General features: G+C 63.7%; 228 protein-coding genes, 3 tRNA genes, 1 other RNA gene and 1 pseudogene (2 of these 233 only partly in view). 80 read left to right on the top strand and 153 right to left on the bottom strand.

Annotation, left to right across the window (positions count from 1 at the left end):
• The 3 genes from RVY76_RS07325 to RVY76_RS07335 form a co-directional block, all read left to right on the top strand.
• A protein-coding gene (locus RVY76_RS07325; protein ID WP_317373227.1) for a peptide chain release factor 3 crosses the window boundary here: on the top strand, positions 1–950 show its 3' portion. The gene continues 658 nt to the left of window position 1, outside the view; the window shows 950 of its 1,608 coding nt (coding positions 659–1,608); its start codon lies beyond the left edge, outside the window; the stop codon is at positions 948–950.
• A gap of 154 nt (positions 951–1,104) precedes the next feature.
• Positions 1,105–2,595, top strand: coding sequence for a DEAD/DEAH box helicase (locus RVY76_RS07330; protein ID WP_317373228.1), 1,491 nt, complete (start codon positions 1,105–1,107; stop codon positions 2,593–2,595).
• Positions 2,596–2,605: 10 nt separating this feature from the next.
• Positions 2,606–3,256 (top strand): hypothetical protein, encoded by a 651-nt coding sequence (locus RVY76_RS07335; RefSeq protein ID WP_317373229.1) that lies wholly within the window; start codon positions 2,606–2,608, stop codon positions 3,254–3,256.
• Positions 3,257–3,268: 12 nt separating this feature from the next.
• On the opposite strand, the gene RVY76_RS07340 is transcribed toward RVY76_RS07335, so the two are convergent.
• The 28 genes from RVY76_RS07340 to RVY76_RS07475 form a co-directional block, all read right to left on the bottom strand.
• Positions 3,269–4,936 carry a ribonuclease J gene (locus tag RVY76_RS07340; RefSeq protein ID WP_317373230.1) on the bottom strand — a complete coding sequence of 556 codons (1,668 nt, stop codon included), beginning with the start codon at positions 4,934–4,936 and terminating at the stop codon, positions 3,269–3,271.
• Entirely contained in the window at positions 4,933–5,715 is a 783-nt protein-coding gene (locus tag RVY76_RS07345) for a type III pantothenate kinase (protein ID WP_317373231.1), read from the bottom strand. Before RVY76_RS07345 ends, RVY76_RS07340 begins: the two co-directional genes overlap by 4 nt.
• A 12-nt stretch (positions 5,716–5,727) precedes the next feature.
• On the bottom strand, positions 5,728–6,468 hold the full coding sequence (locus RVY76_RS07350) for a biotin--[acetyl-CoA-carboxylase] ligase (protein WP_317373232.1): 741 nt from the start codon (positions 6,466–6,468) through the stop codon (positions 5,728–5,730).
• Positions 6,458–7,897: an NADH-quinone oxidoreductase subunit NuoN gene (nuoN, locus tag RVY76_RS07355; protein ID WP_317373233.1), complete on the bottom strand. Its 1,440-nt coding sequence runs from the start codon at positions 7,895–7,897 to the stop codon at positions 6,458–6,460. The genes RVY76_RS07350 and nuoN overlap by 11 nt, the downstream gene beginning before the upstream one ends.
• Positions 7,898–7,907: 10 nt before the next feature.
• Positions 7,908–9,458 (bottom strand): NADH-quinone oxidoreductase subunit M, encoded by a 1,551-nt coding sequence (locus tag RVY76_RS07360; RefSeq protein ID WP_317373234.1) that lies wholly within the window; start codon positions 9,456–9,458, stop codon positions 7,908–7,910.
• Positions 9,458–11,635 carry an NADH-quinone oxidoreductase subunit L gene (nuoL, locus tag RVY76_RS07365; protein ID WP_317373235.1) on the bottom strand — a complete coding sequence of 726 codons (2,178 nt, stop codon included), beginning with the start codon at positions 11,633–11,635 and terminating at the stop codon, positions 9,458–9,460. The genes RVY76_RS07360 and nuoL overlap by 1 nt, the downstream gene beginning before the upstream one ends.
• 7 nt (positions 11,636–11,642) lie before the next feature.
• Complete coding sequence (gene nuoK / locus RVY76_RS07370; RefSeq protein WP_317373236.1) at positions 11,643–11,948, bottom strand: NADH-quinone oxidoreductase subunit NuoK; 306 nt, start codon at positions 11,946–11,948, stop codon at positions 11,643–11,645.
• A 96-nt stretch (positions 11,949–12,044) separates the two neighbouring features.
• Positions 12,045–12,659 carry an NADH-quinone oxidoreductase subunit J gene (locus tag RVY76_RS07375; RefSeq protein ID WP_317373237.1) on the bottom strand — a complete coding sequence of 205 codons (615 nt, stop codon included), beginning with the start codon at positions 12,657–12,659 and terminating at the stop codon, positions 12,045–12,047.
• Positions 12,660–12,689: 30 nt separating this feature from the next.
• Entirely contained in the window at positions 12,690–13,184 is a 495-nt protein-coding gene (gene nuoI, locus RVY76_RS07380; RefSeq protein ID WP_317373238.1) for an NADH-quinone oxidoreductase subunit NuoI, read from the bottom strand.
• Between the two features lie 63 nt (positions 13,185–13,247).
• Entirely contained in the window at positions 13,248–14,285 is a 1,038-nt protein-coding gene (gene nuoH, locus RVY76_RS07385) for an NADH-quinone oxidoreductase subunit NuoH (RefSeq protein WP_317373239.1), read from the bottom strand.
• A 235-nt stretch (positions 14,286–14,520) separates the two neighbouring features.
• Positions 14,521–16,545: an NADH-quinone oxidoreductase subunit NuoG gene (gene nuoG, locus RVY76_RS07390; RefSeq protein WP_317373240.1), complete on the bottom strand. Its 2,025-nt coding sequence runs from the start codon at positions 16,543–16,545 to the stop codon at positions 14,521–14,523.
• Positions 16,546–16,682: 137 nt separating this feature from the next.
• The gene (locus RVY76_RS07395; RefSeq protein WP_317373241.1) at positions 16,683–17,033 is read right to left on the bottom strand and encodes a hypothetical protein; all 351 of its coding nucleotides are present in this window, start codon (positions 17,031–17,033) and stop codon (positions 16,683–16,685) included.
• Positions 17,033–17,443 (bottom strand): DUF5333 domain-containing protein, encoded by a 411-nt coding sequence (locus RVY76_RS07400; protein WP_317373242.1) that lies wholly within the window; start codon positions 17,441–17,443, stop codon positions 17,033–17,035. The genes RVY76_RS07395 and RVY76_RS07400 overlap by 1 nt, the downstream gene beginning before the upstream one ends.
• A gap of 100 nt (positions 17,444–17,543) precedes the next feature.
• Positions 17,544–17,894: a hypothetical protein gene (locus tag RVY76_RS07405; protein WP_317373243.1), complete on the bottom strand. Its 351-nt coding sequence runs from the start codon at positions 17,892–17,894 to the stop codon at positions 17,544–17,546.
• A 104-nt stretch (positions 17,895–17,998) separates the two neighbouring features.
• Entirely contained in the window at positions 17,999–19,285 is a 1,287-nt protein-coding gene (gene nuoF / locus RVY76_RS07410; protein WP_317373244.1) for an NADH-quinone oxidoreductase subunit NuoF, read from the bottom strand.
• 47 nt (positions 19,286–19,332) lie between these two features.
• Complete coding sequence (locus RVY76_RS07415; protein WP_317373245.1) at positions 19,333–19,557, bottom strand: DUF5337 family protein; 225 nt, start codon at positions 19,555–19,557, stop codon at positions 19,333–19,335.
• A 45-nt stretch (positions 19,558–19,602) separates the two neighbouring features.
• A complete protein-coding gene (locus tag RVY76_RS07420; protein ID WP_317373246.1) occupies positions 19,603–20,484 on the bottom strand; it encodes a hypothetical protein in 882 nt (293 codons plus the stop codon).
• Between the two features lie 62 nt (positions 20,485–20,546).
• Complete coding sequence (locus RVY76_RS07425) at positions 20,547–21,887, bottom strand: NADH-quinone oxidoreductase subunit E (protein WP_317373247.1); 1,341 nt, start codon at positions 21,885–21,887, stop codon at positions 20,547–20,549.
• A gap of 132 nt (positions 21,888–22,019) precedes the next feature.
• A complete protein-coding gene (locus RVY76_RS07430; RefSeq protein WP_317373248.1) occupies positions 22,020–23,231 on the bottom strand; it encodes an NADH-quinone oxidoreductase subunit D in 1,212 nt (403 codons plus the stop codon).
• Positions 23,232–23,249: 18 nt separating this feature from the next.
• On the bottom strand, positions 23,250–24,212 hold the full coding sequence (locus tag RVY76_RS07435; protein ID WP_317373249.1) for a sulfotransferase: 963 nt from the start codon (positions 24,210–24,212) through the stop codon (positions 23,250–23,252).
• Positions 24,212–24,820: an NADH-quinone oxidoreductase subunit C gene (locus RVY76_RS07440; protein ID WP_317373250.1), complete on the bottom strand. Its 609-nt coding sequence runs from the start codon at positions 24,818–24,820 to the stop codon at positions 24,212–24,214. The genes RVY76_RS07435 and RVY76_RS07440 overlap by 1 nt, the downstream gene beginning before the upstream one ends.
• Before the next feature lie 12 nt (positions 24,821–24,832).
• Positions 24,833–25,366: an NADH-quinone oxidoreductase subunit B family protein gene (locus tag RVY76_RS07445; RefSeq protein WP_317373251.1), complete on the bottom strand. Its 534-nt coding sequence runs from the start codon at positions 25,364–25,366 to the stop codon at positions 24,833–24,835.
• On the bottom strand, positions 25,357–25,725 hold the full coding sequence (locus RVY76_RS07450) for an NADH-quinone oxidoreductase subunit A (RefSeq protein WP_317373252.1): 369 nt from the start codon (positions 25,723–25,725) through the stop codon (positions 25,357–25,359). Before RVY76_RS07450 ends, RVY76_RS07445 begins: the two co-directional genes overlap by 10 nt.
• A 114-nt stretch (positions 25,726–25,839) precedes the next feature.
• Entirely contained in the window at positions 25,840–26,508 is a 669-nt protein-coding gene (locus tag RVY76_RS07455) for a glutathione S-transferase family protein (RefSeq protein ID WP_317373253.1), read from the bottom strand.
• Between the two features lie 69 nt (positions 26,509–26,577).
• Positions 26,578–28,518 carry an acetyl/propionyl/methylcrotonyl-CoA carboxylase subunit alpha gene (locus RVY76_RS07460; protein WP_317373254.1) on the bottom strand — a complete coding sequence of 647 codons (1,941 nt, stop codon included), beginning with the start codon at positions 28,516–28,518 and terminating at the stop codon, positions 26,578–26,580.
• A 25-nt stretch (positions 28,519–28,543) separates the two neighbouring features.
• A complete protein-coding gene (locus tag RVY76_RS07465; protein ID WP_317373255.1) occupies positions 28,544–30,148 on the bottom strand; it encodes a carboxyl transferase domain-containing protein in 1,605 nt (534 codons plus the stop codon).
• Between the two features lie 72 nt (positions 30,149–30,220).
• Positions 30,221–30,532, bottom strand: coding sequence for a hypothetical protein (locus RVY76_RS07470; RefSeq protein WP_317373256.1), 312 nt, complete (start codon positions 30,530–30,532; stop codon positions 30,221–30,223).
• 10 nt (positions 30,533–30,542) lie between these two features.
• Positions 30,543–31,229 (bottom strand): HAD-IA family hydrolase, encoded by a 687-nt coding sequence (locus RVY76_RS07475; protein ID WP_317373257.1) that lies wholly within the window; start codon positions 31,227–31,229, stop codon positions 30,543–30,545.
• A gap of 123 nt (positions 31,230–31,352) precedes the next feature.
• Here RVY76_RS07475 and glmU point away from each other — a divergent pair, with 123 nt between their 5' ends.
• Positions 31,353–32,702 carry a bifunctional UDP-N-acetylglucosamine diphosphorylase/glucosamine-1-phosphate N-acetyltransferase GlmU gene (glmU, locus tag RVY76_RS07480; RefSeq protein WP_317373258.1) on the top strand — a complete coding sequence of 450 codons (1,350 nt, stop codon included), beginning with the start codon at positions 31,353–31,355 and terminating at the stop codon, positions 32,700–32,702.
• Position 32,703: 1 nt separating this feature from the next.
• A complete protein-coding gene (gene glmS / locus RVY76_RS07485; RefSeq protein ID WP_317373259.1) occupies positions 32,704–34,515 on the top strand; it encodes a glutamine--fructose-6-phosphate transaminase (isomerizing) in 1,812 nt (603 codons plus the stop codon).
• Between the two features lie 7 nt (positions 34,516–34,522).
• On the opposite strand, the gene RVY76_RS07490 is transcribed toward glmS, so the two are convergent.
• The 12 genes from RVY76_RS07490 to RVY76_RS07545 all read right to left on the bottom strand — a co-directional run bounded on the left by RVY76_RS07490 (position 34,523) and on the right by RVY76_RS07545 (position 53,802).
• Entirely contained in the window at positions 34,523–36,193 is a 1,671-nt protein-coding gene (locus tag RVY76_RS07490) for an FMN-binding glutamate synthase family protein (protein WP_317373260.1), read from the bottom strand.
• A 63-nt stretch (positions 36,194–36,256) separates the two neighbouring features.
• The gene (gene gghA / locus RVY76_RS07495; protein WP_317373261.1) at positions 36,257–38,626 is read right to left on the bottom strand and encodes a glucosylglycerol hydrolase; all 2,370 of its coding nucleotides are present in this window, start codon (positions 38,624–38,626) and stop codon (positions 36,257–36,259) included.
• Between the two features lie 12 nt (positions 38,627–38,638).
• Entirely contained in the window at positions 38,639–40,270 is a 1,632-nt protein-coding gene (locus RVY76_RS07500; RefSeq protein ID WP_317373262.1) for an alpha-D-glucose phosphate-specific phosphoglucomutase, read from the bottom strand.
• Positions 40,271–40,283: 13 nt separating this feature from the next.
• Positions 40,284–42,164, bottom strand: a complete 1,881-nt coding sequence (gene malQ / locus RVY76_RS07505; RefSeq protein WP_317373263.1) for a 4-alpha-glucanotransferase — start codon at positions 42,162–42,164, stop codon at positions 40,284–40,286.
• Entirely contained in the window at positions 42,161–44,254 is a 2,094-nt protein-coding gene (glgX, locus tag RVY76_RS07510) for a glycogen debranching protein GlgX (protein ID WP_317373264.1), read from the bottom strand. Before glgX ends, malQ begins: the two co-directional genes overlap by 4 nt.
• Complete coding sequence (gene glgA / locus RVY76_RS07515) at positions 44,255–45,691, bottom strand: glycogen synthase GlgA (RefSeq protein WP_317373265.1); 1,437 nt, start codon at positions 45,689–45,691, stop codon at positions 44,255–44,257.
• Entirely contained in the window at positions 45,673–46,947 is a 1,275-nt protein-coding gene (glgC, locus tag RVY76_RS07520) for a glucose-1-phosphate adenylyltransferase (protein ID WP_317373266.1), read from the bottom strand. The genes glgA and glgC overlap by 19 nt, the downstream gene beginning before the upstream one ends.
• 43 nt (positions 46,948–46,990) lie before the next feature.
• On the bottom strand, positions 46,991–49,186 hold the full coding sequence (gene glgB, locus RVY76_RS07525; RefSeq protein WP_317373267.1) for a 1,4-alpha-glucan branching protein GlgB: 2,196 nt from the start codon (positions 49,184–49,186) through the stop codon (positions 46,991–46,993).
• A 50-nt stretch (positions 49,187–49,236) separates the two neighbouring features.
• Positions 49,237–51,603: a glycogen/starch/alpha-glucan phosphorylase gene (locus RVY76_RS07530; protein WP_317373268.1), complete on the bottom strand. Its 2,367-nt coding sequence runs from the start codon at positions 51,601–51,603 to the stop codon at positions 49,237–49,239.
• 165 nt (positions 51,604–51,768) lie between these two features.
• Entirely contained in the window at positions 51,769–52,440 is a 672-nt protein-coding gene (locus tag RVY76_RS07535; protein WP_317373269.1) for an alpha/beta hydrolase, read from the bottom strand.
• Positions 52,437–53,066 (bottom strand): DNA-3-methyladenine glycosylase 2 family protein, encoded by a 630-nt coding sequence (locus RVY76_RS07540; protein ID WP_317373270.1) that lies wholly within the window; start codon positions 53,064–53,066, stop codon positions 52,437–52,439. The genes RVY76_RS07535 and RVY76_RS07540 overlap by 4 nt, the downstream gene beginning before the upstream one ends.
• Positions 53,059–53,802: a precorrin-6A/cobalt-precorrin-6A reductase gene (locus tag RVY76_RS07545; RefSeq protein WP_317373271.1), complete on the bottom strand. Its 744-nt coding sequence runs from the start codon at positions 53,800–53,802 to the stop codon at positions 53,059–53,061. Before RVY76_RS07545 ends, RVY76_RS07540 begins: the two co-directional genes overlap by 8 nt.
• 310 nt (positions 53,803–54,112) lie before the next feature.
• On the opposite strand from RVY76_RS07545, the gene RVY76_RS07550 reads away from it, so the two are divergent.
• Positions 54,113–55,321: an MFS transporter gene (locus RVY76_RS07550; RefSeq protein WP_317373272.1), complete on the top strand. Its 1,209-nt coding sequence runs from the start codon at positions 54,113–54,115 to the stop codon at positions 55,319–55,321.
• Between the two features lie 2 nt (positions 55,322–55,323).
• Here RVY76_RS07550 and RVY76_RS07555 read toward each other — a convergent pair whose 3' ends face one another.
• The 3 genes from RVY76_RS07555 to cysS are packed head-to-tail and all read right to left on the bottom strand — an operon-like array spanning position 55,324 to position 59,085.
• Positions 55,324–56,073 (bottom strand): squalene/phytoene synthase family protein, encoded by a 750-nt coding sequence (locus RVY76_RS07555; protein WP_317373273.1) that lies wholly within the window; start codon positions 56,071–56,073, stop codon positions 55,324–55,326.
• A gap of 31 nt (positions 56,074–56,104) precedes the next feature.
• Positions 56,105–57,721 (bottom strand): citramalate synthase, encoded by a 1,617-nt coding sequence (gene cimA, locus RVY76_RS07560; RefSeq protein ID WP_317373274.1) that lies wholly within the window; start codon positions 57,719–57,721, stop codon positions 56,105–56,107.
• Positions 57,718–59,085, bottom strand: a complete 1,368-nt coding sequence (gene cysS / locus RVY76_RS07565; protein WP_317373275.1) for a cysteine--tRNA ligase — start codon at positions 59,083–59,085, stop codon at positions 57,718–57,720. The genes cimA and cysS overlap by 4 nt, the downstream gene beginning before the upstream one ends.
• A gap of 101 nt (positions 59,086–59,186) precedes the next feature.
• Between cysS and RVY76_RS07570 the strand changes: the two genes are divergently transcribed.
• Positions 59,187–59,876, top strand: coding sequence for an RraA family protein (locus tag RVY76_RS07570; protein WP_317373276.1), 690 nt, complete (start codon positions 59,187–59,189; stop codon positions 59,874–59,876).
• An 11-nt stretch (positions 59,877–59,887) separates the two neighbouring features.
• On the opposite strand, the gene RVY76_RS07575 is transcribed toward RVY76_RS07570, so the two are convergent.
• Together RVY76_RS07575 and RVY76_RS07580 are read right to left on the bottom strand one after the other, a co-directional pair.
• Positions 59,888–61,711: an ABC-F family ATP-binding cassette domain-containing protein gene (locus RVY76_RS07575; protein WP_317373277.1), complete on the bottom strand. Its 1,824-nt coding sequence runs from the start codon at positions 61,709–61,711 to the stop codon at positions 59,888–59,890.
• A gap of 115 nt (positions 61,712–61,826) precedes the next feature.
• A complete protein-coding gene (locus RVY76_RS07580) occupies positions 61,827–62,549 on the bottom strand; it encodes a GNAT family N-acetyltransferase (protein ID WP_317373278.1) in 723 nt (240 codons plus the stop codon).
• Positions 62,550–62,675: 126 nt separating this feature from the next.
• Here RVY76_RS07580 and msrB point away from each other — a divergent pair, with 126 nt between their 5' ends.
• Positions 62,676–63,068 (top strand): peptide-methionine (R)-S-oxide reductase MsrB, encoded by a 393-nt coding sequence (gene msrB, locus RVY76_RS07585; RefSeq protein ID WP_317373279.1) that lies wholly within the window; start codon positions 62,676–62,678, stop codon positions 63,066–63,068.
• On the opposite strand, the gene RVY76_RS07590 is transcribed toward msrB, so the two are convergent.
• The gene (locus RVY76_RS07590; protein ID WP_317373280.1) at positions 63,065–63,511 is read right to left on the bottom strand and encodes an outer membrane protein assembly factor BamE; all 447 of its coding nucleotides are present in this window, start codon (positions 63,509–63,511) and stop codon (positions 63,065–63,067) included. The genes msrB and RVY76_RS07590 overlap by 4 nt on opposite strands.
• Before the next feature lie 91 nt (positions 63,512–63,602).
• On the opposite strand from RVY76_RS07590, the gene RVY76_RS07595 reads away from it, so the two are divergent.
• The gene (locus RVY76_RS07595; RefSeq protein WP_317373281.1) at positions 63,603–64,154 is read left to right on the top strand and encodes a DUF177 domain-containing protein; all 552 of its coding nucleotides are present in this window, start codon (positions 63,603–63,605) and stop codon (positions 64,152–64,154) included.
• Here the strand turns inward: RVY76_RS07595 and RVY76_RS07600 are convergent.
• The 3 genes from RVY76_RS07600 to RVY76_RS07610 form a co-directional block, all read right to left on the bottom strand.
• The gene (locus RVY76_RS07600) at positions 64,151–64,486 is read right to left on the bottom strand and encodes a dihydroneopterin aldolase (RefSeq protein WP_317373282.1); all 336 of its coding nucleotides are present in this window, start codon (positions 64,484–64,486) and stop codon (positions 64,151–64,153) included. The two genes, RVY76_RS07595 and RVY76_RS07600, sit on opposite strands and share 4 nt — an antisense overlap.
• Entirely contained in the window at positions 64,473–65,246 is a 774-nt protein-coding gene (locus RVY76_RS07605; protein WP_317373283.1) for an SDR family NAD(P)-dependent oxidoreductase, read from the bottom strand. The genes RVY76_RS07600 and RVY76_RS07605 overlap by 14 nt, the downstream gene beginning before the upstream one ends.
• A gap of 69 nt (positions 65,247–65,315) precedes the next feature.
• Positions 65,316–65,396 (bottom strand) — tRNA-Val (locus RVY76_RS07610).
• 618 nt (positions 65,397–66,014) lie between these two features.
• Between RVY76_RS07610 and RVY76_RS07615 the strand changes: the two genes are divergently transcribed.
• From RVY76_RS07615 to RVY76_RS07635, 5 genes are all read left to right on the top strand, one after another.
• Entirely contained in the window at positions 66,015–67,292 is a 1,278-nt protein-coding gene (locus tag RVY76_RS07615) for an ATP-binding protein (RefSeq protein ID WP_317373284.1), read from the top strand.
• Between the two features lie 6 nt (positions 67,293–67,298).
• Positions 67,299–67,991: an RloB family protein gene (locus RVY76_RS07620; protein WP_317373285.1), complete on the top strand. Its 693-nt coding sequence runs from the start codon at positions 67,299–67,301 to the stop codon at positions 67,989–67,991.
• A 1,722-nt stretch (positions 67,992–69,713) separates the two neighbouring features.
• Positions 69,714–70,181, top strand: a complete 468-nt coding sequence (locus RVY76_RS07625; RefSeq protein WP_317373286.1) for a VPLPA-CTERM sorting domain-containing protein — start codon at positions 69,714–69,716, stop codon at positions 70,179–70,181.
• 195 nt (positions 70,182–70,376) lie between these two features.
• Entirely contained in the window at positions 70,377–71,057 is a 681-nt protein-coding gene (locus tag RVY76_RS07630) for a VPLPA-CTERM sorting domain-containing protein (protein ID WP_317373287.1), read from the top strand.
• A gap of 3 nt (positions 71,058–71,060) precedes the next feature.
• Entirely contained in the window at positions 71,061–71,681 is a 621-nt protein-coding gene (locus tag RVY76_RS07635) for a VPLPA-CTERM sorting domain-containing protein (RefSeq protein WP_317373288.1), read from the top strand.
• Positions 71,682–71,716: 35 nt separating this feature from the next.
• Here the strand turns inward: RVY76_RS07635 and RVY76_RS07640 are convergent, their stop codons facing one another.
• The 34 genes from RVY76_RS07640 to RVY76_RS07805 all read right to left on the bottom strand — a co-directional run bounded on the left by RVY76_RS07640 (position 71,717) and on the right by RVY76_RS07805 (position 99,756).
• Positions 71,717–74,773, bottom strand: coding sequence for an SGNH/GDSL hydrolase family protein (locus RVY76_RS07640; RefSeq protein ID WP_317373289.1), 3,057 nt, complete (start codon positions 74,771–74,773; stop codon positions 71,717–71,719).
• Positions 74,773–76,062 carry a hypothetical protein gene (locus RVY76_RS07645; protein ID WP_317373290.1) on the bottom strand — a complete coding sequence of 430 codons (1,290 nt, stop codon included), beginning with the start codon at positions 76,060–76,062 and terminating at the stop codon, positions 74,773–74,775. Before RVY76_RS07645 ends, RVY76_RS07640 begins: the two co-directional genes overlap by 1 nt.
• A gap of 5 nt (positions 76,063–76,067) precedes the next feature.
• A complete protein-coding gene (locus RVY76_RS07650) occupies positions 76,068–77,093 on the bottom strand; it encodes a hypothetical protein (protein WP_317373291.1) in 1,026 nt (341 codons plus the stop codon).
• 126 nt (positions 77,094–77,219) lie between these two features.
• On the bottom strand, positions 77,220–77,435 hold the full coding sequence (locus tag RVY76_RS07655; RefSeq protein WP_317373292.1) for a hypothetical protein: 216 nt from the start codon (positions 77,433–77,435) through the stop codon (positions 77,220–77,222).
• Positions 77,432–77,629 carry a hypothetical protein gene (locus RVY76_RS07660; protein ID WP_317373293.1) on the bottom strand — a complete coding sequence of 66 codons (198 nt, stop codon included), beginning with the start codon at positions 77,627–77,629 and terminating at the stop codon, positions 77,432–77,434. Before RVY76_RS07660 ends, RVY76_RS07655 begins: the two co-directional genes overlap by 4 nt.
• Complete coding sequence (locus tag RVY76_RS07665) at positions 77,629–78,174, bottom strand: N-acetylmuramoyl-L-alanine amidase (RefSeq protein WP_317373294.1); 546 nt, start codon at positions 78,172–78,174, stop codon at positions 77,629–77,631. The genes RVY76_RS07660 and RVY76_RS07665 overlap by 1 nt, the downstream gene beginning before the upstream one ends.
• 69 nt (positions 78,175–78,243) lie before the next feature.
• Positions 78,244–78,513 (bottom strand): hypothetical protein, encoded by a 270-nt coding sequence (locus tag RVY76_RS07670; protein ID WP_317373295.1) that lies wholly within the window; start codon positions 78,511–78,513, stop codon positions 78,244–78,246.
• Positions 78,514–78,517: 4 nt separating this feature from the next.
• A complete protein-coding gene (locus RVY76_RS07675; protein WP_317373296.1) occupies positions 78,518–78,931 on the bottom strand; it encodes a hypothetical protein in 414 nt (137 codons plus the stop codon).
• Positions 78,928–79,344, bottom strand: coding sequence for a hypothetical protein (locus RVY76_RS07680; protein WP_317373297.1), 417 nt, complete (start codon positions 79,342–79,344; stop codon positions 78,928–78,930). The genes RVY76_RS07675 and RVY76_RS07680 overlap by 4 nt, the downstream gene beginning before the upstream one ends.
• The gene (locus RVY76_RS07685) at positions 79,337–79,687 is read right to left on the bottom strand and encodes a hypothetical protein (protein WP_317373298.1); all 351 of its coding nucleotides are present in this window, start codon (positions 79,685–79,687) and stop codon (positions 79,337–79,339) included. The genes RVY76_RS07680 and RVY76_RS07685 overlap by 8 nt, the downstream gene beginning before the upstream one ends.
• A complete protein-coding gene (locus RVY76_RS07690; protein ID WP_317373299.1) occupies positions 79,687–83,136 on the bottom strand; it encodes a phage tail protein in 3,450 nt (1,149 codons plus the stop codon). The genes RVY76_RS07685 and RVY76_RS07690 overlap by 1 nt, the downstream gene beginning before the upstream one ends.
• The gene (locus tag RVY76_RS07695) at positions 83,133–83,546 is read right to left on the bottom strand and encodes a DUF6950 family protein (RefSeq protein WP_317373300.1); all 414 of its coding nucleotides are present in this window, start codon (positions 83,544–83,546) and stop codon (positions 83,133–83,135) included. Before RVY76_RS07695 ends, RVY76_RS07690 begins: the two co-directional genes overlap by 4 nt.
• Positions 83,543–84,142, bottom strand: coding sequence for a hypothetical protein (locus RVY76_RS07700; RefSeq protein ID WP_317373301.1), 600 nt, complete (start codon positions 84,140–84,142; stop codon positions 83,543–83,545). Before RVY76_RS07700 ends, RVY76_RS07695 begins: the two co-directional genes overlap by 4 nt.
• Positions 84,139–84,801: a hypothetical protein gene (locus RVY76_RS07705; protein WP_317373302.1), complete on the bottom strand. Its 663-nt coding sequence runs from the start codon at positions 84,799–84,801 to the stop codon at positions 84,139–84,141. The genes RVY76_RS07700 and RVY76_RS07705 overlap by 4 nt, the downstream gene beginning before the upstream one ends.
• The gene (locus RVY76_RS07710; protein ID WP_317373303.1) at positions 84,801–86,873 is read right to left on the bottom strand and encodes a hypothetical protein; all 2,073 of its coding nucleotides are present in this window, start codon (positions 86,871–86,873) and stop codon (positions 84,801–84,803) included. Before RVY76_RS07710 ends, RVY76_RS07705 begins: the two co-directional genes overlap by 1 nt.
• Positions 86,874–86,876: 3 nt before the next feature.
• Positions 86,877–87,182: a hypothetical protein gene (locus tag RVY76_RS07715; protein ID WP_317373304.1), complete on the bottom strand. Its 306-nt coding sequence runs from the start codon at positions 87,180–87,182 to the stop codon at positions 86,877–86,879.
• Positions 87,183–87,193: 11 nt separating this feature from the next.
• Positions 87,194–87,544 (bottom strand): hypothetical protein, encoded by a 351-nt coding sequence (locus tag RVY76_RS07720; RefSeq protein WP_317373305.1) that lies wholly within the window; start codon positions 87,542–87,544, stop codon positions 87,194–87,196.
• Positions 87,544–87,963, bottom strand: a complete 420-nt coding sequence (locus tag RVY76_RS07725) for a phage tail tube protein (protein ID WP_317373306.1) — start codon at positions 87,961–87,963, stop codon at positions 87,544–87,546. The genes RVY76_RS07720 and RVY76_RS07725 overlap by 1 nt, the downstream gene beginning before the upstream one ends.
• The gene (locus RVY76_RS07730) at positions 87,956–88,354 is read right to left on the bottom strand and encodes a DUF3168 domain-containing protein (protein ID WP_317373307.1); all 399 of its coding nucleotides are present in this window, start codon (positions 88,352–88,354) and stop codon (positions 87,956–87,958) included. Before RVY76_RS07730 ends, RVY76_RS07725 begins: the two co-directional genes overlap by 8 nt.
• Positions 88,354–88,815 (bottom strand): HK97-gp10 family putative phage morphogenesis protein, encoded by a 462-nt coding sequence (locus tag RVY76_RS07735; RefSeq protein WP_317373308.1) that lies wholly within the window; start codon positions 88,813–88,815, stop codon positions 88,354–88,356. The genes RVY76_RS07730 and RVY76_RS07735 overlap by 1 nt, the downstream gene beginning before the upstream one ends.
• Positions 88,812–89,141, bottom strand: coding sequence for a head-tail adaptor protein (locus RVY76_RS07740; RefSeq protein WP_317373309.1), 330 nt, complete (start codon positions 89,139–89,141; stop codon positions 88,812–88,814). The genes RVY76_RS07735 and RVY76_RS07740 overlap by 4 nt, the downstream gene beginning before the upstream one ends.
• Positions 89,141–89,698 (bottom strand): hypothetical protein, encoded by a 558-nt coding sequence (locus RVY76_RS07745; protein WP_317373310.1) that lies wholly within the window; start codon positions 89,696–89,698, stop codon positions 89,141–89,143. Before RVY76_RS07745 ends, RVY76_RS07740 begins: the two co-directional genes overlap by 1 nt.
• Before the next feature lie 6 nt (positions 89,699–89,704).
• Positions 89,705–90,007, bottom strand: coding sequence for a hypothetical protein (locus tag RVY76_RS07750; RefSeq protein WP_317373311.1), 303 nt, complete (start codon positions 90,005–90,007; stop codon positions 89,705–89,707).
• Positions 90,008–90,075: 68 nt separating this feature from the next.
• The gene (locus tag RVY76_RS07755) at positions 90,076–91,416 is read right to left on the bottom strand and encodes a phage major capsid protein (RefSeq protein ID WP_317373312.1); all 1,341 of its coding nucleotides are present in this window, start codon (positions 91,414–91,416) and stop codon (positions 90,076–90,078) included.
• A gap of 107 nt (positions 91,417–91,523) precedes the next feature.
• On the bottom strand, positions 91,524–92,450 hold the full coding sequence (locus RVY76_RS07760; RefSeq protein ID WP_317373313.1) for a S49 family peptidase: 927 nt from the start codon (positions 92,448–92,450) through the stop codon (positions 91,524–91,526).
• A complete protein-coding gene (locus RVY76_RS07765) occupies positions 92,440–93,720 on the bottom strand; it encodes a phage portal protein (protein WP_317373314.1) in 1,281 nt (426 codons plus the stop codon). The genes RVY76_RS07760 and RVY76_RS07765 overlap by 11 nt, the downstream gene beginning before the upstream one ends.
• The gene (locus tag RVY76_RS07770) at positions 93,717–95,393 is read right to left on the bottom strand and encodes a terminase large subunit (RefSeq protein WP_317373315.1); all 1,677 of its coding nucleotides are present in this window, start codon (positions 95,391–95,393) and stop codon (positions 93,717–93,719) included. Before RVY76_RS07770 ends, RVY76_RS07765 begins: the two co-directional genes overlap by 4 nt.
• Entirely contained in the window at positions 95,380–95,829 is a 450-nt protein-coding gene (locus tag RVY76_RS07775) for a phage terminase small subunit P27 family (protein WP_317373316.1), read from the bottom strand. Before RVY76_RS07775 ends, RVY76_RS07770 begins: the two co-directional genes overlap by 14 nt.
• Before the next feature lie 87 nt (positions 95,830–95,916).
• The gene (locus RVY76_RS07780) at positions 95,917–96,312 is read right to left on the bottom strand and encodes an HNH endonuclease signature motif containing protein (RefSeq protein ID WP_317373317.1); all 396 of its coding nucleotides are present in this window, start codon (positions 96,310–96,312) and stop codon (positions 95,917–95,919) included.
• A gap of 159 nt (positions 96,313–96,471) precedes the next feature.
• Positions 96,472–97,110 (bottom strand): transcription termination/antitermination protein NusG, encoded by a 639-nt coding sequence (locus RVY76_RS07785; RefSeq protein WP_317373318.1) that lies wholly within the window; start codon positions 97,108–97,110, stop codon positions 96,472–96,474.
• Positions 97,111–97,112: 2 nt separating this feature from the next.
• Positions 97,113–97,682: a hypothetical protein gene (locus tag RVY76_RS07790; protein WP_317373319.1), complete on the bottom strand. Its 570-nt coding sequence runs from the start codon at positions 97,680–97,682 to the stop codon at positions 97,113–97,115.
• Positions 97,683–97,878: 196 nt separating this feature from the next.
• Positions 97,879–98,478 carry a hypothetical protein gene (locus tag RVY76_RS07795; RefSeq protein ID WP_317373320.1) on the bottom strand — a complete coding sequence of 200 codons (600 nt, stop codon included), beginning with the start codon at positions 98,476–98,478 and terminating at the stop codon, positions 97,879–97,881.
• A 352-nt stretch (positions 98,479–98,830) separates the two neighbouring features.
• Positions 98,831–98,965 (bottom strand): hypothetical protein, encoded by a 135-nt coding sequence (locus tag RVY76_RS07800; protein ID WP_317373321.1) that lies wholly within the window; start codon positions 98,963–98,965, stop codon positions 98,831–98,833.
• A gap of 464 nt (positions 98,966–99,429) precedes the next feature.
• Positions 99,430–99,756 carry a hypothetical protein gene (locus RVY76_RS07805; protein ID WP_317373322.1) on the bottom strand — a complete coding sequence of 109 codons (327 nt, stop codon included), beginning with the start codon at positions 99,754–99,756 and terminating at the stop codon, positions 99,430–99,432.
• 360 nt (positions 99,757–100,116) lie between these two features.
• Between RVY76_RS07805 and RVY76_RS07810 the strand changes: the two genes are divergently transcribed.
• The 6 genes from RVY76_RS07810 (at position 100,117) to RVY76_RS07830 (ending at position 103,280) form a co-directional block, all read left to right on the top strand.
• Positions 100,117–100,482 carry a helix-turn-helix transcriptional regulator gene (locus tag RVY76_RS07810; RefSeq protein WP_317373323.1) on the top strand — a complete coding sequence of 122 codons (366 nt, stop codon included), beginning with the start codon at positions 100,117–100,119 and terminating at the stop codon, positions 100,480–100,482.
• 70 nt (positions 100,483–100,552) lie between these two features.
• Positions 100,553–100,954 carry an HIRAN domain-containing protein gene (locus tag RVY76_RS07815; protein WP_317373324.1) on the top strand — a complete coding sequence of 134 codons (402 nt, stop codon included), beginning with the start codon at positions 100,553–100,555 and terminating at the stop codon, positions 100,952–100,954.
• Positions 100,955–101,362: 408 nt separating this feature from the next.
• Positions 101,363–101,638: a DUF2312 domain-containing protein gene (locus tag RVY76_RS07820; RefSeq protein ID WP_317376731.1), complete on the top strand. Its 276-nt coding sequence runs from the start codon at positions 101,363–101,365 to the stop codon at positions 101,636–101,638.
• A 67-nt stretch (positions 101,639–101,705) separates the two neighbouring features.
• Complete coding sequence (locus tag RVY76_RS07825) at positions 101,706–102,113, top strand: hypothetical protein (protein WP_317373325.1); 408 nt, start codon at positions 101,706–101,708, stop codon at positions 102,111–102,113.
• A gap of 1 nt (position 102,114) precedes the next feature.
• Positions 102,115–102,399, top strand: coding sequence for a helix-turn-helix domain-containing protein (locus tag RVY76_RS18700; protein ID WP_410795980.1), 285 nt, complete (start codon positions 102,115–102,117; stop codon positions 102,397–102,399).
• A gap of 107 nt (positions 102,400–102,506) precedes the next feature.
• Complete coding sequence (locus RVY76_RS07830) at positions 102,507–103,280, top strand: tyrosine-type recombinase/integrase (protein ID WP_410795981.1); 774 nt, start codon at positions 102,507–102,509, stop codon at positions 103,278–103,280.
• A 74-nt stretch (positions 103,281–103,354) separates the two neighbouring features.
• On the opposite strand, the gene RVY76_RS07835 is transcribed toward RVY76_RS07830, so the two are convergent.
• Both RVY76_RS07835 and lon read right to left on the bottom strand, forming a co-directional pair.
• Positions 103,355–103,429, bottom strand: a tRNA-Val gene (locus RVY76_RS07835).
• A 120-nt stretch (positions 103,430–103,549) separates the two neighbouring features.
• Entirely contained in the window at positions 103,550–105,952 is a 2,403-nt protein-coding gene (lon, locus tag RVY76_RS07840) for an endopeptidase La (RefSeq protein ID WP_317373327.1), read from the bottom strand.
• Positions 105,953–106,208: 256 nt separating this feature from the next.
• Between lon and RVY76_RS07845 the strand changes: the two genes are divergently transcribed.
• On the top strand, positions 106,209–107,270 hold the full coding sequence (locus RVY76_RS07845) for a glycerophosphodiester phosphodiesterase family protein (RefSeq protein ID WP_317373328.1): 1,062 nt from the start codon (positions 106,209–106,211) through the stop codon (positions 107,268–107,270).
• A gap of 54 nt (positions 107,271–107,324) precedes the next feature.
• Here the strand turns inward: RVY76_RS07845 and tgt are convergent, their stop codons facing one another.
• On the bottom strand, positions 107,325–108,452 hold the full coding sequence (gene tgt / locus RVY76_RS07850) for a tRNA guanosine(34) transglycosylase Tgt (protein ID WP_317373329.1): 1,128 nt from the start codon (positions 108,450–108,452) through the stop codon (positions 107,325–107,327).
• Positions 108,453–108,582: 130 nt separating this feature from the next.
• Between tgt and rimK the strand changes: the two genes are divergently transcribed.
• The 4 genes from rimK to RVY76_RS07870 all read left to right on the top strand — a co-directional run bounded on the left by rimK (position 108,583) and on the right by RVY76_RS07870 (position 112,228).
• The gene (gene rimK / locus RVY76_RS07855) at positions 108,583–109,980 is read left to right on the top strand and encodes a 30S ribosomal protein S6--L-glutamate ligase (RefSeq protein ID WP_317373330.1); all 1,398 of its coding nucleotides are present in this window, start codon (positions 108,583–108,585) and stop codon (positions 109,978–109,980) included.
• Between the two features lie 76 nt (positions 109,981–110,056).
• A complete protein-coding gene (locus RVY76_RS07860) occupies positions 110,057–110,425 on the top strand; it encodes an SUF system Fe-S cluster assembly protein (RefSeq protein WP_317373331.1) in 369 nt (122 codons plus the stop codon).
• A gap of 137 nt (positions 110,426–110,562) precedes the next feature.
• The gene (locus RVY76_RS07865) at positions 110,563–111,741 is read left to right on the top strand and encodes a glycerophosphodiester phosphodiesterase family protein (RefSeq protein ID WP_410796024.1); all 1,179 of its coding nucleotides are present in this window, start codon (positions 110,563–110,565) and stop codon (positions 111,739–111,741) included.
• Positions 111,742–111,847: 106 nt separating this feature from the next.
• Complete coding sequence (locus RVY76_RS07870; protein ID WP_317373332.1) at positions 111,848–112,228, top strand: iron-sulfur cluster assembly accessory protein; 381 nt, start codon at positions 111,848–111,850, stop codon at positions 112,226–112,228.
• On the opposite strand, the gene RVY76_RS07875 is transcribed toward RVY76_RS07870, so the two are convergent.
• From RVY76_RS07875 to hemA, 5 genes are all read right to left on the bottom strand, one after another.
• Positions 112,223–112,768, bottom strand: a complete 546-nt coding sequence (locus RVY76_RS07875) for a GIY-YIG nuclease family protein (RefSeq protein ID WP_317373333.1) — start codon at positions 112,766–112,768, stop codon at positions 112,223–112,225. The genes RVY76_RS07870 and RVY76_RS07875 overlap by 6 nt on opposite strands.
• Positions 112,765–113,922 carry a DNA cytosine methyltransferase gene (locus tag RVY76_RS07880; RefSeq protein WP_317373334.1) on the bottom strand — a complete coding sequence of 386 codons (1,158 nt, stop codon included), beginning with the start codon at positions 113,920–113,922 and terminating at the stop codon, positions 112,765–112,767. Before RVY76_RS07880 ends, RVY76_RS07875 begins: the two co-directional genes overlap by 4 nt.
• 40 nt (positions 113,923–113,962) lie before the next feature.
• Positions 113,963–115,090, bottom strand: coding sequence for a flavodoxin-dependent (E)-4-hydroxy-3-methylbut-2-enyl-diphosphate synthase (gene ispG / locus RVY76_RS07885; RefSeq protein WP_317373335.1), 1,128 nt, complete (start codon positions 115,088–115,090; stop codon positions 113,963–113,965).
• Positions 115,091–115,163: 73 nt separating this feature from the next.
• Positions 115,164–116,432, bottom strand: a complete 1,269-nt coding sequence (locus RVY76_RS07890) for a helix-turn-helix domain-containing protein (RefSeq protein WP_317373336.1) — start codon at positions 116,430–116,432, stop codon at positions 115,164–115,166.
• Positions 116,433–116,569: 137 nt separating this feature from the next.
• On the bottom strand, positions 116,570–117,793 hold the full coding sequence (hemA, locus tag RVY76_RS07895) for a 5-aminolevulinate synthase (RefSeq protein ID WP_317373337.1): 1,224 nt from the start codon (positions 117,791–117,793) through the stop codon (positions 116,570–116,572).
• Between the two features lie 155 nt (positions 117,794–117,948).
• Here hemA and RVY76_RS07900 point away from each other — a divergent pair, with 155 nt between their 5' ends.
• From RVY76_RS07900 to RVY76_RS07915, 4 genes are all read left to right on the top strand, one after another.
• Positions 117,949–119,319: a M20/M25/M40 family metallo-hydrolase gene (locus RVY76_RS07900; protein ID WP_317373338.1), complete on the top strand. Its 1,371-nt coding sequence runs from the start codon at positions 117,949–117,951 to the stop codon at positions 119,317–119,319.
• 45 nt (positions 119,320–119,364) lie between these two features.
• On the top strand, positions 119,365–120,300 hold the full coding sequence (locus tag RVY76_RS07905) for a nucleoside hydrolase (protein WP_317373339.1): 936 nt from the start codon (positions 119,365–119,367) through the stop codon (positions 120,298–120,300).
• Entirely contained in the window at positions 120,297–120,737 is a 441-nt protein-coding gene (locus tag RVY76_RS07910; protein ID WP_317373340.1) for a GNAT family N-acetyltransferase, read from the top strand. The genes RVY76_RS07905 and RVY76_RS07910 overlap by 4 nt, the downstream gene beginning before the upstream one ends.
• Positions 120,738–120,800: 63 nt before the next feature.
• Positions 120,801–122,225: a protein adenylyltransferase SelO gene (locus RVY76_RS07915; RefSeq protein ID WP_317373341.1), complete on the top strand. Its 1,425-nt coding sequence runs from the start codon at positions 120,801–120,803 to the stop codon at positions 122,223–122,225.
• A 31-nt stretch (positions 122,226–122,256) separates the two neighbouring features.
• Here the strand turns inward: RVY76_RS07915 and RVY76_RS07920 are convergent, their stop codons facing one another.
• Together RVY76_RS07920 and RVY76_RS07925 are read right to left on the bottom strand one after the other, a co-directional pair.
• Positions 122,257–122,787: a peptidylprolyl isomerase gene (locus RVY76_RS07920; RefSeq protein WP_317373342.1), complete on the bottom strand. Its 531-nt coding sequence runs from the start codon at positions 122,785–122,787 to the stop codon at positions 122,257–122,259.
• On the bottom strand, positions 122,780–123,286 hold the full coding sequence (locus tag RVY76_RS07925) for a peptidylprolyl isomerase (protein WP_317373343.1): 507 nt from the start codon (positions 123,284–123,286) through the stop codon (positions 122,780–122,782). Before RVY76_RS07925 ends, RVY76_RS07920 begins: the two co-directional genes overlap by 8 nt.
• Positions 123,287–123,425: 139 nt before the next feature.
• Between RVY76_RS07925 and RVY76_RS07930 the strand changes: the two genes are divergently transcribed.
• Positions 123,426–124,604, top strand: coding sequence for a phosphoglycerate kinase (locus tag RVY76_RS07930; protein WP_317373344.1), 1,179 nt, complete (start codon positions 123,426–123,428; stop codon positions 124,602–124,604).
• Between the two features lie 23 nt (positions 124,605–124,627).
• Here the strand turns inward: RVY76_RS07930 and dusA are convergent, their stop codons facing one another.
• From dusA to dctP, 4 genes are all read right to left on the bottom strand, one after another.
• Complete coding sequence (gene dusA / locus RVY76_RS07935) at positions 124,628–125,632, bottom strand: tRNA dihydrouridine(20/20a) synthase DusA (protein WP_317373345.1); 1,005 nt, start codon at positions 125,630–125,632, stop codon at positions 124,628–124,630.
• 70 nt (positions 125,633–125,702) lie between these two features.
• The gene (locus tag RVY76_RS07940) at positions 125,703–126,998 is read right to left on the bottom strand and encodes a TRAP transporter large permease (protein ID WP_317373346.1); all 1,296 of its coding nucleotides are present in this window, start codon (positions 126,996–126,998) and stop codon (positions 125,703–125,705) included.
• Positions 126,995–127,549, bottom strand: a complete 555-nt coding sequence (locus RVY76_RS07945; protein ID WP_317373347.1) for a TRAP transporter small permease — start codon at positions 127,547–127,549, stop codon at positions 126,995–126,997. The genes RVY76_RS07940 and RVY76_RS07945 overlap by 4 nt, the downstream gene beginning before the upstream one ends.
• Before the next feature lie 63 nt (positions 127,550–127,612).
• The gene (dctP, locus tag RVY76_RS07950; RefSeq protein WP_410795983.1) at positions 127,613–128,620 is read right to left on the bottom strand and encodes a TRAP transporter substrate-binding protein DctP; all 1,008 of its coding nucleotides are present in this window, start codon (positions 128,618–128,620) and stop codon (positions 127,613–127,615) included.
• A 386-nt stretch (positions 128,621–129,006) separates the two neighbouring features.
• Here dctP and RVY76_RS07955 point away from each other — a divergent pair, with 386 nt between their 5' ends.
• The 5 genes from RVY76_RS07955 (at position 129,007) to RVY76_RS18705 (ending at position 131,932) form a co-directional block, all read left to right on the top strand.
• Entirely contained in the window at positions 129,007–129,435 is a 429-nt protein-coding gene (locus RVY76_RS07955) for a hypothetical protein (RefSeq protein WP_317373348.1), read from the top strand.
• Entirely contained in the window at positions 129,432–130,091 is a 660-nt protein-coding gene (locus RVY76_RS07960; protein ID WP_317373349.1) for a MotA/TolQ/ExbB proton channel family protein, read from the top strand. Before RVY76_RS07955 ends, RVY76_RS07960 begins: the two co-directional genes overlap by 4 nt.
• Entirely contained in the window at positions 130,084–130,476 is a 393-nt protein-coding gene (locus RVY76_RS07965; RefSeq protein WP_317373350.1) for a biopolymer transporter ExbD, read from the top strand. Before RVY76_RS07960 ends, RVY76_RS07965 begins: the two co-directional genes overlap by 8 nt.
• A complete protein-coding gene (locus RVY76_RS07970; RefSeq protein ID WP_317373351.1) occupies positions 130,473–130,859 on the top strand; it encodes an ExbD/TolR family protein in 387 nt (128 codons plus the stop codon). Before RVY76_RS07965 ends, RVY76_RS07970 begins: the two co-directional genes overlap by 4 nt.
• A 503-nt stretch (positions 130,860–131,362) precedes the next feature.
• Entirely contained in the window at positions 131,363–131,932 is a 570-nt protein-coding gene (locus RVY76_RS18705; RefSeq protein ID WP_410796025.1) for a TonB family protein, read from the top strand.
• A gap of 19 nt (positions 131,933–131,951) precedes the next feature.
• Here RVY76_RS18705 and RVY76_RS07975 read toward each other — a convergent pair whose 3' ends face one another.
• The 21 genes from RVY76_RS07975 to fabD form a co-directional block, all read right to left on the bottom strand.
• Positions 131,952–135,857: a glycoside hydrolase/phage tail family protein gene (locus RVY76_RS07975; RefSeq protein WP_317373352.1), complete on the bottom strand. Its 3,906-nt coding sequence runs from the start codon at positions 135,855–135,857 to the stop codon at positions 131,952–131,954.
• Positions 135,858–136,295: a peptidase gene (locus tag RVY76_RS07980; RefSeq protein WP_317373353.1), complete on the bottom strand. Its 438-nt coding sequence runs from the start codon at positions 136,293–136,295 to the stop codon at positions 135,858–135,860.
• On the bottom strand, positions 136,292–137,170 hold the full coding sequence (locus RVY76_RS07985) for a DUF2163 domain-containing protein (RefSeq protein WP_317373354.1): 879 nt from the start codon (positions 137,168–137,170) through the stop codon (positions 136,292–136,294). Before RVY76_RS07985 ends, RVY76_RS07980 begins: the two co-directional genes overlap by 4 nt.
• On the bottom strand, positions 137,170–137,802 hold the full coding sequence (locus RVY76_RS07990) for a DUF2460 domain-containing protein (RefSeq protein WP_317373355.1): 633 nt from the start codon (positions 137,800–137,802) through the stop codon (positions 137,170–137,172). Before RVY76_RS07990 ends, RVY76_RS07985 begins: the two co-directional genes overlap by 1 nt.
• Before the next feature lie 120 nt (positions 137,803–137,922).
• Complete coding sequence (locus RVY76_RS07995; RefSeq protein WP_410795984.1) at positions 137,923–138,582, bottom strand: phage tail tape measure protein; 660 nt, start codon at positions 138,580–138,582, stop codon at positions 137,923–137,925.
• Complete coding sequence (locus tag RVY76_RS08000; protein ID WP_317373357.1) at positions 138,579–138,773, bottom strand: rcc01693 family protein; 195 nt, start codon at positions 138,771–138,773, stop codon at positions 138,579–138,581. Before RVY76_RS08000 ends, RVY76_RS07995 begins: the two co-directional genes overlap by 4 nt.
• Positions 138,770–139,087 (bottom strand): gene transfer agent family protein, encoded by a 318-nt coding sequence (locus RVY76_RS08005; RefSeq protein ID WP_317373358.1) that lies wholly within the window; start codon positions 139,085–139,087, stop codon positions 138,770–138,772. The genes RVY76_RS08000 and RVY76_RS08005 overlap by 4 nt, the downstream gene beginning before the upstream one ends.
• Entirely contained in the window at positions 139,087–139,500 is a 414-nt protein-coding gene (locus RVY76_RS08010; protein ID WP_317373359.1) for a phage major tail protein, TP901-1 family, read from the bottom strand. The genes RVY76_RS08005 and RVY76_RS08010 overlap by 1 nt, the downstream gene beginning before the upstream one ends.
• Positions 139,501–139,513: 13 nt before the next feature.
• A complete protein-coding gene (locus tag RVY76_RS08015) occupies positions 139,514–139,930 on the bottom strand; it encodes a DUF3168 domain-containing protein (RefSeq protein WP_317373360.1) in 417 nt (138 codons plus the stop codon).
• Positions 139,927–140,265, bottom strand: coding sequence for a head-tail adaptor protein (locus RVY76_RS08020; protein ID WP_317373361.1), 339 nt, complete (start codon positions 140,263–140,265; stop codon positions 139,927–139,929). Before RVY76_RS08020 ends, RVY76_RS08015 begins: the two co-directional genes overlap by 4 nt.
• Positions 140,266–140,847, bottom strand: coding sequence for a hypothetical protein (locus tag RVY76_RS08025; RefSeq protein ID WP_317373362.1), 582 nt, complete (start codon positions 140,845–140,847; stop codon positions 140,266–140,268). It abuts the gene before it with no gap.
• 122 nt (positions 140,848–140,969) lie between these two features.
• On the bottom strand, positions 140,970–142,160 hold the full coding sequence (locus RVY76_RS08030) for a phage major capsid protein (RefSeq protein ID WP_317373363.1): 1,191 nt from the start codon (positions 142,158–142,160) through the stop codon (positions 140,970–140,972).
• A gap of 34 nt (positions 142,161–142,194) precedes the next feature.
• On the bottom strand, positions 142,195–142,740 hold the full coding sequence (locus RVY76_RS08035; protein ID WP_317373364.1) for an HK97 family phage prohead protease: 546 nt from the start codon (positions 142,738–142,740) through the stop codon (positions 142,195–142,197).
• A 17-nt stretch (positions 142,741–142,757) separates the two neighbouring features.
• Positions 142,758–143,921, bottom strand: coding sequence for a phage portal protein (locus tag RVY76_RS08040; RefSeq protein WP_317373365.1), 1,164 nt, complete (start codon positions 143,919–143,921; stop codon positions 142,758–142,760).
• Between the two features lie 127 nt (positions 143,922–144,048).
• A complete protein-coding gene (locus RVY76_RS08045; RefSeq protein ID WP_317373366.1) occupies positions 144,049–145,383 on the bottom strand; it encodes a DNA-packaging protein in 1,335 nt (444 codons plus the stop codon).
• Positions 145,304–145,717 (bottom strand): hypothetical protein, encoded by a 414-nt coding sequence (locus tag RVY76_RS08050; protein WP_317373367.1) that lies wholly within the window; start codon positions 145,715–145,717, stop codon positions 145,304–145,306. Before RVY76_RS08050 ends, RVY76_RS08045 begins: the two co-directional genes overlap by 80 nt.
• Positions 145,718–145,801: 84 nt before the next feature.
• Entirely contained in the window at positions 145,802–146,974 is a 1,173-nt protein-coding gene (gene mltG / locus RVY76_RS08055) for an endolytic transglycosylase MltG (RefSeq protein WP_317373368.1), read from the bottom strand.
• Positions 146,974–148,236: a beta-ketoacyl-ACP synthase II gene (gene fabF / locus RVY76_RS08060; RefSeq protein ID WP_317373369.1), complete on the bottom strand. Its 1,263-nt coding sequence runs from the start codon at positions 148,234–148,236 to the stop codon at positions 146,974–146,976. The genes mltG and fabF overlap by 1 nt, the downstream gene beginning before the upstream one ends.
• A gap of 257 nt (positions 148,237–148,493) precedes the next feature.
• Positions 148,494–148,733, bottom strand: coding sequence for an acyl carrier protein (locus tag RVY76_RS08065; protein ID WP_073125418.1), 240 nt, complete (start codon positions 148,731–148,733; stop codon positions 148,494–148,496).
• Between the two features lie 192 nt (positions 148,734–148,925).
• Positions 148,926–149,663, bottom strand: coding sequence for a 3-oxoacyl-ACP reductase FabG (gene fabG, locus RVY76_RS08070; protein ID WP_317373370.1), 738 nt, complete (start codon positions 149,661–149,663; stop codon positions 148,926–148,928).
• Positions 149,664–149,687: 24 nt separating this feature from the next.
• Complete coding sequence (gene fabD, locus RVY76_RS08075) at positions 149,688–150,617, bottom strand: ACP S-malonyltransferase (RefSeq protein ID WP_317373371.1); 930 nt, start codon at positions 150,615–150,617, stop codon at positions 149,688–149,690.
• Between the two features lie 161 nt (positions 150,618–150,778).
• Between fabD and RVY76_RS08080 the strand changes: the two genes are divergently transcribed.
• Positions 150,779–151,963, top strand: coding sequence for a cytochrome b/b6 domain-containing protein (locus RVY76_RS08080; RefSeq protein WP_317373372.1), 1,185 nt, complete (start codon positions 150,779–150,781; stop codon positions 151,961–151,963).
• A gap of 52 nt (positions 151,964–152,015) precedes the next feature.
• On the opposite strand, the gene RVY76_RS08085 is transcribed toward RVY76_RS08080, so the two are convergent.
• Positions 152,016–152,588 (bottom strand): YceI family protein, encoded by a 573-nt coding sequence (locus RVY76_RS08085; protein ID WP_317373373.1) that lies wholly within the window; start codon positions 152,586–152,588, stop codon positions 152,016–152,018.
• Between the two features lie 258 nt (positions 152,589–152,846).
• Between RVY76_RS08085 and rpsF the strand changes: the two genes are divergently transcribed.
• From rpsF to rplI, 3 genes are read left to right on the top strand one after another with little or no spacing between them, the layout of a single operon-like run.
• A complete protein-coding gene (gene rpsF / locus RVY76_RS08090) occupies positions 152,847–153,200 on the top strand; it encodes a 30S ribosomal protein S6 (protein WP_317373374.1) in 354 nt (117 codons plus the stop codon).
• A gap of 23 nt (positions 153,201–153,223) precedes the next feature.
• Positions 153,224–153,451, top strand: a complete 228-nt coding sequence (gene rpsR, locus RVY76_RS08095) for a 30S ribosomal protein S18 (protein WP_075781999.1) — start codon at positions 153,224–153,226, stop codon at positions 153,449–153,451.
• A 12-nt stretch (positions 153,452–153,463) separates the two neighbouring features.
• Positions 153,464–154,120 carry a 50S ribosomal protein L9 gene (gene rplI / locus RVY76_RS08100; RefSeq protein ID WP_317373375.1) on the top strand — a complete coding sequence of 219 codons (657 nt, stop codon included), beginning with the start codon at positions 153,464–153,466 and terminating at the stop codon, positions 154,118–154,120.
• Between the two features lie 505 nt (positions 154,121–154,625).
• On the opposite strand, the gene tig is transcribed toward rplI, so the two are convergent.
• The 3 genes from tig to RVY76_RS08115 form a co-directional block, all read right to left on the bottom strand.
• Positions 154,626–155,960: a trigger factor gene (tig, locus tag RVY76_RS08105; protein ID WP_317373376.1), complete on the bottom strand. Its 1,335-nt coding sequence runs from the start codon at positions 155,958–155,960 to the stop codon at positions 154,626–154,628.
• Between the two features lie 22 nt (positions 155,961–155,982).
• Positions 155,983–156,067, bottom strand: a tRNA-Leu gene (locus RVY76_RS08110).
• A gap of 130 nt (positions 156,068–156,197) precedes the next feature.
• Entirely contained in the window at positions 156,198–157,334 is a 1,137-nt protein-coding gene (locus RVY76_RS08115) for an anhydro-N-acetylmuramic acid kinase (protein WP_317373377.1), read from the bottom strand.
• A gap of 64 nt (positions 157,335–157,398) precedes the next feature.
• Here RVY76_RS08115 and tyrS point away from each other — a divergent pair, with 64 nt between their 5' ends.
• From tyrS to lexA, 5 genes are all read left to right on the top strand, one after another.
• Positions 157,399–158,652 (top strand): tyrosine--tRNA ligase, encoded by a 1,254-nt coding sequence (gene tyrS / locus RVY76_RS08120; RefSeq protein WP_317373378.1) that lies wholly within the window; start codon positions 157,399–157,401, stop codon positions 158,650–158,652.
• Positions 158,653–158,670: 18 nt separating this feature from the next.
• The gene (gene trpC / locus RVY76_RS08125) at positions 158,671–159,480 is read left to right on the top strand and encodes an indole-3-glycerol phosphate synthase TrpC (protein ID WP_317373379.1); all 810 of its coding nucleotides are present in this window, start codon (positions 158,671–158,673) and stop codon (positions 159,478–159,480) included.
• Positions 159,480–159,956: a cyclic pyranopterin monophosphate synthase MoaC gene (gene moaC, locus RVY76_RS08130; RefSeq protein ID WP_317373381.1), complete on the top strand. Its 477-nt coding sequence runs from the start codon at positions 159,480–159,482 to the stop codon at positions 159,954–159,956. The genes trpC and moaC overlap by 1 nt, the downstream gene beginning before the upstream one ends.
• Positions 159,953–161,125: a gephyrin-like molybdotransferase Glp gene (gene glp, locus RVY76_RS08135; protein ID WP_317373382.1), complete on the top strand. Its 1,173-nt coding sequence runs from the start codon at positions 159,953–159,955 to the stop codon at positions 161,123–161,125. The genes moaC and glp overlap by 4 nt, the downstream gene beginning before the upstream one ends.
• 77 nt (positions 161,126–161,202) lie before the next feature.
• On the top strand, positions 161,203–161,907 hold the full coding sequence (lexA, locus tag RVY76_RS08140) for a transcriptional repressor LexA (RefSeq protein ID WP_317373383.1): 705 nt from the start codon (positions 161,203–161,205) through the stop codon (positions 161,905–161,907).
• Here lexA and RVY76_RS08145 read toward each other — a convergent pair.
• Entirely contained in the window at positions 161,901–164,006 is a 2,106-nt protein-coding gene (locus RVY76_RS08145; RefSeq protein WP_317373384.1) for a ComEC/Rec2 family competence protein, read from the bottom strand. The genes lexA and RVY76_RS08145 overlap by 7 nt on opposite strands.
• Before the next feature lie 62 nt (positions 164,007–164,068).
• Between RVY76_RS08145 and gltX the strand changes: the two genes are divergently transcribed.
• Both gltX and gltA read left to right on the top strand, forming a co-directional pair.
• Positions 164,069–165,517, top strand: a complete 1,449-nt coding sequence (gene gltX, locus RVY76_RS08150) for a glutamate--tRNA ligase (protein ID WP_317373385.1) — start codon at positions 164,069–164,071, stop codon at positions 165,515–165,517.
• A gap of 49 nt (positions 165,518–165,566) precedes the next feature.
• The gene (gene gltA, locus RVY76_RS08155; RefSeq protein ID WP_317373386.1) at positions 165,567–166,862 is read left to right on the top strand and encodes a citrate synthase; all 1,296 of its coding nucleotides are present in this window, start codon (positions 165,567–165,569) and stop codon (positions 166,860–166,862) included.
• Between the two features lie 51 nt (positions 166,863–166,913).
• Here gltA and RVY76_RS08160 read toward each other — a convergent pair whose 3' ends face one another.
• Positions 166,914–168,056 (bottom strand): acetoin utilization protein AcuC, encoded by a 1,143-nt coding sequence (locus RVY76_RS08160; RefSeq protein ID WP_317373387.1) that lies wholly within the window; start codon positions 168,054–168,056, stop codon positions 166,914–166,916.
• Positions 168,057–168,172: 116 nt separating this feature from the next.
• Here RVY76_RS08160 and RVY76_RS08165 point away from each other — a divergent pair, with 116 nt between their 5' ends.
• The 7 genes from RVY76_RS08165 (at position 168,173) to selD (ending at position 176,099) form a co-directional block, all read left to right on the top strand.
• A complete protein-coding gene (locus tag RVY76_RS08165) occupies positions 168,173–168,646 on the top strand; it encodes an NUDIX hydrolase (RefSeq protein ID WP_317373388.1) in 474 nt (157 codons plus the stop codon).
• Positions 168,647–168,716: 70 nt separating this feature from the next.
• Positions 168,717–169,121 carry a DUF1178 family protein gene (locus RVY76_RS08170; protein WP_317373389.1) on the top strand — a complete coding sequence of 135 codons (405 nt, stop codon included), beginning with the start codon at positions 168,717–168,719 and terminating at the stop codon, positions 169,119–169,121.
• A 79-nt stretch (positions 169,122–169,200) separates the two neighbouring features.
• On the top strand, positions 169,201–169,878 hold the full coding sequence (locus RVY76_RS08175; protein WP_317373390.1) for an ABC transporter ATP-binding protein: 678 nt from the start codon (positions 169,201–169,203) through the stop codon (positions 169,876–169,878).
• On the top strand, positions 169,875–172,289 hold the full coding sequence (locus RVY76_RS08180; RefSeq protein ID WP_317373391.1) for an ABC transporter permease: 2,415 nt from the start codon (positions 169,875–169,877) through the stop codon (positions 172,287–172,289). Before RVY76_RS08175 ends, RVY76_RS08180 begins: the two co-directional genes overlap by 4 nt.
• Entirely contained in the window at positions 172,279–173,340 is a 1,062-nt protein-coding gene (locus RVY76_RS08185) for a lipocalin-like domain-containing protein (protein WP_317373392.1), read from the top strand. Before RVY76_RS08180 ends, RVY76_RS08185 begins: the two co-directional genes overlap by 11 nt.
• A complete protein-coding gene (locus RVY76_RS08190) occupies positions 173,333–173,896 on the top strand; it encodes a pyridoxamine 5'-phosphate oxidase family protein (RefSeq protein WP_317373393.1) in 564 nt (187 codons plus the stop codon). The genes RVY76_RS08185 and RVY76_RS08190 overlap by 8 nt, the downstream gene beginning before the upstream one ends.
• A 43-nt stretch (positions 173,897–173,939) precedes the next feature.
• Positions 173,940–176,099 carry a selenide, water dikinase SelD gene (gene selD, locus RVY76_RS08195; protein ID WP_317373394.1) on the top strand — a complete coding sequence of 720 codons (2,160 nt, stop codon included), beginning with the start codon at positions 173,940–173,942 and terminating at the stop codon, positions 176,097–176,099.
• On the opposite strand, the gene mnmH is transcribed toward selD, so the two are convergent.
• Entirely contained in the window at positions 176,096–177,133 is a 1,038-nt protein-coding gene (mnmH, locus tag RVY76_RS08200; RefSeq protein WP_317373395.1) for a tRNA 2-selenouridine(34) synthase MnmH, read from the bottom strand. The two genes, selD and mnmH, sit on opposite strands and share 4 nt — an antisense overlap.
• 160 nt (positions 177,134–177,293) lie before the next feature.
• Here mnmH and RVY76_RS08205 point away from each other — a divergent pair, with 160 nt between their 5' ends.
• Positions 177,294–178,103: a lytic murein transglycosylase gene (locus tag RVY76_RS08205; RefSeq protein WP_317373396.1), complete on the top strand. Its 810-nt coding sequence runs from the start codon at positions 177,294–177,296 to the stop codon at positions 178,101–178,103.
• Positions 178,104–178,125: 22 nt separating this feature from the next.
• Here RVY76_RS08205 and RVY76_RS08210 read toward each other — a convergent pair whose 3' ends face one another.
• From RVY76_RS08210 to RVY76_RS08220, 3 genes are all read right to left on the bottom strand, one after another.
• Complete coding sequence (locus RVY76_RS08210) at positions 178,126–179,154, bottom strand: diguanylate cyclase domain-containing protein (RefSeq protein WP_317373397.1); 1,029 nt, start codon at positions 179,152–179,154, stop codon at positions 178,126–178,128.
• Entirely contained in the window at positions 179,154–179,744 is a 591-nt protein-coding gene (locus RVY76_RS08215) for a heme NO-binding domain-containing protein (RefSeq protein WP_317376734.1), read from the bottom strand. The genes RVY76_RS08210 and RVY76_RS08215 overlap by 1 nt, the downstream gene beginning before the upstream one ends.
• A gap of 106 nt (positions 179,745–179,850) precedes the next feature.
• Positions 179,851–180,147: a DUF3572 domain-containing protein gene (locus tag RVY76_RS08220; RefSeq protein ID WP_317373398.1), complete on the bottom strand. Its 297-nt coding sequence runs from the start codon at positions 180,145–180,147 to the stop codon at positions 179,851–179,853.
• Positions 180,148–180,238: 91 nt separating this feature from the next.
• On the opposite strand from RVY76_RS08220, the gene RVY76_RS08225 reads away from it, so the two are divergent.
• The 3 genes from RVY76_RS08225 (at position 180,239) to RVY76_RS08235 (ending at position 182,836) form a co-directional block, all read left to right on the top strand.
• Complete coding sequence (locus tag RVY76_RS08225; RefSeq protein ID WP_317373399.1) at positions 180,239–181,690, top strand: diguanylate cyclase; 1,452 nt, start codon at positions 180,239–180,241, stop codon at positions 181,688–181,690.
• A gap of 88 nt (positions 181,691–181,778) precedes the next feature.
• Positions 181,779–182,165 (top strand): DUF983 domain-containing protein, encoded by a 387-nt coding sequence (locus tag RVY76_RS08230; protein WP_317373400.1) that lies wholly within the window; start codon positions 181,779–181,781, stop codon positions 182,163–182,165.
• Positions 182,078–182,836 (top strand): NUDIX hydrolase, encoded by a 759-nt coding sequence (locus tag RVY76_RS08235; protein WP_317373401.1) that lies wholly within the window; start codon positions 182,078–182,080, stop codon positions 182,834–182,836. The genes RVY76_RS08230 and RVY76_RS08235 overlap by 88 nt, the downstream gene beginning before the upstream one ends.
• A gap of 114 nt (positions 182,837–182,950) precedes the next feature.
• Here the strand turns inward: RVY76_RS08235 and RVY76_RS08240 are convergent, their stop codons facing one another.
• Positions 182,951–183,499, bottom strand: coding sequence for a lipocalin family protein (locus RVY76_RS08240; RefSeq protein WP_317373402.1), 549 nt, complete (start codon positions 183,497–183,499; stop codon positions 182,951–182,953).
• Between the two features lie 333 nt (positions 183,500–183,832).
• On the bottom strand, positions 183,833–184,873 hold the full coding sequence (locus RVY76_RS08245; protein ID WP_317373403.1) for an aldo/keto reductase: 1,041 nt from the start codon (positions 184,871–184,873) through the stop codon (positions 183,833–183,835).
• A 149-nt stretch (positions 184,874–185,022) separates the two neighbouring features.
• Here RVY76_RS08245 and RVY76_RS08250 point away from each other — a divergent pair, with 149 nt between their 5' ends.
• On the top strand, positions 185,023–185,883 hold the full coding sequence (locus RVY76_RS08250; RefSeq protein WP_317373404.1) for a bifunctional helix-turn-helix domain-containing protein/methylated-DNA--[protein]-cysteine S-methyltransferase: 861 nt from the start codon (positions 185,023–185,025) through the stop codon (positions 185,881–185,883).
• Between the two features lie 110 nt (positions 185,884–185,993).
• Positions 185,994–186,647, top strand: a complete 654-nt coding sequence (locus tag RVY76_RS08255) for an OmpA family protein (RefSeq protein ID WP_317373405.1) — start codon at positions 185,994–185,996, stop codon at positions 186,645–186,647.
• A 155-nt stretch (positions 186,648–186,802) separates the two neighbouring features.
• Here RVY76_RS08255 and RVY76_RS08260 read toward each other — a convergent pair whose 3' ends face one another.
• The 5 genes from RVY76_RS08260 to RVY76_RS08280 all read right to left on the bottom strand — a co-directional run bounded on the left by RVY76_RS08260 (position 186,803) and on the right by RVY76_RS08280 (position 189,374).
• Positions 186,803–187,363: a F0F1 ATP synthase subunit B gene (locus RVY76_RS08260; protein ID WP_317373406.1), complete on the bottom strand. Its 561-nt coding sequence runs from the start codon at positions 187,361–187,363 to the stop codon at positions 186,803–186,805.
• Positions 187,360–187,905, bottom strand: coding sequence for a F0F1 ATP synthase subunit B' (locus tag RVY76_RS08265; RefSeq protein ID WP_317373407.1), 546 nt, complete (start codon positions 187,903–187,905; stop codon positions 187,360–187,362). Before RVY76_RS08265 ends, RVY76_RS08260 begins: the two co-directional genes overlap by 4 nt.
• 70 nt (positions 187,906–187,975) lie before the next feature.
• Entirely contained in the window at positions 187,976–188,212 is a 237-nt protein-coding gene (locus RVY76_RS08270) for a F0F1 ATP synthase subunit C (protein WP_317373408.1), read from the bottom strand.
• 60 nt (positions 188,213–188,272) lie between these two features.
• The gene (locus RVY76_RS08275; RefSeq protein WP_317376735.1) at positions 188,273–189,049 is read right to left on the bottom strand and encodes a F0F1 ATP synthase subunit A; all 777 of its coding nucleotides are present in this window, start codon (positions 189,047–189,049) and stop codon (positions 188,273–188,275) included.
• A gap of 16 nt (positions 189,050–189,065) precedes the next feature.
• Positions 189,066–189,374, bottom strand: a complete 309-nt coding sequence (locus tag RVY76_RS08280; RefSeq protein ID WP_410796026.1) for an AtpZ/AtpI family protein — start codon at positions 189,372–189,374, stop codon at positions 189,066–189,068.
• A gap of 232 nt (positions 189,375–189,606) precedes the next feature.
• Here RVY76_RS08280 and RVY76_RS08285 point away from each other — a divergent pair, with 232 nt between their 5' ends.
• The gene (locus tag RVY76_RS08285; RefSeq protein ID WP_317373410.1) at positions 189,607–189,954 is read left to right on the top strand and encodes a metalloregulator ArsR/SmtB family transcription factor; all 348 of its coding nucleotides are present in this window, start codon (positions 189,607–189,609) and stop codon (positions 189,952–189,954) included.
• Between the two features lie 198 nt (positions 189,955–190,152).
• Here the strand turns inward: RVY76_RS08285 and RVY76_RS08290 are convergent, their stop codons facing one another.
• Both RVY76_RS08290 and RVY76_RS08295 read right to left on the bottom strand, forming a co-directional pair.
• Positions 190,153–190,455, bottom strand: a complete 303-nt coding sequence (locus RVY76_RS08290; RefSeq protein ID WP_317373411.1) for a hypothetical protein — start codon at positions 190,453–190,455, stop codon at positions 190,153–190,155.
• A gap of 181 nt (positions 190,456–190,636) precedes the next feature.
• Positions 190,637–191,527 (bottom strand): LysR family transcriptional regulator, encoded by an 891-nt coding sequence (locus RVY76_RS08295; protein ID WP_317376736.1) that lies wholly within the window; start codon positions 191,525–191,527, stop codon positions 190,637–190,639.
• A 139-nt stretch (positions 191,528–191,666) separates the two neighbouring features.
• On the opposite strand from RVY76_RS08295, the gene RVY76_RS08300 reads away from it, so the two are divergent.
• The 9 genes and pseudogenes from RVY76_RS08300 (at position 191,667) to RVY76_RS08340 (ending at position 197,813) form a co-directional block, all read left to right on the top strand.
• A complete protein-coding gene (locus RVY76_RS08300) occupies positions 191,667–192,146 on the top strand; it encodes a hypothetical protein (RefSeq protein WP_317373412.1) in 480 nt (159 codons plus the stop codon).
• A 198-nt stretch (positions 192,147–192,344) separates the two neighbouring features.
• Complete coding sequence (gene ffh, locus RVY76_RS08305; RefSeq protein ID WP_317373413.1) at positions 192,345–193,826, top strand: signal recognition particle protein; 1,482 nt, start codon at positions 192,345–192,347, stop codon at positions 193,824–193,826.
• Between the two features lie 2 nt (positions 193,827–193,828).
• On the top strand, positions 193,829–194,140 hold the full coding sequence (locus tag RVY76_RS08310; protein WP_317373414.1) for a chorismate mutase: 312 nt from the start codon (positions 193,829–193,831) through the stop codon (positions 194,138–194,140).
• 1 nt (position 194,141) lies between these two features.
• Complete coding sequence (rpsP, locus tag RVY76_RS08315) at positions 194,142–194,525, top strand: 30S ribosomal protein S16 (RefSeq protein ID WP_317373415.1); 384 nt, start codon at positions 194,142–194,144, stop codon at positions 194,523–194,525.
• Positions 194,526–194,588: 63 nt separating this feature from the next.
• Positions 194,589–195,101, top strand: a complete 513-nt coding sequence (rimM, locus tag RVY76_RS08320; protein ID WP_317373416.1) for a ribosome maturation factor RimM — start codon at positions 194,589–194,591, stop codon at positions 195,099–195,101.
• Positions 195,079–195,912, top strand: a complete 834-nt coding sequence (trmD, locus tag RVY76_RS08325) for a tRNA (guanosine(37)-N1)-methyltransferase TrmD (RefSeq protein WP_410795985.1) — start codon at positions 195,079–195,081, stop codon at positions 195,910–195,912. The genes rimM and trmD overlap by 23 nt, the downstream gene beginning before the upstream one ends.
• 224 nt (positions 195,913–196,136) lie before the next feature.
• Positions 196,137–196,499, top strand: a pseudogene (rplS, locus tag RVY76_RS08330) (50S ribosomal protein L19); the annotation flags it as partial.
• A gap of 114 nt (positions 196,500–196,613) precedes the next feature.
• Positions 196,614–196,835, top strand: coding sequence for a 50S ribosomal protein L31 (gene rpmE / locus RVY76_RS08335; RefSeq protein ID WP_317373417.1), 222 nt, complete (start codon positions 196,614–196,616; stop codon positions 196,833–196,835).
• A gap of 168 nt (positions 196,836–197,003) precedes the next feature.
• Positions 197,004–197,813, top strand: coding sequence for a division plane positioning ATPase MipZ (locus RVY76_RS08340; protein WP_317373418.1), 810 nt, complete (start codon positions 197,004–197,006; stop codon positions 197,811–197,813).
• A 28-nt stretch (positions 197,814–197,841) separates the two neighbouring features.
• On the opposite strand, the gene RVY76_RS08345 is transcribed toward RVY76_RS08340, so the two are convergent.
• The 6 genes from RVY76_RS08345 to RVY76_RS08370 form a co-directional block, all read right to left on the bottom strand.
• Positions 197,842–198,279 (bottom strand): F0F1 ATP synthase subunit epsilon, encoded by a 438-nt coding sequence (locus tag RVY76_RS08345; protein ID WP_317373419.1) that lies wholly within the window; start codon positions 198,277–198,279, stop codon positions 197,842–197,844.
• Positions 198,280–198,331: 52 nt separating this feature from the next.
• Complete coding sequence (atpD, locus tag RVY76_RS08350; RefSeq protein ID WP_317373420.1) at positions 198,332–199,753, bottom strand: F0F1 ATP synthase subunit beta; 1,422 nt, start codon at positions 199,751–199,753, stop codon at positions 198,332–198,334.
• Positions 199,754–199,774: 21 nt separating this feature from the next.
• Positions 199,775–200,656: a F0F1 ATP synthase subunit gamma gene (locus tag RVY76_RS08355; protein ID WP_317373421.1), complete on the bottom strand. Its 882-nt coding sequence runs from the start codon at positions 200,654–200,656 to the stop codon at positions 199,775–199,777.
• A 20-nt stretch (positions 200,657–200,676) separates the two neighbouring features.
• Positions 200,677–202,215: a F0F1 ATP synthase subunit alpha gene (gene atpA, locus RVY76_RS08360; protein WP_317373422.1), complete on the bottom strand. Its 1,539-nt coding sequence runs from the start codon at positions 202,213–202,215 to the stop codon at positions 200,677–200,679.
• A complete protein-coding gene (locus RVY76_RS08365) occupies positions 202,215–202,775 on the bottom strand; it encodes a F0F1 ATP synthase subunit delta (RefSeq protein WP_317373423.1) in 561 nt (186 codons plus the stop codon). The genes atpA and RVY76_RS08365 overlap by 1 nt, the downstream gene beginning before the upstream one ends.
• Positions 202,776–203,010: 235 nt before the next feature.
• Entirely contained in the window at positions 203,011–203,757 is a 747-nt protein-coding gene (locus RVY76_RS08370) for a class I SAM-dependent methyltransferase (protein WP_317373424.1), read from the bottom strand.
• Positions 203,758–203,821: 64 nt separating this feature from the next.
• Between RVY76_RS08370 and gloB the strand changes: the two genes are divergently transcribed.
• The 4 genes from gloB (at position 203,822) to RVY76_RS08390 (ending at position 209,497) form a co-directional block, all read left to right on the top strand.
• A complete protein-coding gene (gene gloB, locus RVY76_RS08375) occupies positions 203,822–204,586 on the top strand; it encodes a hydroxyacylglutathione hydrolase (protein ID WP_317373425.1) in 765 nt (254 codons plus the stop codon).
• A 175-nt stretch (positions 204,587–204,761) separates the two neighbouring features.
• The gene (gene clpA / locus RVY76_RS08380) at positions 204,762–207,086 is read left to right on the top strand and encodes an ATP-dependent Clp protease ATP-binding subunit ClpA (protein ID WP_317373426.1); all 2,325 of its coding nucleotides are present in this window, start codon (positions 204,762–204,764) and stop codon (positions 207,084–207,086) included.
• A gap of 26 nt (positions 207,087–207,112) precedes the next feature.
• Positions 207,113–208,054 carry a M23 family metallopeptidase gene (locus tag RVY76_RS08385; RefSeq protein WP_317373427.1) on the top strand — a complete coding sequence of 314 codons (942 nt, stop codon included), beginning with the start codon at positions 207,113–207,115 and terminating at the stop codon, positions 208,052–208,054.
• A gap of 285 nt (positions 208,055–208,339) precedes the next feature.
• Positions 208,340–209,497 (top strand): sorbosone dehydrogenase family protein, encoded by a 1,158-nt coding sequence (locus tag RVY76_RS08390; RefSeq protein ID WP_317373428.1) that lies wholly within the window; start codon positions 208,340–208,342, stop codon positions 209,495–209,497.
• Here RVY76_RS08390 and RVY76_RS08395 read toward each other — a convergent pair.
• The 9 genes from RVY76_RS08395 to RVY76_RS08435 form a co-directional block, all read right to left on the bottom strand.
• Positions 209,494–210,204, bottom strand: a complete 711-nt coding sequence (locus RVY76_RS08395; protein ID WP_317373429.1) for an alanyl-tRNA editing protein — start codon at positions 210,202–210,204, stop codon at positions 209,494–209,496. The two genes, RVY76_RS08390 and RVY76_RS08395, sit on opposite strands and share 4 nt — an antisense overlap.
• On the bottom strand, positions 210,201–212,504 hold the full coding sequence (locus RVY76_RS08400) for a DUF3772 domain-containing protein (RefSeq protein WP_317373430.1): 2,304 nt from the start codon (positions 212,502–212,504) through the stop codon (positions 210,201–210,203). The genes RVY76_RS08395 and RVY76_RS08400 overlap by 4 nt, the downstream gene beginning before the upstream one ends.
• Positions 212,504–213,535 (bottom strand): cysteine synthase A, encoded by a 1,032-nt coding sequence (locus tag RVY76_RS08405; protein ID WP_317373431.1) that lies wholly within the window; start codon positions 213,533–213,535, stop codon positions 212,504–212,506. The genes RVY76_RS08400 and RVY76_RS08405 overlap by 1 nt, the downstream gene beginning before the upstream one ends.
• A 64-nt stretch (positions 213,536–213,599) precedes the next feature.
• Positions 213,600–214,706: an NUDIX domain-containing protein gene (locus RVY76_RS08410; RefSeq protein ID WP_317373432.1), complete on the bottom strand. Its 1,107-nt coding sequence runs from the start codon at positions 214,704–214,706 to the stop codon at positions 213,600–213,602.
• Positions 214,703–215,146 (bottom strand): TrgA family protein, encoded by a 444-nt coding sequence (locus tag RVY76_RS08415; RefSeq protein ID WP_317373433.1) that lies wholly within the window; start codon positions 215,144–215,146, stop codon positions 214,703–214,705. Before RVY76_RS08415 ends, RVY76_RS08410 begins: the two co-directional genes overlap by 4 nt.
• Entirely contained in the window at positions 215,146–216,357 is a 1,212-nt protein-coding gene (locus RVY76_RS08420; protein ID WP_317373434.1) for a cyclopropane-fatty-acyl-phospholipid synthase family protein, read from the bottom strand. Before RVY76_RS08420 ends, RVY76_RS08415 begins: the two co-directional genes overlap by 1 nt.
• A gap of 84 nt (positions 216,358–216,441) precedes the next feature.
• Complete coding sequence (locus tag RVY76_RS08425) at positions 216,442–217,140, bottom strand: L,D-transpeptidase (protein WP_317373435.1); 699 nt, start codon at positions 217,138–217,140, stop codon at positions 216,442–216,444.
• A gap of 117 nt (positions 217,141–217,257) precedes the next feature.
• Positions 217,258–218,679: a deoxyribodipyrimidine photo-lyase gene (locus RVY76_RS08430; protein ID WP_317373436.1), complete on the bottom strand. Its 1,422-nt coding sequence runs from the start codon at positions 218,677–218,679 to the stop codon at positions 217,258–217,260.
• A gap of 139 nt (positions 218,680–218,818) precedes the next feature.
• Entirely contained in the window at positions 218,819–220,465 is a 1,647-nt protein-coding gene (locus RVY76_RS08435; RefSeq protein ID WP_317373437.1) for a BCCT family transporter, read from the bottom strand.
• 359 nt (positions 220,466–220,824) lie between these two features.
• Here RVY76_RS08435 and ssrA point away from each other — a divergent pair.
• The 7 genes from ssrA (at position 220,825) to RVY76_RS08470 (ending at position 224,416) form a co-directional block, all read left to right on the top strand.
• Positions 220,825–221,175, top strand: a transfer-messenger RNA (tmRNA) gene (gene ssrA / locus RVY76_RS08440).
• Positions 221,176–221,275: 100 nt separating this feature from the next.
• Positions 221,276–221,701: an ester cyclase gene (locus RVY76_RS08445; RefSeq protein ID WP_317373438.1), complete on the top strand. Its 426-nt coding sequence runs from the start codon at positions 221,276–221,278 to the stop codon at positions 221,699–221,701.
• Positions 221,702–221,800: 99 nt separating this feature from the next.
• A complete protein-coding gene (locus RVY76_RS08450; protein ID WP_317373439.1) occupies positions 221,801–222,274 on the top strand; it encodes an SspB family protein in 474 nt (157 codons plus the stop codon).
• Positions 222,275–222,357: 83 nt separating this feature from the next.
• Positions 222,358–223,749: a class II fumarate hydratase gene (gene fumC / locus RVY76_RS08455; protein WP_317373440.1), complete on the top strand. Its 1,392-nt coding sequence runs from the start codon at positions 222,358–222,360 to the stop codon at positions 223,747–223,749.
• Positions 223,746–223,931: a DUF4169 family protein gene (locus RVY76_RS08460; protein ID WP_317373441.1), complete on the top strand. Its 186-nt coding sequence runs from the start codon at positions 223,746–223,748 to the stop codon at positions 223,929–223,931. Before fumC ends, RVY76_RS08460 begins: the two co-directional genes overlap by 4 nt.
• Positions 223,928–224,152: a ribbon-helix-helix domain-containing protein gene (locus RVY76_RS08465; protein WP_317373442.1), complete on the top strand. Its 225-nt coding sequence runs from the start codon at positions 223,928–223,930 to the stop codon at positions 224,150–224,152. Before RVY76_RS08460 ends, RVY76_RS08465 begins: the two co-directional genes overlap by 4 nt.
• A gap of 36 nt (positions 224,153–224,188) precedes the next feature.
• Entirely contained in the window at positions 224,189–224,416 is a 228-nt protein-coding gene (locus tag RVY76_RS08470) for a sulfurtransferase TusA family protein (protein WP_317373443.1), read from the top strand.
• Between the two features lie 46 nt (positions 224,417–224,462).
• Here the strand turns inward: RVY76_RS08470 and RVY76_RS08475 are convergent, their stop codons facing one another.
• Positions 224,463–225,802: the 3' portion of an Rne/Rng family ribonuclease gene (locus tag RVY76_RS08475; RefSeq protein WP_317373444.1), read on the bottom strand. Its footprint extends 1,225 nt past the window's final position; the window shows 1,340 of its 2,565 coding nt (coding positions 1,226–2,565); its start codon lies off the right edge, out of view; its stop codon occupies positions 224,463–224,465.

Genomic DNA, 225,802 nt, shown 5'->3' on the forward strand with positions numbered 1-225,802 from the left:
TGGCGGATCACGTGCCCGCGCATCTGCTCGCCACCCTGCGCGAGGAGGTCGAGATGGCGCGCGAGCTTCTGCCCGCGCTCGACCGGCAGGCGCTGCTCGACGGAACGATGACGCCGATCTGGTTCGGGTCGGCCATCAATTCCTTCGGGGTGCGCGAGCTCATGGACGGGATCGCGCGCTTCGGCCCCGAACCGCAGCCCTCGGCGGCGACGCCGCGCCAGATCGCCCCCGACGAGGAAAAGGTCACGGGCTTCGTCTTCAAGGTGCAGGCCAACATGGACCCCAAGCACCGCGACCGCGTGGCCTTCGTCCGCCTCTCCTCGGGGCATTTCAGGCGCGGCATGAAGCTGACCCATGTCCGCACGAAGAAGCCGATGGCCGTGTCGAATCCGGTGCTGTTCCTCGCCTCGGACCGCGAACTCGCCGAGGAGGCCTGGGCCGGCGACATCATGGGCATCCCGAATCACGGACAGCTCAGGATCGGCGACACGCTGACCGAGGGCGAGGTGCTGCGCGTCACCGGCATCCCGTCCTTCGCGCCGGAGCTTCTGCAGAATTGCCGCGCGGGCGACCCGATGAAGGCCAAGCATCTCGACAAGGCGCTGAGCCAGTTCGCCGAGGAAGGGGCCGCCAAGGTCTTCAAGCCGATGATGGGCGCGGGCTTCATCGTGGGCGTGGTGGGTGCGCTGCAATTCGAGGTGCTGGCAAGCCGGATCGAGCTCGAATACGGGCTGCCGGTGCGGTTCGAGGGGTCGCAGTTCACCTCGGCGCGCTGGGTGTCGGGGCCGGATGCGGCGGTCGACAAGTTCGTGCAGGCCAACAAGCAGCACATCGCCCACGACAACGATGGCGATCTTGTCTATCTTACGCGCCTGCAATGGGATATCGACCGCGTGGCGCGCGACTATCCCGACGTCGCGTTGACCGCGACGAAGGAGATGATGGTCTGACGACCCGCGCGGCAGACGGCCCGCCATCCGTCCAGATTGACGGAACGAGGCATTTTCTATACTGAGTTGGTCGATCGCGATGCGCGCGGTCGGATGAGGGGCGTCGAATTACCGTCCCTACACTCGTGGCAAAGCCACCAACGTACGGACATACATGACGAAATTCAGCGACCTCAAGCTGGGCCCCAAGGTTCAGAAAGCCATCGACGAAGCGGGTTACGTGACGCCCACGCCCATTCAGGCGGAGGCGATTCCCGCCGCGCTCGAAGGACGCGACGTCCTCGGCATCGCGCAGACGGGCACCGGCAAGACCGCGTCCTTCACGCTTCCGATGATCACGCAGCTCGCCCGCGGACGGGCCAAGGCGCGGATGCCGCGCAGCCTGGTCCTGGCCCCCACGCGCGAACTCGCCGCGCAGGTGGCCGAGAACTTCGACACCTATGCCAAGCACGTGAAGCTCACCAAGGCGCTGCTGATCGGCGGCGTGTCGTTCAAGGAGCAGGACGCCGCGATCGACCGTGGCGTCGACGTGCTGATCGCCACGCCCGGACGGCTTCTCGATCATTTCGAGCGTGGCAAGCTGCTGCTCAGCGACGTGAAGATCATGGTCGTGGACGAGGCCGACCGGATGCTCGACATGGGGTTCATCCCCGATATCGAACGCATCTTCTCGCTCGTGCCGTTCACGCGGCAGACGCTGTTCTTCTCGGCCACGATGGCCCCCGAGATCGAGCGCATCACCAACACGTTCCTGTCGAACCCGAAGCGGGTCGAGGTCGCGCGTCAGGCCACCGCCTCCGAGACGATCGAACAGGGCGTCATCCTCTTCAAGGGGTCGCGCAAGGACCGGCAGGCCAGCGAGAAGCGCAAGCTTCTGCGCGCCCTGATCGACCGCGAAGGCGATGCCTGCAGCAACGCGATCATCTTCTGCAACCGCAAGACGGATGTCGATATCGTCGCCAAGAGCCTTTCCAAATACGGCTATGACGCGGCCCCGATCCACGGCGATCTGGACCAGTCGCAGCGTACGCGTACGCTCGACGGGTTCCGTGCCGGATCGCTGCGGTTCCTCGTCGCGTCCGACGTCGCGGCGCGCGGGCTCGACGTGCCCGCGGTCAGCCATGTCTTCAACTTCGACGTCCCGAGCCATGCCGAGGATTACGTCCACCGGATCGGCCGGACCGGTCGCGCGGGGCGCGACGGCAAGGCCATCATGATCTGCACGCCGTCGGACGAGAAGAACCTCGAGGATGTCGAGAAGCTGCTCAAGAAGACCATCCCGCGGATCGAGAGCCCGATCGCCACGCAGGCCGAGGAAAGCCAGCCCGCCGCGACCGAGACGGCCGAAACCTCCGAGCCGCCCAAGCGCACCCGCAGCCGCCGCAGGAAGAGCGAACCGCGCGAGGAGGCCCCGGCACCCGCAGCCGCCGCGCCCGCCGAAACCCCGGTCGCGGAGCAGGTGGAGACGGCGAAAGCCGAACCTGCGGAACCTGCCGAGCCGGAGGCCCCCAGGGAAAAGCCGCAGGAGAAACCGCGCGGAGGACGCGGCCGTAGCCAACGTCAGGGCGACGACAGGATCGTCGGCATGGGCGACCACATGCCCACCTTCATCGAAAAATCCTTCGACGAACGGATGACGAGCTAGGGCCACCGCGATGAGACTTGCGGTCCCGATCGTATTGGCCTCGCTTTTCGCAATCCCCGCAGCGGCAGAGGATATCTGCCGCGCGGACGTCAATTCCACCGAGATCCTCATCGACCGGGAAACGCTCGGCGTCGCGCCCGACGCTCCGGGATTGCGGGAGCGTGCCTCGCGGTGGGCCGGGCTCGGCGTCGATCGCGTTCTGGGGCGGCCGCCGCGCTGCGACAGCCAGACGCTGATCTCCTTCCTCGCGAACGAAGTGCCGGACCGCGATCTCGACGGGTATTGCCTGTTGCCGGACGAACGGCTCGGCTTCCTCCTCGTCCCCGGAGAGCGGAACTATCGCGGCCGCTGCACGCGGACGTTCTGTGACCGTGTGAACATGGCCTCGGGTGGCGCGGCGAATGTGGCAGGTGCCGCAACCGACATCGTCACGGGGCGGGACGAGGGCGAGAGCCGCTCGAGCGCGGTTCTCCATGCGTCGGGGGCCGCGATCGTGTCGGGAACGGCGGGATCGGTTCTGACGAGCCTCGGGACCAGCGCGGGCACCGCGCTTTCCGCGGCGCTGGCCGCCCCCGCGGTGGCGGGTGGCGTGGCCGTCAGCGTCGTCGCGGTCGGCGGTGCCGTCTATCTCTGCCGCGACGGCGACGCCGCGGCAGAATGATCGTGGGCCGCCTCAGCCGAGGCGGGAGATGACGACGGTCACCTCGGGCTTGCGCCCGATCTCGTCCATTGCGGTCTGACGGGCGACGCGACGCAGCGCCTCGTCGAGCTTGCCGTCGTCGAGAAGGGTCTTGTCGTCGGCGCGGTTCACGAACTGCGCCATATCCTCCTCCATGACCTCGGTCAGCTCGGAACCCGAGCGTCCCTTCGCGGGGAGGCCCATGAGCTCGACCCAGGGCTCGCCGAGGGGGGTGTCGTCCTCGTCCATGATGAGCGTGACCACCACATGGCCGTTCAGCGCCATGCGCATCCGGTCGCGCACGATCCCGTCGAGCGCACCGATCTGCACCGCGCCGTCGAGATAGCTGCGCCCCGTCTCGACGTATTCGACGATCTCGGGCTTGTTTCCCGACAGCGACACGCAGGTCCCGTTCGGCGCGAGCACGCCCATGCGGCCATGGCTCTGCGCAAGCTTGGTATGCTCGCGCAGGTGGCGGTGTTCGCCGTGCATAGGCACGACCATCTGGGGCGAGACGAGCTCGTGCATGGCGAGGATGTCGGGACGGTTGGCATGGCCCGAGACGTGATAGCGGCCGTCGGTATCCTCGACCACATCGACGCCCTGCTCCGAGAACTGGTTCATGATCGAGATCACGCCGCGCTCGTTCCCGGGAATCGTGCGTGAGGAGAACAGGAAGGTGTCGCCATCCGCCATCTTCAGGCCGAGATACTTGCCCCGCGCGAGTTGCGCGGATGCGGCACGACGCTCTCCCTGCGATCCGGTCACGATGAGCATGAGGCTTTCGCGAGGGACCTCGCGCGCATCCTCGGGCGAGATCACGGCGGGGAAATCGCTGAGCACGCCCGTCTCGACCGATGCCTCGATCATGCGGCGCATCGCACGCCCCAGAAGGCAGACGGAGCGTCCGGCGGCGATGCCGGCTTCGGCCAGCGTCTTTACCCGCGCGACGTTCGAGGCGAAGGTCGTGGCGACCACCATTCCGGGCTGCTCGGCCACGAGGCGCTGGATCTCGGGGGCGAGGGAGGATTCGGAGCGCCCCTCATGGGTCGAGAAGACATTGGTCGAGTCGCAGACCAGAGCCTTCACGCCCGGCTTGGCCGCCTCGGCCCAGAGCTCGCGATCGAAGGCCTCACCCACGCCGGGCTGATGGTCGATCTTGAAATCCCCGGTATGGATGATGCGCCCGTCCGGCGTCTCGATCACGAGCGCCGAGCTTTCCGGGATGGAATGCGACACGGGAAGGAAGCCGATGTTGAAATCGCCGATCTGGCGCATCTCGGGCCAGGGACCGACCACCTGCACCTTGTCGGGATTGGCCCCCTGCTCTTCCATCTTGCGACGCGCGTGATGCGCCGTGAACGCCCGCGCATAGACCGGAGCCTGCACGCGCGACCACAGATGACCGAGCGCGCCGACATGATCCTCGTGCGCATGGGTGATGAAGATCCCGTCGATGCGGTCCTTGCGCGCCTCGAGCCAGGCCACGTCGGGGAAGATGAGATCGACGCCCGGCGTCGTATCCATGTCGGGGAAGGTCACGCCGAGATCGACCACGATCAGCCGCTCCTTCCCGGGTTTGCCGTAGCCGTAGACGTAGCAGTTCATGCCGATCTCCCCCGCGCCGCCGAGGGGAAGATAGATCAGGCGATTTTCGGTCATGCGGTCTGTTCCAAATCCTTGTTGTGACGATAGATCACGGTCAATCCGTGCATCGTCAGGTTGTCCTCGAACGCGTCGAACAGCGCGTCCCCCTGCTGGAATAACGGTGCCAGCCCACCCGTTCCGATGACCTTCATGGGGCGGGAGCGTTCCATCCGGATCCGCTCGACCAGCCCGCTCACGAGGCCCACATAGCCCCAGAAAATACCCGACTGCATGCAATCGACCGTGTTGCGCCCCACGACCTGCGGCGGCATCGTCACGTCCACGAGCGGCAGCGCCGCCGCCGCATCGTGAAGCGCCTGGAGGCTGAGATTGACCCCCGGTGCGATGACCCCGCCGACATAGGCCCCGTCCGCCCCGACGACGTCGAAGGTCGTGGCCGTCCCGAAATCGACCACGATGAGATCGCCGCCATAGAGGTCGAAGCCCGCGACCGTGTTGACCAGCCGGTCAGGTCCGACCGCCGTGCCCGCATCGACGCGGACGTCGATCGGCAGAGCGCAATCGGGCTTGCCCACCACGTAGGGCCGGGTGTCGAAATAACGGTTGCAAAGGACCCTGAGGTTGAAGACCACACGCGGGACGGTCGAGCTCACGATGACTTCGGTGATCTTCACGTCGATCTTCTGAAGCTGCATCAGCGTGGACAGCCAGACGTAGTACTGATCCGCCGTCCGGTTGACCTCGGTCGCGGTCCGCCAGGTGGCAAGAAAACCGGTCCCGTCCCAGATCGAGAAGACCGTGTTTGTGTTGCCGCAATCGATGGCGAGAAGCATGGAGATCCCGCCCTAGAAATAGACGTCCGCGGCGGCGATGCGACGCTCGCCGTCGGGCGTGTCGAGGATGAGGTGGCCCGCCTCGTCGATGCTGCGGAACGTGCCGGTGACTTCGTCGTCGCCGGTCCGCGCGGTGATGACCTCGCCCAGCCGGGCAGCGTGGCGGAGCCACTTTTCGCGGATGGGTTCGAACCCGAGCTGTTCGATGATGCTTTCCTGCGTCGCGTAATAGCCCGCCAGCCGCAGGAGGAAATCCTCGGGATCGGGCGCGGTGTCGAGCATGACGGGCGGAAAGGCCGCGTCGCGGATCCCGTCGGGAAGATGCGCCAGGTTCACGCCGATCCCGATCGCGAGCCAGTCGACCTCGCCATTCGGGCGCGTCGTGGTCTCGAGCAGGATGCCCGCGACCTTGCCGTTGTCGAGAAGGACGTCGTTCGGCCATTTCAGGGACAGCCGCGTGCGTTCCACATAAAGCGCGAGCGTCTCGAAGAGCGCGTTCGCCGCCATGAAGGAGCGGAGCGCCGACCAGCCGGGCGTTCCCGTAGGCCGCATCATCAGAGTGGCCGAGAAATTGCCGCGCGGGGTCTGCCAGCCCCTGCCCCGCCGGCCGCGGCCGCCGGTCTGCTCGAGCCCGAGGATCCATGTCGGACGCTCGAGCTCGGGGATCAGCCGAAAGCCCTCGGCATTGGTACTGTCGACGCTGTCGCGCGTGATGGCGGCATAGCCATCGGGCCAGACCGGCTCAGTTGACAAGGGTCTCGGCCGCCAGTGCCGCCGCCCCTTCGATGCCGAAGAGGTTGACCACGCCCACCACCATGATGATGGCCGAGGCCACGAGGAACCCCCAGAGGACCGGGGACCTGCCGCCGTTGAGCCCTTCCGTCTCCTCGCCGAAATACATGAAGTAGACGATCCGGAGGTAATAGTAGGCCGCGATGACGGAGGCGATGACGCCGAGGATCGCGAGCCAGGCCATGTCCGCCTGGACGGCCGCGGTCAGCACGTAGAACTTTCCGAAGAAGCCCACGAGCGGCGGCACGCCGGCCATCGAGAACATCAGCACCAGCATGGCGAGCGCCTTGGTCGGCTCGTGACGGGCATAGTTGTTGAGCGCGTCGATCCGGACGACCGGCACGCCGTCACGCTCCATCGTCAGGATGAAGGCGAAGGCACCGATATTCATCGTCACGTAGATCGCCATGTAGACCAGCATCGCCTGCACGCCGAAGGCCGTCCCGCTTGCGAGACCCATCAGCGCGAAGCCCATGTGGTTGATCGAGGAATAGGCCATCAGCCGCTTGATGTTGGTCTGGCCGATCGCGGCCACCGCGCCGAGGAACATGGAGGCGACGGAGAGCGCCGCGACCACCTGCTGCCAGTCGCCGGACACGCCGCCGAACGCGTCATGGACCACCCGCGCGAAGAGCGCCATGGCCGCGACCTTCGGAGCCGTCGCGAAGAAGGCCGTCACGGGCGTGGGCGAGCCTTCGTAGACGTCGGGCGTCCACATGTGGAACGGAGCGGCCGAGACCTTGAAGGCGAGACCGGCGGCGATGAAGACGAGACCGAAGAGCAGCCCCAGCGATGCCGTGCCCTCGCCCGCGGCGACGATGATCCCCGAGAAGAGCGTCGTTCCCGCGAAGCCGTAGGTCAGCGACGCGCCGTAGAGGAGGAGACCCGACGACAGCGCACCCAGGACGAAATACTTGAGGCCGGCCTCGGTCGATTTGACGCTGTCGCGCCGCAAAGATGCCACGACGTAGAGCGCCAGCGATTGCAGCTCGAGACCCATGTAGAGGGACATGAGATCGCCCGCGCTGACCATGACCATCATGCCAATGACCGACAGGGTGACGAGGAGCGGATACTCGAACCGGAGAAGTCCGCGGCGCTCCATGTAGCCCTGGCTCATCAGGAGGATCGATGCCGCCGAGAGCAGCACCGTCACTTTGGCGAATCGCGAGAACGGATCGTCGTGGAACATGCCGCCGAAGGCCACACGCTCGCCCGAGCCGCCCAGACCGATCCAGGCGGCGAGCAGCACGAAGAGGATCGAGGTGGTCCAGACGAGCAGAGGGGCCGTGCGGTCCTTGCCCGTGTAGACAGCACCGAGAAGCCCGATCATGACGTAGATCGCCATGACGATCTCGGGTGAGACGATCGTGAAATCGGCGGAGCTCATCGCGGCATCCTCATTCGGTCGAGGCGACCTCGGTGTCGGCATTGCCAAGATCGGCCGCCGCAACCGCGTCGTCATAGGTGGTCAGAAGGTCGTCCACGGCCGGACTGATCCTGTCGAGGACCGGTGCCGGATAGACGCCCAGAAGGATCGTCATCGCCACGAGCGGAGCGAAGATCCACTTCTCGCGCGGGGTCAGATCCTGGATCGTCTTGAGGCTCTCCTTGATGAGGGAGCCCATCACGACCCGACGATAGAGCCAGAGGCCGTAGGCCGCCGACAGGATCACGCCGGTCGTGGCGACGAGCGCGACCCAGGTATTGGCCTGGAACATGCCCATCAGCGTCAGGAATTCACCCACGAAACCGCTGGTGCCGGGAAGGCCCACATTGGCCATGGTGAAGAGCATGAAGATCAGCGCGTAGGCCGGCATGCGGTTCACAAGTCCGCCATAGGCGTCGATCTCGCGCGTGTGCATCCGGTCGTAGATCACGCCCACACAGAGGAAGAGCGCGCCGGAGATGAAGCCGTGGCTGATCATCTGGAAGATCGCGCCGTCGACGCCCTGCTGGTTGGCCGAGAAGATGCCCGCGGTGACGTATCCCATGTGGGCGACCGACGAATAGGCGATGAGCTTCTTCATGTCGGTCTGGGCCAGTGCGACGAGCGACGTGTAGACGATCGCGATCGCCGAGAGCCACAGCACGAACGGTGCCAGGATCTCGGACGCAACGGGGAACATCCCGAGCGAGAACCGGATGAAGCCGTAGCCGCCGAGCTTCAGCAGGATCGCCGCAAGGACCACCGAGCCTGCGGTCGGTGCCTGGACGTGCGCATCGGGCAGCCAGGTATGGACCGGCCACATCGGCATCTTGACCGCAAAGCTCGCAAAGAAGGCGAGCCAGAGCAGGGTCTGGAGGCCGCCCACGATCTCGAGGCCGGCGATCTCCATGCTGCCGTAGCTGAACGTATGGCCGAGGAGCGACGGAATGTCGGTGGTGCCCGCGTCGAGATACATGGCGATCATCGCCACCAGCATCAGGACCGACCCGAGGAAGGTGTAGAGGAAGAACTTGAACGCGGCGTAGATACGTTCCTTCCCGCCCCAGATCCCGATGATGAGGAACATCGGGATGAGCCCCGCCTCGAAGAAGAGGTAGAAGAGCACGAGGTCGAGCGCCATGAACACGCCGAGCATCAGCGTCTCGAGCGCGAGGAAGGCGATCATGTATTCCTTCACCCGCGTCTTCACCTCCCAGCAGGAGAGGATGACGATCGGCATGAGGAACGTGGTCAGCATCACGAAGAGGACGCTGATCCCGTCGACGCCCATCTTGTAGCGGAGACCGAGGATCCAGTCGCCTTCCTCGACGAACTGGAAGCCCGCGCCGGGTTCGAACCCGACCAGCACGAAGAGAGACAGCAGGAAGCTGACGCTTGTCGCGATGAGCGCGAGCCACTTGGCGTTGCGTTGCGCGGCTTCGTCGTCGCCGCGCAGGAAGAGCGCGAGGATCGCAGCCGCGAGAAGCGGGACGAAGCAGATGATCGAAAGGAGGTTGTCCATTACTCCGCCCCTCCGCCGAGCGTCATCCAGGTAATCAGAAGGGCGAGCGCCACGACCATCGTGAAGGCGTAGTGGAAGAGGTATCCGCTTTGCGCACGGCCTGCGAGACGCGTCAGCATCGGCACGATCCCGAGCGCGATCCCGTTGATCCCGCCGTCGATGACGTTGCCGTCACCGCGCCGCCAGAGGAAGGCCCCGAGCCGCTTGGCAGGCTGGGTGAAGAGGACGTTGTAGACCTCGTCGAAATACCACTTGTTGAGCAGGAACTGGTAGAGGACCGGCTGGCTCTCGGCGAATTTGCGCGGCAGGTCGGGACGCCGGATATACATCATCCACGCCACGGCGAAACCGAAGATCATCGCGAAGAACGGGCTTGCCTTCACCCATGTGGGCGCATGGTGGGCCTCGTCCATGACGTGGTTGTCGGGTGCCATGTAGATCGCGCCCGCTTCCCATCCGCCGGCCATGACATCGGAATGGGCGTCGCCGCCCGCTTCGGTGTCCTGCGTCGGTTCTGTCACGTCCTCGAGCGCCTCGCCCGGCTGGCCTTCGGCCAGTTCCTCGGCCGCCACGACGACGCCCTCGCCGGTATCGTCGGCCAGTTCTCCGTGGACCTCTTCGCCCTCGGCCGCGACGCTGTGCTCGGGGATTCCGAAGAAGCGGTTCACCTGCGCGTGGTCACCGAAGAACGACCCGTACCAGATCATGCCGGAGAAGATCGCACCGAGTGCCAGCACGCCCAGAGGGGCCGTCATGATGATGGGCGATTCATGGGCATGTTCGTGCGTGTGCTTGTCGCCGCGCGGCTTGCCCCAGAAGGTCATGAACATCAGGCGCCAGGAATAGAAGCTCGTCATGGCGGCGGCGATCACCAGCATCCAGTAGGCATATTGCCCCGGACCGCTGAGCGCGCCCCACGCGCTTTCTATGACGGCGTCCTTCGACAGGAACCCGGCGAAACCGATATGGGTGAGCGGAATGCCGACGCCCGTGATGGCGAGCGTGCCGATGAGCATCGCCCAGAACGTGTAGGGCATCTTGTCCTTGAGACCGCCGTAGTTCCGCATGTCCTGTTCGTGATGCATCCCGTGGATCACGGAGCCCGCGCCCAGGAACAACATCGCCTTGAAGAAGGCATGCGTGAAGAGATGGAACATCGCGCCGGAGTAGACGCCGACACCCGCCGCCACGAACATGTAGCCGAGCTGCGAGCAGGTCGAATAGGCGATGACGCGCTTGATGTCGTTCTGCACGAGACCCACGGTCGCCGCGAAGAAGGCGGTCGTGCCCCCGATGATCGTGATGAAGGCCGTCGCGGTCGGCGCGTACTCCATGATCGGCGACATGCGGCAGACGAGGAACACGCCCGCGGTGACCATCGTCGCGGCATGGATCAGCGCGGAGACGGGCGTGGGCCCTTCCATCGCGTCGGGCAGCCACGTGTGCAGCAGCAGCTGCGCCGACTTGCCCATCGCACCGATGAAGAGAAGGAACGCCACCACCTCGGCCGCCGGCCAGTCGCGCCAGAGGAACCGCAGCTGCGTATCGGCCAGCTCGGGGCCCGCCGCGAAGATCGGATCGAAATTGACGCTATCGACCAGGAAGAAGAGCGCGAAGATCCCGAGCGCGAAGCCGAAATCGCCGACCCGGTTCACGACGAACGCCTTGATCGCCGCGGCGTTCGCGGACGGCTTGCGGTAGTAGAAGCCGATCAGCAGGTAGGACGCGACGCCGACCCCTTCCCAGCCGAAGAACATCTGGATGAGGTTATCGGCCGTCACGAGCATGAGCATCGCGAAGGTGAAGAACGAAAGATACGCGAAGAACCGCGGGCGATAGCTTTCGCCTTCGCGGAAATTCTCGTCATGGGCCATGTAGCCGAAGGAATAGAGATGGACGAGCGCCGAGACCGTCGTGATCACGATGAGCATGATCGCGGTCAGGCGGTCGAGCCGGATGGCCCAGTCGGTCGTGAGCGACCCGCTCTCGATCCAGCGGAGGATCTCGATCTGGCGCATCTCGCCGTCGAAGGTGAAGAAGACGATCCACGACAGGAAGGCGGCGAGGAACAGTAGCCCGGTCGCGACCCATTGCGCCGGCTTCTCGCCGATGATCCGCCAGCAGAAGCCGCAGATGAGCGCGCCTACGAGCGGCGCGAAGAGGATGATCGTGGTCATGACGCGCTCAGCCCTTCATCACGTTGATGTCTTCGACGTCGATCGTGCCGCGATTGCGGAAGAAGCAGACGAGGATGGCGAGGCCGATCGCGGCCTCGGCCGCCGCGACGGTCAGCACGAAGAGCGTGAAGACCTGCCCGACGAGATCGCCGAGATAGGCCGAGAACGCGACGAAGTTGATGTTCACCGCCAGGAGCATCAGCTCGATGCTCATGAGGATGATGATCACGTTCTTGCGGTTCACGAAGAGACCGAAGATGCCGATCACGAATAGTGCCGCCGCAACGGTCAGGTAATGTTCCAGTCCGATCATGTCCGGTCCCTGGTCTTCTAGAGAAATGTGTAGCCGCCACCGAACAGGATGATCAGCACGACGATGACGACGACGATTGTGGTGTTCGACATGGGGCTAGAGTCCTTGTCCCGATTTCACGTCCTTGAGCTCCATCGCCTTGGCCGGATCGCGCATCATCTGGGCGACGGCGCTCTGCCGCTTCACGTCGGTACGATGACGGAGCGTGAGGACGATCGCGCCGATCATGGCGACGAGCAGGATGAGGCCTGCGAGCTGGAAGAGGAGGATGTAGCGGTCGTAGATGAGCTGCCCCAGCAGGTTGGTGTTCGCCGCGTTGCTGAAGTCGACCGGACGGGCCGCCAGGTTCTGTTCGGCCAGCGGCGAGCTTTCCCAGACGCCGAAGGCGATGGCGAGCTGCATGAGGATCACGATGCCGATGAGCATTGCGAGCGGCATGTAGCGCGACACCTGCGCCTTGAGTTCGGTGAAGTCCACGTCGAGCATCATGACGACGAAGAGGAAGAGAACGGCCACCGCCCCCACATAGACGATGATGAGGAGCATCGCGACGAACTCGGCCCCGAGCAGCACGAAGAGCCCGGCAGACGACAGGAATGCGAGGATCAGCCACAGCACGGAATGCACGGGGTTGCGCGCGATGACCGTGAAGAGGCCAGCCACGACCACCGCGATGGCGAAGAGATAGAAGGCGAAATCGGGTGGGGTCATGGCTGTCCTCGGATGGCTCTCGGGCTTCCCTTAGCGGTAGGGAGCTTCGATTTCCAGATTGCGCGCGATCTCGGCTTCCCAGCGATCGCCGTTCTCCAGAAGTTTCGCCTTGTCGTAGTAGAGTTCCTCGCGCGTTTCGGTCGAGAACTCGAAATTCGGCCCCTCGACGATCGCATCGACCGGGCAGGCCTCCTGACAGAAACCGCAATAGATGCATTTCGTCATGTCGATGTCGTAGCGGGTCGTGCGGCGCGACCCGTCGGCGCGGGGCTCCGCGTCGATGGTGATCGCCTGCGCGGGACAGATCGCCTCGCAGAGCTTGCACGCGATGCACCGCTCCTCGCCGTTGGGATAACGGCGGAGCGCATGCTCGCCGCGGAACCGCGCGCTAAGCGCGCCCTTCTCGTGCGGGTAGTTCAGCGTCGCCTTCGGCGCGAAGAAGTATTTCAGGCCGAGCTTGAGGCCCTTGAACATGTCGAACAGCAGCCAGTAGCGACCGGCGCGGGCGTAGTCGAAGGTGCTCATGTCACGTCATCCAATCCTGAATGTCTGTCGCGGGCGGGCGGGCATGGTATCGGTCAAGGTTCGTCAGCCCCCCAGTGTCCAGCGGGCATAGGCTCCGCCGAAGAGCTCGAAATGGGCGAAGAAGGAAACCAGCACGACCCAGACGAGGCTGAAGGGAAGGAAGACCTTCCAGCCGAGCCGCATCAGCTGGTCGTAGCGATAGCGCGGAACGACGGCCTTCACCATGGCGAAGAGGCAGAAGAAGAACGCCATCTTGAGCACCATCCAGAACGCACCGTCGGGCAGGAACGGAATGGGCGAGAGCCAGCCGCCGAAGAAGAGCAGCGAGGTAACCGCGCAGAGCAGGAAGATCGCGATGTATTCGCCCGCCATGAACAGCAGGAAGGGCGTCGAGGAATACTCCACCTGATAGCCGGCCACGAGTTCGGATTCGGCCTCGGGAAGGTCGAACGGGGCGCGGTTCGTCTCGGCCAGGCAGGAGATGAAGAACAGGAAGACCATCGGGAAATGCGGCAGCCAGTACCACGAGAAGATCCCGTAATCGCCGTCCTGCGCGCGCACGATGTCGCCGAAGTTCAGGCTGCCCGTCGTGATGATCACGCCGATGATGATGAGGCCCAGCGAGACCTCGTAGGAGATCATCTGCGCCGCCGACCTGAGCGAGCCCAGGAACGGATATTTCGAGTTCGACGCCCAGCCGCCCATGATCACGCCGTAGACCTCGAGCGAGGAGATCGCGAAGATGAAGAGGACGGCGACGTTGATGTCGGCGAGGATCCAGGTCTCGTTGAACGGAATGACCGCCCAGGCCAGCATCGCGAGGACGAAGGACATCAGCGGTGCCAGCAGGAACACGGTGCGATCCGCACCGGCCGGGATCACCACTTCCTTCAGGACGTATTTCAGAGCGTCGGCCACCGTCTGCAGAAGGCCGAAGATGCCGACGACGTTCGGGCCGCGCCGCATCTGGACCGCGGCCCAGATCTTCCGGTCGCCATAGACCATGAACAGCAGCGAGATCATGACGAAGCTCACGATCATGCTCGCCTGCGCCGCGACGGTCAAAACGATGCCTGCCGGGGTGCTCAGAAATTCAGACATGGGCCAGTTGCTCCGTCATGGTCGGTCCGTGGCGATACCGCTCGCCGGCGGATCACCACAACGATGTCGGCGTCGAGGGATCCGATGACTCACGCGGTCCCGACGGGGAGACGTAAATCCTATCTCGGCAGCGTGTGCCACCCTCCGGCGTCATATTCGTGCGCATATGACGCGCAATTTCTCCGCTGTCCAGTCTCGACGCGGAAGCCGGGCCGCGCGGGGCGGCCCGACCGTGTCACTCGGCGGCCAGAGCCGTCCGGTTGCGTGCCTTCGCGCCCGCGCTGAGCTCGGCCATCAGCTCGCTCGCCCGGGCGATCGGGTTGACCAGGTAGTGATCCTCGATCGCCCGCCCCAGCGGAGCATCGTCGAACTCTCCGCGATCGAGCGCATGCACCTCGTTCACCGGGACCTCGTCGAGGAGGCCCAGATGGGGCACCGCGTCGATCATGGCCCGACGAAGCTGCGCCAGCGAATCGTAGGGAAGCGTGGCACCGACTTCGGCCGACAGCGCACGCAGGATGGCCCAGTTCTCCTTGGCCTCGCCCGGCGCGAAATTGGCGCGGATCGCGATCTGCGGACGGCCTTCGGTATTCACGAAGACGGCCTGTTCCTCGGTCCAGGCAGCGGCCGGCAGGATGATGTCGGCACGATGGGCCCCGCGATCGCCGTGGCTGCCCTGATAGATGACCGTGGGGCCGGCCGCGATCTCGACCTCGTCGGCCCCAAGCGCGAAGATCGTCTCGGCCCCGTCGAGCGCCGCGTCGATCCCGCCTTCGGTGACGGCACCCACATCCATCGCGCCGACGCGCGAGGCCGCGACGTGCAGGATCAGCAAACCGGCATTCGCGATTTCGGCCATCTTCTGCGCTTCGGCCAGGATCGCGGCCCCGTCGGGTCGACGCAGCGCCGCCTGGCCGACGATGATGATCGCGCTCTTCTCGTCGCGCGTCTCGTCGCTCACGCCCTTGTCGATCAGATCGCGCAGGTCGGCGACCTTGTCGCCCGCGTGATGGTAATCGTAGGTGAGATCCACCGCCTCGCCGACGAGCGCGACATCCGCACCGCGCAGCCAAGCCTTGCGAATGCGCGAATTGAGAACGGGCGCTTCGGTGCGCGGATTGGCCCCGACGATCAGAACGGTGCGGGCATGATCGATATCCTCGATCGTGGCGGTCCCGGCATATCCCGCACGGTTGCCCGCGGGCAGCTTGGCACCGTCGAGACGGGATTCGATCTTGCCGCCCTGCCCCTCGATCAACTCCTTCAGGGCGAAGATCGCCTCGGTCGGCGCGAGATCACCGACGATGCCCGCGACCTTGCGGCCCTTCATCGCGGCGGCCGCGGCCGACAGCGCCTCGGGCCAGCTTGCCGGGCGGAGCTTGCCGTTCTCGCGGATGAACGGACGGTCGAGCCGCTGACGGCGCAGGCCGTCCCAGACATAGCGAGACCGGTCGGCGAGCCATTCCTCGTTCACGCCGTCATTGTTGCGCGGCAGGATGCGCATGACTTCGCGCCCCTTGGTGTCGACGCGGATGTTCGAGCCGAGCGCGTCCATCACGTCGATCGTCTCGGTCTTCTGCAATTCCCAGGGCCGTGCGGTGAAGGCGTAGGGCTTCGAGGTCAGCGCACCCACGGGGCAAAGATCGACGATGTTGCCCTGCATCTCGGAATCGAGTGTGGCTCCGAGATAGGAGGTGATCTCGGCATCCTCGCCGCGACCGGTCTGGCCGAGTTCGGGCATGCCGGCGACCTCGGTGATGAAGCGGACGCAGCGCGTGCACGAGATGCACCGCGTCATGTGCGTCCCGACGAGCGGCCCGAGGTCGAGATTCGACACGGCGCGCTTCGGCTCGCGGTAGCGCGAGAAATCCACGCCGTAGGCCATCGCCTGGTCCTGGAGGTCGCATTCCCCGCCCTGGTCGCAGATCGGGCAGTCGAGCGGATGGTTGATCAGCAGGAACTCCATCACGCCCTCGCGGGCCTTCTTGACCATCGGGCTGGAGGTCTTGATCTCCGGCGGCGCGCCGTCCTTGCCGGGGCGAAGGTCGCGCACCTGCATCGCGCAGGAGGCCGCGGGCTTCGGAGGGCCGCCGACGACCTCGACCAGGCACATGCGGCAATTGCCGGCGATGCTCAGACGTTCGTGATAGCAGAAGCGGGGGATCTCGATATCGGCCTGCTCGCAAGCCTGGATCAGCGTCATCGCCGGGTCGACGTCGATCTCCCGTCCGTCGATGATGATGGTGCGAAGATCGCTCATGAAGACAACTCCATAACCATGGGTCCCGAAGGCGGTCGGGCAGCCCCCAAAGGGCCGTCACGCGTCATGTAACGCCGATCGCCGACGGAGAAAACCGCGCAATCGCCCCAATCGCGGATTTGTCGCAGACGACGCCGCTAGCGGCAATATCCGGTGAAGCCCCAGCTTCCGAGATGAAGCTCGGTATAGCGGAAGGTCCCGTCGATCGTCGCGGCAGCCGATCCGTGACGCGCACGGCAATGCGCGGCGGCGGCGGAGGCGGCGCGAACCGTCGCCTGACGTTCGGGGACGATATTGGGCGTGACGTAGATTTCGAACCGGTCGCGCCTGCGAAGGGAAAACCCGTCCTGACGGGGAATCACCACCTGCACGTCGGCCGGCACCGTGAGCGGGATGTATCCGGGCGGATGCGCGGCCAGGATGCGATTCTGGGCACCGGCGATGCCGGCCGATGCGACCAGCGCACAGGCCATCAGGACAGCTTTCATCAATTTCCCCTGAGCAGGCGCCCGGCGGGCGTGTTGCGCGCGATTTCCTCGCGTCCGACCTGACAATAGCCCGCGCTCGACCCGTCCGTCACCCCCCGTGCGGCAAGATCGCTGCGGATCTCGGCCCGCAGGGCATCCTTCGCCGCGTCATCGTCCTCGAGCGCCTTCACGTCGGCTTCGCTGTAGCCGTTCTCGCGTGCGTAGCTTTCGAGCGATTTCAGCATGGAATACGCCCGGATGAGGCGCGGGCTGATATCGGGGCAGTTCTTGCGGATCTCGTCGGCCAGGCCGATGGCATAGAAGCCGTTCCGGACGACCTCGTTCTCCTTCAGAGGCACTTGCTGTGCCTCGAGCGCCAGCGCGGGCGACAGGAAGGCCGCCGCCAGGACAAGGGATTTCCAGGTTTTCATGGCAGGCTCCGTCATGCTCTTCAGGGATCAGGACCGCAGTCTGACCCATAGATCCTAATAAAGAGCGGAAAGCCGCCGATGCAAGTCGGCAACTTCGACGTTACCGTGAGGTACAGCGCCCTCGGACAAGCGCGCGGCCGTCGGGAAGAGCGGCGATCGCCCAATCGCCCGTCGCATCGGATCGCTGCCAGTCGATCCGCGACGATCCGAACCGGGCAAGGCAGTAGCGCGTCCCCTGATAGCGGGCCGATTCGCGCCAGGCCGCCAGCGCCGCGCCCCGTGTCTGTACACCGACGGCGAAGACCGGCGACCCGCGAGCCACGTCGATCCGCGCGTCGAACGGCAGCGGGGCCTCGGGCTGCCCCATCGACGTGAACGGGTTGAAACGGCTTATCGTGTCGCAGCCTGCAACCAGGGACAGGGCCAATACGCCCGCAATCAGTCGTGTCACGTCCCGCTCCCTTCCTCGTCGCGACACAGGGCCGCGCATCGCGGATACCCCGACCGACCGGTCTTCGCAATTCCGACGCGCGGCCCTTTCGTCCCGGCTCGGGATTACTGGGCCGCGACCGGCGCGCGCTTCGACGCGATGCGCTCCTCGATCTCGTCACGGAAATGCCGGATCAGGCCCTGGATCGGCCATGCGGCGGCATCGCCGAGCGCACAGATCGTGTGGCCCTCGACCTGCTTCGTGACGTCGAGCAGCATGTCGATCTCGGACGGTTCGGCATCGCCCTTCACGAGACGATCCATCACGCGCATCATCCAGCCCGCCCCTTCGCGGCAGGGCGTACACTGACCGCAGCTCTCGTGCTTGTAGAACGCGCTCAGCCGCCAGATCGCCTTGATGATGTCGGTGGACTGATCCATCACGATCACCGCCGCGGTCCCGAGACCCGAGCGATTCTCCCTCAGCCAGTCGAAATCCATGATGCCTTCCTCGCGCATCACCCGCCCGGGCAGGCACGGAACCGAGGATCCACCGGGAATGACCGCCTTGAGGTTGTCCCAACCGCCGCGAATCCCGCCGCAATGCTTGTCGATCAGCTCCTCGAAGGTGATCGACATCGCTTCCTCGACGACGCACGGATTGTTCACGTGCCCCGAGATCGCGAAAAGCTTGGTGCCCGCGTTGTTCTCGCGTCCGAAGCTCGAGAACCAGGACGCGCCACGGCGCAGGATGGTCGGTGCGACGGCGATCGATTCGACGTTGTTGACCGTGGTCGGGCACCCGTAGAGACCCGCGCCCGCCGGAAACGGCGGCTTCATCCGAGGCATGCCCTTCTTGCCTTCGAGGCTTTCGAGAAGGGCGGTTTCCTCGCCGCAGATATAGGCCCCCGCCCCGTGCGTCAGGTAGAGGTCGAAATCCCAGCCGGACCCGGCGGCGTTCTTGCCCAGCAATCCGTCGTCATAGGCGGCGTCGATCGCCGCCTGGAGCGCCTCGCGCTCGCGGATGTATTCGCCTCGGATATAGATGTAGCAGGCATGCGCGTTCATCGCGAAGCTCGCGATCAGGCAGCCCTCGATCAGCGTGTGCGGATCGTGGCGCATGATCTCCCGGTCCTTGCAGGTTCCGGGCTCCGATTCGTCGGCGTTCACCACGAGATAGGACGGCCGACCGTCCGATTCCTTCGGCATGAAGGACCATTTGACGCCGGTCGGGAAGCCCGCGCCCCCACGACCGCGCAGGCCCGAATCCTTCATCTCCTGAACGATCCAGTCACGACCCTTCTTGATGATGTCTGCCGTGCCGTCCCAATGCCCCCGCGCCTTCGCTCCGGCGAGCGAACGGTCCTTGAGACCGTAGAGGTTGGTGAAGATGCGGTCCTTGTCGTCCAGCATAACGGATATCCTTGCCTACGGGCGACCATCCGGCGGCCGCCGATAACTCATTTCGATGCGTCGCGACGCCGTCGCCAGATGCGAAACGTCACGATCAAAGCCCAGACGAAGGCGGCGAGTGCCGCCAGGTCGAGCAGGAACACATATCGCGCCGGAAGGCCCAGCCATCCGCCGACCCATTGCCCGACGACCCAGACGACCATCGTCGCGGCGAGCACCACGCCGACATTCCGCGCCTGCTTCGCCTGGGCGAGCTCGTCAGCGCGGGACATGATGCCCCCTGCCCCGCGGGACCGTCCATCCTCGACCGCTCAGCGTCACGACGCGGTAAGATCCTTCGCCTGGCTGCGCCAGTCGTCACGACTTGCCTTGCCGCGGAACCCTTCGATGTTCTCGTCCACCCAGGCGACTTCCCCATCGGTCCATCCGGCGATCTGGTCGTGATGGTAGAAGCCCATACGGTTCAGCGTTTCCTCCAGCCGCGGGCCGATGCCCCGGATCTCCTTCAGATCGTCCGCTCCGCCGTCGCGCGGACCGTCGAGACGCGCGGGCTCGGTCCCGATGATCGTATCATCGACCGAAACCTGTGCATTCTCCCGCGGCGACGGATCCGAAGCCGCGGTGCCTGCGACACTGCTCGCCGCCGTTCCCGATGATCCGATCGCGACCGGCTCGGACGCGGTCTCCGGCCTGGCCTCCGCCGTCGTACCCGGTGCCGTCCCGTCATCGGCTTTCCTAGCGCCTGCATCGAAGGGCGTCCCTTCGAAACTGTCGGCATGGGCGTTGCGCACATCGGCGACCGCGCCCGAGGCGAGACCCGCCGCCCCCTGCCGGCCCGTTTCGGCCGGATAGATGGCGGGCGCTTCGGTCTCGGCGGACTTGTCCGAGCCCGCGGCGACACCCGCGGTCCCGGGCTTCAGGCCGGCTGTCCCGGATTCGACCGTGCGGTTGCCGAGCTTGCCGTCACTCGAAGGTGTCAGCGACCGGTGTTCGCGCACGGAGAGGGCCGGAGTGTCGTTGGCCTTGTGAAATCCCGTGAAGAGAAAGATCGCGGCCGCCGCGGCAACCACGAGGGCAAGAAACAGGGCGGGAGAGAACGAGAAACCGCCAACCACCATAAGCCCCACGAAAGCCACGAACCCGAAGCCTCCGGCGAGGGCCGCCACCAGGATCATGGATCCCTGCGTCTGCTTGCTCATCTTCCATCCATCCCTGTTCAACGGGCCCATCATGGCCCTTCAGAGAAACATCTAGCGCGCGATCAGCTTTCTGTCTCCCCACCCTGCGTCAGTTTGCGCGCCTGACCGGTCCAGTCGTCACGGCTCGCCCGGCCCTTGAACCCTTCGAGGTTCCGGTCGATCCAGGCGACTTCGTGCGGGGACCATTCGGCGATCTGGTCGATATGATAGATGCCGATGCCGTTGAGGGACTCCTCGAGTTTCGGGCCGATGCCGTTGATCCGCTTGAGATCGTCGGCAGTACCCGAGCGCGGCGCGTCGAGGGCCTGCGGCTGGCGCTCGTCGCTGGCAAGAACGCGCGTTTCCTGGCTCGCGGCGGTGTCGCCCGCTTCGGGGAGGCCCGGCGCGGTGCTGCCGGACGCCTCGCCGCTCAGCGGGCCGGACCCGTCGCCCAGACGTTCGCGTTCGGAGCCCACGGTTTCGTCGGTTTCACCGGCCGCGCGGATCTCGCCGCGCTTCGCCTCGCCCGCCGGTTCCTCGGCCACGTCGCCCTCTTCCGGGCGGCCCTTGCCGTCGACCTCGGCCTCCTGTTTGGTGATGCCGTCGTCGCTGATCTCCTTGTCGGCGGCGGGCTGGGCCCCCGGCGTCGGCTCGTCGATGCCGCCCTTCGGCCCGAGCAGATCGTCGCGAACTGGCGGCGGGGTCGCCGCACCGGGCTGGTCCAGATCGCGCCACGGCGTCCGGATCGGCACCTCGCTGCCATCGATGCGCTTGATCGTATCCGCGAGGTCGCGGGCGAGCGTGTTGCTCGCATTCGCGTCCTGAACCGCGTCCTCGTCGAGGCTGGTCAGCCCGGATTTCGGCTCGGACGCGAAGCGGCCCTGCTGCGACCCCGGTGCCGGGACTTCGCCCGCGGCGAACCGGTCGAGCAGGTTGGCGAAGCTCTCTTCGGTCAGGTCCTCGTAGTAATCCTTGCCGATCTGCACCATCGGCGCGTTCGCACAGGCTCCGAGGCATTCCACCTCTTCCCAGCTGAACTTGCCGTCATCGCTGATCTGGTGGGGACGCTTCGCGATCTTGTCGCGACAGACGGCCATCAGATCCTCGGCACCGCAGATCATGCACGACGTCGTGCCGCAGACCTGGATATGGGCGACGCTGCCCACGGGCTGCAGCTGGAACATGAAGTAGAAGGTCGCGACCTCGAGCACCCGGATATAGGCCATGTCGAGCATCCGCGCGACTTCCTCGATCGCCGGGCGGCTGAGCCAGCCTTCCTGTTCCTGCGCGCGCCACAGGAGCGGGATGACCGCCGAGGCCTGACGGCTTTCGGGAAACTTCGTCATCTGCGCCTCGGCCCATTCGCGATTCTCGGCCGTGAAGGCGAAACTTTCGGGCTGGTCGTGATAGAGGCGTCTCAGCATCGTGGTATTCCTATCGCATCGGGCGTCGCGGACGGCACCGACCGGGTATCGGGCTCGGGCGCATCGGTCTTCGAGCCGGGTCCTATACCGGCCCCGCCCCCGCGTGCAAGCGCGGGAGGGACCGTCGAGCGCTCACCTGTCGATCTCGCCGAACACGACGTCGAGCGTTCCGATGATCGCGGCGACATCGGCGAGCTGGTGCCCCTTGGCGATGTGATCCATCGCCTGAAGGTGCAGATAGCCCGGCGCGCGGAGCTTGGCGCGGTAGGGCTTGTTGGTTCCGTCGGCGACCATGTAGACGCCGAATTCGCCCTTCGGAGCCTCCACCGCGGCATACGCCTCGCCCGCGGGAACGTGGAAGCCTTCGGTGTAGAGCTTGAAGTGGTGGATCAGCGCTTCCATCGAGGTCTTCATGTCGCCACGCGTCGGCGGCGACAGCTTGCCGCGATGCATGATCGGGCCCTTCTCGACCCTCAGCTTCTCGCATGCCTGACGGATGATCTTCACCGATTCCCGCATCTCGGCCATGCGGCAGAGATACCGGTCGAAGCAATCGCCGTTCTTGCCGACGGGAATCTGGAAATCGAATTCGTCATAGCATTCGTAGGGCTGCGAGCGACGCAGATCCCAGGCGAGGCCGGATCCGCGCACCATCACGCCCGAGAAGGCCCAGTCCTGGATCTCCTGTTCGTTGACGATGCCGATATCGACGTTGCGCTGCTTGAAGATCCGGTTGTCCGTCAGAAGGTCGTCGATGTCCTGAAGGACCTTCAGGAACGGATCGCACCACGCGTCGATTTCCTCGATCAGCTTGTCCGGCAGATCCTGATGCACGCCGCCCGGACGGAAATAGGCCGCATGAAGGCGCGCACCGCAGGCCTGCTCGTAGAAGCCCATGAGCTTCTCGCGTTCCTCGAAGCCCCAGAGAGGGGGTGTCAGAGCGCCCACGTCCATCGCCTGCGTCGTCACGTTCATCAGGTGGTTCAGGATGCGACCGATCTCGGAATAGAGCACCCGGATGAGCGATGCGCGGCGCGGTACCTCGGTCCCCGTCAGCTTCTCGATGGCGAGGCACCAGGCATGTTCCTGGTTCATCGGCGACACGTAGTCGAGCCTGTCGAGATACGGCAGGTTCTGGAGATATGTCCGGCTCTCCATCAGCTTCTCGGTGCCGCGATGGAGCAGACCGATATGCGGGTCGCAGCGCTCGACGATCTCGCCGTCGAGCTCGAGGACCAGCCGCAGAACGCCGTGCGCCGCCGGATGTTGCGGGCCGAAGTTCAGGTTGAAGTTACGGATCTTCTGTTCGCCCGTCAGAGCGTCTTCGAAATCGGTATCTTTCATGGACCCGAAGCCCCCTTTTCAGTTCACCGGCGCGGCGCGCCACGATGGCGGCATCCGTTCGCCGAAGCGTTCGGCCACGAACGCATAGGTTGGTTCGAAAGTATCGCGCGCGCGGCGCGCGGCGTCTTCCGGCAATGCGAGACCGTCATGCAAGCTGCGATTGACGCGGCGTTCCGGCTCGACGTCGATCCCGGTCAGGCCGAGATGGCTCGAAAGCCGTCTCATCTCGCCGTCCGTCCTGATCGTCTCGTGAAAGAAATAGGCAATGCGGTCCGGCTCGACCGCCTGTTCCACATTCGAGATGATCGCCTTGTAATCGCTCAGCCGGTAGGCCTTGGAAGACGGATCGTCGATGGACGCCTCGAACGTCGCTCTGATGTCGCTCCAAACTCTGTCCCGCGGGCGCGTATCCGTCTGGAACGCCTGCTTCACGCCCGACCAGAGCCGGTCGACGGGGTCGCGCATGACGAAGACGAACCGCGTGTCGTCGTGAAGGTGCGCCATGCGACGGATCGTTTCGGCGGAGAGGAGGCAATATACCGGCGTAAGCTCTCCGACAACGGGTTGGTCGCGCCGACCCCGCATCAGGAGCCGGCAGTAGTTCTGCACCGACGGGTCGATCGTCAGCGACCGCTTTGCAAGACCGAGCCGCAGCTGGTTGAGCGCCACCCTTGCGCGCGCGGGATGGCCGATCGACAGCGCCATGTCACGGAGCTTGTTCCGGATCGTCTCGTTGCACTTGGCGATGGCGGCGGACCTTGCCTTGCGGCGTTCGCGCATGTCCCAGTAATGCAGCTCTTTCGTGGGCGACACGTGACACTCGGCGGATTTCGACAGCATCCTGGCCAGCCACGTCGTCGACGCCTTCTGCGTTCCCAGAACGAAAAACAGGGTGCGGAGGCCGCGAAAGCGCTCGGCCAGCACGAAGCCGTCCGGCACGGAGAATGCCGGCACGGTTTCGACGCTGGCCGCATGGCCCATCACGATTTGGCCTCGGCCTTGTCGTCGCCGGGCAAGACGTATTCCGCCCCTTCCCAGGGGCTCATGAAATCGAATTGCCGATATTCCTGGACGAGGCTCACCGGCTCGTAGACGACGCGCTTGCTGACTTCGTCGTACCGAACCTCGGTATAGCCAGTCGTCGGGAAATCCTTGCGGAGCGGATGCCCCCGGAAACCGTAATCCGTGAGGATGCGCCGCAGGTCGGGATGGCCCGCGAAAAGGATCCCGAACATGTCGAAGACCTCGCGCTCGAACCAGTTGGCCGAGGGATGGACGCTCGTGATCGACGGGGCCATCTCGTCCTCGCGCACCTCGGCCTTCAGGCGGATACGCTGGTTCTGGTACATCGACAGGAAGTGGTAGACGAGCTCGAAGCGCGTCTCCCGCGACGGATGGTCGATCGCCGTGATGTCGACCAGCGTCGAGAATTGGCAGGAACTGTCGGATTTCAGGAACTCGATCAGCGAGACGAGCGAGCTCAGCGAGACGGTCATCGTCAACTCGCCCAGCGCGATATCGTAGTCGAGCACGCAATCCTTGCGACGCGACTTGATGTGCTCTCCGAGCTCTTTCAGGGCTTCGGCCATGCTATGCCCTCCTCAACGGGAAATCGTGCCGGTGCGGCGGATCTTGCGCTGAAGCTGCAGGATCCCGTAGAGCAGCGCCTCGGCCGTCGGCGGACAGCCCGGCACGTAGATGTCGACGGGGATGATCCTGTCGCAGCCGCGCACGACGCTGTAGCTGTAGTGGTAGTACCCGCCGCCATTGGCGCAGGACCCCATCGAGATCACGTAGCGCGGCTCGGGCATCTGGTCGTAGACCTTCCTGAGCGCGGGGGCCATCTTGTTGGTCAGCGTGCCCGCCACGATCATCACGTCCGACTGACGCGGAGAGGCACGCGGCGCGACACCGAACCGTTCGGCATCGTAGCGCGGCATGGAGGTGTGCATCATCTCGACCGCGCAGCAGGCGAGGCCGAAGGTCATCCAGTGCAGACTGCCTGTCCGCGCCCAGTTGATGATGTCCTCGGACGTCGTGAGCAGGAAGCCCTTGTCGGTCAGCTCGTTGTTGAGCTCTTGCGTGGCCACGTCGCGATCGGCACCGGCGGCGTTCGGGTTGGTGACTACTCCCATTCGAGTGCCCCTTTCTTCCATTCGTAGGCGAATCCGACGGTCAGCACGCCGAGGAATACCATCATCGACCAGAAGGCCGCGTCGCTCATCACGTTGAAGCTCACCGCCCAGGGGAACAGGAACGCGATCTCGAGGTCGAAGATGATGAACAGGATCGACACGAGGTAGAACCGCACGTCGAATTTCATCCGTGCGTCGTCGAACGCGTTGAACCCGCATTCATAGGCGCTGACCTTCTCGGAATCGGGGTTTCGCACCGCGACGATCATCGCGGCCAGCATCAGGATCAGGCCGAGTGCGACGGCGAATCCCAGCAGGATCATGATGGGCAGGTATTCGCGGGAGAGGATGGCGTCCATAAGTGGTGGCTTCCTTCGTATCGTCGGACCGTCCGGTGCGTTGGGATTGGATTTAGAGGCGCGTCAGCCAAGCGTCAACGCCGCCGCGCAGGTCACATCGGCGCAGGCCGTGCGTCATTCGGGCCAGGGCGGATAGAATTCCCGGTCGTAAAGCAGCTCCGCGCCGGCAGGTGGCAGCGCGTTGGCGAAGGTCTCGCGCTCGGTGATCTGCGCGTACCACCGCGCGACTTCGGGGAACGGATCGAGCCGGGCGAAGTGGCGGGCCATGTAGACGGCCTGCCCGACCGAGATGTCGGCCGCCGAGAAGCCGCTCGTCAGCAGGTAGTCGCGATTCTCGAGCGGCGTCGACAGCCGCGCCTCGATCGCAGCGAAGCATTTCTCGAGCCGCTTGGCCTCGATCTTCATGACCGTGGGCGAGCGCATCGCGTCTTCGTAGATCACGATATGTTGCTGCGTCAGCGCGGCGGCATGCTGGCTGATCGTCTCGGCGAAGTGCAGCCAGACGAGGAAATCGGGGCGGTCGATATCGCCGGGCGGGCGACCCAGACCGCGATCCGCAAAGCGCTCGCAGAGCACTTCGGTGATGGCACCCGTCTCCCAGATGACTTCTCCGTCGATCTCGAGCGCGGGGACCCGCCCCGCAGGATTGAGCGAGAGATATTCCGGATCGCGCAGCGACCGGTCGAAGGGCCGGACGCGAAGCTGGAACTCGACGTCGAGTTCATGGAGCAGCCAGAGCGTCCGCATGGAACGTGTCTGATGGCAATGGTGGAGAGTGATCATCGGGGTCCCGTCTCGCGGATCGTGGCGCTCCCCTATCAGGCCGGAACGAAAAGGACCATGGTCCGGCGCTCATTCCTCGGCGAGGCGCAGAAGCGCGTCGCCGGCGCTGACCTGAGCGCCCTCCTCCACCATGATCTTGGCGATCTCGCCCGAGCGGCCCGCGCGCAGGACATGCTCCATCTTCATGGCCTCCAGCACGGCGAGCGGGTCGCCCGCCTCGACCGCGTCGCCCGGCGCGACGTGCAGTGTCCTGACAAGACCCGGCATCGGGGCGGTCACGACATCCTCGCCCGGTCCCGCGATCGATGCCCGATCCAGAGGATCGACCGCCTCGAAGACGAATCCCGGTCCTTGCGCAACGGCGATGCGGGCACCCACCCGCACGGGATCCGGCATCCGGCGGCCGTCGATGCGCCAGGCATCCCCGAGGCGCACCAGCCTGAGATCCATCCCCTCGCCCATGACACGGCGAACCGTTCCGCCATCGCACTCGACCCGAAGCGACAGCTCACGCTCGCCCGATCTCAACAGGCAGGGCTGCCCGCGGCCGGACCAAAGCGCGAAACCCTGCAAGTCGTCACCCGGCCGGTGGAGGCCCAGCGCCGCGATCGCGGCCAATGCGACGGCCTCCGCCGGTGGCTCGGCAGTCTGCACGAGGCTTTCCATCTCGCGCCCGATGAGCCCGGTATCGACCCGCCCGGCGCGGAACCCCTGGTGACCGAGCAATGCCTGAAGGAACGCCTTGTTCGTCACGGTCCCGGCCACGACCATCTTCCCGAGCGCCCGCGCCAGCACGCGCATCGCGGCCTCCCGGCTTTCTCCGCGCGCGATGATCTTCGCGATCATCGGGTCGTAATGCGGCGAAATCGCGTCCCCCTCGCGCACGCCGGTCTCGATCCGCACGCCGTCGGGAAACCGCAGCGCATGAAGCGTGCCGGTGGCGGGCAGGAACCCCGCCGCCGCATCCTCGGCATAGAGCCGCACCTCCATCGCATGGCCCGAGAGGACCAGATCGTCCTGACGGACCGGGAGGTCCTCTCCCGCCGCCACGCGAAGCTGCCACTCGACCAGATCGACGCCCGTGACCTCTTCCGTGACCGGATGCTCGACCTGCAGACGGGTGTTCATCTCCATGAAGAAGAAGCCTCGCCCGGGCTCTCCCTCCATCTCGGTTCCGTCGACGATGAACTCGACCGTTCCGGCACCGGCATAGCCGATCGCCTCGGCCGCGCGGACGGCCGCGGCCCCCATCGCGGCGCGCATCTCGGGCCGCATGCCGGGGGCCGGAGCCTCCTCGATCACCTTCTGATGACGCCGCTGGAGCGAGCAATCCCGCTCGAACAGATGCACGGCGCGGGTGCCGTCGCCGAAGACCTGGATCTCGATATGGCGGGGCCGCGTCACGAACTTCTCGATCAGGACGGTATCGTTGCCGAACGCGTTGCGCGCCTCCGACCGCGCCGAGCCGAGCGCCTCGGCGAAATCCTCGGCGCGCTCGACCATCCTCATGCCCTTGCCGCCGCCGCCCGCGACCGCCTTGATCATCACCGGAAAGCCGATCCGGTCGGCCTCGCGGCCCAGATGCGCGTCATCCTGATTGCGCCCGTGATAGCCCGGGACGACCGGAACGCCCGCAGCCTCCATCACGGCCTTGGCGGCGTCCTTGAGGCCCATCTTGCGGATCGCCTCGGCCGACGGCCCGATGAAGACGAGGCCCGCCGCCGCGACCGCCTGCACGAAGTCCGGGTTCTCGCTCAGAAAGCCATAGCCCGGGTGGATCGCCTCGGCACCGGTCGCCTTCGCCGCCGCGATGATGCGATCGCCGTTCAGATAGCTTTCCGACGGGGCCGCGCCGCCGATCCCGACAGCGATGTCCGCCATCGCGACATGGCGCGCGCCGGCATCGGCTTCGGAGAAGACCGCGACCGTCTCGACGCCGAGCCTGCGGCACGTGTCGATCACGCGGCAGGCGATCTCGCCGCGATTGGCGATCAGGATACGCTCGAACATGTTCACTCCCCTCCCCGCATGCCTGCTACATCCGGAAGACGCCGAACCGCGTCTCGGGGATCGGTGCGTTCAGGGCCGCGGCGAGGCTGAGCGACAGCACGCCCCGCGCGCGCCGCGGATCGATCACCCCGTCATCCCAGAGCCGCGCGCTCGCATAGAGGGGATGGGATTGCCGCGCGAACTGGTCGAGGATCGGTGCCTTGAAGGCGTCCTCCTCGGCCTCGCTCCAATCCTCTCCGCGCTTTTCCTTCTGGGTGCGCGTGACGGTCGCGAGGACGCCCGCGGCCTGCGGCCCGCCCATCGTGGCGATCCGCGAATTGGGCCAGGTCCAGACGAAGCGCGGCGAGAAGGCGCGTCCCGCCATGCCGTAATTGCCGGCACCGAAGGACCCGCCGATCAGCATCGAGATCTTCGGCACCGCGGCGGTCGAGACGGCCGTCACCATCTTGGCCCCGTGCCGCGCGATGCCCTGATTCTCGTACTGTCGGCCCACCATGAAGCCGGTGATGTTGTGCAGGAAGAGGAGCGGCACGCGCCGCTGCGCGCAAAGCTCGATGAAATGCGCGCCCTTCTGCGCGGCCTCCGAGAACAGCACGCCATTATTCGCGACGATCCCGACCGGCCAGCCGTCGATATGGGCGAAGCCCGTGACGAGCGTGTCACCGAACCGCGCCTTGAACTCGTCGAAGCGCGACCCGTCGACCAGCCGTGCGATCACCTCGTGCACGTCGTATGGGGTGGTCAGGCTCCGCGGCACGATGCCCAGAACCTCCTCGGGGTCGAAGGCGGGGGCCTCGGGCGCTTCGCGGATCACGTCCGACGCGGGCCCCGCCCCGAGCGATGCGACCGCCTGCCGGGCAAGGGCCAGCGCATGCGCGTCGTCTTCGGCCAGGTAATCGGCCACGCCGCTCAGCCGCGTATGCACGTCGCCGCCGCCCAGATCCTCGGCGCTCACCACCTCGCCCGTGGCGGCCTTCACCAAGGGCGGACCGGCCAGGAAGATCGTCGCCTGATCGCGCACGATGATCGTCACATCCGACATGGCGGGCACGTAGGCCCCCCCGGCGGTGCACGATCCCATCACGACCGCGATCTGCGCGATGCCCTTCGCGCTCATGTTCGCCTGATTGTAGAAGATCCGCCCGAAATGGTCGCGGCCCGGGAAGACCTCGTCCTGCTGCAGGAGGTTCGCGCCGCCCGAATCCACCAGATAGATGCAGGGCAGATGGTTCTCTTCCGCGATCTCCTGCCCGCGAAGATGCTTCTTCACGGTCATCGGGTAATAGGTCCCGCCCTTCACAGTCGCGTCGTTCGCGATGATCATGCATTGCCGCCCCGCGACCCGCCCCACACCCGCCACGGCCCCGGCCGCGGGGGCGCCGCCGTCGTACATTCCGTGCGCCGCCGTCAGCCCGACCTCGAGGAAGGGAGATCCGGGATCGAGCAGCGCCGCCACCCGGTCGCGCGGGGCCATCTTTCCGCGCGCCTCGTGACGCTCGCGCGCTTGCGCACCGCCACCCGCCATGGCGCGTTCGGCGGCGTCCCGCATTTCCTCGATGAGGCCGAGATGATGGTCGCGGTTCTCGGCGAATTCCGCCGAATTGGTCAGGATCCCGGATGTGAGCTTCACCGCAACAAGATCCTCCCAAATCTCCCGCCCGGGAACCTTAGGGGTGCGCCCTCCGCCCCGCAAGGCCGCGCGTCAGAGCGTGGGGTCAACGCCCGGATCGACCTCGAAGCCGAACCGCGAGATGCCGTAGACCCGCGGCGGATCGCCAAGGCAGGCGACGCGCATCCAGACATCGCCGTCTCCGGGCAGACCGACGCAGTCGCCGATGCTGCCGCCCGTCTCCTCGGCATAGCGTTCCGCATAGCTCATGAGGACTTCGCTCTCGTCCAGGGTGATGGCGCGCAAGCCGACGACGAAGCCCATGACCGCCGCCGTCACGATGACCGCGCCGAGCGAAAGCAGCGCCCAGCCGTTCAGGCCGCGGACCTTCGGCCTGCCCGTCACGCCCCCTCCGTCACGAAACCCGCCGCGCGCCGTTCCGCAACATGAGCCCGTCGAAGAGATCCGGCAGATCGTCGAAATGCTCGAGCAGCGCATCGGGGGAAAGACGTTCGATCCCGCGCCCTTCCGGTCCGAAGGCCACGAGGATCGACGGCGCATCCGCCCGGCGCGCGGTCTCGCGGTCGGTTTCGGTATCGCCCACGAGGACGGCCTGCAGCCGGTCGCCGCCCGCCCGGTCCACGGCTTCCCAGAAATGCAGGGGATCGGGCTTGCGCGTCTCGAGCGTGTCGGCCCCGACCAGCGGCCCGAAATGCTCGCGCAGGCCGACGGCGCGCAGCAGCTTGTCGGCCAGCCATTCGGGCTTGTTGGTGGCGATGCCCACGCGGATGCCGCGCGCGCGCAACGTGTCCGCCACCTCGATCGCCCCCGGATAGAACGTCGAATGCACGCAGATCGCCTCGCCATAGTGATCGAGCAGCGGCTGATACTGGCGATCGACCAGATCCTCGTCCTCGATCTCCACCCGTCCGAGGCCCGCCCGCAGCATCGCGCGCGCGCCGCGATGGGCGATGGCCTTGTCGGTTTCGGGGCGCAGCAGGTCCCCATGGCCGAGATCGCGGAAACAGGCATTGGCCGCCGCGATCAGGTCGCCGCTCGTATCCATGAGCGTCCCGTCCAGATCGAAGATCACCGTTCGCATGCGCCGCTCCCTCGTTCAGCCGGCTGTAACCTGCAGCAACGTCATGTGAAGGCAAGCGGGGATTGCAACCGGGCGCACCTGGGATAGAAACGCCGGCAATCCGAGAGCAGACGAAAGCGTGCCATGGCAACCCATCTGATCGTTCTTGCCGCCGGTGCGGGCACGCGGATGAAATCCGATCTGCCCAAGGTCCTGCACGAGGTGGCGCATGCGCCGCTCTTCGTCCACGCGCTCGGCTCCGCGGCGGATCTCTCGCCCGAGCGGCGCATCCTCGTCGCGGGCCACGGGGCCGATGCGGTGAAGAAGGCCGCCCGGTCGCACGACCCCGCGCTCGACATCGTGATCCAGTCGCAGCAGCGCGGCACCGCCCATGCGGTGGCGCAAGCGCGCGAGGCGATGGCAGGCGCGACGGGCGATGTCTTCGTGCTCTATGGCGACACGCCGTTCATCCGGCCCGAGACGCTTCGGGCGATGGTGCAGGCCCGGCGTGACGGCGCGGGAATCGTGGTGCTGGGCTTCGAGGCCGCCGATCCCGGTCGCTACGGCCGGCTCCTCCTTCGTGACGGCCGGCTCGAACGGATCGTCGAATACAAGGATGCGACGGACGAGGAACGCTCCGTAACCCTCTGCAATTCCGGTGTTATCTGTGCGGATGCCGAACGCCTGTTCGAACTGATCGACCGGATCGGCAACGACAATGCGAGCGGGGAGTACTATCTTACCGACATCGTCGCCGCGGCGCGCGAGGCGGGTCTCGGGACCGCTGCCGTGACGTGCGACGAGGCCGAGACGATGGGCGTCAACACGCGCGCCGAACTCGCCCGCGCCGAGGCGCTCTTCCAGGCCCGCGCCAGGGAAGCCGCGCTCGGGGCCGGCGTCACCCTCACGGCACCGGAAACCGTCCATTTCGCCTACGACACGCGGGTCGCGCAGGACGTCACGATCGAGCCTCACGTGATCTTCGGCCCCGGCGTGACGATCGAAAGCGGCGCGCGGATCCGGGCGTTCAGCCATCTCGAAGGGGCGCGGGTCGCGGGAGGCGCGGTGATCGGCCCCTATGCGCGGCTGCGCCCCGGCACCGACATCGCAGAGCGCGTCCGCATCGGAAACTTCGTCGAGACCAAGAACGCCCGCATCCACGACGGTGCCAAGGTCAACCACCTCAGCTATGTGGGCGACGCCGAGATCGGGGCGGCCGCCAATCTCGGCGCGGGCACGATCACCTGCAATTACGACGGCGTTTTCAAGCATCGAACGACCATCGGCGACAATGCCTTCATCGGATCGAACACGATGCTCGTGGCCCCGGTCAGCGTCGGGCGCGATGCGATGACCGCCTCCGGGTCGGTCGTGACGATGGACGTGCCCGACGGTGCGATGGCGGTCGCCCGCGCGCGCCAGCAGAACAAGGACGGCTTTGCGCGCCGGTTCATGGACAGGCTGCGCGCGGCCAAGAACAAGGACAGGATCTGACATGTGCGGGATCGTGGGTGTTCTGGGCCGGCATCAGGTCGCGCCGATCCTCGTCGAGGCGCTGAAGCGCCTCGAATACCGCGGCTACGACAGTGCGGGGATCGCGACAATCGACGAGGGGCGGCTCGACCGTCGCCGCGCGGTCGGAAAGCTCATCAACCTGTCGGATCATCTGGTGCGCGCGCCCCTGCCCGGCATGTCGGGCATCGGCCATACCAGATGGGCGACCCACGGCGCGCCGAGCGTCACGAACGCGCATCCGCATCGTTCGGGGTCCGTCGCGGTCGTCCATAACGGCATCATCGAGAACTACGCCGCGCTCCGGGACGAACTCGGTGCCCGCAATCTCGGCACCGAATCCGAGACCGACACCGAAACCGTCGCGATCCTCACCCAGAGCTTCCTCGAGGATGGCGCGACCCCGCAGGAGGCCGTGGCCCGCACGCTCGAACGCCTCGAAGGGGCCTTTGCGCTGGCCTTCCTCTTCGACGGCCACGACGACCTCATGATCGTCGCGCGTCGCGGATCGCCGCTTGCCATCTCGCTGGGCGACGGAGAGGCCTTCGTCGGCTCCGACGCGATCGCGCTTGCGCCGATGACGGATCACCTGACCTATCTCGAGGAAGGCGACTGGGCCGTCCTCACGCGGGCCTCCGCGCAGATCTTCGACGCGGCGAACCGCCCCGTCATTCGCACGAGCGTCCCGATCACCCCCGAGGCGGGCCGCGTCGAGAAGGGCGGCCACCGCCACTGGATGGCCAAGGAAATCGCCGAACAGCCCGCAGTGCTCGACGCCGTGCTGGGCCATTACGTCAGGGACGGTGCACTCGCCTTCCCCGATCCGGGCATCGACTTCTCGGATGTGACGCGCATCGTGATGGTCGCCTGCGGCACCGCCTCCTATGCCTGCCATACCGCGAAATACTGGATCGAACGGCTTGCCGGCCTGCCGGTCGAGGTCGATGTCGCATCGGAATTCCGCTATCGCGAGCCCCCGATCCCCGAAGGCACGCTCGCCGTGTTCGTCAGCCAGTCGGGCGAGACGGCCGACACGCTTGCCGCGCTGCGCTATTGCGAGGGGCGCGCGCGGATCGTCTCGGTCGTCAATGTCGAGAGTTCCTCGATCGCGCGGGCCTCAGATCTGGCGCTTCCGATCCTCGCGGGCCGCGAGATCGGCGTCGCCTCGACCAAGGCCTTCACCTGCCAGCTGGCCGTGCTGGGCCTTCTGGCGCTCAAGGCGGCACAGGATCGCGGCACGCTGTCGGCGTCCGAAATCGCCGGCCATCTCGACGATCTGGGGCGCATCCCCGCCCTGATCGCCCATGCGCTCAACGCCGAGTCCGAGATCAGCGATATCGCCCGCGATATCTCCGAGGCGCAGGACATCCTCTTTCTGGGGCGCGGCGCGATGTATCCCCTCGCTCTCGAAGGGGCGCTGAAACTCAAGGAGATCAGCTACATCCACGCCGAAGGTTATGCATCGGGCGAACTCAAGCACGGGCCCATCGCGCTCGTCGACGAGCATGTGCCGATCATCGTCTTCGCCCCGTCGGACAGGCTCTTCGCGAAGTCGGTCAGCAACATGCAGGAAGTGATGGCGCGTGGCGGGCGCGTGGTGCTGTTCAGCGATGCGGCAGGCCTCTCGACGCAGCCGAATGTCTGGCACCATGCGCAGATGCCGGACGTGCCCGAACTCTGGGCCCCGATCCTCTATGCGGTGCCCGCGCAGTTGCTCGCCTACCATACGGCGATCGCCAAGGGCACCGACGTGGATCAGCCGCGCAACCTTGCCAAATCCGTGACGGTGGAGTGACGGGCGGCTATTCGGCCGCCTGTCGTTTCGCCTGCCCCCGCTTGATCGAGCGGCCGTAAGGCTCCGGCGGCTCGAACGTATCGGCCGAGGCGCGCCGCCAGCGCTTGAGGTAGATGTCCTCGATCTCGGCCTTCTCGTTCTCGATCAGGTGGCCCGCATCCATGTAGGGCCAGGCATCCGATGCCTCGACCATGTCGCCGTCATTCTCGCGCTTCATGAAGTGGTGCGGAAGGAAGTCGCGCGGATCGTCCAGGCCCGCCGCGGCCGCCATTTCGGCAAGGGCCTTCATCGTGTTGCGGTGAAAGTTCGTGACCCGGACCGACTTGTCGTCGACCACGAGGGCGCGCTGGCGCAAAGGGTCCTGCGTGGTGACGCCCGTCGGGCAGCGGTTCGTATGGCAGGCCTGCGCCTGGATGCAGCCGACTGCGAACATGAAGCCGCGCGCCGAGTTGCACCAATCGGCCCCCATCGCGAAAGCCTGCGCGATGTCGAAGGCGTGGATGAGCTTGCCGGCCGCGCCGATGCGGATACGCTCGCGGATATCGGCCCCCCTGAGCGTGTTGTGCACGAAGGTCAGCCCCTCGGTCAGCGGCATCCCCACATGGTTCGCGAATTCGAGCGGCGCGGCTCCCGTGCCGCCCTCCTTGCCGTCCACGACGATGAAGTCGGGATAGATGCCGGTGGCGATCATCGCCTTGACGATGCACATGAATTCGCGACGGTGCCCGATGCAAAGCTTGAAACCCACGGGCTTGCCATCCGACAGCTCGCGCAGCCGCCCGATGAACTGGCAGAGCTCTCTTGGCGTCGAGAAGGCCGAATGCCCGGCGGGAGAGACGCAATCGCGCCCCATCGGCACGCCGCGCGCCTCGGCGATCTCCTTGGTGATCTTGGCGGCGGGCAGCATCCCGCCATGGCCGGGCTTGGCGCCCTGGCTCAGCTTGAGCTCGATCATCTTGACCTGTGGATCGCGGGCCTTGTCGCGGAAGATGTCGGGATCGAAGCCCCCGTTCTCGTCGCGGCATCCGAAATAGCCGGATCCGATCTCCCAGATCAGATCGCCACCGTGCAGGTGGTATTTCGAAAGCCCCCCCTCGCCCGTGTCGTGGGCGAAGCCACCGGCCTTCGCGCCCTTGTTGAGCGCCATGATCGCATTCGCCGAAAGCGACCCGAAGGACATGGCGGAGATGTTGTAGAGCGACGCGTCGTAGGGCTGGCGGCAATCGGGGCCGCCGATCGTCACGCGGAAATCGTGCCGGTCGAGGTGACGCGGCATGATCGAATGCGTCATCCAGGCGTACCCGCCCTGATAGACCTTCTGCTTGGTGCCGAAGGGACGCGCGGATTCCTCGCCCTTCGCACGCTGATAGATGATCGAGCGATCCTCGCGGCTGAACGGCTCCTCGTCCTGGTCGGATTCGAGAAGGTATTGCCGGATCTCCGGGCGGATCCGCTCGAAGAAATAGCGGATATGACCGATGACGGGATAGTTGCGCAGGACGGCATGGCCGACCTGCGTGATGTCGTAGATCCCCACGATCGCGAAGATCCCGAAGAAGATCGCCGGCACGAGGAACAGCGTGGTGCTGGTGAGGCTCAACCAGAGAAAGATCAACGTGAGGACGATCGCCGCCGCGAACGTCCCATAGCGATCGACGGAACCAATTCTCTTCAGCATTGCGCCACTCCTGTCGTCCGATCGCTCATATCATGGGCAAGACCGCCCCATATCGCAACCGGATCAAATGCCGCGCGTGAAGACGAGCCCCATCGCATCGCGCAACGTGATCGGCCCGGAGATGTAATCCTCACCGATCCCGGGCGTGCGCAGCGCACAGGTCCATCCCGCCCCTTCCAGACCGGGGATCGGCAGGCGCAGCGGGTCGAATTCGCCCGATGGTCCGCCCTCCATATGGGTGATCGCGTAGATCTCCTCGTTTCCGCGACGGCGATAGCTGGTAAAGATCGTGCGTCCCTCGACGGGGCGAAGATAGTCGAAGTGATCCTCGGGTCCGAGATTGTCACGCAGCCACGCATGATCGCGCCGGAAGCGCCTGAGCGCGAGCATGAAGCTCGTCTGCTCGTCGTGCAGTGCCGAGGTCGAATTCGCGACGTTGCAGTATTCGTGCATGTCGTCCATCCACGCCCGCGCGATGATCTTGAGATCGCGCACGGTAAAGCGTCCCGGCCCGGCAAGCGGCGGCTCCACCCCGTTCAGAAGCTTGGCGATGTGGTCGAGATCGTATTCCGTCACCTCGACGAGCGCCGGAAGGAATTCGAAGAACCGCGCGAGCTCCTCCCGCGTCTCGAAGCCCAGCTCCTTGAGGCGTCGGAAATTGCCCGGCACCGAATAGCGGTACGTGTCAACCTGCCATTTGAGGCTGATCACCTCTTCGGCCACCACCTTCACGCCGTACTTGTCGTCCTGGTTGCGGATGAAGCCCCAGTTCGCGCGTGCGGTGGCGTTCAGGAAATCCATTGGCACGCCCGGGAACGCGGCATAGGTCAGCATGCTGACGGCCGGGTTGTCGTAGGCCTTCTCGAGGATCTCCATCTGCGTGTCGCCGAGGCGCGTGTTGATGTTGAGCTTCGGATTGACCTGCGTCCCGCGCCGCAGCGTATCGTGGTTGGCCGTGCCCGAGATCCAGTTCGATCCGACATGCATCATCTCGTGGATGCGCCACCATTTTGACAGCCAGTAGCCGTAGATGAAGGGCGTGTTGTGCGCGAAGGTCAGCGGCCCCCACTGGAACACGTCCGCATCGGCGTGCTGCTCGATCACCGCGCGATAGGTCGAGGACAGCTCCCAGTCCTCCTGCGGCCAGGGGCGTCCGTCCTCGAAGACGAACCACGGGCGATACTGCGTGCCCGCGACCTCCTGGACGAGGTCGGACATCGCATTGAGATACTCGTCGTCGTGGCGCAGCGTCTGCGTGCCGGCATCCCACCACTTGAAATCCTGCGCGCCGTCGACCCGCACGCCATCCGCCCCGAAATCGACCTTGCGGCGCTGCAGCTCGAGCATGATCGAGCGCACCGCCGGGTTCTTGTAGTCCATGTTCTGGCCGTACATGTTCGGCCCGGCGAAGAAATGGTGGTTGAGCGCGTCGAGCCCCTGATTGTCCGAATGGCCGAACACCACGTCGAAGATCAGCTTCTTGGGTTTCGTCGGAAAGTTGTGCAGCACCGAGGCGAAATCGACGAGCTCGTCGGGACGACCCGATTCCAGCAGCACAGGATTGACCGTCGCCATCCCGGAGATGACGATATCGTAGCCCCAGTTCGTCGTGTCGGGCCGGGTGAGGCTGACCATGACCTCGTCGTCGGTCTCGCCGGGCGTCTCGGACCAGAAGCCCGGACCCGTCTCGTAGGTCGTCGTCGGCTCGACCGGCAAGAGCTGGACGGCATCGTAGCCCAGGAAGATCTGGTCCATCGGGTCGAGCGTCAGGTCCTTCTCGACCCGTTCGGCGAGACGCTCGAACTGCCGCGTGAGGCTCGCCAGCGTTCCCCCAGCCGTGGCGGTCGGCACGTGGATCTGCAGGATATTCGTGGGCGGACCGAACTTGTGGGGGGTTTCGCCGCGAAACCCCTCGAAATACTCCTTGTCGCCGCGACGCGCCTGCATGGCGGCCACATCGTAGAGCTCCGCCGGAGCGAAGGCCCCGAAGGGAAGCGACATGGCGAGGGGATCGAGAATCCTGTGCCAGACCTCCTGCGCGTCGCGCCAGACGAGGCTGTAGAAGTCGCCCCCCTGTTCGCGCGATCCGGCGCGCATCCCCTTCACCGCCGCGAATGTATGCGCCTCGTACCGTGCGACGGGCAGATAGACCCGCTCGAACGTGACATCCTGATGCGCGCGCGTGAGGTCGAGCGGCCCTTTCGGCGACATCACTTCGAGAAAGACGTCCCCGTCGGGCACCCGCGCGTCGAGCAGTTCGGGCGTCCAGAAACCGAATGTCGCGCCGTCCTCGGTGACCTTCCCGCCAAGCATCCTTGCGATGGCCTGGTGGGCATCGAATGCCGTTTCCGACGTGTTGAGCAACTGCCGGCACTTGTAGGCCAGACCTTCGGCGACGTCACTCTCCGCGGTGATACGAGTCTTCAAAGTCATGTATTCTCTTCCTCAGGCACGCACGTCCGGTTCGGTGCGACCTGTGTAATGTTCGATCCGGGCGATCTCGTGGGCGGCGCGGCGAATGTCGTCGAGCGCCTCCTGCGCGTCGCGGTCCTTCGCGTCGCTCCCCTCGCCGACATCCTCGAGATAGACGCGCAGGGTCGCGCCCACCGTTCCGGTGCCCGACAGGCGATAGACGATGCGTCCGCCGCCCTCGAACATCACGCGCAATCCCTGCTGCCGAGCGACGGAGCCGTCCACCGGATCCTCGTAGGAGAACTCGTTCGCCTCCTCGATCCGGCGGCCCGCGACCTCCTGCCCCGCAAGCCCGTCGAGCCGACTGCGCAGATCGTCGAACATCTCGGTCGCGCGGTCCGCGTCGACCCCCTCGAAATCGTGGCGGGTATAGAAGTTACGTCCGTATTCGGCCCAGTGGTCATGGACCAGTTCGCGCACGCCCTTGCCGGTCCTGGCGAGGATGTTGAGCCAGAGGAGTACCGCCCAGAGCCCGTCCTTCTCGCGCACGTGGTCGCTGCCGGTGCCGGCGCTTTCCTCCCCGCAAAGGGTGATGCGGCCCGCATCGAGCAGGTTGCCGAAGAATTTCCAGCCGGTGGGCGTCTCGAAACATTCCATCCCCTTGCGCGCGGCCACGACGTCGAGCGCGCGCGAGGTCGGCATGGACCGCGCGACGCCCGCGAGCCCACGCTCGTATGCCGGTGCCAGATGCGCGTTGGCCGCCAGCACGGCCAGCGAATCCGATGGCGTCACATAGAGATCCGGCCCCATGATCATGTTGCGGTCGCCGTCGCCATCGCTCGCCGCGCCGAAATCGGGGGTGTCGTCGCCGCTCATCGCCGAGACGAGCTCCTTGGCCCAGATCGGGTTCGGGTCCGGATGGCCGCCCGCGAAATCCGGCTTGGGCTCGGCGTTGACGACCGTTCCCCCGGCCGCGCCCAGCCGCCCTTCGAGGATCGCCTTCGCGTAAGGCCCGGTCACCGCATGCATCGCGTCGAAGCGCATCGTGAAGCCGTTCGAGATGAGCTCGCGGATCGCATCGAAATCGAAGAGCTCCTCCATCAGATCGGCGTAGTCGGCGACCGGATCGACGACCTCCACCACCATGTCGCCGAGCTTGTGCTCGCCCAGATCCGACAGGTCCACGTCCTGCGCCTCGACGATCTTGTAGCTGGTGATCGTCTTGGTCGCGTCGAAGATACGGCCGGTCACGTCCTCGGCGGCGGGGCCGCCATTGGCGTTGTTGAACTTGACGCCGAAATCCTCGTCCGGGCCGCCGGGATTGTGGCTCGCCGACAGGATGATGCCCCCATCCGTGCCGCGCTTGCGGATGAGGTTCGATGCGGCGGGTGTGCTCAGCAGCGCGTTCCGGCCGACGATCACGCGCGCGGCCCCCGATGCTGCGGCCATCCGCAGGATGACCTGTGCGGCCTCGGGCGAGAAATACCGCCCGTCACCACCCAGGACGAGCGTCTTGCCCGCGACGCCGCCGATCCCGGCCCATATGCTCTCGACGAAGTTCTCGAGGTAATGAGGTTCCATGAAGGTGCGGGTCTTCTTGCGAAGTCCGCTCGTTCCCGGCTTCTGACCGTCGATTGGCTGGGTTTCGATCGTCAGCATGTCCATATCTTCAGATGTCCTATCTTCCGGCGTCGCGCATCAAACTGGCGGTCGAGACGACGGCGTCAAGCTCTCCCAGCCGTTCGGGGGCGACTCCGATCGTCCTGCGCCAGTTCGGATGCTCGTCGACCGTGCCCGGCAGGTTCGGCTGTTCGACGCGTCCCAGAAGGTCCTCGATCTGCACCGCGATGAGCCGCGAGGGCGTCCGTGCGAGGAATGCGTGAAGGTCGTACGCGTCGGTCCCCCCTATGAGGGTCGTCAGTGCCGCGACCTCCTCGCGCCGTTGCGCGCGCCCGTCCTCGAACTGCGCCTGGTCCGTATCGCCGATATCGCGCCGCCATTCGAGATCGCGACCGGCCTTCCACCCTTCCCACGTAGGAAGATCGTGCGTGCCGAACGAGGTCAGCGCGCTCTCGCTGTAGCCCTCGGCGGGGATGAAGGTCGCGGTCGCGGCGTTCCAGTCCTGTTCGAACTGGGCGACGCGGCAGCCGAATATTCCCGCACCGCTCAGCGCATCGTGCAGGCCGTCGGGAATGTTGCCGAGGTCCTCGCCCACGATCGTGGCGCCCGCCCGCGCGGCCTCGATCCGGGCGACGGCCAGAAGCGCGTCGCGCGGCATGGAGACATAGGCACCGGGAATCTCGCGATTCTGCGGTGCCCAGAATGCACGCTCGAAGCCCAGAATATGATCGATTCTGAGAAGCCGCGCATGCGCGAGCTGCTGACGCAGGATCGCGGCCAGCGGCGCGAAGCCGCGCGCGATCAGCGTGTCGGGCCTGAGCGGTGCCAGCCCCCAGCTCTGCCCCCGGGCGGAGAACGCGTCGGGCGGTGCCCCGAGCGAAACACCCGACGCAAAGAGATCGGGATCGGCCCAGGTTTCGGCCCCCGCCGGATGTGTCCCGACGGCAAGATCGAGATAAAGCCCGAAGCGCATCCCGGCCTCGTCGGCTGCGCGCTGCACCGCGTCGAGCTCGCTCTCCGCGCGCCATTGCAGCCAGGCGTGGAACCCGATCCGCTCGGCGTGGTCGCGGGCGAAATTTGCGACCTCCTCGCTGCGCGGGTCGCGGTAGGGCTCCGGCCAGTCGGGCCAGTAGGACCCGAGCTCTTCCGACAGCGCCTGGTGCAGGGCGAAACGTTCGAGTTCCTCGTCCTGCCGGTCGCGCCAGGCGGTGAAATCGGGATCGTCCGCATCCCATTCCCGTGCCAGCGCGGCAAGGCGATCGGGCTGCGTCGCCCGGTAATCGACGAATTCACCGCCGGGGGCCTCGGGCGCGTCGGCGGGGCCGATATGCACCGCCGAGAGACGCCCGCGATGCGATGGCGAATACGGGCTGATCGCGGTCGGATCGCCAAGAAAGCCTGCATGGATCGGGTTGATCCCCACGAAATCCGCACCGCTCTGCCCGAGCGAGCGCATGGCCGCGCGCAGGTCGTCGTAGGTGCCGATCCGCCCCTTCGCTCCGAGGCCGTAGAGCGGCAGCGTCACGCCCCAGCTCTTGGGTGGCGGGTCGAGGCGCGGCCGCGCGGCCACGATCGGCGACGACCAGCCGTCGCCCGCGATCCGGTGCATCCCCATCGGAAGCTGTCCGAGATCCGCGCCATGACCCTGCCGGGTCGTGCCGTCCTCGAACGTCATCTCCCAATCGTGGCCGTCCAGCGCGGCGACGCGTTCGGGCCATTCGGACGACAGGACCATGTATTCACCGACCGGGCGGCGGGAATCCTCCGCCTCGATCCGGGCGAGATGGTCTTCGGCGGCCTCTGCCCCCGGCGGCACGCCCATCGCGGCGAGGATCGCGTCGCGGGTCTCGGGCGTCAGCTCGTGCGTCTTGCCGATCTGGTCGGTATAGGTCCTGACGACGCCCAGACGCGCCGCCAGCCTGTCACGCGGATCGCTCATGCCGCATCCGACCCCAGGACGAGGACGGCGACCGATTGCGCGGCGACGTCGATGCTCGACCCGACCTCGCCCTTTTCACCGGCATCGCCATCGGTGTCGATGCGCCATTCCCAATGCGTCCCCTCGGGGGCCTCGGGCACAGTCATCTCGATCGCGTCGCCCGCATTGAAGATCACGAAGGTCGCCATCTCCGTTTCGGCGTAATGCGGCGTTCCGCTGGCCATCCTCAGTTCCATCGCGATGCAGCGAAGTTCGGGATCCTGCCAGTCGCCGTCGCTCATCGGCTGGCCGTCCGGACGCCACCAGAACAGGTCCTCGAACCCGTCGACCGCGCGTTCGTGGGAATGCAGGAACAGCTTCTGACGCACGAGAGGATGCGTCTTGCGGAAATGGATCATCATCCGCGTGAAATCGTGGAAGTCCGGGTCGAAGGCCTCCCAGTCGATCCAGCTGATCTCGTTGTCCTGCGAATAGGCGTTGTTGTTGCCCTGCTGGGAATTGCCCAGCTCGTCCCCGGCCAGGATCATGGGCGTGCCCTGGCTCAGCATCAGCGTCGCCATCATGTTGCGGCGGCGCTGGGCCCGCGCGGCGATCACCTCTTCGTCGTCGGTCTCGCCCTCGACGCCCAGATTGTCGGAATAGTTCTCTCCGTGGCCGTCCGCCCCGTTCTCGCCGTTGGCCTCGTTGTGCTTCTTGGTGTAGCTGACCGTGTCCATCAGCGTGAAGCCGTCATGCGCGGTCAGCAGGTTCACGGATGCCGTCGCGGGCCGGCCCGAATGGTCGAATTGCAGCGCGCTGCCGGTCAGCCTGTCGGCCAGGGCCGGTGCCTCGGACGCATCGCCGCGCCAGAACCTGCGCACCGTATCGCGATACTTGTCGTTCCATTCCATGAAGGGCGGCGGGAAGGCGCCGAGCTGATAGCCCCCCGGTCCGATATCCCAGGGTTCGGCGATGAGCTTGACGTCCGACAGGATCGGGTCCTGCCGGATCGCGTCGAAGAATGCCGCGCCGCGGTCGAAGCCTCCCTCGTCCACGCGCCCGAGGGTCGAGCACAGGTCGAAGCGGAACCCGTCGACATGCATCACCTGCACCCAGTAGCGCAGGGAATCCATGATCATCCGAAGCACCATGGGGTGATCGACGTTGACCGTGTTGCCGGTGCCCGTGTCGTTCACGTAATAGCGCGGATTGTCCGGCATCAGCCGGTAGTAACTGGCATTGTCGAGCCCGCGAAACGACAGGGTCGGCCCGAGTTCGCTGCCCTCGCAGGTGTGGTTGTAGACCACGTCCATGATCACCTCGATCCCGGCGGAATGGAATCGGGCGACCATCTGCTGGAACTCGTCGATCTGGTGCCAGGCCATGTATTTCGGCTCCGGCGCGAAGAAACCGAAGGTCTGGTAGCCCCAGTAATTCGTCAGCCCCTTCTCGTGCAGGAAGTGGTCCGTCAGAAAGGCCTGTGCGGGCAGAAGCTCGATCGCCGTGATGCCCAGATCGGTAAGGTATTCCAGCATCGGATCGGACGACATGGCCAGGAACGTGCCCGGATCGTCCACATCCTTGCGCTTCATGGTGAGGCCCTTCACATGCGCCTCGTAGATGATCGATTGCTGGATCGGCGTATGCAGCCTGCGATCGCTGCCCCACGAGAACGACGGATCCTCCACGACCGACCGGGGCATGAAGGGTGCACTGTCGCGCGGATCGGCGATCAGGTCCTTGTCCTCGTGATCGACCGGATAGCCCATCAGCGCGTCGTTCCACTCGGGATGCTTGGTCAGACGCTTGGCGTAAGGATCCATGAGCAGCTTCGCGGGATTGAACCGATGCCCCTCCTCTGGCGCGAAAGGTCCGTGCGCGCGGTATCCGTAGCGCTGGCCGGGACGAAGCCCCGAAATGTAGCCGTGCCAGACATCGCCGTCGCGCTCGGGCATCTCGATCTGGACGATCTCGTTGTCCTCGTGATCGAAGAGGCACAGGATCATCCGTGTCGCGTTCTCGGAGAAGATGGCGAAGTTGACGCCATCGCCGTCGAAAGTCGCACCGATCGGGGCGGGACGACCTTCGGTCATCGTGAAGCTTATGCTCATTTATCTCATCAGACTTCTGTAAAGGGCCGCATAGGCCGTGGCTGACCCCTCCCATCCCACGGAATGGCGCATCGCGTTTCGCGCCACCTTGGGCCAACACTTCTCGTCCGCGAAAAGGTCCGAAAGACGGCCGAGTGCCGCGGCCACCGCCTCGGCGCTGCCCGGATCGTGGAGGATGCCCGTCGCGACGCCCGCCCGGAGCGCCGCATCGTTCGCGTCGATCACCGTATCGGCGAGCCCCCCGGTCCGCGCCACGACCGGAACCGTGCCATAGCGCAGCCCGTAAAGCTGCGTGAGGCCGCAGGGTTCGAACCGCGACGGCACGAGGATCGCATCGCCGCCCGCGATCATCAGGTGGCTCATCCGCTCGTCGTAGCCGATCCTGACCGCGACCCCCTCGCTCTGGGCCGCGGCAAGCCTCCACGCGCTCTCGAACGCGGCGCTTCCCGTCCCGAGAAGGGCAATCTGCCCGCCGCGCGCCAGAAAGGCCGGCAACGCCTCGAGCAGCAGGTCGAGGCCCTTCTGCTCCGTCAACCGCGAGACCACGACCGCGAGGGGGCCGTCGCCGTCGGGCAGGCCCATCTCCTGCCTCAGGGCCTTTTTCGCACGGGACTTGCCCGCGGGGGATCTGAAGGGCGGCGCATGGATGTCGGCGGCGGGGTTCCACAGATCGGTATCGATCCCGTTCAGGATCCCGACGAGGTCGTCCTGCCGCTGGCGGATGAGGCCGTCGAACCCCATGCCGAACGCCTCCTGCGCCAGCTCCCGCGCATAGGTGGGGCTTACGGTGGTGATCTTGTCGCTCCAGACGAGGCCGGCCTTGAGGGCGCTGATGCGCCCCCAGAACTCGAACCCGCCCATGTGGAAATCCTCGGGCTGGAGCTTCAGCTCCCGCAGATGAGCCTCGTCGACGAGGCCGGCGAAGGCCATGTTGTGCACCGTCATGACCGACGGCACGCCCACCCGCATCTTGTGCAGGTAATAGGGCGCGAACCCTGCCTGCCAGTCGTGGCAATGCACGAGATCCGGCCGCCAGCCCGCCGCACCGTCCTGCGCGATATAGGCCGCCCCGAGCGACAGCGCGGCGAAGCGGCGCGCATTGTCGTCCCAGTCGCTCCCCGAGCCGTCGCCGTAGATCCCCCCCTCCCGGTCATAGAGATGCGGCGCGTCGAGGATCAGCAGCGGCAGGTCGCGCGACCCGTAGGACAGGATGCGGGCGGGTCCGCCGAAAAGCTCGGGGAACCGCGCGACCTCGCGCGCGCCGCCGGTCTCGGCCGTGACCTTGGGATAGCCCGGCAGAAGGACGCGCATCTCGACGTCCTGACCGGCCAATGCATGCGGCAGCGCGCCCACCACGTCCGCAAGTCCACCGGTCTTGATCAGGGGCGCGCATTCCGACGCGACCGACAGGACGCGCATCATTGCCGGGCGGTCCATTCGTCGATCATGCTCTGCGTGATCAGCGTGACACCGCCCTCGCTCACCCGGAAGATGCCGCCGTGATCGGGGGCGTTCGGCCCGCCGACGACAAGGCCCTCGGGGATCTCGATGCCGCCATCGACCACGCATTTCGTGAGCTTCACGTTCCGTCCGATGACCACATGCGGCAGGATCACCGATTCCTCGAGCTGCGCGTAGCTGTTGGTATGAACCTGGGTGAACAGCAGGGATTGCCGGATCTCGGTCCCCGACACGATGCACCCCCCCGAGACGAGCGACGAGATCGCGTGGCCCCGCCTGTCGGCCTCGTCATGGATGAACTTCGCGGGCGGCGTCCCCTCGGAATAGCTCCAGATCGGCCAGTTCCGGTCCCAGAGGTCGAGATCGGGATCGAAATCCGTGAGGTCGATATTGGCCCGCCAATAGGCGTCGATCGTCCCCACATCGCGCCAGTACGAAGGCGCGCCGTCGCGGTGGCGCACGCAGGAATCGTCGAAGCGATGCGCCTGTGCGTGGCCGTTCTTCACGATGTAGGGAATGATGTCTCCGCCGAAATCGTGCTTGCTGTCCACGACGCTCTCGTCGGCCTGCAGCAGCTCGCGCAGATAGGACCACTTGAAGACGTAGATCCCCATCGAGGCGAGCGTCTGGGTGTCGTCTCCGGGCATGCCCGGCGGGTCCTTGGGCTTTTCCAGGAACGACGTGATGCGCCGGCTCTCGTCGACCGCCATGACGCCGAAGGCGGACGCCTCGTGGCGCGGCACGGTCAGGCAGCCGACCGTCACGTCGGCTCCGGTATCGACATGCTCGGCCAGCATGACCTCGTAATCCATCTTGTAGATATGGTCGCCGGCGAGGATCAGGATGTACTCGATCCCGTAGCTGTCGATGATGTCGATGTTCTGCGTGACGGCGTCGGCGGTGCCGACATACCACTTGTCCTCGCTCACCCGCTGCGAGGCCGGCAGGATGTCGAGATATTCGTTGCGGTCTGCGCGGAAGAACGACCAGCCGCGCTGACAATGCCGTATCAGGCTGTGCGCCTTGTACTGCGTCGCGATCGCCATCTTGCGGATCCCGGAATTGAGCGCGTTCGACAGCGCGAAATCGATGATCCGCGTCTTGCCGCCGAACGGCACCGCGGGCTTCGCGCGGTTGTCGGTCAGCTCCTTCAGCCGCGATCCGCGCCCGCCCGCCAGCACGAAGGCCAGCGTGCGTGTCGACAATCTTGCATTGGGTTTGTTGTTATCCATCTCGTCCCTCCTCCCTTCGGGCTCGTTCGACGGCCCGTTTCGCTCATTCCTTGACGAAGATCTGCGTGGAGAGCGGCGGGAGATAGAGCTCGGCGCGCGCGGGCTGTCCGTGCAGCGGTTCCTCCCGCGCCTCGATATGCCCCATATTGCCGCGGTCGCCGCCGCCATAGATACCCGCATCGGTGTTGAGCGCCTCGCGCCAACGTCCCGAGGACGGCATGGGCAGGACATGCCCGATCCGCTCGACGGGTGTCATGTTGCAGACCACCACGACCTCCTTGTCGTTCCCGCCCGACCGCCGGATCCACGCATAGGTGGAATTCGTGCTGTCGTCGGCCTCGATCCACTGGAAGCCCTCGGGGCTCCAGTCGAGCCGGTGAAGCGCGGGCGTCGAGGTGTAGAGAGTGTTGAGATCGCGTACCAGCTTGCGCACGCCGTCATGCTTCGGATCGTCGAACAGATGCCAGGACAGCTGCGCCATCTCGTTCCATTCGGTGGGCTGGGCGAATTCGCATCCCATGAAGAGAAGCTTCTTGCCCGGATGACCCCACATGAAGCCGTAATAGGCCCGCAGGTTGGCGAATTTCTCGGCCTCGGTGCCCGGCATCTTGCCGATCATCGACCCCTTGCCGTGCACGACCTCGTCATGGCTGATCGGAAGGATGAAGTTTTCCGAGAACGCGTAATGCAGGCCGAAGGTCATCTGGTGATGATGATGCCGGCGATAGAGCGGGTCCTTGGACATGTAGCTGAGCGTGTCGTTCATCCAGCCCATGTTCCATTTGTAGCCGAAGCCGAGCCCGCCTGCGTCGACGGGATGCGACACGCCGGGGAAGCTGGTCGATTCCTCGGCCACGGTCATCACGCCGGGGTTCTGTCCGTAGGCGGCGATGTTGGTCTTCTGCAGCATCGCGATCGCCTCGTAATTCTCGCGACCGCCATCCTTGTTGGGCACCCATTCCCCGTCGCGACGGCTGTAATCGCGGTAGAGCATCGAGGCGACGGCATCCACGCGCAGGCCGTCGACATGATATTCGTCGAGCCAGTAGAGCGCGTTCGAGACGAGGAAATTCGCGACCTCGTTGCGGCCGTAATTGTAGATCAGCGTGTTCCAGTCCTGATGGAACCCTTCCCGCGGATCGGCATGCTCGTAAAGATGGGTCCCGTCGAAAAGGCCGAGCCCGTGCGGATCGGCCGGGAAGTGACCCGGCACCCAGTCGAGAAGCACGCCCACGTCGCGCTTGTGCGCGGCCTCGACGAGGTTGCGGAATTCGTGCGGCGTCCCGTGACGGACCGTCGGCGCAAACAGGCCCACGGGCTGATAGCCCCATGACCCGTCGAACGGATATTCGCTGATCGGCATGAGCTCGATATGGGTGAAGCCCATCTCGACCACGTAATCGACGAGTTCCTCGGCCGCTTCCTGATAGCTGAGCGGTCGGTTGCCCTCGTCGACCTTCCGCTTCCACGATGGCAGATGCACTTCGTAGACCGAGATCGGCGCGCCCCGTTCGTTGCGGGCCTCGCGCGACTTCATCCACTTGGCATCCTGCCAGCCATAGCCGCGGATATCGCGCACGACGGAGGCGTTCTCGGGCGGATGCTGCGAGCCGAACCCGACCGGGTCGGATTTGAGCGGCTGTCGTTGCCCGTCGGCCCCGAGTATCTCGTACTTGTAGGCCTCGCCCTCGCCGATATTCGGAACGAAGATTTCCCAGGTTCCCGTAGCACCGCGCTTGCGCATCACGTGGCGGCGACCGTCCCAGCCGTTGAATTCGCCGACGACGCTCACGCGCTGGGCATTCGGTGCCCAGACCGCGAAATGCGTGCCGTGCTGCCCCTCATGCTCGAGCACATGCGCCCCGAGCGCGGTCCAGATCCGCTGGTGCGTGCCCTCGCCCAGAAGGTATTCGTCCATCTCGCCCATCACCGGGCCATAGCGATACGGGTCTTCGAACTCCCAGTCCTTGTCCCCGGCAACGCCCTTGATCCAGTAATGGCCATCGCCCGGGGCCGGCCCCGAGAAGACTCCGGTGCCGTCGACGGGCTTCAGCGGATGGGCCGTTCCGCCGGCCATCGCGAACATTTCCGAGGCCCCTGGATCGAAGCAGGTCACGTGGCGGACCCCATCGATCATGTGGGGCCCGAGGACAGAGAAGGGATCGCCGTGCCGCCCGGCCTCGATCGCGCGGGCGGCTTCGACGGTGATTGCGGCGGGTTTGGCTTGCGACTGGTTCATGACCTCTATCGTAGGTCACCGTTACGTCATCGCAAGCGCTCCCGCGCGACTTACTCTGCGGCAAGCGTCTCCATACGCCAAACGTCGCGCATGTAGCCGCGGATCGTCCTGTCGCTGCTGAACCAGCCGGACCGCGCGGTATTGAGGATCGCCATGCGGTTCCAGTTCTCCTGGTCGGCATAGGCGGCATCGACCTCGCGCTGTGCACGGTGGAAATCCGTGAAGTCCGAGGCCACGAGGAAGTAATCCGCCTCGGAGATGTTGGACACGATCCCCTCGAAACCGTGCCCGAACGTCCCGGTCGAGATCGCGTCGAGCGCGCGCTTGAGCCGGGGATCGGCGTCGATCGCCTGCCGCGCATGGCCCTCGATCCCGCGACGTGCGACGACCTCGGGAGCCTGCATGCCGAAAAGGAAGAAATTCTCGGCACCCACCAGGTCGCGGATCTCGACATTGGCGCCGTCGAGCGTGCCGATGGTCAATGCGCCGTTCAGCGCGAACTTCATGTTGCCCGTGCCCGATGCCTCCTTGCCGGCGGTCGAGATCTGCTCGGACAGCTCGGCCGCGGGGATGAGCCGCTCGGCGAGGGTCACGTTGTAGTTCGCGGGATAGGCGACCTTCAGCAGGTCCCGCGTGTCCGGGTCGGCGTTCACCACCTCCGAGACCGCATTGATGAGGTGGATGATCTGCTTGGCAAAGACGTATCCCGGTGCAGCCTTGCCGCCGAAGATCTTCACCCGCGGCGTCCAACCGGCACCGGGATTGTCCTTCATGTCCTGCCAGATCGCGATCGTCTCGAGAATGTTGAGATGCTGACGCTTGTATTCGTGGATCCGCTTGATCTGCACGTCGAACATCGCGTCGGGATCGACGATCGTTCCCCGCTCGCCCAGGTAATTGGCGAGATCGGCCTTGTTGGCCCGCTTGGCCGAGGCATAGGCCTCGCGGAAGGTGCTGTCGTCGGCCATCGGCTCGAGCTTCTGGAGCTGCTCCAGATCGTCGATCCAGCCCGGCCCGATCGCCTCGGTGATGAGCGAGGAGAGCCGCGGATTGGCCGAGAGGAGCCAGCGACGCGGCGTGACGCCGTTCGTCTGGTTCACGATCCGGTCGGGATGAAGCCGGTGCAGCTCGGCAAAGACGGTATCCTTCATCAGGTCCGTGTGCAGCGCCGAGACGCCGTTCACCTTGTGCGCCATGGTGAAGGCCAGCGGCCCCATCAGCACGTCCCCGTCGCCCAGCATCGCGACGGCGCGGTCGGGATGGTTCGCGGCATGATCGCGGTCGATCTGCTCGATCAGCTGGAAATGCCGGGGCAGCAGATCCATCATCAGCCCACGGCTCCAACGCTCCAGCGCCTCGGGCAGCAGGGTGTGGTTGGTATAGCTCAGGCATTCGCGCGCGACGTTGATCGCCTGCGCCAGATCCATGCCCTTCTCGTCGGCGAGGATGCGGACGAGCTCGGGCCCCGCGATCGCGGGATGCGTGTCGTTCAACTGGATCGCGACCTTCTGGGGCAGCATCGACAGGTCGTCGTATTCGCTTTCGAACCGCTGCACGATGTCGCGCAGCGACGCGGCGGTGAAGAAGAATTCCTGCTTGAGACGCAGGCGCTTGCCCTCTTCCGTGGTGTCGTCGGGATAGAGGACGCGGGAGATCGTGCGCGCCAGGTTCTCGGGCTCCGCCGCTCCGTAATAGTCACCCGCGTTGAAGCGATCGAGATCGAAGATCTCGACGGGGCGCGCGGCCCAGAGCCTCAGCGTGTTGGCCCAGCGCCCCTTCCAGCCGACGATCGGCGTGTCGAACGCCGCGGCAAGCACCGATTCCCCGGGCGTCCAGACGGTCTTGCCGCCGAGATCCGTCACCTCGCCGCCGAAGCCGATCGAATGGACCACGTCGGGGCGTTCGAATTCCCAGGCATGCTGCTGCTTCAGCCAGTCCTCGGGCTGCTCCACCTGGCGGCCGTCCTGGAAGCTCTGCCGGAAAAGGCCGTGTTCGTAGCGGATGCCGTATCCGAAGGCCGGACAGCCGAGCGTCGACATCGACTCGAGGAAGCACGCCGCGAGCCGTCCGAGCCCGCCATTCCCGAGCGCCGCATCGGGCTCGTCCCCGAGAACATCCTCGAGCGACAGCCCCACTTCCTCGAAGATCGGTTTCACCTCGTCGAGAAGGCCGAGATTGACCACGGCATCCTCGAGCAAGCGACCGATCAGGAATTCCATCGACAGGTAATAGACCCGCTTGCCCGCCTTGGCATACGTCGCCTCCTGCGAGGCGAACCACGGATCGACGATCCGGTCACGGATCGCAAAGCTCAGCGCCAGTCTCCAGTCGGTCAGGCCAGCCTTCTCTTCCACTCTGCCAAGGCTGTACCTCAGATGCCGTCGGATGTCGTCGCGCAATGTCGGGAGGATTGGCATGGGATACCTTTCTGAAGAAAGCGTCTCGATCGGCAGATCCGGTGGGCGTCTCGCCCGCGCGGGCCGATCCCGCAAGCACCCTACATATCCAAATGTAAATTAATGGTGCAATCCGGCATCGGCGGAACAACCGACCTTTGTTGCAACGAACGCCGCGTCGCGGCCTCAGTCCGTGTCGAGGCCGAGCCGGTCGCGGATGAAGGCGAGCGCCACGCCCAGCCCGTCGGGCGCGATTCCGTGGGCCGTGCCCTCCATCACATGCGCGAAGACATCGAGCCCCGCATCCTGCAATGCCTGCGCCGCCTCGGGCATCGAGGCGGGCGGCACCACGTCGTCCTGGTCGCCGTGGATGAGCAGGATGGGCGGCTTCGCCTTCAGCTCGGCCTCGAGCGTCTCGGGCCGCATCAGCCGCCCCGAAAAGCCCACGACCGCCGCCACGGGATCCTCGCGCCTGAGCGCGACATGCAGCGCCATCATCGTGCCTTGCGAAAAGCCCAGCAGCACGAGCTGGTCGGGCTCGATCCCCTCGTCGAGGATCACGTCGTCGAGATAGGCGTTCAGATCGGCCGCCGCGGCATCCATCGCCCGATCGGCCTCGACCGGGTCGGACCCGTCGAGCCAGGCGATCGGAAACCACTGGAACCCCGCGGGATTCACGGCCGACCGCTCCGGCGCGTCGGGAGCCAGGAAGACAGTGTCGGGCAGATGCTCCGAAAGCGGCTCGGCCAGCCCCAGGAGGTCGTTGCCGTCCGCACCGTATCCGTGGAGAAAGACCACGACGGATCCGGTCCGCCCCGAGGCGCTGTCGCGCCGCTTGCTGTCGAGAACCCGCGTCATCCGATGCCTTCCCTTCCTTTGACGTAAGCGTAGTAGGCCCAGAGCCCGCGTGCCGCAACACCCCGCCAGGGCGACCACGGTTCGGCCATCGCGCGCAGCGCCCGTTCGCCCGGACGCGCCTCCAGATCGAAGAGCATCCGCGCCCCCTCCTGCAGAGCCAGATCGCCCGCCGGGAACACGTCCGCCCGGCCGAGCGCGAAGAGCGCATAGATCTCGGCCGTCCAGATCCCGATCCCGGGCACGGCGACGAGGGTCGCCACCACCTCGTCGCTCGGTTTCGCGGCAAGCGCGTCGAAATCGATCCCCGCCGCCGCCAGCGCCCTGAGATACCGCTGTTTCGGCCGGCTGAGACCGCATTCCTTGAGCATCTCGTCCGACGCGGCAAGCACGACCTCCGGCGAATGCAGCCCCGCGGCCTCGACCCGCGCGCCGATCGCGGCGGCGGAGGCGACGCTCAGCTGCTGGCTGACGATCGCCTGGGCGAGCGCCGGAAACCCGTCCGGGCGCAGCCGGTCCGGCCACGGGCCGCTCGCCTCCAGCGCATGCGCGAAACGCGGCTCGGACGCGGCAAGCGCCGCCGCCCCCTCGGCCACGTCGTCCGGCCCGGTGATCACCCGCTCATCCACGTCGCCGCGCCCATGTCAGTGCCGCCGCCACCGTCTCGAGCTTCGGTCCCTCGGGTTGCAGGGGCCGCCGGATCATCGCGACCCGCAGGCCGAGCGCACGCGCCGCGTCGAGAGAGACGCGGCTGGCACTGCCCCCGAGGTTGCGCATGATCAGCCAGTCGATCCCGAGCCGCCGGAAGATCCGCGTCTCGTCCTCGATCGTCGTGGTCGGCCGTGCGGCGATCCAGCCCCCCCTCTCGAACGGAAATGGGCCCGGGCGTCCCTCCTCGACGCGCGCATGGACGATGCGTCCCGGCAACGCGCCGAACCGCTGCACCCCGCGCCGGCCCGTCTCGACCATCACCCGCGCCCCCTCCTCGACATGGCGCGCGGCATCCGCCTCCTCGTTGAGAAAGGTCCAGCGATCCCCCTCGCGCGGTCGCCAGGCGGGCCTCAGCACCTGCGCGTAGGCGATGCCCGCCTCGGCGCAGACTTCCGCGCTGCGATGGCTTATCGCCGCGGCGAAGGGATGCGTGGCGTCGAGAACGGCCGTGACCCCCTCGCGCCCCAGATACTTCGCGAAGGCGTCCCGCCCTCCGAACCCGCCGATCCGCGTCGCGACCCCGAGCGGCTCCGGCATCGCCGTCGGCCCGGCAAGGGAGGCCGTCACGCGCATTCCGGGCTGTCCGCCCAGCGCGGCCGCCAGGTGCCGCGCCTCGGGCGTTCCGGCAAGCAGGAGGATCCGCAGCGGTGCCATCACGCCCCGCCGACATCATACGGGCGGGCGACGCGGAAATTTGGGGCTGACACTCGCATCGCGGCTTTCGGCATCTCCCGAACAGGTCGGGGCCGAGCTTAGGACGCGTCTCCGGCAGACGCAATTTGCAAGCGGCCGGTCCCCTGCCGCCTCCCCCGGCGACAAATCCGCACCCCCGCAGCATGTCCACCGACACGCGTCGCGGTCCCGCCTGCAACCGGGCCCCGACGATCCCTCGTCCGGTCCGCCCCACCGCCCAGCCGCACCATGCCGCTGGACCTCCGCCGCGGGCGGGAGTATCCGCCTTTTCATGTCGACCGATCACATGGCCCGGCGCAATGTCGCCCTTCTGACCGCCGCGCAGGCCTTTCTCGGCGCGCAGATGCCGATGATCTTCGTTCTGGGCGGGCTCGCGGGGCAATCGCTCGCCTCCAATCCCTGCTTCGCGACGCTGCCGATCTCCCTGATCGTGCTGGGCTCGATGCTTTCGGCGCAGCCGCTCTCCATGCTGATGCAGCGGTTCGGACGGCGCGCGGGCTTCCTCGTGGGGGCCGCGGGTGGCGCGATCGGCGCAAGCGTCGGCGCATGGGGCCTCATCGAGGCATCGTTCCCGATCTTTCTCGCCGGATCGCTTCTTACCGGCATCTACATGAGTGCGCAGGGCTTCTACCGTTTCGCCGCCGCCGACACCGCCTCCGAGGACTTCCGCCCCAAGGCCATCAGCTACGTCATGGCGGGCGGCCTTCTCTCCGCCCTGATCGGCCCGCAGCTGGTCAAGGTGACGGCCGAGGCGATGGTCGTGCCCTTCCTCGGGACCTATCTCGCGGTCGTCGTGATCAACGTCGTCGGTGCCGGGCTCTTCCTGTTCCTGAACATTCCCCGCCCGCCGCGCCCCGATGCCGGCGCGCCCAAGGGCCGGTCCCTGCCCGAACTCCTGCGCACCCCGCGCATCGCGGTCGCGATCATCTGCGCGATGGTCAGCTACGCCCTCATGAACCTCGTCATGACCTCAACGCCGCTGGCCGTGGTGGGCTGCGGCTTCGACCAGAACGCGGCGGCCGACATCGTGTCGGGCCACGTCCTCGCCATGTACGCGCCGAGCTTCTTCACCGGGCATCTCATCGCCCGGTTCGGGGTCGAGCGGATCGTGGCCCTTGGCCTCGTCCTTCTGGCGGGTGCTGGCGGCGTCGCGCTCGCGGGCGTGGATCTGGCGAATTTCTTCGTGGCGCTCGTGCTTCTGGGGCTCGGCTGGAATTTCGGGTTCATCGGCGCGACCGCGATGCTTGCCGGGTCCCACCGCCCCGAAGAGCGCGGCCGGATCCAGGGTCTCAACGACATGGCGGTCTTCGGCCTCGTGACGATGGCGTCGCTCTCGTCCGGCGGCTTGATGAACTGTGCGGGCGGCACGGCGCAGCAGGGCTGGATGGCGGTGAACCTTGCAATGGTCCCGTTCCTCGCGCTCGCCGGCGGTGCGCTCGTCTGGCTCTGGCTCCGGCGCGGATCGACCCGCGTCGCCTGATCTCAGATCCGCGCCGACCGCCAGAGCAGCGCGGCGCGCCGACGAAACCCCGATTGCCCCAGCGGCCCGGTCAGCGCCCGCCCGGGGTCTTTCGCGACCTGTCCCAGCACCACCCGCGCCTCCCATGCGCTCAGACCGGCAATGCGGCCCGCGCGCGACGGACGCCCGTCCGGCATCTTCTTCAGGGCGTCGCGCGCAAGATCCCCGATGGCCTCTGGGCTGTCGTCGACCAGGGGTTGCAGCCCCCGCGCCGACATTTCGGGCACGGCCTGGAACCAGCGCGCCAGCGCCTCGGCAAAGGCCAGACGGCGCAGCGCACCCTCCTCCTCGGCCGCCGCGCCCAACAGGCGTGCGGCGGTCCAGAGCAGGTTGCCGTTCGTCGCGTCGAGATGCGCGCGGAACTGTGCGGCGCTCAGGAACGGCTCGGCCATCGCATCCCAGCGCCGCGCATCCGCGATCCGCGTCATCGTCTCGCAGGCCTGCGGGTCGAGGATGCCGGCCAGCGGTTCGACCACCTCGTGACGGCGCGGGGTCTGCCCCTTGCGGATCTCCTCCAGCGCATCGCGCCACCATTGCAACCGGATCTCGGCCAGCATCGGCTCGGACGTGACATAGGGCGCGCGCGCGATCTCGACGTTGCAGGCATAGAGCGGAAAGAGGACACCGCGCGCCTCGGGCGGTGCCGCCATGGCGGCCAGGAACCGGTCGGGATCGCCGCGCCGGACGATTTCGGCGCATTCGTTGATGCTCATGCGGGGCGAACCCGCGAAGGCGGGATGTGGTTCACGACGGATCCGCGTCGCGGATGAGCTTCCACGTCACCGCGTCGAGAAGCGCCTCGAAGCTCGCATCGACGATGTTGGGCGAGACGCCGACCGTGGACCAGCGGCGGCCCATGTCGTCCTCGCTGTCGATGATCACGCGGGTCACGGCCTCGGTCCCGCCCTGCGTGATGCGGACCTTGAAATCGACCAGCCGCATGTCGTCGATCGCCGCCTGATAGGGCCCGAGATCCTTGGCGAGCGCGCGCGACAGCGCGTTGACCGGTCCGCGGTCGCTGCCCGTCTCGTCGAGACTCTCGCTCACCGACAGCGTCTTCTCCTCGCCGATCCGGACGACCACGACGGCCTCCGACAGCGAGATGACGCGCCCGCGCTCGTCGCGGCGACGCTCGACCGTCACGCGGTAGCGTTCGACCTCGAAATAGGACGGCACCCGCCCCAGTTCCCGCCGCGCGAGCAGCTCGAAGCTCGCCTGTGCGGTGTCGTAGGAATAGCCCTCGTCCTCGCGCGCCTTGATCCGGTCGAGAATCCGGCCGAGCGCGGGATCGCCCTTCTCGACCTCGAGCCCCATGGCCTGAAGCCGCGCGCGCAGGTTCGACTGCCCCGCCTGGTTCGACATGGGCACGATGCGCGCATTGCCGACGCTTTCGGGCGGCACGTGCTCGTAGGTCGACGGGTCCTTGGCGATCGCGCTCGCATGAAGGCCCGCCTTGTGCGCGAAGGCCGACGCGCCGACATAGGGGGCCGATCCGCGCGGCACGCGGTTCAGGATATCGTCGAGCGTCCGGCTCATCCGCGTGAGGCCGCGCAGCCCCTCGGACGTCACGTTCGTCTCGAACCGGCTCGCATAGGGCTCCTTGAGCAGGAGCGTCGGGATCAGCGAGATCAGATTGGCGTTGCCGCAGCGCTCGCCCAGACCGTTGAGCGTACCCTGCACCTGCCGCACGCCCGCCTCGATCGCGGCAAGCGACCCGGCAATGGCAAGCCCCATGTCGTCATGCGTGTGAATCCCGAGCCGCTCGCCCGGGATGCCGCCGGCGATCACATCGCCCACGATGCGGGCGATGTCGCCGGGCACAGTCCCGCCATTCGTGTCGCAGAGCACGATCCACCGCGCCCCCGCCCCGTATGCCGCATGCAGGCATTCGAGCGCATAGCCGGGATCGGCGGCATAGCCGTCGAAGAAATGCTCGGCATCGAACAGCGCCTCGCGCCCAGATGCCACCAGATGCGCGATCGAGGCGCGGATGTTCTCGACATTCTCCTCGAGCGGGATGCCCAGCGCCGCGCGGACGTGGAAATCGTGCGTCTTGCCGACGATGCAGACCGACGGCGTGCCCGCGTTCAGGACCGCGGCCAGCACGTCGTCGTTCTCGGCCGACCGGCCCGAGCGCTTGGTCATGCCGAAGGCCGTCATCGTCGCGCGCGTCGACGGGTCGGCCTCGAAGAAGGCGCTGTCGGTCGGGTTCGCGCCGGGCCAGCCGCCCTCGATATGATCGACGCCCAGCGTGTCGAGCATCGCCGCGATCCTGAGCTTGTCATGCGTCGAGAACTGCACGCCCTGCGTCTGCTGACCGTCCCTGAGCGTCGTGTCGTAGAGATAGAGCCGCTCGGTCATCCCAGCGCGTCCAGCTTGCTCGCGTCGAAATCGCTGCCGGGCAACAGCTCGATCCCCTCCTTCGACATGCGCACCTCGACGCCCGCCTCCTGCAACGCGGATCTGAGCGCATCGACGCGGGCGAAATCCTTGCTCTCCATCGCGTCGGCGCGCGCCTGCGCCAGAAGCATTCCGTAAGCCGACAGATCGACATCCGGGGCCTGCGCCCAGCCGCCCATCTCCTCGCCCAGAAGCCCCAGAAGCGCGGCACCCGCCGCGAGCGCCTCGACCTCGCCCGCGCGCGACAGCGCATGCAGACGCGAGATCGCCTCGGGCGTGTTCAGATCGTCGGCCAGCGCCTCGAGGATCCGCGCGGGGATCGGGCCCGGCTCGACGTCGCGCACCTGTTCGCGCCAGCGGCGCAGGATCGCCTCGGCCTCGCGCGCCTTCTCGTCGGTCCAGTCCATCGGCTTGCGGTAATGCGTGGACAGCATCACGAAACGGATCACCTCGCCGGGCACGCCCCGGTCGAAAAGATCGCGCACCGTGAAGAAATTGCCGAGCGACTTCGACATCTTGCGGCCGTCGACCTGCAGCATCTCGTTATGCAGCCAGACCTGCGCCATCGGCGCGCCGCCATGGGCGCAGGCCGATTGCGCGATCTCGTTCTCGTGGTGCGGGAACATCAGGTCGTTGCCCCCGCCATGGATGTCGAAGCTCTGCCCCAGCAGGTCCGCGGCCATGGCCGAACATTCGATATGCCACCCCGGACGTCCGCGGCCCCACGGGCTGTCCCAGCCGGGCTGCCCCTCGGCGGAGGGTTTCCAGAGGACGAAATCCATCGGATCCTCCTTGTAGGGCGCGACCTCGACCCGCGCGCCCGCCCGCATGTCGTCGAGCGACCGACCCGAGAAGCTGCCGTATCTCTCGTAGGATCGCACCCGGAAAAGCGCGTGACCCTCGGCCGCATAGGCATGGCCCTTCGCGATCAACTCCTCGGTCATCGCGATCATCTGCGCGACATAGGCCGTCGCGCGCGGCGTGCGGTCGGGCAGCATGTTGCCCAGCGCGGCCATGTCCTCGAAATACCAGGCGGTCGTCTCCTCGGTGATCTCGCCGATGGACCGCCCGCTCTCGGCGGCGCGCGCGTTTATCTTGTCGTCGATATCGGTGATGTTGCGCACATAGGTCACCTGACCCGCGCCGAAGACCTCGCGCAGCAGCCGGTAGAGCACATCGAAGACGATGGCCGGCCGCGCATTGCCCAGATGCGCGCGGTCATAGACCGTCGGTCCACAGACATACATCCGCACGTTCGACGGGTCGAGCGGCCGGAAATCGACCTTGCGGCGCGTGGCCGTATCGTGAAGCTGGATCTCGGTCATGGCACGCTCTCTTGGCAAGTCTGTGGCTGCGGCGCAAGCCCGGGTGCGATTGCAAATCCCGGCCACGCCTGCGCAATGTGGCCCGCGAGGAGGACCATGCAATGATCGAAGAACCCGCAAAGCTCATCGTCCGCAAGGATCGCAACCGCCCGACCGACGCGCAGATCGCCGCCTTCCAGGGGGTGCCGACGGGCTTCGTCGTCGATGCGATGCACGGGCGCGGCGCGCTCCATGCCGGCATCTCCCCGCTCGGCGCGCATGGCGAAGCCGTCGCTGGCCCCGCCCTCTGCGCCGAGAACCAGCCGGGCGACATCCTCGCGACGCTGGCGGCGCTGGCCTATCTCTCGCCCGGCGACGTGCTGATCGTGGGCACCGCTGGCGGCTATCAGGGCTGCGCCGCGGCGGGCGACCGGGTCTGCGGCATGGCGAGGAACGCGGGGGCCGTGGGCCTCGTCACCGACGGGCCGCTGCGCGATCTGGCGGGCATCGAGGAAATCGGCCTGCCCTGCTGGGCCACCGGCCTCACCCCCGCATCCCCCTTCACGACAGGGCCCGGCGTGGTCGGCGGCGCGATGCCGTTCGGCGGCCTGCATGTCGCGACCGGCGACATGATCGTGGCGGATGCCGACGGCGTGGTCGTCGTCCCCTTCGACATGATCGACACCGTGGCCAAACGCGTGGCGCAGGTGCGGGAGGTCGAGCTCGCGCTCGACGCCGAGGTGCGCGAGGGCCTCAAGGTGCCGCCCGCGATCGAGGAGCTGCTGGCCTCCGACGCCACGCGCCACGACTAGGCGCGCGGGTCTCAGCCCGCCGCGCGTTCCTCGAGGCTCAGCCACTCGGCCTCGGCCTCCGACAACATGTCGTGACGCGCGACCAGCGCGTCGCTGGCCTTCTGGAACTTCACCGGCTCGCGGGTAAAGAGGTCCGGATCCGACAGCAGCTGTTCGAGCTTGGCGATCTCGGCCTCGATCCGTTCGATGACCGACGGCAACTCCTCCAGCCGGTGCTTCTCCGTGAAGCTCAGCCCGCTTTCGGTCTTTCCGGCAGGCGCGGATTTTGCCGATCCCTGCGACGCGGTCCCGCCCTTCGCGGCGGGCCTGGTGGTTTCCGGCCAATCGTCGGGCCGCTGCGCGAGGTAATCGCTCCAGCCGCCCGCATAGAGCGTCGCACGGCCCCGCCCCTCGAAGGCGACGGTCTGCGTGGCGACGCGGTCGAGGAAGTCGCGGTCGTGGCTCACCAGCAGCACGGTGCCGTCATACTCGCCCAGCAGATCCTGCAGCAGGTCCAGCGTCTCGATGTCGAGATCGTTCGTCGGCTCGTCGAGCACGAGCACGTTCGAGGGCTTGGCCATGATCCGCGCCATGAGCAGACGCGCCTTCTCCCCGCCCGAAAGCGACCGGACGGGCGCGCGGGCCTGCGCCTCGGAAAAGAGGAAATCCTTGAGGTATCCCACCACGTGGCGCGCCTGTCCGCGCACCATGACCTGATCGGCATTGCCCGACACCCGCATGTCGGGCGTGCCCGTCAGGCTTTCCCAGAGCGTCATGTCCGGATCGAGCTGCGCGCGCGCCTGGTCGAAGACCGCGACCTCGAGATTGGTGCCGTGCGTGACGGTGCCGGTATCGGGTTCGATCTCGCCCGTCAGCATCTTGAGAAGCGTCGTCTTGCCCACCCCGTTCGGGCCGACGAAGGCCACGCGGTCGCCGCGCGCGACGCGGATGTCGAACGGGTTCAGGATCGGACGGTCGTCATACGTTTTCGAAATGCCCTTGGCCTCGATCACGCGCTTGCCGCTGCTCGGGCCCTCGGCCAGGTCCATCGCAGCGGTGCCCTGCCGACGGATCATGTTCGATCGTTCGTCGCGCAGATCGGCCAGCGCGCGGACGCGGCCCTGGTTGCGCTTGCGCCGGGCGCTGATGCCCTCGACGGCCCAGCGCGCCTCGGCCTTGATCTTCCGGTCGAGCTTGTGACGCTGGACGTCCTCTTCCTCCCAGGTGGCGTCGCGCCATTCCTCGAAGGCCTCGAACCCCTTTTCCTGCCGGCGCACCTGCCCCCGGTCGATCCAGAGCGTCGCGCGCGTCAGGGCCTTCAGGAACGCACGGTCGTGCGAGATGATGACGTATCCCGCGCGCGTCGACTTGAGCTGATCCTCGAGCCAGGCGATCGCCTGGATGTCGAGATGGTTCGTCGGCTCGTCCAGCAGCATGAGTTCGGGCGCCTCGGCCAGCAGCTTGGCCAGCGCCGCGCGCCGCCGCTCGCCGCCCGAAGCGGTCGCGGGATCGCCCTCGGGATCGAACTTCAGACCCTCGGCCACCATCTCGACCTTGTAGGCCTCAGACGGGTCGAGTTCGGAGGACGCGAAATCGCCCAGCGTGGCGAACCCCTCCATCGAGGGTTCCTGCTCCATGTAACCGACGGTCGTCCCGGGCGACAGGATCAGATCCCCGCGATCGGGCTCCACCAGACCGGCCATCACCTTCATCAGGGTCGACTTGCCCGAGCCGTTCCGCCCGACAAGCGCCACCCGGTCGCCCGGCTGCACGACGAGGTCGAGCCGGTCGAAGACTGGATCGCCGCCGAAGGTGAGCGAGATTTCGTTGAGTTGCAAAAGGGGTGCGCGCGCCATGCCCGGCAGGTAGATGCGCCACGCGGGGCTGTCAATGCGCGGCGACCGGGTCCGCCCTGCCCCCTTGTTTCGCGAGAAAGGTCCGATCCGGCCGGTTTCGCCGCGAAACCTGCGCCTATTCGGCGAGCGCCCTCAGAAGCCGGACACGGGCCTTCGGGATCGCCGCGATCTCGAGTCCGGTGAAGACATGGATCGCCCGCATCTGACGGTCGATCACGGCATGATCGCCCACCCGTCCCCCCATGCCGAGATAGCTCCGCAGAAGCGCCGGCATCCTGGCCTGGGCCCCTTTGGGATCGCGCGCATCGCGGTCTGGAAAGGTCACCACCTCGGGCGCGCGGATACCGGGCCGCCAGTCGGGTGGGGCCAGATGCCGCGCGCGCAACAAGGCGAAGGCATCCTCCAGCGCGCCGGCATCCTGCGTCGGGAAGGTCGTGCAGCCGAAGATCATCTGCGCGCCCGTTTCCTCCACCCGCCGGACGATGGCCCCCCAGGCGACACGCAGGATGTCGGGGTCGCCGCTCCGCCCGGCCGTGCAGAAGCGCCCGAGCTCCATCATCGGCGCGTCATGACGCGACAGCGCGGAGAGTTCGTAGAATTGCGACGAATAGCTCGACCCGATCGCCCCGCCCGTCGCGAAGAGCGCGAGACGGAAGGTGCCCACGACGGCACCTCCGGCCATGTCCTCGATCAGCATGTGCGCGCAGGCCGCGTCATGGGCGTCGGGCCCGTCCCTGTCGGCCGCGAAGGCCCCCGCCCTGAGCGCGTGCAGCGCCGCGAAATCCTCCGCGCTGCCAGCCAGCCGCGCGCGGTAGCGTCCTTTTTCGAGAATGATCATGCGCAAGGCCACCCGCGATCCCGACATGCCGGACCCTTGGATCGCGACCACGTATGGCTATCTAAGACCCAAGATCGACATGCCCACAAGACATGCGCCGCAGCCTTGCGGCGTGGAAAGGACGAGATGGAGAAGATCACGAAATCGGACGCCGAATGGAAGGCCCAGCTCGACGAGCAGGCCTATCACGTGACGCGCAAGCACGGCACCGAGCGCGCCGGCACGCACGAGGATTTTCCGGACGGTCCCGGCAGCTACAATTGCGTCTGCTGCGGGCTGCCCGTCTTCGACCAGGACCACAAGTTCGACAGCGGCACCGGCTGGCCGTCCTTCTATCAGCCCGCCGACGACAGCCATGTCGAGACGACCGAGGACCGCAAGTTCTTCATGAAGCGGACCGAAGTGCATTGCGCGCGCTGCGAGGCGCATCTGGGACACGTGTTCCCGGACGGACCGCGGCCGACCGGCCTGCGCTACTGCATCAACGGCGTCGCGCTCGACTTCGAGCCCAAGGCCTAGTCGAGGAAGCTCGCCGCGTCGACGTTGCCGATATTGCCGAACAATTGCTGCAGGAAGCCTACGCCCTGCACCTCGGCATCGGTGACGCGGCGCGAGAGGGCGATCACCCTGCCCCGTTCGAGGCCGAACCGTTCGACATTGCTGACGGTGCCGGCATCGGTGAACGAGATCGCGACGACCTCGCGGTCGATCTCCTCGGGGGCGCGCAGACCGAAATGGCGGAAGCGGCTCTGGACGTAGTACCAGCCGCTTTCCTCGAGAAGGCCCGAGGCGGTCGGGCGGCCGATGATCTCGGCCACGTCGTCCTGATCGGACACGCCCACGCGGATGTCCGACAATGCCGGATCGGGGGGCACGTAGCCGTGATTGCGATATACCGCGCTGCAGGAGGCGAGCCCCACGAGGGCCGCGATCGCCAGGATGCGCCGCAACGCTGGTGCCATGATATCAGATCCTGCCTCTTGTCTCACCGGCTGGGCGCGGCTTACCTCCTGCTACAGCAAGATACGGGCTTACATCAAGAATGGAGAGATCATGACCGAGACCGCCCGCAGATCGACGCCGACGAAGTTCCGTCTGAGCGCCCTGAGCCGGACGCGGCCCCATGAATTCGAGATCGTGCCGGACCAGTCGGCCCTGTCCGCGCTGGCGGGCGAGCTCGATCTTTCGGCCCTCCGCAAGCTGCGCCTCACGGGCGAGCTTGTCCCCGAGGGGCGGTCGGACTGGCGGCTGGAGGCGATGCTGGGTGCCACGCTGGTGCAGCCCTGCGGCGTGACGCTCGAGCCGGTGACGACCCGCGTCGACGAGCCCGTCCGGCGTCGCTATGTCGAGGGGCTGGATCGCGACGCGCTGCCCTCCGAGCAGGAGATGCCCGAGGATGACAGCGTCGAGGCCCTGCCCGATACGCTGGACCTCGAAGCGGTCATGCACGAGGCGCTGATCCTCGCCGTGCCGCCCTTCCCCCGCGCCCCGGGGGCCGAGGCGCTCGACATGGCGGTGACGGAGCCCGGCTCCACCCCCATGACGGACGACGACGCGAAGCCGCTGGCCGGGCTGCGCGACGCGATGAAACGCTCGGAACACTAACCCGAGAAGGTCACGCCCACCGATCTGCAATCCGGGTAGATGTCGGGCTTGCGGGACGACACGCGGGCCTCGACCACGTGGTCGAGGCCCGTGACGAAGGCGTGGATGCGGCTTGTCAGTTCTTCCTGCGTCGCGATGTGCGTGCCCGCATATTCGCGGATGTGATCGGCCACCCGGTCGTAATCGACATGCAGGGTGCCGTCGGCATCGGGCACGTCGATCCGCATTTCGACGCTGACGAGGACGCGCTGCCGGTCACGCTGCTCCGCCTCGTGGATGCCGAGGAACATGCGGATCTCGAGATCCTCGAGCCGGATGTCAAAGCGCGCCATCGACGCCATCCTCCTGTGCGAGAAAGGCCACATCGCGGCCGAGTTCCATCAGTGACTGCCCCCCGTCGAGCGTGACGATGTGACCGTCGAGGCCCTTTTCGCGCCAGAGATATTCGAGCGTGCGCGCGATATCCTCGGGGAAAACCCTGCGACCGAGCGGATTGATCCGCGCGGTTTTCTGGAACTCCGCCTCGCTCTGCGCGCCGGAGACCAGCGTGATGCTGGGCGCGATGCCGCAGACCCGTGGCCGCCCGCCCAGGCGCTTCGCCAGCAACCGGGTCGCCGACAGAAGCGCCGACTTGCTGATCGTGTAGGTGAAGAAGTCGGGGTTGAGCGCGAAGACCTTGTTGTCGAGCATGTTGACGACGAGCCCGTCGCCCCCGCCCGCCTGATCCGCCATCCGTGCCGAGAGGCGGACCGGAGCCTTGAGATTCACCGCCAGATGATCGTCAAACTTCGCCTCGTCGAGATCGAGGAGATCGTCGTTCGAGAAGGTGGAGGCGTTGTTGAGCAGCAGATCGACCGGACCTGTCGCTGCGAGGGCCGCGTCGAAGATCCGGTCGATCGCGCCTGCATCCGCAAGGTCGCCCTGCACCACCGCACAGGAATGCCCGTCTCGACCGAGCTCATCCGACAGCGCCTGCGCCGCGTCGGTCGATCGGTTGCAATGGATCGTGACGGCCCATCCGAGCGCCGCGAAATGACGCGCGACGGATGCGCCGATCCGCCTGGCCCCACCGGTGACGAGAAGATGCGGCATCCCCGCCCCCCTTTACGAAAACGGGCACCGCCAAGGGTGCCCGCAACGGCCGCATCACACGGCAAAGAATGGTGGGTGATAAGAGATTTGAACTCCTGACATCTTCGATGTGAACGAAGCAACTGCCAGCCAAGTTATTGATCTCTTCCCCACAGTTCTCTTTATGCATGAACTATGGCGATGGTCCAGACCGAGAACACGTAGTGATCCCGGTTCACTGAACCAGAGAGCGCTTCGTAATAATCTATCATTAAGTTGACGTCAGGAGATTTACCGTGAGAAAAGCACCAGTCAGTGCCACTAGCGGTACACTGGCCCATAGCATAATTTTATGCCCGATGGTGTCCTCGCTCTAACGCGTACATTCAATGTAGCTCGTATGTGGCCTCTTCACAAAACGATCGATAGAAGGGTTCGCGGAAGCTTTCCAACTAAGCGCTATCATCTTACGCCGCATCGAAGCCTACCAGCTCGATGTTCCTCCAGGGGCTAGGCCACCGACCATTACGAATCACCCCAACGAGCTAAAAGCTTGCGAACGGACGATTCTGACAAAATTTGCAGCGACTACGCCATACCGCCATCGAAAGCGTACACGCCGACGTCCAACGAACCTCAGCGTGAAGGCAAATGTCAAACCAGTGTTACAGCGGAGCAGGTCATGTCTAGTTTATAGGTTCTCCGCTGTCACACACGTTCAACGCAAGTTCTGCTAGCCATTTCTGCAGAAAAGTGCAAAAAAGTGGTCGAAAGAGCTGGGAAGCATGCATGCTGATTGAATTTTCTGTACAGAATCACCGTACGTTCCGCACCAAACAGACATTTACTATGGCAGCAACTGCGACGACACAGCGCGCGGGTCATGGACACGTACTTCAAACCGGTTTTCCAGCAATGCCGTTTGTCCTTACTGAGGCATGTATATTCGGTGCCAATGGTTCCGGGAAGTCTTCCTTGATAAATGCTATGGCAGCGATGAAACATTTTGTTCGAACTAGCGGCAAAAATTCGCCAGGCGATCAATTTGAGACTAAGCCATTCGTATTTGACTCAACATCACACAAAGAAGCTTCGGAATTCGAAGTGGTCTTTATCGTGGGCGATCTGATCTATCATTACGGTTTTTCGCTCACAAAAAACAGAGTTATCGAAGAATGGCTTTTTGCACGGTCAAAAACCACAGGAAGAGAGCGCCACATATTCTCTCGGGAATTTAATCCCTTGGAGGGTGAATACGATTGGCACCTAAATTCCAGCCAATTGAAGGGCGAACGGGATAGCTGGAAGTCCCAAACCTTAGAGAATGCGCTGTTCCTCAGCACGGCAGTTCGACTCAATGCCGAATACCTAGATCCTGTCTTCAACTGGATTACAAAATCGTGGCAGTTGATATATTCAGACGAACTAGAGCATCGCACAAGCCGAACTACCGATTGGCTTAGGGAAGAGGAAAAGAAAAAGAGAATTTTGCAGTTTCTCGCAAGCGCCGATATAGAACTTGCTGACGTTAGCGTAGAAGACAAAGAAGTTCCTGCAGAAGTTTTTTCCGTTGTAAAGGCATTTGTCGAGAGCCAGAACGATGGCGAAAAACTAGATATAAATGATATGAAAATGCCGGATCTCACCACCTATAGGGTTGACTCAGAGGGAACAAAGAGGAGCCTTGCTTTTAGAGAAGAATCTTCTGGGACCCAAGCTCTATTTGGCTTATCAGCTGTAATACTAGATACCCTTGACAACGGAAGAACTTTGGTAGTGGATGAACTTAACACTGGACTTCATCCACTGGCCTTTCAGCATCTAGTTGGCCTTTTTGCTTCAGAGAAAATAAATAGCAAAGGCGCACAGTTAGTTTTTACAACGCATGACACCTCAGTTGCAGACCAAGAATGCTTAGGAAGAGATCAGATTTGGATGGTAGAGAAAGATCCTCAGCTGTCGGCTCGCCTCGTTCCTCTGTCGGACTTCAAGGAACGTGGAGCTAAAGGGTTCCAAAAGAAGTATTTGGATGGTCGGTTTGGTGGTGTTCCCAGAGTACTTGAGTAAACTCTAATGAAACGAAAATCAAAGTCTATTCGAGAACTCAGACGGCCCCGCCCAACTAAAACTGAAAGAGACAAGGTATTAATCGTAACAGAGGGAGAGAAAACTGAGCCAGACTACTTCAATAGGCTCATTGCCACTTTGGGATTAACTACGGCCAAAGTTCGCGTCTCGGGTGAAGGCGGAGCTGCTCCAGTGAGTGTATTCGAAGCTGCAGAACAAATTCTAATACGCGATGACGATTTTGAACAAGTATATGTAGTGTTCGATAGAGATGAGCACGAATCTTATGATGAGGCTATTGCTAAAGTTCATGGCCTTTCTCAGAGAAATGCTTTTCGAAAGAAGACGATCAAGGCAATTACTTCTGTCCCGTGCTTCGAGGTTTGGTTCAGATTACACGCTTCTAATAGCTGCAAGCCTTATACCGGCAACGCAGGAGGTCAGACAGCGGCTAAAGCACTAGTTTCAGACTTGAGAACCGCCGAAATACATGGGGAAAAAGTATTTTCCAATTATGACAAAAAAAACTGCGAAGCTTTTTTTAGACAATTAGCTTTGCATCGTTCGGAAGCAAAAACTAGATCAGCTCGGGTGCTTAGCCAGGCAAAGGCTCGTGGCGATGCGGAACATCATGAAAACCCATCGACGAGAGTTCATCTAGTTGTCGAGGCATTAGAGAAACTATCTAAGAACTCATAGCGGAAAGCAGATATGGTATGCCTTCCGATCTTTTGCTTTTCTTGATTGTCTGAAATTTTTTGCAAACAGAACGCTATAGCCGTAAACTGATACAGTCCGCTTACCAAAGCCTAGGGGCCTAAGCTCGACGCGGCGAGCTTGAACCAAAGTTTTGCCCATAAACTTTTCAATACCTCTCTCCCTTATTGTATAACCATGAACGTTTAGGCTCAGGCCCATTTAGTTGGTTGGGCGAACTTGATCCGCCGTCTGTAAGCGAGAACTGCGGATCAGGACAGTTCTGCTCGCGACTTAGGAAGCGTTACACCGCTGCGTATGCGCGACGATCGGATGTCAGGCCTTCGCGCAACGCCGCGAGCGTGGGGATGGGCAGTTATGACGGGTCGGTGGTCTTATGGACGATCCGAGCACCGTGCAGCATCAGAAGATTATCGTACGGATAGACCCGCACCGCCGTCGGCCACGCAGCCATCGCGATTGAGAATGAAACCGTCTGCACGATCGTCTCAGACGAACCGTCAGGCAACTCTCGAATGATCCGATGGGAGAAGTCATGAACGCGTCGCATGGGGCGATCTAAGCGAGAACGTAAGATGAACGCCAGAGATATTTTGTCTTGTCAGCTGGACGGGCTTATCGGCTTCTGCCCTGCCTCTAAACGACTATCCTCCAGCCACCCAGTCCTTGGCCTGCAGAGGTCTGGGCCGAGATGACGCGCTCGACAATCTGGCTAGTTGGCGCATGGGGGCGATGCGTGATCGAGATCGGGGATGATGCATGGTCCAGAAGCAAGCTCTCTTCGCCAGTCATGTGCGCGGAGCGGGACGCTAAGCCCAAGATGACGGCCGGAGACGCGTTCGCTTGGGATCAGGTCGGCGCGCCCCGTGTCATACGATCGGTTCGACCCGTGGGCCCCGTGCTCCGTGCCGACGCCCCGACCAGCGGCCGGTCCTACGTGCCGCCTCCCGCGCCCGCTCTCGTTCCGGTCGGAGGCAAGTTTAAAAAGCCCTCAACGCGGCATGCGGTCGTGGATGGGCTACGCACTGGTATCGTATCGCTGCCCGGCGGCGCGCTGCTCCTGCTTACCGGCATTATCGGACTCGCGCTTCGCCGTTGCCATGGACCGTCCTCCAGATATCGCGTGGCCGTGTCAGGCTGATGGTATATCCCCAACCGTCGCTGAATGCGGAGTGTTACCTGCCGGGCGCGGCACGAGGCTGGAGATTCGGAGCCCTCGCGGTCCATCGTATCGTGAGCGCGAGTACGAGCTTCCAGCCAAGCATCACTACCGAATTCCGCGATCAGCTTCTCGGCGTCACGGTGAACTGCGGCACGCGCATCGAGGAATCTACGAACGAAATCGAGCATACTGACAAGGTTGCATGCCAGCATGGCGAGGTGAGGGCCAGATTGTGTCCGACAGCCGACTTGTGAAAAATATTCGGGGCGCAGAAAAGTTTTCCTGCGCCCCTAACCAACCTTTCGGTAGATTAGATTCGCCCGGCCAAGGCACGAATCACATCAAAAGGTTGAAATAGTATGTTACGAACAATCGCAGCGAGTGCAATGCTCGCTCTTTGCGCAAGTGCTGCCTCGGCAGCGACACTTGTCTATACTGGAGACTACTACAACGAAAGGAACGTATCGGGAGATACCGAGCCATGTGTCAATTCGTGCAATGGAGTAGTTCAAGAAGGCTTTGGACCCTTTGACAGAATTCAAATGAAGGTCGAACTGAATCGTAGGCTTTTACCATTCGAATATTTTGATTTCTTCGAACGCAACCAGGTGTCGGACGAATCCGGGCTAACCGTTCTGTCTTTCTGGGCAAGCAATGGTATTTTCAGCACCAGCCAAACAGATATCGCGTCTTTTACCGCAGGTGCTGACGGCAATATAGCTGAATGGGACATCAGATTCGGCGAGAATAGCGGGTTCGACGATGATTATTCGCAGTCAACCTCGCTTATGGACAGATCATCTCACCGGCGAGAGTACGCGCTCGAGGATGGCATCGGCGCAACTTTTGCCGATGCGTCGACCTACGGCCCAGGAACCTGGAGTTACGTCGAAGGTACCGCAGCTGCCCCGGACGAGATCGCAGCAGTACCGCTACCAGCTTCCGTTCCCCTCCTAGCGACCGGCTTCGGCATCCTAGCATTCATCCGACGTCGCAAAGCCACCTCTTAGAGACTGTCCGAGCCGGAGGAATTTTCCGCAGACATATGTCGTCTAAGATCGAACTGCCTGACGTTGTTACAAGGTTACAGTAAGATAAATGCTTAAGCAGATCGGGGCAGAGGAACTTTTTCCGAGCCCCGATCACAACCGTTTGGTAACCTGATCATGCCGAGCCACGGCGAATCAAGTTACAGGATTGATATAATGAGATCTCTTATTGCTGGAGGCGCACTGATTGCGGCCTCTGCCGTTATGGCAGACGCAGCAGTGTATCAGTACGACATTACAGTCGAATTAAAAGAAGCCACAGTTCTTCAAGCTTATGGATATTCGAACTCTAGTCCGACCAATATTCCGAGTGGCGTTTCATGTTTCGAAGGTGATTCCTACTTTACATGCGAAGGTGATGCATCTGGCGTGGAAGATCTACGAGGCACAGGTGCTCTTTCTGGATACCCGGATATCTTATCTGCCTCTCTATTCTTAGATACTGATTATTCGATCCGCGACGGGGGGCGAGAACCCGTGTGTTTTGGATCCGGATTACTTTGCAGCAGATCCAGTATATATGGATATTACGCTTCCCCAACAGGATTTGGAATTTACCGATCCTTGAGCGGTCAAACAGATGAGAACTTCACATCTAATGGCTTCTTCTATGAGGATGATGCCTCATACGAATTCTCATTCGGCGGGATTGGATATTACACCATAGCGGGTATCAGATTGCAGTACGTGACTACGTCACTTGATATCTCCGAAGTTTCGCCGATACCAGTTCCCGCGTCACTTCCGTTGCTACTCGCTGGTTTAGGCACCCTCGGGTTCGCCCGTCGGCGTAGCAATGAACGTAAACAAACCCACACCTTCGGCACCAAGGATTAGTTCATGTCACCGTTTATTATCGCAGTCGTTGCGCTTGCAGTTTCCGTCGTTAATGCTGAGGCTGCTGTCTACCGCTACGACGTCAGCATGGAGCGTAATTACGCTGGATATTTTAGCGTTTCGGGATCTAGCGATTTTTTTCCTGACGAAGTGCCAACCGGAGTTTCATGCCAAGGCCCCGCCCCATTAATTCAGTGCGATGGTTTCGGGGCCGAAGATGCCTTTACGATGTCTGACCTATTTCCACTAACGACTACAGCAACATACATATTCGATACTGCTTCGCCGAACGCGAACCCTTTTTGCATAGGATCTGGCCCGCTCTGTCGAGCACTTGAATTTGGGATCACGATGGTGACTGCCTCACCTTCCGGTTTTACGGTCGATTCATCTCTATCCGCTGGCGGTTACTTCGTTGACCAAGACCGCCTCTTCTATGCTGATGACGGCCAGAACCCGTTCTCGTTTGGCGGCGTCGATTATAAAGCCGGCGGAATCACCGTCAGTTATAACAGAACGGGACTGAATATTTCGGAGGTATCACCGATTCCGCTTCCTGCAAGCCTGCCTATGCTTTGTGCTGGAATAGCGCTTATCGGCTTTCTTCGTCGTAGAACGACTTAATCGGTTGGCCCCCGGCGTGAACCGGGGGCCGCTTATTACGCGGCGCGTTCTGGTAGCGCCGGCATATCCTCGATTGTCCGATCGTCCATGATCTGAACCAGAACGTCGGTGACATACTTCCGCATGGCTTCTTCGCCTTCCGAGTTCGGATGGATGCCGTCGCCTTCCAGCCAATTTTCGTGGTTCGAGATCATCCATCGATAGAAATCGAAGTACGGCCGGCCGGACGGGCCGATGCACCACGGGGCTTCTCTCTTTAGAAGCGGGATGATCTCTTGCTCGTTGAAGGGCTCGGACCCGTTTTCAGGGCTGGCAAAGGTGGACCCGCCGTAGTTTCGGAACGTGAGAGACCCCAGGAACACGCGGCCGGGATGCTGGCGCATCCGACTAACGACCACGTTGAGCCGTTCCCTGAACAACGTCAGATCCGCCGTCGCATGGGGCTTCGTCGCCGTCACATCATTGCCGCCCGAATGGACCACAACGATCGCGTCGGGATGTGCAGCAAGAACCTCGTCGAGACGCTTCGTGAAGCTGTCCAGCTTCTCCCCGCCGAACCCGTAGCCGAACACCTGAACCGGCCGCCCCTTCTCGATCATCTTCGCCGATGCGTTCGTGTTGGGGTTCACAAGGTCGCGCCCGAAAGATTGCTCGACGATGCTCGCCCCCATGACCACGACCTTCGCAGGACGGCCGATCGCGCGCGATGCGTTCATTGCCCCACTGGTCGGATACGTCGGGCGTGGAATGCCGAAGAAGTCCAGCTCGACGCCAGCCGCGGCAAAGCCGGTGCCGTTCGCCTTGCTGTTGGCAAGCGGCCTTTCGAGCCTTTCCGTCCCCGGGGGCGATCCATAAGTACCGTCCCGGGCGATGGGATTGCTCCCCCGGCTGCGGTCCCACTTGTATTCGATTATGAGATCCTTCGGCCACGTCGCTTCGGAAGTGTTTTTGAGGATCGCGGCCCCTTCGATGAAGGAGATCTCGACCTCGCCAGATCGCGTGACGGTTTGATCCGTTGCAATCTCGTCGGCCCCGAGCTTGGCGAAATGCACGCCGTCCGTGTACGCCGAAGGGGGCTGACCGAAATCCGTTCCCTTGTGGGCGATCTGAACGCTTTCCCCAGGCGCAAGCGGCGCGGTGAGCCTTATGGCTTCGCCACCGCCGTCCTTATAGCCGCGCGTCCGGTATGTCGGGATGCTGTCGAGCATGGACATAGGACCGAACCCGATATCAGGCTGCGCCAGATTGGGCTGATGGACGATGTTCCCGCGTTCGATGATCGTCCCGTCCGCGAGAGGCACATTGACCTCATCAGGGCGAAGGAATCTGACCCCCTCGGGCTTCCATTCGTTCGCGTTGATCTCTGCCGCCAGCATCCGATTGACCAGCGTGTTATGCTCCCAGACGATCGGATCGATCTCGTCCCCGGTTACGAGACCGGAATTGATGAATGCGCCGGCAGACTTGGGCTCGAACAGGTGGAAATTGATCCTCGGGGTCGTCGGGAAAACAAACATGCTGCGCCGCGTCGTGACGCCCCCGAACGCGATCTTGATCGGAACGCTTGTCATGTGAGACGCGAGGAAAACCACCCCGTCGATCCGCACGTTGTTGTTCCTGACAGATTTGCCCGTGTTCATATGCTGGAAAGCGAGGATCGTCTCACCGCCCTCGCAAACGCTCCGCTGCATGTTAAGCGCCATGTCGTGCACGTCATCATGGCCCATGAAGTTCCAGCGGAGCACAGGCTGCTGCGTGTGATACGGATTAATGTTCTCCCACCATCCGTTGTAGGTGAAGAAATCGCACCCATCCATGACGGCATGATCGACACCATTGATCCGCATGCAGCCGTGCTGGTTGTGAGCGCCGTTTTTCCAGCCGCCGGACATCGCATCCCGGTGCTGTGTCAACTGCGTTCCGAGGAATGCCATGCGATTTGTACCGCTGAAAACGGCGTAATCCCCCCAGTTCGTGATGAGCGTATTCGACAGGATCGAGGTGATATGGTGATCCTCGTTATCCTGGTGCGAATTGCCGAGATACAGGATCCCGGCGTCGAAACCGGAGATAAAGATATCGTGGAGCAGGAAGTATTGCGCCTTTCGATCCGGCTCACCCCCGCGCGAGAACGTGAAGGCGCGCGCCCTGCCGCCGGTTTCGCTCCAGCTCTGCCAGCTTCCGATAATGTCGACACCCACGAACGTCATATCGAGGCCGTGGCCCGGATCCTCGCGCGGCGACTTATCGATCATGTAGAACAGCTCGCCGCTCCGCTTATCGGTCGTAACCTTGGCCCGGCCCCCGGGGGCTGCGCAGACATAGACATTCCGCAAGTAGGTCCCGACGCCATTCTCGAAACGATGCTCGCCCGGCATGTAATGCTCGACACCCAAAGCGAGCATAACCCGGAAGGGTTGCCCGTTCCGCGCTTTCTTCAATGCGTCGTAAATGCTGGTAAATGTGCCCGCGCCGGTCGGGGCTGCGGAATAATCCCCGTCCGGGTGGACATAGTTCGTTTGCGCCCCGGCGAAGAGGATATCGGGATCCTTGACGGTGAAGGGGCCGAGGGTGTGTTTCGCGAGCTTGCCGGTCGATGGCTCATAGACGATGACGGACGGTCTGTAAGTGCCGGGTTTCGTGTAAGTATGACCAACCTGCGGCCCGTAGCCGATGTTGGCGTTTCGCATGTGCTCCATGATGTTATCCGGCCGCGTGAAGCGCGAACCCGGATCGTCGAAATCCCACAGGAAGATGAATTCGTGATAGCGGCGGTCCCACGTCTCGCCCTCTGCGGGGGCCGGCGTATCAAATCCGTTGTATCCGGTGACTTTGAAATAGAAGCCTTCGGGACCAACCTGCATGTCGCTGCGCCACGTCGTCACCTCGACAGACGCGTTGGCCGATTCAGCGTCCCAATCGGCCACCCGCATGATCCCCTCCGGTGCAGGCACCGCAGGGGCAACCGGAGCTTGCCCCCAGGACGGAACATTGCCCAGAGCCCTTTCTGCAAATCCCCCTTCTACTTGAGGAAGCAACCCCGCCTCGATCGCGTCACCGATTTTGAAGCCGTGAATTCCAAATCGCGCCATTATGACAGGTCCCCCGGTGCGAGTGTTATTGCCGCCTGGATCAGGCGAGACGTGTTCAGGTTTTCGGAATTGCTCATCGAGAACGCATAGGCGCTATTGGCCGTTGTGCTCATCAGACGGAAATTCCTCAATCCGTCATGTTCCGTGACGCCGATATAGGTATCCGGTGCGTTCGCGATATTGGCCGCCGCACCGATCAGAGCGCCGCCGTCCGCCGTCATAATCTTGTTGACGAAATTGTATCCTGCCGAGCCGTTTGACAGCAGAGACGCATTTACATCCAGAACGTGATGGACCCCATTCACCCGGTAAAGCTGAATTGCCGTGGAGCCGTGGATATCCGTCGTGCTGGACAGTGCGAGACTGACGGCCCCGCCCCCCGCCGAAAGGCCCAGTTTCCGCCGGACCTCTGCGCGCGTCTGCCCGATGCTGTCTCTCGCAGCGGTTTTGCCATTGCCAACCGCCAGCCCCATCTCTTGCCCTTTGATGGTCAGGCCGTTGATGTCGCGGGAACTGTTTGCGCTCATGCTGATGGTCGCATAGTAATCCCCCTCCTCGAGACTTGGGAGATCCCAGGTCAGCGCGCTGCTTGATACGGTCGCGTCGCTGAAACGAAGCGTGGCAACTTCCGTAATCGTGAAGCCCTCGGGCTCGGGCGTCTTTTCGATCGGCAGATAGTTGCTTTCGACGGGATCGGACACGCCGGCGCTATTCTCGACCGTCACCTTGACATGCGTACCCTGTTCAGCCGCCCCAGCAGGCACATCGAATTTCACTCCGGGCTCGACGTTGCTATGGAATTCGTTGCCGACAAAAAAGCGGTAAAGGATCGTAGGGACCGTTTTGCTCAAGGCGATAACCCGGCTCACGGAAAGCCTGTCCTGTTCGGTCGGAGTGCCGGAATCATCCAGATCCTCGACGAGAGACAGCACGGGCGTTGAGATGAGAACGCCTTTTTGCTCGACGCCATTTAGATCGAGCAAATCCGTATGCAGCGCCGCCCCCTCCACCGTCTGATACACAGTTCCGAGCGAAACACCCTTTTCGACGATCCGGACGCCGAAAAGCCCGGACCAATCGAACGTCTCGAACTCAATTCGGTCATCTACCAAAAGAGCTTGGAAAACCGGAACATCGGCCTCGATCGTCGCGATATCCTCGGACCACGCAATGCGGCCGAGTTCGTATTGCCCGGAGCGCAGCTCGATATCTGCTGGCAGGGTGCCATCTGGATACAGGGCGGCGTCGGCGAGGTCGGCAGACCCCGCCGGTCGGATAATGAAAGACATGACGTTTATCCTGTGATGGTAAGGGTGTTGCCGTCGACGCCGAACGACGGCGCGACGACGGCGGGCGCTGAAGCGATCGTCAGCATGTTTCCGGCCACCGAGTATTCCCAAGCGGCGGGGATCTGGACCGATGCGACAAAGGCGAACTCGACCGTCACAACCTGGTCGAGATCGTCCCCGACCGTCAGCGTCACGATCCGTTCGATCTCGTCGTCGAGGGGCAGCACGACGCGGCCGTCGACGATCTCGCCGAAATCCGTCGCTGCGATCTTCGGGTTCAGACCGCCGAGAATGCGGGGCGTGACGATCGCCGTGCCACCCGCCCGGACAGTTGCGCGGACCTCTTCGACCGGCGAAACCGCCAAGCGTGCGACGACGAGAAGGGTGAACTCGGCTTCGTCGACCGCGCCGGTCACGTCGCGGCCGCTCACCGTCACGGTCCGCGCCTCGACCGTATCATGCGGCAGGACCAGCTCGTGATCCGCGCCCTGCCCCTCGATCGTTCCGAAGGTGGCGGCGAGCGAATAGGGCGTGATGCCCCCCGAGGCCGAGATCGGCAGGCGAGTGCGGCCGCCCGCTTCCTGGACAACCGTGACGTCGGACAGATCGCCGATCGCGAAGGGTAGGACGATCTCCGGGATCAGCGTGGCGCGGATCGACGGCTCGACCTTGATCTCGATCGCTCGCAGCATGCGGGGCGGCCGGTCGAGATGGTCCGGATCGTAGCCGAGCAAGTTGCCGTAGAACGTGTCACCCTCGCGCACGAACATGATCTCGTCGTTCGGAACGTCGAAGATCTCTTCGCTGCCCGCAAGGCCGAGCATCGCCTTCATGCGCGGATCGGATTGTTTCTCGCGTGTCGCTTCTGGATCGATGCCGCCCGCCTTCGTCGAGGCCAGCGTGAGCACTAGAAGCCAGCCCCGCGGGTTATCGACGATGAAGGTCAGCGGCTCGCCATCGTAATACCGCAACGGTGCCGCTCGGTCGCGATCGGGGATCTCGACGCGCGGGATGTCATCGACATTCATCATCGCGCGCACCCCGCGTCGAGCGTGGCGATCAGGACGCGACCGGTCACGACCGACATGTCGCCCCCGTCCCGCGATAGCGCCGCCGCGTGCGCCGCTGCCGGGGCATCCGTCCTACGGCAAAGCACGTCATCGCTCACCGCGATCGCGCAGCCACTCACGGTCGCCAACAGGCTGACCCGAGCCAATATCCGCATCGTCAATCCTCCGGGAAGTGTCTCGATCGGCCTCAAGGGCCCGGCGATGGGCGGCATCGAACGCATCGTCCCTGCCCGCCCAGTAGATCGCGCCGATCATCAGCAGGACGCCCACCGCGCCAGCGGCGACAAGATAGAGACGGCTCACGTCGAGCCACCCCGCGCCTTGAAGATGCGACTGGCGATGAAGGTCAGGGCATAGCCCACGAAGCCGGTCAGCGCGGCCGCGATGCTTTCGACCTGGAAGGTGATCGTCCCGGCGACGGGATCGTGCACCGCGACCCCCTGCCCCGACAGCCAGGCGCAGGCGAAATAGATCGCCATCCGAATATAGACGCCCATCAGTTCCGCCCCCCGAATGCCTGCCGCAGAGCGCTGAGAAGAGCCGCCCAGAAGCCGCGCGCAGGCGGTTGCGCGGTGGGGGCGTTGCGACGGCGCAGGACATCATCCCACCACGCGCGCGCATCGAAGCCCGGGCATTGCGTGGCGGCACCGGGCATGTCGCGGTGCCCCTCGACGATCGCGCCCGGGTAGCGTTCCTGCAGCTTGTCGATCAGATCGATCATCGCCCGGATCTGCGCCGGCGTCCGGCTATCGAACCCGATGTTCGGCGCGGCTTTCCTCACGCCACCCTCGAAGCAGATGCCGATGCTCGACGGGTTCGAGCCCTTGACATGCGCGCCCATCTCGAACCGACCGGGCTGCGACAGGTCGCGGCCGGTCTCGACCGCCCCGGCCTTGCGGATGAAGTAGTGATATCCGACCTCGCGAAACCCGCGCTTGCGGTGCATCCGATCGATATCGGCGACCGAGTAATCACGTTCGACGGGTGTCGCGCTGTAATGGATGACGATGTGCGTCACCCGGGCATCGGGCAGATAGGACATGATGGGTCTCCATACGAAAAAGCCCCGCGCGAGGCGGGGCGAGGGAAGCGGATGCCGGTGCGGCGGGGCTTACTCGGTGCGGTCCTTCATCTCTTCGAGCACGAGAAGGATCCTCTTGACGTCCAGCGCGATCGCGCGCTGCTCGTGGTGCGACAGTCGAACGGTCGCACTGGTATCGGCAAGCGCCTCGCGCATCTTCGAGGATACGACCTCGCGCGGTGCGGGACGGCTTTCGCTATGCGGAAAGAGTTTTCTTGCCAGCCCCGCGATGAGGGGCGCGACGATCACCGTCAGGCACGCGATCGCCAGTTCGGGATTGGTCTCGGCCCATTCCAGCATCGGATCAGCGGATCGTCGCGGAGACAGCCAGAAAGGCCCAGGACGCGCAGACAGCCACGCCGCAATAAAGACCGGCGGCCGAGAGTGCCCCCGTCTGCAGGAAGCTGACGGCGAGCGCCAGGAACATCGCCACCCCGAAGACAAGCGCGCAGCTCCGGATGACGATCGCGTAAGACCAGCGCCGGGACGTTACCACGTCGTGCAGCGCCGCGCCGACGAGAAGGGATCCGACGACAAGGCGCGCCACGGACCAAGCGATCTGTCCGCCATTGGCGAGCGCGAACGCGTAGATCCCGGCATCCTGCGCATAGCCGGGGATCAGGCCGGCGCTGCCGGCCCCGATCAGGATGATCCCCATGACGATCTCGCCCGAGTGCATCGGCTGGCGCCAGAGGTTCGTGACCCATGTCCTGATCATGGTGCAATCTCCTTTTCGATATCGAAAGCCGCGCTGACATCGGAGATGCCCGGATCCGGCGGGCTTGCCCCCATCGCCATCGCGTCGCGCATCAGCTGATCCCCCCATTCCGGGCTCACGCCGAGCGCAGTGAGGATCGCGCAGAAATCGGGATGCGTGCGCTCGTACTGGACGATATCGCGCCGCGCTTTCGTGAAGGGATGCGTCTCGCCGAGATCCGCTTCGAGCATGTCGAGAGCTTCGAGAATGCTGGCCGCGCCGCCATATCGCGCGCCGAGGATCGCGGACTGCGCCACCGGCCGCGATGCCAGGGCCATGTTCACCGCGCGCCTGAACGCCTTGAGCCCTGCCCGCTCATCTTCGAGCGCGTTGGCGGCCCGCTGCGCCGCCGTGACGACCTTCGATCTATCCATTCGCGATCGGCTCCCCCAGATCCTCGGGCGTCGGATTGATCGGCTCGCCGTAAGCGGGCAATGCCAGCCAATCGACACCCCATTCGACTTCGGCCGGCGGGCTCAACAGTTCGGCAGGTGGATTGCGTCCATAGGGAATGATGATCGTCAAAAGGATCTTGCCGTCGATCCGCTCGACCCCGCCGGGTCCGATCCATTCGTTCCCCACCGCGTCGGTCGGAAGCCACTCGCCTTCCTGCAGGAACGAGAAATCCAGTTCCTCCCCGTTCAATGTCAGAACGTCGCCGTCGACGGACAGCGTCAAATGTTTCTCGAGCCGCTGAGTGATGATCCGAAACCGCATCAGGTGATCTCCATCAATCGCCACCGAAGGTCGCCGCGAACCCTCTGCACGTTCGCCTGAGACCCTTGGATCTTGAGAACGATGCTTGCGTATCCGTCGCCCCGGGTCATGTAGATGACCTTGACGTCCCAGCCCCACCGGAAGCTATTGAGCGCCCGGCCGCTGTCGTAATCGACGCTGACATTGCCCTCCAATCCCGCGACGGCTTCATATGCCCGCGTGGAGCCCCGCCACGCCTCGACCTGAAATCCTGTGTCGACATACCAAGAACCCCTTTCCGTGATGGCAGGCGTGTTGTCTGTGGCAAAGTTCACGTAGAAAGCGCCGGTCGCGACCTGCAGTTGTCGCCGGACCTTGATGTTCTGGAATTCCGCGTATCCGCCCCGGAAGATGCCCCAGCCCGCGGAATTCGAGCTGTAGTTGTCGGACTGCAGCCCCCCGCTGAAGATCGACATGCCATCGAAGCGCAGGGCCGCCCAGTTGCTGCCTGCGGCGACCTCAAGCATCGCGCTGTTGCGGCTTGTCCCGGCGGCGAGACGCACAAGGGCAACCGAGTTTCCGTTGCTGTCGACAGTCGTGCGCGCGACCAGTTCGGCCATCGCCTCGACATCCTTGAAGCGGGAATTCGCGCTGATCTTGTATTGCGAGAACGCTTCGCGATCATTGGCAACGGTCTGCCCGAGCGAATTGACCGACGACTCGATGTTTCCGAAGTCGGCAAAGAGCGTGTTGATCTGCCCGGCCTGCGCGCCCTGCTTGTTCGTGAGAACGACGATCTGCTCATCATGGCCCGCGATCGTCGTGTCGTAGCGCGCCCGGATCTCGGTTCGGAGCGAGGCGATCTGCCGATCGGCCTCCGCCTTGGCATAGGTCGTCTCGCGCACGAACGCCTTGGCTTCGGCTTCCTGCGTCACGTCCTGCAGATAGGCGTTCGTCCACGAGAAATAGGCACCCGCCGGAAGGCCGGTGGCGACAAAGGCGAATTCGTCGCAATACGCTCCGCCCGCAACCTTCCCCTCCCCTGAAACGAAGGTCCAGGTGTTCGCCGGGACAACCTGCGACTTGATGCCGGTGAAATTGGAGTATTCCCCATCAGACTTTGCGGACCTGGCGGACATTTGCAGGGTCGTCGTTGCCGTGAACCGGAACCATCCTCCGACGCGGAGGGTCCGCCCTACGCTGACCGCAAGGCCCCTGTAGCGAACGTCGACCCTCCCATCTGCCGCCGCCGTTGCCCGGCCGCTGTAGGATGCGCCATGGGTGGCCCCGGCAACCGTGCCCGCCCTTACAAGCCCGGTCGTGCCGTTGGCTCCCGACCATAGCCCGATCGTGCCTTCCTTCGTGAAGCGGGGATCAAGGAACAGGTTATCCCGGCTTTCAGCCAGTAGTTCCGACCGCTCGACGGCCGTGTTCGCATCGCTCACCGCGCCCTCGATCTCGGCGTTCAAACCGTCAAGATACGAGACAAGCCCCGCCTCGTAGTGCTCGCCAAGTTCGTCCAGAAGCTCGATCTGCTGAACGATCTGGGGAACGAGATCGGCCTTGCCGATCCGTGCATCGGGCGTGGTGACGACAATTTGCGGCTCGGGTCGCGTCCGGCGATCCGATACCGCCTCGCCGATCACGCCATAAGTCTCGGCCGGCAAAAGCCCGTCGCTGATCACCATCCGCCCGGACCTGACAGCCGAGGTCGCGCCTTCGCTCACGACATCACCCGTTGCCAGGTGCACGATCCGCCACGCCACCGCCCGCGCCACCAGGTCCGCGCTCCAGGTCAGCTCGATCGCGGGACGCCGCGCCTCGCCACCCTCGCCCTTGATCGCGAAGGCCCGAACGCCCCACCCGTCCACGCCCGGCACCTCGGGCTCGATAATCGAGCGGGGCGGCGCGACCGGAAGCAACGCATCGAACGCGCTGTCGGGATCGTAATCGGACGGATCGCGCTCGCGCACCAGAAACGCGCTCGCCAGCGTCTCGGGATCGACAACCTGCCGCTCGATCTCGAAGAGCTTCGCCTTGTATCCGTTATGCTTGCTCGTCCATGAAATCGTATCGAGCGCGTTGTGCCCGAGCGCTTCCTGCGCGAGCGGGATCACGTGCGACCGGAAGCGGCGGTTATCCTTTCCGGTTTCCCGCATCAGCGCGCGGACCTGTCGGCCGAACGGCACCGCGTCGAGGCGCAGCTCGGCGGTCAGCCGCCGCCCGCCATCGGCCGCTTCCCATTCCGGGTTGATCCACTCGACGGCTTCCGTCGCTTCCCACGCATTGTCGACGTCGGGATAGGTTGCCGACACCGCGTTGTAGGTTTCCGCAAGCCCCGGGAACGGCTCGAACTCGCGCGGATCGGTGACGAGAATGTCGTCATCGGTGATATGCAGCGTGGCAGGCGGCGGCGCGCCGACCGAGATTACCCACCGGCCGCCGATCTCAGCGATCTTGCCACCACATGCCTTCAGCAGCTCGTCGATCACGTCGAGCGGCTCTTCGTCGACACCGACTTCGAGCCCCGCGCGATACCGCTTGCGGGTTCCGCCCCCGTCGACCGGCACAGCTTCGTCGCAGGCATTCATCGCCGCCGCGAAGTATGACAGAACAGGATCATCGGGATCGGCACCGATGCCCCATACATTCCCGTCCGGCAGGCGGATCCCGATGATGATGTTGTAGATCATCACGACCGGGTTCGCCGTATAGCTCCACGTCGAGGGATCATCGACGCGATGCCCGCCCGATCCACCGCGCGCGCTGTCGAGACGCGGATCATAGAGCCGCATCCCCAGAACCTCGAAAAGGCTGCGCGGCTGGCCCGCATACTTCTCTGTATCGAAGCGGAACGTCTGGTGCGCGTAGGCCACGCCCGGCAACACCATGTCCGAGCGCCACGGCCGATCCGGGTCGCTTCCGAGCGCATCGAGCAGGTAGGGATCCGCAACGCTTTGCGTGCCGTCGTGGAAGGTCAGCCAGGTTCGATCGTCGAGACGTCCGAGCGCCTCGCGCCCGGCAAGCTTGCCGTAGGTCTCCGACACATAATCGTCATACTCGACAGGCTCGCCATCGATGAAGACGCGCGTCAGCGCCTCGATCGGGACGTCGGCAAGCGAGATCACGTGCACCCGCTGCCGGTTGTCCTTTCCCCAGCTCGCGGGCGGTGCGGCGAATGTTCCGGCGGTCGCGCACCATCCGAAGATCATGGTCTGCGCATTGGTGCCGCCGGTCTGCGTGACCTGTGTCCGGATGCCCTGCGGGCGCTGCTGACGCCGCCCGAGCGCCATCGAGATCCGCGACGTGACGACACCCACCGCAAGCCGTGTCAGAACGCCGCCGAATCCACTGGACGCGAGCCCCGCCGTCACCCACCCGCTGAAGGCGGCGAGCGCGCCCACGACCGGCCCCGCCTCTGCCGGCTGCGCAAAGAGCGCGACGGCCGCGAGAAGCGCGATAAACCTCATACCGCGAAGACCTTCCGGCCATCGGTGAGCGGACGAAAGCGCAAGCCGTCGAGGCCGAGCGCGGCGATCGACGGCCCGGTGACAAGCCCGAGCGCGAGATGCCCCTTGCCATCGGCGAGAACCGCGATGTCACCGCAGCGCGCGCGCATGATCGGCAGCGCCTCGAACAGGCTCGCCGCCATCGCGACGTGATCCCGGTGCCCCATCTCGCGCAGCCGGACATAGCCGTCCTCGATCGTCCGATAGGACCCACGAAGGACAGCCGCCGGATCCCGTCCCGTCATCGCCTCGACCCCGCCTGCCGCGAAAAGCGCGCAATCATGTATCCCGGGCCGGAACGCGGCCCGCGCAACGCGCGCGAGATAGTCGTCGAGGCGCAGCCGCCAGTTCGGCAGTCGCGAAAAGGTCACTTCCGATCCTCCCCCCACCAGACGGGGATCTGCCCGCTGATGACCGAATAGCGATAGCCGCGATCACCCCCGCGCTTGCGAAGGGCCGCGTCGGATTTCTTCGTGCCGAGCGTCCGCGTCCCGGCACGCGCCGAGGTCGCCAGAGTGAGATCGCAGACCGCGACGGACATGCCGTTTTCGAGCGCACCTTCTTTGATCGGCGCGCTGTCGACGAAGCCCTCGATCGCCTGGTCGATACTGATCAGTTCGTGGGTTTCCCGGTCGAAGATCGCGAGATGAAGCTCGGCCGGTGCAAGCCGCGAGTCGTAATTCCTCAGCAGGCTTTCGGCATCCGGAGAGAGCGCGATCCTGATCCGCTGCAGGCGGATATTCGTGCCCGCCTCATAGGTCAGCGGCTCGGGCTTCAGCAGCCCGGCTATCCCGCGATAGTCGCGGGTCTCGCCCTCGATCTCGAAGCTCTGATCATGCTCGCCATTCCAGATGCCGGCGGGCTGGATCTCTCCGGTGTCATAGGTACGCACTTCGAGCCACAAGAGCCAGCGAGCCAAGCCGCGCCGCTGCGCAAGGGCATCCCGTCCTACAGCGCTGATGATCATCTGAGCGTCTGTTGCCACGTGATGGACCCGCCCGCCCAATGCGTTCGGCGGTGAAGCGGCTTGCGCGTCTCACCGGGCATCAAAACCGCCTTCACGATCGGGCGCGTGAACCGTAGGGGCGCGGCATCGGGGATGCCCGGGCGCAGATGCGGCCTGACCTCGACCGGCCCCGTCTCGCCTTGCGCGTCGGCCTGCACCGGCGCGACAATCTCTTGATATGCGAGCGACGTGTTGTCCGGCCCATAGTAGAAGCTGAATCGGTCGCCGATCGACAGGCGGTAATTCGCGGGAAGCCCGGCAATCCGAAGGATGCGCCGATCGGCGAAATCCTCCGCCACGACGGGCGAAGCGGTCGCGATCTGTGCGCCCAGCGGATCGGCCGCCGGCCATGCGGCATTCGGATCGGTCGCAAGGAACTTGGCCCCGCTTCCGCGCAGAAGGTCGAGCCGCGCGCAGGCGATCCGGCCCACGTCGAGCGGCATGTCGGCGAACGGAAACTCGCCACGCCAAAGCCGCGGGCCGAGATCGGAATCGACGATCTCGCCGCCCCCGGTCTCGCCGACGCGCCGCCGCTCGGACAACTCGACCAGCAGCCCATCGAGCGACAGCCGCACCAGGTCCATGAAGTCGGACAGCAACAGAGGATTGGAAAGCGGCATCAGCCCCCCCGGACCCGAGGATCGCGTGCGATGCCCGCATTGACCTGCGGCGCGGCATCGCGGCTGTATTGCTTCAGCCCCTCGCTCACGCCGCTTTCGACCATTTGCCGGATCTCGGCGTTCCCGCGCGCCCCGTCGACAGCGATGTTGAACACGGGCGCTTGTCGCGCCATGGGCCGGGCTGCGGCGGCGCGCTGCGCGACGGCCGGTGCCGGGCTGCCACCACCGAGAAGCCCCGCGCCGAACTGCGCAGCCGCGGCTATGCCCGATGCCATGCCCTGCGGCGCTCCGCCGAGACCACCAGCCAGCGCGCCCCCGATCGTCTGCGAGATGCCGCCGAACAAGGTATTGCCGACGCTCTGCAAGAACATGTCGGAGATCTGATCAAAAACGCTGCCTAGAGCATCACGCGCATTCCGAGCCGACCTGACCCAGCCGCTAAATGCAGAAGACATGCTATTCTTGATTTGGTCAGATGCCGACTGCGCAGCCTGCGCCATCTCGGAAATTTCTTCGGTCGCTTCCCGGGCCGTCCGGCCAGCACCGCCCCCGCCGCCCGAACCGCCAGCGCCACCGGCCGCCGCATCGTTCGCCTCTTCGAGGCCATCGGCGAGATCCCGGGACCGGGTGGCCGCATCGCCCATCTCGTCGCTCGTTTCCGAAAGCAGGCGCCGGATCGCGGCCACCGATTCCTTGGCATCGTCGAAAGCCCCGGCGATGATGCCCCGGGCCTTCTCAGATGCAGCCTCGGCCGCAGAGCCCGCGTCGAGGGAACTTGCATAGAGATCGTTCGATGCCTTGGCCGCTGTGTTCGCGGCTTCCTGCAATCCCGTCTGAAGACCCGCGAACGGCTTCTTGCCGAAGACCTCGATCCCCGCGAGCCCCGTGACGCTGTTGGTGATCGACTGCAGGAAGCCGCGCCATTCCCAGAGCATGTCCGAGACAGCTTCGAGGAAGTTCGCGCGGACGGATTGCCACGTGCCTTGAAGGGCGGGCGCAATCGCAGATGCGCTTGTCACCATGCCCTTGAAGACATTCCGGGCAAGGTCGCCCAGCAGATAGACCGCCTGCCCGACACCGCCCGCGGCCGTCGAGAGCCGCCCGAACTGATAGACCAGCTCCCCTGCCCCGACGATCAGAGCCCCGATCCCGGTACGGATAAGCGCACCCCGCAATGCGACCAGCGCCCCGGAAAGCGTCATGGTCGCGATCCGCGCCGCGATCACGGCTCCGACATACCGCGCGCCGAAGGCCGCCGTCGCGGTCGCAAGATAGGTCGAGATCCGGGCCAGGTTGTCGATCAGCCCGTCGAGCATCACGCGCAGCTCGCCACCGGGCCGAAGGCTGTCGGTGATCGCCTGCGCCATGCGCCCGAAGACCGGGATCACTTCCTGCGCGATCCTCTGCGTGACATATTGCGTGACCAGCCCGAGCCGCGCGATCCGGTCGTTCGCCTGCTCGATCTCGGCCGCGTCGACATCGCTGATCGCAAGGCCATAATCCTCGATATCCTGCCGCGCGCGCCGGATCGCGTCACCGCCCTGGATCATCATCAGGACCATTTCACGGTTGCGGATGCCGAGATCGCGCAGCACGGCCGTCGCCTCGCCCGTCGTCAGCCCCATCCGCTGGATCGCATCGGCGATGCGCGCGACCTTCTCGTCGGCATCGACGCCTTCGAGCGCCGTGGCGTCGAGGCCCAGCCGTTCGAGCGCGCGATCCGCGTTGCCCGTGACGCCGAGGTTCGCCAGTTCCCGATCGATGTTCTGGACGTCGTTCGCCAGACCCGAGAGCGAGACCCCCGCCTCACCGGCGGCAAGTTCAAGGGCGCGGAACCCGCCAATCGACGCGCCGAGACGCCGCGCTGCCTTGGCGCTGCGGTCGATCTCCTGCGCACCCTTGAAGGCCGCAGCGGTCAGCGAGGCGAAGGCCGCCGTCCCGACCGCTGCCAGCTTCGTGAATTGGGCCTTCATGCGCCGCAGCGGACTTTCCGTCCGTCGCGCACCCTTCTCGAATTTGGCGCTGTCGAGGCCAAGATTGACCCGCAAAGCGCCGATGACGGATTGTGCCATGGATCAGGACGGGAACCGTGCCCGCCATTCCTCCTGTGTGATTTTCGGAAGCGCCTTCGACAGCGCCTTCAGTCGCACGCGCAATTCGTCGGGCGACATCTTCTCGGGTTTGCCCCGCAAGAGCTTTGCGAGCGGCGGGATCTTCTCCGCGCGCGACAGGGTTGCGGTCATCCAGGCCAACTCGGCCGAGGACCGGCCCTCGCGCTCGAACCGTTGCGCAGCTCCGCGCATATGCGCGAGATAGAGACGCGGGGTCAGACCCCAGAACGTGCCCGGATCGAACCCCGCCTCGACATAGGCGCGCAGCATCGCGAGATAGTCTAGCGCGCGCTGGCCTTCTTGCGGGGCTTCGGGTTTCCCGGCGGCACCTCGTCGGCTGCAGGGCTTGCCGCCGCGATGGCCTTGGCCGGGGCCTCGATATCGCAGGACAGAACGACGCCTGCATCCCCGACCGTGGCCTCGGGATGATGATGACGCATCATCGCCCAGACCATCAGGCGCAGCATACGAAGGTCGCCCCCGCCATTCCCGGTCTCGATCGCCTCGAAGGCTTCGAGCGCGTTCATCTCGCTCGCATCCTCGAACTCGATCATCGCATTGAGGTCACAGCGCAGCGTGACAGGACCGTCATCCGTATCGATCGCCACTTCTCCGAAAAAGCGGTTCGCCATCAGGACGCCTCCACCATCTCGGAAAGCTTGAACACGGCCGTCGACATTCTCTTGTTGCCGACCGGCGAGCTGCGACCGTAGCTCTTGCAATACCCGACATACGTCTCGGCAGGGGAGTCCGCGTCGATCTTGATGCGGATCTGCACCATCTCGCGCGCCGACTTGATCTCGGTCAGCATCACGTCGGTAACGCTGCCCGGGATGTAATTGTGCGGCACCGAGAACTCCCCGGTATCGGTGAAGCCGGGGATAAACTGCTTGCGCTGCCCCGGAGATTCCTGGTGCGTCACCTCGATATCGTCCGCCTGCGCGTCGGGCATATCGATGTCTCCGACCTTGGCGATCTTCGTCCAGTCGGGCGTTGCGCCACGGCCGATCTCGACGGTCCCGCCATGGCCGATCGTTGCTTCGTCAGACATCCTCGTCACTCCATTGGATGATGAAATCGACCGACCGCCGGAACAGGCGATCAGGTCCGTCGTCGCGTCCGCTCCGCAAGCCTGCGAACCGGACATATCGCAGCGACCCGCCGCGATATCCGTCAAGGGCACGCCGCACGGCGCGCCCGAGATCCCCGGCGATCGTGTCGTCTGTCGCCAGAACGTCGACCTGAACGCGCGCCTCGAACAGTTTGTCGGGGCCGTCCTGCGTGTGGCTTCCGTTCAGAGAGATCCCGTGCAGCACGAGAGCCGGATAGGGCTCGCCCTGCGGATGCTCGGCCCAGTTGATCCGCTCGGCCGCATCGTTGAACCCGATGATCTCGCCGATCGCCGCATCCGCGATCAGCACCCCGCGCAGGTCGCGATCCATCAATCGCCCGCCGCCTGCCGGGCCGCCTTGCGCTCGGCGCGGCCGATACTCTTCCGGATCTCGTCCCAGAGGTCGACCTTCAGGCGTTCAAGCAATGCGTTCTGATCGGCATCCCATGCCGGACGTGCGAACGGTTGCGGCGGGTGATCCTTCGTTCCGAATTCCTGCGCCACCGCCTGCGGCAGCGGCCCGGCCCCAACGAACATCTCGACCGATGCGCGGTCGTCTTGAAACATCCGGCGGTGCAACCCGGCTTGTCGCTGCGAGAGCTTCGTCGAGACGGCCACGCTCTGCGCGAGCGCCCCCTTACGTTCGGGCGCGCCCTCGCGCATCAGCTCGGCGAGCGGCGCGGCCGACTTCCGCAGCGCGCGACGCAACGCGCCCTTGCCCGCCGCCGTCGAAAGCTTCTCGAGTTTTTGCTCAAGCTCGGCGAACCCTTCGAGATCGACGGTCACGCTCATCGATCCGACCGCGCGGCGCAGGTGATCTCGATCCACGCGCGCCGGCCCCGCCCTTCCTTCGCGCCGCTGATGTCATAGGTGACGCCCTCGCTGACCAGGCGATCCTTCGGCGTGATCGAGGCGGTGAAGGCGGTATATCGCACGCGGAACCGCGTGGTGATCTCCGCCGTCTCTTCGCTGCTTGCCGAGCGCCACCGCTCGGAATCGCTGACGTCCAGCTTGCCCGCCGGCACCGGCTCGCCCAGTGCGGCCCAGACTTTCGACATCCGCCGCCCGTCATCGACCGACGTCGCACGCTCGAATTGAACCATTCGATCGAGCGACATCAGGCAAATTCCGCCGGGCGGACATAGCGATGCTGACGGATCAGTCGATCAATACCGACGCTTGCCTCGATCGCGGGCTTGTCGTCGATCGCGCGCGCGGTCTCGAAATTGTCCTTCGCGAGCAACGCGACCGCCTGCACAAGGGCCGGGGGCACCTTTGGAAGCACGAACCCGGTCATCGCCGTGACTTTCGTAACCTTGCAAGGCCCTTGATCGGCCATGACGAGATGCGGCTCGTCATGCTGCATCGCCAGCGCGTATTCGGTCGGATCGAGCATCCGCCATGTGATCCAGTCGTCGGATCGCTCGACCTTCCGAACCTCCTGGACCGGCGCGACCGGGAACCACCATTGCAGCCAATACGCGCCGCGCAGCGTGAACTCATTGAGACGCGATCCGATCGGTCGCGCAGCCGCAACCTCGACGTAATCGACGGCCGCCGCGATGCTCTTCTCCATGGCCGAGATATGCGACTGGTCCGCAACGCCGAACCCGATCTCGGCCAGAAGGTCGGTGGCCGAGATCGGGGCTGCAGGATGATCGGCAACAAGCCGCATCGTCGCTTACTTCTTGCCCTGCGAGGGCAACGCGGCTTGCTTCGCCGTCTTCTGCGCGTCGGTCGACGGCGTGGCGTCGGGCGTGCCGTCTTTCTTCGCGGTTGCCTGACCGGCATCCGTCGCCGGATCGGGATCCGGATCGGTGCCCTGCCCTGCCGGTTCCGCAACGACGCCTTCCGCCTCGGGCTTGTAGCGCTGCGCGACACCCTGTGCCTCGATCTTGACCGCCGTGACCGGATCGAACCCGGCCTTGTCGCCGGCATTGTACGGGCCATGCGCCCGCGTGAACTGCAGAATGACCTTTTCCATGGTCGATTGCTCCGATGATGATGGGAAGGGGGGATGTCAGGCCGCGTCGTGCGGCCCGACGATGGCGATCAGAGCGACCAGCCCTGCCCGCGCGCGAGCGCAAGCGCCTCGTCGTGGCGCGGGGCGAGGTCGTGCTCGGAGATCGCGCGCATCAGCGTCTCGTCGCGCTGGAATGCGTGCCGAACGGTGCCGTTTGAGGCGACATATGAAGCCTCGGTCGACGTCGCGATCGTGATGTCCATCGTGTCGCCGATCATCACCTGGTTGAAGTCGCCGAAGATGATCTCGGCCTCGTCGCCCGCATCGCCGAGGTTCGTGGGAAGCTGCGAGGTCGTATAGATCGGGTAGCCGAGCAACGTGTCGTTGATCTCGATCGACGGAAAGAGCTTCACACCGCTCGACGGCTCGCGAAGCGAGGCGAGGAAATGCTTCGCGCTCGGGTGCATCACCCATCCCGAATTGACCATGCCGACATTCGCACTGTCGACACGGCTCACCATGCCGCGCAGCGTGGCCTCGACCGTCGCCGGATCCTTGGCGCGGGCTCCGAAATTGTGCGCGGCCGGAACCCAGTTGACGATCCCCGTGGGCGTGTTGTTCAACCCGTCGCCGCGCGTGAAGGCGAGGTCGCGCCGCAACGCCATCACGTCGATCATGTCGTCGCGGACGAGCTGCGCCATGGCGATCGAGGAATGCCGCAGAAGCGAGTTCGAGACGGGAACCATCGCCGTGAGCTTCTTGAAGGTCATGTCACGATTGCCGAAGGTCTGCTCGCTCGTCGGGATGTCCTGCAGCTCGGCGGTATAGCTGGCGTTGGCCGAGCTGTTCTGCCGGGCGTGGCGAAGCTCGCCCGCCGGCATCGGGATCACCCGGGCACCGGCACGCATGACGGCCACGCGCGGCTTCAGCATCTCGATCAACTCGCTCGACTGCGCTTGCGGGATCGTGATGCCGCCCGCCGCGTCGTCGGAGCGCCGCAGCGATGCGGACAGCTCGGAATGCCCGGCCGCGTCGAGGCGATCGGCCGCCCGGGTCGCATCGCCCCGCGTGGCGGCAAGCGCCCCGACCATCAGCGCCGCACCGACGCCGAGCAATGCCGTATTGCGCGGGCGCGCCGGGCTTTGCGGCGACGTGTCGGCATGGCCGCCCGTGGCGACGGGCTGGCTGTCGTCGCCGCCCGATGCCGCTGCGGCATTGGCCGCCTCGACATGTTCGGCCCGCTTCACCGCGGCATCCGCTTTCGCGAAATCGCCCTGCGCGGCCTCGAACGCGCCGGTCGCTTGGGCCAGCGCCCCTTCGTCGAGATCGCCTTCCGCGCCCTCGATCGCCGTGATCTGGTCGGCCGTTTCCTGCATCCTGTCTGCCGCAGCCTTCCGGTCGCGGCGCAGGTCGTTGATATCCTTCGGCATCGTTTGCTCCTGTCTGAAGGATGACGCTGCGAATGCGCAGCACGAAAACCCCGCCGCGTCGGCAGGGAATGGGAAGTCCGCGCTCGCGCGCGGCTATGTCTCGAAGATCAGAGGCCCTGCGCCGCCAGTGCGGCGGCGGCCTGCGCGCGCGCACCACGGCGCGGCCGGCGTGCCGGGACATTGGCGGGCGCATAGGTCGCGAGCATGCGCTCGTCGAACGCCGCGCGCGTCTCGACGCGATCGGCGACACCGCGCGCGACGGCATCCTCGGGCTGGTAAAGCGCTCCACCCCATGCCGGATCACCGTTCACGCTGAGGCGGTCGGGCAGCTCTGCAGTGGGGATGTTCCGCCCTCGCGAGATCGCGGCATGAAACACCCCTTCCGCCTCGTCGAGCATCCGCCGGAACTCGGCCATGCCGGCATCCGTCGAGGCATCGGGCCGCTTCGCCATGGCGTGGCTCGATACCAGCTCGAAGAACTGCGCGCCGGAATTGCCGGGCTGCACGAAGGATGCGGTCATCACCGCCACGCCGATCGACCCGATCTCCGATCCGGGCGTCACGACCAGTTCCGTCGCCTGCGAGGCGAGGTGATATCCGGCCGAGGCGCAGAGCGGATGCGCGATCGCATGAACCGGCTTTGTTGCCGCGACGGCCGAGATCGCGTCGGATGCGGCCTGACAGCCCCGAACCAGCCCGCCGGGCGTGTCCATGATCAGCGCCACCGCCGCGACATCCTCGTTGGCGGCAAGCTCGGCCATCGTCTGCTCAAGGCCCTGGTAGGTCGCCCATCCGAGATAGCGTTCAAGCACGAAGTAATTCGGCGTCAGAAGCCCCGTGATCGGGACATAGGCCACGCCCCGCGCGATCGCGTAGCGCTCGCCGGGCTGCAGGGAAACCGCTCCGAGCGTGCCCGCCATCGGCATCGCCGCCTCGGCTGTCGGCCACGATATGCCGAGAAGCCCCTGCCCCGTCGACGCGTCCAGCGCCGTGACCTGTCCTGCCAGGCGTGAACCGATCGTGTCATTCGGCATCGTCGTCTCCTTCGGTTGCGGACGCATCGCGGGTCATGTTCGGCGCTGGATTGAGGACATCACCGCCCTTGACCGGCTCCCATCCTTCGATCCTGCGGCCTTCGTTCGGCAGCATGAACGGGCCGCCGATCGCCTTCGCCAGTGCCTCGTAACGGTCCTTCGTGGTCGGGCGCAGAAGCGCATCGAAGTCGTGCCGCACGAACAGGCCGCCACGGCGTTCCGCCTCGGTCAGCAACGACAGGTTCATCTGCGCCTCGATCAGCCCGGCCCAGTGCATCAGGCAGTCGGTCAAGTAATCGATCGCCTGCTGTTCACCATTGGCCTTCACGCCATGTTCGAGCATCTGAAGCTTCGAGGGCGGCACCCGGTAGAGCTGCGCGATCTGCTCACGGTCGAACTTCCGGCTTTCCAAAAGCTGTTGATCGGCGGCTGACAGGTCGAGCTTCTTGATATCCTCGTCCATCTGCAGGACGGGCCAATCGGACGAGTCGGGGTTCTGCAGCGATTCTCGGATCGACATCGCCTTCCTGCGTCGGCTGTCGTCGTCGGTATAGGCATCGCTAAGGGTGATCGCCCCCTTCGTCGTGCCACCGGCCGCCGTGCGCGCCGCCGCTTCCTGCCCCGCAAGCGCAAGCCCCATGCTTTCGCCCGCGACCTCGATCGGCGACCGCCCCGTCCAGCCATCCTCGGCCATGTACCGCAGATGCAGCATCGACCGGACCGGCGCGCGGCGCTGGATCCCGGCCCCATCCTCGAAATCATAGAAGCGATCACGGCCCGCGCGCAGGACCGAGCACATGTCGGGCCGGATCACGTCGAGCATCTGCATCTCGCCCGCGCCGTCGCGCGGCGTGTAGGCATAGGACCGGCCCCGAAGGCAGAACGCATAGACCAGCGCGAACCGCGCCTGAGCTGCCGCCACGCCCGGCGCGGCCTCGACATTCATCAGGTACGGCACGGCATGCTCGCGGACCCGCGCTTCCGTCCCGTCATCCCGCCGCTGGTAGAGCTTCAGCGGCACTTTCGCGGCATCGCCCGCGATCACGCTGCAGATCGCGACGACGGTCGCGTGCCGCTGCGCCGCTTGTGCCGAGACCGGGGGAAGGCCGCGCACCCGGCTGCGGCTCTGCCATCCGATCATGTCGCTCAACCACGGTTGCGGCTGCGCGGTCCCGCTCTGGACCGGACCCGACGACATTGCGGCGGACGAAACCGGCGGCTCGACCCGTGCGGATCGCACCTCGCCCATGCTACGCGAAAACAAGCTCATGCGGTTGCGGTGTCCCATGCCTTCCTGCGGCCCTCGCCGACTTCGGCCCGGCCGAGCGCCATGATCGCGGCGACGGCGCAGTCGATCCGGCCGGATGATTTCTTCTTGTTCGGCTTGATGTTCTCGGACGCATCCTCGTCGCGATGGACGTTGCCGACATGCCAGGCGAGAACCGGGTTGCCGCCGTGGCGCAGCTCGCCCTTGGCGACCTTCTCTTCGAAGCGCTTCATCGGGTTCGACATGCTGACATAGCCTTGCCGATGCTCGACCATCGGGAACCGCCTCTGATCGAGGCGCTTCGCCATGTAGCTCATGCCCCACGGGTCATAGGCTACTTCTTGCAGGTCGAAATATTCCCGGATCTGCTCAAGCCGATCGCAGATCGCATCCTCGTCGATCGCGCCGCCGTCATGCACTTCGAGCCAGCCCGCATCGCGCCACGCGATGTATTCCTTTTTCTCGGTCTGCGCGCGGTGGATGAACCCCTTCGGCCCGGAAGGCAGGAACGCATAGCAGATCAGGTATGTGATCCGCCCGTCCGGGATCGCCACGACGATCGCGGTCGTGTCGACCTTGCTCGACAGATCGAGCCCGACCCACGCCTTCTTGCCGCGCAGGCGCTGCATCGTCGCCTCGCCGATCGGCACGGCCATCGCGCCGCCATCCCACGTGTCGCGCGCGATCCAGGACTGCGCGCCTTCGGTCCAGAGGTTCAGGTGAAACCGCCGGAATGAAGGCATCCCGCCCGCGATCGTCTGCGCCTTCAGAACCGCCGAGCGCAGCTCCGACGACGGCTTCGAGACGTCGAGATTGGGATTGCCCATCGCCCAGGCGACGGGATCCGCCGGATCGCAATCCTCGGGCGGCTCGGCCACGTAGGCAAAGAACCGATCATCCTCGACGTCGCCGCGCAGCACCGATTCCGCATAGCCCCGGATCTCGCCGCAAAGCGATCCGCGATCCGCCCCGGCCGTGGTGATCACCCAATCGATCGGCTGGCTGCGCGCGATCATGGATTCCGTTACCGTGTCGGCCAGCTCGCGATCGGTCCAGCGGTGCATCTCGTCGCGCGCGAGAAAGGACGGGTTGATCCCGTCCGCCGAATTGCCGTCCCGGCTGAGGCACCGGATCTCGCCTTGCGTTCGCGGGATCTCGATGCTGTCGCGCCAGACCTTCGTGAGCTGGGATAGCGCCGGGCTCTTCTGCACCATGCGCTTCATTTCCTTGAAGAGAAGACCCGCCTGGTCGCGCGTCGTCGCGGTGCAGAAGCCCTGCGGTGCGCCCTCGCCGTCGAAAAGCTGCGTGAAGAGCATCGGCACCGATGTGTCCGTCGTCTTTCCGTTCTTCTTGCCGACCTGGTGATAAGTCGACTTGAACCGGCGCAGGCCGGTCTCGGCAAACTTCCAGCCGAAGACCGAGCCGTGCCGGAAGACCTGCCACGGTTCGAGCTGCAGCGCATCGCCGGCCTTCTTGCCTGTCGTATGCTTCAGCATGCCGGCAAAGTTGATGATCATGTCCGCCGCGGCGCAATCGAAGACGAGACCGCGTTCGTGCCCCGTTTCGAGATCCATCAGGTGGCGTTCGCAGGCCATGCGGACCAGCTCGCCCGTCACGACATCGCCCTCGACCACGCTTTGCGCGTAGCGTGAGACGGGGTGATCAGCCGGTTGCACCGGTGCCTCCGCGAAGCTGCGTCATCAGGTCGTCGAAGAGATCGCCCTGCCCGCCGCTCTGCATCCTCTGATCGTCCACCGGCGACAGCCCGAAGAGCGCGCTGTCGCGCCGCATCGCGTTCATTGCCTCCGCTTGGACGGCCACGGCCGGATGCCGCTTCTGCTGTTTGCCGTTCCGCCCCTGAACTTCGTAGAACATGCCCTCGCAATCGATCGTGAAGGTGGCCGCGAGGAAGTTCGCCACCGACTGGCAGTAGGTCGCGAACTGGTAAACGTGGTGCGGCTCAAGCCGGTCGCGGGCGACGAGATAGGGCGCGAGATCGTCCCAGATCTTGACCGCCTCGCCCGACAGGAACTCCGGCGCACCAGGGACCGGGCGCGGTGCATCTTCGCGCAGCGGAACCACGTTCTTGAGGCTCGGCTTCGATCCCTTCACGATCTAAATCCTTTCCAAGGTGGGTTTTTACCTTCAATTCGGCGCGCACGAAAAAACAGGTACACCCGCCGCTGTCCTGTGGCGGCGTCAGATTTCCGGATCACCCCCGGTCCCCTTTCCGTGGAAGACCTCGAGTGCCGTCTTTCGGCTGTGGCACCGGTGGCAAAGGCTCTGCCAGTTCGACCGGTCCCAGAACTTCGACCGATCGCCGCGATGCGGATCGATATGATCGACATCGGTCGCCGCCGTGGTCACGCCGATCTCGGCGCAAGCGACACAGAGCGGATGGTAGGCAAGATGCACAAGCCGCGCCGCCCGCCACTTCCGATCGTAGAGCTTCTGCCCCGCGCGCGCCTGACCCGAGGTCTGCGCCTTCGATCGCTGCTCGGTCCGTCGTGCCCGGGCGCTGGCGTCATGCGAGGCACAACGCGATGCGCCGGGCTCGGCGAGATCCTCGCAGCCGGGGGATGAACATATTTTCATTGCAGTAGCACTGGCAGTTACCGCGAGCCGTCTGGCCTTGGGGGTAGCTGCGGGGGTCCGCGGTGTTGCCCTTCCGACGCGTGGCGTCGTGATTACCTCGTTGGCAGGGACCGCATTGGATCGTCCTGCATCGGCTCTAGCAGAGCGTGAGTCGCACGGTCAAGCGCGCCTCTCCAAATGATGGGCTGGCATCTCGACCTCCTGCTCGCGGCCGAGCAGCGATATCAGCACGCGCACCGACGGCCCGCCGACCGACACGACCCGCACGTCGAGTCCGTCGAGCGGTCCGACCGCGACACGCGCCTCGTCTCCCTCACCGAACTCGGAATAGCTGCGCATGTAGCGATGCGCCTCCGGTGCCAGCCGTCCACCACCGAAGCGGTTCATCAGGTCCACGATCTCGCGCTCGGGCACGCGCATGGGTCTGCCGGCCGAGCCCATGATATCGACCACGCCGATCTCGACCAGCTTCCCCCACTCCATGCCGCCCCGCGATCCGACGAACATCCATCCCGTCAACAGCGGGTTCGCGACAAGGACCTTCTCGCTGAACCGGTTCGGACGCCGCCACACGCGATCGGCCGGAACGAAGACCTCGAAGCCCGCCCTGCGCAACAGCATCTCGTGCACGAATTCCTCGCGACCGGTCTGAGGCACTGCGCGCTGTCGCCGGGATCCGTCCCGTGCTCGATAGGTCTCAAAGATGCAGCCAGCGCGGACCTTGCGCCGGGACGCGCGCGGCGGGCGCATGCGGACGGCATACCAGTCGACGGGCGCGAACTTTTCGTGACGTGCCATGATCAGCCCCCCAACTCCGCGATAGTTGCACACTTGCGCAACGCGTCATGCCGCTCGGACCGCCACCGGGCATCCGCAGGGGGCAAGGTCCCGTCGCGCGCCTGCCGCATGTCGAGGCTTTCGAGCTTGCGCGCCTCGGCCGTTCCGGCATCGCGCACCTTCCCGACGACGAACGGCGTGGGCCAGCGCCGCCCGCGCCTGACCTCGGCAAGCAACTCGACCGACCACCCCTCTTCGATAGACCGACGCCCAAGATCGTGCGCGAACACGGCCCGGATCAGCGGCGAGGCCCCGTCGCCCGGCGGCTCGATCTGCCCGGCCCAGCCAAGGATAAGGTTGGCGATCGGCATGCGATCCTTGTCCTTCCCGCCGGGATTAGCAGCGACCTGCTCTTCGAGGGCGGCAAGGCTCGTGTCGCTCATGTAGGCCAGCCGCGCGCAGAGATCCTCGACCATTGCATCGAACTCGGCCCGGGTCAGGCTCGACGGCTTGGCGAGGCCCCGTCGCTTCAGCGGTTCGATCAGCAGCTTGCGGACGTTCCGCTCGCCTTCGCCCTGCTCTTTGCTGTCCATCGCAATCGCTCCTTTCTCAGCCTGCTAAGCTTGCAAGCACCGGCGACCACGAACTCTGGGCGGGACCGGAACCTGTATTGTCATGTTCTTGTCCTTGTCATTGTCGACGCGGACAGAATTGGCCTGAAAGCGGACTGTCCCATTCCGTCCCGGTTTGGGTTAGGACTGTCCGCAGGACAGAAATATTCATTTCCTGTCAGTTCATTGGGCCGTGATCCTTACTCGCATCGACTTCCATCGCACGCTTGACCCACTCAATAGTCCGATTGCCTCGCGGGTCGCAGTACTCGCGCAGCCAGGTGTCGAGGCGCTCCAAAACGCCCGGATCCTCGGCCATGCGCCGCGACCCGCCAGCCTTGCGGATCGCATCGGACAACCGTGCCTGTCGCTTCCGCTCCGCCCCCTTCGTCGCGGCCAGCTTGTTGCGATCGCGTCGCTCCATCGCATCAACCACGACCTCTAAGACGGTCTCGTGCATCAAGCGTACCTGATTGCCGCAGAGGCAACGGTGCCACTTGTATAATGGAGAGATCTCTCGCGCCCTGAGACCTTGCCAGGTACGGAGGTCGAGCCCGAGAAGTGCCGCAAGTTCGGCGTCGTCATCGGGAAGCGTTCCGACCGGCGTCTGCTTTTGCGCAAAGCACCAGAGATCGATGCCATATGCGCGGACCTCTGGATCGGCTAGCAGACGGAACCGGCTGTTGAGAAACCGATCATGGTGAAATGTGAACCAAAAATGGCTCGTCAGGCGCGCATCGACTTCCATCGGGTATTCCGGCAGATCATCGACCGTCATCAAGCCGCCAGCGAGAGCCTCAAGCTTTTGGCTCATGCTCGGCTCCGAGGATTTGGCTTCACAGCCTGCGGTCGCTGGATCGAAAGCCGTTCGCGCGCGTATGCCGAATCGGCCTCGCACTGGCGGTAAAAGGCCATCACTCGATCGGGCTGGAAGCCGGCTAAGTCACAGACCTCGTGAAAGTCGCGTGATCCCGGCCAATGTTCGGCCCACGGACTGACACGAGTGTTTGCTCCCATTCCCAGTGCCTCGCGCAATGACTCGAGAAGCACGGCACACCAAAGCGCTCGGAACGGGTCGAGGTCGGAGGGCATCCCGAATGTGGCGAGACCTGACGGTGCGCTCCGACCGCTCATGAGACCCCACCCTTCTCGCCAGAGTCCGGCGGCAGAATGCCCAGCAGCCGCGCGACCCGGTCGCGCATCGGCGAACTCAGACCGCGAGCAACCGCGCGCAGTATCCGCATGTCGATCTCGTCCGGCGTCATGCCGCCCCCAGCTGCTGAGGCGAGTGCGCGCGCATCGCGTGATCTGTCGCAAAGCGGTCAATGTCCTCGGCTCGCTCGAACCGGATAGGCCACCGGGCGGTCCTGCAGACGTGACGCACGTGCGAAGCGGAAAGCTGCAGCTCCGACGCGATCTCGGCAGCGGTGCAATCCCAGCGGACTGACTGGCCTGCGCGCCAAATGAGAAACCGGGTTGCCCGCGCGCTCATAGCGGAACGACCCATACAACCAGCGCCCAGGCGAAGCAGACGCACCACGTCATGCCCGCAGCGACAATCACGAGCGCGAGCATCCGCGCCGAAGGTTCCGGACCGCACCGCATCACTGCGCGCCCCGTGCAAGCCGGAAGAAAACTTCCGCGCGTTCTTCGTGAGCGCATGCCTTGCGGCGAGCCATTCTGGCCCGCGCTTGACAAAGACGCCCGCGGATATGCCACCACCACCGCATCAATCCCCCTCGATCTTTCTGATCACGACCTCGGCCCCGGCGATCGCCATTACGGCCAGCAGGTAATCGGCACGCGGCGTATGCGTCCCGCGCAGCCAGTTGCGGACCTGTCGTTCTGACACGTCCAGCACGGGTGCGGCCCGTGCGGCGAGCGCATGCTCGGATGGTGCAGGAAATGCGCGCCAAAGCATGCGAATAAAGAATGTGCCCGCGTCACGGGCCGCGTCTGTCGAATTGGAAGGAAACTTCATCGGCTCGCCCCTACTGTGATGGTTGTGCAGACCATCTGTAGAAACAGCGGAGGAAGGAGCGGGCGCGGCACTCATGCAGCGCCCGTTGTCATTTGAGAGGTTGGATGAACAACGTCTTCAAGTCCGACGACATTGGCTGCCGTTGCCGGCAGGAACGAGAACTGATCGGGACTGCATGGCAGGCCGATCCTCGCACACTCGTGTTTGACGACGAGATACCACTTTGCCGGAAGCTGACCCTTGACGACTGCGTTGCTAATGGCCTTTCGGCCAACCCCGAGCTTCGCGCCAAGGTTCTCACGTCCGATCGTATCTATCATTTGTCGGATACCGCACATGCATCAGACCTTTTTCCATATTTTATGGAAAGTCAACATCCATCGCGAGGAAGTTTAAATGGGCACGATGAGCGCGTAGCCTCTTAGAATGGACTTCATGACCAAAGATGCGCTTGCTAGGCGCGCAGATGCTGGCCTCTCTGCTTGTGCGGTCCGGCTCATTGCCGCGCGAAAGGTCACGGGGCTAGCGAGTGGTGAGCTGGCGGGACGATGTGGGGTCAGTCCGACAGCCTACAGCAATATGGAGCGAGGTTTGTCATTCCCAAACCGGCCGGTGATGCTGGAGCTTCACCGATCCCATCGAATTGACTTCAACTTCATGATCTACGGCGATTATGCGCAGCTGCCTGGCGACGTTCAGAACGCGCTCTTCGAAGCCTTGCCTGCCGCAGCGAATGAATGGGATCGCAAATCCAATTCAGGTCGAGACCGGCCCCGCGGGCGCACTTCAAAACAGGCATGACTAAGCACAAAGTGAACGAGAACATAAGTGGAACGATAGCGCAATCGGTCCAAGCTGAGAAGGATTTTCTATGCTTCGCTTTTTCCGTCGCAGAAAGCCCAGACTGAAGACCACCACAGGCTTCAACTGCCCCGTTGCCGGCACCAGCTACTATCAAGAGAACATCGAGGCTGCAGTCGGCGGTAAGATCGAGGGCGGCCATGGGACAATTGTAGACGCCGTCCTCCGCCTCGATGACAAGAATGAGCACGATGAGAACGCTGTTGCTGTACTCATCCACCGCAAACAGGTCGGGTTTCTGTCGCGAAAAGACGCGGTAGCGCTTCGCTCTGCAATCACCGACCGCACCGGCGACATGCGTGTGAAAGCCCGCGTTTCGGGCGGCTGGAGCAAGTCAGAGCTTGATTCGGATGAGGGATACTTCGGCATAAAACTTGCCATCGCACGCCCACCCAAGCTTATTGATCCATAAATTATGGATTATGAGGTAGCTTTTCCATTTTAGATGGATTACGTACTCCATAGAAATTGGAGTGCGCGATGACGAAATTTACCCCTACGGCCATCATTCGACACCTCAGCAGCAGCCTTACCGCTAACGCTCTGGCAATCATCACCACGCCCGAACGCGGCCACCGGGCAACACTGCGCGCCCTCGCATGGCGAACACTTAAGGCCGAACGCGGCGAGACCTGCGACATCGCCCGACTCGAAGCGATGACGCGGGCCCTGTCATCCAACCCACTGCCGACCGTCCGCGGACAGTCTTTTAAATGTGCGGACCAGACCGGCGGGCCTTCTCCCCTCACCAGTCTCGCCGGTCAGTCGTCTAGCTCCCTAGAAGGATCAGGTCGTGTTTGACGACGATAATGCTCGGCGCATGAAGGAAACCGACGCCGATCGCGAGGTTCGCAATAACACCTATCGCGTTGCCGGTGACGAGCTTCGTCAGTTCATCGAACGATACGAACGCCTCGCGCTCGAAAAGCAGGACATCGCCGAGGCCCAGAAGGAAGTCATGGCCGAAGCCAAGGGCCGGGGCTACGACACTAAGGTGATGCGGAAGGTCATAGCGCTAAGGAAGCGTGACAAGGACGATATTGCCGAAGAGCAAGCCGTCCTCGAACTGTACCTCGAAGCATTAGGCATGGCTTAAAGTTCGCCGCCCAATCCGAAATTGGCGAGGGCTTTCCTGACCTCTATCGTAATTTAAAGGACCCAACATGCTGATCCGCTTCGTCGTCATCGCCTTCTTGGCTCTCGCTGCCTGCCAAGACGCCGAAACCGATCCCGACACGATCCGTGTCACTGCTGACATGATCATCGACGGCGACACCGTGCGGACCGAGGGTCCGAACATCCGGCTTACTGGCGAGGGCGACGTGGCATTCGACACGCCAGAGACGTGGCGGCCCAATTGCGAGACGGAAGCCAAGTTGGGCAAGCAGGCGACGGATCTCGTACGGAGCCTGATGCCAGGTAAAGCCGTGATCCTAAAGCGAGGCGGTGGCGGCTTCGGACGAGATCTCGGTGTCCTTTACGGCAGCGATGGCCAAGACGTGCGAGGACCGCTTATGGCAGCTGGCCTCGCAAAGGCATCCCAGAACGCCGATTGGTGTGGTGGAGATTGAAATGCCAGCTGCTCGCCCTCTCACGCCTGAAATCTTGGCCAATCGCTGGCAATGCTCAGCAGAAACAGTCCGCCAGCTCGTCAGGAGCGGGCAGTTGCGTGGATTCCGGGTCGGACGCATGATCCGCATCCCGGTTGATGCTGTAGAGGATTATGAATGCCCGAAATTAACATCGGACGCCTCAGAGGCGGGTTCTGCGTCTACTGGACCGATCCAGTCACCGGCAAACGAACACGGCGTCAGCTTGAGGCACGCACCCGAAAGGAAGCGGAGCCTGAGGCGTTAAGGGTTTTCCGGTCTGCCACCTTAGCCGCGCAACCTTCAGGCCAAACGGTCGCCGAGATCTGGGAGATCTACCGTGAAGATCTAGGATCGCGGCCAACCGCAAAGACGATGGGGTATACCGGCAAGGCAGTTTTGCCGTTCTTCGGAGCCTACGAGCCCTCCGCCATTACTCGACAGATGTGCCGCGACTATGCGGCCCAGCGTGGTGCAAAAGGCATCTCCCAGGGAACCGTCTGGACAGAACTCGGACATCTATCGAGCGCGATCAAGTTCGCCTACGCCTCGAAGCTGATCGAGGCCGACACAAAGATCTGGCGACCACAGAAGCCAGACCATGATTTCCGTATCCTTGATCGAGGGGAAGCTCGCGCTCTGATCGAAGGAACGCGTGATCCGCACATGCGGCTGGCGATTGTACTGCTGCTTGGTACGGCTGCCCGGGTCGGCGCTATCCTTGACCTGACATGGGACCGGGTGAACCTTGAGACTGGCGTGATCAATCTACGCCTGCCCGACAGCACGACCAGGAAGGGTCGCGCAGTTGTCCCTATGAACGGCTCGACACGCGCTGCGCTTACAGCTGCGTATGATGCAGCCCTTACTGACTATGTCATCGAATACGCTGGCCATCAGGTGAAGTGCATCCGAACCGGCTTTAAGGCGGCAGCACGCCGCGCGGGGATCGGGGATCTTCGGATCCATGACCTGCGCCACACCGCAGCCGTCACAATGCTGTCGCAAGGAACGCCGATCGAGAAAGTCTCCCAAGTCTTGGGCCATTCATCGACCGCGGTGACGCAGAAAGTCTATGCGCGGTACCTGCCCCACCACATGCAAGACGCCACGAACCTATTGGATTTTAGCTCGATTCGTCGCGCATAAGTTCGCGGAACCGCAACCTACTTCGCAAAATCCCTCACAGGACCAAATTATCTAATGCGAAACAAGAGGTTGAATGGTGGGTGATAAGAGATTTGAACTCCTGACATCTTCGATGTGAACGAAGCGCTCTACCACTGAGCTAATCACCCGTTGGGCGGTTCCTTAGCGTCCGACGCACCGTTCCGCAAGACCTGCGCAACGGTGCGGGAGCCGAAAAAACCTGCGCGGCGCGCCCCCGTCGAGGGGCGCGCCGGCCAGCGTTCAGCCGATCAGTGCGTGACCGGAGCCGCCGGATCCTGCTGTGCCGAGATCCGGGCCTTGGCATCGGCCGCTTCCTGGTCCGCCTCGTCCCATTCGATGGGCTGCGGCTCGCGGACGAGCGCGTGCTTCAGGACCTCTGAGACGTGCTTGACCGGGACGATCTGCAGCCCCTCCTTCACGTTGTCGGGGATGTCGGCCAGATCCTTCTCGTTCTCCTCGGGGATGAGGACCGTCTTGATCCCGCCCCGAAGCGCCGCGAGCAGCTTTTCCTTCAGGCCGCCGATGGGCATGGCGTTGCCGCGCAGGCTGACCTCGCCCGTCATGGCGATGTCCTTGCGGACCGGGATCTGCGTCAGGACCGACACGATCGACGTGACCATGGCGAGGCCCGCGGACGGACCGTCCTTCGGCGTGGCACCGTCCGGCACGTGGACGTGGATGTCCATCGTGTCGAATTTCGGCGGTTTCACCCCGATCCTTGGCGCAATCGACCGAACGTAGCTCGACGCCGCGTCGATCGATTCCTTCATCACGTCGCCCAGCTTGCCGGTCGTCTTCATCCGGCCCTTGCCCGGAAGGCGCAGCGCCTCGATCGACAGGAGCTCCCCCCCGACGGAGGTATAGGCAAGCCCCGTGACGACACCGATCTGGTCCTCTTCCTCGGCAAGGCCGTAGCGATGCTTGGGCACCCCGAGGAAATCGGAGAGATTGTCCTCGGTGACGACGACCTTCTCGGCCTCCTTCTTGACGATCTGCGTCGTGGCCTTGCGGGCCAGTTTGGCGAGCTCGCGCTCAAGGTTCCGCACGCCCGCCTCGCGGGTATAGGTGCGGATGATCGCCGTCATGGCGTCGTCGGTGACCTCGAACTCGTCCTTCTTCAGGCCGTGGTTCTTGACCTGCTTCGACAGCAGGTGACGACGGGCGATCTGGGCCTTCTCGTCCTCGGTGTAGCCTGCGAGGGGGATGATCTCCATCCGGTCGAGAAGCGGACCCGGCATGTTGTAGGAGTTCGCCGTCGTCAGGAACATGACGTTCGAGAGGTCGTACTCGACCTCGAGATAGTGGTCGGAGAACGTCGCGTTCTGTTCGGGGTCGAGCACCTCGAGCATGGCGGAGGCCGGATCGCCGCGGAAGTCCTGTCCCATCTTGTCGATCTCGTCGAGCAGGATGAGCGGGTTCGTGGTCTTGGCCTTCTTCAGCGCCTGGATGATCTTGCCGGGCATGGAGCCGATATAGGTCCGGCGGTGACCGCGGATCTCGCTTTCGTCACGCACGCCGCCGAGCGAGATGCGGATGAACTCGCGTCCCGTGGCCTTGGCGACCGACTTGCCGAGGGAGGTCTTGCCCACGCCCGGAGGGCCCACGAGGCACATGATCGGCCCCTTGAGCTTTTTCGAGCGCTGCTGAACGGCGAGATACTCGACGATCCGCTCCTTCACCTTTTCGAGCGAATAGTGGTCGTCGTCGAGCACACGCTGCGCGCGGCCGAGATCCTTCTTGACGCGGGACTTCGTGCCCCACGGGATCGACAGCATCCAGTCGAGATAGTTGCGCACCACGGTCGCTTCGGCCGACATGGGCGACATGTTCTTGAGCTTCTTCAGCTCGGCCTCGGCCTTCTCGCGCGCCTCTTTCGAGAACTTCGTCTCGGCGATGCGGCGCTCAAGCTCGGCCACCTCGCCGGCACCGTCCTCGCCGTCACCCAGCTCCTTCTGGATCGCCTTCATCTGCTCGTTCAGATAGTATTCGCGCTGGGTGCGCTCCATCTGGCTCTTGACGCGGCCCTTGATCTTCTTCTCGACCTGCAGGACGGACATTTCGCCCTGCATCATGCCGTAGACCTTCTCGAGCCGCTCGCCCACGTCGAGGGTTTCGAGCACGCCCTGCTTCTGGGCGACGTCGACGCCCAGATGACCCGCGACCAGATCGGCGAGTTTGGCAGGATCGGTCGTCTCGCCGACGGCCGACATCGCCTCTTCGGGGATGTTCTTCTTGACCTTGGAATAGCGCTCGAACTCCTCCGCGACGGAGCGCAGGAGGGCCGCGACGATGTCCTCGTCGCCGGGCGTCTCGGAGAGATCGGCCGCGCGGGCCTCGAAGAAACGCTCGTTCGGGATGTAGTCGGCGATCTTCACGCGCGACCGTCCCTCGACGAGAACCTTCACCGTTCCGTCGGGCAGCTTCAGCAGCTGGAGGACATTCGCGAGCACGCCGATGCGGTAGATCCCGTTCTCGTCGGGGTCGTCGAGACCGGGGTCGATCTGGCTCGCCAGCAGGATCTGCTTGTCGTCGGCCATCACCTCTTCGAGGGCGCGGACGGATTTCTCGCGGCCGACGAAGAGCGGCACGATCATGTGGGGAAAGACCACGATGTCGCGCAGCGGCAGGACTGGATAGGAGTTCTCGGTCATTTCGGTATCCTTCTTGGCAAGGATCGTTCGCCCCGTGGCGGCGACGTGTCGATCCTCCTCATGGGCGTAGATTTAGGCGGCGCAGCGGGGCGCTTCAACCGACGAGCCCTCCTGCGCGGGTCGATGACGGGCACGGAGGCGTGAATACGTCACAAGCTCTTCACAATTCCTTGACGAAAGCGTCGCGCCTGCCGGGCAGGGTCGCACGGGACCGGCTTCGGTCGGCCTTTCGAACGTTTCAAAGGACATATCCGCAATGCTTCGCCTATCCGCACTCGCCGCCGCCGCGACGGTCGCAGCCGCGACCCCCATTCTCGCCGCGACCTTCGACACGCTTTCGGGCGAGGCCCCCATCGTCATCGCCCATCGCGGTGCGAGCGGCTATCTGCCCGAACACACGCTCGGGGCCTACGAGCTCGCGATCCGCATGGGGGCCGACATCGTGGAGCCCGACCTGCAGGAGACGTCGGACGGCCATGTCGTCGCGATGCACGACGCGACGCTGACGCGGACCACGAATGTCGAGGAGCTCTTCGAGCGGCGCAACGGCGAATACCGCGTGAAGGACTTCACGCTCGAGGAGATCAGGACCCTCACGGTCGAGCCGACGCGCACCGCCGCGACCGAATATCCCGGCTTCACCCCCAGCATGGACGAGCCGTTCCGCGTGCCGACCTGGAACGAGGTGATCGAATTCGTCGCGTCGCACAATGCCACCACCGGCACGCGCATCGGTCTCTACCCCGAGGCGAAGGCCCCGAGCACTGACAACCTCAACAGGCAGATCGTCGACGGGCTGAAGGCCGCCGGTTTCGACGCGCCCGAAGACAACACCTTCATCCAGACCTTCAGCCACGACACGGCGGCCGAGATCGCGCGCCTGCAGGACCTTGCGCAGATCGACAACGCGATCGCGGCGCTCGGGGCGGCCGTGCTTTCGGAAGATGGCGTCTATGGTGTGTCGGACTACACCACGGGCACGTTCAACTCGCTGTCCTACCTTGCGAGCTTCGCCGACGGCGTGGGCGTGTCGCTGGGCAGTTCGAACCTCGAGGCCGGCTTCATCACGGCGGCGCACGATCTGGGGCTTCAGGTTCATGGCTGGACCTTCCGCCCCACCACGATCGATGAGGCCCGCGCGCAGTTCACGCCCTATATCGAGATGGGAATGGACGGGCTGTTCACCGATTACGCCGATCTCGGCCGTCAGGTCGTCGACGAATACGCGATCTCGGTCGTGCCGCTGCCCGCGGGGCTTCCGCTGCTTCTGGCAGGCATCGGCGGTCTGGCGGTCCTGCGCCGCGCCCGCCGCACCTGATCGTCCGACAGATCGCGAAGGGCCGTCCATCGGGCGGCCCTTTCGACGTTCGGCTCAGAGCGGGTCGATATCGCCCGCGGCGCGGCCGTCATGGAAGGCGGCCTCCCACTGGGCGAAGGTTCCCGCGGCGATGGCGTCGCGCATTCCCGCCATGATGTCCTGGAAATAGCGCAGGTTGTGCCAGGTCAGCAGCATCCCCGAGATCATCTCGCCCGAGCGGAAGACATGGTGCAGGTAGGCCCGCGAATAGGAACTGCAGGCGGGACAGCCGCAGGCCTCGTCGAGCGGGCGGGGATCGTCGGCATGGCGCGCGTTCTTGATGTTGACGACGCCCGCCCGCGTGAAGGCCTGCCCCGTGCGGCCGGATCGCGACGGCAGGACGCAATCCATCATGTCGATGCCGCGCTTGACCGCCCCCACGATGTCGTCGGGCTTGCCCACGCCCATGAGGTATCGCGGCTTGTCCTCGGGCAGCATTCCGGGCGCGTAGTCGAGCACGCCGAACATGGCTTCCTGCCCCTCGCCGACGGCGAGACCGCCGACCGCGTAGCCGTCGAACCCGATCTCCTGCAGCGCTTCGGCCGATTCCGCGCGCAGATGTTCGGTCACGCCGCCCTGCTGGATCCCGAAGAGCGCATGTCCGGGCCTGTCGCCGAATGCCGCCTTCGATCGCTTCGCCCAGCGCATCGAGAGGCGCATCGAGGTCGCGACCTCCTCCTCGGAGGCCGGAAGGGCGGGACATTCGTCGAAGCACATCACGATGTCGCTGCCGAGAAGCCGCTGGATCTCCATGCTGCGCTCGGGGCTGAGATCGTGCATGGAGCCGTCGATATGCGACTTGAAGCGCACGCCATGCTCGTCGAGCTTCCTGAGACCCGCGAGGCTCATCACCTGGAACCCGCCGCTGTCGGTCAGGATCGGCCGGTCCCAGTTCATGAAGCGGTGCAGCCCGCCCAGCCGGTCGATCCGTTCGGCCGTCGGTCGCAGCATCAGGTGATAGGTGTTGCCGAGCAGGATGTCGGCCCCGGTCTCGCGCACGCTTTCGGGCAGCATCGCCTTGACGGTGCCGGCGGTGCCGACGGGCATGAAGGCCGGCGTGCGGATCTCGCCTCGCGGGGTCGTGATGACGCCCTTGCGTGCGGTGCCGTCCGTGGCCTGCAGATCGAAGCGGAACTCTTTCATGCCGCGCCACTTACGGCCATTCGCGACGCGGCGAAAGCCCCGGTCGACCGGGCCGCCGTTAACCTATGAAACCTTTCCGCCGTGACCTGCCTGTGGCAGACGGGCCGCGACATCGAAGAGGAGACGTCCCATGAGCGAACCGCTGCGCCTCGGCTGGGAGGAATGGGTGGGCCTTCCGGATCTGGGACTGCCCGCGCTCAAGGCCAAGGTCGATACCGGTGCCAAGACGAGCGCGCTCCATGCCTCGGATATCGAGCCGTTCGGGCCGTCCGGCAAGCCCAAGGTGCGCTTTCTCATGCATCCGATTCCGTCGCGTCCCGAACTCGCCATTCCCTGCTCCGCCACGATCATCGATCGCCGGGAAGTGACGTCGAGCAACGGCGACACCGAGCTGCGCTACGTCATCGAGACCGAGATGAGCGTGGGCGACCAGGCCTGGCCGGTGGAGCTGACGCTGACCGACCGCGGCACGATGCAGTACCGCATGCTTCTGGGGCGGCAGGCCTTCTCGGACGACGTGGTGGTCATGCCCAACGAATCGTTCTGCCAGCCGCAGTTGAGCTATGACGTCTATTCGAGCGCGAAGGTGCGGGAGGTCGCGCCCGATCGCGCGCTTCGCATCGCGGTGATGAGCCGCGAACCCATGAGCTATTCCACGAAGCGGCTCGTCAGCGAGGGAGAGACGCGGGGCCACACGGTCGAGGTCATCGACACGCTGCGCTGCTACATGACGCTGAACGCGCTGAGCCCCGAGATCCATTACGACGGCAAGCGGCTGCCGCGCTACGACGCCGTCATCCCGCGCGTCGGCGCGTCGATCACGCCCTACGGCACCGCGATCATCCGTCAGTTCGAGACGATCGGCACCTGGTGCATCAACGGCTCGGACGGGATCACGGCGTCCCGCGACAAGCTGCATGCGCATCAGGTTCTCGCGCGGCAGAAGATCGGGATGCCCACGACCGCTTTCGCGGCGTCGCCCAAGGATACGGCGAACCTCATGAACCTCGTGGGAAGCGCGCCGCTGATCGTGAAACTGCTGGAATCGACGCAAGGCAAGGGCGTGGTGCTGGCCGAGACGAAGAAGGCCGCCGAATCCGTCATCAGCGCATTCCGCGGATTGCGCGCGAATTTCCTCGTGCAGAACTTCGTGAAGGAAGCCGCGGGAGAGGACATCCGCTGTCTGGTTCTGGACGGGCGGGTCGTGGCCTCGATCAAGCGGACGAGCGCGGGGGGCGATTTCCGCTCGAACCTGCATCTCGGCGGCACGGCCGAGGCGGTCCGGATCACCAAGACCGAACGCGAGACGGCGCAGCGGGCCGCGAAGGCCTTCGGGCTGGGCTTCGCGGGCGTCGATCTGCTCAGGGCGAGCGACGGGCCGAAGGTGCTCGAGGTCAATTCCTCGCCGGGTCTCGAAGGCGTCGAGAAGGCGAGCAAGCGCGACATTGCCGGCGCGCTTTACGACATGATCGAGAAGCGGGTCCGCCCCACCCCGGTGCGCAAGGCCCGCGCATCCCGCGCCGTCTGACGCGGCGGCCCGGGGCTGGACGCGTCAGCCCCGAGTTCTTATCCTCTGTGACGAACGATTGCCCGGAAGGATCCCCATGAGCAGCACCCAAACCGAGCCGCAGACGGAAGGCGCGCCGCTGATCCGCCCCTCGTCCACGGACCACCCCCTGCACGAGCAGGTGGTCGAGGCCTGCCGGAGCGTCTACGACCCCGAGATCCCGGTCAACATCTACGATCTCGGCCTCGTCTACACGATCCTGATCAACGAGGAGAACGAGGTTCACGTCATCATGACGCTGACCGCTCCGGGCTGCCCCGTGGCGGGCGAGATGCCCGGCTGGGTCGCAGAGGCGATCGAACCGCTTGCAGGCGTCAAGCATGTCGATGTCGAGCTTACCTGGGAGCCGCCCTGGGGCATGGACATGATGTCGGACGAGGCGCGGCTCGAACTCGGCTTCATGTAGGCGAGTGACCCGCGTCGCGGAAACGTCACACGGGCATTGCGTCGCCGTTACAATCCATGCGCAGATGGAACGTGATATTCACTTGATGAAGGCACGTTCCAATGCGGATAAACGTCCCCCTCGGCATTGCGGCCATGATGGTCGCCCTGCCCGTCGCGGCACAGGATAACGCGGGGGATCCGTCCCTCTCCTACGGTCAGCGTCCGGCCTATCTGATCGAGAAGCTGCCCGACGGAGAGCTGAAGGACCAGCTCATGTCCTGCGAGGGACAGACGCCCGAACGGACCGCGTTCTCGATCGGGCATCGCGGCGCGCCGCTGATGTTTCCCGAACATACGGTCGAGTCGAACCGCGCAGCCGCAAGCCAGGGCGCGGGTGTCCTCGAATGCGACGTGGCATTCACCGAGGATCTCGAGCTCGTCTGCCGCCATGCGCAGAACGACCTTCATACGACGACGAACATCCTGCTGACCGACCTCGCCTCGGAATGCACGCAGGGCTTCACGCCCGCCGAGGGCGACAGCGATGCGTCGGCCGAATGCCGCACCTCCGACATCACGCTCGAAGAGTTCCGCACGCTCGAGCCGAAGATGGACAGCTTCGACGCCGCGGCGACCACGGCCGAGGAGTATCAGGGCGGCGTCGCACCCTGGCGCACCACGCTCTACGCCGACGGCACGCACCTCATGACGCATGCGGAATCGATCGAGTTGTTCGATTCTTACGGCGCGCAGTTCACGCCCGAGCTCAAGACGCCGGTCGTTGACATGCCGTTCGAGGGCTTCAGCCAGGGCGATTACGCACAGAAGCTGATCGACGAATACAAGGCGGCCGAAATCGATCCGTCCCGTGTCTGGCCGCAGAGCTTCCTGCTCGACGACGTGCTGTACTGGATCGAGAACGAGCCGGAATTCGGCGAACAGGCCGTGTTCCTCGTCGAATGGACCGATGGCTTCGACGAGCAGGATCCGTCGACCTGGCAGGAAGATTTCGCCCAACTTTCGGAGCAGGGCGTCACCTATCTCGCCCCGTCGATCAACATGATGCTGACGGTCGAGAACGGTGAGATGGCACCGTCGGATTATGCGATTGCCGCCAAGGAAGCCGGGCTCGAGCTGATCGCCTGGACGCTGGAACGCTCGGGTCCGCTCGCCGAGGGCGGCGGCTGGTATTTCGAATCGGTCAACGACGTGATCGACAGCGATGCCGACTATTACGAGGCGCTGCACGTGCTGGCCCAGGATGTAGGCGTCGTGGGCGTCTTCTCCGACTGGCCGGCGACGGTGACCTACTACGCCAATTGCTACGGCCTCTGAGCCGAAACGGACATGGATGCGGGCGGCGGCCGCCCGCATCCCCCTCTTGAGAGAGGGCCGCATGATCCTTAGCTTGGCAGTCAGGAACGCGGAAAAGGATCTCCCCATGTTCGCCATCCCCGGCAAGCAGGCAGTCACCATCACCGATGCCGCAGAGCGTCAGATCAACAAGCTGATGTCCCGCGACGGGCATCAGGGCCTTAGGATCGGCGTGAAGAAGGGCGGCTGCGCGGGCATGGAATACACCATGGATTACGTGTCCGAAGTCGACCCGAACGACGAGGTCGTGGAACAGGGCGGAGCACGGGTGCTGATCGCGCCGATGGCTCAGATGTTCCTCTTCGGAACCGAGATCGATTACGAGGTGTCGCTGCTGGAATCGGGCTTCAAGTTCCGAAATCCGAACGTGGAAGATGCCTGCGGCTGCGGCGAATCGATCAAGTTCAAGGATGTCGAGACGCTGGCCGCCGAACGGCAGGACTCATAGAAAGTCGCGGTGATACCGCACCATGCGTTCGAAATGCGCGTTGAGCGAGCGCCGCAGATGCGGCGCTTCCTTGACGTTCAGGATGTAGTCGACGAGGATCCTGTACTGTTCGATCTGGCGCGGTAGCCTTTGCGAAGGGTCGCGACGGGACGTGAGGGTCGCATCGTCGATCACCTGCACCGATTGCCGTTCGGGCCAGTCGGGGCTTCGGTCGAAAAGCCCCGTTTCCAGCGTCTTTCCGTTCATCAGGGGAAGATCGTCGTCGAAATGGACGTAGATCGCATTCTCCAGCGGTCCGATCTGTGCGACGTCGTCGCATGGCCAGGCCCAGACGAAGCCGATCTCCCAGACATCGATCTGCCGGTTCGCGATGATGTCCGACCTGGCCGAGGTCAGGTGCCGGCGCACCCGCGTTCGGATGCCGTCCACGCTTTGCCCGACATAGATCGGCCGCGCGTCCAGATCGCAAAGCGCATAGACGCCGATGCGGTTCGTCAGCCGCGCCAGCGCATCGGACCTGAAACGCTGTACGTCGCTCATGCCGCGATGACGGCGCGGGTCCGCGCCAGAACGGGCTGGAAGAGGTGGCGATCGAGATAGGTCACGATCGGCGCGACGACGCCGTCACCGGCCACCTTGTAGGCCGCGTTGTACCGCTCCGGAATGCGGTATCCGTCGCCGAGGCCCATCAGGCGAATCGCCTCGCGCGCGCTCAAAAGCCTCGCGCGCGTTTCATCGCCATCGATCAGCAGCATCGTCTGGCGGGACGAGCCGCCGGATGGCGTGCGCAGACAGCCGGCAAGGCCGTCGAACCTGACCTCGGCCCGCTGGCGTATACGGCCTTCGGCATCAGGGCGACCACGGCGATAAAGCATGCCGATCCGCGGCTCGCCTGACCGACGCGCCGCGGTGACGCGGTCACGGCTCGGGGGCGACATCATTCCGAGGAGATGCTGGATCTCGGGCTCCGAAAGCCAGCGATGCGGGCCGGTCCATTCGACGCAATCGACCAGCTCGCGGCGCGGTTCGGTTGGCTCGGGGAGCGACCACCAGCGCCATCTGTCACCGATCTCGGCGGCGTGGCGTTCCCGAAAGCGGCGCAAGGCCGGCGTGTGGAACGGCTCGGACGGCTCGGCACCCGCGAGGTCCGGAGGAACCGCATCCTCGCGGATGCAGATCACGAAGAGACGCGGGCGGCTTTGCGGCACGAACCGCGCCGCGTCGATCGAAAGCGCACCGACCAGATAGCCGAGCCTCTGGAGGTCGCTCACGACCGACAGGAAATCGCGCCCTTCCCGCCGGGTGACGAGCCCGGTCACATTCTCGAATGCGATGATCTTCGGTGCGTGACCCGCCGCGATCAACGGTGCGATGCGGGAAATCCAGGTCCCGAACACGCCGCTTCGCGCACCTTCCAGGCCAGCGCCCTTGCCCGCAAGGCTGAAATCCTGACAGGGGCTCGAGGCCCAGTAGAGGTCGATCCGCTGTTGCAGCGCGTCGTCGGACACATGGGCGATGTCGCCCTCGATCAGCGCGTCACCGCCGAAATTCTCGCGGTAGGCGGTGCATTTCATGGGATCGATATCGTTCGCGAAGGCACATTCCCACCCCGGAAGTCCGGCGCGAACCATGCCGCCCCCGCAGAAGAATTCGGCAAAGCGGGGGAGTTTCTCGGATCGCGGAACCATGATCATGGATACAAATCGCGAACGGACCTGTCGACAGCAAAGGTCCCTATTCGGCCGCCTCGGGCGCGGTTTCGGCCTCGATCCGGGCGGCGCGTTCCTCGACCTGCTCGACGATGTGGTCGATCATCCGGTCGTTCGACAATGCATGGCTTTTCTGTCCGGCGAGATAGACCATTCCGCGACCCGCACCGCCGCCGGTGAAGCCGACATCGGTCATCAGAGCCTCGCCGGGTCCGTTCACGACGCAGCCGATGATCGAAAGGCTCATGGGCGTCTTGATGTGGGCGAGCCGCTCCTCGAGGATCTCGACGGTCTTGATGACGTCGAAGCCCTGACGCGCGCAGCTCGGACAGGAGATGATGTTGACGCCGCGATGCCTGAGGCCCAGCGACTTGAGGATCTCGTAGCCGACGCGGACCTCCTCCACCGGATCTGCGGACAGGCTCACGCGGAGGGTGTCTCCGATGCCCATCCAGAGAAGATTGCCGAGCCCCACGGCCGATTTTACCGTTCCCGCATTGAGGCTCCCGGCTTCGGTGATGCCGAGGTGGATCGGTGCATCGGTGGCGTCGGCGATCCCCTGATAGGCGGCGGCGCTGAGGAACACGTCGCTTGCCTTCACGCTGATCTTGAACTCGTGGAAATCGTTGTCCTCGAGGATCTTGATATGGTCGAGGGCGGATTCGACCATCGCTTCGGGGCAAGGCTCCCCATACTTCTCGAGCAGATCACGCTCGAGGCTGCCGGCATTGACGCCGATTCGGATCGAACAGCCGTGATCGCGCGCGGCGGAGATGACCTCGCGGACGCGCTTTTCGTCGCCGATATTGCCGGGATTGATCCGAAGGCATCCTGCACCGGCCTCGGCGGCCTCGATCGCGCGTTTGTAGTGGAAATGGATGTCCGCGACGATCGGAACCGGGCTTTCGCGGCAGATCGTCTTGAGGGCTGCGGTCGCCGCCTCGTCGGGACAGGAGACGCGGACGATATCGGCACCGGCCTCGGCGCATTCGATCACCTGGTTCAGCGTCGCGCGCGCATCGCCCGAATCGGTGTTCGTCATCGTCTGGACCGCGATCGGGGCGTCACCGCCGACGGGCACGTTTCCGACCATGATCTGCCGGGACTTCCGACGATAGATGTTCTTCCAGGGGCGAACGGCGTTCAGCGACATGAGGCGGCTCCGAGACTATGCGCGGGACCAGACCTAAGCCTTGTAGGGCGCCATGCCAACCGGGCAGATCGTCTTAGCGATCGGCCTCTCCGCGCGGCGCGGCGCGCGGCATCCGCGCTTCGATGAGTTCGGCGACGACCCGTTCGAGCGCACGGTCGGATTCGAGATCCGCCGTCCGATAGGTTTCGGTGAGATTGTCGGCGCTAAGCGCCAGATTGCTGGTGATCTGGCCGGCGCTCCCGGCAGGGCCATAGGGAGTGCCGTTGATCGCGAAGTAGAGTGCCCCCGATTCGCCCGTACGCAGCGTCGCGGGCTCCTCGGTCGCGGGGAGAGTGAAGGTGTCGCCCTCCTGCATGATCTGCTCGTAGATGGTCGTCCCGTCGGCAGACCGGACCCGCACCCAGGATGGCCGCACGGCCATGAGCACGACCTCGGGAACGGAATCCGCCACGACCTGCACGCCGGACGGCTGGACCTCGGGAAGGGTCGCGACGTCGGAGGCTGGCTCGGCACGGGCGACCGTGTCGGGGCGTGTTTCCTGCCTCTCGGTCCGGGCGATGGTATCGGGAAGGACCGGGCCCGGACCGCCGAAGGCGCTGAGCTCGGAGGGATCGAGATTGGCGATCGGCCCGTCACGCGCGACCATCACCGGCACGTCGAGCGCCTGAGGCCGATAGATGCGATCGAAATTCTCGGACGTTGCCGACGCGATGGCGTCCCCCTCCTCACCCTCTTCGGGGGCGATGGGGCGCGCGCTGTCGAGCGGATCGATATCGGCGACGACCTGGGGGGCCTGATCGACGGGGACGACCTGAACCTTCTGGATCTCGTTCAGCACGGCATACCCGCCATAGCCAATGAGCCCGATGAGCCCCAGAAGCACGCAAACCGATCCGATGGCGCTCGGCTCGATCCGGGAAAGGAAGCTGTCGCCCTTCGGCACGAGCCCCAGGGGCGAATCGAGGAACGGGTCGCGGGCGTGCTGAGGCGTGGCCGCGTCGCGTCGTTTGGACGAGGCCGCCTCGCTCATCCCGTGGGCGGTCTGGAAATTGCTTTCGATGCAGAAGGCCTTGAAGGCCCAGTCCGGATCCATCTCGAGATAGCGGGCGTATGATCGAACATAGCCCGCGATGAAACCGGGCGTCTCGAAGGCCGACGGATCGGCATTCTCGATCGCGGCGATGTAGGTCGCCTTGATCTTCAGCTCGCGCTGAACGTCCAGAAGGGATTTGCCCAAGGTCGCACGCTCACCGCGCATGACGTCGCCCAGACGGAGGTCGAAGGCGTCAAAGCCCCTGGCCTCGGTCTCCTCAGGGCCCGACTGGCGGAAACGCCTGATCATATCCTGCACCTCTCGCCCGAATTATACGTGGACTAAGCGGCGAAAACACGGGTGTGCAATCCGTGATTCGGAACCTGACCACTATTTTGTCACGACGATAACACAGCGTCGCGACCATCCAACACTGGAAATCCGAATCAAGCGCTAAGATCCGCCCGATTCAGCGCGCATTGCGACCAGAGCGCATCCATCGCCGAAACGAGCGCGTCGATCTCGCGCGGGCCGTGGACGGGCGACGGCGTGAAGCGCAGGCGTTCGGTCCCGCGCGGAACGGTTGGGAAGTTGATCGGCTGGACGTAGATTCCGAAATCCTCGAGCAGCATGTCCGACATCATCTTGCAGTGGACCGGGTTGCCGATATGCACAGGCACGATGTGGCTTCCATGGTCGATGAGCGGCATTCCGAGACCCTTGAGCCGCATCTTGAGCGTCCGGGCACGCGACTGATGAATGTCCCTCAGCGACTGGTCTTCCTTTAGGTGGCGGACCGACGCCGCGGCCCCCGCGGCGGTCGAGGGGGTAAGCGACGTCGTGAAGATGAAGCCCGGCGCATAGGAGCGAACGGCATCGCAGAGCTTGGCGCTTGCCGCGATGTAACCACCCATCACGCCGTATGCCTTGGCGAGCGTGCCGTTGATGACGTCGATCCGCGACGCGAGGCCATCGCGTTCCGTCACGCCCCCGCCGCGAGGGCCGTACATGCCGACGGCATGGACCTCGTCGATATATGTCAGCGCACCGAATTCCTCCGCGAGATCGCAGATCTCGGAGATGACGCCAAAATCGCCATCCATCGAATAGATCGACTCGAACGCGATGAGCTTCGGCGCGGCGGGATCGTCGGCTTCCAGAAGTTCGCGCAGATGCGCCACGTCGTTGTGACGGAAGACCCGCTTGGCCCCGCCGTTTCGGCGCACGCCCTCGATCATGGAGGCATGGTTCAGCGCGTCGGAATAGATGATGAGGCCCGGCAGGATCCTGGGCAGCGTGCTCAGCGTGGCGTCGTTGGCGATATAGGCGGAGGTGAAGAGAAGCGCCGCCTCCTTGCCGTGCAGATCGGCGAGCTCGGCCTCGAGCCGCTTGTGATAGACCGTCGTGCCGGAGATGTTGCGTGTTCCGCCCGATCCGGCACCGACCGCATCGAGCGCGTCGTGCATGGCTTCGAGCACGACCGGATGCTGGCCCATCCCCAGATAATCGTTGCCGCACCAGACCGTCACGGGGCGCGTCGACCCGTCGGACCGCGTCCAGGTCGCATGCGGAAAGTTTCCCCGATCGCGCGCAATGTCGATGAAGGTGCGGTAGCGCCCCTCTTCGTGAAGTTTCGCGAGGGCGGTGTCGATCGAGCTATCGTAGGACAATGGGACCTGCTTCTCTCTTTGTCGGACTTCCTAGATAGACCGAAAAATCGGGCTTTCACAGGGCCCAATTTGCCCACCCCCCGTCGCGTCCCGCTGGACTACGGCCCGATCCCTGATAGGGTCGCGCCGAAATTCCCCAAAGCCGGAGCGCCAAGATGAGCCTCGACGCCGTGCTCGCGAAGATCGACGAGGATCTCGACGCCGCGACGGAACGCCTCATGACTTTCCTGAGGATTCCCTCGATCTCGACCGATCCCGCCTACAAGGGCGATGTCGCCGCGGCGGCCGACTGGCTCGTCCGCGATCTGGAAAGCATCGGCATCGAGGCCCGCGCCCATTCGACGCCGGGACATCCGATGGTCGTCGGGCATGGAGGCGACGGCGACCGCCGTATCCTCTTCTACGGCCACTACGACGTGCAGCCCGTCGATCCGCTGGAGCTCTGGGAGCGCGACCCGTTCGATCCGAGCATCGAAGAGACGCCGTCGGGCACCGTCATCCGTGGGCGCGGGGCGTCCGACGACAAGGGTCAGCTCATGACGTTCGTCGAGGCATGCCGGGCATGGAAAGCTGTCCATGGCACCCTGCCCGGCCGGCTCACCTTTCTTTTCGAGGGAGAGGAGGAATCGGGGTCACCGTCCCTCGTGCCCTTCCTGCAGGAGAACCGCGATCTGCTGGAAGCCGATCTCGGGCTCATCTGCGACACGGCGCTCTACGGGTCCGAGAGGCCCGCGATCACCACGATGCTGCGGGGCCTTCTCGGCGAGGAAATCGTCATTCAGGGGCCGTCGAAGGACCTGCATTCCGGCTCCTTCGGGGGGCCTGCGATCAATCCGATCCGGGTGCTGGCACGCATCCTGTCGAGCCTTCACGACGAAACCGGCCGCGTGACCGTTCCGGGTTTCTACGACGACGTGGAAGAGGTCTCGGACCAGGTGCTGGACCAGTGGAACGCGCTCGGCTTCGACGCGGAAGCCTTCCTGGGCTCGGTCGGCCTGTCGCATCCCGCGGGAGAATCCGATCGGACCGCGCTCGAACAGATCTGGTCGCGCCCCACCTGCGAGATCAACGGCATCAAGGGCGGCTATGCGGGTGCGGGCTTCAAGACCGTCCTGCCGGCCGAGGCGAGCGCCAAGATCAGCTTCCGCCTCGTCGCGGCGCAGGATCCGCAGAAGATTCGCGCGGCGTTCCGCAAGATGGTCGAAGAGGCCCTGCCCGCCGATTGCACGGTCCGCTTTCACGATCACGGGGCGGCACCCGCGAGCCGGATGGACATCTCCGATCCGGCATTCGAGGCCGCGCGCCATGCCCTCAGCGAGGAATGGCCAGAGGAAGCCGCCTATGTCGGCGCGGGCGGCTCGATCCCCGTGGCGGGGCATCTGCAGGAAATCCTCGGCCTCGATTCGATGCTGATCGGTTTCGGCAAGTCAGACGATCAGATCCATTCTCCGAACGAGAAATACGATCTGACGAGCTTTCATCGCGGCATGCGGTCCTGGGCGCGCATCCTCGCGGCAATCGCCTGAGATCGTCCACCGCCGACGGTCACGCGCAAAGTTTCAAGGACGACAATGAAGATCATCATCGACACCGATCCGGGTCAGGACGACGCCGTCGCCATCCTGCTCGCGCTCGCGAGCCCCGAGATCGAGGTTCTGGGCATCACCGCGGTGGCGGGCAACGTGCCGCTCGAACTGACCGCCAAGAACGCGCGCATCGTCTGCGAGCTGGCGGGCCGCAGCGAGATCAAGGTCTATGCGGGATGTGCCGAGCCGCTGATGCGTCCGCTCGTCACCGCCGAGCATGTGCACGGGCGCACCGGGCTCGACGGGCCGTCCCTGCCCGATCCGTCGATGGATCTCCAGCCCGGGCACGCCGTGGACTTCATCATCGAGACGCTCCGCAAGGAGCCGTCGGGGTCGGTCACGCTCTGCCCGCTCGGGCCGCTCACCAACATCGCCATGGCCTTGAAGAAGGCCCCCGACATCGCGGACCGGATCGCGCGCATCGTCCTCATGGGCGGTGGCTACTTCGAGGGCGGCAACATCACGCCCACGGCCGAGTTCAACATCTATGTCGACCCGGAGGCCGCCGACATCGTGTTCCGCTCCGGCGTGCCGATCACGGTCCTGCCGCTCGACGCGACGCACAAGGCGCTCGTCACGAAAGCGCGCAACGACGCATTCCGTTCGATGGGCACGAAGGTCGGCGTCGCGGTGGCGCAGATGACCGACTTCTTCGAGCGGTTCGACCTCGAGAAATACGGCAGCGACGGCGCACCGCTCCACGATCCGACGGTGATCGCATGGTGCATCGACCCGGATCTCTTTTCGGGGCGCGAGATCAATGTCGAGATCGAGACGCGCTCGGACCTCACGCGCGGCATGACCGTCGCCGATTGGTGGGGCGTGACCGACAGGCCCGCGAATGCGCTTTTCATCGGTGATCTCGATGCGGACGGCTTCTTCGATCTTCTGACCGAACGGCTGGGGCGTTACGAGGGATGAGCGCGAAGTTGCGTCTGGCGACGCCCGACGATGCGATGCGGCTCGACCGTCTGGTATCCGCCTGCCACGAAGAACTCAGCGTTCCGATGTCCGAGGAGGATCGTCTGGCCGCGCTGTCGCCGCTCCTTTCGGGGGAGGTCCCGGGGGCTGCCTACCTGATCGGACCTCCTTCGAGCCCGGTCGGCTACATCCTCCTGCGGTTCGGATACGCGCTGCGCGCGGGCGGTCTCGTCGCGCGGATCGACGAACTTTACATCCGCCCCCCCGTCCGAGGCCGAGGCATGGCGTCCGAGGCGATCCATGCCGTCGCGAAACAGCTTCGCACACATGGCCTTCGTGCCGTCGAAGCCGTGCTGCCGGAGGACGTGCCCGAGAAGCTGTTCCGGCGTCTGCTGTTCCGCGAGGATGGAGGGACGGCTCTCAGGCTCGACCTCTGATCGGGCCGCCCGGGTGTTCGCAGGTGCCTTCCGCCCCTAGATGACAGGCGGAAGGAGATTCCGATGACCCTGAGCTTGCCGTTCGACAATTCCTATTCCCGCCTGCCCGAGCGGTTCTTCACGCCGCACCCGCCGACACCCGTGGCGGACCCGACGCTGATCGCGCTGAACGTCGATCTCGCACGGGAGATCGGGCTCGACGCCGACGCCCTTGGAGGCCCTGAAGGGCTCTCTGTGCTGTCGGGCAATGCTGTGCCGGAGGGAAGCTTCCCCCTCGCGCAGGTCTATGCCGGGCACCAGTTCGGCGGCTGGGTGCCCCAGCTCGGCGACGGCCGGGCAGTGCTGTTGGGAGAGATCGCCTCGGACGGGCATCGCCGCGACCTCCAGCTCAAGGGGTCCGGACCCACACCCTATTCCCGGCGGGGCGACGGACGGTCCTGGCTCGGGCCGGTGCTGCGTGAATATCTGGTCAGCGAGGCGATGCACGCGCTCGGCGTGCCGACGACGCGTGCGCTCGCCGCGGTCTCGACCGGCGAGACGGTGCTGCGTGAACGCCCCCTGCCGGGCGCGATCCTTACCCGGGTGGCGCAGTCGCATATCCGGGTGGGCACGTTCCAGTATTTCGCCGCGCGGCGCGATGTCGAGGCGATCCGAGCGCTCGCCGAGCACGTCATCGCGCGCCATTACCCCGAAGCGAACGATCCCTGGGAGCTGCTCGATGCCGTGATCGATGCGCAGACCGACCTGATCGCCCGCTGGATGGGCGTAGGCTTCATTCACGGGGTGATGAACACCGACAACATGAGCGTGGCGGGCGAGACGATCGATTACGGCCCCTGTGCCTTCATGGACGCCTATCACCCCGATCGCGTCTTTTCGTCGATCGACCAGTTCGGCCGCTATGCCTATGCGCGCCAGCCGGATATCGCCGCCTGGAACCTCGCGCAATTCGCGTCGGCCCTGCTGCCGATCCTGGGCCAGGAGAAGCCCGCGATCGAGCGCGCCACCGAGATGATCCACAGCTTTCCCGCCCGGTTCGGAGACAGGTGGCTCGCGATCTTTCGCAGCAAGCTGGGTCTCGCCACCGAGGATCCCGGCGATGCGGACCTGATCGGATCGCTGCTCGACCGGATGGCGTCGGGCAATGCCGATTTCACGCTGACGTTTCGCGGGCTTGCGGATCGAAGCGCGCGGGCCTGCTTTTCGACCCCGGAGGCATTCGACCAATGGGCCGAAGTCTGGGCCGCGCGTGCGGCGCGGGAGAAGACGGACGAGCAGACCCGGATCGACCGCATGGCTTCTGCAAACCCGGCGATCATTCCTCGCAACCACCGGATCGAGGCGGTGATCGCTGCAGCCGTGGGCGGGGATTACGCACCGTTTCACGACATGCACACGGCGCTCGGAACGCCATTCGCGGACAACCCGGATTTCGCGTTGCCGCCGGAACCGAGCGAGATCGTCGAGGCGACCTTTTGCGGAACCTGAAAAGGCGGGCCCGACGGCCCGCCTTCAACAATCAGTCGGTAACGGTCACGTCTTCCATCACGACCACATCGCCCTGCCCGGTCGACGGGATCTGGTCGATGAGTTCCATGCCGGAAGTCACCTCGCCCACCACGGTGTAGTCGCCGTTCAGATGCGGCGCGGGATCGAACATGATGAAGAACTGGCTGTTCGCACTGTCGACCGAATTGCCCGAACGCGCCATTCCGACCACGCCGCGCTCGAACGGAACGTCCGAGAATTCCTGTTCCAGATCGGGCAGGTCCGACCCGCCATACCCGGCGCGCGACAGATCTCCGTCCGCGCGGCCGAACTGAACATCGCCGGTCTGCGCCATGAAGCCGTCGATCACCCGATGGAACACGACGCCGTCATAGGCACCGCGACGGGCGAGCTCGGTGATGCGACCGACATGGTTCGGGGCCACATCCTCGAAAAGGTCGATCGTCACGACCCCGTCGACGCCCCCGCCGAGATCGATTTCGAGGCCCGTGGCGTAAGCCGGTGCCGCGAAGAGAGCCAGCGCGAGGGCAAGCTTATGCATCGGCGGCGACCTTGACGCTTTTCATGCGATCGGGATTCGCGGGCGGCTCGCCGCGTGCGATCTTGTCGACATGCTCCATCCCGGAGATGACGCGGCCGTAGACGGTGTACTGGCCGTTCAGGAAATGGTTGTCGCTGAAATTGATGAAGAACTGCGAATTCGCGGAATTCGGGCTGGAGGACCGGGCGGCCCCGATCGTGCCGCGATCATGCGGCAGCTTGCTGAACTCGGCGGGAAGGTCGGGATGTTCGGACCCGCCCGTGCCGGCGAGCCGGATATTGAAGTCACGCTCGGCATTCCCGTTCGACACGTCACCGGTCTGGGCCATGAAACCTTCGATCACGCGGTGGAAGACGACGTTGTCGTAGGCTCCCGCGCGGGCAAGATCCTTCATGCGCTGCGTGTGCTGCGGTGCCACATCCGGCAGAAGCTCGATCGTCACGGGACCGTCCTTCAGCTCGATGATGATCGTGTTTTCCGGGTCTTTGATCTCGGCCATTCGGCATCTCCCTCGTGGATGGTCGCCGCGGACCCTATGACCTGCGGGCGGCGTTTGAAAGACGAAAGCCGCAAGGCGGCGGTTGCACGCTGCACGGCTACACGCGAAGAACGCGTGACAGGACAAAACGGAGGGCAGCATGGCCTGGAAGGCACTCGACGACATGGATCTAAAGGGCAAGCGGGTCCTGGTGCGCGTGGACATCAACGTGCCGGTCGAAGGCGGCCGGGTGACCGATCCGACCCGGATCAGGCGCATCGTCCCGACCGTCAACGACATCGTGAAAGCCGGTGGCACCCCCATATTGCTGGCGCATTTCGACCGTCCGAAGGGCAAGGTCGTCCCCGGGATGTCGCTGGAGCAAGTGGTGCCAGCCCTGTCGCAGGAACTCGGCCGGGACGTGGTCTTCATCGACGGGGATTACGGATCCCGCGTGTCGGCGCTTGGCGAGGGCGAGGTCGCCCTTCTCGAGAATCTCCGGTTCAATCCCGGCGAAGAGTCGAATGACAAGGGCTTCGCGGAACGTCTTGCGTCCCTTGGCGACGTCTATGTGAACGATGCCTTCTCGGCCGCGCACAGAGCGCATGCGAGCACCGAAGCGCTTGCCCATCTTCTGCCCGCCTGCGCGGGACGATTGATGGCCGAAGAGCTCGGTGCGCTCGAGAAGGCGCTCGGCAATCCCGAGCGGCCGGTCATGGCGATCGTGGGCGGTGCAAAGGTCTCGACCAAGCTCGATCTGCTCGGGAATCTCGTGCGGAAGGTGAACCATCTGGTGATCGGCGGGGGTATGGCGAATACGTTCCTCGCCGCACAGGGCATCGATGTCGGCAAGAGCCTTGCGGAACACGACATGACCGACACCGCGCGCGAAATCCTCGACAAGGCGGACGAGGCTGGATGCGAGATCATCCTGCCCCATGACGTCGTCGTCGCGCGCGAATTCAAGGCGGATGCCGAGAGCGAGGTCGTCGACGCGAAGAAGTGCCCCTCCGACGCGATGATCCTCGATGCCGGACCCGAAAGCGTGGAGCGGATCGGCAAGGCCATGAGCGGATGCAGGACGCTGATCTGGAACGGCCCGCTCGGCGCGTTCGAGATTCAGCCCTTCGACGCGGCGACGAACGCGGCGGCGGCGATCGCGGCCGAGCGGACCCGATCGGGGGAACTGGTATCGGTCGCAGGGGGCGGCGATACGGTGTCGGCGCTCATTAAGGCAGGCGTCGCCGAGGATTTCACCTATATCTCGTCGGCAGGCGGGGCTTTTCTGGAATGGATGGAGGGCAAGACATTGCCCGGTGTCGCAGCACTCGAAAGCTGAAAACAGCGGTGGGGCGGTGGAATTCAGGCCGCCGCCTCACCCACAGCCGCAAGCGCATCGAGAACGAGCGCGCTGTCGGCACCGTCGCGATGTGCGCCTTCCGACAGGATCCGCCGCCAGCGGCGCGCACCCGGAAGCCCGGTGAACAGACCGAGCATGTGCCGCGTGACCTGACCGAGCTTTCCGCCAACGCCGAGATGTGCGTCGATATGCGGAAGCATCGACAGGACGACATCCTCCCGCGTCATGCCGGCATCCGCTTCGCCGAAGACAAGTCGGTCGGCGTCGAGCAGGATGGCGGCAGGGTCGTGATATGCCATCCGGCCGACCATCACGCCGTCGAGACCGCGATCGAGATGGTGCCGAACCTCGTCCAGATTGCCGATGCCGCCGTTGATCGAGATATGCATGTCGGGGAATGCGGCCTTCATGGCATGGACGAGCGGGTAGTCGAGCGGGGGGATATCCCGGTTCTCCTTCGGGCTGAGCCCCTTCAGCCACGCCTTGCGCGCATGGATCGCGACACGTCTGATGCCCCCCTCACGGATCGTCGAGAGAAAATGCGGCAGGATTTCCTCGGGCAGCTGGTCGTCGACTCCGATCCGGCATTTCACCGTCACTTCGCGCGACTGCGCCGCGATCATCGCCGCACAGCATTCGGCGACGAGGTCCGGCTGCTGCATCAGGACCGCACCGAAACACCCCGATTTCACGCGATCGGAGGGGCATCCGACGTTGAGATTGATCTCGGCATAGCCGTGGTCGGCCCCCATCCTGGCAGCGCTGGCGAGTTCCGCCGGGTCGGAGCCGCCGAGCTGCAACGCGACGGGATGCTCAGTCTCGGAAAAGTCGAGCAGATGCCGAGCCCCGCCCCGGACGAGCGCCGGAGCCGTGACCATCTCGGTATAGAGAAGCGCCCGTCGCGACATGACACGATGGAAGGCCCGGCAATGCCGGTCCGTCCAGTCCATCATGGGGGCGACCGAAAGGCGCGCGGCGGCGCGAGGATCTGAATGCGGAGGTGTCATCGGGTCCCGAAAGCTCTGGTGCACGCCAAGCTATCAGCCCGGCATGCATCGCGCAAACGGCACGCTCCGGTCAGCCCTCGTACCCGAGAAGCCGGGGCAACCAGAGCGTGATCGACGGGAAGAAGATCATCAGCAGAAGCGCCGCGACGAGCACCGCGAGGAAGAGCCAGATCTCGCGGATGATCTCGCCCAACGGAATTCGCGTCACGGCGTTGATGACGAAGAGGAGGATGCCGTAGGGCGGCGTGATGAGGCCGATCATGCAGTTGACGATGGCAACGACGCCGAAATGCACGAGGTCGATCCCGAGCTCGCGGCAGGTCGGAATGAAGAGCGGGATGATCACGAGGATGATCGTGGACGCGTCGAGAATGCAGCCGAGAAGCAGGATCAGCAGGTTCACGCTGAGCAGGAAGAGGATCGGCGGGATATCGAGTCCGACGAGCGCATCGGCGACAAGGCTTGGGATGTTCTCGGAGGCGACGATGTAGTTGAGGATCAGGGCACCCCCGATCACGAGGCCGATCGCCGCGGACGACCGCGCGCTTTCCACGAGGATCTCGTAGAACGACCGAATAGACATGGCCCTGTAGAAACCCGCCGCGAGGATGAGCGCATAGAACGCGGCGACCGCCGCGGCTTCGGTCGGCGTCGTGACGCCCCCGTAGATGCCGTAGAGCAGGATGACCGGCATCATCAGTGCCGGAAAGGCGCGCGCGGTGATGCGTGGCAGATCGCTCATGGGAACGGCCGCCTCCAACGCGAAGCCGCGGCGATGTGCGATCCACGCATTGATCGCCATGAGAACGGCCCCCATCAGGAGCCCCGGCAGGATACCCGCCACGAAGAGGTAGCCGATCGAACTGCCCGAGACGAGCGCGTAGAGGACCATCGGAATGGAAGGCGGAATGATCGGGCCGATCGTCGCCGAGGCAGCCGTGATCGCGGCGGCGTAACCGCGCGTGTAGTGGCCCGACTTCGTCATCATCTCGATGATGATGCGTCCGATCCCCGCGGCATCGGCCACCGCCGACCCGGACATGCCGGAAAAGACGAGCGACGTGACGACGTTCACATGACCGAGACCGCCGCGAAAGCGCCCGACGATCGCCACGCAGAAATTGAGGAGCCGATCCGAGATCGATCCCGCATTCATGATATTGGCAGCGACGATGAAGAGCGGAACCGCGAGCAGGATGTAACTCTGGTAGAGGCCGTCCATCAGGACCTTGCCGGCGATGCCGATGCTGCTGCCCGCGGCCCAGAGATAGGCGAAGGCACCGATGATGATCGCATAGGCGATGGGCGCGCCGATGGCCGCGATGACGAGGATCGTCGCGAGGCACAGGAGGAAGGCGAAACTCATATGTCGGTACGTCCTTCCTGAGGCTCGTCCACCCCGTGGCGGAAGGCCGACCAGACCTGCCAGAAGTATCTGCCCGCGACCACGACGAGGAAGAGGATGTAGATCGCATAGATGTCGCGCATCCTGATCCAGCTTCCGAAAAGATCCCCGAGCGTCGCGGTCTGCTTGAGGCGCAGGATAGCGAACCGGTCCCACGTGGGTGCAATGGAAAGGAGAAGTCCGATCGCGATCACGAGGCCGGCGAAGATCGCGAAGCCGCGCCGCACACGCGACGGCACCGCATCGTAGAGAATATCGAAGGTCACGTGGTCGCGGCGGCGTACGACGAAAGCGTTGCCCCAGAAGACGAGCCAGACCCAGAGGGCGAGGCAGAATTCGAGCGTCCAACCGTAATGCGACGCTTGGAGGAAGGGGGCGTAGTCCCCGACCCATCCGAGCCGCGCCAGGTACCGGACCAGCACCTGAAGCACGAAGGTCGCGAACATCAATCCCATCATGGCGGCCGCGACCCCGTTCGCCGCCGCCATGCCGTTTCGCGCAAGATCTCTCATGACAGGTCCTTCGCCGCACCGATCGTCGGGTTGCGGACGATCATTCGCCCGCAACCCGCTTGATCATTCGCCGAGCGCGTTGATCCGGTCCAGAACGCCCTCGGGCCAGTCCTGCGAATACTCGGAATCGGCATAGACCGATTGGACATGTTCGCGGAACGCGGCGATGTCGGGCTCGTAGAGTTCGAGCCCCTGCTCGCGCAGGAACGCCTCGAGCTCTTCCTCCCTCGCGAGTTGCGCCTCTCGCGCCGAGGTCGCCGCATCGGTGGCTGCCATTTGCAGCGTTTCCTGCTGCTCGGGCGCAAGGTCTTCCCAGACAGCCTGCGACAGCGCGATGTAGTTGAGATCGACGAGATGCGACGTCAGGGCAATCTGTTCCGTGACTTCGTAGAACTTCGAATCGACCACCGTCGGGATCGGATTGTCCTGCCCGTCGATCGATCCGGTCTGCAGCGCGGTATAGACCTCCGAGAATGCCATTGGCGTCGGGTTCGCACCGAGCGCGCGCCCGAGGAACTGCCATGCGTCGTTTCCGGGCATCCGGAGCGTCACACCCTGGAGGTCCTCCGGGGTCATGATCTCACGCTCGGACCGTGGGAACCGAAGATTGACGTGGCGCTTGCCGAGATACATCACGGCGAGCAGCTTGACGCCGAGCTCGTCCTCGACCTTCTGCTTGAACGGATCCATCAGCTCGTCGTCGAAGACCCGGACCTGATGGTCTGCATCCTGATGGACGTAGCCGGTCGCGAAAATCGAGAATTCGGGAAAGAACGTCGCCAGTTCCTGCGCCGAGGTGATCGCCATCTCGAGGTCACCGGTCGCGATCGCCTCGAGTTCGGTGCCCTGGGCCATGAGAGAGGCGTTGTAATGCGGCTCGTAGGTCGCGAATTCCGACACGGCAGGCGCAAAGACCTCGTCGAGGGCAACGGTACGCGCATCGCTTTCGGTGGCCGGCGTCGACATGCGCAGCGTGACCTTGTCCTGCGCCAAAGCGGCCATCGGCAACGAGGCGGAGATCATCAATGCACCGGTCACACTCAGCACATTTCTGCGGGTCGTATTCATCATGAAGGCTCCTCCCAGATTTCCTACAGCTTCCGCCCGATCCTGCGATCGTGACACGGCCACCCGATCGGTAACATGTCGGCAACATGTTGGCAACGACGATCCCGTCGAGGTCCTGCGGCCGAAGCCAGGCGAATGCATTCTGAGAGGTTAGTATAGGGATATTCCGGCGTGGCAACGGCTAGAAGGTCGGCTGGCAGACCAATCCATGGGAATGGCGGTTCGGAGCCCGCATGGCTGCTTGTTGGCAGCAGACTTGACGACGGCCTGCTCCCCGCAGTGGCAGCTTCATCTTCCTGTCCTTGCATTTCAGTTACACCGAACGTAAAGCCGAGTAAAAGCGTCAAGCATAGGGGCGCGCAAGCTATCTGCCGTTCGGAGGATCGCCCATGAACCACCTTTCCACCCTCGCCGCGATCGCGGTCATTCTCGTCCCGCACGCCATTGCCGCACAGGAGGTCGAAGCCGTCGCGGGGCTCTCGGTCGAACTCAATACCACCGCGCCCGCACAGAATGGATGCACCGTGTCATTCGTCGTCCGGAATGGATACGACGCCCCGATCGATCAGGCCGTCTTCGAAACGGTCATCTTCGATTCCGAGGGCCAGGTCGATCGCCTCACGCTCTTCGATTTCGGCGACCTTCCGGCCGGGCGGACCCGCGTACGGCAATTCACCCTTTCCGAGATTTCCTGTGACAATATCGGTCAGATTCTCGTCAACGGCGCGAGCACCTGCGAAGCACCCCAGCTTGGCGAAGAAGCCTGCATGGACGGTCTGAATCTGGAAAGCCGGTCGGATGTGGAGCTGATCGGATGAATGCCATGGTTCAGGGCTTTGCGGATGCCGCGGCGCTCGGCGGCCCGGTCGTGCTGCTGCTCATCGTGATATCGGTGGTGACGCTCGCCGTCGTGCTCTACAAGATCTGGCAATTCTGGCAAAGCGGCGTCGGCCGCCATGCAGCACTGCGTCGCGCGGTCGCGGCCTGGGACGAAGGCGATGCCGCCCGCGCGCGCGGCGAGCTTGAAACATCCCGCAGCTATCTTGCGCCCGTGATCGCCATGGCGTTCGACGCGCCCGACGATCGCGCAGTGGATGCGCGCCTCGAAGCGGAAGCGGAAACGCGGTTCGAGCGCCTCGAACGCGGTCTGCGGTTTCTCGACGCGGTGGCACAACTCGCACCCCTTCTGGGATTGTTCGGAACCGTGCTCGGCATGATCGAGGCATTCCAGTCGCTCCAGGAAGCAGGATCGCAAGTCGATCCCTCCATTCTTGCGGGCGGCATCTGGGTCGCGCTGCTCACGACGGCCGCGGGGCTTGCCGTGGCCATGCCGACGGCGCTGATCCTGACCTGGTTCGAAGGCCGGATGGGATCTGAGCGCGTCATCGCCGAGCGTGCGGTCTCGACCGTCCGCGCCCCGTTCGGCCGACATTCCCCCAGTTTTGCGGGCGACGCGTCCTCGGTCCATGCGTAGGGCCGAACGCAGAAGACGCCGCCTGTCCATGACGTCGTTGATCGACGTCATCTTTCTCCTGCTGCTCTTCTTCATGCTCAGTTCGACCTTCTCGCGCTTTGCCGAAGTGGAGCTGTCTTCGGCCAGCGCGGGAGAGGCCGTCTCGTCCACGACGCGACCGCTTTTTCTTCAGCTCTCTCCAAACCGCATCAGTCTGAATGGCACCGTCATGCCACTCGACGGTCTTGCGACGGCGTTGCGCGATCGCACGTCGTCCTCCGCCGAAACTGTCCCCGTCCTCGTTTCGCTCGGCGACGACACGACGGCCCAGCGCCTTGCCGATCTGCTCGTCGTCATGAGCGCCGTCGATGGTGTCGCGCCGACCATCCTCGGTTCGGCCCGATGAGACGGGTACGGCAATCGCAGCAGCGCGAACCGACGATCGCGCTTATCAACATCGTCTTTCTGATGCTGATCTTCTTCATGGTTGCGGGAACGCTGTCGCGGCCACTCGACCCCTCTTTGACGCTGATCGACACGGCCGATCTCGAAGGACGTGCGCCGCCCGACGCGCTCGTCGTTCATGAAGACGGGCGGCTTACCTATCTCGGGGCAGAGCTCGGCTCCGCTGCCGATTTCATCGAGGCGCGAGACGAGACGGACCTCGCCGAGGTTCGCGTGTTGCCGGACAGGGCCCTCGATGCGCGGATGCTGGTCGCGTTGGGACGCGACCTGCGCGCCGCCGGAGCCGAACGCGTTCTGATGGTTACCGAGCGGGTGACCGAATGAACTTCGCCGCCCCCAAGCTACTGGCAGTGGCCACGTCCGTCGTTCTTCACGGTGCGCTTGTCGCGACGTTCCTCGACGCTGCGCAACCCGCCAGAATGGAGGGCGGAGGCAGTACAAGCGAGGCCAGCCTCGGGACGAGCTTCGCCGATATGTCCACGGGCACGATGACTGCCGAGACCGCAACCGCGACGACGGAAACCATGGTTCCGTCCGCCACCCCGGCAGCGCCCCAGGAAACCACGGCTGCCGATCCCGTAACTCCGCCGACCCGACAACCGCTAGATCAGGCGGAGAGGCCTGAGGCTTCGCGAAGTGAACGCGCTGTCCCGACCCAAGAAAAGCCTCTTGCGTCAGAAGTCGTCGATTCGGCAGCATCGTCCGACCCGGACCCGATCGCACCGGACCGCCCGGATGCGACGACCGCCCTTCCGTCCGAAGACACCGCACCCGTCGATCCACAGCGACCGAGTACAGCGGAACCTACCGTTCCGAACCCGGCAGAGATGATCGAACCACACGATGCGACAAGGGCCTCAACTCATGGAAACCCGACCTCGGAAGACCTCGAACCCGGCCGCGTCCTTACCTCCCCTCGCCCATCCGCGCGCAGTGCCGAGTTCGAGGACCGCCATCGCCGTGAAGACCCTGAGCAACCGACCCGCCGTGCCGAGCGAACGCAATCGCCACTGGCCCAGCCGAGCCGGGGCAACAACGAGCGCGTGAACGCGCAAGCCGGGTCATCAACCGGACGCGCGGAAGCACCCCGGTCACAAACTGGCCAAGGTGGCGGAAACAGTCGAGAAGCCGGAAACGCCGCAGCATCGAACTACCAAGGGCTCGTGAACCGTCAGATTTCCAGCATTCCACGCCCAAGGATCGGAGCCCGGGGAAGCGCGTTTATCTCGTTCAGCATATCGAACAGCGGCACCCTGGCTGGCCTCAGCCTCGTGAGAAGTTCGGGATCTGCAGTACTCGATAACGCGGCGCTGCAGATCATCAGGCGAGCGGCTCCTTTTCCACCACCGCCGACCGGCGCACGAACGACCTATCAGATCGCCATCGAAGGACGGTGATCGGAGGAGCCGCCGCCCCTCAGTCGATGACGATGCGACGAAAGGGGCCTGGGCCGACGCTTATCGAATTTTGGGCCACCTCGACGACGAATGGCCGCGTAACGCCATCCGATTTCCGCATCTCCGGGGAATAACTCCAGTGCGGCGCATCGACGGTCTCGGTCCTGATGACATGACCGTCCTTCGAGATCCGCAACGTGTAGCTCTCTCGATCCTCACCGAGTGGCACGTCGATGCCGCTCCAGCTATCTCCGTCGAGCCGGGTTCTCCGAATCCAGGACAGCTCGATACCGCCCTCATTTCGGCTTGCGCGAAGGTGAACGGGCGCGAAGGGCCTAAGCCCTGCGGCCTCGAATTCTCTTCGGTGCAACCGGTAGCTCGGATCGGATATAGGCTTCGATGCAGGGCCGACGCGGTAGAACTTCTCGAGCCCGCGCTCCGTGGCCTTCACACCGATCTGCTTCAGGTTCGCCCCCAGCAGCACTACCCGCGATCCCGCGGGCCAGTTTGGCGGCATGATCGCATCGGTTCCCAACTGCCCGCGAAGCCGATACGCAACCTCGTAGGTCCGCGGACCCACGAGACGCGCATCCCTGAACTGTAGAACCTCCCAGTGATCCGCGTCGGGCAGCCCTATCGCCATTGCGTTTCCGCCGGCATGAAGAGCCGCGTCCGAGATGCTTTCCAGATCGCCGCGCACGAAACGAATGCGAAGCGGTTCGCCACGATCCGGTCGATCCGGCAGGGCCGCTCCCAGCGCAGATTCCGTAACGCCGATGACCGATGGACCGGCAAGCGTCGTATCGAGCCGGTATCCCGCATCTTCGGGTGCAGAGAATATGTTGACCGCTCCCGCCCAGGGCCGCTGGGTCGCAGCGACATAGGGTGCATGCGGAATATCGTCCGGCGTCAGGATCGGAAGATCCATGAAAAGCACTTCGGGAGGAGTCGGGGCAGTATACCTGCGAACCCGAACATGATCTTCGACTGCAAGGCTCGGCTCGTAGATCTCCGGCTCGACCCGCACGGCATCGATCAACTGCCCGTCAGCCTGATCGACATGATCGATGCGAAAGCGCCCCCCCGCGATCTCGACCACATCGCCCGCGCCGATACCGAGCATGGAAGGAGGCAACGCGAAGCGCAACCGGTCGCGCGCGATCCGCGTTTCCGCGAGCCAGCGCTCGGTCGTGGCGCGCGCCTCCCCGCCGGTCATCAGGATCGGAAGCTCCGATTGCGAGACCCCGATTGCGCGGTCTCCGGGAAAGACCGCCTCGGCCGATCGTATCTCGAAGTCGTTGTCCGCCCCGACGTAATTGAGTTTCAGCCGTCCGACACGCTCCGCCTCGGGAGTGCGGATCGACACGACATCGCCATCGAGATCGCCATTCAAGGCCACGAGCGCCTCGTCCAGTCGCGCCGCGACCCGACCGTCGCGCGACTGGAAGAGCAGCCGGCCGTCCCGCTCGATCGCATCGAAGCCGAAACCGAGCATGAGGGGCTGTAACGCCTGTCGCGCATCACCGAGGTCGTTGACCTGATACCCTCTCAGCACCCCGTGCAACCTGCCAAGCTCCAGGGCATCGACACCCGATCTTATGCAGACTTCGCGCACGACCGATGCAAGCGCGCGATTGCTCGACCGTCCCGTGATCCAATGTCCGCGCGCATAGTTCGCCGCATCGTCCCAGATCTCCGGATTTCCGGGAAATTGCGGATACGGCCGGGCATCCCATGCCCAGACATGCGCCCGGGACATGTCGACCATTGGTCCGCCATAGAGGGACGATACCGGATTGACCTCGGGGTTGCGCCAGAACTCATGCATCGCCCGGAGATACTGAAGTTGCATGTAATCGTCGCGGCGCCCGTCAGAGTATCTCGGGAGCGAAGATTCGGAGGATTTCGGGTCCAGGAACTTGTTCGGTTGATTGGTCCCCTTGTCGATCGCCGCGCATCCGAGTTCGGTGAACCAGATCGGCTTGCTCTTCGGGATCCAGGGCGACGCCTCTCCGTCTCTCTTGCCGTTCGTCCGACCGTGATGCGGCCGGGACCACCAGCTCAGCAGATCCTTGTAGCGATAGACCCATGGCTCTCCATACGATCCATCGGTGATCGGCGTTCGTATTTGGTCGCGCGCATGATCCGGGGTGGCATAGAACCAGTCGTAGCCTTCGCCCCCCATGACGTTCTTTTTTAGATAATCGAGATTGTAGATCGATCGGTATTCGGCGTCGGCATGGTCCTCTTCGGCACGCCAGTCCGAAAGGGGCATGTAGTTGTCGATGCCAATGAAATCGATATTCTGATCGGCCCAAAGGGGATCGAGGTGAAAATGAACATCCCCCGATCCGTCCTGCGGGTGATGCCCGAAATACTCGCTCCAATCCGCAGCGTAGCTGATCTTGGTTTCCGAACCGAGGATCGAACGAACATCGGCAGCCAGACGGATCAGTTCGTCCACTGCGGGAAACCCGTGTGTTCCACGGATCGACGTCAGCCCCCGCATCTCCGATCCGATGCAGAAGGCATCGACGCCGCCCGCAAGGCGGCAAATATGGGCATAGTGAAGGATGAAGCGTCGATATCGCCAGGCCGCAGGACCGATATACGAGACCGTCCTGTTGGCCGCGTCTGCTTCGAAATCGCCGACATCCGCGGATCCGAAGAATGCGGAGACCGCTGTCTCTGCATCTTCGCTACCGTCCTCGCTGCCGAGCGTTCCCGGTGCCTGATCGAGAGTGATCCGACCACGCCACGGCAGCGCCGGTTGCTCCTTCCTGCCATAGGGATCTGGTAGCGCATTGCCGTCCAGTTGCTCCATCAAGATAAAGGGATAGAACATCACGGCCTGCCCAGCGGCCTTCAGCGCCTGGATCGCCTCGATGACCGAGGCGTCGGCGGGCGTGCCGCCATAGACGACCGAGCCGTCGCGCCGCGGTACTTCTGACGCCTGCTCGCGTCCGATACCACCCGCCCGCCATGCCATCTCGACCCCGTCATGCACCTTCTGCTCGACCTTCGGTGCGATCGTGCACCGGCCGCACCGGAGGTCGTCCCCGAACCATGACACGATGAGAGAGGTCGATCCGCAGAGCGGCAATTCACCCGTCAGCGCGTCGAGCGAAACGGCAAAGTCCGTCCGCCCGGATGGAGTGTTCACGTTCTGATACGCGCCTTCACCCGGCCCCAGGTCGATCCTCACCGGCGTGGTTGCGAGCGCGTACTCCCCCGTGCCGGGCATCAGGGCCACGGCCCTGACCTGTCGGCTCATATCGGTTAGCTCGGGGCTGTCGTCCTCCTGCCCCGGCCGGATGACCTCGAACGTGAATTGCGGCAGACGATTGCCGTAGGGCGTCAGATCGAGATTCTCGATCACGACATAGGCGAGTCCCCGGTAACCCGGGACATTGCCGACCCCCTCGAATGCCTCGATGACCGGATCGGGATGCTGATCGGCGCGTCCTTCATAGACCCGCAGGTCGAGCGTCGTCCGGTCGGCCTCTCGGCCGTCCGCCCATATCCGACCGACCCGACCGATTACCCCCTCGCAAAGGCCCAGGGCGACGGAGATCGAATAGCTGTAGTGTCGAACCTCGGGTGACGCAGGGGCCCCCTTTCCTCCTCCTCCGGTCGTATCGACATGCTCCTTGAAGGGCGACGCCCATATGACCTGCGCCCCGATCCGCATCCGACCGAAGATGCGGGCGATCGGGTGACCTTCTCCCGCCCCGGTCAACCGCAAGCGGTCCACGCGACCGACATCGACGGGGTCGCTCCCGGTACCCAGCACGGATTGGTCGACAACCCTTCCAAGCGTCGCCCCGACTGCGCGGCCGACCAGTGCCGATCCGACGCCGATGACGCCCCCTCCGAAGGAAGCACCCGCTGCCGCTCCGGCCGCCGCCAGAATGATCGTAGCCATCTAATGCTCCCTCGTCGGAAATTCGTAACGCGCGACGACGCGACGCTTCCACGGCTGCGAAAGCGGAGATTCGATGACACCGTGTCCGCTATAGGCATGGATGAAACTCGGCCCGTCCGCGGTGCTCGCGACGATACCGAGATGCTTGGCGATCCCGGCGTCGCGCATCCGGAAAAGCAGGATCTGACCCGGTATCCATGTCCCCCCGATGGCAGGCCTCAAGAGGCGGTCCGCCTCGCGCCACATGGTTTCGTCGCCTTGCGGTTCGGACCAATCGTGCGTGTAGGGCGGCAAGATCACCGGCTCGGGCCCGACGGCGTCCCGCCAAACGCCCAGAACCAAGCCGAGACAATCGGCACCGGCCCCGCGACAGCTTGCCTGATGCACATACGGAGTGCCGATCCAGGTCCTTGCGGCATCGACGATGAATGCCGTCATCGATCGCCCCTCTCGCCATCACCGCTCCGCGGATAGGCCATCAGGAAATCCTCACCGGGCAGATGGGGGAACCCCTGAAAATTGACGGTGTTCGAGAATTTCTCGCGGCAGCAGGACAGGCTCTTGTCGCACCCTGCCGTCAGACGAACCCGGTCGCCTGTGCGAAGCGATCCCCGAATGCTCTCCCAAAGATCGATCTTTCGGCCGCTGCCGGTCAGGATGTCGTTCTTAATGACGCGCGCATCGCCCGCTGCGCTGCCCGTCAGCACACGCAGCGTTCCGCGTTCAAACCAGCGCGGAGCGTAAGCCGCGAGCCGCTCAAGTTCGACGACGATCCCGCCGCGAAGCCGCTGGATTTCTGCCTCTACAGACAGGTCACGACGCGACAGATCCACCCCGCATGCGGTGTCGCCCAGGATCGCGGCGCATGGTGTCTGGTAGATCCTGCCCTGAGGCTGATTGAGCGCCTCGGTCAGTCCCCGTAATTCGGCCGTGAACGCCCCCCCCGAACGGCGGATCTCTCCCACTTCGCCGACAAAGAGCGGATGGCGTTGCGAAGCGTTACGCCAATTCACCAGCCATGCTTCGATCGTCGCACCATCGAACCGACCGGCGAGAATGTCGACCTCGCTGATCCCCGCACTGCTCAAGATGCCCACCGCTTCCGAATTGTCGACGGCGAGACCTGTCGTCTGCTCGAGGTTGCGGGCCGAAAGTCCCTCATCGGGTCGGAAGGTCGTGCCGTCGAAGGTCAGGGAAAGATCGTGATCGGTGAACCCCAGGACGATCCCGTCAGCGCGCTTGACGCGCCAGCACCTGCAAAGCGTGGTGGTTCCCGAACGCAGATGGTCGAGCAGATCCTTGTCCAACGACATCAGATGCGAACCTCGACAACGGGAATGTCCGGGATCTCACCCGCCTGAAACGTCGCGATCGACGTGGCGATGCGATCGGTATCGAACCTCACCGGGATGTCGAATTCGAACCCCGCGGTGATCTTCGCTCCGGCCTTCGGCGCAGCGTCGAACAGGACCCGACCCGTTTCAAAATCGACTGAATGGCCTTCGCCCACCTCCAGCCGCTCGCCATCGATGCCGATCCTTACGCTTCCCGCGACCGGTTTCTGGATCGGCCTGACATAGGCCGCGTCTCCCTCTCCGTAAGCCTTCGTCAGCTGGAACTCACGCGTCGTTCCATCGGCAATCCCGATCTGCTGATCATCGCTCGCAATCTCGGATCCGGCAGGGCACGATCTGAAGTCCGACCAGTCCTTCCACCTGAACCCATGCAGCTGACCGCGTCGCGCCTCGAAGAACGCGATGACCTTCTCGATATCCTCAAGGGATCTGAGCCCGAGCCCCGCATCGAACCTGCGGCGCGAATGTGCCCATGGCGTATTGCGCTCTTCGAACCCGTTGGCGAGCGTCACGATTTCCGTTCGCCGTTCCGGCCCGCCAATTGCACCGAAGCTCAGATCGGTCGGAAACCTTACATCGTGAAATGACATTGTCGGGGACTCCTTCTCCATCGCCGCGGCAGCAGGCAGCCGCCGCGGCGGGCCGTATGATCGTTCGAAGTTTGCGGGATCCGATCTCTCCGCGCGGTCCGCACGGATCGGGCGCAACGATCAGCGATTGCGCTGACCGCGGGCAAGCGCGCGGCTCATCTGCGACGCGATCTGGCTTTGCGAACGCCGGAAACCTTCCGCATCTGGCGTCGAGATGTTCATCGTCACGTGAACGGGCGCACGCCCGCCCCCCGCGATGCCGAGCCGTCCATCGGCCCCGCGCTTCAGCGGGACGATCGCTTCGGGCCCCGCTTCGCCCATGAGGCCCTGGCCGCCGCGCATGGGAAAGCGCGTCGCCTGGGAAACGACGCCACCCTTCGCGAACGGCATCACCTGTCCCTGGCTGAAGGCACCGCCATCGGCGAACGGCATGACCCTGCCCAGGACGTTTTGCAGTCCCGCCGACAAAAGACCGCTTGCCTGCGACGTCGCCGGCGTAACGGCCGTCTTGAAAGTGGCATCGATCATGCTTCGGGCGACGCCCTTCAAGGCATCGCTCAGCTTGTCCCCGTCGAAGACGAGCCCCTCGAAGCTCTTCTTCAGGCCTTGCGACAGCCCCCGCGACAGCGATCCGACCTCGCGCCCCGTTTCCGCCACGGTGGACCCCATGGCCCTGACTTCGGTGTCGAACGCGTCGAGCACGACACGCGTCGATCCGATCGTCCCCTCTATGGATTGCAGATCGGAATCGAGACCGTCCAAATCGAACTCGTCCATCATATCCGCCTCTCGTCTGGAAATGCTGCCGAGAGCTCGGCGAGCCGTTCCCGCCCGAGCGGCATGGGCCCTGCGTCTAGCCCCATCATCAACCAAAGCTCGGCGGGCGTCAGCGCCCAGAACTCCGCCGGTCGCAGACCTAGGGTACGCATCCCCGCGCGCATCAGCCCCGGCCAGTCGAAGGTCGCCTTCATTGCTCCGGCCTCGCAAAGGCACGCGCAAGCAATCGACCCGCGACCCGCGCGGCCTCGATCGGTCCTCCTGCGATCTCGACACTCAGAAGGTCCTCGACATCGCCCCGCCATCCCCCACCGCGCAAACCCGCAACGACAAGATGGAGGGTATCGCGGCTCGAGAAACGCCCCTGTTCGAACCGCTCGACCAGTGCCAGTAGCGAGCCGTCACCCAGGCGCCCTTCGAGCTCGGCCAACGCGCCGAGGGTCAGTTTCGCGACATGACGTTTGCCGTCGAGGATCAGCTCGACCTCACCTGCATGCGGATTGGCCATCAAAGCGCCCGGAATTCCAGTGCGCCCGCCGACGACAACGAGAGCTCGTACGTGGCCTCTCCGTTGTGGTTGCCGGCATATTCGACCGACGAAACCTGGAATGGCCCTTCCATCACTCCGAAATCGGGAACGATCACCTGGAATTTCGGTGTCGTGCCGGCAAAGAATATCTGGCGCGTCCGCTCGTCGGTGTCGGCATCCTTGAAGATCCCGGACCCCGAGATCGACGCCGATTTGACGCCCGCACCTCCAAGCAATTCGCGCCAGCCGCCTGTGCTTTCGACACTCGTCACATCGACCTGTTCGGCATTGAGAGAGAGCCGCGTCGCCCGAAGCCCGGCGATCGTCTCGAAATTGCCTTGTCCATCCAGATCGAGCTTGATGAGAAGATCCTTGCCGTTCTGTGCTACCATGTCCGTCACTCCTCTATGCCATCGTGTCCGACACCTGCGCCCGAAAGCGCAGGTCAATCTGTCGTTGGTCGCCCTTGCCTGCACGGCGCGCCTGCGCCTTGAGAAACCATAGACCGACCAAAACTCCGCGATCGAGATCGAGCTGCCCGGCCAGCAGCGCGTCCGAAATCATCGCAGCCGCCTGCTTCGCTCGGTGAAAGCCGGGCTGATCCGCGATCACGGAGACGGTGAAGTCGTGCCACGCTCCGAACGCGTCCTTGTCGGATCGGTCGAGAACCGTTTCCTCTCCGAGCGTCACGTAGATCGGGGGAAGGATGCCTGTCGGCACCGCATCGTAGATCGCTTCGTCGACGATGTCTCTCAATGCGGCCGTGTCTGAGAGTCGCCGGTAGATCGCTTTCTGAAGCGAAGCGGCGATCGCATAGGTCATGTCGCCAGTTCCTCCAGTGCATTGCAGTCAAGATATTTCGAACCGTCCCGGCTTTCGGTCACGGCGACGATCTCGAAGACCCGCATCCCGTCGCGAAATCTCTGCCCGACCTTCGGTCGCGACGGGGCACCCTGCGGTGCGGCGCGCACCGTGATGCGAAGCGGCACGCGGCTCATCTCCGCATCCAGCCCCGAGACATCCCTCCCCGACCCTGCCTTGACCTGTCCCCACAGATTGCCAAGCTTCTCCCAGTGCTCGGTATATCCGCCCTGACCGTCCGCGACCCTGTGCGGCGTCTCGAGTGACAGGTTGCGTGCGAGCTTGGGGCCGCTCATCTAGAATCCCCCCAAGAGGCGACGCGGCCGATAAGGGGCGAGCATGCTCTGAACACCGGGCGAGATCGATCCAAGCGCGGTGCGATCCTCGTAGTGAGATGCGGCGAGCATCATCGTAGCGAGGGAGAGGTCCGCCGGAATTTCATCCCAGCCGGTGCCGTATCCAGCGTGAAACCGGATCTCCGCATGACCACCGACCGGGATCTGCGGCAACGCGAAGCCGCGGGCGACAAGTTCAGGCCGGTGGATGTCGCGCTCGATACCGTATCGGTCAGGCTTGATGAGATGGTGTGTCGCGTCGGCGTCCACGATCGTCAGCGCGTCCAACCGGACGACCGGCGCACGGGGAAGGACAGTCCGGCTCAGATCGCTCCAGGCATGCGCGATACAGATGAAGTCGCGCGCCAGAAGGGCCTTGCCGCAGAGCATCTCGACCTGCGCGATGGCGGATCTCAGCGTCCGGATGAGGATGAGGTTCTGCGCGTCGTCGTCCGAGAACCCGGTGCCAAGGTGCAGATGATCACGGAATTGCTCCATGGGCAGATCCGCGTCCGCGATCCTGGTCGGCTCTGTCAGATACATTATGGTGTCTCCCGACGCGGCAATCGGGTCCGATCGTCACGTCTTGCAGTACATCGATTCGGCACGTCTCCGACCGCCCGGGCTCGGCTTCGATCCCGGGCAGCCGTTCGGGTTTGGTGGGCTCAGCTCGTCGCGAACTTCAGCAGCTTGATCGCCGCGAAATCGCTGACGTCGCCTCCCACGCGCTTCGTCGCGTAGAAGAGGACATGAGGCTTCGCGCTGAACGGATCGCGCAGGATCCGAAGATCCGGGCGTTCCGCTACGGTGTAACCGGCGGCGAAATCTCCGAAAGCGATCGAGAGCGAACCGCTGGCGATGTCGGGCATGTCCTCGGCGATGAGAACCGGATAGCCGAGCAGCCTTGCCGGTTCTGCGGCGGCAAGCCCGTCGGACCAGAGGAACCGCCCGTCGCCATCCTTCATCTTGCGCACCATGCCGGCCGTGCGGGAATTCATGACGAATGTCGCGTTGGCCCGGTACTGCGCGCCCAGCGCATAGACGAGATCGACGAGCGCATCCGCATCCTCGAATGCCGCATCCTTGCCGGTGGCGACGTAACCGAGGCTTTGCCAGGCCCAGCTGTCGTTGGGGACCGTTGGGTGGCTCAGGATCCCCCGCGGCTTCTCGTTTCCATCGCCCACGATGAAGGCCGCGGCTTCGGCCCGGGCGAACTTGTCGCCGATCCGGGCGGCAAGCCATCCCTCGATATCGAACGCCGCATCGTCCAGAAGACGTTGCGATGCCTTCGGCAGGGCGGAAAGCTCGTGCAACGGAATGCTGATGCGATCGATCTGCGGCGTACCCGTCTCGTTCACGGAACCCGTTTCCGTCGCCCAGCCAGCCCCGACATCCGTCGTGTCGATCAACACGTCATACGCAGTCGATTCCACATTCACGACATTCGAGATCCGGCGGATCGACGCGGTGTTGCGCAGCACCGTCTGCACCGACGCGCTGGTCTGCGGATCGACAAGGTATCCGCCATCGCCCGCGACCGCGGTATTGAGGCCCTTGCTTTCGATATCGAGCCCGCGCAGCGCATCGTCGTCGCCGCAGCGGATATAGGCCTCGAACGCCTTCTGGTGCGGCGCGCCGGTATCGGCGGCATTCGTGGCGAGTGCCGGCCGGCCTGCGATCCTGGATTTGCGGTCGAGAATGCTCATGCGTTGTTCCTGCTGTTGCATCTTTTCTGAAATGTCCGTCTGGAACCCGCGCAGTTCGCGCACGAAGTCCGTCATCGCGGTCTTCACCTGAAGGATCGGGTCGAATTCCGATTGATCCTCCACTCGGGGTCCAGTGTCGCTTCTGCTCATCTCAAGCTCCTTTCTGCGTAGTCTTGGCCGCGGCTCAGCCACCGGCGAGATCCCTTGCGGCATCCCGAAAGATCGCCGCGATGCACTCCATCGGTCGTGGGTCGAGGACATCCGCCTTGGCCGATGCGAGACGTGCCTCGGCCAGCATCGGAAACGTGACGAGCGAGACTTCCCAGAGTTCGAGCTCCGTCAGGACGCGACGGCCCTTCTCGTCCCTGCTCGCCCGGCGGGTCCTGTAGCCGATCGACAGACCGTCGATCGCGCCCGCCTGGACGAGGGCCTTCGCCTCCCGACCTCGATCGACCTCCTCGATGATCCGCCCCCGCACATAGAGGCCGGTGGCATCCTCCCGGACCTCGTCCCAGACGCCGATCGGCTGCGACGGATCGTGCTGCCAAAGCATCTTCACCCGCGACTTCCGCGCGGCGAGCGCCTGAAGAGACGCGGCATAGGCACCCCTCGCGACCACATCGCCACCCTGGTCGAGTTCACCGAAAAGGGACGCATATCCTTCGATCAGGCTTCCATCCGTCACGGTCAGGTCACTCGTCGAGGAGCAGAACTTTCTCTCCAGATCCATGGCTTCGCTCCCTTTCGTCATTCACTGGCCAGTCCGAGCATCGCCCGCTTCTCGGCATCGGTAAGAAACTCAGCCTCCGCGATCCGTCGCCACTGGGCGTCGCGCTCGAGCGCTAGTGCCGGAATTTGGTCGAGATCGACCCGCAGTTCCGTTTCCTCGTTCGCGAAGATCGACAACCAGTGGCTCATCGCCGCCACGACACGGTTGGCGAGTGGCAGAACGGTGAGCCGATAGAATGCCCGGTTCGCCTCGGCGTAATTCGCGTAGGTCGCATCGCCCGGGATCCCCATCAGCATCGGCGGAACGCCGAAGGCCAAAGCGATCTCGCGCGCGGCCGCCTCCTTCGTCTGCTGGAACTCCATGTCCGAGGGCGAGAATCCCATCGGTTTCCAGTCGAGCCCCCCTTCGAGAAGCATCGGTCTACCGGCATTTCTCGCACCTTGGTGATGGGCTTCCATCTCGCTCACGAGCCGGTCGTACTGCTCGGGTGCGAGAAGCCCGTCACCACCCTGATAGACGATCGCCCCCGATGGCCGCGCCGCATTGTCGAGCAGCGCCTTCGACCATCGCGATGCGGAATTATGGACGTCGAGAGCGGTCGCCGCCGCCTGCATCGGCGACAGACCGTAATGATCGTCCTGGGGATGAAAGCTCTTCACATGGCAGATCGGCGATACGCCGTTCACGACGTCGAACCGGTGCTTTCGCCCCCCGACCGAATAATCATAGGCAACCGGCCAGCCATCGGCCCCCGGAACGATCGAGATCCGATCGGATCTTAGCACGTGGAGTTCAACGGGCAGTCCGCCATCCCCCACCGCCTCGACGAACCCGTTTCCCGACAGGAGGATCTGTCCGAACAGCGCCTCCAGAAGCTCCGCGCGCCCCTGCGCGTTGTTCGGTCTCCGCACGAGGGTCAGCATCGGATGGGTCTCGAAACGACCTTCCTCGCCGTAAAGGACCAGAGGCAGCGCAGCCGCGGCCTCTGCGATCATCTTCACGCAACGAAAGCCGACCGGGTTGCCCTGAAAACCGTTCCGCGTCAGCGATGCGGTATCGCGCGGTGTCCAGGCAACCCTTCCGGAGGCCCCGTAGGCGATCGCCGGCACGTGCAGCGCGCTCGTCGCGCTGGCCTTCGCCTCATTGGGGCCATCCTTCGCCCGCTTCGTGAATCCGAACATCCGCCGCTCCTTCGATCGGTCCGCAAGGCATGACTTCTCCGTTCGCGCGCAGCGCGTTCGTCCAGAAAGTCCGCCGATTTGAATTCTGTCGCCCGGTCCGGCTGAGGGACCGGGCCTTCGGTTGAGACTAGATCCGCCGCATGTTCGGCGCGGCCTTCCGCTTGAGGAGCAGATCGGTCAACGCCCAGACCAGCGCGTCGACTCGATCCGGACTTCCGAACCCATCGAACCCGTGGATCGTCATCTGCGTCATCTGCGCCTCCAGTTCATGCATTCTCGTAAGGTGCTTGACGCGTCCCTGCTCGTAGAGCGCCGCCACCGGTTCCGCACGAACAGCCTTACCCCGTGTGGCGTGAACCCCCCGGTAACTGACCGTACGGTCGAACTGGCGGATGACGGTCTCGACCAGATCGCCACCCTGGTTGACCTCCGCAACGAGACGATCGGCCTCGTACCTCTCGTAGGCCGAAATCGCCGCCTTCGCCCATCCGCTCGGGCTCAGACCTTGCACGCTGCAATCCTCCAGAACCACGGCAAGGCCATCGGACGTCACTCCAACGACGACGATCCCGCAGGTATCGGCGGATCTCCCGCCACTGATCGGCGGGTCGACCGCGACGACGATGCGGTGCAATTCCGGCAGGGCCGTGATCCGGTTTCGATCGAGGATCGCATGCGTCCACAACGCCCCCTCGATATCCTCCAGCAAGCGTCCCTCGAGTTCCTGCTGACCAAGCCGCGTTTGGCCATAGCGCTGGACCGCCTCCTCCAGAAACGACGCGGAAAGATGCGCGCGATTGTCGAAGGTCGTGGCCCGGGTGACGACGGTGCTGCTGGCACCAAGCACCCGCTTCAGCACGTCCACGTTGCGCGGCGTGGTCGTCACGCATTGCTTCGGTGCCTCGCCCAGGCGGAGGCAGAACTGAAGCATGTCCCAGACGGTCGCGCCCTTCTTCCACTTCGCCAGCTCGTCGACCCAGGCCGCGTCGAATTGCGGGCCCCTCAGCGCCTCGGGCTCATGCGCGGAAAAAATCTGCGCCTGCGCACCGTTGGGCCAGACCAGCCGCTTCTTCGTGGGTTGCCAGACCGGCCGTCGGTCGGGCGGAGCGCATGCCATGATCCCGCTATCGCCGAAGATCATGACATCGCGCACCTGATCGAGCGTTTCCCCGACCAGCGCGACCCTGCGTGCCTTTCCCGGCATCGCCGGCTTCGGCCCCTCGACGACCGACCTGATCCACTCCGCGCCGGCGCGCGTCTTTCCTGCGCCCCTGCCACCCAGAATGACCCATGTACGCCAGTTCCCTTCTGGCGGAATCTGGTGATCGAGCGCCCAGAAATCGAAGAGAAAGGGCAGCGCCAGCAACTCCTCGTCACTCAGGTCATGTAGAAACCGCTCCTGACATTCGAGCGTTCCGGATGCGATCAAGTCGGCTCCGGATCTCAGACCGCACCCTGTCATAGTCGATTCCGGTTTCTGAAGCGGGACCCTGCTGCTTGTCCTCGAGGTCATTCAACCGCTTCCTTTCGTCATAGATGATCTGGATCGTCTTCGAGACCATCGACACGATCCGCCGTGTCTCGCTTTCCGAGTATTTTTCCGACGAACGGATCGCCGATTTCATATCGTGAAGATCGACCAGAACATCCTCGTAGTTTTCGACTGCAATTCTGAGCAGATCGCTGATATTCCGATCGCCCTTCGAGCTACGTTCGGTTTCATACCGGCCCTTCATCCACACCCCGCTGCAACTGCCCGTGGAAAAAAGAAAACGGCAAAGGGGAAAACCCTTCACCGTTTCTCGTCATTTTCAGCACTTGCACAGAATTAAGCCGACGGCATTAGCCCGCCGTTACGTCGCCGTTCGGACGCCGCTACCTCAGTTGGAGGTTTCGGCCTCAGACGCCCTTTCGGCTTCGATCGTACGCCACCGCGCGACATTCTCGTTATGCTCGCTCAGGGTTCTGGCGAATGCGTGTCCGCCACTGCCATCGGCGACGAAGAACAGGAAATCGGTCTCATCGGGGTCGAGCGCCGCCTGAATGCTCTCGAAGCCCGGATTGGCGATCGGGGTCGGCGGCAATCCGTCGATCGTATAGGTATTGTAAGCCGTGCTCGCCTGCAGTTCGCTGCGACGCAATCCACGACCCAGCACACCCTCACCGTTCGTGATGCCGTAGATCACCGTCGGGTCCGTCTGAAGACGCATTCCGGAATTCAGCCGATTGACGAACACGCTCGCGACCTGCCGCCGTTCGTCCGGCACACCGGTCTCCTTCTCCACGATCGATGCCATGATGAGCGCCTCTTCGGGCGTATCGTACGGCAGATCCGCATCCCGGCCCTCCCAGGCCTGGGCAAGCCGCAAACTTTGCGCTTCCTGCATCCTGGCAAGGAGATCGACGCGCGACGCGCCCTCCCGGACCTCGTAGCTGTCCGGGGCAAGGACACCTTCCTGCGGTACCGCCGGAATCTCGTCCGCCATGAAATCGGCAGCGTTCAGTGCTGCGACCACCTGCCACGACGTCACGCCCTCCGCGACCGCGATGCGGTAGCGGGTATCGGGCTGCCCGCGAAGCTCGGCATAGATTTCAGGCGTATCCTCTTCGGCAACGGGGTCGAACTGGGCGACGACGTCGAACTGGTTCGTCGTCGGATCGAGTTCGCGCACGCGCAGCTCCTGACCCGTCACGCCTATCCGATAGACGATCTCGGTGCCGCAGGTGGATTGTCCGTCGCCGGTCACGATATCGACGATCTCCCGCATCGAGGCCCCCTCCTCGACGAGGAAGCTCCCGGCTTTGAGAAGATTGGACCTGTCGGTGTAATTCGCACCGATCCGCATGATCTGCGGATGGTCGATGGCCCCCCGCTCCGCCAGGTTCTGCGAGACCCTGCGCATGTTGGATCCGCTCTCGACCTGAACGCAGATCGCTTCCGTCAGCGGTCCCGCCGTTTCGTAGCTCGCCCGCGCCCAGGCGATGACGCCGCCGACCGCCACGAGCCCGACGATCAGCAGGGTCAGCGCGTTCGATGCGACATGCTTCCACATCAACCGTCGACCCGCCGCATGAGAAGTGCGGCATTCGTCCCGCCAAAGCCGAAACTGTTGGACAGGACCACGTCGATCTCGCGCTCCACTTTCTTGAGCGGGGCAAGATCGATCACCGCATCCTCGGGCGGTGTCTCAAGGTTCAGCGTCGGCGGAGCCACCTGATCGCGGATCGCGAGGATCGAGAAGATCGCCTCGATCGCACCCGCCGCACCCAGCAGATGCCCGGTCGCCGACTTGGTCGAGGACATCGTCGCCGTCGTGGCGGCATCGCCCAGCAATCGCTGCACCGCACCCATCTCGATGGTGTCGGCCATCGTGCTCGTCCCGTGGGCATTGACGTAGTCGATGTCACCCACCTCGATCCCGGCCCGCGCCACCGCCGCCCGCATGGCGCGTTCGGCACCTTCGTGATCGCTCGGTGGCGCGGTGATGTGATGCGCGTCGCCCGACAGGCCGTAGCCGATGATCTCGGCGTAGATCGTCGCACCGCGTGCCTTCGCGCGCTCGTAATCCTCGAGGACCACGACACCCGCGCCCTCGCCCATCACGAACCCGTCGCGATCGGCATCCCAGGGGCGGCTCGCCCGTTCGGGGTCGGCCTTGTGCCTGGTCGAAAGCGCCTTGCAGGCATTGAATCCGGCGATTCCGATCTCGGAAATCGGGCTTTCGGTCCCGCCGGCGACCATCACGTCGGCATCCCCCCACTGGATCAGCCTCGCGGCATCGCCGATCGCATGGGCCCCTGTCGAACATGCGGTGACGGGGGCGTGATTCGGCCCCTTGAAGCCATAGCGGATGCTCACCTGACCGCTCACGAGGTTGATGAGCGCGCCCGGTATGAAGAACGGCGACACCCGACGGGGTCCGCGTTCCTTCAGCAACACGGCGGTCTCTGCGATCGATTGCAGACCGCCGATACCCGACCCGATCATCACACCGATGGCGAGCTTCTCTTCATCGGTCGCGTCCGCGAGGCCCGCATCGGCGATCGCCATGTCGGCCGCCGCCATGCCGTAGAGGATGAAATCGTCGACCTTGCGCTGTTCCTTCGGGTCCATGAAGGCATCCGCGTCGAAACTGTCGTTCGATCCGTCACCGCGCGGAACCTCGCAGGCATAATCGGTGGCAAGGTGGGAGGCATCGAACCGGGTGATCGTTCCCGCACCGGACTGCCCCGCGAGAAGCCTCCGCCAGGATGCCTCGACGCCCGATGCAAGGGGGCTGACCATTCCAAGACCGGTAACAACGACGCGCCTCATTCCGGACACCCTCATCTAGTTTCACTCGACTTTCCGCCTGATACACGCCCGGACGATCCGAGAAAAGGGCGGCGGGGAATTGAGGCGGATCGCGGCCCGCAGACCCAAGTGCCCCCCCCCGGAACCCGCGGCGCGGGTCATGTCCGGAACCGCTCGATCGTCGCTCGGCGATCATATCCCTCGGCTTCCGGAAACGAAAAAGCCCGCCGCGTTGCGCGGCGGGCTTTCCCAGAAATCAGGCCTGATCCGAAGATGGATCAGACGGCTTCCTTGATGAACTTCACGGCATCGCCGAACGTCTGGATGGTCTCGGCTGCGTCATCGGGGATCTCGATCCCGAATTCTTCCTCGAACGCCATGACCAGCTCGACGGTATCCAGGCTGTCGGCCCCGAGATCGTCGATGAACGAGGCGTTCTCGGTCACTTTCTCTTCCTCGACGCCCAGATGCTCAACAACGATCTTTCTGACGCGCGTCTCGATATCGCCTTCGCTCATTTCCTGTCCTTCTTTGTCCCGGGATGATCCCGATTCTCCATCAGACCCGTCGGGTCCCTTACGCTCCCGGAATGCACGCATGGCGTACGATCGCGACCGTCGCGACCCCGGAAAATTTGCGCCGCCTATAGCATAACCGATTTCAAAGGCAAACGCCTTAGCTGTCCGTTCGCTCCGGTGCGACGATCACGCTCAGACCATCGTCATGCCGCCGTTCACGTGCAGCGTCGCGCCGGTCACATAGGCCGCCTCTTCGCTCGCCAGATAGAGGACGGCAGCCGCGATCTCGTTGGGCGTGCCCATGCGTCCGGCGGGGATCTGGGAAAGAAGCCCGTCCCGCTGCTTGTCGTTGAGATTCTCGGTCATCGCGGTCTCGATGAAGCCCGGCGACACGCAATTGACGGTGATCCCGCGCGACGCCACCTCCTGCGCCAGCGATTTCGACATGCCGATCATGCCCGCCTTCGCGGCGGCATAATTGGCCTGTCCGGGGTTTCCCGTCTGCCCCACGATCGACGCGATATTGATGATCCGGCCCCACCGCGCCTTCATCATGCCGCGCAGGCTCGCCTGGCTCAGTTGCATGACCGCGGTGAGATTGACGTCGAGCACTTTCGCCCAATCCTCGTCCCCCATCCGCATCATCAGGTTGTCACGGGTAATCCCGGCGTTGTTGACGAGGATATCGACCGCCCCCATCGCCTCTGCCGCGCGCTTGGGAAGCGCCTTGAGAGCCTCGGCATCGCCGAGATCGCAAGGCATGGCGAACGCCCCTTCCCCGAGGTCGCTCGCCAGTTTCTCGAGCGGCTCCTCGCGCGTCCCCGACAGGCAGACCTTCGCGCCCGCCTGGTGCAGGGTCCGGGCGATCTGTCCACCGATACCACCCGACGCACCCGTGACGAGCGCGGCCTTCCCTTCGAGATCAAACATCGTCCAATTTCCTTGTGTGCAAATTCAGCCGATCGTCGCGCGCACGTCGTCGCGCGTTCCGACCTGGCGGGTCGTCACCGACTTGTCGATCCGGCGTATCATTCCGGACAGGGCCTTGCCCGCGCCGACTTCCCATGTCTCGTCGACGCCCGCCGCGACCATCGCCGCGATGCTCTCGCGCCAGCGGACGGCACCGGTGACCTGACGCACGAGAAGCTCGCGGATCTCGCCGGGGTCGCTGACGGGCGCGGCGGTCACGTTGGCCACGATCGGGACGGCCGGCGCATGGATATCGACCTGTGCAAGCGCGTCACGCATCGCGTCCGCGGCAGGTGCCATCAGCGCACAATGGAACGGTGCCGAGACAGGCAGCAGTACCGCACGCTTGGCCCCGGCCTCCTTCGCGATCTCGACCGCACGCTCCACCGCGTCGCGATGCCCCGAGATCACGACCTGACCCGGATCGTTGTCGTTGGCCGCCTCGCATACCCGGTCGCCGGCAGCTTCATCGGCCACGCGCCGTGCCGCTTCGAGATCGAGCCCCAGAAGCGCCGCCATCGCGCCCTCGCCGACGGGCACGGCATCCTGCATGGCCCGCCCCCGCAGCCGCAGAAGTCGCGCCGCATCCGCGATGCCCAGCGCGCCGCTTGCCGCAAGCGCGGAATACTCGCCCAGCGAATGCCCGGCCGCCATCTCAGCGCGATCCCAGCCGAAGCCTTCCGCCTCGAGAGCGCGAAACGCCGCCAGCGACGTCGCCATGAGGGCGGGCTGCGCGTTGGCCGTCAGGGTCAGTTCCTCGGCGGAGCCGTCCCAGATCAGCGCGCTCAGCGCCTCTCCCAGCGCCTCGTCGACCTCTTCGAATACGGCCCGCGCCTCGGGATAGGCTTCCGCCAGGTCACGCCCCATCCCGATGGTCTGTGCGCCTTGCCCGGGAAAAACCAGAGCCAGTGTCATAATCGTCCTCCACTTGAAGCCTTTTGTGGCATAATCTTTCCTCCGTGGCTCCGCAACGTTCGGTGCGATTGCGCACATCTCCCCGCGCATCGCGGTGCTTGTCGTCTTTCCGATGATGGGTAGCCTTCGGTGCAGCCCTTCGTCTCTCGAAAGAATCCGACATGCAATTGCGCAATTCCGGGAATGCCTACGGTACCGTCAGCAAGACGTTCCACTGGCTGACCGCCCTTCTCATCCTCACGGCGATCCCGCTCGGCCTCATCGGCGAGGACCTTCCCCAGGATACCTCCGCCGAAGTCGCGAGGAAGGCGCTCGTCTTCAGCATCCACAAGACGATCGGCGTCACCATCTTCTTCGTGGCGCTCCTCCGGATCCTCTGGGCCCTGACCGAGGCGAAGCCCGATCCGGTTCACGCCGATCGTCGCGCCGAGACCTTTCTCGCCGAGGCCGTCCACTGGTCGCTCTATGCGGCGCTTGTCGTCGTGCCGCTTTCGGGCTGGATCGGACATGCCGCGGCCGAGGGGTTCGCGCCGATCTACTGGCCTTTCGGACAATCGCTGCCGCTCGTTCCGAAATCCACTGCGGTCGAGCATCTCGCCTTCACCACCCACTGGGTCTTCACCAAGGTCCTGATCGGCGCGCTGATCCTCCATGTCGCCGGGGCGGTGAAACACGCCCTTCTCGATCGCGACGGAACAGTCTCGCGCATGTGGTTCGGAGCGGGCGGCCCCGCGCGACCGAGCCATGGCGAACATCCCGGAGCTGCGATCCTGCTCGCCGCCGCAGTCTACGTCTTCGGTGGCGTCGCGGTTCTCGCCCTCTCCTACGAGGGCACCACGCAGTCCACCGGTGCGATCGGAGGAACCGGCGATTGGCAGGTCGAGGACGGCCGGATCGACATCGTCGTGCGCCAGATGGGAGCCGAGATCGAGGGCCGCTTCGCCGACTGGAGCGCTGACATCGCCTTCTCCGAAGATCCCTCAGACGGCCGCTACGGTGAGGTCACCGTCAACGTCGACATCCCGAGCCTGACGCTCGGCTCGGTCACGAGCCAGGCCCTCGGCGAGAACTATTTCGACGCGGAGAACCATCCGACGGCGACATTCGACGCGCTGATCCTGCCCGCCGATGACGGCTATCTCGCGGACGGCACGCTGTCCCTTGCCGGCGAGACTGCCGACGTTTCCTTTCCCTTCACGCTCGATATCGACGGCGACACCGCCCGGATGGAAGGTCAGGTCACGCTCGACCGGCGCGATTTCGCGATCGGCGAAGGCCAGACCAATCCCGACACGCTGGGCTTCGACGTCGTCGTCGACATCGCGCTGACCGCGATCCGCCAATGAAAAATGCGGTGCCCGACAGGGCACCGCATCCAATCCTTCGCGGAATGCCGGATCACTCAGCCGCGGGCGAACCCTCGAGCGAGATCTGGACATCGACCTCGTCGCTGACGAAGGGCGCGAAGGCCCCGAGGTCGAAATCGCTGCGCATCAGCGTCGTCTCGCCGCTGAAGCCCACGACGGAATTGCCCATCGCGTCCTCGCCGGCACCGTTGAACTCGACGTCGAGCGTCACTTCCTGCGTCACGCCGTTCACGGTCAGATCACCGGTGATCTGGCCCTCGTCGTCACCGTCGACCGAGATGGAGGTGCTCTCGAAGGTGATCGTGTCGCCTTCGCTCGCGCCGAAGAAATCGTCGCCCATCAGATGGTTGTAGAGATCGGAATCCGTCTGCATCGACATGACCGGGACCGAGATACTGACCGACGAGTCCTCGGGATTTTCCTGGTCGAACGTGAATTCCCCGTCATAGCCGAAGAAGATGCCCCGCGTCGTCGAGAAGCCTCCATGCGTCCAGGAGAACAGGATTTCGCTGTGGGAGGGGTCGATGTCATAGCGCACGGGCTCCGCATGCGCGGCGACGGTCACGAGGGATGCGGCAAGCGCGGCGGGAATGGCGAACTTCATGAATTGGCTCCTTGGCCTTCTGTTGGACTTGCTCCCCGACTTAGCGACCCCGCCCCCCAACGCAACGCTGCATCCCTCAACAGGACTTGATCGCCCATGAACAGGTCCCGCCGTGTGGGTTGCCTTGCGGGTCGAAGCGGCTTATAGGCACCGGACTTCCGCGATGACCATGATCGGCGCAGGCTCTCGTGACCCGGGACGCGGAAGGTTCACTTCCCGGTTCTATGAAATGCGCCCTGAAACAGAACTGGACGATCCATGCCGCTTTACGAGCATGTTTTCATTTCCCGTCAGGACCTGTCGAACACGCAGGCCGAGGGTCTCATCGAACATTTCGGCACCGTGCTGTCCGACAACGGCGGCAGCCTCGTTGATCAGGAATACTGGGGCGTCAAGACGATGGCCTACAAGATCAACAAGAACCGCAAGGGCCACTACGCCTATCTGCGCACCGATGCCCCCGTGGCCGCGATCCACGAGATGGAGCGCCTGATGCGTCTGCACGACGATGTGATGCGCGTGATGACCATCAAGGTCGACGCCCACGAGGATGGCCCCTCCATCCAGATGCAGAAGCGTGACGATCGCGACGATCGTCGCCCCCGCCGCTGATTCCCAGGAAAGGACGCTGAACCATGGCCGCAAAACCGTTTTTCCGCCGCCGCAAGGTCTGCCCCTTCTCGGGCGACAACGCACCCAAGATCGACTACAAGGACACGCGACTGCTGCAGCGCTACATCTCCGAGCGCGGCAAGATCGTGCCCTCGCGCATCACCGCCGTCTCGTCCAAGAAGCAGCGTGAGCTCGCCCGTGCGATCAAGCGCGCGCGCTTCCTGGCGCTCCTTCCCTACGCCGTGAAATAAGGAGACCCGATCATGGAAGTCATTCTTCTGGAACGTGTCGCGAAGCTCGGGCAGATGGGCGACGTGGTCTCCGTCAAGCAGGGCTACGCGCGCAACTTCCTGCTGCCGCAGAAAAAGGCGCTGTGGGCCTCTAAGGCCAACGTCGCCGCCTTCGAGGATCAGAAGGCCCAGCTCGAGGCCCGCAACCTCGAGACCAAGAAAGAGGCCGAGAATCTCGCCTCCCGTCTCGAAGGGCAGCAATTCGTCGTGATCCGCTCCGCCTCCGACGGCGGTGCGCTCTACGGATCGGTCTCGACGCGCGATGCGGCCGATGCCGCTTCCTCCGAAGGGTTCGACGTCGATCGCAAGCAGGTCTCGCTCTCGGCTCCGATCAAGGAGCTCGGGCTGCACGAGGTTACCGTGACGCTTCACCCCGAGGTCGATGTGATCATCCACCTCAACGTGGCGCGCTCTCACGAGGAAGCCGAGCTTCAATCCCAGGGCAAGTCCATTCAGGAACTCGCCGCCGAGGAAGAAGCCGCAGCCGAATTCGAGATCCAGGAGCTCTTCGACGATATCGGAGCGGCCCAGATGGACGAACTCGAAACCGAGGTCGAACAGCGCAACGATCAGCCTGCCACGCAGGAAAAGTCGACGCTTGACGAAAAGCTCGGTCGCAACGACGACTGATCCTCTCGGATTGTCCGACCGATACGAGCCGCGCCGGGTCATTCCGGCGCGGCTTTTCTTTGGGAGCCCGCCTTCCGACGCATCGACCGAACCGTTGCCACGTAAAACAGCCCCTGCCCGGTTCTGTGAAACCCGGTATCGACCGCGTCGAACCCACACAGCCGACCGCCGAACCAGACAGCATTCTTTCAATACGGCATTCGAATGGGCTTTCGTCCTTCGCTGGAATTCACCGCGATATGCAGAATGGCGTCCTCGACGGGGATCGAACGCAATCGCGCGGGATAACCCCTGATCTTCCAGCGCATCAAAGAATCCGACGCTGCATTCACCGGCCAACCCGGGTAGCGGCAGAGATCGCAGAAGGCGTCTTTCAGATCCCGACCGGCCGCCCCTTCAGGTTCATGGCCTCCTGCGGCATCTCCAAATCGAGAAAACCCGTTCCACAACGAAAAAGGCGCGCCTCGATCCCGAGACGCGCCCTTGTCTGCATTAGTGAACCGGATCAGACCGCTTCGTCTTCCTCGAGCTTCTCGACCGCTTCCTGGAGCTCTTCCTTGCTGATCTCCTTCTCGGTCACCTGCGCCTGACCGAAGACCAGGTCCACGACCTTGTCCTCGAAGAGCGGTGCCTGGATCTGCTGGCGGGCCTGCGGGTTCTGCTGCACGAACTCGAAGAACTGACGCTCCTGACCGGGATATTGACGCGCCTGGTTCATCACCGCCTGCGTCATCTCGGCATCGGTGACCTGAACCTCGTTCTTCCGGCCGATCTCGGCCAGCAGAAGTCCCAGGCGCACGCGGCGCTCGGCAAGTTTCGTCTGCTCGGCATCGGGCTCGATATTGTCGTGGTCGTGGCCCTGCACATCGGGATTCGCCTCGTGCCAGAGCTGGTGCGCGATCTGCTTGGCCTCCGCATCGACGAGCGAGGGCGGCAGGTCGAAGCTGACCTTTTCGTCCAGACGGTCGAGAAGCTGCCGCTTCATCACGGCGCGCGAGGCCTGGTCGTATTCCGCGACCAGCCGCTCGCGGATCTGGGTCTTCAGCGCCTCGAGGTCTTCCGCACCGAACTGCTTGGCAAGCTCGTCATTGACCTCGGCCGCGGCCGGTGCCTTGACCTCCTTGACCTTGCACGCGAAAACCGCCTGCTTTCCGGCCAGGTGCGGGGCCTGATACTCGGCCGGGAAGTCGACGGTCACGTCCTTCTCGTCGCCGGCCTTCACGCCCTTGAGCTGCTCCTCGAAGCCGGGGATGAAGCTGCCGGAGCCCAGCGTCAGCGGATAATCCTCGGCCGCGCCGCCTTCGAAATTCTCGCCCTCGATGCTTCCGACGAAGTCGATCACGACCTGGTCGCCATCCTCGGCCGCGCCGTCCTTCGTCTCGAAGTTCTGCGCGCTCTCGGCCAGCTTCTCAAGCGCATCGTCGACCGCCGCCTCGTCGGGCTTCACGACCAGCTTCTCGAGCGTCAGCGACGAGCCGTCGAAATCCGGGATCTCGGGCAGTTTCTCGTAGGTCAGGTCGACCTCGACGTCATCGCCCTCGGACCAGTTCTTGTTGGTCATCTGCACGTCGGGCTGCATCGCGGGGCGGTCGCCCGTCTCCTCGAAATGCTTCGACATCGCGGCGTCGACGGATTCCTGCATCGCCTCACCGGTCAGCCGGGGGCCGAACTGCTTCTTGAGGAGCGCGAGCGGCACCTTGCCCTTGCGAAAGCCCTTCATCTCGACATCGGGCTGCGCCTCGGCGATCTTCTGATCCACCTTGGCGGCCAGTTCGTCCGCCGTGACGGTGATGTGATAGCCACGCTTGAGGCCTTCGTTCAGGGTCTCGTTGACCTGCATGTCGCCTTTTCCTTCTCGTCCATGGTGCGGGTGAAGGGACTCGAACCCCCACGCCTTGCGGCGCTTGGACCTAAACCAAGTGCGTCTACCAGTTCCGCCACACCCGCAAAGCAAAAGGGGACCGGACATCCCCTGAAAATTTGGCGCTTCCTAGCAAAGCGATTTGCGGGATGCGAGGGGAAAAGCGCCGCCGACCCCCGCAGCCTGCGCGAAATCTACGCGCGCGGTGCCTGCACGTCAGCCTTCGCCCCCCGAAGAGAGCGCCTCGACAGCCTCTTCCGGACGGGACAGCCGCCCTCCGCAGGTGGGCGTCGCGACGCCCGTCGTGCCCGGCGCGCTCAGCGGCCACCCCCGCGCCGACCGGACCGCGAGATAGGCGAAGGCTTGCGCCTCGAGCATGTCGCCGTCGAGGCCGACAGTCTCGATCGGCACCACTTCGCAGTCACACCGCTCCGACAGCGCGGCCATCATGACGGGATTCGATCGCCCCCCGCCCGACACCAGCATCCTTGCAGGCACGGAGGGGCATTGCGCCAGCCCCCTCGCCACGCAGAGCGCCGCGGCCTCCGTCAGCGTCGCCGCCGCGTCCGCATCACCGAGATCCGCGACCCCCTCGAGAAGCCATGCGAAATCGTCACGGTCGAGCGATTTCGGCGGCAGCCGGTCGAACCAGTCATGCGCCGACAGCCGGTCGAGGATGCGGCCGTCGGCCCTGCCCCGCGCGGCAAGCGCACCGCCCTCGTCCATCTCGCGGCCGAGGCGCGCATGCATCAGGTCGTTGATCGGCGCATTTGCCGGCCCCGTGTCGAAGGCGAGGCACGCGCCGGGATCCGACGGGATCTCGACCCCGGGATCGACCCAGGACAGGTTGCCGACACCGCCGAGGTTCAGAAAGGCCAGCGGCTCGTCCGCCTCCATCCAGCGCGCGCAGGCATGGTGGAAGAATGGTGCCAGCGGTGCGCCCTGCCCGCCGCTCTCCACGTCCGCCGTCCGGAAATCCCACACGACCGGACAGTCGAGCATATGCGCCAGCAACCGCCCGTCGCCGATCTGCCGGGTGCCGCGGCCGCCCGGATCATGGGCGACGGTCTGGCCGTGGAACCCGATGAGGTCGGCTCCGACGATCCCGCCCAGAAGCGCGCCATGCGCGGCCACCACGATCGCGGCAGCCTCCTCGGTGCCGTCCCATCGGCCCATCGCCGCCCGGAGCACGCCGCGCTCCTCGTCTGAATACGGGCGATAATCGCTCTGCCCGAAGGCCAGGATCTCGTTGCCGTCCGTCAGCAGCATCGCCGCGTCCACCCCGTCGAGCGAGGTGCCAGACATCGTACCGAGCGACCAGATCGGTCCCGATTTCGAAAGCTCCGGCGACATTGGGTTTTCCTTCTCCGGTCCGGCAGATATAGGGTCCGTCACAACCAGGATGGACCGGATTGCCATGACCTACCAGCCGAAATCTGAGTTCCTCGGCGTGATGATCGAGCGGGGATATCTCGCGGATTGCACCGATTACGAGGGGCTCGATCACGCCCTCTCCTCTGGCACCGTCCCGGCCTATATCGGCTACGACGCGACGGCCCGGTCGCTCCATGTGGGTCACCTGCTCAACATCATGATGCTGCGCTGGCTGCAAAAGACCGGTCACCGCCCGCTGACCCTCATGGGCGGCGGCACGACCAAGGTCGGCGATCCGAGCTTTCGCGCGGACGAGCGGCCGCTGCTGACGGCGGCGCAGATCGGCGAGAACATCGCCGGGATGAAAGGCGTTTTCGCCAAGTACCTCTCCTATGGCGAGGGCGAGACCGACGCCCGGATGCTCGACAATTCCGAATGGCTCGACGGTCTCAACTACCTGGAATTCCTGCGCGACATCGGCCGGCATTTCAGCGTCAACCGGATGCTGTCCTTCGAGAGCGTGAAGTCGCGCCTCGACCGCGAGCAGTCGCTGTCCTTCCTCGAATTCAACTACATGATCCTGCAGGCCTACGATTTCCTCGAATTGCGGCAGCGGCACGGCTGCCTGCTGCAGATGGGCGGCAGCGATCAATGGGGCAACATCGTCAACGGCGTGGATCTGACGCGCCGCGTCGCGGACGAACAGGTCTTCGGCCTGACCTCGCCGCTCCTCACCACGTCCGACGGCCGCAAGATGGGCAAGAGCCAGGGCGGCGCGATCTGGCTCAACTCCGACATGCTCAGCCCCTACGAGTTCTGGCAGTTCTGGCGCAACACGACCGATGCCGATGTCGGCCGCTTCGCCAAGCTCTATACCGAACTGCCGGTCGAGGAATGCGACCGCCTCGGCGCGCTCGGCGGGTCCGAGATCAACGCGGCGAAGATCATCCTTGCCAACGAGGTCACCGCTCTCTGCCACGGCCGCGCCGCCGCCGAGACGGCGGAAGCGACCGCGCGCGAAGTGTTCGAGCGTGGCGGCACCGGTGACGATCTTCCGACGCTCGCGCTCGACCGCTCCGAGATCGCGGGGGGCATCTCGATCGTCCAGCTCATCGTGCGGGCGGGTCTCGCCAAATCCGGCAAGGACGCCAAGCGCCTGATCGCCGAAGGCGGTGCCAAGCTCGACGACGCGCCGCTTGTCGATGCGGGCCTCGTTCTGGACGAATCCGCCCTCGCCCGCCCCGTCAAGCTGAGCGCGGGCCGCAAGCGCCACGCGCTCGTCACGCTCTCGCCCTAGATTCCGAAAGTCCCCGACATGGCCACAATTCTCGACAAGATCAAAGCCTACAAGCTCGAAGAGATCGCTGAGCGCAAGGGAGCACGCGACCAGGCCGAGATCGACGCCGCCGCGCGCGATGCCCCGGCGGTCCGGCCCTTCGCCGATGCACTGGCCTATTCCTCCCGCGAAGGCTACGCCCTCATCGCCGAAATCAAGAAGGCCAGCCCCTCCAAGGGGCTCATCCGCAACGATTTCGACCCCGCGGCCCTCGCGCAGGCCTATGCGGATGGCGGGGCGTGCTGCCTGTCGGTCCTGACCGACAGCCCCAGCTTCCAGGGCCACGAGGATTACCTCGTCGCCGCGCGCGAGGCCTGCGATCTGCCGGTCCTGCGCAAGGATTTCATCTACGATCCCTGGCAGGTCGCCGAGGCACGCAGCCTCGGTGCCGATTGCATTCTCATCATCATGGCCAGCCTCGAGGACGGTCAGGCCGCCGAGATCGAGGCGGCGGCACGGGACTGGAAGATGGATGCCCTGATCGAGGTGCATACCGCAGAGGAGCTCGACCGCGCGCAGCTGCTCCAGTCGCCCCTCATCGGCGTCAACAACCGCGATCTCAACACCTTCGAGACGTCGCTGGACGTCACGCGCGATCTCGCCCGCCGGATCGAGGCCGATCGAGTCATCGTCGCGGAATCCGGCCTCTCCACGCGCGAGGACCTGGCCGATCTCGCCCGGTTCGGCGCGCGTGCCTTCCTCATCGGTGAAAGCCTGATGCGTCAGGACGACGTGGCGCTTGCCACCCGCGACATCCTGTCGGATCCATTGATGCCCGCAGGCCGCTGATGACGTTCAGTCATTTCGATAACGACGGAAACGCCCACATGGTCGATGTCTCCGGCAAGGACGTCACAGCCCGCGAAGCGCGCGCCGTTGGCTGGATCCGCATGTCCCCCGAAACACTGACCGCCATCGTCGAGGGTCGCGCCAGAAAGGGCGATGTTCTCAGCATCGCCCGCCTTGCCGGCATCATGGGGGCCAAGAAGACCTCGGACCTCATCCCGCTCTGCCATCCGCTGCCTATTGCCAAGGTCGCGATCGAGCTCGAGCCGGACGATGACCTGCCCGGCATCCGCATCTCGGCGCTCGTACGGACCAACGGGCAGACCGGCGTGGAGATGGAGGCGCTGACCGCCGTCTCGACCGCCTGCCTCACCGTCTACGACATGGTGAAGGCCCTCCAGAAGGACATGGAGATCGGCGGCATCAGGGTCGTCTTCAAGGATGGCGGCAAGTCCGGTCGGTTCGAGGCTCAGGCTTGATCAGCGTCGCCGAAGCGCTCGACCGGATCTTCGGACTGGTTTCCTTTCTCGGCACCGAGGATATCCCCCTCCGCCATGCATCGGGGCGGATCGCCACCGAAGAGGTCGCCGCCCGACTGAGCCAGCCGCCCTTCGACGCCTCGGCCATGGACGGCTATGCCATCGCAGCCGATACTCCCGTGCTTGGCGAGAGCTTCGAAGTGATCGGCGAAAGCGCGGCGGGACACCGCTATGACGGCTCCGTCGGTCCCGGTCAGGCTGTCCGCATCTTCACCGGAGCTCCCGTTCCACGCGGCGCAGTCAGGGTGATCCTGCAGGAGGAGGTTTCGCGGCGAAACCTCACGATCACCCTCGATGACCTACCCAGGGCCGGCCGTCACATCCGTCCGGCGGGTGGAGATTTCGCGAAAGGCCAGAGCATCGCCTTCGATCAGCCTCTCCGGCCCGTCGATCTCGCGCTTGTCGCGGCGATGGGGCATGGCACGATCCGCGTCGCGCGACGGCCGGAAGTCGCGATCATCGCGACCGGAAACGAACTCGTCGCACCCGGCGATCTGCCCGGCCCTGACCAGATCGTCGCGTCGAACCACCTGGGACTGGCAGCTATGGTCGAGCGATCGGGCGGCATCGCGCGGCTTCTGCCCATCGCAAGCGACAACGAGGCATCGCTTGCCGCGACCTTCGACCTCGCGAGGGGGTGCGATCTGATCGTAACGATCGGCGGTGCGTCGGTGGGCGATCACGATCTCGTCGGAAAGGTCGCCGCCGATAGGGGCATGGAGCGGTCATTCTACAAGGTCGCGATGCGACCGGGCAAACCCCTCATGGCCGGACGGCTCGACGGGATCCCGATGATCGGTCTGCCGGGAAATCCGGTCTCAAGCCTCGTTTGCGGAGAGGTGTTCGTGCGCCCCGCGCTCGAGGTGATGCTGGGGCGTCCCGCGCGACCTGCGCCCCGTGCGCAGGCCCGGCTTGCCCATGACCTTGCCGCCAACGGTCCGCGCGAGCATTACATGCGCGCAACCCTGGACGCGAACGGGATACGCGTCGCCGACAGTCAGGACAGTGCGATGCTGGGCATCCTGACGCGCTCGAACGCGTTGCTGGTGCGGGAGCCGAACGAGGGACCGCATCGCGCCGGAGATATCGTAAATTTCATTGCGATCTGAAAGCGTTGACACCTCCTGCGAACGCACCTAGAACATTCTGTGAACAATAAAGACGATCGCGAAGGAAATCGGGCAGCATGTTGACGCGCAAACAACTGGAATTGTTGACTTTCATTAACAAGCACGTACAGCGCGACGGGGTCCCCCCCTCCTTCGACGAGATGAAGGCGGCGCTCGACCTGCGGTCGAAGTCGGGAATTCACCGGTTGATCACCGCGCTGGAGGAGCGTGGATTCATCCGCCGGCTCGCCCATCGCGCACGTGCCATCGAGATCGTCAAGCTTCCCGAATCGCTCGAAGCCGAGGGGGCCGGACGGCGCGGATTCCAGCCCGAGGTGATCGACGGCGATCGCCCCGATCAGGGGCCGCCACCCGGTGCACGCGACGTGCAGGTATCGGCGGTGGATCTTCCGGTCATGGGGCGTATCGCTGCGGGCGTCCCGATCGAGGCCATTTCCGAAGTATCGCACAACGTCGCCGTTCCGAGCCAGATGCTCTCCGGCACCGGCACCCACTATGCGCTGGAAGTCAAAGGCGATTCGATGATCGATGCAGGCATCAACGACCGCGACATCGTCGTGATCCGCGAGACGAGCGTGGCCGATGACGGCGACATCGTCGTGGCGCTCGTCGATGGGCAGGAGGCGACGTTGAAGCGGATCCGCCGTGCGCGCGGGAGCGTGTCGCTGGAGGCGGCGAACCCGGCCTACGAAACCCGGATCTATCCCGAGGACAAGGTGAAGGTTCAGGGCAGGCTTGTCGGTCTCATCCGAACCTACTGATCCGCGGCGAGGCTGAACCGCGCACCGATCGGCAGATCCGGAAGGCTTTCCGGCCAGCTGGCACCCCCGTTCCAGGGGCGTCGTCCCGATACGATGCGCGCGGAGGTCAGCCGTGCCGCATTTCGATCGACGCGGATCGACAGCGCGCCCGTCCGGCGTAGCGTCGGAGCGTTGAGCATGAGACACGGCCCGCCGGCGAGATCGGCATCGGTCGTCGTCACGACGATATCGGCGCGTCTGCAGAATTCGACGGCGCGCTCGCTCGCCCCGCGTCCCATCACCTGGACGAGTTCGAGACCGCCATGATCGACGATCGCGGTCCCCCCATCGACGTTCATTCGGGCCGCGGCGCTTTCCTGATCGGGCGTATTGCCGTCATTCTCGAGCCAGACACGGGCGGCAAAGCCATCGCCGCGCGCCTTGGTGAGGGCGCGCCCTTCCTCCCGCAGGACGCCCACGAGGCCGCCGGACGGCGCGATCAGGATGTCGGGACGGTCCGCCAACACCCAGATCGTGGCGGCGATGGCCGCCACCCCCGCCCCTGCCCAGCGCCCGCGTCCCCGCCAGAGGATCAGGAACAGCATCCCGAGCGTGAAGACCGGAAGGAAGGCCGGCGGGGCCGAAGGCACGTGCGAGACGGAATGCGGAAGGTCGGCCACCCGATGGGCGACGAACATAATCCAATCGACCGCAGGCTTCATGATCCAGAGCCCGATCCAGGCAAGCCCCAGCGGTGCGAGGCAGGCCGCGAGAAGCGCGGCGGGCATGACCACCGCCCCCATCAGGGGGACGGCGAGCATGTTCGCGAGCAGCCCGTAATGCGAGACCTGGTTGAAATGCGCGGCCCCGTAGGGCGCGGTCGCGGCGCCTGCGATCGCGGACGACATCAGCACCCCCACGATCGGGGCGAGCCAGCGCGACCGCCGAACCGGGCCGCGATCCCGGAACAGGCGGAACACCGCGACGAGGGCCGTGGTCGCGGCGAATGACATCTGGAAACCGGGTTCGGTCACGGCTTCGGGACGAAGCAGCAGGACGATCGTGGCCGAAACCGCCACCGCGCGGAGCGTGACCGCCCTTCGATCGAGACAGATCGCGATCAGCATTACGGCCGCCATGATGAAGGCGCGCTGCGTCGCGACGTTGCCACCCGAAAGCGCGAGATAGAATGCTCCCGCCGCGAGGGCGCCCAGCGCGGCGTATTTCTTGACCGGCCGCGTGAGGGCGAGCCCCGGCACGAGGACCAGCGCCATCCTGAGGGCCGCGAAGGCCACCCCGGTCAGGAGCCCCATGTGAAGGCCGGAAATCGCGAGGAGATGCGCGAGGTTCGAGGCCCTGAGCGCCTCGAGCGTGCCCGCCCCCATGGCGGAACGATCGCCGGTCGTGATTGCGGCCGCGAAGGCACCGGCCTCGCCGGGCAGGATGGAGAGGACATAGGCGGAAATTGCCGTCCGAAGACGGCCGATGGGCCGCGCGCTTCCGCCTTCGGCCACCAGAAGGGCTGGCGTGCGGGCATAGCCGACCGCGCCCAGCCCCTCGAACCAGGCCATCCGCTGGAAATCGAAGCCTCCGGGTTCGACCGGCCCCTGAGGCTGCGACAGATGTGCTGTGACCATGATGCGCTGGCCCGGATGCGGGTCGAGCCAGTCCTGCGCCCCGTGCAGCGAGATGCGGACGCGATGCGGTGTCCTGTCGGCCGAGACGCGCTCGAGCACGACCCGGTCGAGGGTCAGTCGCGGCATGTCGGAGGCCGATCTGTCGATCTCGATCACGCGCCCCTCGACCGCGCCGTAATACCGCCAATCGAGGACCGGCCCCGCGACCTGATGGTTCCTGATCCCCGCAAGCGCGAGCCCCGCCATGACGAGGAACAGCCCCGCGAAGATCGGCCAGCGCCAGGCACCGAGCCCCAATGCGATGAATGCGGCGGCAAGCGCGGATCCGAGAGCGATCCATGCCGTTCGGGAAGGCTCCACCGGAAGCGCGAAATAGAGACCGATGCCGATGCCCAGGCAGACGGGCACCCACAGGACGAGATCGCCCCGCTGCGCGTCGAGAGCGAGCGCCCCGCTCAGGCGGGCGAACGTGCCCGTGGCCACCCTTGTTCTCCCGGCATCGATTGATTACACCGCCGCGAGTTTGCTGCTGAAATGGTTTCCCAATGGTTAACGCGTCCCAGGATCGCGGGCATGTCGTCACACGCTTCGCCCCGTCGCCCACGGGGTTTCTGCATATCGGCGGGGCGCGGACGGCATTGTTCAACTGGCTCTATGCCCGCGGACGTGGCGGGAAGTTCCTCCTCCGGATCGAGGATACCGACAGGGCGCGGTCCTCGAACGAGGCGACGCAGGCGATCTTTGCGGGGCTGCGCTGGCTCGGACTCGACTGGGACGGCGATGCGGTGAGCCAGGCCTCCCGCGCCGAGCGTCATGCCGACGTCGCGCGTGAGATGCTGGAGGCCGGGACCGCCTACAGGTGCTTCTCCTCGCAGGAGGAGATCGAGGCGTACCGGGAGGCCGCGCGGGCCGAGGGGCGCAGCACGCTTTTCCATTCGCCCTGGCGCGATGCCGATCCCTCCGATCATCCCGATGCCCCATACGTCGTTCGCGTGAAGGCTCCGCTCGACGGCGAGACGGTGATCGAGGACGAGGTGCAGGGCCGCGTCGTCATCCGCAACGATCAGCTCGACGACATGATCTGCCTGCGATCGGACGGCAGCCCGACCTACATGCTGGCCGTCGTGGTCGACGATCACGACATGGGCGTGACCCACGTGATCCGCGGGGACGATCACCTGAACAACACGGCGCGCCAGATGCTCGTCTATCGTGCGATGGGGTGGGACGTGCCGATCTGGTCGCATATCCCGCTGATCCACGGCGAGGACGGCAAGAAGCTCAGCAAGCGGCACGGTGCGCTCGGCGTCGAGGAATATGCGGCGATGGGCTATCCGGCGGCGGCGATGCGCAACTACCTCACCCGGCTCGGATGGGCGCATGGCGACGACGAGGTCTTCACGACCGACGAGGCGCGCGAATGGTTCGACCTCGGCGGCATCGGCAAGTCCCCGGCACGGCTCGACTTCAAGAAGCTCGACCATATCTCCGGCCGTCACATGGCGATGCTCGACGAGGACGAGATCATTACGGGATTGCGCGCCTGGCAATCGGCGGCCGGTCTGCCGGAGCTGAGCCAGCCGGGGGAGGATGCGCTGCGCCCTGCCCTGCCGCTCGTCAAATCGGCGGCGAAGACATTTCCGGACCTGGTCGAGAAAGCGCATTTCGCGCTCGTCACCCGTCCTGTCGAGGTGGAACCCAAGGCGCGCAAGGCCCTCGACGAGGCCGGGCTCGAGGTGCTGCGCGAATTGACGCCGCACCTGCAAACTGTTAGCTGGAACCGCGACGCCCTTGAAGCGGTTGCAGCCCAGACCGCCGAGGGAAAAGGAGTCGGGCTTGGCAAGATCGCCGGACCGCTCAGGGCTTCGCTCGCTGGACGCACGGCGACACCGAGCGTTTTTGACATGATGGCAATTCTTGGACGCGACGAGACTTTGGCGCGTCTCGGGGATGCTATGGCACCCGGGATCGAGACCCCGGAAAGCACTGGTTGAGCGCGACGCGCCAAGCGCTTCCCGCCCGGCAAAGCAAGGGAGACAGGCATTGGCCGACGACAACAAGACCGCAAAGCTGACCTTCGGCGAGACCGAGGTGGAACTGCCCATTCTGAGCCCGACGGCAGGTCCCGACGTCATCGACATCCGCAAGCTCTATGCGGAAGCGGGCGTCTTTACCTACGATCCGGGTTTCACCTCGACCGCGTCCTGCGACAGCACGATCACCTTCATCGATGGCAACAAGGGCGAGTTGCTGCACCGCGGCTATCCGATCGACCAGCTGGCCGAAAAATCGCATTTCCTCGAGGTCTGCTATCTCCTGCTCTACGGCGATCTGCCGAACGCGACCCAGCTCGAGGATTTCGAGCATCGCGTGACGCAGCACACGATGCTGCACGAGCAGATGATGAACTTCTTCCGCGGCTTCCGCCGTGACGCGCATCCGATGGCCGTCATGGTCGGCGTCGTCGGCGCGATGTCCGCCTTCTATCACGACAGCACGGATATCCACGATTCCTGGCAGCGCGAGGTCGCGTCGATCCGGCTGATCGCCAAGATGCCGACGATCGCCGCCTGGGCCTACAAGTATTCTGTCGGTCAGCCGTTCGTCTATCCGCGCAACGACCTCGACTATTCGTCGAACTTCCTGCGGATGTGCTTCTCGGTTCCGGCCGAGGATTACGTCGTGAACCCGATCCTGAGCCGTGCGATGGACCGGATCTTCACGCTGCACGCGGATCACGAGCAGAATGCGTCGACCTCGACCGTACGGTTGGCCTCGTCGTCGGGCGCGAACCCCTTCGCCTGCATCGCGGCCGGCATCGCCTGCCTCTGGGGTCCGGCCCATGGCGGCGCGAACCAGGCCTGCCTCGAGATGCTGCGCGAGATCGGAACGCCCGACCAGATCCCGGAATATATCGAGCGCGCCAAGGACAAGAACGATCCTTTCCGCCTGATGGGGTTCGGCCATCGCGTCTACAAGAACCACGACCCGCGGGCGCAGGTGATGAAGCAGTCTGCGGACGAGGTGCTCGACCTGCTTGGGATCGAGAACAATCCGACGCTCCAGACCGCGAAGGAACTCGAACGGATCGCACTCGAGGACGATTATTTCCGCGAGAAGAAGCTGTTCCCGAATGTCGATTTCTATTCGGGCATCATCCTCGACGCGATGGGCTTCCCGCAGTCGATGTTCACGCCGATCTTCGCCGTGGCGCGCACCGTCGGATGGATCTCGCAGTGGAAAGAGCAGATCAGCGATCCGCAGCTCAAGATCGGCCGTCCGCGTCAGCTCTATATGGGCGAGACGGTTCGGGACTATGTCGACGTCGAGAACCGCTGATCCTGCCGGAACAGACCGGGCCCCTTTCGAGGGGCCCTTTTCTTTTGCGGATCAAACCCAGCGGGGCGCACGCCTGGCGAGTTGCGACAGGCCCGATGCGACCTCTTCGGAGATCGCACCTGGCCGCGGCGCATCCCTGAGCGTCGTGAACCAGTGTTCGGGCGGATTGCGGCCGAGGCGGTTGCCCCGGAATTCGAGGCCGCGCAGAACCGCTGCGGCCGCAGGCGGCAGACGGTCCGGGATTTCGCATTCCGCAAGCGTCGCCCAGACGCCCGACCAGAGCCGGCCGACCGACCACGGATTGTAACCCCCGCCGCCGAGGACGAGCAGCCGTGGGGACATGCCGCGAAGCGCGCGGATGACGGCCCAGTGGGCGTTGTTCGACATCGCGAGCCGCGAGAGCGGATCCTCGAGCACGGCGTCGGCCCCGCATTGCACGATCAGTGCGTCGGGCGCGAATGCCTCGATCCTGGGCAGGATCAGCGCGTCGAGGACCGCGTCCATGTCGGTGTCGTTCGCCCCGCGTGGCAGCGGAAGATTCCAGACATTGCCCGCACCGCGATCCTCGATCGCGCCGGTGAAAGGCCACCGCTTCGCTTCGTGGGTCGAGACGATCAGGACCTCGGGATCATCCCCGAACCCGTGGACCACGCCATCGCAGTGATGTGCGTCGATATCGACATAGGCGATCCGCCCGAGTCCGAGACGACGGAACGCGACGATGGCGAGGCAGGGATCGTTGAGATAGCAGAATCCGTTGGCCCGATCGGGCAGTCCATGATGCGTACCACCGCCAGGGTTGTAGATGGTGCCGCCCCTGGCAAGCAGACCTGCCGCCATGATCGACCCGCCCGCGGCCGTCGCGGGGCGGCGGAACACCTCGGGGTAGATCGGGTTGGAGGCGGTGCCCAGCCCGTGGCGGGCCCGTTCCTCGGCCGTGACCTCGCCGTCCCGTTCGGCGCGTTGCAACACCGCGAGATAACCGGGATCGTGCCAGGCCGCGAGGGCCGTCGGTTTCGCGCGGGGCGAGGTCAGGTATCGCTCGGGCGGCAACCATCCCATCGCGCGCGAAAGATCCATCACTGTCGAGACGCGCGGGACGCGCAACGGGTGCAGCGCACCGTAACTCGATCCGCGATAGATCTCGGAGCCGATGAAGCGCGCCGGCGATGCGTTCCCTTCCCGATCGATCACGTGGTTCCTGTCAACGTTAACCTCTAAGTCATTGTCTTTCGATCGAGATGGGTTTCAGATGGTTCCGCCGCCACATGCCATATTCGAAACAACCAACGGTATCCTGTAGCTAACTCATGAACTCGATCCTTCCAGCCGCCCGCCCCCTTCGCCTCATGTCCGCGGGAAAGCGCGATGTCAGGACGCAGTTCGGCGCGCTTTGCTGGCGGATGCGAAACGGCAAGCTGCAGGTCGCCCTGGTGACGACCCGGCGAACGCGCAGGTGGATCGTGCCGAAGGGGTGGCCGATCGAGGGAGCGACGCCCGCCATGGCCGCCGCGACCGAAGCCTTCGAGGAGGCCGGCGTCGAGGGGGCGGTCAGCGAACAATGCCTCGGTATCTTCACCTATACCAAGGAGATGGACGGAGACGATCTGCCCTGCGTGGTCGCGGTCTTTCCGATCAAGGTGAAGAAGGTCCACAAGGTCTGGCCAGAGAAGGCCGAGAGAACGCGCCGCTGGGCCACGCCGAAGAAGGCCGCGCGGCTGGTGCAGGAGCCGGAATTGCAGCAAATGCTGGCGCGGTTCGATCCGAAGATGCTTCTGACCTAAGCGGGAAGCCTTGGCCATGGAAGCGTCCGAACCTACTTAGACGAACGTTGCAAGTTTCGGAATTACGGGAATGATCCGCTTCGCCCTTAAATGCAGTGCCGGCCACGAATTCGAGGCATGGTTCAGATCCGGCGAGGCGTATGACACGCTTCGTGCGAGCGACCGCGTGAACTGTTCGGAATGCGGCGATACCGATGTCGAGAAGGCGCTGATGGCCCCCGGTCTCGGAGCGGGGGGCGAAGTGTCGCTGGGTGCCGGGTCGGAACATCCGATCGCGCGATTGCGGCGCGAGGTGGAGGAAAAGTCCGACTATGTCGGCGCGGACTTCGCGCAACGTGCGCGCGCCATGCACGAGGGCAAGGAAACGAGCCGTCCGATCTATGGCGAGGCCGCCCCGGGAGAGGCACGCGCGCTCCTTCGCGAGGGCGTACCGATCCTGCCCCTTCCGTTTCGTCCCAAGGCCAAGTCGAACTGACCGTCGCGCCTGATACATGGTGCCAGATGGATTGACGCACCCCCTTCCCTGTCGGACGGCACCCGCTAGGTGCGGGACCATGCCGAAGAGAGGAACGTCTGTGCTTCACCTGAAGGACGTCAGCAAATCCTACGAGGGAGCGGACGGTCCGGTTCCGGTCCTGCGCGGTGTCGATCTGACCCTCGGGGCCGGTCGGACGATGGCTCTGACGGGAGAGAGCGGCTCGGGCAAATCGACCCTCCTGCATATCGTCGGAGGGCTCGACAAGGCCGACGGCGGAACGGTCGAGCTTGACGGGACGGATGTCACGACGCTTGACGATCGTGCGCGGGCGCGGCTCAGGCGGGGCAAGATCGGGGTGGTCTTCCAGCAGTTCAACCTCATTCCTTCGCTCGACGTCGCGGCGAACATCGCGTTCCAGGCACGGCTCGCCGGTCGGCCTGATCGCGCGTGGATCGCGGATCTTGTCAGTCGCCTCGGGCTCGAGGCGCATGCGTCCAAATATCCCGAGCAATTGTCCGGCGGTCAGCAGCAGCGCGTCGCGATCGGCAGGACGCTGGCCGCGAAGCCGCGCCTCGTCCTCGCGGACGAGCCGACGGGGAACCTCGACGAGGAAAGCGGCGAACGGGTCCTGTCGCTGATGCTCGACCTCGTGGCGGAAACGGGCGCGTCGCTTCTGGTCGTCACGCATTCCAGCCACCTTGCCGCGCGGATGGAGCGCCGGCTGCATCTGCGGGCGGGGCGTATCGCGGAATGATCGCGGCCGGTCTCCACGCGCTTCTCTCGCATTGGCTTCGTCATCCGTTCCAGCTTTTGACGTTGATGCTTGGACTGGCTGCGGCGACGGCGCTTTGGTCTGGCGTGCAGGCGATCAACGCCGAAGCGCGCACGAGCTACGATGCGGCCGAGCGCACGCTTGCCGGGCCGTCGCGCGACCTCCTCGCCTCGCGCGACGGCGGGCCAATCGACGATTCGGCCTTCGTCACGCTGCGGCGGGCCGGATGGCTGGTCACTCCCGTCATCGAAGGGCCGGTCAAGGCAGGTGGCAGGTCGCTTCGGGTCATAGGTATCGACGTCTTCACCCTGCCTCGGGGTGACATGCCCGAGGCCGCCGTGGAGCGCGGGGGCGATCCGACCTTCCTCTCGCCGCCGGGGGAGCTGCTCGTCTCCGCCGCGACACGTGACACTCTCACCGATGAGGACACATTGCCCCCGCGCGTCGCGGCCGAGGGGATCGGCCCCGGGATCGCCTATGCCGATATCGGAACCGCCCAACGTCTTCTCGGTCGCGAGGGACAGATCGACCGGCTGATCCTGACGGGGGAGCCGAGCCTCGGTGCCCCGACGCTCGAAGCCGTCGCGCCGGATCTCGAACGGCGGAGTGCCGATGCCGGCGGCGGTGATATCGCGCGGCTCACCGCGTCCTTCCACCTCAATCTCACGGCGTTCGGGCTTTTAAGCTTCGTCGTCGGGCTTTTCATCGTTCGCGGCGCGATCGGTCTTGCCTTCGAACAACGTCGCGGCGTCTTTCGTACGCTTCGGGCGCTGGGGATGGATGCGCGAACGCTTCTGGCGCTGCTCGTGGGCGAGCTTCTGATCCTTGCGCTCGTCGCGGGTGCGATGGGCGTGGCTCTGGGCTATGGCGTTGCCACCCTGCTGCTGCCCGATGTGGCCGCCACGCTGCGAGGGCTATACGGTGCCGAGGTGCCCGGAACGCTCTCGATCAGGCCGATCTGGTGGCTCGCGGGGCTCGGCATCGCGGTTCTTGGCACGGCCGTCGCGGCGGCGGGGACGCTCTGGAAGATCGCGCATCTCCCGCTTCTCGCCCCGGCGCAACCGCGGGCTTGGGCGCGTGCATCGGATCGCACGATAAGGACGCAGGCTTTAGCGGCAGCCCTGCTGATCGCCGTTGCGATCGCGCTCGGCTTCACAGGGGGTGGGTTGGTCGCCGGCTTCGCGATGCTGGGCGCACTTTTGGTCGGGGCGGCCCTGCTCCTTCCGCCCATGCTGACCGTGATCCTCGCAGCCTTTGCAGGCGCGTCGCGCGGTGCGATCGCGCAATGGTTCTGGGCCGACACCCGGCAGCAGCTTCCGGGGCTGAGCCTCGCGCTCATGGCCCTGCTTCTGGCGCTCGCGGCGAATATAGGCGTCGGGACCATGGTGAGTTCTTTCCGGACGACCTTTACAGGCTGGCTCGATCAGCGGCTCGCTTCGGAGATCTACGTCACTGCCGAAAGCGACGCACAGGCGGCCGAGATGCGAACCTGGCTCGGCCCGCATGTCGACGCGATCCTGCCCATCCGCGAAGTCGAGGCCGATCTCGCCGGAGCGCCGGGCGAGATCTATGGCGTGGCCGATCATCCGACCTATTCCGAGAACTGGCCCCTTATCGACGCCGCACCCGATGTATGGGGACGCATCGCCGCCGGCGAGGCGATCCTTGTCAACGAGCAGCTCGCCCGGCGGGAAGAGCTTTGGCCCGGCGCGACGCTCGACCTGCCCGGCTGGCCCGACGCGCCGGTCGCGGGCGTCTACAGCGATTACGGCAATCCGCTCGGTCAGGTGATGGTCGGGCTCGGACGGTTCGATGCACTCTATCCCGATGCGCCGAACCGACGCTTCGGCATCCGCGTACCGCAGGGAGAGGCAGGCGCGCTGATCGACGAGATCAACGCGCGCTTCGCCCTCCCTGCCCCCGGTGCGACCGACCAGGCCGAAATCAAGCGTTTCTCGCTCGAGATCTTCGAAAGGACATTCACCGTGACCGCGGCGCTCAACGTGCTCACGCTGTCGGTGGCGGCGCTCGCGATCCTCACGTCGCTTTTGACGATCGCCACGATGCGTCAGCCGCAGCTTGCGCCGGTCTGGGCGCTGGGACTGACGCGCGCGACGCTCGGGCGGCTGGAGCTGGGACGCGCACTGCTTCTGGCGGGACTGACCTTCGTGCTGTCGGTTCCCGTCGGACTGATCCTCGCCTGGGTCCTGCTTGCCGTCATCAACGTCGAGGCGTTCGGCTGGCGGCTGCCCATGCAGGTCTTTCCGTTCGACTGGCTTCGGCTCGGTCTCTGCTCACTTCTGGCGGCCGGGCTCGCGGCGCTCATACCGGCGATCCGTCTTGCGCGGATGCCGCCTACGGAACTGCTCAAGGTGTTTGCCAATGAACGCTAGTCGCCTCACGCGTCGCCGGGTCCTGACGCTGGCCGGGCTCGGCCTCGTTGCGGGGCCGGCCTTCGGCCAGGGGTTTGCGGGGCTGGGTCGGCACGCCGGCGAATTCGCCGTGCCACGTCCCGAAACGCAGCTGAGCTTTCCCGCCGATCACGCGCCGCACCCGGACTTCCGGATCGAATGGTGGTACGTCACCGCAAATCTGAACGGGCCAGACGGCACGCCATATGGCGTGCAATGGACGCTTTTCCGTTCTGCCCTCACCCCCGCGAGCGAGCAAAGCGGCTGGTCGACGACGCAAGCCTGGATGGGGCATGCGGCGCTCACTACGCCAGACCGGCATTTCGCGGCCGAACGCCTCGCCCGCGGAGGTATCGGTCAGGCCGGTGCGGGGATCGAACCGTTCGATGCATGGATCGACGATTGGCGTCTTTCGGGACCAGACCTCGACCACGTGACGATGAAGGCTGCCGGTGAGGATTTCGCCTTCACGCTCGATCTGGCGACCGAGGCGGCTTTCGTTCTGCAGGGGAATAACGGGTTTTCGGTGAAGTCGGCCGCGGGCCAGGCGAGCCACTATTATTCGCAGCCCTTCTACGAAGTTGCGGGGACACTGCGTTTCGAGGGTCGGGAGATTTCCGTCACGGGTCTGGCTTGGCTCGATCGGGAATGGTCGTCTCAACCCCTGTCGGGTGATCAGGAGGGATGGGACTGGTTCTCGCTCCACCTCGAGGGCGGCGACAAGCTGATGGGCTTCAGGCTGCGCGGGAGCCCGGATTTCACGGCTGCGACATATGTCAGCGCGGACGGTACGACGACGGCATTCGAGAACGGCGTTTTTTCGGCCGAACCCATGGGGCAGACCGAGATCGAAGGCCGCGACATCCCCGTCAGGTGGCAAGTGCGGCTGCCGCCACGCGGCATCGACGTCACGGTCGCTGCCTTGAACGCGAATGCGTGGATGCCGCTGACCTTCCCCTACTGGGAGGGACCGGTCACGATCGAAGGCAGCCATTCAGGACAAGGTTATCTGGAGATGACGGGATATGAGTGACGACGTGCCCGCCTGGGCGGACGATCTCGGCGCGTTCCTTTCCCGCGGGTGGGACGCGCTCGAGCGGGCAGCCGATGATCCATCGGCCCCCATGCACCGCGCCGTTCTTGCGACCACGGGGCTCGGGGGCGGCGCGGAAGCTCGGACGCTCGTGCTGAGGCATGCAAGAAGGTCTGATGCGACGCTTGGGGTGCAGGTCGATCGGGCCTCGACCAAGGTGGCGGAAATCGGGGCCAATCCGCTGGCCACGCTGCTTTTCTGGGACGAAGACGCGCAAATGCAGATCCGAGCGCGCATCCGGGCCGAAATCGATACCGACACCGCCGCGATCTGGACCGACCTTTCGGATCGTGCGCGTACGAATTATGGCGGCACGCCACCGACGGGTGCCCCCATTCCCGCCGCGTCGGCTTATGACAAGGTCCCCGATCCTGATCGCCTCGCCCGGATTATGGGCCATGTGCAATCCTTCGATTTCGTCTATCTGGGGCCCGAACATCGTCGCGCGCTCTTCTCGCGCGACAACGGTTTCGCGGGGACGTGGCTCGCGCCCTGACGGACCGACCCGGGCCAAGCCGGGGCAGTGATCGGAGACGCAGATGCGACAGATTTGGCCCGCGACACGGGATCTCGTGCTGGTCGGCGGCGGGCATGCACATGCCCTCGTCCTCAGGAGCTGGGGCATGGATCCGCTGCCAGGTGCGCGGCTGACATTGATCAATCCCGGGCCGACCGCGCCTTATACGGGAATGCTGCCGGGCTTCGTCGCCGGGCATTACGACCGAGATACGCTCGACATCGATCTGATGAAGCTTGCCCAATTCGCAGGCGCGCGGATCGTGCTCGGACATGCCACCGGCATCGATCGGGCGGCGAAAGAGATCGAGGTCGAGGATCAACTTCTCGGTTCGCGTCGAGTGGCCTATGACGTCGCCTCGATCGACATCGGCATCCATTCCGACATGCCCGAGATTACCGGTTTCTCGGAATACGGCGCACCGGCGAAACCGCTCGACCGGTTCGCCAGTCTCTGGGCCGCGCATGTGACCGGACCGGACCGGAACGCGCCGAAGGCGGTCATCGGCGGCGGCCCGGCGGGTGCGGAGCTTGCCATGGCGATGTCCTACGGCACGGATGGTGCACCGGTGACCCTTATCGACCGGGGACGCGCATTCGACGACATGGGTCAGGGGGCTGCGCACGCGCTGCGAGCCGCGCTGGTCCGTCGGAACGTTACGCTGATCGAACAGGCGGAGGTGGCCGAGATCACCGCGCACCACGTAGTGTTGAAAGATGGAGGCGACATTCCCGCTCGGCTCGTGACGGCCGCCACGGGACCTCGACCGCATGCCTGGATCGGCCGGACGGGTCTGTCGCTCAGCGATGGATATATCGATGTCGATGCGGAGCTGCGAAGTTCGGACCCGGCGATCTTCGCCGCCGGCGATTGCGCGCATATGACCTTCGCGCCACGTCCCAAGGCAGGCGTCTTTGCCGTACGGCAGGCCCCCATCCTTCGGGCCAACCTGCGCGCGTCGATGGGGGCCGGCCGGCTGCGCCGCTTTCGGCCGCAGAGCGATTACCTCAAGCTTATCGCACTTGGCGAGAAATCGGCCGTGGCGGACAAGTTCGGCCTGCGATTGTCCGGTCGGGCCATCTGGTGGTGGAAGGATCGGATCGACCGCAGGTTCATGCGCCGGTTGTCCGACCTTCCGGTCATGGAGCCCGATCCCCCACCGCGCCACCATACCGAAGGCCTACGCGCCATGACGCGGCAGATCCCCTGCGGCGGGTGCGCCGCGAAGGTCGGACCCGAGATCCTGAAGACCGCGCTGGGACCGACGCGAGATTTGCAGGAAGGCGTCGAGACCGGGATCGGCGACGACGCGGCGATCCTGCGGACTGGCGGCGTACGTCAGGCCATCACCGTTGACCAGATCGGCGGCATATCGGCAGATCCGCGACTGATGGCCCATATCGCGGCACATCACGCGATCGGCGATTGCCTGGCGATGGGTGCCCGCCCGCAGGCGATCCTTCCGATTCTTACCCTGCCCCGCGCCGCACCGGAGATGGAGGCACGGACCCTTGCCGAGGTGGCCGACGCGGTCGAGGCAGTCGCAACGGCCGCAGGGGCCGCGATCGTCGGCGGGCACACCGCGACCGGAGCGGAGATGGCGATGGGATTTGCCGTGACCGGTTTGCTCGACGGGCCGGCGATCACGCTTGCCGGCGCACGGCCGGGCGACGCGCTGATACTGACGAAGCCGCTCGGCTCGGGCGTGATCCTCGCAGGTGCGATGGCGGGAAGGTGCCGAGGCGTCGATCTCGCGGCCGCACTTCGTCATATGGCAACACCGCAGATCGCGGCGGCGTCGATCCTGTCGCGCGCCCATGCGATGACGGATGTGACGGGATTCGGCCTCGCCGGTCACCTTATGGGCATGCTGCGCGCCGCGCAGGCGGGCGCACGGCTCGACGCGAAACGGATCCCTGCCATGGACGGTGCGATCGCGCTGTTCCAGGGCGGTCAGAGATCCACGCTTCATGCGGCCAACCGTCAGGCGGTCGCCCGGGAAACACTCGGCGAAGGGGCGGTATACGAACTGCTCTTCGATCCGCAGACGGCCGGTGGGCTCTTGGCCGCAATCGCACCCGAAGAAGCGGAAGAAACGCTGGCCCGCCTTGAACGGGCGGGTTATCCCGCCGCGCGGATCGGCACGGTCACGGCAGGTGCAGCGGTGATCGAACTCACCTAAATCGTCGAGAGCTCTGCCATGATCCTGTCCGCGACGCGGTCGAGACCTTCGGTATCGAGATTCTGCGTCTCGACGATGCGGTCGGCTTCGCGGTCCTTGCGGGCATAACGCGGATCGTAATGATGCTCCATCAATTCGAGGGCCAGCCTCTCCGTCTCGCCACGCTTGGCGAGGTCGCGCCACGTGCCGATACGATCATGTCCCTGCAAGGGAACGAGTGACAGGAGAACCCGGTCGAGCCGTTCGGGATCGGCGACGATATCGGCATAGGCGCGCGTTAGGTAGCGGGCGCGCGCCGGGCGCGGTGCCTCGATCCTGATCCGCGGGGCGCTCTGCATGGCACTCCAGAGCGCGGGCGGCACGATCATTCGCCCGACCTTGCTGGACTCCGCCTCCACGAGAACCGGACGGTCGGGATCGAGACGTGTCGTCACCTGTGCGAGATGCGACTCGAACCCCTTCTGCGAAGGCTGCTCTCCCATTGCGCCGAACACCGATCCTCGATGATTGGCAAGGCCCTCGAGGTCGGCGATCTGCCCGCCGCGCGCGGCGATTCTGTGCAGGATCTCGGTCTTGGCGCTGCCCGTATAGCCATCGAGCAGGATCACGCGTGCGGGGAACGGGCTTTCGTAAAGCGTATCGCGGACCAGCCGGCGATACGTGCGATAGCCGCCATCGACGACAGCGACGCGCCAGCCGATCTGCGTCAGGATCGAGGCGAAGGAATTGGACCTCTGCCCCCCGCGCCAGCAATAGACGAGCGGACGCCACCCGCCGTCGTGACCGGCAAGCGCCCCCTCGATATGGGATGCAGCGTTGCGCGCGACCAGCGCCGCACCGATCTTGCGCGCGAGAAACGGGCTCTGCCGCGTGTAGATGGTGCCGACGCGGGCGCGCTCCTCGTCGTCGAGAACGGGCAGGTTGATGGCACCCGGCACGTGGTCTTCGGCGAACTCCGAAGGCGCGCGGACATCGATGATCGTATCGAACCGATCTGCGGCGAAGTCGTCGAGGTTTGAAAAGGTAACGGTCATGCGCCACCCCTAGCGCAATCGCAAGAAGGCGGGAATGGGTGGCGATGGCGCGATCGTGATCGCGAAGTCGCCGGCATGCAGGCTTGCAACCTGCGCGGGACTTGGCGCTCACCTTCGCACGGGATAGCGTCGAACGGAATGAAATTCCGGAGTAAACATAATGGTTAACAGGATGAGGGCCGCATTGCTGGCGACCGCGCTGGTCACGGTGCCTGGCCTGGCGTTGGCCGCGACCTGCGGCAACACCGCGGCTGGATACGAGACCTGGAAGGCCGCGTTCGCCCGTGAGGCGCAAGCCGCAGGCGTCGGTCAACGCGGCCTTCAGGCACTCGCGGCCACGCGCTACGCGCAATCGACGATCAATGCCGATCGCAACCAGCAGAGCTTCAGCTACTCGCTTGAGCGCTTCATGGAGGTGCGCGGGGCTGACACCATAGTCTCGCAAGGGCGTCAAAGGCTCGCGGCCAACCCGGCATTCTACGCCTCGCTCGAACAGCGGTACGGTGTGCCCGCGGGCGTGATCATCGCCATCCACGGGATGGAAACCGGCTTTGGCAACTTCATGGGCGACAGCAACGTCGTTTCGGCGATCTCGACGCTCGCCTATGATTGCCGGCGATCCGATTTCTTCACGCCGCACGCCCTCGCGGCGTTGAAACTCGTCGATCGCGGAGCGCTGTCTCCGGGCACGCAGGGCGCACGTCATGGCGAAGTTGGGCATACCCAGTTCCTGCCGGGAAACGTACTGCGCTATGGCGTCGATGCAGACGGGAATGGTCGCGTGGACCTTACCAACATCACCGATTCCCTCGCCTCTACCGCGAATTTCCTGCGTCAAAAGGGATGGCAACCGGGTGCTGGCTATCAGCAGGGGCAACCAAATTTCCGTGCAATTCAGGAATGGAACGCGGCGAGCGTCTATCAGCAGGCGATCGCGATCATGGCGGCGAGGATCGACGCAGGGTCCTGATCGAGCCCCGAGGTGGCATCCGTCATTCGCCGGGTGCCACCACCCGGCTCGCTGCTTGACCGCATTCGCCGCCTGAAATGCTGTGACGCGACCGGCCTGCTGCCTTGGAGGCATAGAGCGCGCGGTCGGCGTCCACCACCATCTGGTCGAGGTCGGGCGACCGGTAGCAGGTGGAGATTGCGGTGCCGACGCTTGCCGAAATCCGGCAGGAATGCCCCTCGAAGAGAACCGGCCTCTGAAGCTCGGAGATGATCCGGACGGCGATCTCCTCGATCCTGTCGGGATCTGTCATGCCCGGAAGGACAAGGATGAACTCGTCCCCGCCGACCCGTGCCACCGTATCGGATGCACGGGTCGCGCTTCGCAGAGCCGCAGCGACCACCTGAAGCACATGGTCACCGGCGGCGTGCCCATAGCTGTCGTTCACAGACTTGAAATAATCGAGATCGATGTTGCAGAGCGAGAAGGCATCACCGCTCGTCACGAGACGGTTGACGATCCGCTCCAGCGCACGGCGATTGGCGAGACCCGTCAACGTATCTGTGAAAGCCTGCGCCTCCGCGACTGTCTTGGCACCATCGAGTCGCGAAATGAGACGGCGCGTTTCGGCCATCGCGGCAGAGTTCGCCTCCATCAGGTAGAGCATGTCGACGGTCATGTCCGTGGGACTGAAATCGGCGGTGGTCAACGCCGCGCCCCCGAGATCGCGCAGTTCGCTGAGGTCGAGCGCAAGACTGAGAACCCCGCCTTCCCCATCGCCAAGCGCAAGCGCCATGCCGCGAAGGCGGACGGGACGTCCCTCGCGAAACCGCAACTTGACCCTGGGAGGCTCCAGTTTGCGAAGTTCCCATGCGGAGGAAATTCCACGCGGTCGCGTGATCTCGAAACACTCGAGCAGAGGCCGGTCCTTCAGCGTTCGCTCTCCGGCGAGCTTGGCCATGCCGGGTGCCACGTGCCGTACGATCCCGGACGTATCGAAACGCAGATGCATCGGCAGCATCCTGTCGACCGCAGCGCTCTCGAAGGTGACGACAGACCCCGGGCGGTACATCACCGCCCCTCCGTCAACATGAAGCTGTTGCCGGCCGCGAAGCTGGTAGAGAGCAACATGATCTCGACTGCGCTGGCATTCGGACGGTGGGGCAGTTCGACGGTCTGGACGATCGCCAGCGCGCCGTAATCATCGGCCATGGCACGCAGGCAGCCAAGCATCACATGCTCGACCCCGTCGCAGGCATTTTCACAATCGATCACGTAATTCGTCGGATCGACCGCCTCGACGCGCAAGGTCGGGACTTCGAAATCCGGAATGGCGAGGCGCGCACGGTCCGGAAGATCGCCGATCGATTCCAGAAAATCGACGAGATCCGCCCCCCCGAACCGCAAGAGACGCCGGATGCGCCACATATTCGGATGAGAGATCAGGTAGGTTCCGAGGTCTTCGAGGAAATCGGATCGCGACTTGTTAAGACGCGCACATGCCATGTCGATCACGGCATAGGTCAACGTGTCTTCGTACGTTAGCATGGCCTCGAAGCCATCGCCGTCGAGCCCCGCCTGCGTGGCAATCTCGCTCCAGAGCGGCACGCCGTAGACGTCCTGTACGAAGTTCTGAATGGATCTGTTGACCAGACCATGCATCGTCAATCTCCCGTCCTTCGGAGAAAGACCCTAGAACCGTCAGTTTAAAGTATCGTTATCGGCCCCCGGCCTTCGACGAATTCAATGCAATATCGATGTCTCGAATTCAGGTCCAATGAACCTGCTCTCCGCCGGGCAAAGCTGCGCGTGCCGCGCCGGGCGCGCGATAATCCAGATCGCGCTCATTGCAGTATCTCTTGATCCACTCATCATCCATCATTAAAAATTCGAGAATAGCCCCAAGAAATTCACTATCTTTCAACCTTTGCGGGAAATCATCTTTGGAAACTCCGGTGCTTCCCATGAACACGGAGAGAAGATCCTCCTCGGAGGCCAGCCAAGCAAGAACGTCAAGCGCCATGGTTTCGGCATCATCTCGCGAATAGGCAAGGGATCGCTGCATTAGGGCCCTCGAAAAAAGAAAGACTTTGTTAAGCTTAAGAACCGATTATAAGCGCGTACCGTCATGGTGCACGAGACTAGCAAGGGGCTGAATGTCACGCAGGGTCCTCATTGTCGAATCGACCGCTACGAGCAGGAGTGCGCTGAAGGCGATCCTGTCCGGAGCCAGGTACGATACTGCGGCAGTGTCGACCGGACGGGAAGCCCTTGATGCGATACGAGAGCAATTGCCGGATGCCATCCTGCTCGACGCGGGCGTTCCGGACATGGATTGCGTCAAGTTTTGCGCCCGCGTAGCCGCACAGCTGGGCGAGGCGATGCCACCCATCGTTGTCATGCTGGAAAGCGGAGCGATCCGTGCACGCACAGAGGCCATTCGTGGCGGGGCAGCCGCGATCCTGTCACGGCCGGTCGAGCGGTCCTGGCTTCTCACGAATTTGCGTGCATTGCTGCGCAGCCACGAGACACGATCCGAGCTTCGACGCAGGAATGTCACCGCGGCAAATCTTGGCTTTTCGGATGCGGGAACCGGTTTCGGAAAGCCAGCGCGCCTTGCACTCGTTTCGACCGACCAAGATCATGCCGCGAGACTTGCCGCCAGCATCAAGCAGCGATCGCTGCATAGGATCGATATCCTCAATCCTGAGGAGGCGATTGCCGCATCGGACGATCCGGAACGCGCGCCGGAGATATTCCTGCTCTGTCACGATCCCGATCCGGACGAGATGCTGACCCTGATGGCGGAACTGCGCGCGCGACCGAACACCCGCCGGCGTGCGGCGATCCTGGTCGAGTACGACCCCGGCAATCGACCGATCGGTGCGCGCGCGTTGGATCAGGGGGCGAGTGACCTCGTCAGGACCGACGCCAGCGTCGAGGAAATCGCGCTGAGGATCGACCGCCAGTTGCGTCTGAAGCGGCAGGACGACATGCTACGAGCGAGTCTCGATGCTTCGCTGATGATGGCGGTGCACGATTCGCTGACCGAGCTCTTCAATCGCCGTTACGCGATGCGGTATCTCGAGGATCTTTTTTCTCAGATCGAGGATACTGAGCGGAATTACGGCATGCTTTTGATGGATATCGATCACTTCAAGTCGGTGAACGATACATACGGGCATCCGGCAGGCGATGCCGTGCTCAAGCAAGTGGCGAGGCGACTCAGAAACAACCTTCGCGAAGGCGACCTGCTTGCGCGCATCGGCGGCGAGGAATTTCTGGTGGCTTTGCCGGAATGCCTCGACGACGAGGCCTTCATCGCCGCCGATCGACTACGGCAGTCGATCGCCGCCGATCCCTTCATTCTGCCCGATGGCACCGAGCTCCATGTCACCCTGTCCATCGGGGCGATCTGCGGGTCCGCCGAACCGGAAGCGCTGCTCGCGCGCGCGGACGAGGCGCTTTACGCGGCGAAGGAAGCCGGGCGCAATCGCGTCGAGCGGGCACGCCCACTTCTGCGTGAGAAGCCTTCCGACACGCCTGCAGAATTGTCGGCGGCGGACAATCCGACCGTGCCGTCACGCAACGCACGCTACATGAACTGATTTGCGACATCGCGCCGCAAGATAGGCTTGGGCCTGTCGTTCGAAGGCTCCGGATGCTAGTGTCTTGCATCCCAAAGGGAAGCTGCAGATGTTCGATGATACAGCCAATGACGCGGAGACGCATGATCGCGCACTCAAGCCCGCAGTGCTTCGTGGGTTTCGATGCAAATGTCCCAACTGCGGCTCCGGGCCTCTGCTGAGCGGGTACCTCAAGCCCCGACCTGCCTGTACTGTCTGCGGCGAAGATCTGCGATACGCACGTGCGGACGACGCGCCGGCCTATCTCACGATCCTGCTCGTCGGCCATCTCATGGCACCGTTCATGCATTGGGGGTTCGTCCGTTTCCGGCCGGAACCGATCGTCCTCGCCGCGATCTTCATCACGGGATGCGTTGCCCTGTCGCTCTATCTCCTGCCGCGGATCAAGGGGATGGTTATCGGCTTTCAGTGGGCGCGACGCATGCACGGCTTTTGATCGAAGACCGAGCCATCCACGCTGCCGCGACGGTGATCGTGGTGAGAAATGCCGACCGTGATCCCTCGGTCCTTGTCGGTCAGCGTGCAAGCGGCGCAGCATTCATGGCTGACAAGGTCGTATTTCCAGGGGGGAGGATCGACCATGAGGACAGCGGCGACCTCTTGGTGGTCGGGCTTTCTCAACCATGCCGCGAGCGGTTAAACGAAGCCGGCTCACCAACGCCCGAACGGATCGCCGCAGCCGCCATTCGCGAATTGTGGGAAGAAACCGGTCAGATACTCGGTCAGGCCGCCTGCTGGCCCGATCCACCACCCGCATGGGAACGGTTCGCTGCGCGAGGATACCGCCCGGATGCGAGCGGTCTCCGCTTTGTTTTTCGTGCCATTACGCCACCGAAACGTCCAAGACGGTTCGATGCGCGTTTCTTCGTGGTCGATGCCGAACGGCTCGCAACCGATCCCGATGACTTTTCATCCGCAGAGGATGAATTGCGGTTCCTTCAATGGATGCCGATCGCCGAGGCGCGGTCCTTCGACCTTCCGTTCATCACGCAGGTCGCCCTGGCCGAAATTTCGGCGAGACTGCCCGATCTCTCCGCTCCAGATCGTGTTCCGTTCTTCCGCAATGATGTCGCGGACAACCATATAATCGATCTCGCCGAGACCTGACGCGCTTGCCGATCCGAATGTCCGGCGGGTTTCGACCCGGCTTCGGGCACGGACCTCATCTGCATGACCTGCACAGAAGGTGCGCTACGAGACCCTGACCGTCACGATCTATGCTCAGGGAAGAGCCCGTTGCGGCGTCTCGCGCAGACGGGATAGATCATATCCGTTGAAGGCAAGGATCGTCTTGGCGGCCTCCAGACGATCGGGCGGTATGGAGGGATCGCGGTTCAGGATCCATCCTGCGCGGCCGGAAGGCACCCCGACGACTGCCGTCCTGTAGCTCTCGTCGACCCAAAGAACCCAATAGGGCGATGAAAGGAAGGGGACGGTGTCGAACGTCACCTCAAGGCGACCCGGTCCGATCGGACGAGCCTCCCCTTCGATCCTGCGAAGCGCCCCGTCCTGTCCCTGACAGCTATTCTCGACCGACAATGTCCCGTCGGGCTGTACTGCGTAAAGCGCCTGGGTATTCCGGCACCCAGCCTGGAAGGGCACCGGATAGGATGCGACCTCGTACCAGCGGCCGGCGAAACGCGCTGGATCGAACATCGCGATAGACCCCATCGGAATATCGCGGTCGCGATAGCCCGGCGCAGGGAGAAGCGGCGCTTCGGTCGAGCAAGCGCAGAGCGCAAGAAGAGCGGTGATCAGGATCCGAGGCATTGCGTCGCCACCCGTCCAGTACTGGTTACGATCTCATGGCATCCCATGAGTGGTTGGACCGGCGCGCAGGTTCGCGACCGGGCAAGACAGGCGACGCTGCAATCCGATGCCGTGTCGCAAGAGCGCCCGGCATCGTGCGGCGTCGCGAAACAGGTTCTGCCCCCTGCCCCGGCTTTGCGCCATTTGCCGCCCCGGGCTTCGCATGTCGTCTGTTCTGCCGGCGTTCCGAGATGGCTTGCCGGCAGGTCACGCCCCGTATCGTCCCCTGCGATACCGGTACACGAACCGAGTGCAATTACCGACATGATCATCACGGAACGCCAAACGGCCACCTCAATATGGTGCGGGATGGGCGCGGTGCGCTTCGGCGATCTCGTCCAGCACCTCCTGCGAGAGCGTGACCTCTTGGCCTTCGAGGATATGATCCAGTTGTTCGAGGGTCGTCGCCCCGAACATGGGGATCGTATTCACCGGCCGCGAGCGAACCCAGGCGATCGCCATGTGAACCAGATCGAGGCCGTGCTTCCGTGCGATCGCCTGGTAGGCATCGACCGCAGCAAAGGCACGATCGGTCTTGCGACCGCCGAGATTTCCGTTGATCGCCATCCGCGACCCGTCCGGCAATGCGCCGCCCTGATACTTGCCGGTCAGAAGCCCGGCGGCCAGCGGAGAATAGGCAAGAAGCGTGACATCCTCATGATGGCTCATCTCGGCCAAGTCGCTGTCGAACTGTCGACAAAGCAGCGAGTATTCGTTCTGCAGCGTCGCGACGCGCGGACCGCCCGACCGTTCAGCCGCCATCTGCCACTGCATAATGCCCCAGGTGCTGTCGTTCGACAGACCGAACGCACGGATCTTCCCCTCCGCACGAAGATCCTCAAGCGTGCCGATCGTCTCGGTGACGTGGTCGCGCATCGCTGCCGTATCCTGACCGGTCGGGTCGAAGCCCCATATCTGCCGGAAGTGGAACGACCCGCGATTGGGCCAATGGAATTGATAGAGATCGATGTAATCGGTCTTCAGCCGTCGAAGGGATCCCTCGATTGCCGAACGCAAGGTGTCCGGTCGGATCGGCGCACCGTCGCGCGCATTTTCGGTCGGTCCTGAACATTTCGTGGCAAGCACGACGTCCGATCGCCGGCCAGATGCCTCGAACCAATCTCCGATGATCGCCTCAGTATCGCCGATGGTCTCGGCCAGAACGGGGTTTACCGGATACATCTCGGCCGTGTCGAGGAAATCGATCCCGGCATCGAGTGCGCGGTCGATCTGCCGATGACCTTCGGCAGCATCTGTCTGGCGTCCCCAAGTCATCGATCCCAGGCACCATCCGGACACCTCAATCCCGGTCCGCCCCAGCGTTGTGCGATCCATCAGCTTTGTCCTTTCTCTGTCATCGGCCGAAGGGGTGAGCCACTACGTACCGTTTGGCAAGGGCAAAGGACGGCCCTGTTTCCCGCAATATTCGGGTCGCGTGACGGCCACCGCTTAGCGTATTCCACCGGAACAACCGGAGAGTGCCGATGACAGATGTCGAAAGTTCATATTACTGGCGTCTCATGCGTCGTGCCATCGACAGGCTCGACGCGGAGGACGGTCGAAACCTCACACTTGCCGAGATCGCCGAGGAAATGAACCTCGCGCCGGAGCACTTTCAACGTCTCTTCAGCCGCTGGATCGGCGTCAGTCCAAAGCGGTTCCAGCAATTTCTGACGCTGGGCCATGCAAAGAAGCTGCTCGAAACGCGGTTCACCACGCTCGACACTGCGCATGATGTCGGAATTTCGAGCACGGGACGTCTTCACGATCTCTTCGTCAGATGGGAAGCGATGAGTCCTGGCGAATATGCCCGGAAAGGCGCAGGGCTGACGATCCGTCACGGATACGGCACCGGACCATTCGGGCGCATGCTCGGAATGGTGACGGACCGAGGTCTTTGCGGGCTCGCTTTCTGCGAAGAGACCGGGGACGATGCGGCACTCGCGGATCTGGCCGCGCGCTGGCCCGCCGCGACGCATCTCCGCGACGACAAGGCGCTTGCTCCACATCTGTCTTCCGCGATCAGCCCGGGGGCGCGGAATGACCTTCATCTCATTGGCGCACCCTTCCAGATCAAGGTCTGGGAGGCTTTGATGACGATCCCGACAGGACACGTCACGACCTACGGCGAGATCGCCCAGGCCATCGGTCGTCCCAAGGCCGTTCGGGCCGTTGGAAGTGCCGTCGGACGGAATCCGATTTCATGGATCATTCCATGTCACCGTGCAATCCGCGCAACAGGAGGGCTCGGCGGCTACCACTGGGGGATACCCGTCAAGCGCGCTATGCTCGCACACGAGGCTGCAGCGACGGATTTCGATGGGCGAGAGCAGTCCGCTCAGTAAGGTGATCGGCCGGCGCTGGCCGATTGTTATAATCAGCGTGCAAGACCTGATCTCCGCACTATGATACGCACGCAGATGTGCACATCGAATGAGCATATAGTGAGGACCTAATGAACTTCATCAAGACCCCCATCCTGCTTGCCTCTGTCGGGATTCTGAGCCTCGGCGCCTGCGTCGACCAGACCACGGGCGAGCGCAACCGCACGACGACCGGCGCGCTGGTCGGTGCCGGTGTCGGCGCGCTGGCCGGTGCCACGCGCGAGTCGGGCAACGACCGGTTTCGGAACGCCGCCGTGGGTGCCGCGCTCGGCGCGGCGGGCGGTGCAGTCGTCGGCAACATCCTCGATCGGCAAGCGGCCGAATTGCGTGACGATTTCTCCAACGGAGCGATTGACGTTATCAATACCGGATCCGAGCTGATCGTCCGGATGCCTCAGGATATCCTCTTTGCCACCGACAGCGCAGTCGTCGGGTCCGGTCTGCAGGGCGACCTCCGCGTGCTCGCGGCGAACCTCAACCGTTATCCGAACTCGGTGATCGAGGTTCAGGGCCATACCGACAATACTGGAACTGCCGCTTACAATCAGGAACTGTCGCAACGCCGTGCTCAGTCCGTTGCATCGATCCTAACGGCGAATGGTGTGTCGTCGGGCCGCGTACGCGCGATAGGTTACGGAGAAGATCAGCCGATCGCATCCAACTCAAGCGCCGAGTCCCGCGCGCAGAACCGTCGCGTTCAGATTGTGATCCGTCCAACCCAGTAAAATGTAAGGCGAGATGAAGTCACCTTCATCTCGCCTACTTCGATCACCTATGGCAAACTTGCCAAACAACCGTTGGGTCAAACCCGTGCTCTGCGTTCTTTGAAATCCTCGGACTGCTTAACGAGTCCCAGCTCCCGAAAGTCTTAGATAGCTGATCAGTGCAGTTTCGCATCTACGGTTTTGATTGACTGTTCAATCAATGCGTTCTGCCTTGATGGGTCCATCCGTCCTTTCAGGACGTCGTGCGCAGCGGCGATTGCGACAGTGATCGCACGGTCACGCACATCTCTGATCGCTTGCTCCTCGGCCGAGGCAATCTGTTCCTTGGCCGCCTGAACCCGACGCTCCATGGATTTCTGCATTTCCGCTTCGGCCTTCGCGGCGTTCTGCTTTGCGTCTTCACGCGCAGAGGCGACGATCCGATCGGCTTGGTTCTGTACGTCTTTCTGCTTACGCTCGTAGGAGGCGAGAAGCGACTGCGCCTCTTCGCGGAGTTCCCGTGCTTCGGCGAGATCGGAGCGAATGCTGTCGGAGCGCTTGTCCAGCATCGCGAACAAGGTTGTCGGGACGCGCAAATAAAGAAGAACGCCAATGAAGACGAGGAAACCCAGCAAAACCACGAAATCGGTATTGTTGAGAGTTACAAACGGGCCTTCGGCCGCGAAGGCCGGAAGGGGGATCAAAATCGCTGCGGCAAGACTGGCAAAACGCATCATGCTGCTCCCTTGAGGCGCTTGTCGACGGCGCTATCGACCTGGTCGCGGTCGCCTTCGAACCCCATCGCATTGACCACCGCAAGCGCAGTATCTTTTGCAACTTCTTCAACGGAGGCCATCGCGTTGTCACGAATTTCAGTAATACGCTTCTCGGATTCGACCTGCTGAGCCGCAATTTCGGCTTCGGCTTTCTCGGTGGCCCGGTCGAGCTCGGACTGCATCTTTGCCTTGTTCTCTTCCGTGATCCGGTTGGCTTCGGACCGCGCATCAGCCAGCGCCTTATCGTAGGCACGTTCGGCTTCGGTGGCCTTTTGCTTCAGTTCTTCAGCCGCCGCGATATCATTGGTGATCGTTCCCTGACGTTCTGCCAAGACCGACGATATACGCGGCAATGCGACGCGCGATAGCACGAAATAAATCGCGATCAGTGCGACAATCAGCCAGAAAATCTGGTTGGGATACGAGCTGGGATCGAGTTGCGGCATGCCGCTCGCAACTTCCTCGCCAGCGCCGAGCGCGGCTTCACGTGGTTCGGTTGCCATCGACGTTCTCCTGATGACTCGGACGCCGAAGGCGGATTCCACCTCCGGCGTCTAGAAAGTCAGTGGATCTTCAGACGGCGAACATCAGCAGAAGCGCGATCAGGAACGAGAAGATCCCGAGCGCTTCGGCGAACGCGATGCCGATGAAGAGCGTTGCGGTCTGGCCCGCCGCGGCAGAGGGGTTGCGCAGGGCGCCGCTGAGGAAGTTCGCGGCAACGTTGCCGACCCCGAGAGCGGCGATGCCGGTTCCGAGCCCGGCAATCCCGGCCCCGATGAACTGACCCATGTTTGCGATGTCGCCTTCCATGATAGTGCTCCTTGATGAATTGGAAGTTGAGAGGTTCGACCGGCCGATCGGCCCGCCAAATCAGTGATGCGGATGCAAGGCATCCTTGAGGTAGACGCACGTCAGGATCGTAAAGACGTAGGCCTGGATGAATGCCACCAGCACCTCGAGCGCGTAAATCGCAGTGATCGCGAAGATCGGGAGAAACGCGAAGAGCCCGAGCGCACCGGCAAATCCCGCAAACACCTTGAGCACGGCGTGCCCCGCCATGATGTTGCCCGCAAGACGGATCGAATGGCTGACTGGACGAACGAAGTACGAGATCAGTTCGATCAAGGCCAGGATCGGTCGCAGCGCGAGCGGCGCGGACCTGACCCAGAAGAGTTCGAGAAACTTCGGACCGTTCAGAACGAATCCCAGGATCGTGACGCCGAGGAAAACGATCAACGCCAGAACGGCCGTGACGGCGATATGCGCCGTAGGCGCAAAGGACATCGGCAGAAGCGCCAAGCTGTTCGCCATCAGGATAAACATGAACAGGGTCATGATGTAAGGGAAATATCGGATCCCGTCCTTGCCAGTGATATCCTCGACCATCTTGTAGATGAAGCTGTACGAAAGCTCGGCAACGGATTGCGCACGGCTCGGAATGACGGACCTACCCCTGCTTCCGATGACGAGCAAAAGGACAACGCAAACGACGGAAAGAGCCATCCAGAGCGTTGCATTGGTGATGGTGAACATGCCGACCGGACCGTCCGAAAAGAGCGGCTGGACAATGAATTGGTCCATCGGATGAATATTCAGACCACTGCCCGAATGCGCTGCATCCGCAGCGCCTGTCCCGATACCATGCATTCCGGACGCGGTGTTTTCAGCCATTGTCACTCTCGTTTCTGTCGCCAGACACCTTTTGTGAGCCGGCTTCGATCTCTTTGGCGGTCCGCAACATCACGTTCACGCCTGCGGCCAGGCCAAGCAGGACGAAGACGACGAGAAAGAGCGGCATCGTCCCGAATGCATAATCGAGACCGTATCCTATGCCGAAGCCGATCAGCAGACCGGCGGTCAATTCCGTCACCATTCGCCAAGCCATATTGGCCATCGAATAATGTTCGTCGGAACGAGGTTTCGGGCCCTGTGCCTTGCGCGCCGCAGCCAGACGACGCTCAAGCGCTGCCATCCGATCGCGATTGGCATCATCAGCCACAGGATCGTCCTCCTTCAGACGGGCGGAAACTAGGCTGGCTTGGTGGAACTAGTCAAGCCGATGCCTTGACCGACTAAGGACCTGTTTTTATTAATCTTTATTGAAGCGGCCTCCCTGCGGCGGGACATTTGACCGATGCGGCTTATTCAACCATTAAGTTAAGCAATGCTTGACCGAAGTACCGGCCGATGACACTCGAACCGGAATGCAGAATCTCGACCTCATATTCGCGGCCCTGTCCGACCCAACCCGACGGTCGATCATGGCGATGTTGCTGGAGGACGATATGGCCGTGACGGATGTCGCAGCTCCCTTCCCGATTTCACTTGCCGCGGTTTCGAAGCATCTCGGGATTCTGAGCCGCGCCGGTCTGGTCAGTCAGGAGCGGCGCGGCCGTGTGGTCTGGTGCAAGATAGAGCCCTGCAGTCTTCGCGCAGCGAGCGTCTGGATGCAGAGTTTCGGTCAATTCGACCCGGTCAACCTGGAACCGTTCGAGCGCTTCCTCGCACTTGAGGGACTTACGGATGAAAGTCCCGGTATCGTCGATGATTAAAGGACGAAGGACACGATCGCTACGACGATCACGACCAGGCCGACAAGATAGATGATACGGTTCATTTGGCTTCCTTTATAAGGCTTTGCTGACATTTCGGGTGAACCCGCATTCCCGCGATCCGTTCCGGGCCGCAGAAACGAGAAAGGGCATCCCTCGGGATGCCCTTTCGTGTTTCGTCAAATCGATAGCGCTCGATTACTGAGCGGCGACGGTGGTCGCGGTCGATTCGTCGGAATCATCGTCGTCGTCGTTGGCGATCGCAGCGATAGCGGCGAGAGCAAGAAGACCACCACCGATCGCGGCGGCCGTGCCGGCCGTGCCGAGACCACCGAGGCTGCCCGACGAACCCTGCGCGGGGGCCATCGTCACGACGGCGCACTCGGGCGCTTCGGGGGTGACGTTGCAGTCGACCACGGGGGCCAGGCTGCCGGCAAACGCCGCTTGGGTCAGAACGACGGAAGAGATCGCCGTGCCAGCGAGGATGGATTTGATGCTCATAGATGCCCCCTTGGGATTCGTAGGAAAGTTCGACACCGCTACCCCTAATTGCGTCTTGTGAAGGACGCAAGCGTCGGAAAACGCGCTATTGCACCGGCGACACACTAAATTACCTAGAATTATGCGGTCCCGCGCGGGTCGCGTGAAACTTCGGCATGTTTACGCCGACATCAGGCACAAATCAGACCGGCTGAAAGCCAGACCAGTTCGCGGCCTCGGACTTTAGAAAGGTAAGAAAAGCCTGCACTTTCATAGTTCTATGAAGATCGACATGGGTGACAAGCCAGATCGGCACGGACCATTCCGGGCGGGGCTGAGCGACAAGTACGACCCCACTCATTTTCTCCGCCTGAAAGACAGGAAGGAACCCGAGACCGGCACCTGCGACGATCGCATCGCGCATGACGCGGTCTTCGGTGCCACGGAAAACCTGCCGATCGCGCGGGACTGTATCACTCAGCCACCGGTGGAATGGAGCGCGATTCTTCGGATCGTCATGTGCGACGAAAAGATGCCCGGCGAGATCGTCATCGTCAGACGGGAGACCACGACGTTCAACATAGTCGTTGGAAGCGTAGAGCCCGAAAAGTTCGGTCCCGAAGGCTTGGGCAACGTAATCCGGCTCTCGTGGAGCGGGACCGGCACGAATCGCAACGTGCGCCTCACCGTACTCGAGCCGGTAAACCCGTTCATCCGTGAGGAACCGAGTTACGAGGTTCGGATGACGCGCACCGAACCGGGTCAGCGAAGGAGTTACGAATGGCGAGAGCGAACTCAGCGATGTAACGACAAGCTCTCCCTCGATCGCATCGCCCTGCCCCTTGATGCGACTTACGAGCTGCGCGAATTGATCATTGGCACCTTGCGCCACCTTCAGCAGATCAGATCCGGCTTCGGTAGGTGTGTACCCCCTCGCATGCCTTTGAAAAAGCTTTGTTCCAATACTCGTCTCGAGGGAATCGATGTGGCGGATCACGGTCGCGTGGTGAATACCTAGCGCTTCGGCAGCACCCGATACCGTCCCGATCCGTGCCACCTGATATGCCGTTCTGATTTCTTCCCAGTTCGTGATCACGTTACTCCTTCTACTGCGATTTCAGCAGCCGACTGCCATACCGAACCCAAAAGCAACGACCGTACATATCGCAACGGAACCGAGCGCGATGCATCCTGTTCTCATGAAGAAGCCACAATTAGAAGGACACATCCAGATGTCACCTTTGACCCGGAATCTCGCTCTTACCGCTGCGGCGATTTCCATCCCGGCAGTCCTTGCTGCGGTTGCCGGACCGGATCGTGTCCGCCAGCTTCCGGGACAGATGCGCGATCTGTTGAGTGACGACGATACTGTCGAGGGTCAGCTCAAGCGGCTCACGCATAGGCTGAACAGTCTTACGACCGATCTCCATATTCATTCGTCGAATCGGGATACGATGGTTCAAGTGGGTCGGATCGCAGCGATTTTCGGAGCGGTGCTTATCGTGCCAGCGGCGCTTGCTGCCTGGATCGGTCCTGAAAGGATACGAGACAAAGCACGGCAGTACCGAAACGATTTCATGGCCAGCGACGGCGTGGATCGCATGAGGCGGGGATTTGCCGATGACCTCGACGACCTCGAGGATGATATCCAGCAGCAACGCGACGATGCCTATGATGCTGTGACGAGAGCCGCCCGCGACGTGCGCGATTGACTTGACAGATGATGCGGGGGCGCTTAGCCACTCCCGCATCCCGGAAGTGCCAAAACTTCCGGTCCCCCCGGCATGCGGGGGGATCGCCTCCCACCAGCGCGTTGCGCCCGTGGGAGTGTTTTTCGTTTGGCGGTTCGGGTACGAAATTACTGCGCTGTCTGCGCGGGAAAAGCTGTCCGCACCGGTGAGGGGATACGCATGTTCGAGAATCTGTCGGAACGCCTGGGTGGCGTATTCGATCGGCTTACCAAACAGGGTGCGCTGAGCGATGAGGATGTAAAGACCGCCTTGCGCGAGGTTCGTGTGGCGCTTCTCGAAGCCGACGTATCGCTCAGCGTCGCGCGCGACTTCGTCAAAGCAGTTCAGGAAAAGGCCACCGGCACCGCCGTCACGAAATCCGTGACACCCGGCCAGCAGGTCGTGAAGATCGTCAATGACGAACTCGTCCACGTGTTGGGTGGTGACGAGACCGACCACGGCAAACTGCGTATAGACAATGCCCCAGCCCCAATCCTCATGGTGGGACTGCAGGGCTCGGGCAAGACGACGACGACCGCCAAACTCGCGAAGCGGCTCAAGGATCGCGAGAAAAAGCGCGTTCTGATGGCTTCTCTCGATACGAACCGGCCTGCGGCGATGGAGCAGCTTCAGATGCTCGGTCTCCAGGTCGGCGTCGATACGCTGCCGATCGTGAAGGGTGAGACACCCGTTCAGATTGCCAAGCGCGCAAAGCAGCAGGCCACTCTGGGCGGCTACGATGTGTATATGCTCGATACGGCTGGCCGGCTCCATATCGATCAGGAATTGATCGCGCAGGCCGCAGAGGTGCGCGATATTGCCAACCCGCGCGAGACGCTCTTGGTCGTCGACGGCCTGACGGGTCAGGACGCTGTGAATGTCGCCACCGAGTTCGATGACAAGATCGGCGTTTCCGGCGTCGTGCTGACACGAATGGACGGCGATGGTCGCGGCGGTGCCGCTCTCTCGATGCGGGCCGTCACCGGCAAGCCCATCAAGTTCGTAGGCCTCGGCGAAAAGATGGACGCGCTCGAGACGTTCGAGCCCGAACGAATTGCCGGCCGCATTCTCGGTATGGGCGATATTGTTGCCCTCGTCGAAAGAGCGCAGGAAACGATCGAGGCCGAACAGGCCGAGCGCATGATGAAGCGCTTCCAGAAGGGTCAGTTCAACATGAACGACCTGCGCCAGCAACTTGAACAGATGATCAAGATGGGCGGAATGGAAGGCATGATGGGCATGATGCCCGGCATGGGCAAGATGGCGAAGCAGGTGCAGGATGCCGGGATGGACGACAAGGTTCTGACCCGTCAGATCGCGCTCATCCAGTCCATGACCAAGAAGGAACGGGCGAACCCGCAGATCCTTCAGGCGAGTCGCAAGAAGCGCATCGCCGCCGGCTCTGGTCTCGAAGTGTCGGACCTGAACAAACTTCTCAAGATGCATCGGCAGATGGCCGACATGATGAAGAAGATGGGCAAGGGTGGAATGCTCAAGAAGGCGATGGCCGGCATGTTCGGCAAAGGTGGGCCGAGCGAAGAGCAGATGAAAGCCGCACAGGCGCAGATGGGCAAGATGGGCGGACCCGGCGGAATGGGAGGAAATCCCTTCGGGGGTGGCGGACTGCCGCCCGGGCTCAGCGGCTTCGGTACGAAGAAATGAGCATGGCACCCCCCTCATCCGACATAGAGCGTGCGGCAAATTTGCTGAAGGCCCATCGCGCCAGCATCGACCGCCTTGACGCCGTGCTGATTTATACACTCGGAGAGCGTTTCAAGCACACCCAGGATGTCGGGCGGCTGAAAGCACTGCACGACTTGCCGCCAAGCGATCCGGATCGAGAGTCGCAACAGATCGAACGGCTCGAGACATTGGCGAGGGAAGCCGATCTCGACCCTGACTTCGCCAAGAAATTCCTGACCTTCATCATTGCGGAGGTCATCCAACACCACAAGAAAATCTCAGGAGATCACTGACATGGCCATGAAAATTCGTCTCTCGCGTGGCGGTTCCAAGAAACGCCCGCATTATTCCATCGTCGCAGCGGATTCCCGCTACGCTCGTGACGGCCGGTTCGTCGAGAAGCTTGGAACGTACAATCCGCTTCTGCCGAAGGACAGCGAAGATCGCGTCAAGATGAATGCCGAGCGGATCCAGTTCTGGCTTGAGCAAGGCGCGCAGCCGACTGACCGGATCCAGCGTTTCCTCGAAGCAGCTGGCCTTCGTGACAAGAAAGAGCGGAACAACCCGCAGCGCGCCGAGCCCGGCAAGAAGGCGCAGCAGCGCGCCGAGGAGCGGGCCGCAAAATCCGCAGCGGCGGCCGAGGCGGCGAATGCGCCTGCCGAAGAAACAGCCGAATAATACGAATGGGCGCAATCCGGAAAGTCCGTTCCAGAGCCGTCCCGCTCGGCCATGACCCCTTTCATGGTTGAGCGGGTCTGCGTAGGAGCAATCGCCGGTGCTTTCGGCGTTCGCGGCGAGGTGCGCCTCAAGAGTTTTTGTGCCGAACCGGAAGCGATTGCCGATTACGCGCCTCTCACCACAGAAGACGGAATGAGAAGCTTCGACCTGACGCTCGACAGGGCAATCAAGAATGGCTTCGCGGCACGTCTTTCGGGTGTATCGACGCGCGAAGAGGCGGACGCTCTCAGAGGCGTCCGCCTCTTCGTTTCACGGGATCGTCTTCCGGAAATCGACAGCGACGAATTCTATCACGCCGACCTCATCAATCTCGAGGTGGTGGATACGGGCGGAGTTCTGCTCGGGAGAGTGAAGGCCGTACTCAACCACGGCGCGAGCGATCTTCTGGAGGTTGCGCTTGCCAATCGGTCAGAAAGCGTTCTCTTGCCATTCACGCAGGCAATCGTCCCGAACGTGGACCTTGCAACGAGACGCCTCGTGGCCGACCCGCCCGATGGATTATTTCCGGATGAGTGACGCTCCGGGCAGGTCGCACGGTAGACTCAGGATCACGGCATCACGCAAGCCGACCGAACTCCTGCAAGACATTCCAGATCTTCAAGGGGCTTGGGAGGCCAGGATCATTACCCTGTTCCCGGAAGCCTTTCCCGGTGTCCTCGGCACATCGCTGATGGGCCGTGCGCTGAAGGATGGGATCTGGCGGTGCGAAACCATCGACCTGCGTGATTTCGGTGAGGGCCGTCATCGTAATGTGGACGATACACCTGCCGGCGGCGGTGCGGGCATGGTCTTACGTGCCGATGTGGTCGATCGCGCACTCAGGCACGCACAAAACGGTGCCCCGGTCGACAGGGAGGCTTGGCCGGTCGTCTATCTTTCCCCGCGCGGGAAACCTTTTGATCAGGCGACCGCAGTTCGCTGGTCCCGCGCACAAGGTGTCACACTCCTTTGCGGACGCTTTGAGGGGGTGGACCAACGAGTTCTCGACGCGCATCAAATCGAGGAGGTGTCGCTCGGTGATTTCGTGATGAGCGGAGGTGAGATCGCGGCTCAGGCCATGATCGACGCCACCGTCCGGCTTCTGCCTGGCGTGCTGGGCAACGCGGCAAGCACCGTTGAAGAGAGCTTTTCGAATGGATTGCTCGAAGCCCCACAATTCACACGTCCTGCCATCTGGAACGAACGTGAAATCCCCGATGTTCTGACCTCAGGCGATCACGGAAAGATCGCGCGTTGGCGTCAGCACAATTCAGAGGAACTGACACGGGCCCGCCGCCCAGATCTCTGGACTGCATACGAAGCGCGGAAAGGCTCTGGGGGCACTTGATCGCGCTGTCGCATCTGAATATACGACAAAGGTCTGGCGACCTCGAGTCGACCGGACCGTTGTTCTTTAAGCGTGATCTTCACTCGCGATCTGGATAGGAACGACGTCCATACCAAAAGGCGTCCTGAAACCTCCGAAGGGGTAATACCCACCGAAGACCGGAGCTCTGAGGCAGCAGAAATCTTCGCGGAGAGCACCGCGGGCAACATGAAGGAGCGCGTCAGATGAACCTGATCGCACAATTGGAAGCCGAGCAAGTCGCCGAACTTGCTAAGGACATTCCCGATTTCAAAGCTGGCGATACGATCCGCGTCGGCTACAAGGTGACCGAAGGCACGCGGACCCGCGTTCAGAATTACGAGGGTGTGTGCATCAGCCGCAAGAACGGTGCCGGCATTGCCGGCAGCTTCACCGTGCGCAAGATCAGCTTCGGCGAAGGTGTCGAGCGGGTCTTTCCGCTCCACTCGACGAACATCGACAGCATTACGGTCGTGCGCCGCGGTAAGGTGCGCCGCTCGAAGCTGTATTATCTGCGCTCGCGCCGCGGCAAATCTGCACGTATCGCGGAGCAGTCGAACTACCGCGCACCTCGCAAAGGCGCACCGCACGCCCATATCCCTTCAAACGAAGCCGGTGCCGTGCAGAACAAATCAAAGGATCCCCGTGATCCGAAGCAGATCGACAAGTAAGGGCCCGGCATCATGCGTAAAGATACTCATCCCGACTATCACGTCATCGAGGTCAAGATGACCAACGGTGATGTCGTTCAAATGAAGTCGACTTGGGGCGGCGAAGGTGACCAGCTTGCCCTCGACATCGATCCCAGTGTGCATCCTGCTTGGACGGGCGGCTCGACCCGCCTGATGGATACCGGTGGCCGCGTCTCGAAGTTCAAGAAGAAGTACGAAGGCCTCGGTTTCTGATCTGCAACGATCAGTTCGACTGTTCAAACGCCGCCCCCACGAGGGCGGCGTTTTTGTTTCGTATGGCGATGATGCAGCACTCAGGCTTTGATCTTTCCGCGCCTTTTACTGGTCGTGGCTGGCTCATATAGTCCTCGCAATCCAGAAAAGACGCGAGGGCGAAGGCGCATGGCGCATATCATCGTAGTGGGCAACGAAAAAGGCGGATCCGGCAAATCGACCACTTCGATGCACGTCGCGACAGCGCTGGTTCGAATGGGCCACAAGGTCGGGGCGCTGGATCTTGATCTCCGCCAACAAAGTTTCGGCCGCTACATCGAAAACAGGCTTTCCTTCGTTGAAAGGTCAAAGGTCCAGCTCGCCTCCCCCGACTTTCGTCAGTTACCGAAAGTCGACGAAGCGTTACTTTCTCCAGACGACAACGCTGACGATGCTCGACTATCGGCGGCCGTCGCAACGCTGGAAAAACAATCTGACTTTATTCTAATCGACTGCCCGGGCTCCCACACACGTCTTAGTCAAATGGCCCATTCCCTTGCCGATACGCTCATCACCCCTCTGAACGATTCATTCGTAGATTTCGACTTGCTTGCACGGATCGATGGCGACACCAACAAGGTTCTGGGGCCGTCGGTCTATTCGGAAATGGTATGGAGCGCGCGGCAGATGCGCGCCAAGGCTCAACTGCGTCCGATAGATTGGATCGTCGTACGAAACCGGCTCGGAACGCAACAGATGCGTAACAAGAAAAAAGTGGGCGACGCATTGAACGGACTTGCTAATCGAATAGGATTCCGCGTGGCTCCCGGATTTTCGGAGCGGGTCATCTTTCGAGAGCTCTTTCCCCGAGGCCTTACGCTTCTGGATCTCAAGGATATCGGATCAGGAGGTTTGAACCTTTCGAACGTCGCCGCACGTCAGGAGGTTCGAGACCTCTTGCGGGCGCTGCACCTTCCGGACGTCTCGGTAACGATATAAAAAAGGCCGCTTGAAAGCGGCCTTTTTGTTAGAAGTTCGGTTGTTTCGGGTCCAGTCCAATATGATCGCCCATTGCCATCATGTCGGAGAGCAGCTTCGCTGCATCGTCTACCGGCCCTGGCTCGTTCTCGAAATTGCCTTTTGCTTCGTTATGCTTTCGCGCGGCTTCCTCGATCATCCGATCGAGCTTGTCCTGCGTCATCTCCTCGCGCGAATGGCTTTCTTCAGCCAGAACCGAGATGCCCTCAACGCCGATCTCGGCAAATCCACCGGTTACAACGAACTCTACCGTTCCGTCGGGGCCTTCGGCATGAAGAACACCAGGGCGAAGAGTGGTGATGAGCGGAGTATGGTTCGCCATCGCCGTGAGATCACCGTCCGTCGCAGGAATGCGAACTGCACTCACCTGCATCGAAGCAACGCGTCGCTCAGGGCTGACAAGTTCGAATTTCACAGTATCGGCCATGTCTCTTCCTTCTTAGGGTGGGCCGGATCCAGTCCGGCCCTCCTCATGGAAATCAGGCGTCTGCCGCCATCTTCTCGGCTTTGGCCTTCACGTCCTCGATACCGCCGACCATGTAGAAGGCCCCTTCCGGCAGATGATCGTATTCGCCGGCAACCACTGCCTTGAAAGAGGAAATAGTCTCTTCAAGCGGTACCTGGACGCCATCCGCTCCAGTGAAGACCTTCGCAACGTCAAAAGGCTGAGAAAGGAAGCGTTGGATTTTCCGGGCACGCGCCACGGTGAGCTTGTCCTCTTCGGACAACTCGTCCATGCCGAGAATCGCAATGATATCCTGCAGCGATTTGTAGCGCTGAAGAATTCCCTGCACCTCGCGTGCGACGTTGTAATGCTCTTCTCCGACCACACCGGGATCAAGGATGCGGCTTGAGGAGTCGAGGGGATCGACCGCGGGATAGATCCCAAGCTCCGAGATCGATCGCGACAGTACGGTCGTCGCGTCGAGATGAGCAAAAGTCGTTGCGGGCGCGGGGTCAGTCAGGTCGTCCGCAGGAACGTAAACGGCCTGAATCGACGTGATCGAACCGGAGCGCGTCGACGTGATCCGCTCCTGCATCTGGCCCATGTCGGTCGCAAGAGTTGGCTGATACCCAACGGCGGAAGGAATACGGCCAAGAAGCGCGGAAACCTCGGAGCCCGCCTGCGTGAAGCGGAAGATGTTGTCGACGAAGAAGAGAACATCTGTCCCGGACTCATCGCGGAACTGCTCGGCGAGCGTCAGGCCCGAGAGGGCAACCCGCATCCGCGCTCCCGGCGGCTCGTTCATCTGACCGTATACGAGCGCCACTTGGCTTTCCGACAGGTTGTCAGGCTTGATGACGTTCGACTCGATCATCTCGTGATAAAGGTCGTTGCCCTCACGCGTCCGTTCGCCCACGCCGGCGAAGACGGAATAACCCGAATGCACCTTTGCGATGTTGTTGATGAGCTCCATGATGAGAACGGTCTTGCCGACACCTGCACCACCGAAGAGCCCGATCTTGCCACCCTTCGAATATGGGGCGAGCAGGTCGATAACCTTGATCCCGGTGACCAAGATATCCGAACTTGTGGACTGGACGGCGAAATCGGGTGCCGGCTGGTGAATCGCACGCCGCTCCTCGGCTTCGATCGGCGCACCTTCGTCGATCGGCTCCCCGATGACGTTCAGGATGCGGCCGAGCGTTCCTCGGCCCACCGGCATCATGATCGGGCCGCCGGTATCGGTAACCTCCTGCCCGCGGACAAGCCCTTCGCTGGCATCCATTGCGATCGTGCGGACCGTGTTCTCGCCAAGATGCTGCGCAACTTCCAAGACAAGGCGCTTGCCATTGTTGTCGAGTTCGAGCGCGTTGAGGATTTCGGGCAGGTGGTCGTCGAACTGAACATCGACGACGGCACCGATGACCTGGGTCACTTTGCCTTTGGCATTTGCCATTTGTTGTTACTCCGGTTCGTCTTAGAGCGCTTCGGCGCCCGAAATGATTTCGATCAGCTCGTTCGTGATCACGGCCTGACGCGTGCGGTTGTACTCGCGGTTCAGATCCTCGACCATTTCCTCGGCGTTGCGCGTCGCATTGTCCATCGCGCTCATCCGAGCCCCCTGTTCGGAGGCCGCGTTCTCAAGCAGCGCAGCGAAGATTTGCGTCGCGACACCCCTGGGAAGGAGATCTGCGAGGATTGCCTCTTCGTCGGGCTCGTAATCGTAGAGCGTGTTGTCAGAGACAGCGTCTTCCTCTTGTTCGCCGAAACTCGCGGGAACGATCTGCTGTTCACGCGGATGCTGGGTCACGACGTTCTCGAACTCACCGTAGTAGATGAAGGCGCGGTCAAATTCGCCTTTGTCGAAACGCTCGAGAACGTTCCGCGCGATGTCCTGCGCATCACCGTAGCCGACACGTTTGACGTCCGAATGGTCGATATGGTCGATCATGACGTCGGAATAGGTCCGGCGCAGTACGTCGCGACCTTTCTTTCCGACGGTGAGGATCTTGATCGTCTTGCCCTCTTCGCGCGACTTGCGGATCCGCTGAACGGCTTTCTTGACGATGTTCGTGTTGAACCCGCCGCAGAGACCCTTTTCCGAGGTCATCACGACGAGCAGATGCACATCGTCCTTGCCGGTCCCCTTCAGCAGCAGCGGCGCGGTCTCGCTGTCGCCGACAGACGCAGCGAGCTGCCCCATGACTGCATCGAACCGCTCGGCGTAGGGACGCGCATTCTCGGCCGCTTCCTGCGCGCGGCGCAGCTTTGCGGCTGCGACCATCTGCATGGCCTTGGTGATCTTGCGCGTCGACTTAACCGACGAGATCCGGGTCTTCAGATCCTTCAGGCTAGGCATATCGCTCTCCCTTCGGGCGTTCAGGCAAAGTCGGCGGCGTATTCGTCCAACGCGGACTTCAACCTATTTTCGGCATCGCCCTTTATCTTGGGGTCGTCGTTCGTGATCCAGTCGAGCAAATCCGAATGCTTGCCCCGCAGATGCTGGAGAAGTCCCTGCTCGAATGCACCGACCTTCCCGACCGGGACATCGTCGAGGTATCCCTTCGTGCCTGCGAAGATCACGCAGACGATTTCGGCATTGGTCAGCGGGGAGTATTGCGGCTGCTTCATCAGTTCGGTCAGACGCTTGCCGCGGTTCAGCTGGCGCTGCGTCGCCGCATCGAGATCCGAGCCGAACTGGGCGAATGCCGCCATCTCACGATACTGAGCAAGCTCAAGCTTGACCGGTCCCGCTACGGATTTCATCGCATTGGTCTGCGCCGAAGATCCGACACGGCTCACCGAAAGGCCAGTGTTCACGGCCGGACGGATACCCTGGTAGAACAGATCCGTCTCGAGGAAGATCTGACCGTCGGTGATCGAGATCACGTTCGTCGGAATGAACGCCGACACGTCGCCGCCTTGCGTTTCGATAATCGGCAGCGCGGTAAGCGATCCCGAACCGTAATCGTCGTTGAGCTTGGACGACCGCTCAAGCAGACGGGAATGAAGGTAGAAGACGTCACCCGGATAGGCCTCGCGCCCGGGTGGACGACGCAGCAGAAGCGACATCTGACGATAGGCCACGGCCTGCTTCGAAAGATCGTCGTAGACGATCAGGGCGTGACGGCCGTTGTCGCGGTAGTATTCCGCCATGGCCGTCGCAGCGTAGGGGGCGAGGAACTGCATCGGCGCAGGATCCGAAGCCGTCGCCGCCACGACGATGGAGTATTCGATTGCACCCGTCTCCTCGAGCTTCTTCACGAGCTGAGCAACGGTCGACCGTTTCTGACCGATGGCAACATAGACGCAGTAGAGCTTCTTGCTCTCGTCGTCGCCGGCGGCGTCATTGTAGGTCTTCTGATTGAGGATCGCATCAAGCGCCACAGCGGTCTTGCCGGTCTGGCGGTCGCCGATGATGAGCTCACGCTGGCCACGGCCAATCGGAATCATCGCATCGATCGACTTCAAGCCGGTCGGCATCGGCTCGTGCACGGATTTGCGCGGGATGATGCCGGGTGCCTTTACATCGGCCACACGCCGCTCGGTCGCTTCGATCGGGCCTTTTCCGTCGATCGGATTTCCGAGGCCGTCTACCACGCGTCCGAGAAGCGCATCCCCGGCCGGAACGTCGACGATCGAGTTGGTCCGCTTGACCGTGTCACCTTCCTTGATGTCGCGGTCGGATCCGAAGATCACCACGCCGACATTGTCGCTTTCGAGGTTCAGCGCCATGCCCTGGATGCCGCCCGGAAACTCGACCATTTCGCCGGCCTGCACGTTATCGAGGCCGTAAACACGTGCGATACCATCGCCAACGCTGAGGACGCGACCGATCTCGGCGACCTCCGCTTCCTGACCGAAGTTCTTGATCTGCTCCTTCAGGATCGCAGAAATCTCGGAAGCTTGGATGCCCATTATCCGACCTCTTTCATGTTGTGCTGGAGTGCGGCCAGCTTCGAACGGATCGACGTGTCGATCATCTTCGAGCCGACCTTGACGACGAGACCACCGATCAGGCTCTCATCGACACTGAGATTGATATTCACGTCGCGACCGACCGAAGCCTTGAGCGTCTCTGCCAGCTTGGCACGCTGTTCATCCGACAGCTCCGCCGCCGCGGTCACGTCCGCAGTGACCTCGCCATTCTCACGCGCGATGAGCTCACGGAGTTCCGTGATGAGACCGCGCAAAACGAAAAGCCTCCGCTTCGAGCCCATGAGCCGAAGGGTGTTCACCGTGATGGAATGCAGCTCCATACGCTCGGCAACCGCACCGATCGCCGCCTGCTGCTCGCTTCTGGTGTAGATCGGCGAATGTATGAGGTCCCGAAAATCCTCGCTGCCATCCAGGGCGGCAGCCAGAGTGTCGGTATCCCGCCGGATCGCCGGCAGGGCATTCTCCTCTCGCGCAAGCTCGAAGATCGCGGTCGCATAGCGTGCTGCGATGCCTGATGAGATCGAAGCCGGTTCGGACACGTCCACCCTTTCGATGTTCGGCAAACCCCGTCCGGCGGGCCGGGCGGGGCGTGGTTGGTTCCAAGTACCGACTGCGCGGTCGGCACGTTTCAAAATCAGGCTTGCTCTAGCAGAGGCACATGCCCCCCGCAACCGCCTTTGCCAGCATCCTGCAGGCTCCGTCGACGCTTGCGGCCCCCCTCTCGGCGAACACGAAAACTACGTTCAGCCTATGGGTGAAACGTGCTCCAACCCTTCAAGATGTCGGCTTTGGGACCGGCTGCCCGAGTCCGTCGAGAATTCGCGAGGGGCGTCTCGTGCGGACGCCAAGTCCCCCTGCTCTTGCGGGGATCTGCTTGCTCGCCTCGACCATCAGTACGCCTCCCGCGAAACGGCCCGTGATGCTCGTGCCCGTCCGCTCGAGCAATCCACCCATTCTCATCCAGAGTCGCTGCTCGCTAGGTGGTTGAAAGAGGGCGACTGCGTGGGATCGAGGGACGAAGTCGGATTCCTGAAGCTGGGTTTCCAGTTGGCCAAGGGAGTACGGACGGCCGAAACCGAATGGAGTGTTCTCGTTGCTCGACCAAAGGCCGGCACGGTTCGGCACGATGAAGAGGGCACGCCCCCCTGGCCCAAGAACCCGATAGCATTCCGAAAGCACTGCGACGGCGTTCTCGGAGGTTTCCAGCCCGTGAAGCAGTATGAGTTTATCGACAGAGCCCGTCTGAACCGGCCAGAGCGTCTCCTCACTCAGAACCGCGACGTTCGGTCGCCCCGCGGGCCAGGGCATCACACCCTGCTGGGCCGGCATGAGCGCGATGACACGCCGCGCCTCTTCCAGATAAGGCCGTAGCATCGGCACGGCGAAACCGAAACCGAGCACTGTTTCCGTCCGGGCCGAAGGCCATATGATCCGAACCTGATCCCGGACAGCCTTCTGAGCGGCGCGCCCGAGCGCCGTACGGTAATAGAATCCACGCAGATCGCGCACATCGAGATGCATTGCCGGGCCTTCTTTGCGCGTTACCCTTCGAAAGATAAGCGACACCCAAGTGGAGCACAGCGCAATGGCCCTGACGATCACGACGATTCCATGTCTCAGTGACAATTATGCCTTTCTGATCGGCGACGGCACCCGCACGGCGCTCGTCGATGTGCCGGAAGCTGAGCCAATTCTGGAAGCTCTCGACCGGAACAGCTGGTCCTTGGATGAGGTATGGCTCACACACCATCATTCCGATCATGTCGATGGCTTGGACAAGGTACGGGAACGGTTTCCCGATCTCCGGGTGACGGGTGCCCGATCGGACCGTGATCGCCTTCCGAACCTCGATCGCGATGTGGCGGACGGAGAGCAGTTCGATTTCGCCGGTAACGAGGTCCGCGTGCTCGACGTGCCGGGGCATACGGTAGGCCATATTGCATTCTACATTCCCGATTCCGGCGCCGCTTTCACGGCCGATACGCTGATGGCATTCGGATGCGGTCGTGTGTTTGAGGGCAGCATGGCCCAGATGTGGAAAAGCCTCTGCCGCCTGCGTGCGCTGCCCGAAGACACCCTTATCTATTCCGGCCACGAATATACCGAAAAGAACGCCAATTTTGCGCTCACGATCGAGCCGGACAATCTCGCGCTTCGGAAGCGAGCCGAGGACATCGCCGAGCGTCGAGCGCGCGGAGAAGCCACCGTGCCTTCTACATTGAGAGAGGAAATTGCGACAAATCCGTTCCTCAGAGCCGACTTGGAAAGCGTCAAGGAGGCCATATCTATGCAGAGAAGCGACGATGTGGAGGTCTTTGCAGAGATACGGTCGCGACGCGACGATTTCTGATCCGCCACATTCTTCGACATGCACCGCCGTGCGGTGGGTCACGAATAAATTGTGATGCCGACGACGAAGAAAATCCTTGAAGGTGTGCCGGGAACTGCCGACCTTCGAGTTATGAGGCCACGGTGGTGATGCTGGCCCGATCAGCGCCCGCCCGACGAAAAAGGAGCACCCCCTCGTGCCATCATTCTCCAATACGCTCGAGCAAGCGATCCATTCTGCACTGGCTCTGGCAAACACCCGTCGTCACGAGCTCGCAACGTTGGAACACCTCCTCCTTGCGCTCACCGATGAGCCCGACGCGGCGAAGGTGATGTCGGCATGCAAGGTCGATCTGGAGGAGCTTCGCCAAACGCTTGCCGATTTCATCGACGACGATCTTTCGACCCTCGTGACCGAGATCGAGGGCTCGGAAGCCGTGCCGACAGCGGCATTCCAGCGGGTCATCCAGCGTGCCGCCATTCACGTCCAATCCTCAGGACGAACCGAGGTCACCGGCGCGAACGTTCTTGTCGCGATCTTCGCCGAGCGTGAGTCGAACGCCGCCTATTTCCTGCAGGAGCAGGACATGACGCGTTACGACGCAGTCAATTTCATCGCTCACGGCGTGGCCAAGGACACCGCGCAGTCCGAACAAAGGCCGGTTTCCGGATCGCCCGAAGGCGAGGAGGAAGCCTCCATGCAGGTCGAGGAGGGTGACGCGAAGGAGTCCGCCCTTGGCAAGTATTGCGTCGATCTGAACGCGAAATCGTCGAAGGGGGACATCGATCCGCTTATCGGTCGCGAGCATGAGGTCGAACGCTGCATCCAGGTGCTCTGCCGGCGGCGCAAGAACAACCCGCTTCTTGTGGGCGATCCGGGTGTAGGCAAGACCGCAATCGCAGAAGGCTTGGCCAAGAAGATCGTCGAGGGGCAGACCCCCGAAGTACTTTCGAAGACCACAATCTATTCACTCGACATGGGTGCTCTTCTGGCCGGGACTCGGTATCGTGGTGATTTCGAAGAGCGTCTGAAAGCCGTGATGACCGAGATGGAGGAACATGACGACGCAGTTCTCTTCATCGACGAGATCCACACCGTGATCGGTGCGGGTGCTACGTCCGGCGGGGCGATGGATGCCTCGAACCTGCTGAAGCCTGCGCTCCAGGGCGGCAAGCTTCGCTGCATGGGATCGACGACGTACAAGGAGTTCCGGCAGCACTTCGAGAAGGATCGTGCGCTCAGCCGCCGATTCCAGAAAATCGATGTAAACGAACCTTCCGTCGACGACAGCGTCAAGATCCTTACTGGCCTCAAGCCATATTTCGAGACGCATCACGAGATCAAGTACACGAACGACGCGATCAAGACGGCGGTCGAACTTTCGGCGCGTTACATCAACGATCGCAAGCTGCCGGATAAGGCGATTGACGTGATCGACGAGGCCGGGGCCGCGCAACATCTCGTGGCGACGTCCAAGCGCCGCAAGACGATCGGCACGAAGGAGATCGAAGCCGTCGTCGCCAAGATCGCCCGCATCCCACCGAAGAACGTCAGCAAGGATGATGCCGCTGTCCTGAAAGATCTCGAGGGCACGTTGAAGCGGGTCGTCTTCGGACAGGATGCCGCCATCACCGCGCTGAGCTCTGCAATCAAGTTGAGCCGTGCAGGGCTCCGCGAGCCTGAGAAGCCCATCGGCAACTACCTGTTCGCAGGCCCCACCGGCGTCGGCAAGACGGAGGTGGCCAAACAATTGGCCTCGACCCTGGGTGTCGAACTTCTGCGCTTCGACATGTCGGAATACATGGAGAAGCATGCGGTTTCGCGGCTGATCGGGGCTCCGCCGGGATACGTGGGTTTTGATCAGGGCGGCATGCTAACGGACGGCGTGGATCAGCATCCGCACTGCGTGCTTCTGCTCGACGAAATCGAGAAAGCGCATCCGGACGTATTCAACATCCTGCTGCAAGTGATGGACCACGGAAAGCTTACCGACCACAACGGTCGCTCGGTCGATTTCCGGAATGTCATACTTATCATGACTTCGAATGCAGGTGCCGCCGAGATGTCAAAGAACGCGATGGGTTTCGGTAGAGACCGTCGTGAGGGCGAGGATACGGCTGCGATCGAGCGGACCTTTACGCCCGAATTCCGCAACCGGCTCGATGCGGTCATCAGCTTCGGGGCGCTGCCGAAGGAGGTCATTCTTCGCGTGGTGGAGAAGTTCGTTCTTCAACTCGAAGCACAACTCATGGATCGCAATGTAACGATCGAATTGACGGATGATGCGGCTGCATGGCTGGGTGATCGCGGCTACGACGAGAAGATGGGTGCGCGTCCGCTGGGCCGCGTAATCCAGGAGCACATCAAGAAGCCGCTCGCCGAGGAACTTCTTTTCGGCAAGCTCGCGAAGGGCGGCGTCGTGCAGGTAGGTGTCAAGGACGGCCAGATCGACCTCCGGTTCAACCCACCCGAAACTCGGCGCCTGAGCTCCAAGAAGCCGCCACTTCTGACCGCGGAATAATAAAGATGCGATGCGGCCCGGTCGTCTTGGCCGCATACGCTCTTTCGTTCCCTGCTTGGGCTGAGCCACCGAAATTCGCGCCGCCCCTCGACTGCGATCTGGGGGCGGCGTGCTTCATTCAGCAATATGTCGATGCCGATCCCGGTCCGGGAGTCACGGATTTTACCTGCGGCCCCCTGAGCTACGATGGTCACAAGGGGACGGATTTCGCTCTCCCATCGCTCGCCATCATGAACGACGGCGTAAACGTTGTTGCCGCCGCCTCCGGAACAGTTCGAGCTGTTCGACCCGACATACCGGACAGTTCCGCTGATGTCGGTGGAGCCTCGACTGCCGGTCGGGAATGCGGGAACGGTGTGATCATCGACCACGCCGATGGCTGGTCGACGCAGTATTGTCACCTGCGCGAGATGTCGATCACAGTGGCCCCCGACGACCGCGTCACGACCGGCGACGTGCTTGGACAAGTCGGGCTAAGTGGCCGGACGTCCTTTCCTCATCTCCACCTGACATTGCGGCGCGACGGAGAAGTCGTCGATCCGTTTAATCCGGAAGGCGCGAGATGCGGGCAAAGCGTTGATGAAACCCTTTGGAACGAACCGATCCCATATCGACCGGGGGGGATCATCGAAGCAGGCTTCGCCGACGCAATTCCGCGTTACGACGACATCAAGGCGGGAACAGTGTCACACGATGTCCTGTCCACCGACGCCGATGCAGCAGTGTTCTGGATTTACGCCTTTGGCGGACGCTCTGGCGACGAGTTGTCTTTCGAGATTGAAGGCCCGGACGGGCCGATCCTGACGCACACGCTGTCACTCGATGAACATCATGCGCAGTTCTTTCGTGCAATTGGACAGCGTCGGCCGCGCGGCGGATGGCCAGAGGGGGTCATCGAAGCAACAGCGACCTTCAGCCGTGACGGGAAACGGATCGGCGATGCGTATCGAACAATCCGCATCGACTAAGCTCCGAGCGCTCTAACCTCTTGTCATTGTCGGTCAGAAGGACACATCGCCGCCAACCCCCATCTGCATTAGCCTGACATAGCAAATGGGGGGACGATCATGTCGAACAGGCTGAGTACGGCAGTCGCAGGCGCACTTCTCCTGACCGCCTGTGGAGGAGGTCCGGCCCTGCCGCCTGCACCCGAGACAGTAGGCCCTGATCCGGCCCTCCCGGTTCCGCACATATCGCCCATCCCCCGCGTCAACATCGCCCCGGCGACTGGCTGGCCCGAGGGGACCAGACCTTTGGCGGCCGATACCCTCAATGTGCAGCCCTTTGCGACGGGCCTCGACCACCCCCGCTGGGTTCATGTCCTGCCCAACGGCGATGTGCTCATCGCCGAAAGCAACAAGCAGCCTCGGCCTCCGCAAGGCATACGGGATATCGTCGCGCAGAAGATCATGGGCATCGCCGGTGCGGGGGTTCCGAGTGCTAACCGAATAACCCTGCTGCGGGACGGCGATGGCGACGGCGTCGCCGAACTACGAAGCGTGTTTCTGGATGATCTCACGTCACCCTTCGGCATGGCGCTTATCGGTTCCGATTTTTATGTCGCGACTACCGATGCGCTTCTCCGCTTTCCTTACGAAACCGGGACAACCCGGATCGACCTGCCCGGCGAGCATATCGTCGCACTGCCGGCCAACGCCCCTAACATGCACTGGACGAAGGGGCTGATTGCTGGTGCCGATGGACAATTGTTCGTTTCCGTTGGTTCGAACAGTGATCATGGCGAGGCCGGCATGGATGCAGAGCGAAATCGCGCGGCGATCTGGATCGTCGATCCTGCCGAGAAGAGCGCAAGGATCTACGCGTCCGGGCTTCGCAATCCCGTTGGCCTCGATTTCGAACCAACAACCGGGGAACTTTGGACCGTAGTCAACGAACGTGACGAACTCGGGGACGATCTGGTACCCGACTACCTTACCTCGGTTCGTCCCGGCGGTTTTTACGGATGGCCATACGTCTATTACGGCGATCGTCTCGATCCGCGCGTAACCGGGTCCGCACCTGACATGGTTGCGCAGTCCCTCACGCCGGATTACGCGCTCGGTGCGCATGTGGCTCCACTCGGCCTTACCTTCTCCGATGGCGCACGCCTGGGGCCGGCATTCGCCAAAGGCGCATTCATTGGCCAGCACGGATCCTGGAACCGACGACCGGCCAGCGGCTATTCGGTCGTCTACGTTCCCTTTGAAAGCGGACGGCCTAACGGTCGACCGATCGAGATCCTGTCGAATTTCAGGACTGCCGACGGTAAGGCACGGGGCCGCCCAGTCGGGGTTGCGATTGCGAAAGATGGTGCGCTTCTCGTGGCAGACGATGTCGGCAACACGATCTGGCGCGTCACGATACGTGATCGAAGCAAGCCATCCCTCTCGCTCGACACGACCAACCGCTAATCGTCGAGATGGACGTAAACCCGGCGGTTCTGGCCGCCTTTTTTCTCGATCTTGCCAATTCGAATGGGACCGACCTCGCTTGTATGTCCGACATGAGTGCCACCGCAGGGCTGCAGGTCGATCGTTCCGTCGGCAGCCCCGATCCGGACCAGACGGATCTTCCCTGATCCACGCGGCGGTTGCACCCTCAGCGTTTTGACCAGCCCGGGATTGGCGTCAAGCTCTGCCTCGTCGATCCATTCCATCGTCACACTTTCATCCGTATCGATCAGCGTTCGAAGCGCCGCGGCGATCGCCTCCTTGTCCTGCGGCGGCTCGGGCATGTCGAAGTCGAGACGACCCTTGCCTTCAGAGATTGCGCCACCCGTGACCGGCAGAGGGATAACCACTGAGAGGAGGTGCAGCGCGGTATGCACGCGCATGTGCGACCACCGGCGATCCCAATCGATCCTCTGCACAACATCGATCCCGACCTCCGGGCATTCGCCATCGGCGAGCCGCAGGATCGAGCCCCGCGCATCGCGCTCGCAAACCTCCACGCGCGCTTCGCATCCGGACCAGGCGATCGTGCCAGTATCGCCCGGCTGCCCCCCTCCGGTCGCATAGAACAACGTCGGCTCGACCCGAACCCATCCGTCGCCGGTCTCGATTACTCGGCCCTCGGCCTCCCGCAGGGTCGGGTGTTCCAGATGCAGATCCGTCGTCAAGAAGCAGCCTCCTTCGGATGCAGGGCTTCGGGGTTGCGTAGCCAGAGATCGCGCTGCGCGAAGGGGATTTCGATCCCCTCTTCCTTGAACCGCTTGGCGATGCCGTGGAGCATGTCGCTCTGGACGTTCAGAACGAAATTCACGTCCCGCAGGATCGCGCGGATCTCGAATTCCAGAGAATCCGCACCGAATGCCCTGAAAAGTACGGCAGGTGGAGGATTGAGCACGACCATCGGATGCGCCTCGGCGACTTCGCGCAGGACCTCCGTGACCCATTCGGTGTCAGTCCCGTAGGCCACGCCCACGGGCACAATGACACGACCCGTATTGTTGCCTCGTGTCCAGTTCGTGACCGTTCCCGAGACGAGATCGGCATTCGGAACGATGACATCCGTCCGATCGAACGTCTCGATCCGCGTCGAGCGGACCGAGATGTTGCGGACATACCCCATCTGATCGCCGACCTGGATCCAGTCGCCTTCCGAGATCGGACGTTCGATCAGGAGGATGATGCCGGAGACGAAATTCGACACGACGTTCTGCAGGCCGAAGCCGATCCCGACCGACAGGGCACCGGCAACGATGGCCAAAGACGAGAGGTCGATACCAGCGCTGGTGATCGCGATGATCGCGGCTAGGAAAATCCCGACATAACCAACGCCCGCGACGATCGCGTTCCGCCCCCCCACGTCAAGCCGTGTTTTCGGCAGGACAGTGTTGCGCAAGGTACCCTGCATGAAGCGCGTGAGGCCGTAACCAATCGCGAAGATCAGCAGGAAAGTTAGGAAATCGGCCGGCGAGATCCGTGTCTCGCCAACCGAGAAGCCCGCCCGGAACCGAGACCAGATCTCGGTCAGGTCGGCGACCCGCGCCCCCCAGATGAGGGCATAGAGCGGCAGCGACAAAATCACGATGCCGAAGCCGATGAGAAGCGGCGCGAGCGCCTCGCTCTCCCCCTCGGGCGTACCGGTGATAAGGGCGTAGAGGTCGGAAACCAGCTTCTGCAAAAGGCCGAGGCACGCCGTCAAAGCAAGCGTCATCGCAGCAGGGATGAGCAGCGATTGTGTCGCGTTGCTGTAGCCGATGGAGGCAAGGGCGATGCCCGCGATTCCGGCGAATATCGACAGCCTGCCGATCAGCCGCGTGAACGATCCGCCAATATTTCTCGACTGACCGGGAAGCTCGGCATTGCCCAGCCCCATCAGGACGCGCCCCGCCCGGAACAGGAGGATTCCAAGGATCAGGCGTGGGATGTAGCGTACGACATCAACGGCGATATCCGACCGCTCGGTCAGGTGTGCAAAAGCTTCGATCAGGAAGAGAACGGCGAGCGTATATCCCAGGAGAGACGTGGCCCGCCTTAACCCGCGGAGGAGCGGGCCATCCTCCTGCCAGAATGTCGGAGCGAGAGCTTCGGTCTTGAACAGCACATTGATGAGCCATTTCGCCACGAAGATCGGCGCGACGATCAGCGGGCTCGCGTTCAAAACGTCCTGCGGCGGTCCGTTGAGCAGGTTCGTCAGATCCGTGGCCCTGGCAAACAGGAACATACCCAACATCGGGAAAGCAATCTGCCCGAGCGACAGGAGGAAAAACAGGACCCCCCGCCCACGCGGGGTCTGACTGACCACCCAACGGGCGAATATCCGGATCCACCAGCGACTGCGGAAGACCAGCATGAGTCCGATCGTCGCCAGTGGGATGGCGATCGGCAATGCACCGATCGCCCGGCCACGCGCACGTGGATCCTGCCAGCGCAAGCGCACTGGGTCGGCCAATTGCGACCAGGACTGCGCCAGAAAGTCGATCCCGGGCCCCCAATGAGCGGGATTGAGCGGCGAGGCCTCCCGCGCGAGGAACTGCTCGGCATATTGCTCGCGGATCGTGCTGTCGATCTGCGCGATGAGCGCATCCGAAAGCGTATAGGCCTCTTCGGCCGCGACGACCGGCGCGCGCAGCTCGGAGAGCTGCTCGTTCAGCGTAGCGCGTCGTTGCGCGACCTCCGGTGCCTCGGGATCCTCTCCCTCGGCAGGTGGCGCACCCAGCGAGTCGATCTGGCTTTGCACAGTCGAGATGCGCGCCGAGTTGATGTTCTGGGCGGCAAGAAACTTGGAACGCCGTTCGGCCAGTTCGACCCGCAGCGCTTCCAGATCGGAGATGTTGCCTTCGTTATTCAGCCGCTCCTGAGCATCTTCGGCGAAGCTGGACCACGCATCGAAATCGGGGGGCTCGGGCGTCTGTGCCGCTGCCGGCAGTGCCAGCAGAAGCACGACGGCGATCGCCCTGAAAAGGGGTCCCATCAGGTCTCGGCGAAAACCGACGGAAGCATGCGCGCGGAACCAAGCCGAAGCCAATCGGGCACCGGAAGCCCCTTGCCTTCAAGAAATTCGGGATTGAACAGTTTGGACTGATACCGCGTCCCGTAATCGCAAAGGATCGTCACGATCGTATGGCCGGGCCCGAGTTCACGTGCGAGCCGCATCGCCCCCGCAACGTTGACGCCAGTCGATCCGCCCATGCAGAGGCCTTCGTGCTGCAACAGGTCGAAGACGACCGGAAGTGCCTCGGCATCGGGAATGCGCCACGCGAAATCGGGCTTGAACCCTTCGAGGTTCCCCGTCACGCGGCCCTGACCGATCCCTTCGGAAATACTGTCACCAGGATTCTCCTTGCCAGTATAGATCTTCAGAAGGCCCGCGCCTTCGGGATCGGCCAGACCGATCTTCACCCCTTTGGGCTGCAGGTATTCCGCGACACCAGCGACCGTCCCCCCTGTGCCGGCCGCACAGATGAACCCATCGACCTTGCCGCCCGTCTGCTCCCAGATCTCGGGCGCGGTGCCTTCGATATGGGCTTGCCGGTTGGCAGTATTGTCGAACTGGTTTGCCCAGATCGCGCCATGCGGTTCCGATTTCGCAAGCCGTTCGGCTAGACGGCCGGAATACTTTACGTAATTGTTTTCGTTCTTGTAGGGAACGGCCGGCACTTCCACGAGATCTGCGCCGGCGAGACGCAGCATGTCCTTCTTTTCCTGACTCTGCGTTTCGGGAATGACGATGACGGACTTGAACCCCATCGACGCGCCGACGAGGCTGAGACCAATCCCGGTATTGCCGGCCGTACCCTCTACGATCGTGCCGCCGGGCTCTAGAACGCCGCGCTTCACCGCGTCGCGAATGATGAAAAGCGCAGCACGGTCCTTGACGCTCTGCCCGGGATTCATGAATTCCGCCTTGCCGAGAATCTCGCATCCCGTGGCCTCCGACGGGCCGTTCAATCGGATGAGGGGCGTGTTACCGACCGCCGAGGCGAGATCGCTGTGAATGGTCATGGCTCGGGCCTACTCCGGGAGGATGTTCGTTTGCTGCCGTGATTATGCGCAGAGCGCGCTGCAATCAAGCGAAGCGGCCTCGCGCCCGTTCACGCTCTAGCCATAACGCGCTCAGCATGGTCGGCCCTGTATCGATCTCCCCGGTTTCCACCAATTCCATGAGGCGGTCGAACGGGATGACATGCGCCCGGATATCCTCCCCTTCTGCATCGAGACCGCCGAGGCCCTCCGCCTCGTCGGGCAGATCGGCAATTCCGATATGGCAGAAGAGGTATTCGGTCACCGCCCCGGGGCTCGGGTAATTGCCGCCGATGAGATGCAGTGCGCGCAATTCGAGCCCGGCTTCCTCGATCGCCTCGCGTCGCGCGGCCTCTTCCGGTGTTTCTCCGGGGTCGATCCGACCTGCGATGGGTTCGAGAACCCAGGGACGTGGATCCCCGCGCAGGAACGGGGCTGCGCGGAACTGCTCGATCAGCATTACGGTTTCGCGAACGGGATCGTAGGGCAGAACTGTTACCGCATCGCCCATGACGAAGCCCGCACGCTTCAGGCGCTCGCTCTTCCCACCGTCGAAGCGCGGATGGCTTACGATCACCTCCTCGACAGCGAAATAATCGACATAGGGCCGCGTTTCCGCGATGACCTCGACACGGTCACGGTGAGTTGCCGAACGCAACGTCACGGGTGCGTCATGCGTCTCGCCGCGCAGTCGCGCGGCCGCGCGCATCAGAATGGTCGGCATGCGCGCGCGCAGGGTGGTACCGTCGATCTCGCCCAGATAGGCCATGGCCTCGTCCGCTGCGCGGCGCGTTACTTTTCCGTATCTGGTGGACCATTCGCCAAAATCCCACGGACCAACACCTGTTGTGCCCGAAATACGAAAGAGGGTTGCCTCCCGCTGCTCCGTCCCGATCCTCACGTCGCAAGTTTCGGGCGAACCACCGCATCCCGTCGCATAGTAGGCGAGGCGCGCGGCCTGCTTGGCATTCGGATAGAGCATCAGACCAGAGACTGTCGCACCGGCCTGCGCTATCAGGATTGCATCTCCATTCGCCTCGAGACGTAGCGCATGATTGGTCAGGACAGCAGGTTGTCCGGCAAGTGGCGCGCCCACGACCTGCTCACGCAGATTGTCGTCGAGCAAAGGCCCATAGATAAAGAATCCGCTCATCGTTGCTCCGATCGCTGAATGCACTGGACCACAAGGCCGATCGCGATCGATCCCGCCCCGAGCACGAGCAGCGCAGGCCCCGGCCAAGTCAGCATCGCAAAGTCGATCATGGTAGAGATCATGTCCTCTATTCCCTCGACGGGGCCCTCGTACCTCAGCCGCATGGCCCTTCTCAGCATTTCATGGCCCGCCCAGACGAACAGGGCGCTGAAGAGGATTGCAATCCCCGTGCTCAGACCGACCGCCATGCTTTCGATTAAGCCACCTGCGGGCCGGCCGGAGATCCGCCAGCCCAGAACCACACCGATCACGGCATTGATCTCGGCCATCGCGCCCGGACGCATATGTTCGGGAAAATTGAGCACGACGAGCCGACTGACGGTCCAGGATAGTGCAGCGAAGGCTACTGCGGCCACCAGCTTTGATAACGTGGGGTACATCAGGCGGGCTTTTGCACGGTGATCTGCGTCACGTCGCAATTCCCGCTTCGAAAGCTGGCGGCGCACGCTGTCAAATAGAAGTTCCACATCCTGTGGAACCGCTCGTCGAACCCCATCGCGGCGGCATCCTCCCAACGTTCGTTGAAACGCTCGTACCACCTTCTGAGAGTTTTGCTGTAGCTTTGGCCGAACTCGATCGACCGTGCGATCTCGAGCCCCGCGCGCCCGATCTCCCCACGAAGCACGGTCGGGCTCGGCAACATGCCACCGGGAAAGATGTATTTCTGTATGAAATCCGGTCCGCGCCGATAGACGTCCCAGCGCCGATCGTCGACGGTGATGATCTGCAATGTCGCAAACCGACCCGGTCGCAAGCGCTCGTGTATCGCATTGAAATAGACCGGCCAGTATCTTTGACCCACCGCCTCGAACATTTCGATAGACGCGATACCGTCGAAAGTCCCCTGCTCGTCGCGATAGTCGCGCATTCGGATCTCGACCTTGTCGCTCAGCCCGGCACGGGCGACGCGTTCGATCGCGTAGTCGTACTGCTCTCGGCTGATCGTAAGCCCGGTGACACGCAACCCCCGCTCCCGTGCCGCGTATTCGGCGAACCCGCCCCAGCCGCACCCGATCTCGAGCACATGATCGCCCGGTGCCACCCCCATCTGATCGACCATAGATGCGTATTTCTGGGTCTGTGCGACTTCGAGACTCTCCCGTCCGGTTTCGAACATGGCCGAGGAATAAGTCATCGTCTCGTCGAGCCAGAGCCCGTAGAATGCGTTTCCCAGATCGTAATGATGGCTGATGTTTCGCCGGGCCTGACCCTTCGAATTCGATTGCAGGCGAAAACGCATTCGCTCATAGGCCCGCACGATGCGTCGGCCTGGAAAGCCGTCATAGATTGCGTCGTTTCCGTTCGCGATGAGGTCCATGAAGGCTTGGAGGTCGGGCGTCGACCACCACCCGTCGAGATAGGCATCGCAGAACCCCAGATCCCCCTCGCGGATGAGCCTCCCGAAGAGGGCGGAATTGTGGATTTCGATCTCAGCTATGGGTCCGGATCGGGCACCTTCAACTCGGAACCTGCGCCCGTCGGGCAGCACGAAGTCGAGCCTGCCGTGATCGAGCGTTCGGGCCATGGCGAAGGCCCGCGAGAAATACCGTGGCAGGTTCCCCTGCCCCTCGATCGTCGTCGATGCGTGCATCCCTGTGCTTCACCGTGGCGGTATCGGCCGATACCGCCACGGTGAGCCATCGAAGATCGCGCCGCAAGTCGTGAAGGGAAGACGTCAGTAGAGGCTCATCAACCTGTCGGGCTTCATGGATTTGAGGACGACGACATCGGATCCGCTCTCCACCCGCTCGTAGAGATCGATCACGTCCTGATCGAGCATTCGGACACATCCGGATGAAACCGCCCGACCGAGGTATTGCGGCTCGCAAGCTCCATGGATGCGATAAAGCGTATCGATACCATTCTGGAAGAGATAGAGCGCCCGGGCACCCAGCGGGTTGCCGGGTCCGCCATCCATGCCTCCATTGGCAATGGAATAGGGCTCGTATTGCGGCTGCCGCGCGACCATCTCGTCCGGCGGCGTCCAGCGCGGCCATTTGCGCTTGAACTGCATGCGGGCGTTTCCCGCCCAGCCGAACCCCTCGGCCCCCACGCTGACCCCGTAGCGCAACGCACGTCCATCGGCCTCGTTGAGGTAGAGGAACGCGGCATCGGGATCGACCACGACCGTCCCGGGGCCATACTGCGCGTAAGGCGAGGTCACATGCTGACGGAAGAGCTTCGGATCGACCACGCCGGGCGGAATTGCCGGGACGGGAAACGGCTCGTCGTACAGCGCACCGTAAGCGGGCGGGACCGGAGCAGGCGGAGCGATTTCCGGCACCACGTTGCGACTGACGGGGTCGGGGGCGCGACCGCAGGCAACGAGCCCCGCAGATGCTCCGACTGCCAGAAAGTGGCGGCGTGATATCATTGCACTTTTCCCTGCTTCCGTCCGTCAATCGTGCCGGGTGACCGACACGGTCATCGTAGTTTCAGCGTCGTGGGTCATAGTCCAGCACCGCCGGTATGGCACACGCGGAAGTGAAGCTCAGAAATCACGGTTGTTGTAGGTTTCGAGCGCCCGTTCGCGCCCTTCCTTGTGGCCGACGATAGGCTCCGGGTAGTCATCATCCGGCGACATGGGCCAGTTTCGCGGTATTGCCTTGAAGTAGCTCAGTGCATCCGCGTGCGGATTGTCGTGACCCTCGGCGATCCAACGATCCGCATAGGCGCGATCTCCATCGAACTTGTCGAGCTGCGTGATCGGATTGAAGATCCGGAAGTAGGGGGTGGCATCCGGACCCGATCCCGCCGCCCATTGCCAGCCCATCGAGTTGTTCGCCGGGTCCCAGTCGACCAGACAATCCTCGAACCATTCCTTGCCGATGCGCCAGTGGCACATGAGATGCTTGGTCAGATAGCTTGCGACGATCATCCGGGCGCGATTATGCATCCGGCCAGTCACGAACATCTCGCGCATCGCAGCATCGACGAACCGGATGCCGGTGCGGCCCTGCTTCCACGCCTTGACCTCTGCCAGACGCTCATCCTCGTTCCACGGGAACGCGTTCCAATCCTCGCGCCAATTGTCGGTCAACAGCCTCGGCGTATGATAGAGGAGATGATAGGCGAAGTCGCGCCAGGCGAGTTCCGAAAGCCATGTCTCTGCCCCCGCTTTGCCGTCCTCCTTCGCGCGCAGTCCTGCATGCCAACAGGCGCGGGGGGAGATCTCACCGTAGGTCAGATTCTCACTCAAGAGCGACGTCCCCTGACGAGCGGGAATGTCGCGGGCATCCTCGTAACCCTCGACGCCGTCACGCATGAACGTGCCGAGCCGTGTTTGTGCCGCATCCTCGCCCACCGTCACGAAATTCCGGACGATCGCCTCGCCTCGATCCATCGCGGCGCCCATCTTCCAGGCATCGATATCATCGCTGTCGGGCCAGTTCCGCGGAGCCTCGAGACGGGAGGGTGCACTGAGGGGCAACGCGACCTCGCGATCCTTCACGGAACGCCAATAGGGCGTGTAGACCTTGTAGTAGTCGCCCTGCTTGGTCTCGACCGTCCACGGCTCGAAAAGGACGTGCCCGGGTAGGCTTCCCGCTTCGTGTCCCTGTCCCGTCAACGCTGATTTGACCGCCTCGTCACGGCGGATCGAGGGGGGGTCATAGGCACGGGTCCACCAGATCGTCGTTGCCCCCGTTTCCTCGACCAGTCTCTGCAGGACATTTTCGGCCGTGCCCCGACGCAAGATCAGGCGTGAACCGACGTCCTTCAACCGCTTGGCGAAGCTCTCGACCGCGAGGCCGAGCCGCCATTTCGGTGCGGCACCGTGGGTCTCGACGACTTCGTCGTGGATCCAGACCGGGATTATAGGCCGACCGGTCGACACCGCCTTGTCGAGTGCAGGGTGATCGCTCAGCCGCAGATCTCGGCGGAACCACAGGATGATGGGGCTGTCGTCCGGCATGGGCGCGATCCTCGCTTTTGTGTCCCGGCAAAGCTAGCCCGCCGGTGTACCGATCAACCCGCCGTTCTTGCAGAGCCCACCCAAGAAAAAGGGGGCACCGGTTTCCCGATGCCCCCTGTTCAATGTGTGACGCGAAGCGTCAGCTCGAACGCGGCTCAGATCTCAGGCCTTTGTAGATCGCATAGCAAAGGAACAGCAGCACGAAGGTGAAGAAGATGCCGGTGGCATTCACCATGGCCTGCAATGCCGTCAGGCCACCACCGATAAGCAACGCGATCGCGACGATTCCTTCGGTCAGGCACCAGAAGATACGCTGCGCCGTCGGTGCTTCGGTCTTGCCGCCCGCGGTGATCGTGTCAATGACGAGCGATCCGGAATCCGACGACGTGATGAAGAAGACTAGCACCAGAATAATGGCAAGCGTCGAGGCGATCGAAGTGAACGGAAGCTCACCCAGCATCGAGAAAAGCGCGATCGCATCGTTGTAGCCGTCGATCACGTTATCCTTCACGCCCGAGGTGTCGGGGTGACTGACAACCTGTTCGATCGCGGTACCGCCGAATACAGCCATCCAGAAGACCGAAACGAGACTCGGGATCAGGATGACGCAGGTGATGAACTCGCGCACGGACCGTCCGCGGCTTACACGCGCAATGAACATTCCGACGAAGGGTGACCAACTGATCCACCACGCCCAGTAGAACGAGGTCCAGCCTTCGCGGTAGCTGTCGTCGGTCCGACCGAACGGGTTGGAGAGCGGCACGATGTCCGTCACGTAGGTGCTGAGCCCACCCCAGAAATCGCGCAGGATCACGAGCGAGGGTCCGGCGACGAAGACGAACAGGACGAGCAGGAACGCGAAGAACATGTTGATGTTCGACAGGACGCGCACACCGCCATCGACGCCCCGGATGACCGAGATCAGTGCGATCAGCGTCACGCCCATAATGATGATCACCTGCGTGTTGATCGTCTGCGGAATACCGTAGACGTATTCGAGCCCCGCACTTGCCTGTTGCGCCCCGAGTCCCAGCGACGTCGCAAGCCCGAACAGCGTCGCAAACACCGCGATGATGTCGATCGCGTGCCCCGGCCAACCCCAGACCCTGTCGCCCAGAAGCGGATAGAAACACGACCGGATCGAAAGCGGCAGCTGCTTGTTGTAGGTGAAGAGCGCCAGCGCCAGTGCCACCACTGCATAGATCGACCACGGGTGTAGCGCCCAGTGATAGATTGTTGCGGCAAGTCCATGATCGCGTGCTTCGCGGATCAGTGCTTCGTTCAGTTCGCCATTCTCACCGAACGGACCTTGAAGACCGAGCGGGTTGGAAACCTGCATGTGATAGACCGGCTCCAGCACGCCGAAGAACATGAGCCCGATGCCCATGCCGGCCGCAAACAGCATCGCGAACCAGGAAAGATACGTGAAATCCGGTACGGCATCCGCTCCGCCGAGCCGCACGCGCCCAAGAGGCGTGAAGATCAGGATCAGGCAGAAGAGAACGAAGATGTTGCCCGCAAGCAGGAAGAACCAATCGAAAGTCGTCGTGACAAAATTGAAAAGCCAATTGAACGCAGCGCTTGCCTGATCCTGGAAGATCAGCGTCAGCAGCACGAACCCGATGATCGTCAGCGCCGAGACACCGAAAACCGGATTGTGAACGTCGAACTTGAGTGGTCCAATCCCGCCTTGGACGTTGTCTTGTCCGACATCGTAGTCGGTATTGATGACATTAACCTCTCCATCCGGCGCGGGGATGTCGAGGTTGGCGGATTCGTCGGTCATGTTGCGTTTCCCCCTCCTTTGGTTGTTTCTACGATACGACCAAAAGCACACAGATCCACTGCATGTGGATCGTGAAGCACTGCGCCCTCAGCCGTTTTGCGATGACGGACCCTAACATGTCCGACCGAATGATCCACCTGAACGACCGACAAAAGTCCCAGTTTCTTCGATTTACACCCAGAGAAAGCGGCTCTCGCGCAATATCGGCAGACTTTCATCGTCAGAAATGTGCTGTCTGGGGAGCATTCTTGCTTGCCCATTCTCCATCGACCGAGCTCACCGGTCAGCCTTCTTCCCAGATAACATATCCCTCGCTGCACTGACTCCCCGGCGAGAAACTTGAAGCCGCAACGCCCAAACCGCTTGAAATTGTCAGCGAAGCACGCCAAATCTTGAGCTGTGTCTTCGGACACTATGGACATAAACGCGCTCGTAATAAGCGGTTCGGACCCGGGGGCGGTACCCGGCGGCTCCACCAAACATCCCATCGTTGGGGATCATGGGGCCGAAATAGGATCGACGGACGTCTAAAGGGGTTGCTTTGTCTCGGTGAGGTACCACCGTTATCGGTCCGGAAAAGTACAATTGCCAACGACAATCGTGCTCCGGTCGCTGTCGCAGCCTAAGCTGTGACAAGACCGAAATCTAAGCCCTTGCGCCTAGCAGCGTAAGGCGGGGTTCGCAGGCACCTGGCAACAGAAGCCTGCATCTTCCCTTCCATCTCGCAGTTATTCGACCGCCTCTGAATCGTAAACGTTTCGGTAATCATGACACGTTAAGCAATCCCCGGTTGCATTCGATGGGGATGATATGTGCCATTCGAGTATCCTGCGGGACTTCTATACGACGATCTGGGAGCAGGGCAGGATCGATGAGCTCGACCGCTTCTTTACGGAGGACATCCGCGCCGACGGGTGGTTTCCGGGCATGCCCGTGGGCTCTGCGGATTTCGCCGTCCTGGTTCTGACGATCCGTTCGATGGTGACCGATATCAGGTTCACCATCGAAAGGACTGTAACTCAGGACGACTGGATCTCCGCCTATATCCGGGTCGATTGCTTCTGCGGGAGACGAGGTGTGGAGCTGCGGATAACCGGACAGCTCATGGCTCGCTTCGAGGGGAATCGAATGGCCGAAGCGTATAACCACATGGACATGATCACATATTTCGTCCAACTCGGATTGCTGCCGGACGACATCACCTTCCGGATGCTGAACGGATGCGAAGCCGCTTAGGCCATTCCGCTCTGTCTACGCAATGAACTAGAACGCAATTCCGGCCCTTTCATTCGGAACCGAATCCCGTATGGTCGGATGAGATGAAAGGGGTGCGCCATGACGACGAGTATCGATTACGGAAACCTGATGCACGCGGCGATGCGCGGCCTCATCCGTCGCGTACTCGAAGACGTCGCACAGCGCGGATTGCCCGGAGAGCATCACTTCTTCATCACGTTCGATACCATGCATCCCGATGTCGAGATCGCCGACTGGTTGTCCGATCGCTATCCCGGCGAGATGACGGTAGTGATGCAGCACTGGTTCGACGGCCTTGATGTCGGTGAAGACGGTTTTGCGGTAACGCTCAATTTCGGTGAACGTCCCGAGCCGCTTTACATCCCCTACGACGCAATCCGTACATTCGTGGATCCGTCGGTAGAGTTCGGCCTTCGCTTCGAAACTCAGGAGAACGAGCGCGCCGATGACGTCAGCGCCGCCGACATGGTCGAAATCGACGATGAGGATGATTCTGCCGCCGGAAAGAAGGGTGAAGGTGAGGTCGTCAGCCTCGACGCTTTCCGCAAGTAGCGCCCTTCGGTCTCGCACGGGATTGTCCGCAGACCCCGATGCGCGCTATGCCTCGCAGCGAACCATCGCCCGAGGAAGACAAGATGACCGAGACCCGCACCGAAACCGACAGCTTCGGACCGCTCGAAGTCCCCGCGGACAAGTACTGGGGCGCGCAGACACAGCGCTCGCTCATGAATTTTCCCATCGGTTGGGAACGGCAGCCGATTGCAATCGTCCGCGCGCTTGGCGTCATCAAGCAGGCTTGCGCCGTGGCGAACAAGGCCGGGGGCAAGCTGGACGATCGGTTGGCTGACGCCATCGTCGAAGCCGCCTCCGAAGTCGTCGCAGGCAAGTGGGACGATCACTTCCCACTCGTCGTCTGGCAGACCGGGTCCGGCACGCAATCGAACATGAATGCCAACGAGGTCATTGCCAATCGTGCGATCGAGATCCTCGGGGGTCAGATCGGATCCAAGGATCCTGTCCATCCGAACGACCACTGCAATATGGGTCAGTCGTCGAACGACACCTTCCCGACCGCGATGCACATCGCAGCTGCGACCACCGTCCGCGACGTCCTTCTTCCGGGTCTCGAAAAGCTGCACGCGGCACTCGATGCCAAATCGAAAGACTGGGCCGATATCATCAAGATCGGCCGTACGCACACGATGGATGCGACCCCCCTGACCCTCGGTCAGGAATTCTCGGGCTATGCTCATCAGATTGCCACTGGAATTGAACGGGTAAAGGGCGTTCTGCCGCGCCTTTATCAACTCGCACAAGGCGGAACTGCGGTCGGAACCGGCCTGAACTCGCCCAAGGGTTGGGGCGAGGATGTCGCGGGCCATATGGCCGAGATCACCGGACTGCCCTTCGTCACGGCACCCAATAAATTCGAAGCGCTTGCCGCGCATGACACACTTGTCGAGCTTTCGGGCGTCCTGAAGACACTTGCGGCCTCGATCTATAAGATCGCAAGCGATATCCGCCTGCTCGGATCTGGTCCGCGTTGCGGCCTTGGCGAGTTGATGCTGCCCGAAAACGAACCCGGCAGCTCAATCATGCCCGGAAAGGTGAACCCGACCCAGGTCGAGGCCATCACGCAGGTGTGCGCCCATGTCATGGGCAACGATGCAGCCGTTGGCTTTGCCGGTTCGCAAGGACAATTCGAACTCAATGTGATGAAGCCGATGATGGCCTACAATGTGCTTCAGAGCTTGCAGCTTCTGGGCGATGCTTGCGTGGCTTTCACCGACAATTGCGTTGCAGGGATCGAGGCCGACGAGGATCGGATCGGCACATTGATGCACCAGTCGCTGATGCTCGTCACCGCCCTTGCGCCCGAAATCGGCTACGACAACGCGACCAAGGTCGCCAAGACGGCCCACAAGAACCGCACGACCTTGCGCGAAGAGGCGATCAATCTCGGTTTCGTCGATGCCGAGACCTTTGATCGCGTCGTGCGCCCCGAAGACATGATCGGCCCGAAATGAACGATCGACCGATCAATCTGAACCGCGCGCGCAAGGAGCGTGATCGGGAACGCGAAAAGACGCGTGCGGACGAGAACGCGATCATTCACGGTCGAACCAAATCCGAGCGCATGGCCGAAGCCATGCGCTCGGAGAAAGCACGCGCCCATCTCGATGCGCATCGCTTTTCGGACGAGGATTGAGCGGCCCTCCGCGAAAGCACTCCCTGTCACTCAGGGGGCATCGCACCTCTGTTTCGCTTGAGGACGAGTTCTGGCTGGCTTTCCGCGATATCGCGACGGCAGACGGCCGTCCGATCAACGATCTCGCAGCCGAGATCGATGCCGCGCGTGACCCGCGTACGGGTCTCGCGTCGGCTATCCGCGTGTTCGTACTGAACCGCCTGCGACGGGATGTAGGGTGAAGGTGTTTCCAGCGCGAAGCATTCGAGATGTTTGAAATGGATTTCGACGACGATGTCGACGCCAGGGGCCTGCTCTGCCCCCTCCCCGTCCTGAAGCTGCGAAAGCGCCTCTCTGGCCTTGGCCAAGGAACCATTCTGCGTCTTCTGGCAGACGATCCCGCCGCTGCAGTCGATGTTCCACACTTCTGTGCCGAAGCAGGACACGAACTTCTCGGTCAATCCGAAACGGATGATGTCCAGATCTATTACGTGAGAAAGAGATAACGACACGAAATGCGCCGGCCAATGGGCCGGCGCATGTATTGGGATATCAGCCGCGCAGTGACCACCAACCGCGTTTCTTCGGCTTCGGATCATCCTCGGCCGCATCATCCCGAACGTCATTGGCAGGAACAGGCGGCGCTACAGGCGCTTTCTCCGTGATACGCTCGGAGACATCCTCGGAGACCGGCTGCGGGGCTGCCGGCTCTGCGCTTTCCGGCTTCCGCTCAGTCGACGCGTCCGACTCTCGCCGTTCGGCGGCCGGACCAGGAGCTTCCGCCACTTCAACGGCGACAGGCTCCTCTACGTTCGGCTCAGACTTGGCCGAGGTCTCGTCGCTGGACTTACGACTGCGGGACCGGCTGCGCTTGCGCTTCGGTTTCTCGCCGTCCTTAGGCTGTTCCACCGCCTCGGCCACCGGCTCGTTGCCCGCCTCTTCCGAGCCCGCATCCCCAGAGTTGTCGGTCGATCGATCCTGATCCTCCGCCCCCGGCTGATCGCCGTTCTCACCACCGTTCTTCCGACGACGACGACGACGACGACGCTTCTTGGGCTTCTCGTCACCCTCAGCGGCGGGCTGTTGCGTCACTTCGGCCTCCGCAGTGGGAGCTTCCGGCGCTTCGGTCTCGTCGATCTCGGCAGGGACCTCCTCGTCGAGATCTTCCATCATGGCGGCGGAGGACACGATCGCGGCCGTTTGCTCGACCACGCGGGTCACCTGAGTCTTGAATTTTTCGACCTTGTAATCGGGGCTGACAAGGGTCGCATCCCCTTCGATCCGCACCACCATCCCGTAGCGCGCCTCGATCTGGGCGACGTGGTCACGCTTGTGGTTCATGAGGTAATTGGCGATCTGCACGGGAGCGGTCACGCAAACCTCCTTGGTGCGCTTGCGCGTTCCTTCTTCCTCGAGTTGACGCAGAATGGCGAGCGAGACGTTCTCGTCGGACCGCAGGAGGCCCGTGCCATGGCAATGCGGACATGGCTGGGTCGTTGCCTCGATCATGCCGGGACGCAGCCGCTGGCGGGACATTTCGAGCAGGCCGAACCCAGAGATCTTGCCGACCTGAATCCTCGCGCGATCGGTCTTGAGCTTGTCCTTGAACTGCTTCTCGACATTCGCATTGTGCTTGCGATCTTCCATGTCGATGAAGTCGATCACGATGAGACCCGCCAGATCCCTCAGGCGCAGCTGGCGCGCGACTTCCTCGGCTGCCTCCATGTTGGTCTTGAAGGCGGTCTCCTCGATCGAGCCTTCTTTCGTCGCACGGCCGGAGTTCACGTCGATCGCGACAAGCGCCTCGGTGACGCCAATCACGATGTAACCCCCCGATGGGAGCTGCACGGTCGGATTGTACATGCCGCCGAGATAACTCTCCACTTGGTGGC

The organism is Palleronia sp. LCG004 (assembly GCF_032931615.1).
In the GTDB taxonomy this organism is placed as follows: Bacteria; Pseudomonadota; Alphaproteobacteria; order Rhodobacterales; family Rhodobacteraceae; genus Palleronia.

Excerpts from the sequence above, each read along its gene's own strand:
- RVY76_RS07330 (WP_317373228.1), top strand. The coding sequence starts at position 1,105 with ATGACGAAATTCAGCGACCTCAAGCTGGGCCCCAAGGTTCAGAAAGCC.
- RVY76_RS07335 (WP_317373229.1), top strand. The coding sequence starts at position 2,606 with ATGAGACTTGCGGTCCCGATCGTATTGGCCTCGCTTTTCGCAATCCCC.
- RVY76_RS07340 (WP_317373230.1), bottom strand. The coding sequence starts at position 4,936 with ATGACCGAAAATCGCCTGATCTATCTTCCCCTCGGCGGCGCGGGGGAG.
- RVY76_RS07345 (WP_317373231.1), bottom strand. The coding sequence starts at position 5,715 with ATGCTTCTCGCCATCGATTGCGGCAACACAAACACGGTCTTCTCGATC.
- nuoN (WP_317373233.1), bottom strand. The coding sequence starts at position 7,897 with ATGAGCTCCGCCGATTTCACGATCGTCTCACCCGAGATCGTCATGGCG.
- RVY76_RS07360 (WP_317373234.1), bottom strand. The coding sequence starts at position 9,458 with ATGGACAACCTCCTTTCGATCATCTGCTTCGTCCCGCTTCTCGCGGCT.
- nuoL (WP_317373235.1), bottom strand. The coding sequence starts at position 11,635 with ATGACCACGATCATCCTCTTCGCGCCGCTCGTAGGCGCGCTCATCTGC.
- nuoK (WP_317373236.1), bottom strand. The coding sequence starts at position 11,948 with ATGATCGGACTGGAACATTACCTGACCGTTGCGGCGGCACTATTCGTG.
- RVY76_RS07375 (WP_317373237.1), bottom strand. The coding sequence starts at position 12,659 with ATGACCCCACCCGATTTCGCCTTCTATCTCTTCGCCATCGCGGTGGTC.
- nuoI (WP_317373238.1), bottom strand. The coding sequence starts at position 13,184 with ATGAGCACCTTCGACTACGCCCGCGCCGGTCGCTACTGGCTGCTGTTC.
- nuoH (WP_317373239.1), bottom strand. The coding sequence starts at position 14,285 with ATGTCTGAATTTCTGAGCACCCCGGCAGGCATCGTTTTGACCGTCGCG.
- nuoG (WP_317373240.1), bottom strand. The coding sequence starts at position 16,545 with ATGAGCGATCTTCGCACCATCATCATCGACGGACGGGAGATCGACGTC.
- RVY76_RS07395 (WP_317373241.1), bottom strand. The coding sequence starts at position 17,033 with ATGAAAGCTGTCCTGATGGCCTGTGCGCTGGTCGCATCGGCCGGCATC.
- RVY76_RS07400 (WP_317373242.1), bottom strand. The coding sequence starts at position 17,443 with ATGAAAACCTGGAAATCCCTTGTCCTGGCGGCGGCCTTCCTGTCGCCC.
- nuoF (WP_317373244.1), bottom strand. The coding sequence starts at position 19,285 with ATGCTGGACGACAAGGACCGCATCTTCACCAACCTCTACGGTCTCAAG.
- RVY76_RS07415 (WP_317373245.1), bottom strand. The coding sequence starts at position 19,557 with ATGTCCCGCGCTGACGAGCTCGCCCAGGCGAAGCAGGCGCGGAATGTC.
- RVY76_RS07420 (WP_317373246.1), bottom strand. The coding sequence starts at position 20,484 with ATGAGCAAGCAGACGCAGGGATCCATGATCCTGGTGGCGGCCCTCGCC.
- RVY76_RS07425 (WP_317373247.1), bottom strand. The coding sequence starts at position 21,887 with ATGCTGAGACGCCTCTATCACGACCAGCCCGAAAGTTTCGCCTTCACG.
- RVY76_RS07430 (WP_317373248.1), bottom strand. The coding sequence starts at position 23,231 with ATGAAAGATACCGATTTCGAAGACGCTCTGACGGGCGAACAGAAGATC.
- RVY76_RS07435 (WP_317373249.1), bottom strand. The coding sequence starts at position 24,212 with ATGGGCCATGCGGCCAGCGTCGAAACCGTGCCGGCATTCTCCGTGCCG.
- RVY76_RS07440 (WP_317373250.1), bottom strand. The coding sequence starts at position 24,820 with ATGGCCGAAGCCCTGAAAGAGCTCGGAGAGCACATCAAGTCGCGTCGC.
- RVY76_RS07445 (WP_317373251.1), bottom strand. The coding sequence starts at position 25,366 with ATGGGAGTAGTCACCAACCCGAACGCCGCCGGTGCCGATCGCGACGTG.
- RVY76_RS07450 (WP_317373252.1), bottom strand. The coding sequence starts at position 25,725 with ATGGACGCCATCCTCTCCCGCGAATACCTGCCCATCATGATCCTGCTG.
- RVY76_RS07455 (WP_317373253.1), bottom strand. The coding sequence starts at position 26,508 with ATGATCACTCTCCACCATTGCCATCAGACACGTTCCATGCGGACGCTC.
- RVY76_RS07460 (WP_317373254.1), bottom strand. The coding sequence starts at position 28,518 with ATGTTCGAGCGTATCCTGATCGCCAATCGCGGCGAGATCGCCTGCCGC.
- RVY76_RS07475 (WP_317373257.1), bottom strand. The coding sequence starts at position 31,229 with ATGCGAACGGTGATCTTCGATCTGGACGGGACGCTCATGGATACGAGC.
- glmU (WP_317373258.1), top strand. The coding sequence starts at position 31,353 with ATGGCAACCCATCTGATCGTTCTTGCCGCCGGTGCGGGCACGCGGATG.
- glmS (WP_317373259.1), top strand. The coding sequence starts at position 32,704 with ATGTGCGGGATCGTGGGTGTTCTGGGCCGGCATCAGGTCGCGCCGATC.
- RVY76_RS07490 (WP_317373260.1), bottom strand. The coding sequence starts at position 36,193 with ATGCTGAAGAGAATTGGTTCCGTCGATCGCTATGGGACGTTCGCGGCG.
- gghA (WP_317373261.1), bottom strand. The coding sequence starts at position 38,626 with ATGACTTTGAAGACTCGTATCACCGCGGAGAGTGACGTCGCCGAAGGT.
- RVY76_RS07500 (WP_317373262.1), bottom strand. The coding sequence starts at position 40,270 with ATGGACATGCTGACGATCGAAACCCAGCCAATCGACGGTCAGAAGCCG.
- malQ (WP_317373263.1), bottom strand. The coding sequence starts at position 42,164 with ATGAGCGATCCGCGTGACAGGCTGGCGGCGCGTCTGGGCGTCGTCAGG.
- glgX (WP_317373264.1), bottom strand. The coding sequence starts at position 44,254 with ATGAGCATAAGCTTCACGATGACCGAAGGTCGTCCCGCCCCGATCGGT.
- glgA (WP_317373265.1), bottom strand. The coding sequence starts at position 45,691 with ATGGACCGCCCGGCAATGATGCGCGTCCTGTCGGTCGCGTCGGAATGC.
- glgC (WP_317373266.1), bottom strand. The coding sequence starts at position 46,947 with ATGGATAACAACAAACCCAATGCAAGATTGTCGACACGCACGCTGGCC.
- glgB (WP_317373267.1), bottom strand. The coding sequence starts at position 49,186 with ATGAACCAGTCGCAAGCCAAACCCGCCGCAATCACCGTCGAAGCCGCC.
- RVY76_RS07530 (WP_317373268.1), bottom strand. The coding sequence starts at position 51,603 with ATGCCAATCCTCCCGACATTGCGCGACGACATCCGACGGCATCTGAGG.
- RVY76_RS07535 (WP_317373269.1), bottom strand. The coding sequence starts at position 52,440 with ATGACGCGGGTTCTCGACAGCAAGCGGCGCGACAGCGCCTCGGGGCGG.
- RVY76_RS07545 (WP_317373271.1), bottom strand. The coding sequence starts at position 53,802 with ATGGCACCGCTGCGGATCCTCCTGCTTGCCGGAACGCCCGAGGCGCGG.
- RVY76_RS07550 (WP_317373272.1), top strand. The coding sequence starts at position 54,113 with ATGTCGACCGATCACATGGCCCGGCGCAATGTCGCCCTTCTGACCGCC.
- RVY76_RS07555 (WP_317373273.1), bottom strand. The coding sequence starts at position 56,073 with ATGAGCATCAACGAATGCGCCGAAATCGTCCGGCGCGGCGATCCCGAC.
- cimA (WP_317373274.1), bottom strand. The coding sequence starts at position 57,721 with ATGACCGAGCGGCTCTATCTCTACGACACGACGCTCAGGGACGGTCAG.
- cysS (WP_317373275.1), bottom strand. The coding sequence starts at position 59,085 with ATGACCGAGATCCAGCTTCACGATACGGCCACGCGCCGCAAGGTCGAT.
- RVY76_RS07570 (WP_317373276.1), top strand. The coding sequence starts at position 59,187 with ATGATCGAAGAACCCGCAAAGCTCATCGTCCGCAAGGATCGCAACCGC.
- RVY76_RS07575 (WP_317373277.1), bottom strand. The coding sequence starts at position 61,711 with ATGGCGCGCGCACCCCTTTTGCAACTCAACGAAATCTCGCTCACCTTC.
- RVY76_RS07580 (WP_317373278.1), bottom strand. The coding sequence starts at position 62,549 with ATGATCATTCTCGAAAAAGGACGCTACCGCGCGCGGCTGGCTGGCAGC.
- msrB (WP_317373279.1), top strand. The coding sequence starts at position 62,676 with ATGGAGAAGATCACGAAATCGGACGCCGAATGGAAGGCCCAGCTCGAC.
- RVY76_RS07590 (WP_317373280.1), bottom strand. The coding sequence starts at position 63,511 with ATGGCACCAGCGTTGCGGCGCATCCTGGCGATCGCGGCCCTCGTGGGG.
- RVY76_RS07595 (WP_317373281.1), top strand. The coding sequence starts at position 63,603 with ATGACCGAGACCGCCCGCAGATCGACGCCGACGAAGTTCCGTCTGAGC.
- RVY76_RS07600 (WP_317373282.1), bottom strand. The coding sequence starts at position 64,486 with ATGGCGCGCTTTGACATCCGGCTCGAGGATCTCGAGATCCGCATGTTC.
- RVY76_RS07605 (WP_317373283.1), bottom strand. The coding sequence starts at position 65,246 with ATGCCGCATCTTCTCGTCACCGGTGGGGCCAGGCGGATCGGCGCATCC.
- RVY76_RS07615 (WP_317373284.1), top strand. The coding sequence starts at position 66,015 with ATGCTGATTGAATTTTCTGTACAGAATCACCGTACGTTCCGCACCAAA.
- RVY76_RS07620 (WP_317373285.1), top strand. The coding sequence starts at position 67,299 with ATGAAACGAAAATCAAAGTCTATTCGAGAACTCAGACGGCCCCGCCCA.
- RVY76_RS07625 (WP_317373286.1), top strand. The coding sequence starts at position 69,714 with ATGAAGGTCGAACTGAATCGTAGGCTTTTACCATTCGAATATTTTGAT.
- RVY76_RS07630 (WP_317373287.1), top strand. The coding sequence starts at position 70,377 with ATGAGATCTCTTATTGCTGGAGGCGCACTGATTGCGGCCTCTGCCGTT.
- RVY76_RS07635 (WP_317373288.1), top strand. The coding sequence starts at position 71,061 with ATGTCACCGTTTATTATCGCAGTCGTTGCGCTTGCAGTTTCCGTCGTT.
- RVY76_RS07640 (WP_317373289.1), bottom strand. The coding sequence starts at position 74,773 with ATGGCGCGATTTGGAATTCACGGCTTCAAAATCGGTGACGCGATCGAG.
- RVY76_RS07645 (WP_317373290.1), bottom strand. The coding sequence starts at position 76,062 with ATGTCTTTCATTATCCGACCGGCGGGGTCTGCCGACCTCGCCGACGCC.
- RVY76_RS07650 (WP_317373291.1), bottom strand. The coding sequence starts at position 77,093 with ATGATGAATGTCGATGACATCCCGCGCGTCGAGATCCCCGATCGCGAC.
- RVY76_RS07660 (WP_317373293.1), bottom strand. The coding sequence starts at position 77,629 with ATGGGCGTCTATATTCGGATGGCGATCTATTTCGCCTGCGCCTGGCTG.
- RVY76_RS07665 (WP_317373294.1), bottom strand. The coding sequence starts at position 78,174 with ATGTCCTATCTGCCCGATGCCCGGGTGACGCACATCGTCATCCATTAC.
- RVY76_RS07670 (WP_317373295.1), bottom strand. The coding sequence starts at position 78,513 with ATGCTGGAATGGGCCGAGACCAATCCCGAACTGGCGATCGCGTGCCTG.
- RVY76_RS07675 (WP_317373296.1), bottom strand. The coding sequence starts at position 78,931 with ATGATCAGGACATGGGTCACGAACCTCTGGCGCCAGCCGATGCACTCG.
- RVY76_RS07680 (WP_317373297.1), bottom strand. The coding sequence starts at position 79,344 with ATGGATAGATCGAAGGTCGTCACGGCGGCGCAGCGGGCCGCCAACGCG.
- RVY76_RS07685 (WP_317373298.1), bottom strand. The coding sequence starts at position 79,687 with ATGCGGTTTCGGATCATCACTCAGCGGCTCGAGAAACATTTGACGCTG.
- RVY76_RS07690 (WP_317373299.1), bottom strand. The coding sequence starts at position 83,136 with ATGAGGTTTATCGCGCTTCTCGCGGCCGTCGCGCTCTTTGCGCAGCCG.
- RVY76_RS07700 (WP_317373301.1), bottom strand. The coding sequence starts at position 84,142 with ATGATCATCAGCGCTGTAGGACGGGATGCCCTTGCGCAGCGGCGCGGC.
- RVY76_RS07705 (WP_317373302.1), bottom strand. The coding sequence starts at position 84,801 with ATGCCGCTTTCCAATCCTCTGTTGCTGTCCGACTTCATGGACCTGGTG.
- RVY76_RS07710 (WP_317373303.1), bottom strand. The coding sequence starts at position 86,873 with ATGGCACAATCCGTCATCGGCGCTTTGCGGGTCAATCTTGGCCTCGAC.
- RVY76_RS07715 (WP_317373304.1), bottom strand. The coding sequence starts at position 87,182 with ATGCTGCGCGCCTATGTCGAGGCGGGGTTCGATCCGGGCACGTTCTGG.
- RVY76_RS07720 (WP_317373305.1), bottom strand. The coding sequence starts at position 87,544 with ATGGCGAACCGCTTTTTCGGAGAAGTGGCGATCGATACGGATGACGGT.
- RVY76_RS07725 (WP_317373306.1), bottom strand. The coding sequence starts at position 87,963 with ATGTCTGACGAAGCAACGATCGGCCATGGCGGGACCGTCGAGATCGGC.
- RVY76_RS07730 (WP_317373307.1), bottom strand. The coding sequence starts at position 88,354 with ATGGATCGCGACCTGCGCGGGGTGCTGATCGCGGATGCGGCGATCGGC.
- RVY76_RS07735 (WP_317373308.1), bottom strand. The coding sequence starts at position 88,815 with ATGAGCGTGACCGTCGATCTCGAAGGGTTCGCCGAGCTTGAGCAAAAA.
- RVY76_RS07740 (WP_317373309.1), bottom strand. The coding sequence starts at position 89,141 with ATGTCGCTCGATCGAATGGTTCAATTCGAGCGTGCGACGTCGGTCGAT.
- RVY76_RS07745 (WP_317373310.1), bottom strand. The coding sequence starts at position 89,698 with ATGCGGCTTGTTGCCGATCATCCTGCAGCCCCGATCTCGGCCACCGAC.
- RVY76_RS07750 (WP_317373311.1), bottom strand. The coding sequence starts at position 90,007 with ATGGAAAAGGTCATTCTGCAGTTCACGCGGGCGCATGGCCCGTACAAT.
- RVY76_RS07755 (WP_317373312.1), bottom strand. The coding sequence starts at position 91,416 with ATGCCGAAGGATATCAACGACCTGCGCCGCGACCGGAAGGCTGCGGCA.
- RVY76_RS07760 (WP_317373313.1), bottom strand. The coding sequence starts at position 92,450 with ATGCCGAATGACACGATCGGTTCACGCCTGGCAGGACAGGTCACGGCG.
- RVY76_RS07765 (WP_317373314.1), bottom strand. The coding sequence starts at position 93,720 with ATGAGCTTGTTTTCGCGTAGCATGGGCGAGGTGCGATCCGCACGGGTC.
- RVY76_RS07780 (WP_317373317.1), bottom strand. The coding sequence starts at position 96,312 with ATGAAAATATGTTCATCCCCCGGCTGCGAGGATCTCGCCGAGCCCGGC.
- RVY76_RS07785 (WP_317373318.1), bottom strand. The coding sequence starts at position 97,110 with ATGGCACGTCACGAAAAGTTCGCGCCCGTCGACTGGTATGCCGTCCGC.
- RVY76_RS07790 (WP_317373319.1), bottom strand. The coding sequence starts at position 97,682 with ATGGACAGCAAAGAGCAGGGCGAAGGCGAGCGGAACGTCCGCAAGCTG.
- RVY76_RS07795 (WP_317373320.1), bottom strand. The coding sequence starts at position 98,478 with ATGACGGTCGATGATCTGCCGGAATACCCGATGGAAGTCGATGCGCGC.
- RVY76_RS07800 (WP_317373321.1), bottom strand. The coding sequence starts at position 98,965 with ATGACGCCGGACGAGATCGACATGCGGATACTGCGCGCGGTTGCTCGC.
- RVY76_RS07805 (WP_317373322.1), bottom strand. The coding sequence starts at position 99,756 with ATGAGTGCCGCGCCCGCTCCTTCCTCCGCTGTTTCTACAGATGGTCTG.
- RVY76_RS07810 (WP_317373323.1), top strand. The coding sequence starts at position 100,117 with ATGACCAAAGATGCGCTTGCTAGGCGCGCAGATGCTGGCCTCTCTGCT.
- RVY76_RS07815 (WP_317373324.1), top strand. The coding sequence starts at position 100,553 with ATGCTTCGCTTTTTCCGTCGCAGAAAGCCCAGACTGAAGACCACCACA.
- RVY76_RS07820 (WP_317376731.1), top strand. The coding sequence starts at position 101,363 with ATGAAGGAAACCGACGCCGATCGCGAGGTTCGCAATAACACCTATCGC.
- RVY76_RS07825 (WP_317373325.1), top strand. The coding sequence starts at position 101,706 with ATGCTGATCCGCTTCGTCGTCATCGCCTTCTTGGCTCTCGCTGCCTGC.
- RVY76_RS18700 (WP_410795980.1), top strand. The coding sequence starts at position 102,115 with ATGCCAGCTGCTCGCCCTCTCACGCCTGAAATCTTGGCCAATCGCTGG.
- RVY76_RS07830 (WP_410795981.1), top strand. The coding sequence starts at position 102,507 with ATGGGGTATACCGGCAAGGCAGTTTTGCCGTTCTTCGGAGCCTACGAG.
- lon (WP_317373327.1), bottom strand. The coding sequence starts at position 105,952 with ATGACCGAGAACTCCTATCCAGTCCTGCCGCTGCGCGACATCGTGGTC.
- RVY76_RS07845 (WP_317373328.1), top strand. The coding sequence starts at position 106,209 with ATGCTTCGCCTATCCGCACTCGCCGCCGCCGCGACGGTCGCAGCCGCG.
- tgt (WP_317373329.1), bottom strand. The coding sequence starts at position 108,452 with ATGAAAGAGTTCCGCTTCGATCTGCAGGCCACGGACGGCACCGCACGC.
- rimK (WP_317373330.1), top strand. The coding sequence starts at position 108,583 with ATGAGCGAACCGCTGCGCCTCGGCTGGGAGGAATGGGTGGGCCTTCCG.
- RVY76_RS07860 (WP_317373331.1), top strand. The coding sequence starts at position 110,057 with ATGAGCAGCACCCAAACCGAGCCGCAGACGGAAGGCGCGCCGCTGATC.
- RVY76_RS07865 (WP_410796024.1), top strand. The coding sequence starts at position 110,563 with ATGGTCGCCCTGCCCGTCGCGGCACAGGATAACGCGGGGGATCCGTCC.
- RVY76_RS07870 (WP_317373332.1), top strand. The coding sequence starts at position 111,848 with ATGTTCGCCATCCCCGGCAAGCAGGCAGTCACCATCACCGATGCCGCA.
- RVY76_RS07875 (WP_317373333.1), bottom strand. The coding sequence starts at position 112,768 with ATGAGCGACGTACAGCGTTTCAGGTCCGATGCGCTGGCGCGGCTGACG.
- RVY76_RS07880 (WP_317373334.1), bottom strand. The coding sequence starts at position 113,922 with ATGATCATGGTTCCGCGATCCGAGAAACTCCCCCGCTTTGCCGAATTC.
- ispG (WP_317373335.1), bottom strand. The coding sequence starts at position 115,090 with ATGTCGCTGAACGCCGTTCGCCCCTGGAAGAACATCTATCGTCGGAAG.
- RVY76_RS07890 (WP_317373336.1), bottom strand. The coding sequence starts at position 116,432 with ATGATCAGGCGTTTCCGCCAGTCGGGCCCTGAGGAGACCGAGGCCAGG.
- RVY76_RS07900 (WP_317373338.1), top strand. The coding sequence starts at position 117,949 with ATGAGCCTCGACGCCGTGCTCGCGAAGATCGACGAGGATCTCGACGCC.
- RVY76_RS07905 (WP_317373339.1), top strand. The coding sequence starts at position 119,365 with ATGAAGATCATCATCGACACCGATCCGGGTCAGGACGACGCCGTCGCC.
- RVY76_RS07910 (WP_317373340.1), top strand. The coding sequence starts at position 120,297 with ATGAGCGCGAAGTTGCGTCTGGCGACGCCCGACGATGCGATGCGGCTC.
- RVY76_RS07915 (WP_317373341.1), top strand. The coding sequence starts at position 120,801 with ATGACCCTGAGCTTGCCGTTCGACAATTCCTATTCCCGCCTGCCCGAG.
- RVY76_RS07920 (WP_317373342.1), bottom strand. The coding sequence starts at position 122,787 with ATGCATAAGCTTGCCCTCGCGCTGGCTCTCTTCGCGGCACCGGCTTAC.
- RVY76_RS07925 (WP_317373343.1), bottom strand. The coding sequence starts at position 123,286 with ATGGCCGAGATCAAAGACCCGGAAAACACGATCATCATCGAGCTGAAG.
- RVY76_RS07930 (WP_317373344.1), top strand. The coding sequence starts at position 123,426 with ATGGCCTGGAAGGCACTCGACGACATGGATCTAAAGGGCAAGCGGGTC.
- dusA (WP_317373345.1), bottom strand. The coding sequence starts at position 125,632 with ATGACACCTCCGCATTCAGATCCTCGCGCCGCCGCGCGCCTTTCGGTC.
- RVY76_RS07940 (WP_317373346.1), bottom strand. The coding sequence starts at position 126,998 with ATGAGTTTCGCCTTCCTCCTGTGCCTCGCGACGATCCTCGTCATCGCG.
- RVY76_RS07945 (WP_317373347.1), bottom strand. The coding sequence starts at position 127,549 with ATGAGAGATCTTGCGCGAAACGGCATGGCGGCGGCGAACGGGGTCGCG.
- dctP (WP_410795983.1), bottom strand. The coding sequence starts at position 128,620 with ATGATGAATACGACCCGCAGAAATGTGCTGAGTGTGACCGGTGCATTG.
- RVY76_RS07955 (WP_317373348.1), top strand. The coding sequence starts at position 129,007 with ATGAACCACCTTTCCACCCTCGCCGCGATCGCGGTCATTCTCGTCCCG.
- RVY76_RS07960 (WP_317373349.1), top strand. The coding sequence starts at position 129,432 with ATGAATGCCATGGTTCAGGGCTTTGCGGATGCCGCGGCGCTCGGCGGC.
- RVY76_RS07965 (WP_317373350.1), top strand. The coding sequence starts at position 130,084 with ATGCGTAGGGCCGAACGCAGAAGACGCCGCCTGTCCATGACGTCGTTG.
- RVY76_RS07970 (WP_317373351.1), top strand. The coding sequence starts at position 130,473 with ATGAGACGGGTACGGCAATCGCAGCAGCGCGAACCGACGATCGCGCTT.
- RVY76_RS18705 (WP_410796025.1), top strand. The coding sequence starts at position 131,363 with ATGATCGAACCACACGATGCGACAAGGGCCTCAACTCATGGAAACCCG.
- RVY76_RS07975 (WP_317373352.1), bottom strand. The coding sequence starts at position 135,857 with ATGGCTACGATCATTCTGGCGGCGGCCGGAGCGGCAGCGGGTGCTTCC.
- RVY76_RS07980 (WP_317373353.1), bottom strand. The coding sequence starts at position 136,295 with ATGACGGCATTCATCGTCGATGCCGCAAGGACCTGGATCGGCACTCCG.
- RVY76_RS07985 (WP_317373354.1), bottom strand. The coding sequence starts at position 137,170 with ATGTCGTTGGACAAGGATCTGCTCGACCATCTGCGTTCGGGAACCACC.
- RVY76_RS07990 (WP_317373355.1), bottom strand. The coding sequence starts at position 137,802 with ATGTCATTTCACGATGTAAGGTTTCCGACCGATCTGAGCTTCGGTGCA.
- RVY76_RS07995 (WP_410795984.1), bottom strand. The coding sequence starts at position 138,582 with ATGATGGACGAGTTCGATTTGGACGGTCTCGATTCCGATCTGCAATCC.
- RVY76_RS08000 (WP_317373357.1), bottom strand. The coding sequence starts at position 138,773 with ATGAAGGCGACCTTCGACTGGCCGGGGCTGATGCGCGCGGGGATGCGT.
- RVY76_RS08005 (WP_317373358.1), bottom strand. The coding sequence starts at position 139,087 with ATGGCCAATCCGCATGCAGGTGAGGTCGAGCTGATCCTCGACGGCAAA.
- RVY76_RS08010 (WP_317373359.1), bottom strand. The coding sequence starts at position 139,500 with ATGGTAGCACAGAACGGCAAGGATCTTCTCATCAAGCTCGATCTGGAT.
- RVY76_RS08015 (WP_317373360.1), bottom strand. The coding sequence starts at position 139,930 with ATGACCTATGCGATCGCCGCTTCGCTTCAGAAAGCGATCTACCGGCGA.
- RVY76_RS08020 (WP_317373361.1), bottom strand. The coding sequence starts at position 140,265 with ATGAGCGGCCCCAAGCTCGCACGCAACCTGTCACTCGAGACGCCGCAC.
- RVY76_RS08025 (WP_317373362.1), bottom strand. The coding sequence starts at position 140,847 with ATGTATCTGACAGAGCCGACCAGGATCGCGGACGCGGATCTGCCCATG.
- RVY76_RS08030 (WP_317373363.1), bottom strand. The coding sequence starts at position 142,160 with ATGAGCAGAAGCGACACTGGACCCCGAGTGGAGGATCAATCGGAATTC.
- RVY76_RS08035 (WP_317373364.1), bottom strand. The coding sequence starts at position 142,740 with ATGGATCTGGAGAGAAAGTTCTGCTCCTCGACGAGTGACCTGACCGTG.
- RVY76_RS08040 (WP_317373365.1), bottom strand. The coding sequence starts at position 143,921 with ATGTTCGGATTCACGAAGCGGGCGAAGGATGGCCCCAATGAGGCGAAG.
- RVY76_RS08045 (WP_317373366.1), bottom strand. The coding sequence starts at position 145,383 with ATGACAGGGTGCGGTCTGAGATCCGGAGCCGACTTGATCGCATCCGGA.
- mltG (WP_317373368.1), bottom strand. The coding sequence starts at position 146,974 with ATGTGGAAGCATGTCGCATCGAACGCGCTGACCCTGCTGATCGTCGGG.
- fabF (WP_317373369.1), bottom strand. The coding sequence starts at position 148,236 with ATGAGGCGCGTCGTTGTTACCGGTCTTGGAATGGTCAGCCCCCTTGCA.
- RVY76_RS08065 (WP_073125418.1), bottom strand. The coding sequence starts at position 148,733 with ATGAGCGAAGGCGATATCGAGACGCGCGTCAGAAAGATCGTTGTTGAG.
- fabG (WP_317373370.1), bottom strand. The coding sequence starts at position 149,663 with ATGTTTGATCTCGAAGGGAAGGCCGCGCTCGTCACGGGTGCGTCGGGT.
- fabD (WP_317373371.1), bottom strand. The coding sequence starts at position 150,617 with ATGACACTGGCTCTGGTTTTTCCCGGGCAAGGCGCACAGACCATCGGG.
- RVY76_RS08080 (WP_317373372.1), top strand. The coding sequence starts at position 150,779 with ATGCAATTGCGCAATTCCGGGAATGCCTACGGTACCGTCAGCAAGACG.
- RVY76_RS08085 (WP_317373373.1), bottom strand. The coding sequence starts at position 152,588 with ATGAAGTTCGCCATTCCCGCCGCGCTTGCCGCATCCCTCGTGACCGTC.
- rpsF (WP_317373374.1), top strand. The coding sequence starts at position 152,847 with ATGCCGCTTTACGAGCATGTTTTCATTTCCCGTCAGGACCTGTCGAAC.
- rpsR (WP_075781999.1), top strand. The coding sequence starts at position 153,224 with ATGGCCGCAAAACCGTTTTTCCGCCGCCGCAAGGTCTGCCCCTTCTCG.
- rplI (WP_317373375.1), top strand. The coding sequence starts at position 153,464 with ATGGAAGTCATTCTTCTGGAACGTGTCGCGAAGCTCGGGCAGATGGGC.
- tig (WP_317373376.1), bottom strand. The coding sequence starts at position 155,960 with ATGCAGGTCAACGAGACCCTGAACGAAGGCCTCAAGCGTGGCTATCAC.
- RVY76_RS08115 (WP_317373377.1), bottom strand. The coding sequence starts at position 157,334 with ATGTCGCCGGAGCTTTCGAAATCGGGACCGATCTGGTCGCTCGGTACG.
- tyrS (WP_317373378.1), top strand. The coding sequence starts at position 157,399 with ATGACCTACCAGCCGAAATCTGAGTTCCTCGGCGTGATGATCGAGCGG.
- trpC (WP_317373379.1), top strand. The coding sequence starts at position 158,671 with ATGGCCACAATTCTCGACAAGATCAAAGCCTACAAGCTCGAAGAGATC.
- moaC (WP_317373381.1), top strand. The coding sequence starts at position 159,480 with ATGACGTTCAGTCATTTCGATAACGACGGAAACGCCCACATGGTCGAT.
- lexA (WP_317373383.1), top strand. The coding sequence starts at position 161,203 with ATGTTGACGCGCAAACAACTGGAATTGTTGACTTTCATTAACAAGCAC.
- gltX (WP_317373385.1), top strand. The coding sequence starts at position 164,069 with ATGGTTAACGCGTCCCAGGATCGCGGGCATGTCGTCACACGCTTCGCC.
- RVY76_RS08165 (WP_317373388.1), top strand. The coding sequence starts at position 168,173 with ATGAACTCGATCCTTCCAGCCGCCCGCCCCCTTCGCCTCATGTCCGCG.
- RVY76_RS08170 (WP_317373389.1), top strand. The coding sequence starts at position 168,717 with ATGATCCGCTTCGCCCTTAAATGCAGTGCCGGCCACGAATTCGAGGCA.
- RVY76_RS08175 (WP_317373390.1), top strand. The coding sequence starts at position 169,201 with ATGCCGAAGAGAGGAACGTCTGTGCTTCACCTGAAGGACGTCAGCAAA.
- RVY76_RS08180 (WP_317373391.1), top strand. The coding sequence starts at position 169,875 with ATGATCGCGGCCGGTCTCCACGCGCTTCTCTCGCATTGGCTTCGTCAT.
- RVY76_RS08185 (WP_317373392.1), top strand. The coding sequence starts at position 172,279 with ATGAACGCTAGTCGCCTCACGCGTCGCCGGGTCCTGACGCTGGCCGGG.
- RVY76_RS08190 (WP_317373393.1), top strand. The coding sequence starts at position 173,333 with ATGAGTGACGACGTGCCCGCCTGGGCGGACGATCTCGGCGCGTTCCTT.
- selD (WP_317373394.1), top strand. The coding sequence starts at position 173,940 with ATGCGACAGATTTGGCCCGCGACACGGGATCTCGTGCTGGTCGGCGGC.
- mnmH (WP_317373395.1), bottom strand. The coding sequence starts at position 177,133 with ATGACCGTTACCTTTTCAAACCTCGACGACTTCGCCGCAGATCGGTTC.
- RVY76_RS08205 (WP_317373396.1), top strand. The coding sequence starts at position 177,294 with ATGGTTAACAGGATGAGGGCCGCATTGCTGGCGACCGCGCTGGTCACG.
- RVY76_RS08210 (WP_317373397.1), bottom strand. The coding sequence starts at position 179,154 with ATGTACCGCCCGGGGTCTGTCGTCACCTTCGAGAGCGCTGCGGTCGAC.
- RVY76_RS08215 (WP_317376734.1), bottom strand. The coding sequence starts at position 179,744 with ATGCATGGTCTGGTCAACAGATCCATTCAGAACTTCGTACAGGACGTC.
- RVY76_RS08220 (WP_317373398.1), bottom strand. The coding sequence starts at position 180,147 with ATGCAGCGATCCCTTGCCTATTCGCGAGATGATGCCGAAACCATGGCG.
- RVY76_RS08225 (WP_317373399.1), top strand. The coding sequence starts at position 180,239 with ATGTCACGCAGGGTCCTCATTGTCGAATCGACCGCTACGAGCAGGAGT.
- RVY76_RS08230 (WP_317373400.1), top strand. The coding sequence starts at position 181,779 with ATGTTCGATGATACAGCCAATGACGCGGAGACGCATGATCGCGCACTC.
- RVY76_RS08235 (WP_317373401.1), top strand. The coding sequence starts at position 182,078 with ATGCGTTGCCCTGTCGCTCTATCTCCTGCCGCGGATCAAGGGGATGGT.
- RVY76_RS08240 (WP_317373402.1), bottom strand. The coding sequence starts at position 183,499 with ATGCCTCGGATCCTGATCACCGCTCTTCTTGCGCTCTGCGCTTGCTCG.
- RVY76_RS08245 (WP_317373403.1), bottom strand. The coding sequence starts at position 184,873 with ATGGATCGCACAACGCTGGGGCGGACCGGGATTGAGGTGTCCGGATGG.
- RVY76_RS08250 (WP_317373404.1), top strand. The coding sequence starts at position 185,023 with ATGACAGATGTCGAAAGTTCATATTACTGGCGTCTCATGCGTCGTGCC.
- RVY76_RS08255 (WP_317373405.1), top strand. The coding sequence starts at position 185,994 with ATGAACTTCATCAAGACCCCCATCCTGCTTGCCTCTGTCGGGATTCTG.
- RVY76_RS08260 (WP_317373406.1), bottom strand. The coding sequence starts at position 187,363 with ATGATGCGTTTTGCCAGTCTTGCCGCAGCGATTTTGATCCCCCTTCCG.
- RVY76_RS08265 (WP_317373407.1), bottom strand. The coding sequence starts at position 187,905 with ATGGCAACCGAACCACGTGAAGCCGCGCTCGGCGCTGGCGAGGAAGTT.
- RVY76_RS08270 (WP_317373408.1), bottom strand. The coding sequence starts at position 188,212 with ATGGAAGGCGACATCGCAAACATGGGTCAGTTCATCGGGGCCGGGATT.
- RVY76_RS08275 (WP_317376735.1), bottom strand. The coding sequence starts at position 189,049 with ATGCATGGTATCGGGACAGGCGCTGCGGATGCAGCGCATTCGGGCAGT.
- RVY76_RS08280 (WP_410796026.1), bottom strand. The coding sequence starts at position 189,374 with ATGGCAGCGCTTGAGCGTCGTCTGGCTGCGGCGCGCAAGGCACAGGGC.
- RVY76_RS08285 (WP_317373410.1), top strand. The coding sequence starts at position 189,607 with ATGCAGAATCTCGACCTCATATTCGCGGCCCTGTCCGACCCAACCCGA.
- RVY76_RS08290 (WP_317373411.1), bottom strand. The coding sequence starts at position 190,455 with ATGAGCATCAAATCCATCCTCGCTGGCACGGCGATCTCTTCCGTCGTT.
- RVY76_RS08300 (WP_317373412.1), top strand. The coding sequence starts at position 191,667 with ATGTCACCTTTGACCCGGAATCTCGCTCTTACCGCTGCGGCGATTTCC.
- ffh (WP_317373413.1), top strand. The coding sequence starts at position 192,345 with ATGTTCGAGAATCTGTCGGAACGCCTGGGTGGCGTATTCGATCGGCTT.
- RVY76_RS08310 (WP_317373414.1), top strand. The coding sequence starts at position 193,829 with ATGGCACCCCCCTCATCCGACATAGAGCGTGCGGCAAATTTGCTGAAG.
- rpsP (WP_317373415.1), top strand. The coding sequence starts at position 194,142 with ATGGCCATGAAAATTCGTCTCTCGCGTGGCGGTTCCAAGAAACGCCCG.
- rimM (WP_317373416.1), top strand. The coding sequence starts at position 194,589 with ATGGTTGAGCGGGTCTGCGTAGGAGCAATCGCCGGTGCTTTCGGCGTT.
- trmD (WP_410795985.1), top strand. The coding sequence starts at position 195,079 with ATGGATTATTTCCGGATGAGTGACGCTCCGGGCAGGTCGCACGGTAGA.
- rpmE (WP_317373417.1), top strand. The coding sequence starts at position 196,614 with ATGCGTAAAGATACTCATCCCGACTATCACGTCATCGAGGTCAAGATG.
- RVY76_RS08340 (WP_317373418.1), top strand. The coding sequence starts at position 197,004 with ATGGCGCATATCATCGTAGTGGGCAACGAAAAAGGCGGATCCGGCAAA.
- RVY76_RS08345 (WP_317373419.1), bottom strand. The coding sequence starts at position 198,279 with ATGGCCGATACTGTGAAATTCGAACTTGTCAGCCCTGAGCGACGCGTT.
- atpD (WP_317373420.1), bottom strand. The coding sequence starts at position 199,753 with ATGGCAAATGCCAAAGGCAAAGTGACCCAGGTCATCGGTGCCGTCGTC.
- RVY76_RS08355 (WP_317373421.1), bottom strand. The coding sequence starts at position 200,656 with ATGCCTAGCCTGAAGGATCTGAAGACCCGGATCTCGTCGGTTAAGTCG.
- atpA (WP_317373422.1), bottom strand. The coding sequence starts at position 202,215 with ATGGGCATCCAAGCTTCCGAGATTTCTGCGATCCTGAAGGAGCAGATC.
- RVY76_RS08370 (WP_317373424.1), bottom strand. The coding sequence starts at position 203,757 with ATGCATCTCGATGTGCGCGATCTGCGTGGATTCTATTACCGTACGGCG.
- gloB (WP_317373425.1), top strand. The coding sequence starts at position 203,822 with ATGGCCCTGACGATCACGACGATTCCATGTCTCAGTGACAATTATGCC.
- RVY76_RS08400 (WP_317373430.1), bottom strand. The coding sequence starts at position 212,504 with ATGGGACCCCTTTTCAGGGCGATCGCCGTCGTGCTTCTGCTGGCACTG.
- RVY76_RS08405 (WP_317373431.1), bottom strand. The coding sequence starts at position 213,535 with ATGACCATTCACAGCGATCTCGCCTCGGCGGTCGGTAACACGCCCCTC.
- RVY76_RS08410 (WP_317373432.1), bottom strand. The coding sequence starts at position 214,706 with ATGAGCGGATTCTTTATCTATGGGCCTTTGCTCGACGACAATCTGCGT.
- RVY76_RS08415 (WP_317373433.1), bottom strand. The coding sequence starts at position 215,146 with ATGTACCCCACGTTATCAAAGCTGGTGGCCGCAGTAGCCTTCGCTGCA.
- RVY76_RS08420 (WP_317373434.1), bottom strand. The coding sequence starts at position 216,357 with ATGCACGCATCGACGACGATCGAGGGGCAGGGGAACCTGCCACGGTAT.
- RVY76_RS08425 (WP_317373435.1), bottom strand. The coding sequence starts at position 217,140 with ATGATATCACGCCGCCACTTTCTGGCAGTCGGAGCATCTGCGGGGCTC.
- RVY76_RS08430 (WP_317373436.1), bottom strand. The coding sequence starts at position 218,679 with ATGCCGGACGACAGCCCCATCATCCTGTGGTTCCGCCGAGATCTGCGG.
- RVY76_RS08435 (WP_317373437.1), bottom strand. The coding sequence starts at position 220,465 with ATGACCGACGAATCCGCCAACCTCGACATCCCCGCGCCGGATGGAGAG.
- RVY76_RS08445 (WP_317373438.1), top strand. The coding sequence starts at position 221,276 with ATGTGCCATTCGAGTATCCTGCGGGACTTCTATACGACGATCTGGGAG.
- RVY76_RS08450 (WP_317373439.1), top strand. The coding sequence starts at position 221,801 with ATGACGACGAGTATCGATTACGGAAACCTGATGCACGCGGCGATGCGC.
- fumC (WP_317373440.1), top strand. The coding sequence starts at position 222,358 with ATGACCGAGACCCGCACCGAAACCGACAGCTTCGGACCGCTCGAAGTC.
- RVY76_RS08460 (WP_317373441.1), top strand. The coding sequence starts at position 223,746 with ATGAACGATCGACCGATCAATCTGAACCGCGCGCGCAAGGAGCGTGAT.
- RVY76_RS08470 (WP_317373443.1), top strand. The coding sequence starts at position 224,189 with ATGGATTTCGACGACGATGTCGACGCCAGGGGCCTGCTCTGCCCCCTC.